The organism is Caballeronia glathei (assembly GCF_000698595.1).
Lineage (GTDB): Bacteria > Pseudomonadota > Gammaproteobacteria > Burkholderiales > Burkholderiaceae > Caballeronia > Caballeronia glathei.
The window spans coordinates 57213-284335 of record NZ_JFHC01000002.1 but is presented as its reverse complement, the minus strand read 5'-3'; the positions used below and the strand labels follow the sequence as shown (position 1 = coordinate 284335).

Below are 227123 nucleotides of genomic sequence, written 5' to 3'. Positions count from 1 at the left end.
GTCTGCCTGCTCGATACCTATGTGCACGAAAGCTGCCTGCCGTGGATGGCGTGGCTCGCGCATCAGCGCGACTGCGTGAGGCGGCAGGTGAGCGAACTGCGGACGCTGCCCGCGACCGTGCGCATGCGGCACCTCGCAGACAAGCTGATGGCCGCCGCGGACCATGCGCTGATGCGCTTCGGGCGCGCGTCGCGCCGCGAGGAGCCGGAGCCGGACGATCTGCCGCCGGTGCTGCGGGGCATCCGCGCCGCGTTTTCAGCGGCGATGAAAAACTATTGCCCGCGGCCTTACGAGGGCAGCCCGATCCTGTACGTGCGCGCGATGGTCGCACAGCGCGAACGCGGCGATCCGCTGCCGCTCTGGCGGCGAGTGGCACGTGCGGGCCTGATCATCGCCGAAGTGTCGGGCGACCATAACGAGATGATCGTCGAGCCAAACGTGAAGCGCGTGGCCGCGGCGCTCGACCGGGGCGCCGAACTCGCGGCGGGTTCATCGGTGCGGGATATTGCGCGTGAATCAAAGCCGCCGCGAGCGACATTGCTGCATTAGGGAGATGAGGCGCGACCGGAACCGGGCGCGGGGTCGTTGCGGTGCATGTGAGAAACGGGGCCGGTCGTGGTCCCCCCGGCAGGAATCGAACCTGCATCTAGCGCTTAGGAGGCACTCGTTCTATCCATTGAACTACGGGGAGCAGACCGATTGTACGGGACGAAGACGTGCCGTTGAGGCCGACGTGCAATTCGCGTGCATTTCGCCGCCTGCATTTCTCTGCATGCACTTCCGCATTTTCCCGCCCGGGATTCCGGCTGTGTCCGCCTCTTCCTAATCGAGGCGCCGGTGCTGGTCTCGCGTGTCGACCAGTGCTGCGAGTCCCGTGCTCGTCAGCGAGCGCAGAGTATATCAAAGACGTTACGCCGCGCTCCCCCTCAATCCTGCGAAAACTTCGCTCCGGCAAAGTCGACGGTGACGAGCTTGCCATCCATTTCCCCCATGCCCGGTGAATTCACCGGCATTCCGGGCACGGCGATGCCGCGCACGCTGCGGTTCGCCAGCATTTTCTTCACGGCCGTAGCCGGCGCGTGCCCTTCGATCACCTGATTCGACCCCCTCACGACCGCCGTATGGCACGAGCGCAGCGCGGCCGGAACGTGCAGGCGATCCTTCACGCCCTGCATGTCGTTCGTATCCACGACCTTCGTTTCGATGCCCGCCGCCCGCATGTGCTGCACCCACCCTTCGCAGCAGCCGCAGTCCGGGCTCTTGTAGACGGTGATCGCGGCATCGGCGGCGTGAGCGGCGGGCAAGCCGGCCAGCAATGCGGCGCTGAGTATGAGTCGCTTCATTTGAGGGGTGCGCAGGAGTGGGCCGAAGACGCCAATGTTAAGCGAATGAAAGGCCCGGATGCATGTTGCCCAATAAAGATCGGATAAATAAGGGTTAACGCCTATCAAGTCGGTCTGCGGGTCGCCGTAATCCAGTGATGGACCATCCTACCGATACCAAGCCGCAGGGCGCGTTTTCGGCGCTTCTGGCGGATCAGGACCTCGTGCATCTCGAACTCGTGCTGCGGCGCTCGCTCGAATGCGATTTCGGCGGCCCGTTGCTGCCGCCGTCCTACTGGCGCGAGCGGCTCGCGATCATCACGCGCGCCTCGCATCTTTCGCATACGCAGATTCAGACGGTGCACCGGCTCTATCTGCAAATCGACGAGTTCGAGGCCGCTTGCCGCGAACGCGAAGAGGAGCGCGAACGCGCCGATGCCGCGGTTGCCGAGCAGCCCGGCGCCGCCGTCGTCAGGAAGCCGCCGCGAGGCGGTTAACCGCCTCGCGCAGATAAAAAAGCCGTTCCGGGCGTCCGGAACGGCTTTTTTGTGTCATCGGCAAGAAGTCGAACATACCGCGACATTCAATGCCTGTGGCGCATCCACCAGTCGCGCAGCGGATGATGCGCGCTGTGCCGCATCATGAGACGCTGGCGGTGTTCTTCGCGCCAGTCGTGTGCCAGCAACACGATGGCGATCGCGGCCAGTCCGGCCAGCCCGACCAGAATGTTCGTGAACTCGTGCATGGCGCCCTCCCGTTGCGCTTGCCCGCCCTATTTGAATAATAGGTAAACGGCAGACGCGAGCGGCAGGCGCGAGGCATACCGCTCACGCCGCGTGCCGCGCCTTCTGAAGCTGCGCGTGCGCCGCGAGCCGCACGGCCGCATTGGCGGCGCCGTAGCCGTCGTAGCCGCCGCGCCGCTCGAGCACTTCCAGGAAGAACCGCTGATCCAGTTGCTCCGTGTACGCGTGGAAAAACTCGCCGCCGCGCTCGTCGCGGTCGTAGAGGATGTTGTGCTCGCGCATCGCGTCGATCTGCTCGTCGGGCAACGCGTAGCGCGCCGCCAGATCGTCGTAGTAATTGCGCGGAATGCGCAGGAACTGCACGCCGTCGGCAGCGAGCCGCGGGATCGCATCGAAGATGTCGGGCGTGCTGAACGCGACGTGGTTCAGGCCCGAGCCGCGATACGTCGCGAGCGACTCGACCACCGCCGTGTAGCGGTCGATCGACGCGTTCAGCGCGATGCGCACCGAGCCGTCGCGGCTTCGCACCGCGCGGCTGCGCACGAGCCCGTACGGATCGGGCACGAGCACGCTCGGTTCGGTCTCGAAGCCGAACGCGGTGCGGAAAAACAGCACCCAGGTGTCGAGCGCGTCGGCGGGCAGTGACAGGCACACATGGTCGATGCGCTCGAGCGGCCCGACTTCGTACGGGCCGTCGATGTCGGTCAGGATGAAGTCCGACTCCCACAGCGTGGGCGCACCGGGCGCTTCGTCGACGAAATATTCGAGGCTGCCGTCGGGCGCCTGCACGCCCGGCAGGACGCGCTCGTTCGGCCCGATGCGGCCTGAAAACGGCGCATTGCGGTACGCGGCGGCGCGCTCGAACGCGCACTTCGCGTCGTCGACGCGAAACGCCGACGCACACAGCGACAAGCCATGCTGCTGGAAAAACGCGCTCGCGAACGAATCGGCCTCGGCGTTGAGCACGATCGACCCGGCGCCGTGCCGGTAGAGCGTCACGTCCTTTGAGCGATGGCGTCCCGCGAGCCGGAAGCCGAGCTTGCCGAGCCAGTTGGCGACATCGACGCGCGTCGCGTCGTCCACGGCGAATTCGAGGAACTGAAAGCCGATGTGCTCGGGCGGCGCAGGCGGATCGAACAGGATCGCGGGCGCCTTCTCGCCCAGCACGGCGCGCGTCTGCTCCTCCAGGAAGCGCAGCGACCGGTGGCCGTCGGCGGCGGTGACGGCGGTCGGCGCGGCGCGAAAGCCGTCGTTGAAGATTTCGAGCGAGAGCGGCCCGCTGTACCCCGCTTCGAGCACGCGCGCGGTGAAGCTCGCGACGTCGAAGGCGCCCTGCCCCGGAAAGCATCTGTAGTGACGGCTCCATTCGAGCACGTCCATCGCGAGCACGGGCGCGTCGGCGATCTGCACGAACGCGATGCGGTCGCCCGGAATGGCGGCGATTTCGTCGACGGAATCGCGGATCGAGAGCGTGTGGAAGCTGTCGAGAACAAGCCCCAGATTCGGGTGATTCACCGCATCGACGAGCCGCCAGGCGTGCTTGTACGAATTCACGTGACGCCCCCACGCGAGCGCCTCGTAGCCGACGGTCACGCCCGCCTTGCCGGCGAGGCGGGCGAGCAGGCCGAGCTGCTCGGTGATGAGCGCGTCGTCGCCGATGGTGTCAGGCGACACGTTGCTGCAGGCGAGCATGCGGTCGGTGCCGAGCTCGTGCATCAGGTCGAACTTGCGCTTCGCCCGCTCGGCATTGCGCGCGAGCCGCTCCGCGCTCACGCCCTCGAAATCGCGAAACGGCTGGAACAGGTAGATCGCGAGGCCCAGGTCCTCGCACATGCGGCGCACGTCGGCGGGGGTTCCGTCGAAATAGAGCAGATCGTTCTCGAATATCTCGACGCCGTCGAAGCCCGCCGCGCGGATCGCGTTCAGCTTCTCGACCAGCGTGCCGCTGATCGAGACCGTCGCGATTGAAGTGCGAATAGAACGCAGCATCGCTGCCTCCTCGTATTGCTGTGGAAAGTGCATGGCGCGAAGTCCCGGGGACTCGTCCAGTGTAGGCCAATTCAGGCGGCTCGATTGCCCGCGCACGAGCCGCGCGCACGATCCGCACGATTTCGCATGCCGACCTATCTTAACGCAAACTAACTAGACCGTACAAATACGGAGAAACACCGACGGACAAGGCTCGCGCATGCGCGCACACTGCGCCCCACGCTGCAACGGCCGCTTTTGCGCCGTTGCTCCATGAACGAAACGGCGCTTCCCAATGACCACGCAAACTTCATTCTTGATCGGCCTGATCGGCTCGGGCATCGGCGGCTCCCTCACGCCAGCCATGCACGAGGAGGAAGGCCGCCGCCTCGGGCTGAACTACGTCTACCGGCGAATCGACCTGCAGGCGCTGCGACTGGAGCCGCAGGCGCTGCCCGAGCTGCTCGTGGCGGCGGAGCGTCTTGGCTTCGACGGCCTGAACATCACCTATCCGTGCAAGCAGAGCGTCATCGCCCTGCTCGACGAACTCGACGACGACGCCCGCGCGCTTGGCGCCGTCAACACGGTGGTGCTGAAAAACGGCCGGCGCACCGGCCACAACACCGACTGGTCGGGCTTCGCCCGGGCGTTTCAGCGCGGCTTGCCGGATGCGCCGCTCGAACGTGTCGTGCAGCTGGGCGCGGGCGGCGCGGGCGCGGCTGTCGCTCACGCGGCGCTGACGCTCGGCGCCCGCGCGCTCACGCTCTTCGATGCCGACGAATCGCGCGCCGCGCAGCTCGCCGCCGAACTGAGCGCGCGCTTTCCCGAGCGCAGCGTGACGAGCGGCGGCGACCTGAAGGCGCCGCTGAAGAATGCGCTGAGGGAAGCGAACGGCCTCATCCACGCGACACCCACCGGCATGGCGAAGCTCCCCGGCCTGCCGCTGCCCGCGGACTATCTGCACCCGGACCTGTGGGTCGCCGAAATCGTCTACTTCCCGCTCGAAACGGAGCTTTTGAAGACCGCGAAGGCGATCGGCTGCCGCACGCTCGCGGGCGGCGGCATGGCGGTCTGCCAGGCGGTCGATGCGTTGCGCATCTTCACGGGCCGCGAACCCGACGCCGAACGCATGTTCGCGCACTTCCAGACACTTCTGAACCGCTGACACCCCAAGCCCCAAGGCACTGACAGGACACGACATGGCAAATGAGTCATCCGCGCGCACGTCGACAGCAAGCGCCGCCGCAACGCGGAAAACGGTGCGCCGCTCGCGCGCGCGCTTCGGCATTCTCGCGCTGCTCGCGATCGGCACGATGATCAACTATCTGGACCGCACGGTGCTCGGCATCGCGGCGCCGCAACTGACGAACGAACTCGGCATCAGCGCGGCGGTGATGGGCGTGATGTTCTCCGCGTTCTCGTGGACCTACGTGGCGGCGCAGATTCCGGGCGGCATGTTCCTCGACCGTTTCGGCACGAAGCTGACCTATTACCTCTCGATGACCTTCTGGTCGCTCGCCACGCTGCTGCAGGGATTCGTCACCGGCGTGGGCACGCTGCTCGCGTGCCGCCTCGGCCTGGGCGTCGCGGAATCGCCGTGCTTTCCGGCGAACAGCCGCGTCGTCGCGACGTGGTTCCCGCAAAAGGAGCGCGCGATGGCGACGGGCACCTACACCGTCGGCGAATACATCGGCCTCGCGTGCTTCAGTCCGCTTCTCTTCGCGCTGATGGGCGAGTTCGGCTGGCGTGCGCTCTTCTACGTGGTGGGCGCGGCCGGCATGCTGTTCGGCGGCATCTGGTGGCTCTTCTACCGCGAGCCGCGCGATCATCCGGGCGCGAACGCGGCGGAACTGGAGTACATCGAGGCGGGCGGCGGCCTCACGAACGACCCGGCGAGCGACATCGAGCACGGCGCAAAGGCGAAGCCGAAGTTCGAATGGCGCACGATCGGCCGGCTGCTCAAGCACCGCCAGCTCGCGGGCATCTGCTTCGGCCAGTTCGCCGGCAACTCGACGCTCGTCTTCTTTCTCACGTGGTTCCCGACCTATCTCGCGACCGAGCGCCACATGGGCTGGCTCAAGATCGGTTTCTTCGCGATCCTGCCGTTCATCGCGGCGTCGGTGGGCGTGATGTTCGGCGGCGTGCTCTCCGACTGGCTGCTCGCCCGCGGCAAGTCCGCGAACGTCGCGCGCAAGCTGCCGATCATCGCGGGCCTCCTGCTCGCCTCGACGATCGTGCTCGCCAACTACGTCGAAAGCAACGCGGTGGTGATCGCGATCCTGTCGGTGGCGTTCTTCGCGCAGGGCATGGCCGCGCTCGGCTGGACGCTCGTGTCGGACATCGCGCCGGAGGGCATGCTCGGCGTGACGGGCGGCATCTTCAACCTCGCCGCGAACCTCGCGGGCATCATCACGCCGCTCGCGGTCGGCTTCATCGTCGCGGCGACCGGGTCGTTCGTCGGCGCCCTCGCCTTCATCGGCACGATCGCGCTGCTCGGCGCGCTGTCGTATATCTTCGTGGTCGGGGATATCAGGCGCATCGTGCTGCACTGATCGCACAAGCGCCGCAAGAACGGGCGGCACAAGACAAGGCGGCCCGCGAATCGCGGGCCGCCTTTTTCGATTTCAGCCGTCGCGGCGCATGAACCGCAGCACCGCATCGACGATCATCTCGCGATGGCGCGAGCGCGAACGCGGCCCGGACGGATCGCGCCCGAAGGCCGCGCTCCACGTGTGGCGGTTCGCGACGCGGTGAAAGCAGAACGAGCTGATCAGCAGATGCAGGTCGATCGGGTCGATGTCGTCGCGAAACCGGCCCGCCGCGACACCGCGCGCAATCAGGTCCTCGATGGTGCGCACGACGCTCGAATTGCGGCTCTTGAAGGTCTTCGACTGATCGATGTACTTTGCCGCGTGCACGTTCTCGATCGTCACGAGCCGTACGAAATCGCGATGCTTGTCGTGATAGTCGAACGTGAATTCGACGAACTGGCGCATTGCCTCCTCGGGCTCCAGGTCGCTCAGCTGAAGCTGCTGTTCGAGCTCGCGGATGTCGCCGTACACCTGTTCCAGCACCGCCTCGTAGAGACCTTCCTTGCTGCCGAAGTAGTAGTACAGCATCCGCTTCGTGGTGTTGGTGCGCTCCGCGATCGCGTCGACGCGCGCGCCCGCCAGCCCCATCGCGGAGAACTCCTGCGTGGCGATGTCGAGGATATTGCGCTTCGTTTCCTCCGGATCGTACTTGCGCCGCGTCTCCGGCGCGGGCGCAGCATCGGCAGGCATGGCGGCCTTACTTCCTTTTTTCATTTTTCTAGTCTGAGAGCGGCATCTGAAAATCGATTCTAGCACGGTGAAAACAGGCATTCGCCGGGGCCGCGGCCCGAGTTCCGGCAGGCATTCGCCTATAATTGCCGCGCTACTGACCAAGGAACCGAATGACTCTTCAACCAGCCCTCGCCGGCGCGCTCGCCGTCGTCATCGGATGCGCCGCGCCGCTCGCCGCGAGCGCGCAGACGCAACCCCAGCAGTCCCAGCCGCAGCACGGCCAGCAGCGCTCGCCGCAGAGCCTCGCCATGGAAGGCGCGCGCACGAGCGGCAACATCGCCCGCGGCGCCACGGACATCTGCAATATCGATCGCGCGAAAGTCGAGCGCTTCAAGGCCGCCGCGAAGGCGAACTTCACGGCGGCGCCCGACTTCGAGGGCGCCTGGAAGCTCGGCTACACCGAAGCGCAATCGACGGTCGACCGCTTCGCGCAGTTGAAGGCGAAGAATCCCGATGAGTACGCGAAGGAAATCGGCGAGGCCTGTCCGGCGCTCGATCACGGCATCGACGAAGTGACGCAGGGCAAGTAACGCCGCCTCGGGCGCGTCCGACGTCCTAGGAACCGTCGACGCGCCGGTCGAAATCCGCATCGCCATAGTGGGCGCGCTTTTCCGCGTACATCACGGCATCGGCGCGCTGCAGCATCGCCTCGAGGCGCTCGCCGTCCTTCGAGGTCGCGGCGCCCATCGCGAAACTGAGCGGCATGCCGGAGTAAAACTGGTTGTTCACCTCGACCAGTTGCCGGATGCTCTCCATCACCGCCTCGCCGCCGCGCTCGTCGGTGCCGGGCAGGAGCAGCACGAACTCGTCGCCGCCGATGCGCGCCGCCTGATACGGCTTTTCCAGCGCCTTGCCGAGCACCTCGCCCGCGCGGCGCAGGAGCGCGTCGCCGGCGGCGTGGCCCAGCTGGTCGTTCACGGCCTTCAGGCCGTTCACGTCCACCGCGATCGCGGTCACCGGGAACGGCCCCTTGCGCTCCAGCCGGTTGATTTCGTCGATATAGAACGAGCGGTTTTTGAGCTTGGTCAGCACGTCGTGCTTGCCGAGAAACTCCAGATACGCCTCGGCCTTCTTGCGCGCGGTGATGTCGGTGAGCGCGACGAGCACGAGGTCCCAGTTCTTCTCGTGCCCCGGAAACACCGAAAACTGCAAATGCACGTTGAGCTCGCCGCCCTCGAGCGAATAGTTGAGCACCTCGCGCTGATGGAACAGCTTGTGGTCCCACAGATCGATCAGCTGTTCCTGGAAATGCTGCTGCATGTCGTCGCGAAAGACGTCCGAGAGGCGCGCGAGCAGGGTCGCCTTGTCGGGCGCGGCGAACATCCTGAGCGTGTGCTGGTTCACGTCGAGCACGTGGATTTCCTGCATGCAGCGCTCGACGAACTCCGGGTGCACGTTCGTGAACGTGCGGAAATCGACAATCCCCCGCTCGCGCACATCGTCGAGCAGCGCCTTCACCGCGCTGAAATCCTCCACCCACAGCGACACCGGCGAATGCTCGAACAGCCCGCGCGCGTAGAGTTCGTTGTGCGCGGCGCGGCGGCGCGTGTTCTCGAGCTCGGTGATGTCCTCGATCGTCACGAGCACGCGGTCCCAGCGCGCTTCGTGGCCCGGCAGGATCACCGCCTTCAGCAGCACGTCCAGACGCCGCCCGTCGAGCGTGTAGTTCACCGTCTGGCTCACGAACTGCGGCTTGCCCGACCAGAGCTGCTCCAGTTCGTCCACATGCGTGTGCAGCATGTCGTCGCGGAACACGCTCGCGAGATTCTGCACGAGATGGTCGATGTCCTTCGCGCCGAAAAGCGACAGCGTGCGCCGGTTCACCTTGATCACGCGAATCCTCGCCGAGCACGCGGCGACGCGCGCCGGGTCGGAGGCGAGGTGCGCGCGCAGGTCCGTGACGCCTTGCTCGCGCCACGTCCCGAACAGGTCGCGCACGGCGCTGAAGTCCTCGAGCCACAGTGAGACGGGGGCGAGTTCGAACATGTCGGCGTCGTCCGCCGGGGCGCTCGCGGCTGCGAACTGCCCAGCCTTTTGCCGCGGGTCGTTTGGCATGGTGTTCCTTTCGGCTCGCGCCGGGTCCTCATTTGTCTCATTATTCTAGCTCGCCATTTTTCAGCGGCCGCTGCGTTTTGCCGCGACGGGGCATGGCGTTCGCAGCAGGGAGCGTCGCGAGGGGCCGGATGCTACACTCGATTTGACCCCGCCCGGCCTCGTCGCCCGACCTGGCGACCGTGCCCGCGTGCCGCGATGCAGCACGACGCCGCTCCGGCATGGCAAACGCGGGCACATTTGCTGCGCGGGCGCAGGTCGACCGCAGTCGGCAATTCCAAACCGTGAAGAAGGAGGCAAGAATTCCATGGCTGATTTCCGCATCTGGTCCGACGAATTTCCCGCGAACGGCTTCATGACCAAGGCGCAGGAATTCGATCAGCAAGCCTTCGGCGGGGCCGGCGAAAACATCTCTCCCGCGCTCCAGTGGGATGCCCCGCCCCCCGAGACGCAAAGCCTGGCACTGACTGTCTACGATCCCGATTTCCCCACCGGCAGCGGCTTCTGGCACTGGGTCGTCGTCAACATTCCCGTCGACGCGCGCTCGCTGCCGCGCAACGCGGGCAAGGCGGACGGCAGCCTCCTGCCGAGCGGCGCACTGCAGTTGCGCAACGACTACGGCACGGTGGGATTCGGCGGTGCCGCGCCGCCCCGCGGCGACAAGCCGCATCGCTACATCTTCCGCATCCACGCGCTGCAGGCTGCGCGTTTGCCGCTCGACGTCAACACGACCAACGCCGTCGCGCGCTTCATGACTCACCTGAACGAAATCGATTCGGCCACCTATACCGGCCTGTACGAACTGAAGTAGGCGCGCCACACGGCGGCCCGGGCATGGGATATCGGGGTATCAGGGCACCGGGTCACCGGATGCCGCCCGCCCGGACCGCCCCGCCGCGCGCGGAGCCAAGGCACGACAAAACGCGGAACCGCGCGCCCCAGGCAGCGCGAACTCCGTACCCGACAAGACTCGCCGCCCTCCACATCGCCGATCGATGGACGCAGAACAAGGCTTACCGCTTCCCCAGCGCTACTGGGCAATCGCCGTCGTCGCGCTCGGCATCACGCTTGCCGTGCTCGACAGCGCCATCGCCAACGTCGCGCTTCCCACCATCGCCCGCACGCTCGACGCGACGCCCGCCGCGTCCATCTGGGTCGTCAACGCGTACCAGCTCGCGATCACGATCTCGCTGCTGCCGCTCGCCTCGCTCGGCGACCGCATTGGCTACCGGCGCATCTACCTGGGCGGTCTCGCGCTCTTCACGCTTGCGTCGTTCGGCTGCGCGCTCTCGGGGTCGCTCACGGCGCTGACCGTCGCGCGTGTGGTGCAGGGCTTCGGAGCCGCCGGCATCATGAGCGTGAACACGGCGCTCGTGCGCATCATCTATCCGCCCGATCAACTCGGGCGCGGCGTGAGCATCAACGCGTCGGTGGTGGCGATCTCGTCGGTGATCGGGCCGACGGTCGCGTCCGGCGTGCTGGCCATCGCGCCGTGGCCGTGGCTCTTCGCGATCAACGTGCCGATCGGGCTCGCCGCGCTCGCGATCGGCATGCGGGCGCTGCCGCGCAATCCGGGGCACCGCGAGCCCTACGACTTCGTGAGCGCGCTCATGAACGCGCTCGTCTTCGGCCTCGCGATCACGGCCGTCGACGGTCTCGGCCAGGGCGAGCGCCGTCCGTACGTGATCGCGGAACTGGCCGCGGCGGGCGTGATCGGGTACTTCTTCGTCAAGCGCCAGTTAAAGCAGAGCGCGCCGCTGCTGCCCGTCGACCTGATGCGCATTCCGGTGTTCGCGCTGTCGATCGCGACCTCGTTCTGTTCGTTCACGGCGCAGATGCTCACGTTCGTGTCGCTGCCGTTTCTGCTGCAGAACGGCTTCGGCATGAGCCAGGTCGAAACCGGCTTCCTGATGACGCCCTGGCCGCTCGTGATCGTGTTCGTCGCGCCGGTGGCCGGCATGCTCGCCGACCGCTACTCGGCCGGCCTCCTCGGCGGCATCGGGCTCGCGATCCTGTCGGCGGGGCTCTTGCTGCTCGCGACCGTCGGCGCGCATCCGGAACCGTTCGACATCGCGTGGCGCATGGCGCTCTGCGGCCTGGGCTTCGGCCTCTTCCAGTCGCCGAACAACCGCCAGATGCTGTCCTCGGCGCCGCGCGCGAGAAGCGGCGGCGCGAGCGGCATGCTCGGCACCGCGCGCCTGTCCGGCCAGTCGCTCGGCGCCGCGCTCGTGGCGCTCGTCTTCGGTCTCGCCCCGCAGCACGGGGCGATCATCACGCTCTTCATGGCGGCCGCGTTCGCGGCGGCCGCGGCTGTCGTGAGCCTCATGCGGCTCACCGGCAAGGCGGCCGCGCAGACGCTCTGAGGCCCGCGCAGCCCGCTTTTGGCGCTGCGCTGGGCACACCCCTTGCTGTCCCCCACCGTGCATGACTGCGGCAGCGCCGGCGCGCGCCGTACGCGCGCCGACCGACGCCGCCGGCCGGCAGAAGCAGGCCGCGCAGGCGAAATTTCGCCGGGGTCTGTGCGTAGAATCCGTTCGCGCGAATAAAGAGTGACAGACCTCGCGCTCACGAAAAGGAACTCCCATGCCGGAACGATTGTTAAGAAACCCGCTGAAAAAGCCGCTGAAAAAATCCTTTGCCAGCCAGCAGCGGAAATCGCCATTCCACGCGATGTGCCTGCGCGGCGCAGGCATCGTGGCGATCGCGTCGAGCGCCGGCTTCCTGCCTCTCGCGCACGCTCAGGGCGTGCACGATGCCCCGCCTGCCAGCGCCGTCGAACATGGCGGCATGGCGGCGGGCGCGGGAAAGGCACTGTCGCCCGCCGACCAGCAATTCATGGACAAGGCGGGCCAGGCCGGCGCCACCGAGATCGCATTGAGCACGCTCGCGCTCTCCCGATCCAGCGACGCGCAGGTCAAACGTTTCGCGCAGCAAATGATCAGCGACCATACGCGCCTTGCGCGCAATCTCGACGTCATCGCGAAGCGGCACGACATCACCGAGCCGGCGACCGCGGACGCATCGATTGTGGGAAGCCTGCAAAATCTCCAGGGCAGCGAGTTCGACAAGGCCTATATTGAAAAAGCGCTCGAAGGCCACAGGAAGGCCGTCGAGCTTTTCAGGAACGAGAGCGAGAGCGGCAGCGACGCGCTCCTGAAATCCGCGGCGGCCAGGGCCCTGCCGATCATCACGCACCACTACACGATGGCGCAGCAGCTCGCGAAGGCCAAGGCGGTCGCGTCATGAACGCCCTGTCCGCTTTTCCCAACCGGCCGGCTTATGAGGACTCGACCATGCACATCACCTTTGCAGACGATCCACCCCTATTCGACGGCGTCGACGTCGCGATCCACTTCACCGCCCTGGTCGACGGCAAGCCGGTCGTCTGCTCGATCACGGCCGAGGCGCTGGAAGACCATTTCGGCGCGCCGTCGCTGCGTGAGGAACATCTGATGCCCGCGTACGAGCAGGGCCGTGCGCGGATCCGGGCGGTGTGCGCCGAAGCGCTCGACGACAACGGCGGCCAGCCGGTCGTGCTGAGAAGCGGACTCTTTCGCGTGGAGGGCATGGAGCGCAAGTAGCGCCTGCCCCCGATATCCTTGGACAACGCAGCACCGGACGAAAACGGAGGCAACATGTCGCTCATCATCGCTGGCCGATTCCAGACCTTTCCCGCCGCCGAGGCCGCTGCGCAGCGGCTCTTCGCGCGCGGCTTCGTGGAAGAAGACGTCACGCTGTTCTTCGTCAATCCGAGCGGGCAGCACGCGCGCTATCCGATCGGCGGCGACGTCGGCACCGACCCCGGCGCACAGGCTGCGCCCAAGGGCGCCGGGCGCGGCGTGACGATCGGCGCGGTCATCGGGGCGGTGGTCGGCGCGGCCGTGTTCGCGCTGTTCAAGGCGCCGCTGCTCGTGTCGGCGATAGCGGCGGGCGTCGGCGCGTACATCGGCTCGCTGGCGGGCGCGATGTCGCACACGCGCGCCTCGAAGCCGCACTCGGCGACCTCGCACGCCAATCAGGAAAACGCGCGGCACGCGGGCGTGCTGGTCGCGGTGCACGTCTCGCCGGAAACGCAAACCGACGCAGCGACGATCCTGCGCGAGGCAGGCGGCATGGACATCGAACGGGCGTCGGGGCGCTGGAAACAGGGCCGCTGGAGCGACTTCGACCCGTTGCAGCCGCCGCATCCGGTCGGTGAATACGTGGAAAGGCGTGCGTGATAGCGCGCTTGATCGATTGGCTCGATTGGCTCGATTGGCTCGATTGGCTCGATTGGCTCGGGTGGATCGCAGGAAAGGCCGTCTCGGGGTGACCCGGCGGCCTTTTTCACTTCTGGATGCGTCGCAAGTTCGATCGGGAGCGTTGCATCGCGTGATGGCGTCCGTCAGACCCACACTCGCGGACGCGCTTCGCGCGGCAGGCCCGCGCGCCTGTCGATGCGGCGTTCCCCGCCCATGTTCTCGCACGTCGCGGGCAGCACGCGCGCGGTAGCCCTTCCTTCGCGCAGATCGCAAACCTGCTCTTGCGTAACGGGCGCAACCGCCGCAGGCGGCGCCGCTGCGCTTTTCGCATCGAGGGTGTACTGGCGAATCTGCAGGACGATCGCCGAAGCGACGATCGCCACGAAGACAAGCCATTCGCGGCTGTTGACAGTCATGCTGCTCTCCCTTGCCATGGTTGCCCGGCAATGCAGCGACGCACGCCGTTCTTTGTGCGACAGAAAAAGAGCAAGCGCCATGCCGGGCGGCGGCGGCCATCCATGCCGTGCCTGCCACCGCGCGGCACGCCGCGATCACGGCGAAATTCTTACGAGCCGCCCTGTAAATTCGCAGCGTCGCGCGCTCCGGGCGCCGGAACCCCGAACGCTGGCACGGGGCCGCGGCGGGCACGCCGTATGCGTCTATCCGCTCGACCGCGTCCCGCCGGGATTTCATTGCGGAGAAACTTCGATTGAAAGGAGGTATTACATGAGCACGAACATCGTATCGGTACTCAATGATCTCGTCGAAACGTCGAAGGACGGAGAAAAGGGTTTTCTCAAGGCCGCCGAAGACACGCGCGATCCGAGCCTCAAGCTGCTCTTCCAGAACCGCGCTGAAGACTGCGCCAGGGGCGCAAGCGAGTTGCAGGACCTGGTGCAGCGCCTCGGAGGCAAGCCCGAAACCGGAGGCACCGTGGGCGGCGCACTGCATCGCGGATGGGTGGACGTCAAGTCGGCTGTGACGGGCCGTGACGACCACGCGATCCTCGCGGAATGTGAGCGCGGCGAGGACGTCGCGAAGAAGAACTATCGCAATGCGCTCGACAAGGATCTGCCCGCCGATGTCCGCGCAGTCGTTGAACGCCAGTATCAGGGCGTGATGCAGAACCACGATCGCATCCGCGATCTGCGCGATCAGTACGCCGCCACGAAATCCTGAGGCGGCGCGTTAGCCGGATGACGGCTTGAACCGAAGCCGCCATTGCCGTCATGGCAATGGCGGCTTTTTCATGCCGATGGAGTCGCGCGTGTCCCGATGAGCGCGACCCGAAGAAAAGCCCGGCCGCTTTCGCGGCCGGGCTGCTTGTCTCGCGCGAGTGGCCGAACGCCTGGAAGCGTCCGGTCGATAGCCCCTACTGCGGCGCGCCCTTGTCGTTCGTACCGAGCGCCGACGCGGCAGCCGCCGCTGACGCCCCCTTCAGCTTGTGCGCCTTGTTCTGCTGATGCAGCGTCGTGCCCTTCGACTTCTGGGCCGCCGTGCCCGAGGCCACGCCCGTCGCACCGGGACTCGCGGACGTGCCGCTCCCCGTTGTCTGCGCGAAAGCCGGTGCGGCAAATGCGACTGTCAGCGCGCCGATCACTGCAATCTTCGTCGTACGGATCATGAAAAGCTCCTTTTCCTTGAGGGCTTGCCCGCGTCACCGGAGTCACGCGGTGACGAGCCACTGTGAGTGACGTCCTGTTTTTTTGTAAGTTGCCTGAGGCGCTGCCTGTGTCATCGGAGCCATCCGGCGCTATCCGGCGCTTAACGCGGCGCGGCTCCGGGAGCGACATGCCGCATTGCTGCTGCGGGCTGTTGCTGCACGCCCGCCGGGGCTCGCGCCGCGACGGGCCGTTGCACTACGCCATTACTGCGCCGCAATTTTAAGATGGTTCTTCACCGACGCGACACCCGACACGTTCGCCACGACCTCTTCCGCCGCGGACTTGTCCTCGGCCGACGGCACGGTGCCGGTGAGGTTGACCACGCCCTTGACGGTCTTCACGTGGATGTGCGTCGACTTCACGTTCTTCGCGCCGAGCAGTTCGGCCTTGACCTTGGTCGTGATGGCGCTGTCGTCGACCTTCTGGCCCATTGACGTGTCGGCCGGTCCGGAGGCCGTCGTGGTCTGCGCGCTCACGTTCAGTGCGAACACCACGCACGCGATGCTGCCGGCTGCCTTGAGGAGATGGGTCGTCTTCATGAAATTGCTCCTTGTTTTCAGTTTTGAAGGTACGCCCGCGCTGGATACCCCGGACGCGGACACCTCGTTCTGCCGCTTTGATACGTCGCGCCCCGTAGCGACGCGATCGTGAAAGGGTCACCGCAACTTGCGTGCCGTGCCGCGCGAAACGCCGCCTGCAACGCATCGCCACATCGCGTGAATCCACGCAGCCACAGGCTTTCCCGCCGATGCCGAACAATGTCTCGACACGCGTCCTGACGCTGTAAAACGGCATCGCGGGGCGCGTCGCGGGACGCGGCGCTTTTGTCGGAACATGTGTAAAAACTGCGTGGAACGGGTCGCCGGACGGCCCGGCGACGCGTCTTCGGATCGTGCGAAAGCCAGACGACAAGCGGATTGCGGACCACATGGCACGACAGTTGCTCAACAGGGCATCACGAATGTGGGTTCCGTCAAGAACAAACGAGGATTAGCACGCAATGCCGCCCTTACTTGAACTACGCGCCAAGCAAAGCCTTGCGCTCACGCCGCGTCTGCAGCAATCGGTTCGCCTGCTGCAACTCTCGTCGCAGGAGTTCCAGCAGGAATTGCGCAACGCGCTCGACACGAATCCGTTCCTCGAATACGACGAGTCGCAAACCGAGGACAACGCGCTTAGCAACGACAACGGCAGTTCGATGACCGAGGCATCGTCGGCAAGCCCATCGAATGAGGCCATGGCCGAAGCGCCGCTCAACGGCGAGAGCGCATCCGAGTCCGAGTCCTCGGACCCGGGCTCGCACGACGAGTCGATGAGCGAGTTCGCCTCCGACCCGTTCGGGCGCTCCGCCTCGCGCAACAGCGGCGACGGCGAAGGCTCCGATCCGGCCGACTGGGTGCGCATCGAGCCGTCGCTGCACGAGACGCTGCACGACACGCTGCGCCTCTATCCGCTCAACGAGCGCGACCGCGCCGTGGCGCAGCTCATCATCGAAGCGCTCGACGACGATGGGTATCTTCGCCAGGACCTGACCGAGCTCGCGGCGCTGGTCGACATCGAGCCGTCGCTCGGCGAGGACGAGTTGCAGATCGCGCTCAAGCTCGTCCAGTCGCTCGACAAGCCGGGCGTCGGCGCGCGCAATCTGTCCGAGTGCCTGTCGCTGCAGCTGGAAGCGATGTCGTCGGACACCCCGGGGCGCGCCGTCGCGCTCGAGATCGTCCACCATCATCTGGAGCGGCTCGCGCGCCGCGAGCAGGCGGAGCTGCAAAAGAAGATCGGCTGCAGCGCCGACGAACTGCGCATCGCCTGCGCGCTCGTGCGCAAGCTCGATCCGAAGCCCGGCGAGAACTACGGCCAGGCCGAGGACAACTATGTCGTGCCGGACGTGATCGTGCGGCAGGTGAAGAAGAACTGGGTCGTGACGATCAACCCCGCCGTGCTGCCGCGCGCCCGCATCCACCGCATGTATGCGGAGCTGTTCGCGCAGTCGGCGGGCGCGAGCCGCTCGCCGCTCGCGCAGCAGTTGCAGGAAGCGCGCTGGCTGATCCGCAACGCGCAGCAGCGCTTCACGACGATTCAGCGTGTCGCGGAGTGCATCGTCGCGCATCAGAAGGCGTTCTTCGACTACGGCGAGATCGCGCTCAAGCCGCTCGTGCTGCGCGATGTCGCCGACGAACTCGAACTGCACGAATCGACGATCTCGCGCGCGACGGGCAACAAGTACATGGCGACGCCGCGCGGCATCTTCGAGTTCAAGCATTTCTTCCCGCGCGAGCTCAGCACGGAAAGCGGCGGGACCTGTTCGGCCGCGGCCGTGCGTGCGCTCCTGAAGGAGATGATCGCGAAGGAAAACACGCGCGACCCGCTTTCCGACGTGAGCCTCGCGAAGATGCTCGCGGACCAGGGCGTGATCGTCGCGCGGCGCACCGTGGCGAAGTACCGGCATCTCATGAAGGTGCCGCCGGCGGAATTGCGCCGGCAGGCGTAAGGCCCAGCGTGCGTCGGCTGCGCCGGATGCGTTGCGCTGCATCCGTGGCGCTGCGTTCGCTGCGGTTTGGGTTGGCGCCTTCGGGGTTCGCCTCGAAGGCGTTTTTTTGCGCGCTTTTTTGCGATCTTCGCGGCGCCTCGCGCAAGGCTTGCCGCGGCCGCCGACGAAGGCGCTATCTCCAGCCGGCTTCCCGGTGCGTGCGCTTGCGCGCCGCCGTCGCCGAAAGTTCGGCGCCGAGCAGGAACACCGCCGCGGAGTAGTAGAGCCACATCAGGATGATCGCGAGCGATCCTGCCGCGCCGAACATGTTCGCGGTGCCGGCGTGACTCAGATAGAACGCGAAGAGCCGCTTGCCGCCCTCGAACAGGAGCGCGGCCGCGAGCGCGCCGAGGGCCGCGTCGCGCCACTGCATGCGCGCGCTCGGCAGGAACTTGAGCAGCACCGTGAACGCGACGACCAGCATCGAAAGCGAGATCGCGCGCTGCGTGAGGCCGGCCACGATGACGAACGGATCGCTGTCGCCGAGCGCCCAGCGCCCGAACACCTCGACGAGCGCATCGAGCACGAGCAGCGCGACGACCAGGAAGCCCGAGCCGACCACCAGCCCGAACGAGATCAGCCGCACGCGCAGCAGCCCGACGATGCTCGCTCGCGTGCTCACGGCGGGCGTCGGCCAGATCACGTTCAGCGCGCTGTGCAGCGACGAGAACGTCGCCGATGCGCCGACGAGCACGCCCGCCACCGAAAGAATCGCGGTGCGCCGCGCGATGTCGGCGTGCCATGCGTTCGCGACGATCGCTTCGAGCGCGCGCGCCGCTTCGTCGCCCACCACGCCGCTGATCTCGCCGAAAAGGCGCCCCTGCACGGCGTCGGCGCCGAAGAAGATGCTCGCCACCGCGATCACGATGACGAGCGTCGGCGCGATCGAAAAGGCCGCGAAGAACGCGATCGCGGCGGAAAACATCAGGCAGTGGTCCTGCGCCCATTGCGTGAGCGGGGCCGCGATCCACGAGAACCAGCCGCGCAGCCTCGATGTGCGGCCTTGCGCGACGGGCGCGGGAGCGGGAGCGGGAGCGGGAGCGGGCTTGGGAGAGATGTCCTGGTTCATCGGGGCGGCGTCGGGTCCGGCCAGCGTGCCGGGTGTCGTCATCGGAGTCGGTCTGAGGACCGATGTTAGCCTCGGGCGACCCCGCGCGTGTCGCCGATGCAAAAAAACGGCGCGCTCCCCACGGGAAAACGCGCCGTTTGCGCCATGCCGCGTCCGGACTAGCGGTCTTCTTCGTCGTCGGAGTCGGTCGCCGAATCGCCGATTCCCCGGATTTCTTCCTCCACTTCGTCCGGCAGGATATCGCCGTCGGCGGCGAAATTGTTGTCGCCGTCCGCCGACGCCGCCTCGCCGGTGCCGTAGCGGTCCGTGTCGCTCGCGAGTTCGGCGTCCGACTGGCCGAGCGCGTGGGCGTCGAGTTCGTCCTCGATGTCGCCCGGGTAGCGCTTCTCGCCCTGCACGTCCGAGCCGCTGTCCGACGAATCGCTTGGCCCCAGCGCGCCGGTGCCGTGCCCCTTGCCGACTTCCACTCCGTCCCCTTCGGACGGGTCCAGTGTGCTTCCGCTCATCGTTGACCTCCGCTTGTGAGCCGCGCGTCGAGCTCCATTACTCGTGCAGAGTCATGTTTCGCAAGGCGCGTGCCGCGAGCCGCGCCAAAAACAAGGCCCCGCGCCGGAAGCCGGCGCGGGGCCTGAACGATGCAAAACGAACAAGCTGAAGTCTCAGCTCGAAACCTTCGCCGGCTGCTTCACCTCGGCGACCTGCTTCACGGTCTTTTTCGTGACGGATGCCGCCGTCGCGACGCTGCGCAGATCGCGCAGGAACGAATCGCGCCACACGGAGAGATTGCATTCGCGCAGCGGCGCCATCATGTCGGCGTGGCGCGCCTGGCGCTCGGCGAGCGGCATCGAGAGCGCGCGCTCGAGCGCTTCCGACATCTGCGACAGATCGAACGGATTCACGACCAGCGCCCCGGGCAACTGGTCCGCGGCGCCCGCAAACTGCGAGAGCACGAGCGCGCCCGGATCGGCGGGATCCTGCGAGGCCACGTATTCCTTCGCGACGAGGTTCATGCCGTCGCGCAGCGGCGTGACGTAGCCGACCTGCGAGAGACGGAAGAGCGCCATCAGCAGGTTGCGGTCGTACTTGCGGTTCAGGTACTGGATCGGCGTCCAGTCGAGCTGAGCGAAGCGCCCGTTGATGCGCCCCGCCTCGCCTTCCAGGTTCTGGCGGATGCGCTGGTAGGTCTGCACGTCCGAGCGCGTCGGCGGCGCGATCTGCACGAGCGACACGCGGCCGTGCCAGCCTGGCGCGTTCAGCAGCAGCCGCTCGAACGCCTGAAAGCGCTCGACGAGCCCTTTCGAATAATCGAGGCGGTCGACGCTCATGATGAGCTTGCGCCCGCGCATGCTGTCGCGCAGGCTCTTCACCGGCTTGCGATTCGAGAACTGTTCGGCGGCCTTGGCGATCGCGTCCGGATAGATGCCGATCGGATATGCGCCGACCTTCAGCATGCGGCCGTGGGCCTGCACCATGCCGTCTTCGCTCGAATGGCCCAGATGGCCGCGCTCGATGTAATCCACGAACGACTGCTTGTCCGCCTCCGTCTGGAACCCGACGATGTCGTAGCTGCACATCGCCTTGATCAGTTCCTCGTGCGGCGGCACGGTGCGCATCACTTCGGGAACCGGGAAAGGAATGTGCAGGAAAAAGCCGATCGGATTCGTGATGCCCACTTCGCGGCATTCCTGCGCGAACGGCAGCAGGTGATAGTCGTGCACCCAGATGATGTCGTCGGGCTCGATCAGCGCCTTGAGTTTCGCCGCGAGGCTCGCGTTCACGCGCGCGTAGCCGGCGTATTCCTCGCGATCGAAGCGCGAAAGGTCGTTGCGGTAGTGAAACGTCGGCCACAGCGTGGCGTTGGAAAAGCCACGGTAGTACTGGTCGTAGTCGCGGCGGGTCAGTCCGACCGTCGCGTAGGTCACGTTGCCCCGCTTCTCGAGCACGGGCGCCGACGCCTCGCCGACAATCTCGCCGCTCCAGCCGAACCACAGTCCGCCTGTCTCCTTCAGCGCGTCCAGAACGCCGATCGCCAGGCCGCCGGCGGCGGGCTTGCCTTCCTGGATCGGCGCGACGCGATTCGATACCACGATCAATCTGCTCATTACAGCGTCACCTCATCAGTTGTCGTTGCATGCTCGAATTGGCGAAAGAAGGTATGCAAGACCCATGCCTCGTTTTTACAATCAGTAAAATAAAATTTGTATATAGATGTTACTGACGAACGAAACCACGCGGCGCTGGCGCGCCGCGAAGAATATTGCATCTGCGGACGGTGAAACGGACGGCGGAGTTCAGGCGTCCTGTTCCGAGCCGAGATCGCGCTGGTAGTCGATTCCTTCGCGGCGCACGCCGCCCTGGTTGTGCTCGCCATCGGGCGGAACGCCAGGCGCGGGGCGGTTCTGGCCGGCCGGGTCGTGCATCGGCGCGCTGGTCGCGGCTGCGGGCGGCGCCGCCTCCTTGGCGGCTTCGGCGCGCGCTTCACGCTTTGACGAATGACGCGCGGAGCGTCGGAGTGCGGGGTGCCTCATGGTGCCTCCAGAGAAGAAGGCCGTCGGAGAACGAGTCGGCGGCGAGCAAAGCTGCTGCGAAAAAACGACCGGCGCCGCTGAAGCACGCCGGTCATTGTTACGCCATCCGTTGCAATGTCTACAGCGGAGGTGGAAATTTCTTCAATACTTGCACGATTTCGGGGAATGCCCCCTTCGCGGCAGACTTCGCTCACCTCACGTGCGGCGTTTCGTTCGGACCCGGAGGCGGATCGCCGATCGGCTGCTGCGGCGGAACCGGCGGCTCGCGGGTCGGGTCCGGATTCGTGTCCGGCGGAATCTGGGGCGGCGGCGGCTCGTCCGGCGGCGTCACCGGCGGGTCCGGCACCTGCGGAGTCTGTGCGCGAATCGAAGCGGGATCGGACATGAGGGCCTCCTGGCGGTTGTTGTGATGGTCGGGCCTGCGTGCGCATCCGGCTCAAGCCCGACTTCACTTTCAGCAAGGGCCATGCCCCCGAACACCGTTCCCGCCGGGTCTCTTCCCTGCGTCTCTTCTATCTCATTATCGGCGCGATCGGCCGGACTGCCAACGAAAAACGCCCGCGCCTTGCATGGCGCGGGCGTGCTTCGCGGCTATCCGGCCGGCGCCTGGCGCAGCGCCCTTTCGTCTGCTCTTTCGCGCGCCGGCCGGCCTTTGCGGCTAGCGGTTTCCGGCGTCCGCGTCGCCGAGTTCGCTCGCCTCGCCGACCGCGGCCTTGCTCGCGTCCTCGCCGTATTCGACGAGCCGGTTATACAGCGTCTTCAGGCTGATGCCGAGGATTTCGGCCGCACGCGTCTTCACGCCGCCGCATTGCTCGAGCGTCGCGAGAATCAGCTGCCGGTCGGCTTCCGCGAGTGACGTGCCGAACGCGATCGTCACCGCCGTTCCCGCCGACGGCTTCGAGAGCGAGATCTGCAGCGGCACCGTCGCCGTGCTGTCCGATTCGGCGCCCGACATGATGTACGCGCGCTGCACGTAGTTCTTCAGTTCGCGCACGTTGCCGGGCCACGGATAGGAGGCCAGCATCTCACGCACCGCCGACGGAAACTGCTTCTTCGTGTTGTAGCGCGCGTTGAGTTCGTCGAGGAACGCCTGCGCGAGCAGTTCGACGTCCTTGCCCCGCTCGCGCAGCGGCGGCAGGTTGATCGGGAACACGTTGAGCCGGTGATACAGGTCGAGGCGCAGCTTACCTTCAAGCACGGCCTGCTCCGGATCGCGGTTGGTCGCCGCGATCAGGCGCACGTCCGTTTCGAGTTCCTTCGTCGTGCCGACGCGCATGAACATGCCCGTTTCCAGCACGCGCAGGAGCTTCACCTGAAGCTCGATCGGCATCTCGGTGATTTCGTCGAGAAAGAGCGTGCCGCCGTTCGCGCGTTCGAAATAGCCCTTGTGCTGGCGATCGGCGCCGGTGAAAGACCCGCGCTCGTGGCCGAACATCTCCGACTCGATCAGGTTCGGCGAAATCGCGCCGCAGTTCACCGCGATGAACGAATGCTTGCGGCGCAGGCTCAGCTCGTGCAGCGTCTGCGCGGCGACTTCCTTGCCGGTGCCTGACTCGCCGATCAGCAGCACCGAGGCGGCCGTCGGCGCGACGCGCCCGATCTGGTCGTAGACGGTCTGCATCGCCGGCGAATTGCCGAGCATGAGGCCGAAACGCCCCATGCGGCGCAACTCGCCGCGCAGCGTGCCGATTTCCGCCTTCAGGTCGCCGGGGCGCGGCAGGCGCGAGAGGATCGCCTTCACGCGCTGCATGTTGATCGGCTTGACGAGATAGTCGGTCGCGCCCATCTTGAGCGCGCTCACGGCGGACTCGACCGTCGCGTGGCCGGTGATCACGATCACCTCGACGCCCGAACGCGGATCGAGGTCCTCGAACAGATCGACGCCCGAGCCGTCCGGCAGCTTGAGATCGGTGAAAACGACATCGGGCGTCTGCCTCACGAGCTGGATGCGCGCTTCGCGCAGGTCGCCGGCCGTGGCTGTCGTCAGTCCGTCTTCGCCGATGATCGCGGCTAGTGCCTCGCGGGTACTGGGATCGTCATCGACAATCAATACGTGTGGCATGCGTCTCGAGTTTTTCCAAAGTGTTTCAGGTCACGCGCCGGTGCGGCGCGGATGTCTCTGGGCGGGCGCCGCAGCGCCGCCAGGCCGAGCGCGTCTGTCCGGTAGAGCGGAGCAGCGCGCTGAAGTGAAAAAGTTTCCGATGTTCTGCACGGCTATGGATTGCGTGGATGCAACATTTGCCATACAGCGAAATTATTGCTGTTTATGGTTTGATTATAAGGCTTTATCGGGATGAAACACACGCCCTATGGACGCGCGTTCGTCTTTCGAAATACCGCGATAAAGCGTTGCAAACGGCGCTTGCAGCGATGTCGAAGCAAGCCTCAGCTGCGGGGAAAATGCCAGGCTTCGGGCGTCCCGCCGATCACTCCGCTGCCGTTCGCATGGGCGGCGTCGGCGGGCGCGATCGACGACGCGCTCGCGGGCGTCGCCACCTTGCCGCCCTCGTCTTCCCAGCGGTTGAGGTCGCGCGCCGCGCGCCGTTTCGACGCGTCCTGCGACTGCACCCACTTCCAGGCGAGCACGCTGCCGACCGCGAACAGTGCGCCGAAGATTCCGATTCTGGGTCGTGCCATTGTGTTCTCCCTTGTCGTCAAATGCATGCGTCAAACCACGTGAATCCGGTGAAGCGTCTTCAGCGCGAAACCAGCAGGCCGATGAAGAATCCGATGCCAGCCGCGACGCCTACCGCCTGCCACGGGTTCTCGCGCACGTACTTCTCCGTGCAGTCGATGCCCGCGCGGTAGCGCGACTGCGCACTCGACTGGGCATCCTCGAGGGCGCCGCGTGCCGTCTCGACGTGATCGCGCAGACGCGCGCGCAGTGCGTCCACGCCTTCGCCGGGCAGCGATGCGGAGAGGCGCAGCAGTTCTTCCGAATCGTTCAGCAGCACCTTGATGTCTTCGATGATCTTTTGCTTGCCCAACGCAAGCTGGACAGTCGTCTGACTCATGTCGTCAATTCCTTGCCGTTTGTCATGGGGGGAGTTCATGGGTGAGCGCATGGGATAGTTATACGGGAATCGGTCGCGACTGCACGTCCTGACTGCACGTTTTTCTCGCGCGCTCGCCAGGGGTCAGCGCGATCGCCTTTGCGCGACGCGCACGGCGGCGAACCGGCGCAGCTTGCGCACGAGCCCTGCAAACACGAGCGCCCCACCCATCGCGCCGAATACGACGCTCGTCACGTTCGCCGCGCGCGTGAGCGCGGGCGTTCCGGCCGCGTAGGCGAGCACCGCGCACATCAGCGCGGTGACGAGCGCCACCGCCGCCCAGTGATAGATGTCGATTGGCTCACCGGTCTGGAGTTCCGGGCGATCCACGCCCGGCGCGCCCGAACGGCTCGCTCGCGCACGCCGGACGGGGCGTGGCGCGTCTTGCACGGGAATCTCGAAATTCAGGGAGTCTTCCATGGCGGTCCGCCGGAAACGGCCTTTTCAATTGCAGATGCCCCCTTCCCGCAGCTTTCGTGCCAGGCGCTCGAAGCGCACTTTATTCGCGCGTTCAACCGTGCTTCGCGCAGCGCCCGGACCACGGCCGACGGGTAACTATTACGCCGTCGCCATGTAACTTTCGCGAACGCGGCGGTGAAGCTTGCCGGCCGCGCGGGCCAAGGCGCGCGGCGATCAGACAAATTGCGCGCGAAGCCCCGAAGCTCATTGCCGCGACGTCACCGCGAATGGTTAAATAGCGTTTATGAGATAAGTCGCGTGCCCTTCGCCATCCAGTGCGGTCGCGGGCATTCGATATGGATTCCACGCACGATCGGGCCATCGACTCGTCGATTTGCGCGTGAAGCGCGACAGCCCGTCGTCCCTGTGCCGCGCCAGCGACGAGATACGCATCACCGCCGCGGGCCCTCGCGAACGACGCCCGGGCGTCGCGCGTCGTTCGAGCCGACGCAATCTCTCCGTGAGCGGCTGCCTGCCGCTTGCCCGGAGACCGAATAACATTTGCAGGACAAAACACACATGGCGTCAACCGATCTGGACCCGCCGGCCGTCGCCTCCGGCGTCACGCCGGCGCACAAGAAACGCAGCGCGGGAGCAGTGCCGGGCCTGAAGTCGTTCGGACTTTTATACGGCTCGTCGCCCGTGATGCTGGAGTTGTATTCGCAGATCGAGCGCGTGGCATCCACCGACGCGACCGCGCTCATCATCGGCGAATCCGGCACCGGCAAGGAACTGATCGCCCGCACGATCCACGATCACAGCGCACGCAAGGACGCCCCGTTCATCGCCGTGAACTGCGGCGCGATTCCCGACAACCTGATCGAAGCGGAACTCTTCGGCCACGAGAAAGGCAGCTTCACGGGCGCGGTGCAGGGGCGCATCGGCTATTTCGAGCATGCGAACAGCGGCACGCTCTTTCTCGACGAAGTGACCGAGATGTCGCCGGTGCGGCAGGTGAAGCTCCTGCGCGCGCTCGAGACCGGCACGTTCTTTCGCGTGGGCGGCAGCGACCTGATCCATTCCGACGTGCGCGTGATCGCCGCGACCAACCGGGACCCGGTGGTGGCCGTCAAGGAGAACGGCCTGCGCGAGGACCTGATGTACCGGCTCGCCGTGTTTCCGCTGCGCGCGCCGCCGTTGCGCGAGCGCGATTCGGACCGCGAGTTTCTCGCGCAGCATTTCCTTGCGGAGATGAACGCGCAGGAAGGAACGAACAAGTCGTTCAGCAAGCGCGCACTCGACATGCTGCGCACGTATTCGTGGCCGGGCAACGTGCGCGAGCTGAAGAACACGGTGTACCGCGCGTTCATTCTCGCGGAGAAGACGGTCGAGATCGCGCATCCGCATCTGGCGTCGCGGGTGAAGAAGCCCGTCACGCAGGGCGACGCGATGAACGTGTGGGTCGGCACGCCGCTCGCCGACGCGCAGAAGCAGATCATCCTCGGCACGCTCAAGCACTGCGGCGGCGACAAGCGTCGCGCGGCGAAGGCGCTTGGCGTCAGCCTGAAGACGCTCTACAACCGGCTTGGCGCCTATGAGAACGAAGGCGCCGAAACCGACACGCCGAGCCCGACGACCGAAGGCTGAAGCTCCGCTCCCTTCACGATGTTCCTGCAGCGCCGGCCCTGAAGCCGGCGCTTTCGTTTTGGCCTGAGCCGGCGCTTTGCGGCCCTTCGCGACCCTTCGCGGCCACGTTGCGGCTCGTGCGGGTTTGTCGAGGACATGGCGGGCGCGTCGCTGACTTGCCGCTTTCAGGCGGCACCATCGTGGTCCGTCCGGTCTTCGCCGCTTGCCACAATTCCCGCTCGCTGCCGCATCCGTTTGCAATTTCTTGCAATTTTCTTTGTCCGGTAATTAGAAGCATGCTTCAAAATCTCGGGCAGCCGCGTATTGCTTAGGGTTCCGAGGTTTGTGCCACGGCGTCGGGCACGCGGAGCATCGCATCGAAAGAACAAAGAAAGGCAGACGAAGGAAAAGCAACATGCAGAGAATGGGTCCACGGCGCCGCCGCAACGCCGTCGCGCTCGCCGCGATAGTTTCAGGCGCGATCGCCTGCTCGAGCCTCACGGGCTGCAACTCTGTCTATAGCGAAGGCGCCACCGCGGGCGCGGGTATCGCGGGCGCGGCGATCGCCGGCGCGGTCACCAACAACGCGGCCGTCGCCACCGGCATTGGCCTTGGCGCGGTCGCGGCCGCCCGCGCCGGCGTGCAGTATTCGCAGCGCGTCGTGCACACCGATACGCAGGACAAGATCGCCTCGGCCGCCGGTCCGCTCGCGGTCGGCGCGGTGGCGCCGTGGCGCGCCACGCATTCGGTGCCGATCGAGGAAGACGAAAAGGGCCGCGTCACGGTCAGCCGGACCATCAGCAGCGGAACGCTCGACTGCAAGGAGATCGTGTTCTCCGTCGATCGCGACGCCACCCAGAACCGCGCCGCCGACAGCGCGTTCTACGTGGCGTCGGTGTGCCGCGACGGCGACAAGTGGAAATGGGCATCGGCGGAGCCCGCCACGCCGCGCTGGGGCGCGCTGCAATGACGATGCGCCTTGTCCTCGCGCTCGCGGCCGCGGCCGCGAGCTGCGGCTTCGTGAGCGGCTGCGCGTCGTCGTCGATCGGCGCGGCGAGCGGTGCGGCCGCGGGCGTCGCGACCGGCGTCGTGACGAGCAATCCCGCGATCGGCATCGGTGTCGGCATCGCGGTGCAGGCCGCCACCGACGAAGCCGTGAAACGCGTGATGAAGTCGCTGCACGACGACCAGCAAATGGCGATCGCCGCGGTGGCGGGCGTCTCGGCGGTCGGCGATACGCGGCCGTGGCAGGTCAAGCACACGCTGCCAGTCGAGAACGGCCACGGCGAAGTGCGCGTCGTGCGCGAATTCAACAGCGCGCTTGCGACCTGCAAGGAATTCGCATTCTCCGTCGCCGATGGCGACGGCCCCGGCATGCATCGGGACTGGTTCCTCGCCACCGCCTGCAAGCTGCCGAACGGGTGGAAATGGGCGTCGGCGGAACCGGCGGTCGCGCGGTGGGGGAATTTGCAGTAGACGTGCGCGGTGCATAAAAAACGGCTTGCGTGATATCGCGCAAGCCGTTTTTTTCGCTGCGAGCGACTCAGAAGCCGCTCACGATTCCACGTCCTCCAGACTGAGCATTTCCGTCTGGTCGTTGTACGAGAAAATCTCGCCGTAGCGGCCCCATTCGATCACGGCGTCGAGCGTTTCCTCGGCGGCCTTGTCGGAGAGGAAATCCTCCAGTTCCTGCTCGAAGCGCACGCGCGGCGCGCGGTGCCCCGGCCGCTCGTTGAGCACCTTCTTGATCCGCGCGGCGAGCGGCACGTGCCGCAGCAGATGCTCGGCGAACATCATCTTGCGCTCCTGCGTGCCGAATTCGGCGAACACGCGGGCGGGCGGCGTCAGATAGATGTCGCCCTCGCGCACGTCGGCGAAACCGAGATGCTGAAGCACTTCGGCGATCGGAAACAGGTCGTCCACTTCCAGGTGCAGCGAGCGCGCGATTTCCGGCATGTCCGCGCGGCCGTGATACGGCTCGGCGGCAAGCGTCTCGATGAGACCCGCCATCAGGTTCGTCGACACGTTCGGCAGCCAGCTTCCGAGCTCAAGCCCCTTCTTCGTCGCCTCGCCGAGCTGGCGCGCGGTCATCTTCGCGTAGATGTCGTCGACGAGCCGCCGGAACGCCGGGTCGAGCCGGTTGCGCGGGTGCTTGAACGGCACCTTGATCTCGGCCATCACGCGCCCCGGATTCGACGACAGCACCAGAATCCGGTCGCACATGAACACCGCTTCCTCGATGTTGTGCGTAACGATCAACACCGACTTGATCGGCATGCGCCCCTGCGTCCAGAGATCGAGCAGGTCGGTGCGCAGGTTTTCGGCAGTCAGCACGTCGAGCGCGGAGAAGGGCTCGTCCATGAGGAGCAGCGTCGGATCGACGACCAGCGCCCGCGCGAAGCCCACGCGCTGGCGCATGCCGCCCGACAGCTCGCGCGGATACGCGTTCTCGAAGCCGTCGAGGCCGATCAGGTCGATCGCGGCGAGCGCGCGCTCGCGGCGCTCGCGCGCGGGCACGCCCTGCGCCTCGAGCCCCGCCTCCACGTTCTGCAGCACGGTGAGCCAGGGAAAGAGCGCGAACGTCTGGAACACCATCGCGACGCCCTTGGCCGGCCCGCGCAGCGGCTTGCCCAGATAGGAGACCGCGCCGCCCGTCGGCTCGATCAGGCCCGCGATGATGCGCAGGAGCGTCGACTTCCCGGAGCCCGAGCGCCCCAGCAAGCCGACGATCTCGCCCTCGCGCAGCGTGAGGTTCGCGTCTTCCAGGACGAGCAGTTCGCCCTGCGTCTTGTTGAAGCCGCGGCTCACGTTCTCGACGCGCATGATCTCGCCGCCCAGGCGCGGCGGACCCGCGGGCGGCTGCTGTGCCGGCTTTGCCTGCGTTTGCATGTTCTTGGCGTTCTGCATCGGAACTCGTCCTCAATCCAGCCGGAGCTTCGCTTCGGCGTATGCGTACATCGGGCGCCACAGCAGTCGGTTGAACAGCGTGACAAAAAGCGACATCACGGCGATGCCGAGAATGATCTTCGGGTAGTCGCCGGCGGCGGTCGTCTCGGCGATATAGGCGCCCAGGCCGTGCGCGACGAGCTTCGTATCTCCCCACGACACCGCTTCGGCCACGATGCTCGCGTTCCAGGCGCCCCCGGACGCCGTGATCGCGCCGGTGATGTAGTACGGGAAGATGCCCGGCAGGATGGCCTGGCGCCACCATTGCCAGCCCTTGATCTGGAAGTTGGTCGCGGCTTCCCGGTAGTCGTTCGGGTAGGACGTGGCGCCCGCGATCACGTTGAAGAGGATATACCACTGCGTTCCGAGGACGATAAGCGGCGAGAGCCAGATGTCCGGATCCAGGTGGAACTTCACGATCACGACGACGAACACCGGAAAGAGCAGGTTCGCCGGGAACGCGGCGAGAAACTGCGCGACGGGCTGGATCTTTTCCGCGAGCGCCGGGCGCAGCCCGATCAGCACGCCGACCGGAACCCAGATCACCGAGGCGATCGCGATCAGCACCACCACCCGCAGCAGCGTGATGAGCCCGAGCACGAACACGCGCCCGACCTCGTGCCACGTCACGCCCGTCATGACGAACGTCGTCACCTTCCAGACCACGAACGCCGTCAGGACGAGCACGACCGTCGCCCACGCGATGTCGCCTGCGCGCCCGGGCGAGGCGCTCTTCGGCAGCGGAAAGCGCACGCCCTGCAGCGCCGGCAGCCTGAGCGGCACGCGCGCCGCCTTCGCGAAGAGCCAGCCGGCCGGCACCAGCAGCCGGTGAATCAGGCGCGTGCGGCGGATCAGGTCGAGCAGCCACGACGCCGGCGCATTGCCGGAACTGGTGGTTTCCATGCGGAACTTGTCCGCCCACGCGACGAGCGGGCGGAACATCAGCTGGTCGTAGGCGAGGATCACGACGGTCATCGTGAGAATGACCCAGCCGATCGCGCCGAGATTGCGCTCGCCGATGGCGGTCGCCAGATATGCGCCGATGCCCGGCAGCACAATGGTACGGTTGCCCACCGTGATCGCCTCCGACGCAACCACGAAAAACCAGCCGCCCGACATCGACATCATCATGTTCCAGATGAGGCCGGGCATCGAAAACGGCACTTCGAGCTTCCAGAAGCGCTGCCAGTTCGTGAGGTGAAAGCCGCGCGAGACTTCGTCCAGATCGCGCGGCACCGTGCGCAGCGACTGGTAAAAGCTGAACGTCATGTTCCACGCCTGGCTCGTGAAAATCGCAAAGATCGCGGCGCACTCGGCGCCGATCACGCGGCCCGGAAAGAGCGCGAGAAAGAACGTGACGGTAAACGAAATGTAGCCCAGCACCGGCACCGACTGCAGGATGTCGAGGATCGGCACGAGCACCATCGACGCGCGCCGGCTCTTCGCCGCGAGCGTGCCGTAGACGAGCGTGAAGATCAGCGACGCCACCATCGCGGCGAGCATGCGCAGCGTCGTGCGCAGCGCGTATTCGGGCAGGTTCGACGGATCGAGCGAGATCGCCTGCCTTTCGAGCGTGGAGATCGGCGCCATGGTTTCGTGAAATCCGACCGCGGCGAGCGCGATCACGCAGATGATCATCGGGAAGGCGACGAAATCCCAGCGATTAGGCAGGAGCCGCCACGCCGACGCATTCGCCGTGCGATTCAGATTGAAGCCGAAATCCATGAGAGGCCCTCCCCCGTGAGGCTTGTTGCTCTTTTTCCGCATGACGCGGGATGTTGCAGGGCTAGCTGGCGCGGCTTTCCCGGTTCTGAACCGACCGACACTACACCAACCCCTGTTTCACGCACAACCATCTGGCCGCCGCTCACGCCATCCGCGCAAACCACTGTTGCTCTTCGGCATCAGGAAAGCAAAATGAAGGGCCGACTCGCGCCCCGGGGCGCTCGGGAGCGCTCCTGCCCGCCGGCGAAACCGGCACCGCGGCGGCGGGATTCGCACAATTCGCACCCGGCGCGAGCGGACGAATCCGCAGTTTTGTTCGGTGCGCGTCGCTCGGATCGACAAGACGCTTGATAGGCGGCCAAAAACATCGTCCAATCGTGGCTTGTCTGCTAAAAGAAAACTGTCCGGCCAAATGCGCGGAAAGTCGCACGGCCGGTTAAAACATGCGGCAACCGCCGAGGCCCGTCAGCAAAACCAGGTCATGAACCCAACAGTCGAGAGAGCGATTATCCAGGTTCCCATTGGCGGCGGGCGCGCCGCGATCGGACGGCCCAGCGCGGCGGCGCGGCATCGGCACGGCCCCGCCGCAGGCGGGCGCCAGACGCAGGACTTGCCGGCTGTGCGCGCCGCATGACGACCCGAGAGACTCACAGGCCCGTGAACAGCACGCTCATCCGCCGCGTGGCCGTGGTGCTCGGGCTCGCGCTGCTCGCATGCGCGTGCTGGCTCGCCGCCGGCGCGCTGTCGGACCGAATGGTACAACAGGAAATGAGTGCCACGGTTCGGGCGGAACGCCAGATGGCGGCCTCGATCGTCGATAACATGGCGCAGATCATCGCAAGCGACCTGGCGATGTCGCGAGCGATCCCCGCCACGCTCGCCCAGATGGACCTGACCCAGCACGCCCTCTCGCAGTCGCGGCATTATGCCTCGAAGGCGCCCGTCACGGAATCCGAGCGGCGCGCCGAATGGATGGCACGCCCCGCGTTCGGCACCGTCAACGCCTTTCTCCACGACGCCCAGGGCTTCTCCGGCCTCGATTCGATCTGGCTCGTGAACGATCAGGGCTTTTGTATCGCATCGAGCAACGCGGACGACGAAAACAGCTTCATCGGCTTCGACATGAGTTCGCGCAGTTACGTCTCGCGTGCGCTGCTCGGCGGTTTCGTCGAAATGTACGGCGTCGGGCGGCTCTCGGGCGAGCCGGGCATCTTCATCGCCGCGCCCGTCTACGAAGACGGCTTTCTGGTCGGCGCGGTGATCGCGAAGGTGAGCATCGACCGGCTGCGGCACTGGGTCTCGCGCACCGGGACGTTCGTGACCGACGAGAACGGCGTCGTCGTGATGGCGCACGACGGCCGGCTCGAATACGAGGCCCTGCCGAACGCGCCGGTGACGAAGATGTCCACTCACGACCGGATGGACCACTACCGGCGCGAGGTGTTCCCGGAACTGCACGTCGCGCGCATGGGCGAGCAGATCCGCGCGGCGGCGCACTGGCTGCCGCCGGCGCTCGCCGACACGTTCTACTCGGCGAACGGCAGCGCGGTGCCCGCGCTCTACGACGAGCGCACCGGCCTCAACTCCGGGCTCTCGGCGCACATCGTGCATCCGCTCACGGGCTGGCCGGAACTCACCCGCAACCACAGCCGCGACCGCATCCTCGTGTTCCTCACGATGCTCGGCGTCGTGGCGCTCGCCATGGTGATCGCCACGTCCTACTCGCGCGAGCGGCGCCTGCATCGCGCGACGCGCGACCTCGCCGAGCAGCTGCAGTCGGCGAACACGCTGCTCTCGGCGGAAGCGCGCCACGATGCGCTCACGGGTGCCCTCTCCCGCCGCTATTTCCTGGACACGCTGCGCCGCGAGGTCGATCTCGCGCGCGCGGCGGGCACGCCGCTTTCGGTGGCGATCGCCGACCTCGATCACTTCAAGGAGATCAACGACCGCTTCGGCCACGCGTCGGGCGACCGGGCGCTGGAGCATTTCGTGGAAGTGTGCCGTGCGCAACTGCGCCCGAGCGACGCCATCGGCCGGCTCGGCGGCGAGGAGTTCGGCCTCCTGCTGCCGCAGACGGCGCTCGCCGACGCCCAGGCCGTGCTCGACCGCCTGAGGAGGCGCTTTCACCACGAGCACTGTGCGCATCTGCCCGAGGAGGCAGCGCTTTCCGTGAGTATCGGCATCACGGAGCTGGCCGAAGGCGACGCGATGGAGTGGATGCTGAGCCGCGCCGATCTCGCGCTCTACGAAGCGAAGTCGCGCGGACGCGACCGCACCGAAGTGCGCCCGGCCGACCCCGCGCCGCCCGCGCGGCGCGCGGAGAACTCCTTCGCCGGCAAATAGGCCTCCGCCGCCCGCGCGCGCAGCCCTCGACAGCAGCAGGTATCATCGATATTCGATATCCGACGCCGCTGTCATCAGGAGGTTTGCATGAAGGGAAATCTGGTCATCGTCTGCCGCGATCAGGACGCTGAAGCATTCGACAATCTGCTCGCCGAATATGGCTCGTTCCAGACCCGGCTCTCCGCGACTACGTGGTTCCTGAAAATCGACATCGCGCCGGAAGTGATCCAGGAGGAAATCTTGGCGCGCCTCGGCAAGTACACGACGCACTACATCTTCGAAGCCAAGACGGTCACCTACAACACCGTCGACAGCGAAGCCGCCTCGGCGCTTGAAACGCTGTTCGACTGAACGCGCGCAGGAGCACCCTCCGTCAGGCCGTCCGCTCCTCGTGCTGCGAGCCCGCGCGCCGTTCGTCGGCGGGGCGCGTGGCGACGTCGAACGGGAACGTCATCACCACCTGCAGCCCTCCCCCTTCGTAATTGCCGATCTCGCACTCGCCGCCCGCGCGCCGCGCAAGCCGCTCGACGATCGCGAGCCCGAGGCCGCTGTGCCCGCTGCCGCCGCGCGCCGGGTCGAGCCGCACGAACGGCCGGCTCGCCTTGATGAGATCGTCCGGCGCGATGCCGCTGCCGTGATCCGCGACGCGCAGCACCCAGCCGTTCGCCGCGCGCCACGTCTCGATGACGATCGGCGGCGCGCCGTAGGCGTGCGCGTTGTCGAGCAGGTTCGAGAGCAGCCGGTCGAGCGTCGCGGCGGGCAGCACGAAGCTGCGTCCCGCGCCGAGCCGCGTCTGGATCGGCGGCGCGCCCGGCGCGACCGCGCGGTAGGTGCGCGCGACCTTCTCGCACTGCTGGTCCACTTCGATCGGCTCGCTGCCGTCGGCGCGGTCGTGGGCGAACACCAGAAACTGATCGACGATGTGCGCCATCGAGTCGACGTCGCGCACGACGCCGTCGCGGATCTTCGCCTCTTCCATCATTTCCGCGCGCAGCCTGAGGCGCGCGAGCGGCGTCTTCAGGTCGTGCGCGACGCCTGCAAGCATCACCGCGCGGTCGTTGTCGGTCTGCGAGACCTCGCGAACCATCTGATTGAAACCGTGCGTCAGCTGCCGAAGCTCGCGCGGCCCGCGCTCGGGCACGGGCGGCGTCGGCTGACCGCGGCCGAAGCGCGCGACCGCCTGCGCGAGCGAGCGCAGCGGCTGCTGCAACTGCCAGGCGGCGAGAAGCGCGGCCATGACGGCCGTCGAAAAGATGATCGCGAGCCAGACCAGCATGCGGTCGCGCGAACGCGGCGGGCGCAGCGGCTGCACCGGCACGACAATCCAGTCGGTGTCCTTCACGCCGCGCACCCAGATGCTCGGCGGCGCGCCGGGCTCGCCCAGGCGCACGTCGGTGCCGTCCGGCAGGCGGTCGCGGATGTCTTCCAGGAAACGCCCGAGCGGCGGCGGGACTTCGTCGTCCGCGGGGGTCGGCGTGGGCTTGGGCACATCCGGGCTCGTCGGCGGGACGACCCGCACGCGCGAGGGCAGCGGCTGATTCGGCGAATTGGCGATGTGCTGGCGCACGGCGTCGACGAGGAAGGTCGCCTCCTCGACGGCGTAACGCGTCTGGCTCTGGTCGCGCTCGACGCGGATGACCGCGAACCACGCGACATGTGAGAGGACCAGCACGCCGATGACGAGCACGACGAGCCGGCCGAAGAGTGAATCAATGGGCCGGCGCATTTTGCTCGCCATCGGGGACGAACACGTAGCCGCGGCCGCGCACCGTCTGGATGAAGCGCGGCGTGGACGGGTCGGTTTCGAGAATCCGGCGCAGGCGCCAGACCTGCACGTCGATGCCGCGGTCGGTGCCGTCGTACTCCGGGCCGTGGAGCAGCTCCAGCAGACGTTCACGGGTGAGCGTGCGCATCGGGTTGTTGACGAAGATCTTCAGCAGCGCGAATTCGCTGCCCGACAGCGTGAGCGGCTTGTCATCCTGCTGCAGCGTGCGCGACTGGAAGTCGAGCCTGAAGCGCCCGAACGAAAACGGCTCGCGCTGCTCCGGCGCCGCCGACGGAATCGTGCGGCGGCGGCGCAGCACGGCCTGCACGCGCGCGAGCAGCTCGCGCGGGTTGAACGGCTTGCCGAGGTAGTCGTCGGCGCCGAGCTCCAGACCGACGATGCGGTCCACGTCGTCGGCACGCGCGGTGAGCATGATGACCGGGATGTCGTCGCCCGATGCGCGCAGCTTCCTGAGCGCGGTGAGGCCGTCCACGCCCGGCATCATCAGGTCGAGCACGATCAGATCCGGACGCTCGCGTTCGATGCGCCGCTCGAGCGAGCCGGCGTCGTGAAGAACCGACACTTCGATGCCCTGCCGGACCAGATAGTCGCGCAGGAGATCGCGCAGCTCGGCGTCGTCGTCGACGACAAGGATTTGAGTAGTCATGTGATGAAGTTTAACGCGTGAGTGGTGCCGTATTTGCGGTGAAAGCTCCATAAAGGGTTACCGCGTGTTACCGCGAAAGCGACTCGTAAAGCTGCGTAACAAGCACGACGTATGCCGTAACACGGACGGGCTGAGGAAACTCTACGCTGTGTCTCACCGAAGGCGCGGGTTTCGACACACGGGTCCGAACCACGCCGACTCGGCTTCGCAATCAACAACAGGAGTAGACGATGCTGAAGCAAACCAGAATCCTCGCCATCACCGCCGCGGCGCTTGCCATGACCATCGGCGCCGCCAGCGCAGCCACGCCCGCCGCGGCCGACGCGCCGCCTCCCGGCGGCCCGGGTGCGGAAATGAGCATGGGCGGCCACGGCGGCCACCACCGGATGGAGCAGCGCATGCAGCAGCAGCTGAACCAGTTGCACGGCCAGTTGAAGCTTAACGCCGATCAGGAGAAGCTGTGGCAGACCGCGCTCGACACGATGAAGCAGAACCGCGCCGCGATGCGCGAGAGCCGCAGGCAGATGCATCAGCAATTCGAGCAGATGCAGCAGCAGCCGATTCTCGATCTGAACGCGATGCACGCGGCGCATCAGAAAATCGAGCAGCAGAACGAGCAGTTGCGCGAGCAGACGTCCGCTGCATGGCTGAACTTCTACAACTCGCTGAACGACCAGCAGAAGACCACGGTCAGCACGGCATTGAAGAAGCACTTCGCAAAGATGCACGAGCGTGGCAAGAAAATGCATGAGCGCTGGGGCAAGCAGCACGGGGCCGCGGACGCGCCGGCAGGCGCTTCGGCGACGCTCAAGCCGTAAGGCAGGAGGCGCTGAAGCAGTAAGGCGGGAGACGCTGAAGCCGTAAGGCGCCGCGTGCCGCCGCAATGAAAAAAGCCGCGGGAGCGATCCCGCGGCTTTCTTGCTTCCACACTTTGCTTCTACATATAGTGCGCTGGCGCAAGCCCAAGCCTCAGCCGAGATCGAACAGCAGCACTTCGGCGGCGGCGCCGCGCTCGAGCGTCACCTTCGGCACATCGACGAGTTTCGCGGCGTCGCCTGCTTCGAGCGCCTCGCCGTTCACCGACACCGCCCCGCGCGCCACGTGCACGTACACGCGCCGGCCGGCGGGCACGTCGAACTCGACGCGCTCGTCACCGTCGACGAGACCCGCGTAGATCTCGGTGTCGGCGCCGATCTTCACCGCGCCGTCGCGCCCGTGCGGCGACGCGATCACGCGCAGGCGGCCGCGCTTCTCGGCGTCGTCGAAGCGCTTTTCCTCGTAGCCCGGCGCGCCGCCCGGCGCATCCGGGATGATCCAGATCTGCAGGAAATGCGCGGTGTCGGTCGGCGAGCCGTTGAACTCGCTGTGCCGCACGCCGGTGCCGGCGCTCATGCGCTGCACGTCGCCGGGACGGATCGTCGAGCCGTTGCCCATGCTGTCGCGGTGCGCGAGCGCGCCTTCCAGCACGTAGCTCACGATTTCCATGTCCCGGTGTCCGTGCGTGCCGAAGCCCTGCCCGCCCGCCACGCGGTCCTCGTTGATCACGCGCAGCGCGCCGAAATGGACGTGCTCCGGATCGTGATAGTCGGCGAAGGAAAAGCTGTGATACGAATCCAGCCAGCCGTGGTTGGCGTGTCCGCGCTCGTTGCCGCGTCGAATCTCAAGCATCTCGGTTCTCCCGGTTGATTTTTGCGATGGATCGAATGTAAGGGCGGACACGGCGCCGAACAACCGGTGCGACGGCACTACACCGTCCTGAAAACGGACGTAATCGAAGCAATCCGGGAGCGCTGGCGCGGCGGGCGGCTTCGGGTAAAATACCGCGCTTTTCGGCGCTGGCGCCCGGGCAGCGGGCGGCGCGGCTTTCCCGGCGCGGCTTCGTGCGGCCCCGGCGGTGAATGAATGGCACGGGCGGAGACGCGAAAGCGGCGCAAAAGCGGCGCTGAAAGCTCCGAGGCGGCCGGAACGAGCCAGTGCAAGGCCCAACAAGGCCGAACAAGCCCCGGAGCGTGTCGCAAAAACACCGTGCCCCAATTTTGAAAGCCTAGAATATCGACCGTCGGCGCCCCGTGCCCGGTCGAAGCTTGAAGACCCGCCGGGCGGCGATCCGTCCGATTGAGGAGAAACATGAAGAAGCTCGCTCTGTGCGTCGCGCTGGCCCCCGTGGCCGCGGGCGCCGCGGCAAAGGACTGGAAGACGGCGTTCAATCAGGCGATCGCCGGGGTCCATCGGGACGGCACGTTCAAGAAGGCTGAAGACAGACACTTCGACTTCGCGATCTATTCGGACAAGTAGCGCCATGGCGCGCAGCCGCTGCTGACACGGCAGGGGACGCGCGCCGTCCATCGGGCGGCACAGCGCACGTCATCAAGGAATCACCATGTTTCTGCAAGGCTACGGGCCGCTGATTCTCGCGGGCACTTGGCAAACCGTCAAACTGGCGGTGCTCTCGCTCGCGTTCGCTTTCGTGATCGGCCTCATCGGCGCGGCCGCGAAGCTCTCCCGGAACCGCATTTCGTCGGGCATCGGCACGCTGTATACGACGCTCATTCGCGGCGTCCCGGATCTCGTGCTGATGCTGCTGCTCTTCTACAGCATCCAGATCTGGCTGAACGATCTCACCGACCTCATGGGCCTGGACCAGATCGACATCGATCCGTTTCTCGCCGGCATCCTCGTGCTCGGCTTCATCTACGGCGCGTATTTCACCGAAACCTTCCGCGGCGCGTTTCTTTCCGTGCCGCGCGGGCAGCTGGAAGCGGGCGCCGCCTACGGCATGACGCCGTGGCAGACGTTCTCGCGCATCATGTTCCCGCAGATGATGCGCTTCGCGCTGCCCGGCATCGGCAACAACTGGCAGGTGATGGTGAAGGCGACGGCGCTCGTGTCGATCATCGGCCTCGCCGACGTCGTGAAGGCTTCGCAGGACGCCGGCAAGGGCACCCTGCGCTTTTTCTTCTTCACGCTGCTCGCCGGCGCGATCTACCTCGCGATCACCACCCTCTCGAATCTCGTGCTGATCTGGCTGGAACGCCGCTATTCGATCGGCGTGCGCAAGGCAGACCTGTAGACCCCAAGCGGCGGACCTCATGCTCGAAATCATCCAGGAATACTGGAAGAACTATCTCTTCACGGACGGCTACCGCATCACCGGCCTCGCCATCACGATGTGGCTGCTGGTGGTGTCGATCGCGCTCGGTTTCTGTCTTTCGGTGCCGCTCGCCGTAGCGCGCGTCTCGAAAAACAAGATCCTGTCGCGCGGCGTGTGGCTGTATACATATATCTTCCGCGGCACGCCGCTCTATGTGCAGCTGCTGCTCTGCTACACCGGCCTCTACAGCCTGCAGGTGGTGCGCGACCACATGCTGCTCAACGAGTTCTTCCGCAACGGCATGAACTGCACGCTGCTCGCGTTCACGCTGAACACCTGCGCGTACACCACCGAAATCTTCGCCGGCGCGATCAAGGCGACGCCCTACGGCGAGATCGAGGCGGCGCGCGCGTACGGCATGTCGGGCTTCACGCTGTACCGGCGCGTGATCCTGCCCTCGGCGCTCAGGCGCGCGCTGCCCTACTACAGCAACGAAGTGATCCTGATGCTGCACGCCACGACGGTCGCCTTCACGGCGACGGTGCCGGACATCCTTAAGATCGCCCGCGACGTGAATTCGGCCACGTATCGTTCGTTCGAGGCGTTCGGCATCGCCGCCCTGCTCTATCTCGTGATTTCGTTCGCGCTCGTGTGGCTGTTCCGCCGGGCCGAGCATCGCTGGCTCGCGTACCTGCGGCCGCAGGGTAAATAGCCTCCCAGGACCGCACATGAATGCACAGATGCAAAAGCTTTTCGTCGACGACCTGCACAAGCAGTACGGCAGCAACGAAGTGTTGAAGGGCGTGTCGCTGAAGGCGAAAGCCGGCGACGTGATCAGCATCATCGGCTCGTCCGGCTCCGGCAAGAGCACGATGCTGCGCTGTATCAACTTTCTGGAGCAGCCGAACCAGGGGCGCATTTTCGTCGACGGCCAGGAAGTGCGCACGATGAAGGACAAGACGGGCGCGCTCAAGGTGGCCGACCAGAAACAGTTGCGCCAGGTGCGCTCGAAGCTCTCAATGGTCTTCCAGCACTTCAACCTCTGGTCGCACATGAACGTGCTGGAGAACGTGACCGAGGCGCCGGTGAACGTGCTCGGGCTCTCGAAGAAGGACGCCGAGGACCGCGCCCGCCTGTATCTCGAAAAGGTCGGACTCGCGCCGCGCGTGGAGAAGCAGTATCCGTCGCATTTGTCGGGGGGCCAGCAGCAGCGCGTCGCGATCGCCCGCGCGCTCGCGATGCACCCCGACGTGATGCTCTTCGACGAACCCACCTCCGCGCTCGATCCGGAACTCGTCGGCGAGGTGCTGAAGGTGATGCAGACGCTCGCCGAGGAAGGCCGCACGATGATCGTCGTCACGCATGAAATGGCGTTCGCACGGAATGTGTCGAACCACGTGGTGTTCCTGCATCAGGGGCGCATCGAGGAGGAAGGCCACCCGGACGAAGTCTTCGGCAACACCCGAAGCGAGCGTCTGCGGCAGTTCCTTTCGGGCAGCCTGAAGTGACATGCGATGTTGTCTTGCTACAAAAACCAGAAAGCGCCGCAAGGCGCTTTTTTTACGCCCGCCGATTTGGTCAGGCCGGTTGCCGTCTATCCGGCGTGTTCCGGCCTAGCCCCCACGCTCCCTTCAGTCAATAGAGTCATTCCTTAACTCAAAGCTTACATATCGATAAAAACCTTTTCCGACAAGGGTTTGCGCCGTTTATGCAACGCGCCACAAAGTGAACACACTGCATCGGCATTGCATTTACGAGACACAAAAGTAGGAATCCGCAAATTTCTTTGGCGGGAAAAACGTATTTTGCTAAATTAGTAACCAAAGTACCAAAACGAAGTTCACAAAAAGTAGTTTTACTTCAAAAAGAACTGAGGAGACACCGGACCCTATGGTCGGCGGTCACATTCGCGCCACCCACAGGCGCGAATCACAAGAGACGTAGCGGCCAGTCGCGTGTCATTCCCTCTGAAATCGATTTCCGGTTGGGTGCACCAGCACCGGACCACACGGCGGCACTTGGGTTCCTTTTTTTGACAGGGTTGGAGGAGATGATGAAGAAAGCTTTGCTCGCGGCATCGCTGCTGACGGTGGGCGCTGCGGCCCACGCTCAAAGCAGCGTGACGCTGTACGGCCGCCTGGACGCGGGGCTGGAATACATGAACGGCGTGCCGACCGGGCCGACTGGCGCAGGCAGCGGTCCCGCCACCGGCAGCTCGCACCGTTTCCGCGCGGAAAGCGGCGACTGGGGCACGAGCCTCTGGGGCTTGAAGGGCGCTGAAGACCTGGGCGGCGGCTACAAGGCCGTGTTCCAGTTGGAAGGCAGCTTCAACACCATGACGGGTCAGGGCCCGGGCAACAACGGCATCTTCAATCGCTGGGCAACCGTCGGTATCGCGAGCAACCAGTTCGGTACGCTGCTGTTGGGCCGCGAGCTCTTCATCGCGAACGGCGTGTGGGACTTCGATCCGTTCGGCCAGTCGAACTGGTCGTCGGCGTCGCTGGTGCGTGGCCGCAACTGGCCGCAATCGAGCAACAACATTTCGTACCAGTCGCCCAAGCTCTACGGCTTTGACGTGTACGGCCAGTACGCTCTGTCGAACGCCACGAACTGGAACGGTAACGGCACGACGCCGCAAGGCCGCGAAGGCGGTCTGCAGGTCACCTACACGGCACCGATCTTCCAGGTCCGCGCCATGTACGACGAAATCCGCAACCCGGCCAACGGTACGCTCGGCGGCAACTACGACCCGGTGAACTCGGCGAACTCCGGAGCCGGCGTGTACGCGTTCTCGCGCGAATACACGGCAGCGGTCAACGTGTTCCTCGGCCAGTTCAAGATCCAGGCAGCCTATCAGGCGATCCGCAGCTCGGGCATGACGGGCCAGCTGCCCGGCCAGCCGACCACGCTCGACCACGAATGGGGCGGCGTGACGTGGCAAGCCACGCCGGCAGCCGCGCTGATCGCGGCCGTCTACCACGTGAACGGCAACAACGGCGCCGGCAATGCGACGATCTACACGGTCGGCGGCTCGTACAACCTGTCCAAGCGCACGCTGCTCGACCTCCAGGTCGCGACGGTGCAGAACAGCAAGACGGCCAACTACGGCCTGAACGCCAACAACTTCGGCACGAACGCCGCAACCGACAACCCGTTCGCCGGCCACAGCCAGACGGGCGTGTACGCGGGTATCCAGCACTCGTTCTAATCAGCGGGTCCCGGAAAAAAAGTTTCAGAGAGTTTTCACGCTGCTGCGAGAGGCGCGTATCGGTGCGGTGCCCGAAAGGGTATCGCACCGTTTTTTATTGCCGCGTCAGAAACTGGCGCCGAACTGGAAGTACAGGCTGCTCTGCCCTTGCGGCGCCACCGCGAAGCCCACGTACGCGGGGCCGAACGCCGTCACCGTGCCGATGAACACGCTCAGGCTCTTCTTGAGCGGCTCGCGATTGAGCGCCGACGCGGAAATCGCGACACTGCCGATCTCCCCCGTCGTGCCGAGATAGAGATCGCGCACGATCTGACCGTTCGGCGACGCGATCTGATACTGGTACGTCAACTGGCCGTACTTGACGTAGTTGCCGGTGAACTGGTTGACACCATAAGCCGCCAGATGGCGGAATCCCCCGAGCGAGAACGGCGAGCTCGAATGCGTCGACGCGCCGCCCTCGAGCGTCGCGTTGAAGCTGTGGCGCCCGAAGCTCGCCGCGCCGGTGGCGGTGATGTGCGCAAACTGATAGTCGTGCTGGTTCGACAAGAAAGACTTCGCGGCCTCCGCCTTCACGTAAAACCCCGCGCGCGGGAACAGCGCGTTATCCAGCTGATCGATGACGACCTGGGCTCGCGCGAACGTCTGCTTTTCGGCGGGAATCGTCGGCGCGACCGAAGAGGGATTTCCGTCGGCATCGAAGACCAGCACGCTTTGCGTCACCTGCCGGTTGATCACCGACGCGCCCACGCCCAGCCGCAACTCCCCCAGCCGCGCGATCGGCACGGCGAAATCGACGCCGGTCTTCGCCTCGATATTGCGGGTTCGCAGCACCGGACGCTTGCTGGGGCCGATCTGCTCGAAGCCGTCGTAGTAGTTGACGAAACGTTGCGACACCTGCACATACGGCGCGACGTAATACCCGAAGCGCTTGAACACCGGCTGGCGCAATTCCGTGTGGAACAGCAGATCCTCGGTGCCGAGCTTCACGTCGTTGCGCCATTCGAGTCCCGACGCCGTGATCCACGGCCGCCGGTGCCCCACGTTGAGCACGAAGCCGCCGCTGCCGTTGAAATCGGTCGATACGCCGAGGCCGAACAACAGGAAATTCGGCCCCCACTGCTTCTCCTGCGCATGGACGCGCAGCCGGTTCACGCCGTTTTCGTTGACGAAATCGTGCGTGACGCTCTCGAAATAACCGGTCGTCGCGAGCGTTTCGAGTTGCCGGTTGATGTCCCGCGCATCGTAGGCGTCGCCCTTCTTCACGCTCAGATAGCGCTTCACATAGCCCGGCGGCACGCTGCCGCGGCTGTCCACCGCGATGTCGTCGATCGTGGCGCCCGCGCGCGCGCCTGGCCTCGGCGCATGTTGCGCGCGATACGCGGCGTAGTCCTCGCGCGTGAGCGCAAGCGCGTCGAGGCGCGTGGCGAGCGCTTCGGCGGCGGCGCTGCCGCTTGCGATCGCTTCCGGCGCGCGGGTGAAATCCGTGAAGGTGATATCGCCGAGGTCGGGGCGGATCAGGATGTCGCCTGAGCCGAGCGAGTCGCGCTGCGCCTTCACGTTCTGACCGATCAGGATGCCGACCATCTGCTGCGCCACGTCGGCCGGGGAGTTGATCGCGCCGCGTTTCTTAAGCGGCGTGCCGATGTCCACCGCGATCACGATGTCCGCGCCAAGGTCGCGGGCGACGTCGACAGGCAGGTTGTCGGTCAGGCCGCCGTCCACGAGCGTGCGGCCGTTCACCTCGATCGGCGAGAAGAGGCCCGGCGCGGCCATGCTCGCCCGGATCGCGACCGGCAGCGAACCGTGGTCGAACACCACGCGTTCGCCGGTTTCGAGATCGGTCGCGATCGCGCGAAACGGAATCGCCAGATCGTCGAACGACCCGGCCGTCGGCACCGGCGCGGTCCACTCCTGCATCAGCGCGAGGAACGAGTTGGCCCGTACGAAGCCCTTGGGCAGCTTGAGCTTGCCGGTGTCGTCGATACCGGCCGACATCGAGATCGGATACTCGGCCTCGTCCTCGCGCAGCGACTGCGGCAGGCTCGAGCGGCGGATGCGGTCGAACGCGACCTCGCCCAGGTTCGTCGCCGACACGCGGCGCTCCAGTTCCTCGGCCGGCAGGCCCGACGCGTACAGGCCGCCCACCACCGCCCCCATGCTCGTGCCGACCACCATGTCGATCGGAACGCGCAGCGACTCGAGCGTCTTCAGCACGCCGATGTGCGCGTAGCCGCGCGCGCCGCCGCCCGACAGGACGAGCGCGATGCGCGGGCGATGCGGGCCGTCCGTAGCGGCTGGCGCCGCTGGACTGGCGAACGCATTCGGGAAGCAGCCGAGCAAGGCGAACGCGAGCAGGACGGTGAATAGCAGTACGGCTTTGCGCATGGAACGGTGATGCGCAACGAATTACGCAAGCGGGCGATGGACGAGGGAGACGAAGCGGACGAGGCAGCGCGACGGGAACAAGCTGCCGCGCGCATCAGGCGAGGCCGGATTCTAGAAATCCGCGCGGAAAATGTCGATCGGACAACGGCACTCATTTAGCAGAATGATCCCGTTTTTGTCCTAAATTAGATAATTATTCTCAAAATCGGATAGTTCTGATACATCCGTTCCAGAGGGAAGGCTAGCCTCGCCGGTTCGATCCACAGCCGAGCCTCCCATGCGCCAGCGCCCTCAAATCAGCGGCCTCATCAGCAGCCTTCTCTGGGCACTCCCCTACCTTTTCGCCGCCTACGCCTCCGCGATTCTCGCGACCGGAACGGGCTACGCCGCATCCATCTGGCTGCCCGCGGGCGTCGCGATGGCGGCGCTCATGCTCACCCGCCCCGAGGGCTGGCCGGCCGTCATGATCGGCCTCGCCGCGGCCCAGACCCTGTTCGGCATGCTGCAGGGCGCCCATCTGCTGCTTTCGGTGGTCATCGCGCTCATCGCCATTGCGGCGCCGGGCATCGCGCTCGCGATCGTGGTCCGCTTCGCCCAGGTGCCGCTGCACGGGCTGTACTTCCTGCGGGCGCTGTTTTTCGCGGCGCTCATCGAAAGCGTCCTCGCGAGCGCGCTCAACAACGCGATCCTGTCGCCGGGCGGCGCGGCCTTCTGGCCCGGCTTCCAGATGCGCGCGATCGCGCACGTGGTCGGCATCTTCATCGTGACGCCGGTGTTCACCGCCTGGGCGCGCTTCAGGCCGAGCCGCCAGTCGATGCGCGGCACGGCCGAACGCGTGATCGGCGCGCTCGCGTTCGCCGCGCTCGTGCCGTGCGCCCTGGTCGTATTCGGCTCGGCGGCGGGCGGCAGCATGAGCGACAACCTGCTGATCGGCATGAGCTACGTGCCGCTGTTGCTCTGCGCGCTGATCGCGCTGATGTGGGGCGCACGCGGCGGCGTGATTTCCGTGCTCGCGCTCGCGCTGATCGCGCTTTCCCAGACCGCGTCGGGCTACGGCCCGTTCGGCCGCACGCCCGACGACGAGTCGCTGCTCGGCGTGCAGCTCTATCTCGGCGTCGGGTCGGTGCTCGTGCTGCTCATCACCACGCTTCGCAGCCACCGTGAAAAGGCGCTCGACAGCGCCTCGCGCTGGCGCGCGAACATGGAGCTCGCGCTCGCCGGCAGCGGCCAGCTCGTGTACTGCCTCGACACGCGCACCGGGCACTTCGAATGGGGCGGCGATCTGGAAGGCATCACGGGCCGCTCGCCCGACGCGTTCGCGACCCTCGACACGGTGCTCGCCGCCATCTCCCTCGACGACCGCGCGCGCGCCCGCGCCCGCTGGCTGCGCGCCGCCGACGGCCAGCCGACCCGCGAAATGACGTTCTGCCTGCGCACGCCGCAAGGCGGCCCGGTGTTCATCACCGACACGAGCCAGTCGATCAGCGATCTCGACGAGAGCACCGCGTTCATCGCGGGCACCTGGCGCGCGCCACGCCCGGGCCAGGCCGTGGCGCCGGCCGGCCAGCCGCCGTCGCGGACCGCGGCCCATGCGGAGGCTGCATGAACGCCCCGCGCACCGCGGCCCTGCTGATTCACGGGCTCGGCGGCACCCAATTCGACCTTGGCTCGATGCACAAGGCGCTCAAGCGCGCCGGCATCGATACGCATTCGCTGACGCTGCCCGGACACGGCACCACGCCGGAAGACCTGGTCGGCGTGCGGACGGAAGCATGGCTTGCCGCGGTCACCCGGAAATATCGCGAGGTCGTCATGCAATACGACACCGTGCACGTGATCGGCATGTGCATGGGCTCGCTCCTCGCGCTCGCGCTGTGCGCGCAGGAAGGCCACGCGCGCGGGCGCCTCGTCACGCTCGCGCCGCCCATCTACATCGACGGCTGGGCGACGCCGTGGTACCGCGCGCTGCGGCATCTGATGTACTGGCTGCCGTTCGTGCCGAGCCGCATGCGAGTAGACGAGGAGGAGCCTTACGGCATCAAGAACGCGCTGGTGCGCTCAATCGTCAAGGCGAAATTCGAACGCGGCGAGAACTTTCACTACCGGTGGGTGCCGCTCGCGTGCATCCGCGAGGTCGACCGGCTGCGGCGCCGCGCGATGCGCGCCGCAGTCGCGCTGCGCTGCGACACGCTCGTCATGCATGCCCGCGAGGACGAATTGACGAGCCTCAAGTCGGCGTATTTCCTGCGCGACAATGTCGAGCGGGCGGAGCTCGTCGTGCTCGAGAACAGCTATCACCTGATTTGCGTGGACAACGACCGCCAGCTCGTCGCGACCGGCATCCTGCGCTTCCTGGGCCTCGACCCGGCCGCCGCCGAACGTCCCGCCGAGGCGGACGAGCCCGACACGCCGATGAGCGACGAGGAAGTGCGCGAGCTCACCTCGCGTTACATGAGCGCGATGAGCTCGCAGCAGTTCGAGGCGGCACTGCCGCTGTTCGCGTCCGACGTGATCTGGGACCAGCGCGGCGAAGGGCCGCTCGCCCGCGAATACGTCGGGCGCAGCGCGCTGATCGACCTGTTCTCGACGCTGCTCGAACGCTCGGAGGGCACGTTTGCCGTGCAGCGCTTCGGCGAGCCCTCGTTCGACGGCCAGACCGCCACCGCTGACGTGCTGTTCGTCGCGTCGCGCGAGGGCCGCGTGATTCACGGCGGCGCAAAGCAGACCTTCGTGCTGCGCAACGGACGCATCGCGAGCGTCGTGTACGAACCGCACGACGCCGCCGCGGAAGCGGCGTTCTGGGCCGGCGAAAATGCGGGCGCGGCTACGCGGGGCCTATCGGCAGGCGAGACGGCCGGGACGCTCGCGCCAGAACTTGCCGCGCTCGACGGCGAAGCGCTGCAGCGGCGCTTCGCGCAGGCGCAGGAGGGCGCGAAGGCGCTCGCGCGCCGGCCGTCGAAAGCCGTCATGCTGCGCCTTTACGCGTACTACAAGCAGGCGGTCGATGGCGACGCCCCCGCGCAGCCGCCCTCCGCGCTCGATCCGGTGGCGCGCGCCAAGCACGGCGCGTGGGCGGCGCTCGCGGGCGTCGACCGGGCCGAGGCCATGTGCCGGTATATCGCGCTCGTCGAGCAACTCGATACCGACATCGCCGCCATGGTCTGAGCGTCCCGGCGCAGCGCGCGAAACCGCTCGCTCATCACAAAACAAAAGGCCGCCGATTCGCATCGGCGGCCTTTTGTGTTCCTCAAGCGCGTTTTCCTCACACGTCTCCGGAAACGGACGAGCGCGTCACTCCCGCGCCGCGCCCGATGCCCCGTGGCTCAGCCAGTCGAGCACCGCGCCCGCTTCCTCGTCGCCCGCCTCGCGCACCTTCGCGACCGCCTCGTTCAGCGTCGCGCCGGGCGTGGGCGCCGCGCGCCGGATCGCCACGCCGACCGCGAGAATATCGATGATCACGAGATGCAGGATGCGCGAGATCATCGAAAGCTGCGACTCGCGAATCTCGATGTGATCGGTCTCGAGCGCCACTGTCGCGCGCTTGGCAAGCGGCGTATTGCTCGACGTGATCGCGATCACGGTCGCGCCCTGCTGCAGCGCCAGTTCGAGCACGCGCAGCAGTTCCGGCGCGCGCCCCGACTTCGACACCGCCACGATCACGTCGCCCTTGCCGAGCAGCGCCGCGGATGCGGCCTGCATGTACAGGTCGCCGTAGGCAATCGTCGGAACGCCGAAGCGGAAGAACTTGTAGTGCGCGTCCTGCGCGACGATGTTCGAATTGCCGAGCCCGTAGAACTCGATGCGGCGCGCGCCGTTCAGGATGTCGATCGCGCGCTCGACGTTGTCGAAGTTCAGATGCTCGCGCAGCTGCAATATCGCCGACACCGTGTTGTCCAGCACCTTCGCGCCGAAATCGGTGGCGGTGTCGCCGAGATGCACCTGGCTGTGGCTCACGGGGATCGTGCCGGTCAGGCCCGTCGCGAGCTTGAGCTTGAAATCCGACAGCCCCGTGCAGCCGAGCGAGCGGCAAAAGCGGATTACGGTGGGCTGGCTGACGTCGGCCTTGCGCGCGATGTCGATGATCGGATCGTTGATGATCGAGCGCGGATGGTTCAGCGCGAGATCGGCCACGCGCCGCTCGGCGGGCGTGAGCGCGTCGCGCATCTGGCGGATGCGCTCGAACACCGCCGACGAGCCGCTGTTCGCCCGGTTCGACAACTGCTCCGCGAGAATCGCCGACACGCCGAGAAACGCCGGATATTCGGCGGTGATCACGTAGGTCGGAATGCCCGCCAGATATTGCTGGAAGCGCCCTTTCGCCTCGAAGCGCTCGCGAAACGGCGACTTGTGAAAGAGCTCGCCGAGCTTCAGCACGACGCCGCCGCCGATATAGATGCCGCCCAGCGCGCCGAGCGTCACGGCGATATTCCCCGAAAACGTGCCGAGAATGCCGCAAAAGCAGTTGACGGCTTCAAGCGCGAGCGCCTCGCCGTCATGCGCGCGCTTCGTCACGTCGGCGCTCGAGAAGTCGTCCGCCACCGCCACCCCGTCGCGCTCGGCGAACGTGCGGTAGATCAGTTCCAGCCCTGGCCCGGCGGCCACGCGTTCGAACGACACGTGCGGCCATTTCCGGCGTGCGTGCTGCATCACGAGGTCTTCGCTTTCGTTCGACGGCGCGAAGCTCGAATGCCCGCCCTCGCTGCCGAGCGCGATCCAGCGGTCGTCTGCGGGAATCAGGCCCGACACGCCCAGGCCCGTGCCCGGTCCGAGCAGGCCGATCACGCTGTTCTGCCGCCGCGCGCCGCCGCCCACCTGCACGCGCTGCGCATCGGTCAGGCCGGGCAGCGCCATCGCGAGCGCGGTGAAGTCGTTGACGACCAGCAGCGTGTCGAAGCCGAGCGCGCGGCGCGTCGCCTCGATGGAAAAGCTCCAGTCGTGATTCGTCATCTGCACGTGATCGCCGTCCACCGGGTTGGCGATCGCGACGGCCGCATGATTGACGCGGCCGACCTTGGTGTCCTTCAGGTACTGCTGCATGACCTCGGCGATGCCCGGGTAGTCCGCGCCCGGGTAGACGCGGACCTGCCCGATCTCGCCGGGCGCGGTTTCGAGCGCGAACCGGGCGTTCGTGCCGCCGATGTCGGCAAGAAGTCTCGGTCCGTCGGCGTGCTGGTTGCCGGCCGCCGCGGCCTTACTATGCACACCAGTAGACATCGAGCTTCACTCCCTGAGCATTGGCCAACGTCGAGATGGCATTTTTCTGCGGCGCGGCGAGCGCCGCGTTCAGCACGTCGAGCTTCTTCTGGCCCGAAATCAGCAGATAGAGCTGGCCGACCTGCTTCAGCGCCGACATCGACAGGCTCACGCGCGCGTGCGGCGCGCTGACCGGATGCACGGCGATGAAGCGGTCGTGCGTCGTGATCGCGACGTCCCACTCGGGCGCGTCGGCGAAAATCGACGCCGTGTGGCCGTCCTCGCCCATGCCGAGCACCGCGACGTCCGGCAGGCGGCGCTGCGCGTCGCCGTTCAGGTCCGCCACGTGCGCCTCGAGTGGCTGCGAGGCGTCGACGAGCGGCCAGAAGTACGCGCCGGCCGCCGCGTTCTGCAAGAGCGTCTCGCGCACGAGGCGCGCGTTGCTCGCGCTATCGGTCTCGGGCACCCACCGGTCGTCGACGAGCGTCACGTCGATGTGCGCCCAGTCGAGCGGCTCGGCAGAGAGCGTCTGCAAAAAGGGACGCGGGCTCGTGCCGCCGGATACGGCGAGCGTCGCATGGTGCGCGGCGCCGGCCGTGGCCGCGCCGCGAGCCGCCAGCGACGCCTGTAGCGCGTCGCCCACGGCTTTCGCCAGCGCGTCCGACTGGGCGCGCGGGTCGTCGAAAGTGTGAAGCTCGATCACTGCTCCTCCATCCTGCATTGTTTTGGTTGACCAACCCGGCCGTGCTGCACGGCGGCGGGTCATGTTCCAACGCGTGTCTCTCTTGCTGCGCGGGCGCTCCTGCCGCGCGCCAGCGCCGTCCTGCCGTTTCCGCTCACCGCACGTTCACCGCAGCCCCAAACCTGCCGCGAACCTCAATTCTCCTCTTCCAGCCAGCAGGTGCCATGCTGCGCCAGCATCGCGCTCGATGCGGCCGGCCCCCACGTGCCCGCCGCGTAGGGCTTCGGCGGCTTGGGCGAGACCGCCCATTCGTTCAGGATCGGCTCGACCCAGCGCCATGCCGCTTCCTGTTCGTCGCGGCGCACGAAAAGCGCGAGACGCCCGTGGATCACGTCGAGCAGCAGGCGCTGATACGCCTCCATCTGCCCTTCCTTGAAGAACTGGTCGAAGGCGAGGTCGAGGTGCACGCTCGCGAGGTTCATCCCCTCGCCCGGCTGCTTCGCGAGGCAGTAGAGGCGGATGGTTTCGTTCGGCTGCAGGCGGATCACGAGGCGGTTCGCGCCCGCGCGCAGCGCGTTCGCGCCGAGCGCCGAGTGCGGCACGGGCCGGAAATTCACGACGATCTCCGCGACGCGGTCGGCGAGCCGCTTGCCGGTGCGCAGGAAAAACGGCACGCCCGCCCAGCGCCAGTTCTCGATCTCCACCTTCAGCGCGACGAACGTCTCGGTCGTGCTGTCCGGGCGCACGCCCGGCTCGGTGGCGTAAGCGGGCACGGACGCGCCCTTGATCACGCCCGCGTGATACTGGCCGCGCACCGCGACCTTGCTGATGTCGCGCGCGTCGACGGGCTTGAGCGCGCGCAGCACGCGCAGCTTTTCGTCACGCACGGAGTCGGAGTCCATGGAATGCGGCGGCTCCATCGTCACGATGGAGAGCAGTTGCAGCAAATGGTTCTGCACCATGTCGCGCAGCGCGCCGGTGTTGTCGTAGAAGTCGCCGCGCGCTTCCACGCCGAGTTCCTCCGCGATCGTGATCTGGATGCTCTCCACCCACTCGCGGCGCCAGAGCGGCTCGAAAAGCGCATTGCCGAAGCGCAGCGCGAGCAGGTTCTGCACCGGCTCCTTGCCGAGATAGTGGTCGATCCGGTAGATCTGCTCTTCCTGGAAGATTTCGCCGACAGCGTCGTTGATCGCGTTCGACGACTCCAGGTCGTAGCCGAGCGGCTTTTCCAGCACGATGCGCGCGTTCTGGTTCAGGCCGACCTCGGCAAGCGCGCGGCAGATCGGCACGAAAAGCGACGGCCCCGTCGCGAGATAGAACACGCGCGTGCCGTCGTGCTGGGCAACCGCGTCGCGCAGGATGCGGAAATCCTCCGGCTTGCCGAGGTCGATGTGCACGTACTCGATCCGCGCGAGAAACCCGCGCCACGCGGCCTCGTCCACGCCCTTTTTCGACACGTGCGGCTTCACGTGCTCCTCGACCCAGGCCAGGTAAGCCTCGCGCGACTCCGCGCCGCGCGCCACCGCCACGATCTTCCCGGCCGCCGCCAGCATCCCGGCGCGGTGCGCCTCGTAGAGCGCGGGCAGGATCTTGCGCATCGACAGGTCGCCGGTGCCGCCGAAGAGTACGAAGGTGAAATTCGAGTCGGTTTGCATGTGTCTCCGTCGGGTTCGGGGGGACCGTAGTCCGATAAAAATTTTTTTGACACTGAATTGTAGTTTAACTACAATCCAAATCAAGAGGTAATGTCATCCGGGAAAAAAAAGCTCAAGTCAATCAGAAGATGAGCGTTTTCCCGAGGTTTGACGTCCTGTTTGCATGTTAACGGACCTCGGACAACGGCGCCGGATTGAAGGGCGGCCGTCAGGTGCCGGACTTGCCAACCTCGAGCAGTTTCGCGCGGCAATCCATCGCTCGCCGAAGCCGCGAAAAATCAAAAGAGGAGACAGCCGTTGCGATTCAGAACACTCATCTCTTGAGAGCCGTGCGGCCGGGAACCGGTCTGACGGCTGCGCACAGGCGCCGCGCGGGCTCACGCGCGCGCAACGCCTGAGCGCGCTTCCTTCCTGCCGCCGCCTGCCCGGCCACCGATGTTTTGCCCGTTTTTTCTAACCACCCGCTTCCTGGTGACACAGGGGCCAATCGCTTTTTGTTCAGGTGTTTCGGAGGAGATAAACAATGAAAGTCCGTAAGCTCATGGGCGCGCTTTGCGCTGCCGGTCTCATGTGTGGCGTGTCGGCATCGGTGCAGGCGGCCGAATCCGTGTCTGTGCTGCACTGGTGGACGTCCGGCGGCGAATCGAAGGCGATTGGCGTGCTCAAGGACGACATGACCAAGCAGGGCTACACCTGGAAGGACTTCGCCGTCGCGGGCGGCGCGGGCGCCGCGGCCATGACCGCGCTCAAGACCCAGGTGATCTCGGGCAATGCCCCGACGGCGGCGCAGATCAAGGGTCCGCTGATCCAGGAATGGGCGGAGCAAGGCGTGCTCGTGCCGATCGATTCCGTCGCCGGCGACTGGAAGAAGAACCTGCCGCCCGAGATCGACAAGATCATCCACGCCGAAGGCCACTATGTGGCGGCGCCCTTCTCGGTGCACCGCGTGAACTGGCTCTACATCAACAAGGCCGCGCTCGACAAGGCAGGCGGCAAGGTGCCGACCACCTGGCCCGAGTTCTTCGCGGTCGCCGACAAGATGAAGGCCGCGGGCCTCGTCGCGGTCGCGGCCGGCGGCCAGCCGTGGCAGGACCTGACGCTGTGGGAAGACGTGGTGCTCTCGCAGGGCGCGGACTTCTACAAGAAGGCGATCGTCGACCTGGACCAGAAGACGCTCACCTCGGACAAGATGGTTCAGGTGTTCGACACGGTCCGCAAGATCCAGTCGTATTTCGATAACGGCCGCACCGGCCGCGACTGGAACCTCGCGACCGCGATGGTCATCAACGGCAAGGCCGGCATGCAGTTCATGGGCGACTGGGCGAAGGGCGAATTCGCCGGCGCGAACAAGAAGGCGGGCAGCGACTACGTGTGCGCGGCCGTTCCGGGCACGGAAAAGTCCTTCACGTTCAACGTCGACTCGTTCGTGTTCTTCCAGCAGAAGGGCCAGAAGGACGCGACGCCCGGCCAGCTCGCGCTCGCGAAGACCATCATGTCGCCGCAGTTCCAGGAGCAGTTCAGCCTGAACAAGGGTTCGGTGCCGGTGCGCCTCGGCGTGAACATGGACAAGTTCGACGACTGCGCGAAGAAGGCGTACGCCGACGAGCAGACCTCGCTCAAGTCGGGCGGCTATGTGCCGTCGCTCGCTCACGGCATGGCTCAGGGCGACGCCACCGCTGGTGCGATCACCGACGTCGTGACGAAGTTCATGAATTCGTCGCAGGATTCGAAGAGCGCGGTGCAGGCGCTCGCGAACGCAGCAAAGACGAAGTAACGATGTAAGCGCCAAGCGGGCGCCGTGCGGTTTGCACCGATGGCGCCCGCCTCGAATGAAGCAACAAAATCGTCGCATCATGTGCTGGCGTGACACTGCGAATGCGCCGCTCCCGCGCTGCAGCCTGTTGCCCGCACGTCTTCCAGGAGTCGAGTTGTGGCTGCCTCCCTCAGCGGTACCGCGGACAAGAATCCGCAAAACCCGCCCCGCCGGGTTTCCCCCACGGCGGCGCTTGCCGATAAATGGATTCCGAAACTGGTGCTCGCGCCGAGCGTCCTGATCGCGCTCGTGTTCGTCTACGGTTTCATCCTGATCACGGGCTACCTCTCGCTCACCAATTCGCGGCTGATGCCGCGCTACGAATTCTCCGGCCTCGACCGCTACCGGCAGCTCTTCGCCAACGACGTCTGGTGGACGTCCGCCGCGAATCTCGGCTGGTTCGGCATTCCGTTCATCGCGATCTGCGTCGGGCTCGGCCTCTTTCTCGCCATCCTGCTCGACCAGAGGATCCGCAACGAAGGCGCGCTGCGCGCGATCTTCCTGTATCCGATGGCGCTTTCGTTCATCGTGACCGGCACCGCGTGGCAGTGGATTCTCAACCCGGGCCTGGGTCTCGAGAAGGTGTTCCACGACTGGGGCTGGACGAGCTTCTCGTTCGACTGGCTCGGCAATCCGGACAAGGCGATCTTCTGCGTCGTGATCGCGGCCGTATGGCAATCGACCGGCTTCGTGATGGCGCTTTTCCTCGCCGGACTGCGCGGCGTGGACAGCGAAATCTTCAAGGCCGCGCAGATGGACGGCGCGGGGCTGCCCACCATCTACCGCAAGATCGTGATTCCGAGCATGCGGCCGGTGTTCTTCTCCGTGCTGCTGATCCTCTGCCACATCACGATCAAGACCTTTGACCTCGTCGTCGCGCTGACGGCCGGCGGGCCGGGCACGTCCTCATCGCTGCCGGCCATGTTCATGTACACGTTTTCGTTCAACCGCGGGCAGCTCGGCGTCGGCGCCGCGTCGTCGATGATGATGCTCGCAACGGTCGTCGCGGTGCTCGTGCCGCTCATGTATCTCGAATCGAGGAGCACCCGCAATGCAGCCTAAGATGACGATGAGCCGCGCCGTCATTTACGCGGCGTTGATCCTGTTCGCGCTTTACTTCCTGTTCCCGATCTACGTGATGGTGTCGACGTCGTTCAAGGACCTCGACCAGCTGCGCACCGGCAACCTGCTCACCCCGCCCACCAGCTGGACCTTCGCGCCGTGGGTCAAGGCGTGGCAGGAAGCGTGTACCGGCGTGCGCTGCGACGGCATGCAGCCGTTCTTCATGAACTCGGTGAAGATGGTGATTCCGGCCGTGCTGCTCTCGTCGATCATCGGCGCGTTCAACGGCTACGTGCTCACGCACTGGCGCTTTCGCGGCGCCGACGCGGTGTTCACGATGCTGCTGGTCGGCTGCTTCATTCCGTTCCAGGCCATCCTGCTGCCGATGGCGCGCCTGCAGGGCATCCTCGGCCTGTCTAACACGGTGCCGGGCCTCGTGCTCGTGCACGTCGTGTATGGGATCGCGTTCACGACGATGTTCTTCCGCAATTTCTACGTGAGCATTCCGGCCGAGCTCGTGAAGGCGGCGCGCATCGACGGCGCGGGCTTCTTCACCATCTTCACGAAGATCCTGCTGCCGGTGTCGCTGCCCATCTTCATGGTCTGCCTCATCTGGCAGTTCACGCAGATCTGGAACGACTTCCTGTTCGGGATCGTGTTCTCCGGCGTCGATTCGATGCCGATCACCGTTGCCCTGAACAACCTCGTGAATACGTCCACGGGCGTGAAGGAATACAACGTCGACATGGCGGGCGCGATCATCGCGGCGCTCCCCACCCTTCTCGTCTACATGGTCGCCGGCCGGTACTTCGTGCGCGGCCTGACGGCGGGCGCGGTGAAGGGCTGATTTTTTTGCGGCGGGCGGCGCGTGCGTGGCGCCGCGTGCCCGCTGACCAGGACAAACGAGCAGCAACCGAGACAACTGAGGATTCACAATGGCAAGCCTTTCCATCCGTGACGTGTACAAGACCTACCCGAACGGGGTGCCGGTTCTCAAGGGCGTCAACATCGACATCGACGACGGTCAGTTCCTGATCCTCGTCGGCGGCTCGGGCTGCGGCAAGTCGACGCTTCTCAACATGATCGCCGGCCTCGAGACCGTGACGAAGGGCGACATCATGATCGACGGCAAGACGGTGAACAACCTCTCGCCGAAGGACCGCGACATCGCGATGGTGTTCCAGTCGTACGCGCTCTACCCTTCGATGAGCGTGCGCGAGAACATCTCGTTCGGCCTGAACATCCGCAAGGTGCCGAAGGACGAGCAGAAGAAGATCGTCGACCGCGTGTCGGACACGCTGCAGATCCAGCATCTGCTCGACCGCAAGCCGGGCCAGCTTTCGGGCGGCCAGCGCCAGCGCGTCGCGATGGGCCGCGCGCTCGCCCGCGACCCGGTCATGTTCCTGTTCGACGAGCCGCTCTCGAACCTCGACGCGAAGCTGCGCATCGAAATGCGCTCCGAGATCAAGCTGCTGCATCAGCGCCTCGGCACCACGATTGTCTACGTGACGCACGACCAGATCGAGGCGATGACGCTCGGCGACCGCATCGCGGTGATGAAGGACGGCGTCGTGCAGCAATTCGGCGCGCCGCAGGAGATCTACGATTCGCCGTCGAATTTGTTCGTCGCGGGCTTCATCGGCGCGCCGCCGATGAACTTCATCAGCGGCAAGCTGGTGGAATCGGGCTCGGGCGTCGGGCTCGAACTGGATACGGGCGTCGCGCGCCAGGTGCTGAACCTGCCCTTCGATGCGGCGCCGCTGCGCAGCAAGGTCGGCCAGGAGGTGGTGCTCGGCCTGCGCCCGGAGCGCATCACCGATGCGCGCAGCGCGCACGACGTCGACGACAAGCGGCTGCAGCCGGTGGAAGTGAAGGTCGACGTGATCGAGCCGACCGGGCCCGACACGCTCGTGTTCGCGCAGGTGAACGGCAAACGCATCGTGAGCCGCGTGCACCCGGCGGCGAACCCGCAGCCGCTTACGAACATGACGCTGCTTTTCGACGTGTCGAAGGCGGTGTTGTTCGATCCGAAGACGGAGGAGCGACTGGCCTGAGGGGGTCGCTGGCGCTCGGGGTGGGTGTTTGTTGAACCGTTTGATGCGCTTGTGCTTCTGTGAAATTTGCTTTGCTATTGCTCTATTAGCACGCCCCTGTGCGGGGCGGCAGTCACTTTCTTTGCACAAGGTGGACCGCTGGCGCTCGGGGTGGGTGTTTGTTCAACCGTTTGATGCGCTTGTGCCCTGGTGAAGCTTGCTTTGCTATTGGTCTATTAGCTCGCCCCTGTGCGGGGCGGCAGTCACTTTCTTTGCTGCTGCAAAGAAAGTAACCAAAGAAAGCAGCTATGGGGTCAGCGGGATTAGGACGTGACCACGTTTGAGCTTTCAGAGTGGCCCGACCGCGGGAGTGTCCTGCTCTGTCTTTCAGCCGGATTGGTACGCGGACCCTTTGCGCCCTCGCGCCTTCGAACGAAGCGGTAAGGCCATCATCCATCCGTCCTCGCTTCGCTCCGACGCGAGGTTCGCCACCACCAATCGCTTCGCTTTTTCCCACGCGCACCAACGCACGCCGTGGCCGTGTGCACCAAAGGCGCTCGTCATGTCGCCGCACCCGCCTACATCCAGCAAACCCTACGTCGGGCACGCAGTGCCGAGACGGATGAATGACTGCCTTACCACTTCGTTTAATGGTGCGATGACACAGCGGGTCCGCGTACCTGTCCGCTCAACGTACAGAGGTGGACACTCCCACGGTCGGGCCACTCTGAATGACTCAATGCGATTCCCTCCTAATACCGCTGACCCCATAGCTGCTTTCTTTGGTTACTTTCTTTGCTGCTGCAAAGAAAGTGACTGCTGCCCCGCACAGGGGCGAAGCTAATAAACCAATACCAAAGCAAGTTTCATGGGAGCGCAAGCGCATCAGACGGTTCTACAACCACCCAACCCCGACCAAGCGCCAGCGCATCAAACGGTGTTAAATCCGCCCCATCCGTCCAACCCCGAGCGCCAGCGTCCATAATCGAACATTCCCGCAACCCGGGGGCGCTCCCGCCCAACCCATCGAAATGAGCTTTTTGTCCTTGCATCCCGAACTCGTCTGGCCCCTTTCGAACGACGGCGACCCGTTCATCACGCTCGAGTCGCTCGACAGCACGCAAGTCGACGCCTGGGTCGGTGCGCAAAACGATCGCACGGAAAACGAATTCGGCAAGACGCCCGCAGCCGACGCGCTCACCGCGCGGCTCGCGAAGGCGTACACGTCGCAGGACCGCATCGTCACGTGCTCGCGCTACGGCGACTGGGGCTACAACACCTGGCAGGACGACGAGCATCCGCTCGGCATCGTGCGCCGCACGCCCTGGAGCGCGTGGCTCGCAGGCAAGCCGCAGTGGCAAACCGTTCTCGACGTCGATTCGCTCGACCTCAACAACATCAAAGACGACGACACCCGCTGGGCCCTGCACGACTTCGACATGCTCTACCCCACCTGGGACCGCGCGCTCGTCAGCCTGTCGCCGGGCGGCTCGGACGCCTGCATCGTGCGCGAGTTCGATATCGAGTCGCGCGCGTTCGTTGCAGGCGGCTTCGAATTGCCCGACGTCGGCAAGCACGGCATCTCGTGGATCGACCGAGACACCGTCTACGTGGGCTGGGACGACAGCGCGCACAGCAAGAAGCCCGCGCTCACGACCTCGGGCTTTCCGCGCGAGGCGCGCCGCTGGTCGCGCGGCACGCCGCTTGCGGGCGCCCCGGTCGTGTTCGAAGGCAAGCGCCGCGACGTGTCGGCGGGCGCCGACTACGATCCGCTCGAAAAGCTGCACTTCGCGTCGCGCGCCGTGACATTCTTCGAAACGATGCACTTCTGGCTCGACGAAGCCGCCGGCGACTGGCGGCAATACGACCTGCCGCTGCACGCGGAAATCGAGCACTGGAACGGCTGGCTCTTCGTCACGCCGCGCGAGGCGTGGTCGATCGGCGGCGAGCAGCACGCGAGCGGAACGCTGCTCGTCATCCGGCGCGACGCGTTTCTCGCCGGCGCGCGCGACTTCACGGTGCTGTTCGCGCCCGCGGGACGCAACGTGCTCGCCGACATCGACTTCACGAAGCACTGGCTGATCGTCTCGCAAATGGACGACGGCTCGCCGCGCATCACGTTGTGGCGGCCGCCCGCGGAGGCCGGGGCGGCCTGGGAGGCGCGTGCTTTCCGGCTGCCGGACGCGAGCCAGTCGTACGTCGACGCGATCGATTCGGAGCGCGACGACACCGTGCTGATCCACGTCGAACACTTCCTGACGCCGCCGTCGCTCTATCACGCGGACCTTGCCACGGATGCGCCGTGGACGCTCCTCGCGCAGCTGCCCGCCCAGTTCGACACCGCGGGCCTCGCCGCCGTGCGCCGCCACGCAACCGCCCCCGACGGCGAAGCGATTCCATACTGGCTGATCGGCCGGGAAGCGGCGCTCGCGGGCAGCGCCGCGCCTTGCCTGCTCTACGGCTACGGCGGCTTCGAAGTCGCGCTCGATCCGCACTACGACGCGACGACCGGCATCGCATGGCTCGAAGCGGGCGGCCTCTTCGCGGTTGCGAACATCCGCGGCGGCGGCGAGTTCGGGCCGCTCTGGCATCAGGCGGCGCAGCGCGAGAAGCGGCAGGTGTCGTTCGACGACTTCATCGCGGTCGCCGAGTCGCTGATCGACTCGGGCGCGACGACACCCCGCCAGCTTGCCATTCGCGGCGGCAGCAACGGCGGCCTCCTCACCGCCGCGTGCATGTTGCAGCGGCCGGAACTGTTCGGGGCGGTGCTTTCGGAGGTGCCGCTCCTCGACATGGCGCGCTTTCACCTGCTCCTGCAGGGCGCGTCGTGGATCGACGAATACGGCGACCCCGAGGACGCCCGCGACCTGCGGTTCCTGATGACCTATTCGCCGTATCAGAACGTGCGGGCGGACGCGGCCTGTCCGCCGGTGCTTTTCACCTCGTCGACGACCGATGATCGCGTGCATCCCGGCCACGCCCGCAAGATGGCGGCGAAGATGCAGGCGCAGGGCCATGCGCGGGTCTGGTATCTGGAAAACCGCGACGGCGGCCACGGCGCGGGCGTCGAGCCGGAAGCCGTCGCGCGCGTCGAGGCCACGGCGTTCACGTTCCTGAAAGCCATGGTCGGGGCGGGACTGCCAGCGAGCGGAAGCTGAACAAGCCGTATCCGCGGTGCGAAGAACGGCAAGCGGCAAGCGATTGGGAGTTTTCTGATCCATCTGTGCGAGGCGCGCACGCAGTATGTCGCTCCCGTCGCTTATCCGAATGCGCGGCGGCATCGCGTCCGCCGCGCGACACCGCTCATGCCCGACCTCTATCTCACCGCCCCCGACAATGAGCACTTCGAGTCGCTCGCCGATCTGAGCGCCCGCGCACTCGCGAACGCGAGCCCGGGCGAACTCGTCACCCTCCTTCTTGTCGTCGTTGCCTCAGGCGCGCTCGCCGTCTTCCTGCTGCGCCGGCTGCGCGCGAAAATCCCCGACACGCGGCGCTGGCGGCCGCTCTGGAGCATCTGCGTGTGCTTTGTGCCCGCGTGCTGCTGCCTGCTCATGCTGTTGGCCGCCTATCTGACGGCAAGGCCCTGGATCGACACGGAACTGCTCGTCGTCATGGCGCTCGCGAGCGTGCTGCAACTCCTCATTCAGATCCCCGCGCTCGTGCTGGAACTGGTGTTCCGCCCGGTGCCGGTGCTGCGCCTGCTGCTGCGCTGCCTGAGCTGGCTCGTCTGCCTGTGCGTGATGTTCGCCGTGCTTCAGCCCGAGCGCGATCTCGAGCACGTGCTCGACGCCGCCCGCGCGATCCGGCTCACCGCCGGCCCGGTCAGGGTCAATCTGCTGTCGCTCGCGGCGGGCGCCGCCACCGCGATCGTCGTGATGATCGTCGCGCACGGCACGATCAAATGGCTCGGGCGGCGGCTCGAACGCAGCACGCGGCTGTCGCCGAATCTCGCGCTCGCGATGCGCCGCATCATCGATATCGCCGTGTGGACGGTCGCGACCGTCGCCGTGCTGGCGCAGGCGGGCGTGGACGTGAAGGCGATGGCGGCGTTCGCCGGCGCGCTCGGCATCGGCGTGGGGCTCGGGCTGCAGCGGCTCGCGGCAAGCTACATCAGCGGACTGATCGTGCTCTTCGAGCAGTCGGTGCGCATCGGCGACACGATCGCGGCAGGCGGCGTGAAGGGCCGCGTCACGCACATGACCGTGCGCTACACGACCATCACGACCGGCGACGGCATCGAGGCGCTCGTTCCGAACGACACGCTCACGGTCAACACGGTGATCAACCAGTCGTGGACCGACAACACGCTGCGCCTCTCGAACTCGATCCACATCGACATCGAAAGTGACACGGCCGCCGCAAAAGAAGCCATCCTCACGATCCTGTCCGCTCAGGCGCGCGTGCTGCAGATGCCACCGCCCGCCGTCTACATCGCGGACATCGCCGATGGCCGCATCCGCCTGGAAGCGCAGTACTGGATCGCGGACCCGTCGAACGGGCAGCTGAACCTCACCTCCGACATCAACGAAGCGATCCTCGGGGCGTTTCGCGTGCGCGATATCCGCGCGGCCCGCTGGCTGGCGCTCCGGGAGCCGTCGCGCGCCTGAGGCGCCTGAGGCGCCTGAAGCACCTGAAACGCCCGGCGCGAGCGGCGCGCGGGCGTCCGGCGCACACGCGCCGCGGGGTCACACCGCCCGCACCGGCGTCTCGTGCCAGCGCAGCACGAGCGTGCGCCCGGCGAAGGTGAGAAGGCCGCAGATGCCGATCACGATGCCCATGCCATACGGCGAGCCGTCGTGAAAGAGGCCGATCGCGAGGCTCGCGAGCGCGCCGAGCGCGAGCTGCACCGCGCCGAAGAGCGCCGCCGCCGCGCCCGCATTGTGCGGATAACGATGCATCAGATCGGTCGTGCAGTTCGCCGACAGCAGGCCCACGACGCCCACCACGAAGAACAGGCACACGACGATCGACCACAGTCCGCCCCACCCCGTCAGGCACACGAGCGCGACGGCGAGCGCGGCGACCACGCTCACGAACGCCGCGCCCGAAATCATGCGCAGCGAGCCGACACGCCCGACCATGCGCGTGTTCAGCACGTTCCCCGAGATGATCCCGACGATGTTCAGCCCGAACAGCAGCCCGTAGTACTGCGGCTTGACGTGAAAGTAGTCGATATAGACGAACGGCGTCGCCGTGATGTACGCGAACATCGACGCGAACGCCATCCCGCCGCACAGCATGTGCCCCCACGTGACGGGATCGGTCAGGAGCCGCCCGTAGGCGGCGAACGAGCGCCCCACCGCCGAGCTCGCCCGCTTCTCGCGCGGCCAGGTTTCCGGCACGCGCAGGTACGCGGTCACCGCGCACACCGCGCCGAACGCCGTCAGCGCGACGAACACCACGCGCCAGCCGCCGAGCAGCAGCAACTGCCCGCCGATGAGCGGCGCGAGCAGCGGCCCGATCGACGTGACGATGGAGAGCATGGAGAGCACGCGGGCGGCGTCGGCGGTTTCGTGGGCGTCGCGCGCGATCGCACGCGCGAGCACCGACGCCGCCCCCGCGCCGAGCGCCTGCAAAAAGCGCACGAAGATGAGCGCGTCGATGGAAAGCGCCAGCGCGCAGCCGACGCTCGCCACCGTGTAGAGCGCGATGCCGCCGAGCAGCACCGGGCGCCGGCCGTAGGCGTCGGAAAGCGGCCCGTACAGCAGCATGCCGATCGAGAAGCCCGCCATGAAACTCGTGAGCGTGCTCTGCGCCGCGGCCGCGCTCGTGCCGAACGACGCGGCGAGCGCGGGCAGGCTCGGCAGGTACATGTCGATCGACAGCGGCCCGCAGGCGGCCAGTGCGCCGAGCAAGAGGATCAGACGGGCATCGGGACTGCGCCGCTTGGTGTGTGTCATGGGGATCGGCTCGGGCGCCAGGCGCAGGCTGTGAGCTTTGAAGGTGGTGGCCGGATGCCGCGGCGCATCGGAGCGTTTGGAACACGGTCGAGCGGGCGCGGCGAGCGAACGGCCATTGTACGCGACCCCTTCCGCTCATCCGGCCCCATGATCCGGTAAGCTCTTTCGATCCGTTTGAACGACCGAACCCCCGAATGACCGCCTTTCTTCTCATCTGGAGCCCCGGAAAGTGGCCGTGGCCCGAGCTGCCGGACGTTGCGCGCCGGGTCGCGGCCGGCGTCGCCGTGACCGACGCATGGGGCTGCGGCAGCTCGCGCAGCCTCATGCCCGGCGACCGCGTATTCGTGCATCGCGTGGCGCAGGCGCCCAGGGGCGTCTTCGCGTCCGGCTACGTGACGCGCGCGCCCTACGAAGTGCCCGATCCGACGCGAAAGCGCGGCTTTCGGCTGTGCATCGATTTCGTCTACGACTGGCTCGTCGATGCGCACGAGAGCGTCGTCGTGACGCGCGACGAACTGCGCGCCCATCCGTTTTCCGTGCAGACCTGGGACGCGCAGAGTTCCGGCACGATCATCAAGCCGATGGCCGAGGGCGCACTCGATAAACTCTGGCGGGAACGCACCGGACATCGGCCGCGGCCGCCCCTCCACGCCGCATGAGGCGCGCCGCGGCGCGGGCTCTATCCTGACGTCTCCGGTACAATTTAAAACTGATTTGCGCCGTTGAACCGTTCGTCGATCGGCCGCTTCCCAAAGGTGCGCGCCGGGCCCTCCGGCGCCACGGCCCCGTCGGTTCACCGGCATCAGCACTCACTTTCAGCGCAGGCCCCAATCCATGTCCAAGAATCAGGTTCTATTCGATCGCGCCCAGAAGACCATCCCCGGCGGCGTCAACTCGCCCGTGCGGGCGTTTCGCTCGGTCGGCGGCACGCCGCGCTTCATCGAGCGCGCCCAGGGCCCGTATTTCTGGGACGCCGACGGCAAGCGCTACATCGACTACATCGGCTCCTGGGGCCCGATGATTCTCGGCCACGTGCATCCGGAAGTGCTCGACGCCGTGCAGCGCGTGCTCGCCAACGGCTTTTCGTTCGGCGCGCCGACCGAGGCGGAAATCGAGATCGCGGAGGAAATCTGCAAGCTCGTGCCGTCGATCGAACAGGTGCGCATGGTGTCGAGCGGCACCGAGGCGACGATGAGCGCGCTGCGCCTCGCGCGCGGCTTCACCGGCCGCAGCCGCATCGTGAAATTCGAGGGCTGCTATCACGGCCACGCCGACAGCCTGCTCGTCAAGGCGGGCTCCGGGCTGCTGACGTTCGGCAACCCCACGTCGGCAGGCGTTCCGGCCGACATCGCGAAGCACACCACCGTGCTGGAATACAACAACGTCGAGCAGTTGAACGAAGCGTTCGCGGCGTTCGGCGCCGAGATCGCTTCGGTGATCGTGGAGCCGGTCGCGGGCAACATGAACCTCGTGCGCGCGACGCCCGAGTTCCTGCGCGCGCTGCGCGAGCGCTGCGACGAGCACGGCGCGGTGCTGATCTTCGACGAGGTGATGTGCGGCTTTCGCGTGGCGCTCGGCGGCGCGCAGCAGGTGTACGGCGTGAAGCCGGACCTGACGTGCCTCGGCAAGGTGATCGGCGGCGGCATGCCGGCCGCGGCATTCGGCGGACGGCGCGACATCATGGCGCATCTCGCGCCGCTCGGCGGCGTCTACCAGGCGGGCACGCTGTCGGGCAATCCGATCGCGGTCGCGGCCGGTCTCAAGACCCTGCAGCTGATCCAGAAGCCCGGCTTCTACGACCAGCTCGCGCGCCAGACGAAACGCCTCGCCGACGGCCTCACCGCCGCCGCGCGCGACGCGAAGGTGCCGTTCGTGGCCGACGCGCTCGGCGGCATGTTCGGCCTCTATTTCGCGGACGCCGTTCCGGCGAGCTTCGCGCAGGTGACGCAAGGCGACACCGCGCGCTTCAACGCGTTCTTCCATGCGATGCTCGACGCGGGCGTGTACTTCGCGCCGTCGGCGTACGAGGCGGGATTCGTGTCGATCGCCCACGACGACGCCGTGATCGACGCGACGCTCGACGCCGCGCGCGGCGCGTTCGCGAAGCTCGCGGCCTGAACCGCGCAACCAGGCCGACACGATGTTCTCGCAAACCGATTTCACCTATATGGAACGCGCGCTGGCGCTCGCCGCGCGCGGCATGTACACGACGACGCCGAATCCGCGCGTCGGCTGCATGCTGGTCAAGAACGGCGAAGTCATCGGCATGGGCTTCACCCAGCCGGCCGGCCAGGACCACGCCGAAGTCCGCGCGCTGAAGGACGCCCGGGCGCGCGGCAAGGACCCGCGCGGCGCGACCGCCTACGTCACCCTCGAGCCGTGCAGCCACTTCGGCCGCACGCCGCCGTGCGCGCACGCGCTCATCGACGCGCGCGTGGAAAAGGTCATCGCCGCGATGGAGGACCCGAATCCCGCCGTTTCCGGACGCGGCCTCACGATGCTGCGCGACGCGGGCATCGACGTGCGGTGCGGCCTGCTCGCGAACGAGGCGTATGAATTGAACATCGGATTCGTCTCGCGCATGACGCGCCGCCGGCCGTGGGTGCGCATGAAGGTCGCCGCGACGCTCGACGGCCGCACGAGCCTGCCGACGGGCGAAAGCCAGTGGATCACGGGCGAGGACGCGCGCGCCGACGGCCACGCGTGGCGCGCCCGCGCATGCGCGATCCTGACCGGCATCGGCACGGTGCGCGAAGACGATCCGCAACTGACCGTGCGCGCCGTCGATACGCCGCGCCAGCCGCAGCGCATCCTGATCGACAGCCGGCTCGACGTGCCGCTCGCCGCGAAGATTCTGGACGGCGCGCCGCCGTGGGTGTTCTGCGCGAGGGACGCCGACCCGGCGCGCGTGGCCGCGCTGCGCGAGCGCGGCGCCGATCTGATCGAACTCACGAACGAGCACGGCAAGGTCGATCTGCCCGCGATGCTCGGCGTGCTCGCCGATCGCGGCATCAACGAACTGCACGTCGAGGCGGGGCACAAGCTGAACGGTTCGCTGCTGCGCGAAGGCTGCGTCGACGAATTGCTGGTCTATCTCGCGCCGAGCCTCCTTGGCAACGCGCCCGGCATGTTCGACTTCGCGCCGCCCGAAACGCTCGACGCGCGGGCGCACCTGAAATTTCACCGCATCGATCGTCTCGGCGACGATCTGCGCATCCTGGCGCGCTTCGTCGAAGCGAAGGCCGCTCAGTAGGCGGCGCGTTGATTACAGATAAGCGAGGAATCTCGATGTTTACCGGAATTGTCGCGGCCGTGGGCCGCATCGAAAAGATCGCGCCGCTCGGCGCCGGGCCCGAAGCCGGCGTGCGCCTGACGCTCGACGCGGGCGCGCTCGATCTCGCCGACGTCGAACTCGGCGACAGCATCGCGATTCAAGGCGCGTGCATGACCGTGATCGAGAAGTCGGCGCATTCGTTCGCGGTCGACGTGTCCCGCGAAAGCCTGAACAAGACGGCGGGCCTCGGCGCGCCGGGCGAGGTCAATCTCGAAAAGGCGCTGCGCGCGCACGACCGGCTGGGCGGCCATCTGGTGTCGGGCCATGTCGACGGCCTGGGCGAGGTCACGCGCTTCGAGCGCGTCGGCGAATCGCACGAATTGCGGATCCTGGCCTCGCGCGATATCGGCAAGTATCTGGCCTACAAGGGCTCGGTGACGGTCAACGGCGTGAGCCTCACGGTCAACGCGGTGAACGACCGCCCGGACGGCTGCGAGTTTTCGATCAACCTGATCCCGCACACCGTCGAAGTGACGACGCTCAAGGCGCTCGCGGCCGGCTCGAAGGTCAATCTCGAAATCGACCTGATCGCGCGCTACGTGGAGCGGATTCTGAGCGTGTCCGGGACGGCGGGAAATCCGGCACCGGCGGCCTGAGCACGCCGCGCCGCTCGTGCGCGCGCCGTTCGTGCGCACGGCGCGGCGGCGTCCCGCGACAATTTTCCCGATTACATCGCCCGATTCCCGCCCGACCATCAGCCGTGGCGTAAAATACGCGCTTTCCTGTTTCGGACGCCATCATGTCGCTCGCCTCCACTCTCGAGATCATCGCTGAACTGAAAGCCGGCCGGATGGTGATCCTCGTCGACGAAGAAGACCGCGAAAACGAGGGCGACCTCGTCATCGCCGCCGATTTCGTCACGCCCGAGGCAATCAACTTCATGGCGCGCTACGGCCGCGGGCTGATCTGCCTCACGCTCACGCAGGAACGCTGCCGGCTGCTCAACCTGCCGCCGATGACCCACCGCAACGGCACGCAGTACGGCACCGCGTTCACGGTCAGCATCGAAGCCGCCGAGGGCGTGACGACCGGCATCTCCGCGAGCGACCGCGCCCGGACCATCGCGGCGGCCGTCGCCCACGACGCCCGCGCCGAGCACATCGTCCAGCCGGGCCACGTGTTCCCGATCCAGGCGCAGCCGGGTGGCGTGCTCGTGCGCGCGGGCCACACGGAAGCCGGCTGCGACCTGACCGCGCTCGCGGGCCTGACGCCGGCCGCGGTGATCTGCGAAATCATCAAGGACGACGGCGAAATGGCGCGCCTGCCCGACCTGATCGGGTTCGGGCAGCAGCACGGCATCAAGATCGGCACGATCGCCGACCTGATTCACTACCGCAGCCGCACGGAATCGATCGTCGAGCGCGTCGCGGAGCGCACGATGCAGACGGCGCACGGCGCGTTTCGCGCGGTGCTGTACCGCGACCAGCCGAGCGGCTCGCCGCATATCGCGCTCGTGCGCGGCACGCCCACGCCCGACCGCGAAACGCCCGTGCGCGTGCACGAGCCGCTTTCGGTGCTCGACCTGCTCGAAATAGACTCCTCGACGCACTCATGGACGCTCGATGCGGCCATGAAGGAAATCGCGTCGCGCGATCTCGGCGCGATCGTGCTCCTGAACTGCCACGATTCGAAGGAGCACCTGATCGACGTGTTCCAGGCGTTCGACAGGAAAGACAAGGCGGAGCAACTGAAGCGCCGTCCGATCGACTTCAAGACCTACGGCATCGGCGCGCAGATCCTGCGCGAGCTCGGCGTCGGCAAGATGCAGGTGCTCTCGAACCCGCGCAAGCTCGGCAGCATGTCCGGCTACGGCCTCGAGGTTACGGGTTTCATTCCGATGCCGGGCTGCCCCGCCACGCCGGGGGACACTGCCGTCACGCATCTGCGCTCGGCCTGAGCCGCGCGCGAGACCCGCAACACGCCGCCTCTACACCAAACACCCAGAAAAACGGACTCAATCAATGGAAATCGGACAATACCAGCCGAACCTCGACGGTGACGGCCTGCGCATCGGCATCGTGCAATCGCGCTTCAACGAGCCGGTGTGCAACGGCCTCGCGGACGCGTGCATCGAAGAGCTGGAGCGCCTCGGCGTGATCGGCCAGGACGTGCTGCTCGTCACCGTGCCGGGCGCGCTGGAAATCCCGCTCGCGCTGCAAAAGCTCGCCGAGTCGGGCCAGTTCGACGCGCTGATCGCGCTTGGCGCCGTCGTGCGCGGCGAGACGTATCACTTCGAACTCGTGTCGAACGAAAGCGGCGCGGGCATCTCGCGCATCGCGCTCGATTTCGGCACGCCGGTGGCGAACGCCGTGCTCACGACCGAAAACGACGAGCAGGCGGTCGCGCGCATGACCGAAAAGGGCCGCGACGCCGCGCGCGTGGCGGTCGAGATGGCCAACCTGTCGGTCGCGCTTGAGCAGTTGGGCGGCGACGACGATGAAGACGAAGACGAGGACCGCGCATGAAGAGCGCACGACGCCGTTCGCGCGAACTCGCGACGCAAGGGCTTTACCAGTGGCTGCTGTCGGGCGCGCCCGGCGGCGAAATCGATGCGCAGCTGCGCAACGCGCAGGGCTTCGACAAGGCCGATCACGACCACCTCGACGCGATCCTGCACGGCGTGATCAAGGAGGCCGACGCGCTGTCGGCCCAGTTGCAGCCGTGTCTCGACCGGCCGGTCGAGCAGTTGTCGCCGGTGGAGCGCGCGGTGCTGCTCGTCGCCGCGTTCGAATTCAAGCATCACCTCGACATTCCGTATCGCGTGGTCATCAACGAGGCGGTGGAGCTGACGAAGACCTTCGGCGGCTCCGACGGCTACAAGTACGTGAACGGCGTGCTCGACAAGCTGGCCGTGCAGTTGCGCCCGGCCGAAGCGCAAGGCCGCGGCCGCGGCTGAACTCCCGAAGGCGGCCGCGAGCCTCGCGCGCAGCCGCCCGCCCAGACCGGATCTCCGACCATGAACACCCTAGCCGAACCGCTGATGCGGCTGGCCGCCCGCGTGGACGCCATCGAGCCGTTCTATGTGATGGAACTGATGAAGGAAGCGCAGCTTCTGGAAGGCCTGGGGCGCGACATCATCCACATGGGCATCGGCGAACCCGATTTCACCGCGCCCGAGCCCGTGATCCACGCCGCCGCCGACGCACTGCGGCGCGGCGTCACGCAGTACACCAACGCGCTCGGCATCGCGCCGCTGCGCGAGGCGATCGCGCGGCACTATCGCGACGATTTCGGGGTCGACGTGGCGCCGGAGCGCATCGTCGTGACGGCGGGCGCGTCGGCGGCGCTGCTGCTCGCATGCATGGCGCTCGTCGATCACGGCGACGAAGTGCTGATGCCGGACCCCTGCTATCCGTGCAACCGCCATTTCGTTGCCGCCGTCGACGGCAAGCCGGTGCTGATCCCGAGCGGCCCCGCCGAGCGCTTCCAGCTCACGGCCGGGCACGTGGAGGCGCATTGGGGCGCGAACACGCGCGGCGTGCTGCTCGCGTCGCCGTCGAACCCCACCGGCACGTCGATCGAGCCGGACGAACTGCGGCGCATCGTCGAGACCGTGCGCGCGAAGGGCGGCTTCACGATCGTCGACGAGATCTATCAGGGCCTGAGCTACGACGCGAAACCGGTCTCGGCGCTCTCTTTCGGCAACGACGTCGTGACCGTCAACAGCTTCTCGAAATATTTCAGCATGACGGGCTGGCGGCTCGGCTGGCTGGTCGTGCCGCCCTCGATGATCAGCGCGATGGAGAAACTTTCGCAGAATCTGTTCATCTGCGCGTCCGCGCTCGCGCAGCACGCCGCCCTCGCCTGCTTCGAGCCGGAAACGCTCGCCATCTACGAATCACGCCGCCTGGAGTTCAAGCGGCGCCGCGATTTCATCGTGCCAGCGCTGCGCTCGCTCGGCTTCGGCGTGCCCGTCGTGCCGGACGGCGCGTTCTACGTCTACGCGGACACGCGCGGCGTGTCGCACCCCGCCGCCGGCGACAGCGACGCGCTCACCCGCGCGATGCTGCACGACGCGGGCGTCGTGCTCGTGCCGGGCGCGGATTTCGGCTTTCATGCGCCGGATCAATATATCCGGCTGTCTTATGCAACGGCGTACTCGAAACTCGAGCAAGCGGTCGAGCGGCTCGCCACGCTGTTCAAGCACTGATTCGCCGGCCGCAGAAAGCAAGGCAAAACGCAAAAAAGGCACCCGAGGGTGCCTTTTTTCGTTCATGCGCTGCGCTTTCCGTGCCGGATCACGCACCCAGATCCGCCGACGCCACATGCTTCGGCTGGCTGTCCGTATCGGCATCGTCCTGATCGTGCGGAGCCGAGATGCCGGACTTCGGCGGCGTGATCGGCTTCGCGCCGTCGAGCGTCGCGTGGACGCGCTTGTTCGAATCGGTCGCGGCCGATGCCAGCACCTGCTTCGGAGCCGGCTGCGCCGGCGTCTGCGGCGCGTTGATCGGCACATTGCGGCCGCGGGCCACGTCGCGCAGGCGCGTGCGCTCCGCAAGCACCTTGGCGCCGTAGCCGCCGTCGTCCTGCGACGTCGAGCCGACGTAGTAGCGCAGACCGCCCGCCACCGAGCCGCCGCGCGCGATGCAGTCCTTCAGCACCAGCGCGCCGACCTTGATGTTCGCGAGCGGATCGAGCGCCGCATGCGAGCCGCCGAAGTACTGGAACTTGTCCGAATGCACCTTCGACATGACCTGCATCAGCCCCTGCGCGCCGACTCCGCTTTCCGCATACGGATTGAAGCCGGATTCGATAGCCATCACGGAGAGCAGCAGGAGCGGATCGAGCCCCACTTCGCGACCGGTGTCGAATGCGGCGCGCACGAGCTCGCTCACGGGTTCCTGGGCGACGCGGTAACGCCGCGCAATGAAGCTCGCCACGAGGTTCTGCTCACGGGAGGAGACGAGCACGCGATCGTCGCGCGCGTCGGCCACGACACGCTGCGACGGAATGGCGCTCGCGAGCGTGCCGACGGACGGCAGCGTGCGCGGGTCGAGCCCGTTCGGCGACACGGCGAGGCTGATGCCGCCGGTCAGTTCGCGGGTGCTGCTGTCGTCGGTGGCGGCGGAGCCGAGCACCTGCACGTCGGACGGCGCGCGTACTTCCTCTTCCTTCCGATGATTGACGGAGAACGGCGGCAGCGGCTGGCCGGCGAGCAGCCGCGCGGGACCGGCCTGCACGGCGGCGGACACGATCGGCATGATCTTGGCCGCGAACGTGCCGCGCCAGGAAGGCAGCAGCCAGAGCGCGAGCGCCGTCAATACGGCGGCGCAGCCAACCACGCTGAAAAGATAGTGACTCATGCGGGTCCCGCGACGCACGGCAACGCGCAGTCTTTGCGCGATGCGTGTATCGGGACGCCACGACAACCAAGCGTTCATCGGTGCTCCCTTGTTGCATGATTTGCGCTGATGAATGCCGCCTGACGGCAAACGAAAGCGAAAATCAGATACCGCTCGCTTCTTGGCAAGGCTTGAGCGGCATCGGGAAAACGGCATGCGCCGTCTGGGAAGCCGGCCCGGAACGTTACGTTCAAGGTAGCGCGCGGCAAGGATGGCATGCCGGTGCGCGCTGGAGGCTTCCACGCGAAAAACCGGCGGAGAAGAGCGCCGGCTCGGACAACTACAGCACGGAGTCGCCGGCAGAAGGTGCCGCCGACGCATCGTGTCTTGAAAAGACTTGACGCAGAGGTAAAAAGTTTCAAAACCTGCTGCTGATGTTGAGCGATTCTAGCAGGGTTAAATGATCCGTCAATGCTATACGCTGCTGTTTCAATTACTTACAGTTATAATGAACGCCGTTCAGCGTCCCGGATGCGCGTGCGCGCGCGCTTTTGTATCGGAATTCACTGAATGTCTGCGAACGCACGGACATCAACGCAGGTAAAATCGACAATCGCCTTGCGCGCAGCCAGCCGCGGGCCGCATCTTCCCGCTCATCGATGAAATTCGAAGGATGAAATACAAAGACCTGCGCGATTTCACCGCTCGCCTCGAAGCGCTCGGCGAACTGCGCCGCATCAGGCAGACCGTTTCCCCCGTCCTCGAAATGACCGAACTGTCCGACCGCGTGCTGCGTACGGGCGGCCCCGCGCTGCTGTTCGAGTCGCCGGCGGGCCATTCCATTCCCGTGCTCGCGAACCTGTTCGGCACGCCGCGCCGGGTGGCGCTCGGCATGGGCATCGAGTCGGACGCGCATGCCGCGAGCGACCCCGGCCTGCTCGGCGACCGCGCCGCCCTCGAGTCGCTGCGCAACGTCGGGCGGCTCCTGTCGGCGCTGAAGGAACCCGAGCCGCCGAAGGGACTGAAGGACGCGGGCAAGCTGCTCACGCTCGCGAAGGCCGTCTGGGACATGGCGCCGAAGACCGTGAGCGCGCCGCCGTGCCAGGAGATCGTGTGGGAGGGCAGCGACGTCGATCTCGCGAAACTGCCGATCCAGACCTGCTGGCCGGGCGACGCCGGCCCGCTGCTCACCTGGGGCCTCACCGTCACGCGCGGCCCGAACAAGACGCGCCAGAACCTCGGCATCTACCGGCAGCAGCTGATCGGCCGCAACAAGCTCATCATGCGATGGCTCGCGCATCGCGGCGGCGCGCTCGACTTTCGCGAGTTCGCGCTCGCCAATCCGGGCAAGCCGTATCCGGTGGCCGTCGTGCTCGGCGCCGATCCCGCCACCATCCTCGGCGCCGTGACGCCGGTGCCCGACACGCTGTCCGAATACCAGTTCGCGGGCCTGTTGCGCGGCGGCAGGACGGAGCTGGCGAAGTGCCTCACGCCGGGGGTCGATACGCTGCAGGTGCCCGCGCGCGCGGAGATCGTGCTCGAAGGGTTCATCCATCCGCAGACGGGCGCGCCGCAAGCCCCGCCCGCGGGCGCGCCGCCGCGGCCGTCGAAGGGTGCGCAGGCGAACTACGAGCACGCGCTCGAAGGCCCGTACGGCGACCACACCGGCTACTACAACGAGCAGGAGTGGTTTCCGGTCTTCACCGTCGAGAAGATCACGATGCGCCGCGACGCGCTCTACCATTCCACCTACACCGGCAAGCCGCCCGACGAGCCCGCCGTGCTCGGCGTCGCGCTGAACGAGGTGTTCGTGCCGCTTTTGCAGAAGCAGTTTTCCGAGATCACCGATTTCTATCTGCCGCCCGAAGGATGCAGCTACCGGATGGCGATCGTGCAGATCAAAAAGAGCTACCCGGGCCACGCGAAACGCGTGATGTTCGGCGTCTGGAGCTTTCTCAGGCAGTTCATGTATACGAAGTTCATCGTCGTCGTGGACGAGGACGTGAACGTGCGCGACTGGAAGGAAGTGATCTGGGCGATCACGACGCGCATCGATCCGTCGCGCGACACGGTGCTCGTCGACAACACGCCAATCGACTATCTCGATTTCGCGTCGCCGGTGGCGGGGCTTGGCTCGAAAATGGGGCTCGACGCCACCAACAAGTGGCCGGGCGAAACGGACCGCGAATGGGGCCGCCCGATCGTCATGGACGACGCGGTGAAACGGCGCGTCGATGCGCTATGGGACGAGATCGGCATGGAGAAGCGCACATGATCGCAGCGACCGTCTATCGGGGCGAATCCGTCGAGAATACGCACGCGGCGCATGTCGCGGTGGTCGACGAAACGGGGCGCCTCGTCGCGTCGTTCGGCAATCCGCATCGCGTCACGCTCGCCCGCTCGGCGGCGAAACCGGCGCAGGCGCTTGCCGTGCTGGAAACCGGCGCGCTCGAGCGCTTCGGCTTCGACGAAGCCGATCTCGCCCTCATGTGCGCGTCGCACAGCAGCGAGGAACGCCACATCGAGCGCACCCGCGCGATGCTCGCGAAAGCCGGCGCAAGCGAAGCCGACCTGCGCTGCGGCGGCCATCCGCCGATCTCGGAGGCGGTCTACAAGGACTGGATCAGGCGCGGCTTCACGCCGGGCCCGGCGTGCAGCAACTGCTCCGGCAAGCATGCGGGCATGCTCGCGGGGGCGCGCTCGATCGGCGCCGCGCTCGCGGACTATCACCTGCCGGAGCATCCATTGCAGGTGCGCGTGAAGCGCACGGTCGCGCGCGTGCTCGATCTTCCGGACGACGGCGTGCAATGGGCGATCGACGGCTGCAACCTGCCGACGCCCGCCTTCCCGCTCGATCGCCTCGCGCGGCTCTACGCGAAGCTCGCCGCCGCGCAGCCGGACACCTCGCCGCTCGCGCGCATCTATCGCGCGATGACGGCGCACCCCGAACTCGTCGCGGGCGAAGGACGGTTCTGCACGCAGCTGATGCAGGCCTTCGACGGCGCACTCGTCGGCAAGACGGGCGCGGACGCGAGCTACGCGATCGGCGTGCGGCGCCCGCAAGGCGTGCTCGGCATCGCGGCGAAGGTGGAGGACGGCAACACGGCCGTGCTCTATGCGATCGTCGCGGAACTGCTCGCGCAGTTCGATATCGGCAGCGAGGAACAGCGCCGCCGGCTCGACGCGTTCCGCCATCCGCCGATGCGCAACACGATGGGCGTCGAAACCGGACGCCTCGACGTTTCACTTCGGCTCGAACGCCATCAGTAAATAAAAGAAGGAAGTCACGCCGGATGCATTCGTGGTCGTTGTTGTCGGACGGATTTTTTCTGTCGCTGTCGCTGTGTCTCGACATCGGTATCGCCAACGTCGCGATCATTTCACTCGCGCTCTCGCACGGCTTCAAGCCGGGCCTCGTGCTCGGGCTCGGCACCTGTGTCGGCGACCTGCTGTATGCCGCGCTCGCGCTCGCGGGCATGTCGGCGCTGCTGCAGTTCAGCGCGGTGCGCTGGATCGTGTGGATCGGCGGCGCGATCGTGCTCTTGTTCCTGACCTGGAAGATGGCGCGCGAGGCGCTTTATCCCGCGTCCGCGCCGCCCGTCGAAGGTGAAGCGGATCTCGCGACGCCGCGCCCGGGCCACGCAAGGAGTTTCCTGCGCGGCGCGCTGCTGGCGGTTTCGTCGCCGAGCGCGATCTTGTGGTTCGCCGCCGTGGGCGGCGCGCTGATCGCGAAGGCGGGCGCGACGAGCCCGGTGAGCGCATCGGTGTTCCTGACCGGCTTTTTCTGCGGCGGGCTCGGCTGGACCCTCTTCATCTGCACGCTCGCGAGCCACGGCCGCAAGCGCGCGGGCACGACGCTCCTGCGCGCGTGCCACGTGCTCTCGGCGCTCCTTTTCGCGTATTTCTCGTACAGCGTGATCGTGAACGGCTATCGCGATCTGATCGTGAACGCCGCTTCCTGAACCGCGGTTACGAGACGAACTGGGCGAAGCGCGCCATATCGACGTTGCCGCCGCTCACGATCACGCCGACGCGCTTGCCTTCCACCGGCACCACCTTGTTGAGCACGGCAGCGGCGGCGAGACAGCCGGTCGGCTCGACGACCATCTTCATGCGCTCGGCGAAAAAGCGCATCGTGTCGATGAGCTGGGCGTCGCTGACGGTCACGATCTGCTCGACATGGCGCTGGATGATCGGAAAGTTGTATTCGCCGACGTGCGTCGACGCGGCGCCGTCGGCGATCGTGCGGGGCACCTCGATATGCACGATCTCGCCGCGCGCGAGCGACTGCTGGGCGTCGTTGCCCGCTTCCGGCTCGACGCCGATCACCTTGCACGACGGCGAGAGCGCCGCCGCCGCGAGCGCGCAGCCGCCGATCAGCCCGCCGCCGCCGAGACACACGAAGAGATAGTCGAGCGGACCCGTCTCGCCGAACAGTTCCTTCGCCGACGTGCCCTGCCCCGCGATCACATGCGGATGGTCGTACGGCGGAATCAGTGTCATGCCGCGCTCCTCGGCGAGCTTGCGGCCGAGTTCCTCGCGATTCTGCGTGTAGCGGTCATAGGTGATCACCTCGCCGCCGTAGCCGCGCGTGGCGGCGATCTTCGCGGCGGGCGCGTCCTCGGGCATCACGATGGTCGCGCGAATGCCCGCGATCTTCGCCGACAGCGCGATCGCCTGCGCGTGATTGCCCGACGAGTACGTGAGGACACCCGCGGCGCGCTGGCGCTCGTCGAAATGCGAGATCGCGTTGTACGCGCCGCGAAACTTGAAGGCGCCCATGCGCTGGAAGTTCTCGCACTTGAAGAAGAGCGTCGCGCCGGCGCGCTCGTCGGCGGTGCGCGAAGTCATGACGGGCGTGCGGTGCGCAGCGCCGGCGATGCGCTGGGCGGCATCGGCGACATCGGCATAGGTGGGGGCGGCGAGAGTGGGCATCGGAGACAAGGCGTGCGTTGGAGAACCGCCATTGTCCCAGCTTCCTGCCGGATGTGGAGAGACGGCGCCGCGGGCCAGGCCGCTCACCGAAACCGTCCTGCAAACAAAAAGCGGTGCAATCCGGCGTCTGCGCCGGCATTACACCGCTTTCTGAAGCAAATCGAGGCCGCGTTACCGGCGATAGTGTCCGTGTCCGTAATAGCCGTGGCCGTAGCCTCCGCCGTAGTAACCGCGTCCATAATAGCCGCGGCCCCAGTACGGGCGCCCGTAATAGACAGGCGCCGGCGCATAGACGACGGGCGGCGCATACACGACGGGCGGCGGCGGCGCGTAGACGACGGGCGGTGCGGCATAGACCGGATAGGCCGGCACCCCGATGCCGATGCCGACGGAGACATGCGCCTGCGCTGCCCCGGCGAACCCGACGCCGAGCGTTGCAGCGGTCAATAAGGGGATGATCTTTTTCACTTTGTTTTCTCCTCGCCGCCCGGCCAGTGCACGCGACTGACATGTTGCGACGGTATGGATTGAATTTAGCGAAAAAGGACCCCGCCCGCATCGGGCATTTGTTGCAAATTGCAATTGGCCTTACGTCGCCTGATGGCCGCCCGAACGGCGTCTGCCGGGCGGCAGGGCGCCGGAGCGCCGACGCTGCGATCGACTGACGGCATCCTGTGCGCCGCGCGTCGTTACCATCGAAAGGCTGGGTAATTTTTATTTACAAATCAGTTTAAAAAGCCCCGCGGAACACGAGGTTCGGCGGGGCTTCGACCGGCCTTGCCGGTCAGCACAGCGTGTTCGCTGCATCGATTGCTCTTCCCTGACAGGCGGTGACGGGAGGCGGCGCGTGGCGGCTCTTGGATGCGCTCACCCCACCTTGACATAGGCGAACTCGCGCGTCACGTTCGGCGGCACGTACGCCGACCCGACGACGACGCGCGGCGTCAGGCGCTTTTTCTGATCCCACCAGCGACGCCGCTGTGCCTGACTGAGAAAACGCAGATGCTTTCGGTAAGAAAAAATGCTCATGGCGACCTCCGAACGTAGCGAATGACAACCACAAAAGGAAACAAGCGACCCAATCGCACTGCAAAAACCGTTTCGACTGTCGTCGTGCCCGGTCGCGTGGCGCCTGACCGGCGACTTGCGCGATACTTTCGTCTTGCCTGAAAGCGCGACACGATTCTTGCCTGATTCTCCAAAACGGAGCAGAAAACATGCCATATTCAGAGACGCCCCGGCTCGGCTTCGTCGGCGCCGGACGGCTCGCACGCTGCGTGGCGCGCGTGTGGGCGCGCGCCGGCTATCCGGTGACCGCCATTGCCAGCCGGTCGGCCGGACCGGCCCGCGAACTCGCGGACCAGTTGCCCGGCTGTTTCGTCGCCGACACGCCCCGGCAAGTAGCGGAGCGCGCCGATATCGTCTTTTTGACAGTTCCCGATGACGAAATCGGTGCGGCTGCGAACGCTCTGCAAGTCGATTCGTCCGGAACGGGCGCGCGGGCCGTGGTTCATTGCAGCGGCGCGACGCCCGTCGATGTTCTCGCGCCGGTGCGCGCGCGTGGCGGCGACATCGGCGGCTTTCATCCTCTCTATCTTTTCGGCGGCCTCGACGGCGACCAGACGCGCATTCGAGGCTGCTCGGTCACGCTCGAAGCGGCGCCGCCGCTAATCGACACGCTCACCGCGCTCGCCCGCGCGCTCGGCTGCCACCCGCTTTCGATCCCCCCGGGAGGCCGCATGCTTTATCACGGCGCTGCCCACTATGCTGCCAGTTTTGCGCTCGCCGCGCTTTCCGAGACCGTCTCGCTTTGGCAACAACTAGGGTTTTCCGAGGACGACGCGCTGCGCGCCATCTTGCCGATGCTTGCCGGGACCATCGAAACCGCGCGCGAAAAAGGGCTGGCCGGCGCGCTGGCGGGACCGGTGTCGCGGGGCGACGCGGGGGTCGTCGACAAGCAGCTGGCGCTTTTTCGGAGCTTCGGCGGCGATCACGCGACGCTCTACGCGCTGATGACGCGGCGGGCAATCGGGCTTGCCCGCCGCCGTCCGGTGCCGCCCGCCGAGGCCGCGCTCGCCGCGATGGAACGATCGATCGAAAACGTGCTCGGCGACGCGAACCATGCGCCGCCGCACGCGGTCAATCGGGGCGCGGACGCGACGGCAGGCGTCCCCGGCGACAAGACTTCAGCACCGTTCGACAACGCGCCCAAGCAGCATTAAAGCCATGATAAGGTGACGACCGGCGCCCCGCCGTGAACCCACGGCGGGCGGGGAAATCAGGTTGCCGCGAAGCAAAAAAAGTCGCGTCGTTCGAGCGGACTGAATCATGCACGGTCCATCCGGCGAATGCGGCGGCCCTGGCATGGCATTCCAGCGAAGAGAACGAACAATGATCAAGGTCAGCATCCATTACCGGCATCGCGGGGGCGTCCGTTTCGGCGCGCGCCGCGCGCCGTTCACGGAACCCACGGAATTTCCCGGCGCGAGTCTCGTGTCGTTGCGCGCCGCACGGCGGGAAGATGCGCTCGCTGCACGGGCGGCCGATGGCGGCTCAGCGCCTCTGGCCCGCTCGGCCCGCTCAGGCGCCGAAGCGCCGCACGCCGCGCGATATCCGCTGGCCCGCGAGCGCTCGGGCGGCCGCACGCCGCCTCTCTGCGCGGCCGTCTGAGCGCCGCGGCCGGTTCGTCGTTTGATCCAAGTTCCAGTGACCAACGCGCGGCCTTACCCGCGCACGCCTTAAAAAAGGACCCGAGATGTTCGGCGATATCGCCCGTTTTCTGCTCAATACGCTTTTTACGCTGTTCGGCGCGGCGCTGCTCCTGCGCGCCTGGATGCAGGTTGTCCGCATGCCTCCGTACAACCCGGTGTCCAACGCGGTGATGCAGGCCACCAACTGGATCGTCCTGCCGCTGCGCAAGATCCTGCCGGCCGGGAAGATCGACTGGGCGAGCATTCTCGCCGCGTTCATCGCGTCGCTCGTCTACGTCGTGCTGATGGTCGTGCTCGCGGGCGTCGATCCGATGCTCATGGTGCCGATGCTGCTGCTCGTCGCCGTGCTCACCGTCATCAAGTGGGCGCTCAACCTGATCATCTGGATGACGATCCTGATGGCGCTGCTGTCGTGGCTCAACCCGCAATCGCCCGCGATGCCGCTGCTCTATCAGATCACCGCGCCGTTCCTCGATCCGCTGCGGCGCATCCTGCCGCGCCTGGGCGGCATCGATCTCTCGCCGATCCTGCTGTTCGTGATCGTGCAGGTGCTGCTGATGGTCGTGACCCGGGTCGCCGTGTCGATGACGCTTTTCGGTATCTGAGGCCGGGTCCCGGGACAACGCTGATCTGAATCCGGGCGCGCCCGGCGGCCGATGCGGCCCGATTGCGCAATCCGCTGGCTTGCGCTTACAATAGCCGGCTCACGCGGGCGTCGTATAATGGCTATTACCGTAGCTTCCCAAGCTACAGACGTGGGTTCGATTCCCATCGCCCGCTCCAGACATCGAACGAAAGCCGCCTCCCAGAAGGCGGCTTTTTGATTTTCAGCGGAGCACCGTGTGTTCGTCCGCTCGAACTACGGATTCAGGAGCCCGATTCACGAGCCCCGCCCGATGCACCAGCCTCGCGATCCACGAACCCCGATTCACGCCAGATCAAGCGCAACCCGTCACCGATGATTCACGATCCCCAAGACGACGCCAGCCACGCCGCCCCCGCGGACAACCCTGCCGATGCCCCCGCCGCAGACGACGCCACCGCCCTGCACCGCCGACGCATCCGCAGTTTCGTGACGCGCGCCGGCCGCGTCTCGACCGGCCAGCGCCGCGCGCTCGACGACCTCGGCCCGCGCTTCGTCGTGCCCTATTCGGCCGCGCTGCCCGACTTGGAAGGCATTTTCGGACGCAGTGCGCCGCGCGTGCTGGAGATCGGCTTCGGCATGGGCGGGACCACGGCGGAGATCGCCGGCACCAGGCCAGCCGACGATTTTCTCGGCGTCGAAGTGCACGAGCCGGGCGTGGGCGCGCTGCTCAAGCTGATCGGCGAGCAGAATCTCACCAATATCCGCATCATCCAGCACGACGCCGTCGAAGTGCTCGAGCACATGATCGCGCCGGACAGCCTGGACGGCGTGCACATCTACTTCCCGGACCCGTGGCACAAGGCGCGCCATCACAAGCGCCGGCTGATCCAGCCGAAATTCGTCGCGCTGCTGGTCTCCCGCCTGAAGCCGGGCGGCTACATCCATCTCGCGACCGACTGGCAGAACTACGCCGAGCAGATGCTCGAGGTGCTGTCGGCACAGCCCGCGCTTCAGAATATCGCCGACGGCTACGCGCCGCGTCCGGACTACCGCCCTGTCACGAAATTCGAGCGGCGCGGCATCCGGCTCGGGCACGGCGTATGGGACCTGCTGTTCAGGCGCCGTTAGGAAGCCACGCCAGGAACAGCCGCGAAATGCAAAACGCCACGGCATGCCGTGGCGTTTCTGCGTTCAGGCGGGCCGGATGCCGGCCGCCCGGGGCGCTGCCCCCTCTCACTCCGCCCAGCTCAGCCCGCCGCTGTATCCGACGATCAGAATCAGCAGCCCGAAGCCGATCCGGTACCACGCAAAAGCGGTGAAGTCGTGCGTCGCGACATAGCGCAGGAGCCAGCGCACGCACACGAACGCGCTCACGAACGCCGCCACCAGCCCGACCAGAAACAGGCCCACGTCGTGCACGGAAAGCGTGCGCCAGTACTTCGCCATTTCGTAGAGCGTCGCGCCGAAGATGACCGGGATCGCGAGAAAGAACGAAAACTCGGTCGCGACCCGGCGCTCGAGCCCGAACAGCATCCCGCCGATGATCGTCGCCCCCGAGCGCGACGTGCCCGGGATCAGCGCGAAACACTGCGCGAGCCCGACTTTCAGGGCGTCCGAGTAGGTCAGATCGTCGACCGAGGTCACGCTCGGCGCTACGCCGCGGTCGCGATGCCGCGCCTCGGCCCAGAGAATCACGACGCCGCCCACGATCAGCGCCACCGACACCGGCACCGGCGAGAACAGCACCGACTTGATCGCCTTCTCGAAGAGCAGCGCGAGCACGATTGCGGGAATTGTCGCGATGACGACGTTGGTCGCGAAGCGCCGGGCGCCCGCGTTCGCCGGCAGGCCCGTGACAACGGCGCCGATCTTCCTGCGGTACTCCCAGCAAATGGCGAGAATCGCGCCGAACTGGATCACAACGTCGAACGTTTTCGCTTGCGCGTCGCTGAAATTCAGCAGGCTCCCCGCGACGATCAGATGCCCTGTGCTCGAAACCGGCAAAAACTCGGTCAAGCCTTCCACGACGCCCAGAACGAGCGCCTTGCACAACAGAATCCAGTCCATCCGTCAGCCCTTGTTAGCTCTTTTGCCGTTGGTTTCGAGTACCGTACGTGCGTATTTCATCCTACTTTTCGAGAATCTGCACGCGTATGGCGTTTGTAAGGACCGTGATTGTACCGGGTTCATAATTCACGCCGGCGAATTGCAGCTGTTCGGGCTTGAAGGTGTAGATCGGATAGCGGTCGAGAAACTGGGTCGCGATGAGCGCGCCGGCCGCGTTGATCTGCTGGTTGTACTGGGCGGCCTCTCCCGTCACGCGCGAGTCGTCGACGGTCGGCGACAGCAGGATGACCGAGCGGCTCGCGGCGTCGTAGGCGAGCTGGCTCGAGAGCGTGAAGGCGCCGTTCACCGCGTTCGGCATGAACGGCGTGGTGAGCCGCGCGTCGAGCCGCACGGTCACGCGGTTGCGCTCCGGCGCCATGCCGACGAGCGGATTGGCGAGCACCACGTCGAAGATCTGCGAGGCCGTGCGCTGCAGCGGAAACTTGCGCGCGACCGCTTCCTGCACCTGCTGCCGGCTGAAATCGTAATGATCCGGGATGAACGGAAAAATCGATGCCGCACGGACGGACGGAACGAGGGCGAGCGCGCCGGCACCCGTCAGGCCGGCGAGCAGGAACCGGCGCCGTTTGGGCGCGACGGTCTGAGTCATGCGGAATTCCTCCATTCGAATGCAGTGTTGCCGATTCAGTTGCTGCATGAAACGCGTGGCTGAAACGCCTTCCTGAGACGCCTCGCGCCATGCAGCGGGTCTTTCGACCGCGCGCGCTCAGTCCGGTTGCGTGTCGATTTCCAGTTGCGCGAGCCAGACGAGCGCATGAGCACGCGTGTCGCCGCACATCGGCGCCGACGGCTGGAGGCCCGCGCAGCAGGCCGGCCGGCGCGGATCGCCGAAAATCATACAGCGCAGGTCGCCGCCGAGCTGCACGCAACGCACGCCCGCGGGCTTGCCGTCGGGCATGCCGGGAATCGGGCTCGTGATCGACGGCGCGATGCAGCACGCGCCGCAGCCTTCCCGGCAGGCGTGGGGCGATGGGGCGTCGGAAAGGGACATGGCGGCTCGAAGCGATGCGGACAATCATGTATTTTCCCATGCCGCGCTGCGGGCGCCGGCCGGACAGGCGCGCATGGCCTGCCGGCCCGGCACGCGCGGGCTGCCGGGCAGGAGCCGTTCCGCCGCTCGGGCAATCCCTGCGCGGGTCCGCGAGATGCGGCGTTCGGGCGCGTCCTTCGGGTGCGGCGTTATCACGCAATGAACGCGCCGCTCGCGCCGCTAGACTCGGCAGATCCGTCCAAGGCCCCGCGATGATGACTTCCGCCGACACCCCCGCCGACTCCCTTTTCCACCCCGATCTCCTCGACAGATACAGCGCCAACGGCCCGCGCTACACGTCGTACCCTACCGCGCTCCAGTTCACCGATCAGTTCGACCCCGAGCATTACCGTCATGCGGCGCGCAATCCGGCCGCTTCGCCGGGCGGCTTGTCGCTCTATTTCCACATCCCGTTTTGCGACACGGTCTGCTTCTACTGCGGCTGCAACAAGGTGGCGACGAAGAACCGCGCGCACGCCCGCCCCTACCTCGAGCGTCTCAAGCGCGAGATCGCCCTGCAGGCGGAGCTCTTCGACACCGCGCGCCCCGTCTCGCAACTGCACTGGGGCGGCGGCACGCCGACTTTCCTGTCGCACGCCGAAATGGCCGAGCTGATGGCGGCGACGCGCGAGCACTTCCGGCTGCTGCCCGACGAGCAGGCGGAATATTCGATCGAAGTCGATCCGCGCGAGGCGTCGGCGGAGACGATCGGCATATTGCGCGACATCGGCTTCAACCGGCTGAGCCTCGGCGTGCAGGACTTCGATCCGCGCGTGCAGCAGGCCGTCAACCGCATCCAGCCGCGCGCGATGACCGAAACCGTGATGAACGCGGCGCGCGACGAAGGCTTCCAGTCAGTCAGCGTCGACCTGATCTACGGGCTGCCGCATCAGAGCGTCGAGAGCTTCAGCCGCACGCTGGATGCGGTCGTCGAACTCGCGCCCGACCGGCTCTCGGTGTTCGGCTACGCGCACATGCCCTCCATGTTCAAGATGCAGCGCCAGATCGACGAAGCCGCGCTGCCCTCGCCCGCCGTGCGTCTCGCGATCCTGCGGCGTGTCATCGAGCGCCTGACGGGCGCGGGCTACGTGTATATCGGCATGGATCACTTCGCGCTGCCCGGCGACGAACTCGCGCTCGCGCAACAGGCCGGCACGCTACAGCGCAACTTCCAGGGCTACAGCACGCGTGCGGATTGCGATCTGATCGGGTTCGGGGCGTCGTCGATCGGCAAGGTCGGCGATGTCTATGCGCAGAACGCGCGCGACCTCGCGGGCTATGGCGCTGCGATCGACGGCGGGCGGCTCGCCATCACGCGCGGCGTGCGCCTCACGCGCGGCGACCGCCTGCGCCGCGACATCATCACGCGGCTGATGTGCCAGTTCGAGCTGCGTTTCGACGCGCTGGAAGCGGCGCACGGCATCGACTTTCGCACCGGATTCGCCGACGAGATCCGGCGCCTCGCGCCGCTCGAGGACGACGGCCTCGTCTCGATCGAGCGCGACGCGATCCGCGTGCGGCCCGCCGGACGCATGCTCGTGCGCAACGTCGCGATGATCTTCGACCGCTATCTCGCGCACGCCGGCCGCGAGCGGTTCTCGCGCACGATCTGACGAAGCGGCCGATCGCCCGGGGCGAGCGCCGGGCGATCAGCGTCCCCAGGGGCAATCGGCGCAGTTCGCGCGTCGCCCGGCGCGTGCAAGCAATCAGAAAGACCCCACCGGCCGGTATGCGGCACTGGCGCATTGCACCGACGCGCAAAACTTCCCCGCCGCGGCGCTCTCCCCCTCCGCGAACGCCCGTGCAGTATTTATTACTTCAGTGGCATAGAATGACAGCCACTCAGGGCGGGCGATGCCGCCGCCCGCTTTTCCACGTTGCCGGTGACAGCGCGCATCCTGCCTGCGCCGGCCGCGGTGGAGCGCACGCCCACGCACCGCCGCAAGACCACGCGCCACTTCGGAAACCATGCCGACCACTTCGCCCCAGTTTGCCCCGCTCGCCCAACTCGCCGCCGACCTGCGCGATGGCCGCACGACGAGCCGCGCGCTCGTCGACGCCGCGCTCGCGCGTATCGAAGACCCCGCCGGGCAGGGCTCGACCGTCTTCATGCACGTCGACGCCGCTTCCGCCCGCGCCGCCGCCGACGCCCACGATGCGCTGCGCCGCGCGGGCACGGTGCTCTCGCCGCTCGCGGGCATTCCGGTGTCGGTGAAGGACCTGTTCGACATCGAAGGCCAGGTAACGCGCGCCGGATCGCGCGTGCTCGCCGACGCGCCGCCCGCCAGGGCCGACGCGCTCGCCGTCGCGCGGCTGCGCCGCGCGGGGGCGGTGATCGTCGGGCGCACCAACATGAGCGAGTTCGCGTTCTCGGGGCTCGGCCTCAATCCGCACTACGGCACGCCGCGCTCGCCGTACCGCCGCGGCGTAACGGGCGACGAGCGGATCACGGGCGGCTCGTCGTCGGGCGCGGCGGCTTCGGTCGCCGACGGCATGGCCGCCGTCGCGCTCGCCACCGACACGGGCGGCTCGATCCGCATTCCGGCAGCGCTTTGCGGCCTCACCGGCTTCAAGCCGACCGCGAGCCGCATTCCGACGCAGGGCGGCGTGCCGCTCTCCACGTCGCTCGATTCGTTCGGGCCGATCGGGTTGTCGGTGGCGTGCTGCGCGCTCGTCGACCGGATTCTCGCGGGGCGCGAGCCCGGCGTGCCCGCGACGCGCCCGCTCGACGGCGTGCGGCTCGGCGTGCTCACGAACTACGTGACGGACGGCGTCGACGCGACGGTCGCGGGCGCGGTGAAGGCGGCGATCGGGCATCTGTCGGCGGCGGGCGCGCTCGTCGACGACGTGCGCTTCGCCCCGCTCGACCGCCTGCCCGAGATCAACCGCTTCGGCTTTTCGCCGATCGAGGCGTACGCATGGCACCGGCCGCTGCTGGCCGGGCGCGCCGCGCAATATGATCCGCGCGTGCTCACGCGGATCATGAAGGGCGAGCCGGCGAGCGCCGCCGATTACATCGACCTGCTGCAGGCGCGCGCCGCGATGATCGAGGCGGCGCGCACGACGCTCTGGCAGCGTTTCGACGCGGTCCTTTGCCCGACGGTGCCGGTGGCGCCGCCGCGCATCGCGGATCTCGAACACGACGACGACGCGTTCGGCCAGGCGAATGCGTTGATGCTGCGCAACCCGAGCGCGTTCAATTTCCTCGACGCGTGCGCGCTGTCGCTGCCGTGCCATCCGCGCGGCGAGGCGCCGGTGGGGCTGATGCTGGTGGGGGCGCCGCAGGGCGACGACGCGCTCCTGTCGATCGGGCGGGCTGTCGAGGCGGTGCTCGAGACCACACGCTGAATTTCTGCGCCGCCGTCGGCGCTTTGCTGGCGCTTTTGCGCCGCTTTTTTTCGCTGCACCTGCCGCTGCACGCTTCGCTGCATTTTCGCGATGGGGTTCGCGCTAGAATCCCGTTGCTTGGCGAGCGCTGACAGGTGCTTTATCCTCGAATCATTGCGAAAAGATGAACAACTCTCTACACCACTTCACGATGCACGAAGACGATCGCGTACTGCGTCGCGAACGGCGTCTTCTGCTTCTGCTCGCTTTCGTGTGTCTCGGCCTGCTGGGCGGGGCGCTTTATCTTCAGATCTATCACGGTGAGGATCCGTGTCCGTTGTGCATCATCCAGCGATATTTCTTCGCCCTGATCGCGATATTCGCGTTTCTGGGTGCGGGCTTGCGCGGATGGCGGGGGGTGGCGGCGCTGGAGGTGCTCGTTGTGCTTTCGGCGTTGGGCGGGATCGTGACGGCGGCGCGTCATGTGTATGTTCAGGCGCGGCCGGGCTTCAGTTGCGGGTTCGACGCGTTGCAGCCGGTGGTGGACAGTTTGCCGCCGGCGCAGTGGCTGCCGCAGGTATTCAAGGTGGCGGGGCTGTGCGAGACGCTTTATCCGCCGATATTGGGATTGTCGCTGCCGCAATGGGCGCTGGCGGCATTTTCGGTGATATTCCTGGCGGTCGCGGGCAGCCTGTGGGGAAAGCGCAGATTGAGGGCGTCCCGCTAAAGCGACGTCAGAAGGAAAAGAGGCGGCACAGGAGCGGCGCAATGCCGCCCACACGGCCGCCCCCCGCCAAACCTGCCGTTGCGACGGAGCGCGCAGCGCGAGGGTGGATGAATGACTGCCGTACCACTTCGTTGAAGGGCGCGGTGCGGCGGTGGGTCTGCGTACCTATCCGTTCAACGAACCGAGGCGGACACTCCCACGGTCGGGCCACTTTGAGAGACTCAAACGTGGTCACGTACTAACACCGCTAACCCCATAGCTGCTTTCTTTGGTTACTTTCTTTGCAGCAGCAAAGAAAGTGACTGCCGCCCCGCACAGGGGCGAAGCTAATAAACCAATATCAAATCAAGTTTCACGAGGGCGCAAGCGCATCGAGCGGTTCAGCCAGGAAGGCCCCAAGCACCAGCGACAAAACGACTGCCGCCTCGCAAGAGGGGCCGAAGCCCGTAGACCAGCAAAACATGGAAACCAGCCAGAAGAGCGAGGACCCGAGCCAAAAGAGGCGTGGGGCCCTCTTCCGTCCATCACCGCATCCGAATACCCTTGATATGCGCGCCACAATATTTTCGGGATATTGAGGTGTTACCTTGGCTACTGGATGGCGATCCACGTGCGCACAGCCCGTCCCGCTCGCGCGGCGGCGGCAAACGCGTAACGCGCGCCTGATCCGCAATGTCTCGGATTCGCTTATGACAACGCAAACCATCCGCTTCTACCAGCACGGCGCCGTCCGCGAAATAGAGGGCGCGCCCGCCACCCGCACGGTGCTGCAGCACTTGCGCGAGGCGCAGCAATGCACGGGCACCAAGGAAGGATGCGCCGAGGGCGATTGCGGCGCCTGTACGGTCGTGATCGGCGAGCTCGATGCGCACGGCGAAGTCGCGCTCAAGGCGGTCAACGCGTGCATCCAGTTCCTGCCGACGCTCGACGGCCGCGCGCTTTTCACGGTCGAAGACCTGCGCGCCGCCGAGGGCACACTCCACCCGGTTCAGCAGGCAATGGTCGAGTGCCACGGCTCGCAGTGCGGCTTCTGCACGCCGGGCTTCGTCATGTCGATGTGGGCGCTCTACGAGAACCACCCCGCGGGCGCCGGCCTGCCGACGCGCGACGAGATCGCCGCCACCCTCTCCGGCAATCTGTGCCGCTGCACGGGGTACCGGCCGATCGTCGATGCGGCGCAGAAAATGTTCGACTATCCGCGCCAGCCGTTCGACCGCGACGCGCTCAAGACCGCGCTGACCGCGATCCGGCGCCGCGGCACGCTCGAATACGCGGCGCCCGATGCGCGCGGCGCGTCGTTCGGCACGCCGGCCTTCTACGCCCCCGCGACGCTCGCCGAATTCGCCCGCCTGCGCGCGGCGCACCCGGGCGCGCAAATCCTCGCGGGGAGCACGGACGTGGGCCTCTGGGTCACCAAGCAGTTTCGCGACCTGGGCGACATCCTTTTCATCGGCAACGTCGACGAACTCAAGACGATCGCGCGCGATGCCCAATTCCTGACGATCGGCGCGGCGGCGTCGCTGGAAGACGCCTACGCCGCGCTCGCCGCCGACTATCCGGAACTCGCCGAACTCTGGACGCGCTTCGCGTCGCTCCCGATCCGCAATGCGGGCACGCTCGGCGGCAATGTCGCGAATGGCTCGCCGATCGGCGATTCGATGCCCGCCCTGATCGCGCTTGACGCCGAACTGGTGCTGCAAAAGGGCGACAAGACGCGCACGCTGCCGCTCGACGCGTTCTACCTCGGCTATCAGAAGACCGCGCTCGAGCCCGGCGAATTCGTCGCGGCGATCCGTGTGCCCCGGCCGTCGACGGATCTGCGCTTTCGCACCTACAAGGTGTCGAAGCGCTACGATCAGGACATCTCGGCGGTGTGCGCCGCCTTTGCCGTGAAGCTCTCGGGCACGCGCGTGACGAGCGCGCGCATCGCGTTCGGCGGCATGGCGGCGACGCCGAAACGCGCAAGCAGCGCCGAGGCCGCGCTCACGGGCGCAGAGTGGAACGAGGCGAGCGTGCACGCGGCAATGACCGCGCTCGACGCCGATTACCAGCCGCTCACCGACATGCGCGCGTCGAACGCCTATCGCAGCAAGGTGGCGCGCAACGTGCTGTGGCGCTTCTACCTCGAAACCCGCCTCGACGAGCCGCTTGCGCTCGTCGACGTGAATGCGTTCGCATTCGAGCGTCAGGCGAACGGCGTGCATTGAAGGAGCAGCCATGAACAAAGCAGGCGAACCGCTCACCGCAGAGCAGGAACCGCAAGCGATCGGCGCCGCCCTGCCGCACGAATCGGCGACGCTGCACGTGAGCGGCGAGGCGACCTACACCGACGACATCCCCGAGCTGCGCGGCACCCTGCACGCGGCGCTCGGCCTGTCGCGGCATGCGCACGCGCGCATCGTCGCGCTCGATCTCGACGCGGTGCGCGCCGCGCCCGGCGTGGTCGCGGTGCTGACCGCCGCCGACATCCCCGGCGAGAACAATTGCGGCCCGGTGCTGCACGACGATCCGATCCTCGCCGACGGCATCGTGCAGTATCTCGGCCAGCCGGTGTTCGCGGTGATCGCCGAGAGCCACGATCTCGCCCGCCGCGCGGCCGCGCTCGCAAAAAGCGAGAACGTGGTGCGCTACGAGCTGCTCGAAGCCGTGCTCACGCCGCGCGAGGCGAAGGAGAAAAAGCAGTTCGTGCTGCCGCCGCTGCATCTGCGGCGCGGCGATCCGATTGCTGCGATCGCCGCCGCGAAGCATCGCATCGCGGGCGAATTCGAGGTGGGCGGGCAGGAGCAGTTCTATCTCGAAGGGCAGGTTGCCTATGCGATCCCGAAGGAACTCGACGGCATGCTCGTGCACAGTTCGACGCAGCATCCGAGCGAAATGCAGCACGTCGTCGCGCACATGCTCGACTGGCCGACACACAACGTGACCTGCGAGTGCCGCCGCATGGGCGGCGGCTTCGGCGGCAAGGAATCGCAGTCGGCGGTGTTCGCGTGCGTCGCGGCGCTCGCCGCTCACGCGCTGCGCCGCCCGGTCAAGCTGCGCGCCGATCGCGACGACGATTTCATGATCACCGGCAAGCGCCACGACGCCGTCTACACCTGGGAGGCGGGCTTCGGCGACGACGGGCGGCTTGCGGGCGCGCGGGTCGAAATCGCGTTGCGCGCGGGCTATTCGGCGGACCTGTCAGGCGCAGTCGCGACGCGCGCCGTCTGCCATTTCGACAACGCCTATTACCTGAGCGACGTCGATATCCTCGCACTGGCCTGCAAGACGAACACGCAGTCGAACACGGCGTTTCGGGGCTTCGGGGGACCGCAGGGCGCGCTCGTGATGGAAGTCATGCTCGACGAGATCGCGCAGCATCTCGCGCTCGATCCGCTCGACGTGCGGCGCGCGAATTTCTACGGCATCGGCGAGCGGGACGTGACGCCCTACGGGCAGACGGTCGAGGACAACGTGATCGCCCCGCTCACCGACGAGCTGATCGCATCGAGCGCCTATCACGCGCGCCGCGCAGAGATCGCGGAATTCAACGCGGCGAGCCCGGTGCTCAGGCGCGGCATCGCGTTCAACCCGGTGAAGTTCGGCATCTCGTTCAACGTGCCGTTCCTGAACCAGGCGGGCGCGCTCGTGCACGTCTACAAGGACGGCTCCGTGCTCGTGAATCACGGCGGCACCGAGATGGGCCAGGGGCTCAACACGAAGGTCGCTCAGGTGGTTGCAAGCACGCTCGGCGTGGCACTCTCGCGCGTGCGCGTGAGCGCCACCGATACGTCGAAGGTCGCGAACACCTCCGCGACGGCCGCCTCGACCGGCAGCGACCTGAACGGCAAGGCCGCCGAGGCCGCGGCGCTCCGGATCCGCGCGCGCCTCGCGGAACTTGCCGCGAAGCAGCTCGGCGGCACGGCGAGCGAGGTGAGCTTCCATAACGGCATCGTCGAATCGAACGGCGGGCAGATGCCCTTCGACCAGCTCGTCGCGGCCGCGTATCTCGCGCGCGTGCAGCTCTGGTCGGACGGCTTCTACGCCACGCCGAGGGTGCACTGGGACGCGAAGACGCTGCAGGGCCATCCGTTCTACTACTTCGCGTATGGCGCGGCGGTGTCGGAAGTGGTCGTCGATACGCTCACCGGCGAGTGGAAGCTCCTGCGCGCGGACCTGCTGCACGACGCCGGCCGGTCGATCAACCCGGCCATCGACATCGGCCAGGTGGAGGGCGGATTCATCCAGGGCATGGGCTGGCTGACCACCGAGGAACTCTGGTGGAACCGCGACGGCCGCCTGATGACGCACGCGCCGTCCACCTACAAGATTCCCGCCGTGAGCGACACGCCGGCCGCGTTCAACGTCGCGCTCTATCGCAACGACAATGACGAGCCGACGATCTTCCGCTCGAAGGCGGTCGGCGAGCCGCCGCTCCTGCTGGCGTTCTCGGTGCTGCTCGCGATTCGCGCGGCGATCGCATCGGTTGCGCCCGACTCGCGACACGCGCCGACGCTGCGCGCCCCGGCGACGCCCGAAGCGATTCTCGACGCGCTCGAAGCACAGGCTGCGCGCATTCACGAACCGCGCGCGCGCGAAGCGGCACAGCCCGCCCCGGTAAACTAGCGGCCACGACGCCGGAAGACGGCTTCCGGCGCGTCAACTTTTTTGGAGCGCATCCGATGCAAGCCTGGCTGCACGACCTGCAACAACTGCTCGCGCACGGCGACGCCGTCGTGCTCGTGACGGTCGCGCGCATCGAAGGCTCCGCGCCGCGCGAGCCCGGCACGAAGATGATCGTCACGCGCGAGGAAGCGCGCTATACGATCGGCGGCGGCCACCTCGAATGGAAGGCGATCGAGACCGCGCGGCAGGTGCTCAGGGACGGCATGCGCAGCTCGCGCATGCGGCGGCTCGAACGCTTCGCGCTCGGGCCGAGCCTCGGCCAGTGCTGCGGCGGCGCCGTCGTGCTCGCGTTCGAGCGGCTCGACGTGTCCGATCTCGGCTGGGTCACCTCGCTCGGCAAGCGCACGGCGCAAGGCCTCGCGACCGTGCGAAGCGTCTCGTTCGGCGCCTCGCCCGATGCGGTGATGATCTCGGACCCCGAGCCGGGCGTGTCGGACCCGGACTGCCTGCTGTGGGACGGCGCCGGTTTCGACGACAGCGGCGCGCTCCTCACCGAGACCATCGCCCCGCGCGAGTTCCCGGTGGTGCTGTTCGGCGCGGGCCATGTCGGCGCGGCGCTCGTGCGCGTGCTCGCCACGCTGCCCTGCCGTGTCACGTGGGTCGACGAGCGCGACGCGTCGTTTCCCGCCGCGCAGTTCGTGCCGGACAACGTCACGATCGACGCGAACGACGCCCCCGACTCGGCCGTCGACGCCGCGCCGCCGCACACGTATTTCGTCGTGATGACGCACAACCACACCGTCGATCTCGTGCTTGCGGAACGCATCCTGCGGCGCGGCGACTTCGCGTTTTTCGGCATGATCGGCTCGCATACGAAGCGAAAGCAGTTCGAGCACCGGCTCGCTGCGCGCGGCATCGACCCGGCGCGCATCGCCCGCATGATGTGCCCGATCGGTGTGGGCGGCATCGTCGACAAGTCGCCGGAAATCATCGCGGTCGCCGCGGCGGCCCAGCTGCTGCAGGCAGTCGAAGCGAACGCTCACGCGCACTCGCAGCAGATGGCGTGAGCCGCGCGCACCACCCCAGCCCCGTTTTTCAAAGCCAGACAGACCAGAACAACATGAATCCCACACTCGCCGACAAGATCGCACGCGCGCCCAAGGCGGAGCTGCACATCCACATCGAAGGCTCGCTCGAACCCGAGCTGATCTTCCAGCTCGCGCAAAGAAACGGCGTGAAGCTCGCGTACGACTCAATTGACGCTCTGCGCGCCGCCTATGCGTTCACCGACCTGCAGTCGTTCCTCGACATCTACTACGCGGGCGCGAGCGTGCTGCTGCACGAGCAGGATTTCTACGACATGACGATGGCCTACGTGGAGCGCGCGCTCGCCGATCACGTCACGCACGCGGAGATCTTCTTCGACCCGCAGACGCATACCGAGCGCGGCGTGCCGATCGGGACGGTCGTCGCGGGCATCGAGCGCGCACTGGCCGAGGGCGAAACGCGCGGCATGACGAGCAAGCTGATTCTCTGCTTCCTGCGCCATCTGCCGGAAGAGGATGCGCTCGCGACCTTCGATGCCGCCCTGCCGCTTTTCGACCAGTACCGGCATCGCCTGATCGGCGTGGGGCTCGATTCGTCCGAGCGCGGGCATCCGCCGTCGAAGTTCGGGCGCGTGTTCGCGAAGGCCCGCGACAAGGGCCTCAAGCTCGTCGCGCATGCGGGCGAGGAAGGGCCGCCCGCCTACGTCTACGAAGCGCTCGACCTGCTTAAGGTGGACCGGGTCGATCACGGCGTGCGCAGCATCGAAGACCCGGCGCTCGTCGCGCGTCTTGCCGACGCGCGCATCGCGCTGACGGTGTGCCCGCTGTCGAACCTGAAACTCTGCGTCTTCGACGACATGGCGAAGCACACGCTCAAGGACCTGCTCGACCAGGGCGTCGCGGTGATGGTCAACTCCGACGACCCCGCGTACTTCGGCGGCTACGTGAACGCCAACTACTTCGCGATCGTCGATGCGCTGAAGCTTTCCGAAGACGAGGTCTACACGCTGCTCAGGAACAGCCTTGAGGCGTCGTTCGTGACGCCGGAGGAGCGCGACGCGATGATCGCGAAGCTCGATGCCCACTGGAACGCGGCGGCCTGACATGATGGAAACGACAGCCACCGTCGCGCGCGACACGACCACGCTCGAGCGCTTCTTCGGCATCCGCGCGGCGGGCTCGCGCACGAGAACGGAAATCGTCGCGGGCATCACGACCTTTCTCACGGCGATGTACATCATCGTCGTCAATCCGGGCATTCTCTCGCAGGCTGGCGTGCCCTTCCCCGCGGCGCTCACGGCCACCGTGATCGTCAGTTTTCTCGGCAGCTGCGCGATGGGCCTCTATGCGCGCAACCCGGTGCTCGTCGCGCCCGGCATGGGCATGAACGCGCTCTTCGCGTTCGTGATGGTCCACGGCGGCAAGATGCCGTGGCAGACCGCGCTCGGCTGCGTGTTCTGGTCCGGCGTGATCTTCGCGGTGCTCGCGGCGTTCAACGCGCGCAAGCTCGTCGTGGATGCGATTCCGGCGAACCTGCGGCACGCGGTGTCGTGCGGCATCGGCCTCTTCATCAGCCTGATCGGGCTCGTGAACGCGAAATTCGTGGTCGGCGACCCGGTCACGATCGTGCATTCCGCGTCGCTCAATCCGGTCGTGGTCACGTTCCTGATCGGCCTCGCGGTCACGACGGTCCTCGTCGCGCGCCGCGTGACGGGCGCGCTGATGCTCGGCATCGTGTTCACGACCCTCATCGCAATCCCGATCGGCCGCTTCTGGGGCGACGGCACCGCGTACTGGCCCGCCGCGATCGCGACGAAGACGCTCGTCAACTGGAACGGCCTCTTCGCGGCGCCGGACTTTTCGGGCATCGGCCAACTGGACCTGCTCGGCTCGCTGAAGGTCATCTACTGGCCCTTCATCTTCGTGATGCTCTTCACGTCGTTCTTCGACGCCCTCTCCACCTTCATGGCGATTTCCGAAGCGGGCAAGCTCTACGACAAGGACGGCAATCCGCGCAACATCCGCCAGTCGATGATCGTCGATTCGTTCTCGGCGCTCGTCTCGGCGCCGCTCGGCACGAGCCCGGCGAACGCGTACATCGAATCGGCCGCGGGCATTTCGGCGGGCGGGCGCACGGGGCTCGTCGCGGTGGTCGCGGGGCTGTGCTTCCTGCCGTTCCTGTTTCTCTCGCCGCTGCTCTCGCTCGTGCCCGCCATCGCGACGGCGCCCGCGCTCGTCCTGGTCGGCGTGTTCATGATGGAGTCGATCACGCAGATCGAATGGCATCGCTTTGACGAAGCGATCCCCGCCTTCCTCGCGATGATTCTGATCCCGCTCACCTACTCGATCACGGACGGCATCGCCTACGGCTTTCTCGCGTTCGTCGTGATCAAGGCCTTCACGGGACGCGCGAAGGAAATCAGGCCGGCGATGTGGGTGGTCGCCGCACTCTCGCTGTTGCTGCTCACGCAGCTCTAATCACAATCAAAGTATCCGGAGACGCTTCACCATGACTCAAACCGCCTACCGCGCCCGCCTCCTGACCTTCAGGGACGATCCCGCACATGCCGCCGACGGCGCCGTGTTCGAGGAAGACGGCCTCCTGCTCGTCGAGGACGGCCGCGTGGTCGCCGCCGGCGCCTATACGGCGCTTGCCGCGCGCATCGCGCCGGACGCCGTGATCAAATCGATGCGCGACAAGCTGATCGTGCCTGGCTTCATCGACGCGCACATCCACTATCCGCAGACGGACATGATCGCCTCGCCCGCGCCGGGCCTCCTGCCGTGGCTCAACACGTACACGTTCCCCACCGAGCGCGCGTTCGCCGACCCCTCGCATGCGCGCGAGACGGCAAGCTTTTTCCTCGACGAGCTGCTTGCCTGCGGCACGACGACGGCGCTCGTCTACTGCACGGTGCACAAGGAATCCGCCGACGCGTTCTTCACGGAGAGCGAAGCGCGCAACCTGCGCATGGTCGCGGGCAAGGTGCTGATGGACCGCAACTGCCCGGAGTTCCTGCGCGACACCGCGCAGTCCGGCTATGACGACAGCGCCGAGCTGATCGCGCGCTGGCACAATCGCGGACGCCAGCAGTACGTGCTCACGCCGCGCTTCGCGGCGACCTCGACCGAGGCGCAACTCGAAGCGTGCAGCGTGCTCGCGCGCGCGCACGAGGACGTGTTCATCCAGACCCACGTGGCGGAGAACACCGACGAGATCAAATGGGTCGAAGGCCTCTTCCCGGGTCATCGCAGCTATCTCGACATCTACGATCACTACGGCCTCTTGCGCCGCCGCGCGGTGTACGGCCACTGCATCCATCTCGACGACACCGACCGCCGGCGCATGGCCGAAACGGGCTCGGTGGCAGCGCACTGCCCCACTTCGAACCTGTTCCTTGGCAGCGGCCTCTTCGACTTCGAGAAGGCCGGCGCCGCCAACATGCCGGTTGCGCTTGCGACGGACGTCGGCGGCGGCACGTCGTTCTCGATGCTGCAGACGATGAACGAAGCGCACAAGATCGCGCGCCTCACCGGCCACAATTTGAGCGCGACGCGCATGTTCTGGCTCGCGACGACGGGCGCGGCGAAGGTGCTCGATCTCGACGACACGGTCGGCACGCTCGCCCCCGGCAGCGAAGCGGACTTCGTCGTGCTCGACCCGCAGGCCACGCCGCTTCTTGCCCGCCGGACCGCGCGCGCCGGGTCGCTCGAGGAACTGCTCTTCGCGTTCGCGCTCCTCGGCGACGACCGCGCGGTGTTCGAAACGTATGCCGCCGGCGAGCGCGTTCATCAGCGCGGCGCGCGCCGCGCGGCGGCACTGGAGCTGGCCGCCTGACCCATGACGTTCTGCCCCTGACGCCTGACCGATTCAGACGCTTCACGCCATCTGAGACAGTGCCCTCGCCCTCACACAGCACGGCGGTCGCCATCGGCGGCCGGTCTCATCGACTTCGAACGACCGGGTTATCAGCGGCCACGACTCGACCGGCACGGCGACGCAACCGGCAACCACCGTCGTGCCGCAAGACATTCAACTGGTATTGCGGAAGCCGGCATGGGTGAAGGCCGCCGCCTGCACGCCCGGTTGGCGGACCACCCTCGCATGACGTGCGTCATGCCGCGACGTGACGCGCGCGAGCAGACAAGCACGCTCGCGCGTTTGACGTTAAAGTCTGCCTTCAAGAATTACAGCCAGTCCCGTTGCACACGCCATGAAGTCATATTCACAGACCATTCGCATCGCGCTTGGCGCGGCCGCCCTGCTGCCCGCGCTGTCGCATGCCTACGCCATCGACGCACAGCTCGACTGCAAGTCGACGGCACATGCCGTCGTCGCGCCCCTGCAGCGCGACCACCTGATCGAGACGAGCCCGATGCGCGTCGAGCCGAATTCGGTCAACGTGTTTCGCACGACGCACGGTAGCGAACTGACGGCGTTCGGGTTCAAGGTCTACGCGGTCGTCGGCTACCAGAAGGACGACGAGATATTCCGGCGCGGCAGCGGCGAGCCCATTGCGGACTCGGCCTACGGCGCGGTGGTGATCGGCCGCTCGAGCGCGGTGGAACAGAAGGTTCGCGCAGCGGGCAGCGACGCTTCGATCCACACCGCCGCGCCCTTCATGACCGCGATTTTCTGCAAACAGGACTAGTGCATCGCGGCGCACCGGCGCCCGCGTTCCTCGGCCGAGAGGCGGCCCGGGCGGCCGCGCTCTCAGCGCGTTCAGTGCGCGTTCAATGCGGATTCAATCGGGGTCAACGACCGGCGAGATGCCTCTGCAGGCGCGCGCGCACGTCTTCCGGCGTGATCGACGGACGCGGCAGGTCGCCGGGCGTACCGGTCCGGATCGACAGCCGCGCGAAGCGCACGCCGTCGACGTCCTTCGCGTCGAACAGGCGGTCGATCACGCCGATATCGTCGCCATCGAGCGCGAGCGCATAGCCACACGCCGACGCGATCGCCGCAAAGTCCACGCCGCGCGACACCGTCGCCTGACCGCCCGTCGATTCGTGCGCGCCGTTGTCGAGCAGCAGGTGCATGAGATTCGCCGGACCGTAGGCGCCGAGTGTCGCGAACACGCCCATGCGCATCAGCGCGGCGCCGTCGCCGTCGAGCGCGACGACCCGCAGGTCGGGCCGCGAAAGCGCGAGGCCGAGCGCCATCGGCGCGACGCAGCCCATCGAGCCGACGAGATACAGCTGGTTCTCGCGATCGTCGATGGCGTAGAGCTCGCGGCCGCAGAAACCCGTCGATGCGAGCACGACCGTCGAGCCTTTCGGCGTGTGCGCGATCACGCGCTGCAACGCGTCGTGGCGCGTGACGCGCTCGCCCGCGAAGCGCTGCGGCTCTACCCGCACGGCGCGTTCACGCACGCCCACGAGACCGGTCTTCTTCAGCGCATACGGCGCGACGCTGCCCTTCTGCATCACGAGCGCGTAGGGCCGGCCGGTGCGGTCCATGTGTTCGGTCGCGCGATCGAGCGCCGGGCCGATCGCATCGGCTTCGGTGGGGAACAGCTCCCACGGAATTTCCATCGTGTCGAGCATCGCGGGCGTGACCGGTCCCATCAGCGCGTGCTGCGGTTCGTCCGCGACGCCGGGCTGGCCCCGCCACGTGACGATCAGAAGCTGCGGCAGCCGGAACGTCCACGTGAGCGACGTGAGCGGGCTCACGGCATTGCCGAGCCCCGAGTTCTGCATCATCGCGATGCCGCGCCGTCCCGTCTGCGCGCCGAGCGCGACGCCCGCGATCAGCGCGACCGCATCGCCCTCGTTCGCGGCCGACACGTAGTGGAGCGTCTCGTCCTGCAGCACGTAGTTGATGAACGGCGTGAGAAACGAGCACGGCACGCCGGCATACCAGTCGAAACCGCGCTCGCGCGCGGCCTCGACAAACTGGGCAGCCTCAATCACGCGCACCCTCCGCGGATGCCGCGCCGCCCGCGCCGTAGGGCGCCTGCGCATGCGCGAAGTCGCCGGCGCGGCGGAAGTCGTCGAGGTCGTTGACGCCGCGCCAGTGGCCGTGCACGTACTGGACCTCGATGCGCTCGCCCGCCGCGACGAGCGCGTTGAGAAGCGCCGCCATGTCGAGCTTGTCGAAGTCCGCGCGCGCCTGCAGGGCGGCGAGCGTCGCAAGCAGGCGCTCGCGCGCGTCGCCGCGCACGTTGAGCAACCCCATCCAGCGGCCTTGCGACGCGCCGGACTGCTGCGCGCCCCCGGCCGCGCTCGCCACGCTCACCACGTTCTGGAGCCACACCTTCTGGCCGAACAGCGCGCGGTCGTCGGGGGTCGAGCAGTAGGCAAAATCGGTCGCGGCGACGCCTGCCTGCGGCGTCTGCGAGGAATCGACCACCACGCAAAAGTCGCTGTCCGACTCGACCAGATTGCGAAGGATGTAGCTGCGGAACAGCAGATCGCCGTAGGAGATCACGGTGTCGCCGGTGAACGACTTCGCGGCGCAGGCAAGCGATGCGAGTTCACCCGTCGCCTCGTGCTTCTCGTTGACGACGAGCCGGATGCCGGAGGTCTCGATCGCGTCCGCGCGATAGCCGCCGACCACCGTGATGTCGTTGATGCCTTCCTTCTTGAACGCCTCGACGAGATGCCGCAGGAGCGGCTTGCCCGCGACCGGCAGCATGACCTTCGGACGCTCGGCCGTGAGCGCTTCCAGCCCCGCCCCGCGGCTCGCGGCAAGCACGACGGCGCCGCGCGACGCGCTCGACGCCGACAGGTACACGCTCTCGGCCGCCGAATACTCGTCGGCGTCCTGCAGGCGGAAGATCTCATTCACGGCGGCGATGCGGTCTTCCACGTTCACGAGCGTCTCGCTCTCGTGGATCTCCTTCGCGATCGCCTGCATCGCGGAAGTCGCGCCGCGAATCAGGTGGTTCGCCCAGATCACCGTGCTGATGCCGGCCTGGCGGAATGCGTCGGTGGGCGTGCTGTAGTACTTGGTCGGCACGATCACGAGCGGACCGCGCCCGGCCCATTCGCGCGCGAAGGTCAGGATTTCGTCGGGCTTCGAGAGCTTGCTGTGGATCAGGATCGCGTCCGCGCCCGCCTGCCGGTAGGCTTCCGCGCGGCGCAGCGCCTCTTCCATGCCCCAGCCCGCAATCAGCGCCTCGACGCGCGCCACGATCGAGAAGTTCGGATCGCTCTGCGAGTCCTTGCCGGCCTTGATCTTGCCGCAGAATTCGTCGATGTCGGCAAGCGGCTGGGCCTCGCCGTTGATGAAGCTGTTGGTCTTCGGAAACTGCTTGTCCTCGATGCAGACACCCGCGATGCCGCGCTGCTCCAGCTTGCGCACGAGCCGCCGCACGTTGTTGAAGTTGCCGTAGCCGGTGTCGCCGTCGAGGAGAATCGGCAGGTCGCTCGCGTCGGCCATGAATTCGAGCATGTCGACGACCTGCGTCCAGCTCGCTTCGTTGTTGTCGCGCACGCCGAACTGCGCGGAGATCGCGAGGCCCGAGCCCCAGATCGCCTTGAAGCCCGCTTCCTTCACGATGCGCGCGGACAGGCCGTTATGCGCCTCCATCATGAATTCGAGGCGATCGCTCTGCAGCATTTCGCGCAGGCGCAGGGTGCGCGAAAATCCGGCGGGGAGGTTTCCTGGTGCGTTCATCGCAATGCTCCGGCAAGCTGACGCAGTTGCGGCAGCACTTCGTCGGCTGCGCGCTTCACGTCGTTTTGAAAGTCGATCTCGATCCACGGCGCGCCGGTCACATCGGCGATATCGAACACGTGGCTTTTTTCCAGCAAAAGGTCGCGCACGGCCTCCTCGTGCGGCAGGTTCGCGCGGCCCGTCGCGACGTAGCCGGCGACGATCTCCGCGAGCCGCTTCGCCGCATGTTCGTCGAAGCGGAAGAAGCCGACCGATTCGCCGATCGTGTCGAAGCGCGTATCGACGGCCACCTGCTTCCTCAGCTCGACCGGCACGCCCTTGTCGACGCACAGCTTCACGGGCTCGTCGCCCGCCTCGAAGTCGCGGTCGATGAGCAGCCGGTTCACATGACGGCCCGCGACGAGCGGTTCGAGCACGCGTTCGTCGTAGAGCACGTCGGCGTCCATCAGCAGCACGTCGCCGCCGCGCGTGAGCGCCTCGGCCGCCGTGTGCACGGACAGCACGCTGCCAAGCGAGAATTCGCCGTTCACGACCACTTCGGTTGCCGGCTTCCAGTCGATCGACGCGAGTTCCGCTTCCACCTGCTCGTGCTTGAAGCCGAGCACGAACACGATCTCGTCGACGCCTGCCGCCTTCAGCAGTTGCAGATGACGTTCAAGCAGCGAGGCCTCGCCGAAGCGCAACAGGCACTTCGGCTTTTGCTGCCCTTCCGGCTGGACGAGGCGCAAGCCCATCCCGGCCGCAAGAATAATTGCGCGCATTCTTGTTATCCCATCGAGGATGAATCAGTCGATCTCCGGCACGCGCGCAAGACGGCGGCGCTGCCAGCCCTTTTCAACGTAATGCAGATAGACGATGCCCGGCAGGCCGAGCAGAAGCTCGCGCGCGCGCTTGGCGAGCGACAGCGCGAGCGCCGCTTCCGGCGGCAGGCCGATCATCCGCGCGAGCAGCAGATAGCCGCCTTCCTGCACGCCGAGCGAGCCCGGAATCGCGAAAGCCGCGCCCCGGATCGCCTGGCCCAGACTCTCGAGTATCAGCGCCTCGGTCCAGCCGACCGGATGTCCGAGCACGCGCAGCGCGAGCCACACCTCGCCCGTGCCGACGATCCAGCCGATCAGACTCAGCGTGAAGCTTGCCGCCACCTTGCGGCGCTCGCGATACATGTCGTGTACGGCGATATCGACGGCTTCGGCGCGCGTGACGAGCGACGACCAGTCGCGCTTGGCGGAGAAGCGCGCCGCCACCGACGACGCGAAGCGCGTCGCGCGGCCGAAGAGGCCGCGCCGCTGCGCGAGATAGAAACCGAAAGTCATCGCGCCGATCAGCACGATCACGACCAGCACGGCAGTGCGCACGCTCGTGCTCGAGCCGCCTGCCGCATGGCTGCCGAGCAGCGCGACCCCGATCAGCGCGAAGATCAGCTGGCCGATGGTCTGCATGGTCGTGCTGACGGTGATGACGGCGGCGGCATCGCGTGCGCGCATGCCGCGCTGCGCGAGATAGCGCACCATCAGCATCGGCCCGCCGATCTGCCCGGCGGGCATCAGGCTGTTGACCGACTCGCCGGTCCAGCGCGCGAGCAGCGCATCGCGAATCGACATGTCGCGGTCGCGGGGCGAAAACAGCACGCCGATGGCGGCCGCGTCCAGAACCACGGGCAAGAGATGAAACGCCGCCACGGCGACGAGCCCCCAGCCGGCCGCGGCGAGCATCGACGCCACCGAGCCGAAGCCTTGCCAGCCGAGCAGCGCGACAAACAACACCACGCCGGCGGACAGCAGGAAGGTGCCGGCGCGGCTCATGCGCTACCGTTCTTGCCGGCTTTGCGGCGAAAGACCTGCCCGAAGCCGAAGTAGGCGATCGAATCCTTCATGTTCGAAATGAAGCGCTGCCACGGCCGCATGTTGGGATTGGTGACGTATTCGAACGTGAGCGACACGCGCATCTCGTTCGCGCCGAGCGGCGTGATGCGATGACGCAGCTTGTCGCCGTCGAAGAAGACGAGCGCGCCCGGCGGATACTGCACCGAGCCGGGTTCGTCGGGGATGTCGGCGTTGCGCGTATGCAGCTCGTAATCCAGGCGGCACGACGAATCGTCGATCACGCCGAGCAGCATCGTGTAGCGGCGTCCGTCGTAATAGGACGTGTCGTAATGCCAGCCGATGTGGTCGCCCGGCCGCGTATAGAAATAGAGCGCGTAGGCATGCGGATCGTCGGGGGGCGACACCTGGAGTTTGTCGCCGCTGATCGTCTCGAGCCAGCCGATCAGCGCTTGCGAGCGGTACAGGTCCGCGACGAAAGGCGCGAGCTTGTCGATCGCGTGACGGCTCACGCTGCCGCCCTGCTTGTGCCCCGGCAGATAGTTGCGGTTCACGGCGGGCATCACCGTGTGGACCGCTTCGATCAGGCGCTCGGTGTAGTCGCGCGGCAGGAAATCTTCGAGATAGAGAAAGGACCCTTGCTTGTCGAACGATTCACGCAGTGGCCCAGCCTTCAGTTCACGCAGGCGGGCATTCAGCGTTGCGTCGATTTCCTGCGCCGACGGGTGCGCCGCGCGGGCGCTGCGCGGGGTGCCGCGATTGTCATTCACGGGCTGCGTGGCGGCCGTGCTCGCTGTCTGATTCATCGTGCTGTCTGATAATCGTTGCCGTCGGTGTCCTTGCCAGGCCCAATGCGCTTCGACATCCGCCTGACCACCCGCTGATAGTCCACGGCAACCCACGCGGCGAAAAGCGGCGCACCGATCGCGGCCGCAAGGAGAAACGGGGTCATGCCGTTCAGGAGCGTCACGACCGGCAGCAGATACAGCACGTCTTCGGTTTCGAAGCCGGCCATCGACGCCTGCTTCGTGCCGTCCTTGCCGGCCATCGATTCGATGCGCATGCGCAGGAAGAAGATCAGCGCGACCGCCACGCCCGCAATGCCGCCGAGCCACTCGGCCGGCACGATGAGCGACGGATGGTGAACACCTACATAAAAGCCGAGGCCGAGGAAGAGCAGCACGGTCACGAGCGCGTCGCTGGCGAGATCGTAAAAATGACCGATCTTGCTCGACTTGCCGCTGATGCGGGCCAGCTCGCCGTCGGTGTGATCGACGAAATTGGACAGCGCGATCAGGAGGGCCCCGAGCGTGCAGAGCCAGAATGCCCCAAGCGACAGATAGTACGCGCCTGCCACGCCGATCAGGAGGCGCAGCGTCGTCAGATGATTTGGCGTGACGGGCGTGTCGACGAGGGGCGTAACGAGTCGGCGCGCGAGCCGCGCGTCCCATGTGACAGGCTCTGGAACCGCTCGAGCGTTGGTCGGACTTGATTTTGTCATGTTCGCGAATATATCTCGATTCCGGGATACGTGCATATTCGTGGAGGCCGCCATCGACCTCCTTCAAAACCGCACGAAAAACGTTCGTCGACAACGTTCTCGCGCGATTATCGCAGCCCCGGATCGAATGCGTTCGGACGTGCGGCAAAAATTACCAACCAACGACGGACTGGACGGACTGCCACGACGCCCGGCCCGCGCGTCATTTCGCCGCCGTCGCGGCGCAGACCTGATGGAGCGCGTCGAGACGCCGCGCCGGCTGGGCGACAAACGGGTTGGTCTCGTCCCACGCATAGCCCGCCAGCACCGCGCTGATCATCCGCCGAATCGAGTCGCTCTGTTCCTTGTGGAAGATGATGTCCTGCAATTCGCCTGTATACCACCGTTCGACGAACGCGCGAAACGTGTCGATGCCGCGGCGCAGCGGCTTGTCGTAGCCGCTCGTCCAGTCGACGGTGTCTCCTTTCAGGTGGGATTCGAGCACCTGAACCGCGAGGTGCGCGGAGCGCAGCGCGATCGTCACGCCGGATGAAAACACCGGATCGAGAAACTCGCCCGCGTTGCCGAGCAGCGCATAGCCCGGGCCGTGCAGGCGCTCGACGTTCGCCGCATAGCCGCCGATGTGCCGCGCCGGCATGCAGAACGGCGCATCGCCGATCAGCGCGCCGATGGTCGGCTCGCTGCGGATCAGTTCGCGCAGCGTGGCGTCGCGCTCGCCTTCGGGCACGTCGAGAAACGCGCTTTGCGCGACACATCCCACCGACGTGCGGCCGCGCGCGAGCGGAATCATCCAGAACCAGACGTCGCTGCGCTCCGGATGCACGCCGATCACGATCTTGTCGCGATCGGTCGCGCCGGCCGGGATGCGGTCCAGCACGTGCGTGAAGAGCGCGCTGCGAACGGGCATGCGCGTCGGCGCTTCCAGGTTCAGGAGGCGCGGCAGCACGCGGCCGAAGCCGCTCGCGTCGAGCACGAAGCGCGCATGCACGCGATAGGCGTTGCCCGCCTCGTCGGCGACATCGAGCTCGGGCGTGTCGCCCGTCTTCATCGCGCGCACCGTGTGGCCGAAGCGGACGTCGGCGCCCGCCTTCGCCGCGCAGCCGATCAGGATCTGATCGAACGCTGCGCGCTCCACCTGATAGGTCGTGCCCCAGCCCTCTGAATGCTTGTCGCGGAAGTCATACGCCGACGACTCCCCGCGCCGCACGAAATGCGCGCCGTTCTTGAACTGAAAGCCCGCCTCGACGACCGCCTGCAGCATGCCCGCTTCTTCCAGATAGGCCATGCTCTGCGGCAGCAGGCTCTCGCCAATCGAAAAGCGCGGGAAATGCTGGCGTTCGAGCACGAGCACCGAGCGGCCGCGCTTTCGCAGGAGCGCCGCCGCCACGGCACCCGAAGGACCCGCGCCGATGATCGCGACATCCACGGTCGCATCGTATACAGCCTCGCTCATCGCGATATTCTCCATTCATTCGCCGCCTGCCCCGCCTGCACGCGATGCGCCGTGACGCATCGCCTGACAGCACGTACCGCGGCAGACGGCCTCAGTTGCCGATCCTGACGACGTCGCCCTTCAGCGCGACGCCCGCGATGACCGCGCCCGCGCCGCACGTGTAGTCCGTTGCGCTCGAAGTCTCGTTGTTGCGGTAGTTGCTGCGGATGTTGATCACCGCATTGCCGCCTTCCTTGCGCGCGCGCTCCTGCAGTTCGAGCACCGCCGACAGGAACACGTGGCGGCAGGCGACCTCGTCGCTCTTGCCGAATGCGTTGGTCTTCTTGTTGGTCGCGAACTCGCCGAACGATTTCGACGCCGCCGGGTGCGGCTGACCCGCGAAGTAGAGCTTCACGTCGTCGCCGACTTTCTCCGCGCCTTCGCCGAGCTTCAGGGCGTCCGCGACCGGATAGGCGTGAACCGTGTCGCGCGCCTGGACCTGCGTGGCCGCGCAGGCGATCGCGAGCGCGGCGAACATCATCGACTGCTTCATTCTTGTTGTTCCCTTCCTGGTTGAAATACGCGTGGTCAAAACGTCTGCTGGTCGTGGTATGCGGCGAAAGCCAGGCACGCCGCCACGCCGCCGAAACCGAACGATACGGAGAGCGCATCGCGCAGGCGCGCCTGCCGCGTCTCGACGACGAGCGGCAAACCGTGCGTAGCGGGATCGCGAGCGTCGAGGTTCGGCGTGCCGGCGAGCCAGCCGCGCTCAATCATGAGGAGCGTGTAGATCGCCTCGTGCGCGCCGCTCGCGCCGAGCGGATGACCGGTGAGCCCCTTCACCGAAGAGAACGGCGGCAGCTCGCTGCCGAACACGTCGGTGAGCGCGCCGAGCTCCTCGATGTCGCCGAGCGGCGTCGAGGGCGCATGCGTGTTCACGTAGCCGGGCACGCGGCCGTTCGCGGCGGCGCGGATCGCGCGCGCGATGCCGCGACGGCGTGGCGCGACCATGTCGGCGCCATCGGTGGCCTGCCCGAAGCCGGTGATCTCGCCGTGAATCCGCGCGCCGCGCGCGAGCGCGTGATCGAGCGATTCGAGCACGAGCACGCCCGCGCCCGACGCGAGCACGAAGCCGTCGCGCGATTCGTCGTAGGGCCGCGACGCGCGCCCGGGTACGTCGTTGAACCGGTGCGACACGACGCCCATCGCACCGAAGAGCAGCGCCGAGCCGTCGTGCAGTTCATCGCTGCCGCCGGCGAGCACGATGTTCTGCGCGCCGCTTTCGATGAGCCGCATCGCCTGTCCGATCGCGAGCGCGGAAGTCGTGCACGCCGACGACGGCGAGTACGTCACGCCCTCCACGCCGAACGCATGGGCGACAGCCGCCGAGCAGGTGCTGCTCATCGCGCGCGGCACCGTGTACGGTCCCGCCTTGCCTGCGCCGTGCGCGCGAACGAGGTCCATGGCTTCGTCGTAGGCCGCGAGCGAGCCCGTGCCCGAGCCGATCACCGCACCCGCGTCGGGCGCGCGAAGGCGCGCCGGATCGAGGCCCGCATCGCTTACGGCCGAGCGCGCCGCGTGACACGCAAAGCGCGCCGTATCGCCGAGAAAGCGCTCGATCCTGCGATCGAATGGCGGCTCGTTCGCGACGCTCGCCACGCCCGCCACCTGGCTCACGAAGCCGCGCTCGCGCCACGCATCGATGCGCACGATGCCCGGGCGTGCCGCGCAGAGCGCATCGGCGACGGCGTCGAGCGTATTGCCGAGGCACGAGACGATGCCCATCCCCGTCACGACGACTCGTCTTCGCGAACTCATGCGCAGCGCCTGAAGATCAGCGACGTATTGATGCCGCCGAACGCGAAGTTGTTGCTCATCACGTATTCGGTTTCGATTGCGCGCGTGCCGCCCGTGATGTAGTCGAGCGACGCGCACGCCGGGTCCACTGTGTCGAGGTTGAGCGTGGGCGCGAACCAGTTGCGCCTCATCATTTCGATGCTCCACCACGCCTCGATCGCGCCGCACGCGCCGAGCGTGTGGCCGATGTAGCTCTTGAACGAACTGAGCGGCGCGCGCTCGCCGAAGATTTGCGCGGTCGCGTGGCTCTCCGCGACATCGCCGCGATCCGTCGCGGTGCCGTGCGCGTTGACATAGCCGATCGCGCCGGCCGAAAGCCGCGCGTCGTCGAGCGCGAGCTGCATGGCCCGCGCCATCGTCGCGGCAGTCGGCTGGGTCATGTGCGTGCCGTCCGAATTCGTGCCGAAGCCGGCGATCTCCGCGTAAATCGTCGCGCCGCGCGCCTTCGCGTGCTCGTATTCCTCGAGAATCAGCGTGCCCGCGCCCTCGCCGATCACGAGGCCGTCGCGCCTTGCGTCGAACGGGCGCGGCGTGAGATGCGGCTCGTCGTTGCGCGTGCTGGTCGCGTACAGCATGTCGAACACCGCCACCGCCGGGCCCGACATCTCTTCCGCGCCGCCCGCGATCATCAGCGTCTGGCGGCCCGACGCGATCGCCTCGTAGGCATATCCGATCGCCTGGCTGCCGGAGGTGCACGCGCTCGACGTCGGGATCACGCGGCCCTTCAGGTCCCAGAACAGGCCGACGTTCACCGCCGTCGTGTGCGCCATCATCTGGACGTAGGTGTTCGACGTGACCGCGCTCATCGAGCCGGTTTCGAGCATCGTGCCGAACGCGCGGATCGGCTCGACCGATCCCGACGACGAGCCATAGGCGACGCCCATGCGGCCGTCGCTGATCGATGCGTCGCCGGCGAGGCCCGCGTGCGCGAGCGCGAGCTCGCTCGCGCGCACCGCATAGAGCGACACCCGGCCCATCGACCGCGTCTTCTTGCGCGGATAGCCGTCGGGCGCGTCGAACGACGGCAGCGGCGCGGCAACGCGCGTGTGCAGCGCGTCGAAGAAGTCCCACTCGGGCATGCGGCGCACCGCGTTGCGGCCCGCGAGCAGGTTGGCCTCGACCGCCGCCCAGTCGTTGCCGAACGCGGTCACGCCGCCCATGCCAGTCACCACGACGCGCTTCATCACACAATCCCGCCGTTCACGCCGATCACCTGGCGCGTGACATAGGAGGCCGCGTCCGACATCAGGAAACCGACCAGCGACGCCACTTCCGCCGGCTGGCCGACGCGGTTCATCGGTACGGTCCTGAGCGCGTGCTCGATCGGCACATCGTCGATCATGCCGGTTTCGATCAACCCCGGCGCCACGCAGTTCACCGTGATATTGCGGCTCGCGAGCTCGACAGCAAGCGCCTTCGTCGCGCCGATCATGCCCGCCTTCGCCGCGCTGTAGTTGACCTGCCCGCGATTGCCGATCACGCCCGACACCGATGCGATCGTCACGATGCGCCCGCCCTGCTTCGCGCGGACCATCGGCATCGTGAGCGGGTGCAGGACGTTGTAGAAACCGTCGATGCCGGTGTCGATCACGAGGTCCCAGTCTTCGTCGGTGAGCGCCGGGAACGCGGCGTCGCGCGTGACGCCCGCGCTGCACACCGCGCCGTAGTACGCGCCGTGCGCGGCGATGTCGGCTTCGATCGCGGCCCGGCATTCGGCGCGGTCGCGCACGTCGAATTGCAGCACGCGCGCCGAGCCGCCCTGCGCGATGATGCCCGCGACGACCGCATCCGCTTCCGCGCGGCCGGTGCGGCAATGCACCGTGAGCGCGAAACCGTCGCTCGCAAGTTGATACGCAATCGCGCGGCCGATGCCGCGGCTTGCACCGGTGACGAGAACACGCCGGCTCATGGGGTGAGGCTCCCTTCGATGAATGACTGAAAATCGGCTGGCTGGAACACCTTGATGACGGCGTCGGCCAAACGCGTGCCGTCGTCGCTGCAGATCGCGCATTCGTAGGCGCCGTGGCCTTGCGCCGCGCGCAGCAGCTCGCTTGCGTCGATGCGAAGGCGCGCGCCGCCCGCAAACGCCGCCTGTCTCGCTTCGTACCGGCGCGCGCCGAGCAGCACGCCGGGCCGCGCGCTGCCGCCCTCGCGGCGCGCGAGGAGCCCCACGTGCGCGGCGATCGCCTGCGCCATCAGCTCGATGCCGATCCACGCGGGCATCGCGCCGTCGGCATCGGCATACCATGCGCCGGAATCGACGCGGGCCGCGACGCTCACCGACTGCTCCGTGAAGTCGAGCACCGCGTCGACGAGGCGCATCGTGCCGCGATGCGGCAGCAGTTCGTCGATGGGCGGAAAGGACGTGTCGTGGCTCATGGCTTATCCGGCGAGTTATTCGGCGAGCTATCGGGCGAGTTATCCGGCAAGAATCAGGCTCGCGTTGCTGCCGCCGAACGCGAACGAATTGCTCATCACATGCGATGGGCCGGCAAGGCGCCGCTTGTCCTCGACGAGATCGAGACGCGGCAGCGCGGGATCGGCTTTTCCGTCCCACAGATGGCGCGGCAGGTCGATGCGCGGCCGCGCATTCGATTCGTCGAGCGCGAGCCACGCGAAGCCGAGTTCGGTCGCGCCCGCCGCGCCGAGCAGATGCCCGGTGTACGGCTTCGTGCCGCTCGTCGCGACGCCGTGCGCAAAGACCCGCGCCATCACCTGCGCTTCCATCGCGTCGTTCTTCGGCGTCGCGGTCGCGTGCAGGTTCACATAGTCGATGGACTGCGCGCCAAGGCCCGCGTCGGCGAGCGCCGCGCGCAGCGCCGCCTCGGCGCCTGCGCCCTGCGGGTCCGGCGCGGACACGTGATGCGCGTCGCTCGATTCGCCCGCGCCCGCGAGCGAAACCTGCGCTTCGTCACGGCTCATCAGGAATACGGCGGCGCCCTCGCCCACGTTGATGCCGCAGCGGTTCACGCTCATCGGATTGCTGCGCACGAGGCTCGTCGATTCGAGCGACGCGAAGCCCTGCACGGTGAGCTCGCACAGCGTGTCCACGCCGCCCGCAATCACCGCGTCGCAGAGATTCGCCCGCAAGAGCCGTTGCGCCGAGATCACCGCCTTCGCACTCGACGTGCACGCCGTCGACACGGTGAACGCGGGGCCGTGAAGATCGAGCGCACGCGCGGCGAACTGCGCGACCGTGCCGATCTCCATCTGCCGGTAGTTGAATTCCGGCGGCAGGGTCCCGGAGCGCGAGCGATGCAGCAACGCGGTTTCCGCCGCCTCGATGCCCGACGTGCTCGTCCCGAGCACCACGCCGATGCGCGCGGCGCCATAGCGCTCGCGCGCCGCTTCGATGTGGGCGCGGATCTGTTCGAGCGCGAGCAGCAGCAGCCGGTTGTTGCGGCAGTCGTAGCGCGCGAGCGCGGGCGGCGGCGCGCGGTCGAGCGGCGCGCTCACCCGCCCGACGAACGCGGGCTCGCCGTTGCCGACACGCGCCACGCCCATGCCGGGCGCGTGCACCGCGTCGAGTGCGCGCGCGATCTCGCCGGTGTCGTGACCCAGCGCATTGAGCATGCCGAGCGCATGCAGGTAGACACGGGGGCCTTTCATCGCGTCTCCTCGGGTGAAGCGTCGAGCGGCCGGCGCGTTGCGTTCAGGCCCATCGGCGCGAGCACGACCGCGACCGCGATGCCGGCCGCGAGCGTCGCGCCGAAGCTCGCGAGCGCCGGCATCGAGCTCAACGCGAGCATGCCGAACGACAGCAGCGTCGTCGCGGCGGAAAGCAGCACGCCGGTCCAGACCGCGCCGAGCTGCGCGCCTTCGCGCGCGCAGCCTTCGCGCAGGAACACCGCATAGTTCGAGCCGACGCCGAGCACGAGCATCAGCGCGAGCCAGTTGAAAAGATTCAGCGGCACGTTCGCATAGCCGAAACCCGCGAGCGCCGCGCCGACCGCAAGCGCGACGGGCGCCGCCGTCGCCACCGCGCCGCGCAGGCCGTACTGCCACGCGAGCGACGCGAACACGACGACGAGCGCGCCCGCGAGCCAGAGGCTCGCATCGAAGCGATAGGCGCCGAAGAGCTTCGACACGCTCCCCGCCTTGTCGACGAATGTTACGCCCGGCAGCGTCGCGGCGAGCGACGCGAGCGCGGGCAATGCGCGCTCGGCTGCGCCCGTGGGCAGCACGACCGCAGCGCTCACGCCCGGCTGCACGTTGCCGAGCCACAGATGCCGGTACGGCTGCGAGATCGGCGCGCGCAGCCAGTCGTCGATCGTGAGCGGCCGCGTGTCGCGCGCGTGCGCCGCGAAGTAGGCGCCTGCGACTTCATCGCGAAAGCCCGCCTTCGACATCAGCGCGCGCAAGGCATCGGGGTCCGCGAACACGTGCCTGTCGAGCAGCGCGCGGTTCTCCGCCTGCGTGCGCGCGGACGGCACGAACGACGTCACCGCCTGCGCGCCCTTCAACCGCCCGTCCGCGACGAATGCATCGAGCCGCGCGACGAGCGCTTCGGTGCGCTCGAGCACCGCCTCGTCGTTCGCGCCCTTCACGACGAAGAACTGCGAGCCGCCGTCGAAGCCCGTCGCCTGCCGGATCGCGTCTTCCTGCGAGACGAGGGATGCATCGCGCTGGATCAGCAGATGGACGTCGTCGTCGCTCGTCGCGCGCAGCCAGCCGGGCACCGACACCGCGACGACGAGCACCGCCACGATCATCGCGCGGCGCCCGCGCAACGCGGCGCTCCAGCGCGCGAGGAGGCGCCCGGCACGCTGGAAGAGCCGCGCGGGTGCGCGCTTCGCCGGTTCGACGAGCAGCGCGGGCAGCAGCCACAGCACCGACGCGAACGCCGCCCCGATGCCGACGATCGCGAAGCACGCGATCTGCCTGAGCGCCGGAAACGGCACGCCCGCGAGGATCGCGTAGCCGAAGAGGCTGGTGGCGAGCGCGACCGTCAGCGCGGGACGCACGGCGCGCGCGCCGCGCCGTGCGTGCCAGCGGCGCCCCGCCGAGAGATACACCACGAAGTACTGAATCGAATAGTCGACGGCTTCGCCGATCAGGCTCGCGCCGAACACGAGCGTCAGCAGATGCAGCTTGCCGAAGACGAGGAGCGTCGCGGCGAGCGCGCAGACGATGCCGATCGCCGTAGACGCGAAGCCGAGCACGATCAGGCGCGGCGAGCGGAAGACCCAGAGCATCAGCAGCGCAATGCCGACGGCCGAGACCGCGCCGATCACATGCACCTCGCGCTCGGCCGACCGGCGCGCGACGTCCGCGTAAAAAACGGCGCCGGTGCGCGCGAGCGTCACGCCCGGGTAGCTGCGACGCAACTCGCCCTCGGCGCGCGTCACCGCGTCGCGCACGGCATGCTGCGTCGCGGACTCGTAGGCCGATGCGGGCAGCGTCGCGTTGACGAGCACGCTCGTCGATGCGCCGCGATGCATGACGAGCATGTTGTCTTCGAGATCGAGATTGCCCGCCGAGAGCGGCAGCGTGGCGAGGAAATGTTCGAGCCAGCCGAAGGGGTCGTCGGCAAGCCTGGTCGCGAGGCCGCCGCGCATCGGCGCGTAGAGGCGCCGTGCGAGCGCGTCGGAAAGATCGGCGCCGCTTGCGAGCGACGCGCCGTCGTCGGCGCTCAAGAGGCCGAAGCGGTGCGGCGCATAGAGCCGCGCGATCTGCGAGAGGTCGAACGGCGGCAGCTCCGCGAGCACGTTGCGCAACGCGCCGCTTTGCGCAAGCGATGTGCCGAACGCGCGCGCCGCGGCCCTGGTCTTCTCCGGGTCGTTGCCCGTGACGAGGAACACCGTGCGGTCGCCCATCGCGGAGGCGAGCGAATCGACGGCGCGCTCGGCGACGGGATCGGCTTCGGTCGGCGGCAAGAGCGCGAGCAGATTGGTCTGAAGCGGCGACGGCCCGGCAAAGCGCATCGCGCAGTAGGCGCCCGCGGCGAGCGCAAGCAGAAGCCACGCGAGGCGAACGGCCCACGTCGATCGGACGCTGACGCGTGCTTCGTACAGCATCAGTGCGCTCCGAAGAGCGCGCGCTCGGCGGCCGGCAGGCCGTCGAGCGTCGTGCTGCCGGTGAACTCCATGCGCGTCACGTCGCCGCTCGCGGTGCTCAGTTGCAGGTTCGTGAGATACGCGCCGCCTTCGAGCGTCAGGCCCTTGAGTGCCTGCGCGATCTGCGGCTGATTGGGCGTCAGCTGCATCGTCCAGTGCTCGGGCGTGCCGCTCGCCTTCACGTCGAACTGCGAATAGAGCGAGGAGAGATCGCCCGCCAGCATCGAGCGCATCATCTTCGACACCTGCCCGACGCCCGCGGGCGAGCGCGTGCCGCGCTGCACGCGCTGCCCGCCGGCGTTCACTTCGACCACGCCCGCGTCGCTGATCACGTAGGTCGCGCGATACGGATCGTCGATGCGCCAGATCACACCCTGATCGCGCGCGAACACGAGCGAGCCGTGGCTCACGAGCGGCGCCTTCATCGCGGCAAGCGTCTGCGTCTGCGTGAAGCGGGCGCGCACGGCGAGCGGCCGCGCAAGCCGCGCGGCGATCTGGTTCACGAGCGCCGGTTCGCCCTGGGCGAACGCGCCCGCCGGCAGCGCGGCGAAAAGGGTCAGCGCCATGAGGGCGCGGCGCGTGCGGTTCATCGCGACCATGCCTTTTCGAGCTTGTCGAACACGACGGGCGGCGACACGAACTGCAACTCCTCTGTCGCCTCGTGAACCGCGACCTGGATCGTGTGGCCTTTCGTCAGCACCGTGGCGCTCCCGACATCCACGATCTCGTACGCGATCTTCAGGCGGTTCTCGTACTCGACGAGCGTCGCGCGCACTTCGAGCCGCTGCCCGTAGACCGCGGGACGGATGAACTTCAGGTGGCAATCGACGATCGGCCACAGATAGCCCGACGCCTTCATCTCGCGATAGTCGTAGTCGAACGCGCGCAGGAGCGCCGCGCGGCCGAACTCGAAATACTTGAGGTAGTTGCCGTGCCAGCAGACGCTCATCGCGTCGACGTCGTGAAACGGCACCTCGAAGGCCACCGATGCGCGCAGCGTGCGTGCTTCAGTCATGGGCGCGTCCTCCCTTCATCAGTGCGCGGCCGGAGATGCGCGCAAGGAGGGCGCGCAGGTCGGCTTCGAGCGGCCGGTCTTCGTCGACGAACGGCGACGCTTCGCTCACCGAGTCGATGAACGTGCGCAGCGGCGCCGGGATGCGCGTGGCGGGGTTCAGGGCGAGACGCAGGCGCACCGCCTGTACGGTCGCGAGCGTATGCGCGGCGGCGACCTGCTCGGTCAGCGTGAGCACGCGCAGGCAGTCGCGCGCGGCGATCGTGCCCATGCTCACCTTGTCCTGGTTGTGCGCTTCGGTGGAGCGCGAGAACACGCTCGCGGGCATCGTGAGCTTGAGCGCCTCCGCGGTCCACGCCGACGACGAGATCTGCACGGCCTTGAACCCGTGATTGATCGGCGCGCGCTCGCGGCTCGCGCCCGACAGGTTGCGCGGCAGGCCGTTGCTGAACTTGTCGTCGACGATGAGCGCGAACTGGCGGTCCATCAGGTCCGCGAGATTCGCGACGGCCGTCTTGAGCGCGTCCATTGCGAACGCGATGTGCCCGCCGTAGAAGTTGCCGCCGTGATAGACGTCGCCGCTGTCGGGGTCGATGAGCGGATTGTCGTTCGCGCTGTTGAGCTCGTTCTCCACGTCGCGCCGGATCCACGAGAGCGCGTCGCGCGCCACGCCGATCACGTGCGGGGCGCAGCGAATCGAATAGCGGTCCTGCAGGCGGTGCCCGGGGGTGTCGGGGCGGCCCGCCAGATCGGCGCGAATGAACGCGGCCGCTTCGGACTGGCCCGCGTGCGGCTTCGCGTCGAAGATGAACGGGTCGAAGTGCGCGGCGCGGCCGTCGAGCGCGACGGTCGCAAGCGCCGTGAGCCGGCAGGCGAGCCGCGTCAGATGCTCGGCACGCGCGAACGCGAGGCACGCGAGGCCCGTCATCACGGCCGTGCCGTTCATCAGCGCGAGCCCTTCCTTCGGCGCGAGCGAGAGCGGCGCCTGGCCGAGCGTGGTCCATGCGTCGCGGGCATCGCACAGCGCGCCGTCGAACGACACCTCGCGCTCGCCGACGAGCGCCGCGGCGACATACGACAGCGGCGTCAGGTCGCCGCTCGCGCCGACCGACCCTTCCGACGGAATGCGCGGCAGCACGCGGTGGTTGATGAGATCGGCGAGCCGTTCGAGCAGGACGGGCCGCACGCCCGACACGCCGTACGCAAGCGACGTGAGCCGCGCGGCGATGACGGCGAGCGTCTCCTCGTCGCTCAGATACGCGCCCATGCCGCAGCCGTGATAGCGCGTGAGCTGAAGCGGCAGTGCCTCGACGAGTTCCATCGGCACGTCGACGACGCACGCGTCGCCATAGCCCGTCGTCACGCCGTAGACGGTCGCGCCCGAGGCGAGGCGTTCGCGCAGCAGATCCGCGCCGCGCTGGATGCGCGCGCGCCACGAAGGGTCGCCACAGAGTGTCACGCGCCGCCGGGCGGTTGCGATCGCGACGATGTCCTCGATCGCGAGGCGCCTGCCGCCGACCGTGACCGTCGCGGGCTTCAGATCATGTTCGGCCATGGCGTAGTGTCTTTGCATTCGATGAGGCAACCGCCGGCCGGTGCCAGAAGTCGTAGAAATTGAACCATTGATAAGGCGCCTTGCGGCAGTAGTGTTCGAGCCGCGCGGCGTATTGCTGCGCATGGCGCGCGATGCGCCCCGCGCGCTCGCCGCGCGGCAGTTCGATGCGCTCGGCAAAGCGCTCGAAGTGGAGCCGGTAGCGCCCCGCTTCCCTGATGCAGAAGAACAGGTAGACCGGGCAGCCGAGCAGATGCGCGAGGACGTACGGCCCCTGCGCAAACGGCGCGTCGGCGCCGAGAAAGCGGGCGTCGACGGTACGGCCCGATTCGTTGGCAGGCACGCGGTCGCCGACCATCACCAGCAGTTCGCCCGCGTCGATGCGCTCCTGCATCAGGAGCGCGGTCTCCGGGCCGACGTCGCCGATTTCCAGCATGCCCAGCCGGAACGACTCGTTCGCATGCGCGAGCATGCTGTTGAAGCGGTGCGCGTGCCCGGTGTAGACGATCGCCGTCACGCGCGCGAAGTTGCCGCGCGCGGCGAGCGCCCGCGTCATCTCCAGGTTGCCCAGATGCGCGCCGATCACGAGCGCGCCCTTGCCGCTCGCGACGAGTTCGTCGAAGGCGCTCGTGTCGTCGAACGAGACGGCGTCCGGCGGCACGCGGCCCGTCCATGCGGCGAGCTTGTCGAGGCCCGATCGCGCGAAGGCGAGCATGTGACGATAGGCCGTCGTCCAGCCGGGCCTGGGTGTCGCGCCCGGCGGCGAAACTTCGGCCAGTTGCGCGAAGTAGCGATGCGACGCCGCCCTCGCAGGCCCGCCCGTCAGCACGAAATACGCGACGACCGGATGCAGCCACAGCGACGTGAAGCCGACGCCGAAGACGCGGCAGCACAGCGCGAGCAGGCCGATGCCGAGGCTGCTGCCGCGTTCGCCGATGCGCCACCAGCGCGCCGCATCGCCGCTGTCCTTGCCGTTGTCCCTGCCTTTGTCCTTTTCGTCGCGTTTCTGCGCGCGGCGCGGCAGCACGCGGCGCCCGAGCAGCAGCGGCGCGCGCCACAGCATGCCGAACACGAGCCGCGCATGGGTCGCGCTGATGCGCACGTTGTCCCGCAGCACGTCGAAGTGCGACACGCCGTCCGCCGCGTAGGTGACGCGCGTCGGAATGCTTTCGAAGCGCATGCCGCGCCAGAAGAGGCGCACGAGAATCTCGATGTCGAAGTCCATGCGCGTGCCGAGCCGGACGCTGTCGATCAGCGCGCACGCCGCGTCGAGCGGATACAGGCGAAAGCCGCACATCGAATCGCGAATCTCGAGCGACAGCGTTTCGATCCACACCCACACGTGCGTAACGTAGCGCCCGTAGAGACGCGACTTCGGCACGCTCTCGTCGTACACCGGACGTCCGAGGATCAGGGCGCCGGGATGCTCGTTCGCCGCCGCGAGAAAACGCGGCACGTCGGCGGCGTCGTGCTGGCCGTCGGCGTCGATCTGCAGCGCATGCGAATAACCGGCGGCGCGCGCGGCGCGCAGCCCCGCCATCACCGCCGCGCCCTTGCCGCCATTTTCCGGCAGGCGCAGCACCGTGACCTGCGGCGCGTACCGTTCGCGCAGCGCGGCGAGCGCGCGCTGCGTCGCGTCGTTGCTGCCGTCATCGACGACGATCACCGGCAGCCCGTGCGGCACGAGGCGCGCGAGCGTTCCCGCGATCGCTTCGTCGTGGTTGTAGATCGGAATGACGATGCAGGCGCAAAGACTCATGCTTCATCGCCCCGATAGACGATCACGCCGGACGCGCACTCGCGCGCGTCCATCCGGTACTGGAACCGCACGCGCGCATTCGCCGCGCTGTGATCGAGCGTGAGCCGCAGCGACGCACCTGGCGAGACCGGCGCGAGAAACTTCAGGCGCTCGATGCCCGTGACATGGCGAACGCGCGGCGCGTGGCGCTCGGCGAGACGAATCGCCCAGTCGATCTGCACGACGCCAGGCAGGATCGGCAAGCCGGGGAAATGACCCGCGAAGTGCGACAGGGTTGCGGGCACGCGCAGGTCGAACGCGATCGTCTCGCCGGTGCGCACTTCCGCGAGGACTTCAGGACCGTGCTCGCGTGCGGCGAACTCGGCGGCGAGCGCCGAGGCCGGCAGCTTGCCGCGCGCGTCGAAGGGCAGCGCCGCGCGAAAACGCCAGTGGCGCGGCAGGAGCGCGACATCGATGTAATCGGCAAGATGGCGCCGCAAGGTCCGCGCGATGCCGTTGCGCCCGGTCTCGCTCCACGCGGCCGCGCCCTCGTCCGACAGCACGATCACCGCGCCGAGCCGCTCACGCGCGCCCCCGCCCTCGCCCTTGCCTCTCTCCTTGCCTTCGAGACCGACCACCGCCGCGAGCCGCACGTACGGATGCTGCGCGAGCCGCGCTTCGAGCTCGGTGAGCGAGACACGCTTGCCGTCGAGCTTCAGCACGCGGTCGAGCCGCCCAAGAAGCCGGAAGCGCCCTTCGCCGTCGAAGCGTGCGGCGTCGTCGGTGAGATGCCAGCGGTCGTGGCCGAGATGCGGCGAGCGCACGGCGAGCGCACCGGTGTCGTGAAGGCGCGTCTGCACGCCGTGCAAGGGCGTCCACGCATCGGTCTCGCTCTGACGCCGCCACGCGATCCCGCCGGTTTCCGTGCTGCCGAACACTTCGACCGGCGCGGCGCCGAACGCGTCGGCATAACGGAGCGCGACGTCGCGTGCAAGCGGCCCGCCCGACGAAAAGAAGCACAGCGGCGCGAGATGCGCGAAACCGTCGATGAGCGGCCAGCGCGCGAGATGCGCGGGGCTCGACACGACCGCACAGGCGCCGCACGCATCGATGCGCGCGCGCAGTTGCGCGGGCTCCGCGCACGTCGCGCGATCGAACGGCCGGCCCGCCGCGAGCGGCCAGAACACGCGAAACAAGAGGCCGTAGATATGGTGATGCGGCACGCTCGCGAGTATCGTCGCGCCGCCGAGGCGCTCGCCCCATTCGGCTTCGAGCGTGCGCACCTCGGCGTCGAGCTGCGCGAGCGTCTTGCGGATCGGCTTCGGCGCACCGCTCGTGCCGGACGTGTAGAGCGTGAGCGGCGCATGGGCGTCGATCGTGAGCGCAGGCGCGGGGCGCTGCTCGCGATCCGTGCCGAGGTCGGCGTCGCGCAGCACGACGTCGAACGCCTCCGACAGATCCGCGAGATGGCCCGCCGTCGCGTTGGCCGGGATCACCGGCTCCTTGCCTGCCGCGAACAGCGCGAAAAGCGCGCAGGCGAAATCGTACGGGTCGTCGATGCAGAGCGCGTAGCGCCGCTCGCGCATCGCCGCGAAGCGCGACGCGAGCGCCGTCACGCGCGCCCGAAACGCATCGAAGCGGATCGCCTGGGCGCCGTCGCGGCATACCGGCCGCACGGACGCAACGCCGAAGAGTTCGTGCAGCGCGATCATGCGTGACCGACCCCGCCGCGGCGCGGCTTGACGAACGCGTGGCGCCACGCGATCTCGCCGGCGAAGAGCACGCCGATCAGCGCATAGGCGATCACGCCGTTGTAGAGCGCCCACGCATCGCGCGAAAACGCGTGGGCCGTGTAGGCGGAGAACGCGCCGTTCAGCACGAAGAACGCGCACCAGACCTGCGTCACGCGCCGCGTATAGGCGATCGCGCGCGGCGGAAGGTCGGGCTCGTGCGCGCGTGCGAACTTTTCGATCATCGAAGGCGGGTGCGCGAGCGTCGCGCCGAACGCGGCGAGCAGCCCCGCATTGACGAGCGCCGGATAGCAGCGCAGGAGCGTCTCGCTGTTGGTGAGCGCGATCGCCGCCGACGCGGCGCTCAGCCCGCCCGCGATGCACCAGTCGAGCGTGGAGAGCCGCCGCAGCGCGCTCGCGATATCGCCCGCGCCGAGCCAGCGCTGAAGCCACAGCAGCGCGAAGAGCGCGACGCCGATATAGCGCGGCTCGCCGAGGCGCCATGCGCACAGGATCACGACGGGATAAGCGAGCTTGAGCGCGCCCTGCAGCAGCACGCCGGGCACCGAAGGCGCGCGCCGCTGCGACGCGATCGCCTGCGCGTTTGCGCGCCGCACGGTGTCGATGCGCCGGCTGAGATCGGTATCGGACGGCAATTACGCGGCCAGCAGCGATTCGACGGCGCCGATCACGTCGCCGACGGTGCGCACGGTCTTGAACTCTTCCGGCTTGATGCGCCGGCCGGTCATTTCCTGCAGCTTGATCGCGAGATCGACTGCATCGATGCTGTCGAGATCGAGGTCCTCGTAGAGATGCGCCTCGGGTGTCACCTTCGACGGCTCGATGCCGAAATTGTCCTGGAATATGTCGCGGATGCGCGCGAGGATTTCGTCTTCGTTCATGGTCACTCCCCCTGTTTTGCAGCGTCGGTGCACGCTGCGGCTTCACGCTGGCTTGCCACCAGCGCCGCCAATGTGCTGATCGAGCGGAAATGCTCGCGCGTGCGGGCATCGTTCGCGGCGATCGTCAATTGATAGTGCTTGCGCAGCACGATACCGATCTCGAGCGCGTCGATCGAATCGAGGCCGATGCCGTCGGTGTCGAAGAGCGGCGCGTCGTCGTCGATATCGGCGGGCGTCATGTCTTCGAGGTCGAGCGCCTCGATCAACAGCGTCTTAATTTCCAGTTTTAAAGAATCCATACTCGAACAGGTGTTGGGTGATGTGGGTTTGCAGGCCCTTCGCGAGCGAGCGCGCGGCAAGCGCGGGCGGCTCGGCGGGCGTCGTCCACTGGCGCGCGCAGACGGCACCGAGCACCGCCACGCGCAGCCTGAACGGCCGGGGCGGAACGTGGTACCAGCGCAGCGCCTTGGTGAACACGGGCGGGTCGCAGTCGATCAGCACGGGAACGATCGGCGTGTCGGCGGGCTGGTCGTCGTGGCCGCCGCGCTCGCTCGCGCGCTCCGACAGCGCGATGTGCGCGAAGCCGCGCGAGAACGGATGCAGCGCGTCGCCCGCGGGGCTGCGCGTGCCTTCCGGGAACACGATCATCGAATAGCCCGCCCGCAACTGCCGCGCGCCCTCTTCGACGAGGACGACCGGATCGGCGTTGCTCACGTAGTTCGCCGCGCGCACGATGCCGTAGAAGCACGGATTGCGCCAGTGCGCGTGCTTCACGACGCAGCACGCCGAGGGCAGGAGCGAGAGCAGCACCATCACGTCGAGGTAGGTCGGGTGATTCGCGACCACGATCGCGCCTTGCGACGCCGCGCGCCGCAGGTCGCCGCGCACTTCGAGCTTCATCACGCCGATCGCCTGCAGCATGCCGACGAACGCGCGGAAAAAGAGATGAATCACGGTCGTGACGGCGCGCTGCCGCGACGCGCGATGCGGCCAGATCAGCGCGAGCGGAAACAGCACGAGCGAGAAGGCCGTCCCGCAGATGCCGAACAGCAGGAAGCTCAGGCCGGTCGCGACGAAGCGCCAGCCGTGGCCGAGCCGCGCGAAGAACGATGCCCTCACTTCAGGCCGCCCCATCGTGCCACCGCCATTGCCAGCGGCTCGCGTCGGCGCCCGCCGACTGCCAGCCGGCGGACTGCTTCGTTTCGAGCGCGTGCTGAAGCGCTTCGCTCTGGCTTGCAAAGAGCGCTTCGTCCTTTGGCTGCGGCGCGCCGCTCACCACACATTCGAGCCGCGCGGGCGACGTGTCGTCGATGAGCAGCGCGAGCGCGCCGCCCGGCACGTCGCGCTCGATCTCGCCGTAGGTCGCGCCGACCGGCTCGTCCGCATAGACGACGAGCACCGGCGACGCCGGATCGTCCACATACTGCGTGTAGCCTTCGAGGAGTGCGTAGCCGAGCGTTTCCTCGCCCGAGGACACCGCCGTCGCCGCCGAGCGGTCGCCGCGGGCGATGCCGAACACGCCCGTCATCGCATTGAGCACGGAGAGGCTGAACGCGGTCGGCGACACCGGTTCGCGCGCGCTCATCGCGTCGAGGATGTCGGTCGTGCGGCGCAGCTCGCCGTGGCGTGACGCGAATACCACGCGTGCGTGCGGATACGGCGCGGCGCAGTCGTGCGCCACCTTCAGCGCCGTTTTGGAGAGTGAACTCAGCCGCCGGCGCAGCATCGGCTCGATGAACCCGAGATCCGCCGGCGTGACCGCGCCGCCGGTCGACGCGGACCAGCGAGCAATCGGAACTGTCCATTGGAGTTCGGGCATGGCGGTATGTATCGATGGATGGCGAACGGCCGGCCGGTTCTATTATGGTTTCGGGCGCCTTTGGCGTCGGGCGCCGGGTCGGGCCGGTCTGTCTGGTGGTCTGGAGACTCTTTAACGGCATCAGCGGCGAATTGTTTAGCGTCCGCTTAACGCGGGCGCTTCGCCCGGGATGACTGCGGACAGGCGGTTTCGCCGCCCGGCACAGATCATACTTAAGTTCGCGCTTCAGATCATCTCGCACGCAATCTAATCGCGCGTACGCCACGGATTATTAAAGGTTTTTGCTGCAAAACCTTTCGTTTTTACACTTGCTAAGAAAAGCGCGGATTTTGAAACGAAAAGGATTTTCTTTCGAAAACATTACCTTATGAGGAATCTCGCGGGGCGGCTTAACCGGCGGGCATTTCCGGGGGGATTCCAGGCGATGAGCCATCGCCGGAGGCAAGCCCGCTGCCTTGTGCGGAAGTAATATTTTCCGGGCCGGAACGCTGCGCTGCGTAAAAAAAGCCCGTGCGGCTTGCGCCCACGGGCCAGTCATTTTCAGGGCCAGGTCAGATCAGCCGCGCGACCTTTCGTGCTTCCAATCTGGCGATCACTGCACGGGCTTGGAGGCAGTCGCGCCGCCCGACGGCGGAACCATCTGCTCGTTCGCGCCGACCGTCGCGGGTGCCTCGTTGCCGCCGCCGCCCGCATTGTCGAGCGGTATCTTCACCGTGCGCACCGTGCCGTTGCCGAGCGGGAAATCGGCGAGCGCGCTCTGCACGAGATAAGGCATCGCGCGAATCAGCGACGACTCTCCGCCCGAGTTCATCGCCGTCACCTTGTAGACCTCGCGCCCCGTGCTCTGGTCGGTCATGCGGATCTGCAAGGCGTGAATGAAGATCGGATAGCTCTGGTCGACGTACCCGTAACTCGCCGGCCCCCACGGCCCATACGGACCCCATGCGCCCCACGGTCCCCAGTACGGACGGCCGTAGGGGCCGTACATCGGCCACGGATCGTAATAAAGCGGCTGGCGCACCGTCATCACGTCGCCGCGGATGGAGTACGCCAGTTCCACACGATAGTGCGCGCTCGCCTCGGGAACCTGCCGGAACGCGTACTTCGAGAGCTCGTTTGCGACCAGCACTTCATACGTCGTCTGCTCGATGCTGTTCTGCTGCTCGGGCGCGCGGGCGAAGGCATAGGTGCGGGCGGCGTCGGTGCCGGACCAGTCGGAGAACGCCGTCACCTGCGTCTGCACGTAGGTCGTGCAGCCGGCGAGCCACATCAAACTCACGGCGAGCGCGGCACGCGCCGCGCCGGTCCATCGATCGAACTTCATGGTCATCCTCATTTTGTTGCCTGCATTTCTTAGTTATAGAAAGTGTCGGCAAGTCTCGCACACTCGGCGCGCGCGGCACATGTTGCAGCCGGCTGGAGCATTCTGCGTCAGCCATCCGGCCAGGGGCGCGCCGGACACACGATTGCCCGAGCCTTTGTACAATGGTCCGGCACAGGCCGCGATGAAGCGCCGCTTTCCAACCCTATCGAATTCGCCATGTCCAATTCCACAGCATCCACGACCGCACCTGCCGTGATCCGCCGGGCCGACTACGCGCCGCCCGCTTTCCTGATCGATTCCGTCGCGCTCGAATTCGACCTCGCGCCCGAGCGCACCGCCGTCAGGAACACGATGCGCGTGCGCCGCAACCCCGATGCCGCCGCCGCGCCCGCCCTCGCGCTCATGGGCGAGCAGCTGGAATTCGTGCGCGCGTCGATCGACGGCCGTGTGCATGCCGACGTCCGTGTCAACGAAAACGAGTTGACGATCGACAATATTCCCGACAGCTTCGAACTGACGATAGAAAGCCTCTGCAACCCGGCGGCCAACACCACGCTGTCGGGCCTCTATGTGTCGAGCGGCAACTTCTTCACGCAGTGCGAGGCCGAGGGCTTTCGCCGCATCACCTATTTCCTCGACCGCCCCGACGTCATGGCAACCTATACGGTCACGCTGCGGGCGGACAAGTCGGCGTATCCGGTGCTGCTGTCCAACGGCAACCTCGTCGAGCAAGGCGACCTGCCCGACGGCCGGCACTTCGCGAAATGGGAGGACCCTTTCAAGAAGCCGAGCTATCTGTTCGCGCTCGTCGCGGGCAAGCTCGTTGTGCTCGAAGAGCGCATCACGGCCGGCTCGGGCAAGGAAAAGCTGTTGCAGGTCTGGGTCGAGCCGCAGGATCTCGACAAGACCCGTCACGCGATGGACTCGCTCATCCATTCGATCCGCTGGGACGAAAGGCGCTTCGGCCTGGAACTCGATCTGGACCGCTTCATGATCGTCGCGGTCAGCGACTTCAACATGGGCGCGATGGAGAACAAGGGCCTCAACATCTTCAATACGAAGTACGTGCTGGCGAACCCCGAAACCGCCACCGACACCGACTTCTCCAACATCGAGGCCGTGGTCGGCCACGAGTATTTCCACAACTGGACCGGCAACCGCGTGACCTGCCGCGACTGGTTCCAGCTGAGCCTGAAGGAGGGCCTGACCGTCTTTCGCGACCAGGAGTTCTCCGCCGACATGGCCGCCGGCGACACCCCGGGCGCGGCAAGCGACGCCGCCCGGGCGACGAAGCGCATCGAGGACGTGCGCGTGCTGCGCCAGATGCAGTTCGCCGAGGACGCCGGCCCGATGGCGCACCCGGTGCGCCCGGAAAGCTATGTCGAGATCAACAATTTCTACACGATGACCGTCTACGAGAAGGGCTCGGAAGTCGTGCGGATGTACCAGACCCTGTTCGGCCGCGACGGCTTCCGGCGCGGCATGGATCTCTATTTCCAGCGCCACGACGGCCAGGCGGTCACCTGCGACGACTTCCGCCACGCCATGGCGGACGCCAACGGCCGCGATCTCGCGCAGTTCGAGCGCTGGTACAGCCAGGCGGGCACGCCGCGCGTGGGCGTGCGCACGTCCTACGATGCCGCCGCGAAGCGCTACACGATGACGCTCACGCAGGGTTACGGCGAGGCGTCGGAGGCGGCGCGCGCCACGCAACAGGGGCCGCTCCTGATCCCGGTGTCGGTCGGGCTGATCGGCGCGAAAGGTGCCGACCTGCCGCTGCGGCTCGACGGCGAGAAAGAGCCGCAGGGCACGACGCGCGTGCTCGAGCTGACCGGGCGCGAACAGTCATTCACCTTCGTCGACGTGGCCGAGGAGCCGCTGCCCTCGCTTCTGCGCAATTTCTCGGCGCCGGTGATCGTCGAATACGACTACACGAACCCGCAACTGGCGTTCTTGCTCGCCAACGACAGCGACCCGTTCAACCGCTGGGAAGCCGGCCAGCGGCTCGCTACGCGCGAATTGCTCGCGCTGGCCGGCCGGGCCGCGAAAGGCGAAGCGCTCTCGCTCGACGACGAGGTCGTCGCAGCCTTCGCCCGGGTGCTCGACGACGAAACGCTTTCGCCCGCGTTCCGCGAACTGGCGCTGATGCTCCCTTCGGAAAGCTATCTGGCCGAGCAGATGTCGGTGTCCGATCCGGCCGCGGTCCACGCCGCGCGCGTGTTCGTGAGCGGCCGGCTCGCCGCGGGACTGCGGCAGAAGTGGCTCGCCGCCTATGAAGCGAACCGGACGCCGGGCGGCTACCGGCCGACACCCGAAGACGCCGGCAAGCGCGGCCTGAAGAATCTCGCCCTTGCGTACCTGAGCCAGTTCGACGACCCCGCCGACGCCGTTCGCCTCGCCCGCGCGCAGTACGACAGCGCGGACAACATGACGGACCGTTCGGCGGCGCTCTCGGCGCTCCTGATGGCAGGCGCGTCGGCGAAGGGTGACGCGACGGCCGCCGACGCGGCGCTCGAAGACTTCTACCGGCGCTTCGAAAACGAACCGCTCGTGATCGACAAGTGGTTCGCCCTGCAGGCGACGCAGCGCGGCGGCCCGAACCGCAACGTGATCGACATCGTGCGCAGGCTGATGCAGCATCCCGCGTTCACGCTGAAGAACCCGAATCGGGCCCGCTCGCTGATTTTCAGCTTCTGCAGCGGCAATCCCGCGCAGTTTCACGCCGCCGACGGCTCCGGCTACGCGTTCTGGGCGCAACAGGTGATCGCGCTCGACGCGCTCAATCCGCAGGTCGCCGCCCGGCTCGCCCGCGGCCTGGAACTGTGGCGGCGCTTCACGCCGGACCTGCGCGAAAAGATGCACGAAGCGCTGACGGACGTGGCATCGAAGGTGAAATCGCGCGACGTGCGGGAAATCGTCGAAAAGGCGCTTGCCTGAGCGCTTCCCGGCCGATTTGCCCTCGGAACCGGCGCCTCGCGCGCCGGTTATTTTTTTCTTCGGCGGATTGGCCGGCTTTTCGCCGCCCCGACTGCCGGCAACCCTTGAATCGCCGGCACGGCATGCCGCGGCGCCTGCCTGTGCGCACCCGAAACCGAGGCGCCGGACGGTCGTCACATCGAGCGTTAGTTTCGAGCGGGTAGAATCAGGGCATTCGTCAAACGCTCCTGGAGCCAAGCATGTCCTCAAGCATGTCGATTTCCCGCCGCACCACCCTCACCAAATATCTGATCGAGCAGCAACGCGAACACCAGAACCTCCCGGCGGACCTGCGTCTGCTCATCGAAGTCGTCGCGCGGGCCTGCAAGCAGATCAGCTACCAGGTGAGCAAAGGCGCGCTCGGCGAGGCGCTCGGCAGCGCCGGCAGCGAAAACGTGCAGGGCGAGGTGCAGAAACGGCTCGACATTCTGTCGAACGAAATTCTGCTCGACGCCAACGAATGGGGCGGCAACCTCGCCGCGATGGCGTCAGAGGAAATGGAGAAGATTTTCCCGATTCCCAATCGCTACCCGAAGGGTAACTATCTGCTGACGTTCGATCCGCTCGACGGCTCCTCGAACATCGACGTCAACGTGTCGATCGGTACCATTTTTTCCGTACTGCGCTGCCCGGACGGCGTGGAGCCGAGCGAACAGGCATTCCTGCAGCCCGGCTCGGCGCAGGTCGCCGCGGGTTATGCGGTGTACGGCCCGCAGACGGTGCTCGTGCTCACCACCGGCAACGGCGTGAACTGCTTCACGCTCGATCGCGAGCTCGGCTCGTGGGTGCTCACGCAAAGCGATATGCAGGTTCCGGTCGAAACGAAGGAGTACGCGATCAACGCGTCGAACGCCCGCCACTGGTACGAGCCTGTCCAGCAGTACGTAAACGAGCTGAATGAGGGCAAGGACGGCCCGCGCAAGGAAGATTTCAACATGCGCTGGGTGGCGTCCATGGTCGCGGACGTGCACCGCATCCTGAATCGCGGCGGCATCTTCATGTATCCCGCCGACAAGCGCACGCCGGATCGTCCGGGCAAGCTGCGCCTGATGTACGAGGCAAACCCGATGGCGTTCATCGTCGAGCAGGCGGGCGGCGCCGCGACGAACGGCCACCAGCGCATCCTCGACATCGAGCCGCAAAGCCTCCACGAGCGCGTTCCGGTGTTCCTCGGCTCGAAGAACGAGGTGGATCGCGTGACCCGATACCATCTGGAAAAGAAAAATTGATCGGGGTATTGCCAAACTCAGCAAAAACTCCCTATAATCTCGTTTCCCTGATGCCGGAATAGCTCAGACGGTAGAGCAGCGCATTCGTAATGCGAAGGTCGGGGGTTCGATTCCTCTTTCCGGCACCAAGCATCATACAAAAACCCGCGTCGTCTTTCGGCTTCGCGGGTTTTTCATTTGGCGCAGGCCGTTCGGCTTCCGCGCATCTCTCTGGCTTCCTCGCCTGCCTCGTACCTATGTATCGCTCGCGGACGGAATAAAGCCACGCATTAATGTGTTTTTCGTTATAAGCGGCCGGCTTTGGACGGGTTATTCGCAGGCTGCGAATACCATGAATTTGCAAGCGCCGCGAATAAGGCGAATTTTGTGCGCTTGCACACGCCCGGATTATTATTCCCCAGCGCGCAATAGTCCGTCAACGATGGTTTCCCGGTATCGTTATATCCATAGAGGAAACGGTAAAGTGGAATTGAGCGTTCACTGCGAAGCCAGCGCCGCAGGGCCGTGGCGGCCCGCAGCGCGGCGCAGCAGGGACAAATTGCTGCTGGGAACGAGAAACCGGTAAATGAAGCCGCATGATTGTCGAACGTAAATTTTGCGAACGTTCATGCACGCATCGGTCAATCGTTCGATTTTATCGCCGAGGCTCAAGGAATTGCGACGCTGTTCCGATAAAGCAACAAGAGATGTGCATTTGTTCCGGCAGCGCAATCGATGCTGGTACGAACCTAAAATCGAGATCGATAATCGTGTGACTTAAGGAGAGAGATGATGGACGCCAAGCCGACGAAAATTCCGACCCCCGACACGGTTTCTTGTCCGGATCCGGAACCGGTCGGGGTCGAATTCCTGGCCGCGGAACTGCCCGAGCATGTCCGGGCGTTCTTCGACGAACAACGCAGCCAGCGCGAAAGCAAATAAGCGCCGGTTCCGGAATCGCCACGTCGCCGTCGTGTGAACGACGCAACGCGCAGTTGTCCACGCGCGGACGTCAACAACCAGCAATGGCTTGCGCCAGGGATCGTCGCGCATGCCGTCAGTGAGCGCGCCGTCCCGCGCGAGGGGCCGTACGCGCCCATAACGGCGAGCGTTGCCACGGTGCGCTATGCTGGGTTTTTCACTCATCCAGCGCCCGCAATGCGTCGTCTACCGCCCTTTTCCTTCTCCTGCTCCCGCCTCGCGTTTTCATTGCGCACGTCTGCCGCCCTCGTCATGGCTTGCGTCGCCTGCGTTTCGCCCGCGCACGCGAATGGCGATGACACCCCGCTCACCAATCTGGTTGCCCTGACGTCGCAGCGCCTCGCGCTCGCCGAACCCGTCGCGCGCTGGAAGTGGGCGCGCCACGAACCGATCACTGACGCGCCCCGCGAGGCCGCGCTGCTCGCGAGCGTCGACAAGAAGGCCCGCGCGGCGGGTATCGACCCGGCATTCGCGCAGCAATTCTTCCGCGACCAGATCGAAGCGAGCAAGGACGTGCAGAACGCGCTGTTCGAGCAGTGGCGCGGGGCGCGGCCGCCCGAAGGGGCGGCGCCGGACCTCGGGACGGACACCCGCCCGAAGCTCGACCGGCTCACGCAATCGCTGATCGCCGCGCTGGCGCGCGTCGAACCGGTGCGCCACGAGCAGGATTGCCCGCTGCGGCTCGCCGACAGCGTCGCGCGCTGGAAGCACATGACGCGCTACGACGCGAATCAGAACGCGCCGCTTTCGCGCGCACTGTCACATGTCTGCGCCGCGGGCGGCGTCGGCGCCGTCGGCTGAGGGAGCGCGTTGCCGGCGATCGCGTCCAGCGGCACGAAGGCGAGCCCGCGCGCGAGGCGCTCGCTCAGGATGCGGTAGGTCGACAGTTCGAAACCGGGCGCCAGCGACACTGCGCGCGACGCCGCCGCTTCGGCGAGCGAGGCCGCCGTCCCCAGGTATTGCCATCCGTCGATGACGTGCCACGCCGGCAACCCCGTCGCGGCATCGCGCTCTTCGATCGCGATCGCGCCCGCATAAGGCCACACCGAGCCGCGCGGATCGTCGCCCCGCGATCGCGGCACGCGATTGTGCGGCGGCCGCAGCCGCGCGACCGCCCCCGCCTCGGCAAGCAGCGCGCCAATCTCGCCGCCCGTCGCCGTCCATTCGACGCGCCGGATGAGCTGCGCGAGCCGCAGGTCCTTCGCCGAACGGCGCGGACCCGTCAGATGCGAACGCACGCGCTGGCGCAACCGCACGCTTCTGCCGACGAAGAGCGGCACGTCGCCCTCCCCGAAGAACACGTAGATCCCGCAGCCGGCGGGAATGCGCTCGATCGTGTCCTCGTCGATGTCGCCGGCGAGCTGGAAGCGGCGCGTGACCCGGTCCATGTGGCCGCGCAGGATGTCGGCCGAATGGGAGCGATGCAGGTGCTGCCAGAATTGCCAGATCAATTCGGCGTCGGCGAGCGCCCGGTGCCGCGCCGACGGCACGAGCGCGTGCCGCTCGACGAGCGCGTCGAGCCCATGACGCCGCTCTTCCGGATAGACCGCCCGCGACAACTGCACCGTGCACAGCACGTCCGGCTGGAACTTGAGGCCCATCCGCCTGAATTCGCCGCGCAGGAAGCCGTGGTCGAAATGCGCGTTGTGCGCGACGAAAAGGCGGCCGTTCATGCGCTCGAAGAGCGCGGGCGCGAGTTCGTCAAACGTCGGCGCGTCGCGAACCATCGCATCGCTGATGCCGGTCAGCTGCTGAATGAAGGCGGGAATGGGCTTCTGCGGGTTCACGAGTGAACTCCACTGCGTCACGCCGGACGGACCCGCCTCGACGATTCCGATCTCGGTGATCCGATCGATGCCGAACGTGCCGCCCGTTGTCTCGAGGTCGACAAAAACGACGGGGCCGGCGGGGAATTCGCTGCTGGGAAACGGGGAAAGAGCGTGCATCGCGATATGGGAGGCGCCGGGCATCGCGGATTCGGGAGTGAATCTCGGGAGCGCGGACGCGTGAGGGATCCGCTCATTTTAGCGCAGGGGGCCAGCATGAACAGGACGCGCGGGTGAACAGGATATCCCTCTATATAAGACTAAACGCATCGCCGGATTAATCCGGGTCTGCGCGGATGCATCAGCATTAACCCCGATTTACGCAGCATTAAAAATAAATCTCGACCGCCTGATGGCAAGGATTAAATCGGCCCGCCTCCGGCACGAACTGGCGGCACGATTGAGGCAATAAACAGATTGCGCATTGGAGCGCAACTCTCGATTACCCGACACGCAATAAAAAAGCCCCCTGCTCTCGCAGGGGGCTTCCCGATTCTTTGCGCCGAAACTGCTGACGGCTTAGAGTCCGCGAATGTTGGCTGCCTGCTTGCCTTTCGGGCCGGTCTTCACCTCGAACGACACCCGCTGGTTCTCCTTGAGCGACTTGAAGCCGTCGGCACGGATCTCGGAGAAGTGCGCGAACAGGTCCTCACCGCCTGTATCCGACGTGATGAAGCCAAAGCCTTTAGCATCGTTAAACCATTTGACGATACCGGTTTCCATATACCTTGTTCCTTCGAAGTTTGATAAATACGGGCCAAGCCCTGTAACACCGCAATGATCGCCTGGACGCTATCGGCCAAACGCGCGGTGTCGCCTTTTATATAAGGACGCGTTCGCAGCGTCAAGAGGAATCAATAACGACGTGATTTATTAATGCGCTTAAACAGAAAAAGCCCAATCGGCGCACCCGCGTATCACACTTCGATGACGATTAATGTCCGGAAACACTTGTCCTATTTGTAACAAGATTTATCCAATCGTAAGTGTTTCTGCGTATTGTTGAAGCGTGCACCCATCAGCAATATGACGGCCAATATGCAGAAGAAAGGGGAGTTCCTCGTGATGACCGAATTCAAGCGCGCGGGGCAGTGGCTGAAATCATTCTTTTCGTCGCCGGCGCACGATGCAACGTCACCCTGTCGCTGCGTTCGATCTCGATCCGTCTTGGCACGGTGACCACTGGCAGAACCTGCTGTCATCCCCGATAGACGCTCGTCATTACATCATGGAAGATTGGACGCTTCCGCCAGAGCACGACTTCGGCGAGCGGCGCGCAATGGACGACGCCCAGCCGGGAGCAGCCTGAGAGCCGAAGACAAAAAAAAAGCGCGACTTGGAGGTCGCGCTGACAAAGGTTTGGAGATCTTTTCCGTCAACGAAAAAGTCTGCTTCGGAAAGCAGCAAAACAAGTATAGCGGCGGTTCTGGAAAAAATTACCAGTAAAAACAGCAATCAACTATTGCAGTTAAATCAACAATCCAGAATCGGACTTTTCCTGTTGTATTTGCGCGTCGAAGCGTGTCGCAACAACGCAACGCCGTGCGGTTGACACCCCTCCCGTACCCCGCCTTTCTTGCCGCAAACCCTTACCAGTAAAGGCCGAAACGGCGTGATTCGATCATTGCCGATCGAAGAATACTTTATTGCGTAAATCGGAATGTCTGGCTGTTAACACCGTCTTTACACTTCGTCTGGTCCGGAAACAAATATGTTCGTTTCCTGAACATATCGCTCAACCTGACTCGCCTCTCGCAGCGCGTCGGAGAAGGTTTCCTTCAAGCCTGGGTTCATTTAGGCCCAATCTGCTCTCGGAGTTACAAAGATGAAAAAGACTCTCATGGTCGCTGCCCTGACGGGCGTATTTGCTACCGCCGCTCAAGCGCAAAGCAGCGTTACGCTGTACGGCTTGATCGACGCAGGCATCACCTATACGAACAACCAACAAGGCCACAGCAACTTCAAGGCGACGAGCGGTTCGGTGAACGGCAGCCGCTGGGGCTTGCGCGGCGCTGAAGACCTCGGCGGCGGCCTGAAGGCAATCTTCGTGTTGGAAAACGGCTTCAACATCTTCAACGGCACGCTGGGCCAGGGCGGACGTGAATTCGGCCGTCAGGCATTCGTCGGCATTTCGGGCGAGCAGTACGGTGCGGTGACCCTCGGTCGCCAGTATGACTCCGTCGTCGACTACCTCGGGCCTCTCGCCCTGACGGGTACGCAATACGGCGGCACGCAGTTCGCCCACCCGTTCGACAACGACAACCTCGACAACTCGTTCCGCGTCAACAACTCGGTCAAGTACACGAGCGCGAACTTCGGCGGCTTCAAGTTCGGCGGCATGTACGGCTTCTCGAACGAAGCGGGCGGCTTTGCTGATAACCGCGCTTACAGCGTCGGCGCATCGTACAACTACGGTCCGTTGAACATCGCTGCGGCTTACCTGCAACTGAACAACGACGTCAACCAGGCAGTTCCGAACGCCCTGGGCGCAGTGAGCGGCGACAATCCGCTGGCTGCTGGCCGTCAGCGCACGTTCGGCGGCGGTCTGAGCTACGCGTTCGGCCCGGCGACGGTCGGCTTCGTGTTCACGCAAACCATGCTCGACAACGCGCTCGGCGTGACGGCAGCAGGCACGGGCGGCGCTGCGATCCCCTTCAGCGAAAGCCATGCGCGCTTCACCAACTACGAAGTCAACGGCCGCTACAGCCTGACGCCGGCCCTGAGCGTCGCAGGTGCGTACACGTACACCGACAGCCGCATCAGCGGCGAGTCGCCGAAGTTCCACCAGGTCAGCCTGCAGACGGCCTACGCGCTGTCGAAGCGCACGGACGTGTACCTGCAAGGCGAATACCAGCACGTGTCGGACGGCGACAACGTTCCGGGCCTCGGCGCAACGATCACGGGTGTTGGCGTGTCGTCGACCGAAAACCAGGTTTCGGCAACGATTGGCCTGCGTCACCGCTTCTAAGCCGCACGAGCAGTACCGTTGTACAAAAGGCGCCGCTTGCGGCGCCTTTTTTTGCGCCCCGTTCCAGCGGACGCTAGGCCTTGGCCGGATAGCGCACGTCGAGGATATCGATCTGCTGGACGCCCGCCGGCGTGTGCAAGGCCACTGTGTCGCCGATTTTCGCCTTCAGCAGCGCGCGCGCGATCGGCGAGATCCAGCTGACGCGCCCGTGGTCCAGATCCACTTCGTCGACGCCGACGATCGTCACCGTATGCTCTTCGCCGTCGTCGCCTGCATAGTCGACCGTCGCGCCGAAGAAAACCTGATCGACATTCTCCTGCCTGCTGCTGTCGACGACTTCCGCCAGGTCGAGCCGTTTCGTGAGAAAGCGGATGCGCCGGTCGATCTCGCGCAGACGCCGCTTGCCGTAGATATAGTCGCCGTTCTCCGAGCGGTCGCCATTCGACGCCGCCCACGACAGCAGTTTCACGACCTCCGGGCGCTCCTCGTCGAGCAGATGCAGCAGTTCGTCGCGCAGGCGCTGGTGACCCGCCGGCGTGATGTAGTTTTTGGTACCGGCGGGCACATCCGGCTGGGCGATATCGAGATCGTCGTCGGACTCGTCGGACTCTTTGACAAATGCTTTGTTCATGGTGCAAACCACTCAAAAATGCCTGTAGAGAAGCAGGATCGCTTACATACAAGGTAACACGAAGGCCGCTCGCAGCCGATAAAATCCCCTTCAGCCCTTCCTTTTTCAGATAGCCTTCGCTATAATCTCGCTTCTGCGTGCGGCTGTAGCTCAGTTGGATAGAGTACTTGGCTACGAACCAAGGGGTCGTGGGTTCGAATCCTGCCAGCCGCACCACTTATTCAAATCGTCTTCCTTATGGAACCCGAGGGAACCCGAAGGAACCGGGAAGCACGAAAGCAACAAAACGCGTTTAACCATTAGCGCGGTGAAGTCACAAAGAAGTATCGGTTTTGCGTGCGGCTGTAGCTCAGTTGGATAGAGTACTTGGCTACGAACCAAGGGGTCGTGGGTTCGAATCCTGCCAGCCGCGCCACCCTTCGAAGGGCCTTCCATCCGGAAGGCCCTTTTTGTTTTGCCCGCGTCCCTTGTCTGCGCCCTTTTCCACCCGGCCTTTCACCTACTGGCGCGGCGCCGACCCGATATCGCCGATGCGCCCGTCGGGCGCGGGAATGTCCTCCACCGACGCCACCGCGCTCTGCTCCCCGATCGCCTCCGCCCGCGCGCCGAGCAAGGTCTGCGGGCGGCGCAGGAAATCGTCGTCGACGGTGTCGCCGAACGTGTGCCGCACGAACGAGCGCAGCAACGCGAGCCTGAGCGACGCGCCCCGCCCCTCCACCGGCTTGCCCTCCCGGCCGAAGGTCGCCTCGCAGACGACTTCGCCGCGTCCGTGATCGCTCATTTCGAGCCGGCACGCGCGCTCGAGAACGACGGAAGCCGCCTCCCAGGACGTCGACGGCAAGAAGCGCCCGTCCCACGGCTTGCCCCGGTCGTTGCCGCGGATCGAGAGCGTTTCGCCGCTGTCGGTGAAGTGAATTTCGCGCACGAATTCGTGCAGGCCGCGCGCCACCCAGTAATCGAGCGCGGCGCCTTCGAGATCGGATGTGTTCATGGTGTGCCCCTCGTGACGTCGTCGGATACGGGCATGCACGTTACGTTCCAGTGCCCGGCGCTCCGGACACGGCAACCACTCCAGGCGACGTCAGTAATCCGCGCGCTCGCGGTCGATGCGCATGCCGCCTTCCTGGTTGCGATGATGCGGCTCGTCGCTCGGACGCTCGCGCGCGATGCGCATCACGTCCGGATTGGTCCGCACGCGGCGCATCACGTTTGCGAGATGCACGCGGTCGCTGACCTGGATCACGAAGCGCAGGAGCGTCGCTTCCTGCAGCGGATCCTCGTCCATCGCGATGTGGACGATGTTGGCGTCGGCCGACGTGATGTCGGCGGCGACGCGGGCGAACACGCCCTTCGTGTTCTTGACGAGCACCTTGACGGCGACGTCGAACAGGCGCCCGGGCTGCGGCGCCCACGCGACGTCGATCCAGCGGCCCGGATCGCGCCGGTGGATGCGCTGCGCGACGCGGCAGTCGGTGGTATGGATCGCCATGCCGAGGCCGATGCCGATGTAGCCCATGATGTCGTCGCCGGGAATCGGGCGGCAGCACGCGGACAGCTGCACCGACATGCCCTCCGTGCCCGTGATGACGACCGGCGGCGCCGTATTCGTGGTGTAGTGCTCGCGCGGGGAATCGTCGTCGTCGCGACCGTTCATCAACACTTCGATGCGCTTCGCCATCACCGCCGCGACGCGCCGGCCAAGGCCGATGTCGGCGAAAATCTCCTGGCGCGTCTTGTTGCCGGTCCACTGCACGAGCTTTTCCCACACTTCCGGCGTGACTTCGGACAGCGCCAGCCCATAGCCCTTGAGGCTCTGATCGACGAGCCGCTCACCGAGCTGGACCGACTCGTTCAGCCGCATCGTCTTCAGATAGTGCCGAATGGCGGAGCGCGCCTTGCCCGTGCGCACGAAGCCGAGCCACGCGGGATTCGGCTTCGAATACGGCGCGGTGATCACCTCGACGATGTCGCCGCTCTTCAGCTCGGTGCGTAGCGGCAGCAGCTCGTTGTTGATCTTCACCGCGACGCACTGGTTGCCCAGGTCGCTGTGGATCGAATACGCGAAGTCGAGCGCCGTGGCGCCGCGCGGCAGCGGCATGATCTTCGACTTCGGCGTGAATACGTAGACGGCGTCCGGAAACAGGTCGATCTTGACGTGTTCGAGGAATTCGCTCGAGTCGCCCGCTTCGCTCTGAATGTCGAGCAGCGACTTCAGCCACTGGTGCGCGCGCTTTTGCACGTCGTTCAGGTCCGCGCCGCCGTTCTTGTACAGCCAGTGCGCGGCGACGCCCGCCTCCGCGATCTCGTGCATCTTGCGCGTGCGGATCTGGAACTCGATCGGCGCGCCGAACGGACCCACGAGCGTGGTGTGCAACGACTGATAGCCGTTCACCTTGGGAATCGCGATGTAGTCCTTGAACTTGCCCGGCACCGGCTTGTAGAGCGCATGCAACGCGCCGATGCACGTATAGCATTCGAGCGCGCTGTCCACCACCACGCGAAAACCGTACACGTCGAGCACCTGCGAGAACGACAGCTGCTTGTCGCGCATCTTCTTGTAGATGCTGTAGATGGTTTTTTCGCGGCCCGTGACTTCGGCCGTGATCTTCGCATCGGCGATGGTGCGCTGCACGGCTTCGAGAATCTTGCCGACCACCTCGCGCCGGTTGCCACGCGCCGCCTTCACCGCCTTTTCGAGCGTGGCGTAGCGATTCGGATTGAAGTTCGCGAAGCTCAGGTCCTGCAGCTCGCGATAGGTATTGTTCAGTCCGAGCCGGTGCGCGATTGGCGCATAAATGTCGATGGTTTCGCGCGCCACGCGCCGCCGCTTCTCCGACGGCACCGCACCGAGCGTGCGCATGTTGTGCAGCCGGTCGGCGAGCTTGACGAGGATCACGCGCACATCGCGCGCCATCGCAAGCAGCATTTTGCGGAAGTTTTCCGCCTGCGCTTCCTCGCGGTTGCGAAACTCCATCTTGTCCAGCTTCGACAACCCGTCGACCAGTTCCGCGACCTTCGCGCCGAAGCGCTCCGCGATCTCGGCCTTGGTCACGCCCTGATCCTCGATCACGTCGTGCAGGAGCGCGGCCATGATCGACTGCGCGTCGAGCTTCCAGCCCGCGCAGATCTCCGCGACGGCGACCGGATGCGTGATGTACGGCTCGCCGCTCTGCCGGTACTGGCCGAGATGGGCTTCGTCGCTGAAATGGAAAGCCGCCTTGACTTCCTTGATCTCTTCCGGGGAGAGATAGGACGCAAGCGCATTCGTGAGTTTCGCGATGGAAACGACGTCGTGCTTGCGGGGCTGCTCAGGCGTGGCGGTCGGCCCGAACAGATGGCGGAACGACTGTTCGAGGACCGCGTCGATGTACTTGCGAGCCGCCGCCGGACGGCTCGAATCGTGGTTCAGCTCGTGATCGGCGTCGCTATCCGCGTCGACGGAGACGGGCAACGGTGTCTGACTCATGTTCGCCTCCGTAGTGGATGACGCGGGCGCGCCGGGTTGCGAAAAATCTGCCAACTACATGCCAGCTACTGCCAAAAACGGCCGACGACAACAATGGCGGCAGCCAAAAACGAAACAGCGCCTCAGACAGGCACCTTCTTCAGCATTTCCACCCCGACCTGGCCGGCGGCGATCTCGCGCAGCGCGACGACGGTCGGCTTGTCGCGGCTCTCGATCTTCGGCGTATGACCCTGAGCAAGCTGACGTGCGCGATAGGTCGCCGCGAGCGCCAGCTCGAAACGGTTCGGGATCTGTTTAAGACAGTCTTCTACGGTGATGCGGGCCATGTTTGTTTCCTTCTGGATATGTTCTTCATTCTACCTTATGTGACCAGAATGCCCTGATCACGAGGCGTGCGGCGTGTGAATCCCCAGTTCCACGAAAAGCTGCGTGTGGCGGGCGTATTGCGAGCCGAAGCGAAGGCGCGTCGCCTTGACGAGGCACTGCAGTTCCGCGAGCGCGCGCTCGAAATTCTCGTTGATCACCACGTATTCCGCTTCCGGCGCGTGCGCCATCTCGCTGCCGGCCGCGAGCAGGCGCCGCACGATCACGTTCTGCGGGTCCTGGCCGCGCTTTTTCAGGCGGTCTTCGAGCGCGTCGAGCGACGGCGGCAGAATGAAGATCTCGACCGCGTTCCTGAACCGCTTCTTGACCTGCTGCGCGCCCTGCCAGTCGATTTCGAGCAGCACGTCGTGGCCGCTTTTCATCTGCTCCTCGATCCACACGCGCGAGGTCGCGTAGTAATTGCCGTGCACTTCCGCGCTTTCGAGGAATTCGCCCTTCGCGTGCCGCTCCATGAATTCGTCGACCGACACGAAGTGATACTGCACGCCGTTCTGGTCTTTCGGACGGGGCGCGCGCGTCGTGTACGACACCGACAGGCGGATCGCCTGGTCCTGCGCGAGAAGCGCGTTGACAAGCGTCGACTTGCCGGCGCCCGAGGGCGCGACGACCATGAAGAGATTGCCCGGATAGATACCGGTGTAGGCGCTGAGATGCGTACCGTGCGTCGTGGTGGTCATTGCAGCGTCACTCCAGGTTCTGTACTTGCTCGCGCATCTGCTCGATCAGCAGCTTGAGCGTCATCGAGGCGTCGGCGAGTTCCTTCGCAGCCGCCTTCGAGCCGAGCGTGTTCGCCTCGCGGTTCAGCTCCTGCATCATGAAATCGAGCCGCTTGCCGACCTTGCCGCCCTTTTGGAGCACATGGCGCGTCTCGGAGAGGTGGGCGGTGAGCCGCTGCAGCTCTTCCGCGATATCGATGCGGATGCCGTAGATCGTCACTTCCTGGCGAATGCGCTCCGCGATCTCCTCGCGCGGCAAGCTGGTCGGCGTGCCTTCCGGCGCGGCGATGCCGAGCGCGTCCTGCAGCCGCTCGACGATCTTCTGCTGGTGCTTCGCGATCAGTTCCGGCACGAGCGGCGTGATGCGCGCGACGATCGCTTCCATCTCCGTCACGTTGTTGATCAGCACGGCCGCGAGCGCTGCGCCTTCGCGCGCGCGCACGTCGATGAGATCGGCGATTGCCTGCTTGCCGCACGCCAGCACCGCTTCGCGCAGCGACTCCGGCGACACGCCGCCCTCGGCCAGAATGCCGGGCCAGCGCAGGATTTCGCCGGTGCGCATGCGTTCGGCTTCAGGAAAAATCTCCAGCACCGATCGTTCCAGCGCGGCGAGCTGCGAAAGCGCATCGCGGTTGAGCGCGCCGGCCGTCGCCGTCTGTTCCGCGCGGTTCAGGTTGATGCGGATATCCACCTTGCCGCGCGAGAGCTTCGTCATCAGCATTTCGCGGAAATGCGGCTCGCAGGCGCGCACGTCTTCGGGCATGCGGAAATTGAGGTCGAGAAAGCGCGAATTCACCGTGCGCAACTCCACCGATACGCCGACGCCGGACGCATTGGGTCCCGCGCCGTCCGCCGCCACTTCGCGCGTCGCGCTGGCATAGCCTGTCATGCTGTAGATCATGGTACGTCTCGCGGTGTGGGCCTTCGGAACGAAGGCCGGTTTGCAACGAGCGCCCGGCTGTGTCCGTGCATGGATTGAGCACGCGATGTTGGCCAGGCGAGGAAGGGCACATTATCCCATTTTTACCGCCGCGGCTTGCCGAAACGCGTAGGGCGTACCGGTGTCACCGGTGTTGCCGGTACCGCTTGTGTGGCCCGCAGAACGGCGGGCGCGATTGACGATAAAATCACCAGTTGCGCCGCGCTTCGCGCGTTCTTGCTCTCCGACCCCTACTTCTCCCGCCATCCATGACCGACTCCACCCTGCTTACGCCCGCTTCCTTCGACCGCCCGAGCGGCCGCCGCGCGAACCAGCTGCGCGACGTGCGCATCACGCGTCACTACACGAAGCATGCCGAGGGCTCGGTGCTCGTCGAATTCGGCGACACCAAGGTGATCTGCACCGCGAGCGTCGCCGAGCGCGTGCCCGAATTCCTGCGCGGCCGCGAGCAGGGCTGGCTCACGGCGGAATACGGCATGCTGCCACGCGCCACGCACACGCGCAGCGACCGCGAAGCCGCGCGCGGCAAGCAGACCGGCCGAACGCAGGAAATCCAGCGCCTGATCGGGCGCGCGCTGCGCTCCGTGTTCGATCTCTCCAAGCTCGGCGCGCGCACGCTGCATATCGACTGCGACGTGATCCAGGCCGACGGCGGCACGCGCACGGCGAGCATTACGGGCGCGTTCGTCGCCGCGCACGACGCGGTCTCGAAGCTGCTCGCAGCGGGCCGCATCGCCGAGTCGCCGATCAACGACTTCGTCGCCGCGATTTCGGTCGGCGTGTACGAAGGCGAGCCGGTGCTCGATCTCGACTACGACGAGGACTCGCAGTGCGACACCGACATGAACGTCGTCATGACGGGCGCGGGGGGCTTCGTCGAAGTGCAGGGAACCGCCGAAGGCGTCCCCTTCTCGCGCGCCGAAATGAACGCGCTGCTCGATCTCGCGCAAAGCGGCATCGACGCGCTGATCGCCAGGCAGAAGGCCGCACTGGAGCTTCATGGTGACTGAAGGCAATGACCTGACACGCGTCGTGCTCGCGTCGAACAATGCGGGCAAGCTGCGCGAATTCGCGTCGCTGCTCGGCGCGGCCGGCATCGAACTGATCGCGCAGGGCGCGCTCGGCGTGTCCGAAGCGGAGGAGCCGCACGCGACGTTCGTCGAAAACGCGCTCGCGAAGGCGCGCCATGCGTCGGCGGCAACCGGCCTGCCTGCGCTCGCGGACGACTCCGGCCTGTGCGTGCGCGCCCTGCGCGGCGCGCCCGGCGTGTATTCCGCGCGCTATGCGCAACTCGCGGGCGGCGAAAAGAGCGACGCGGCGAACAACGCGCGGCTCGTCGCCGAGCTTGCCGGCGTGCCCGACCGCCGCGCGTACTTCTTCTGCGTGCTCGCGCTCGTGCGTCACGCCGACGACCCCGAACCGCTGATCGCCGAAGGCCGGTGGCACGGCGAAGTCATCGACGCGCCGCGCGGCGCGAACGGCTTCGGCTACGACCCGCACTTCTTCGTGCCGTCGATGAACGCCACCGCCGCCGAACTCGACCCCGCGCGCAAGAACGCCGGCAGCCACCGGGCGATCGCCCTGCAGCAGCTTCTGGCACGCCTGAAGGAGTTCGCGTGAGCACGGGCCCGCAAGCCATCAACGTGGTGAAGGCGTTCACGTCGCCGGGCAGCATCCGGCTCACGTCGCTGCCGCCGCTCGCGCTCTACGTCCACTTTCCGTGGTGCGTGCGCAAGTGCCCGTACTGCGATTTCAACTCGCACGAGTGGAAAGGCGACTCCTTCCCCGAGGACCGCTATCTCGACGCGCTGCGCGCCGATCTCGAACGCGCGCTGCCGCTCGTCTGGGGACGGCAGGTGCATACGGTGTTCATCGGCGGGGGCACGCCGAGTCTCCTGTCCGCAAAAGGGCTCGACCGCCTGCTCTCCGACGCGCGCGCCCTCCTGCCGCTCGACGCCGACGCCGAGATCACGCTCGAAGCGAACCCCGGCACGTTCGAAACCGCGAAGTTCGCGCAGTTTCGCGCGAGCGGCGTGAACCGGCTGTCGGTCGGAATCCAGAGCTTCAATGAGCGGCATCTGAAGGCGCTCGGCCGCATCCACGATTCGACGCAGGCGGCGAAGGCCGTCGAGATCGCCGCGCGCCATTTCGACAATTTCAATCTCGACCTGATGTTCGCGCTGCCGCAGCAGTCGCTCGACGAATGCCGCCGCGACATCGAGACGGCGATCGGCTTCGCGCCGCCGCATCTGTCGCTGTATCACCTGACGCTCGAGCCGAACACGCTGTTCGCGAAGTTTCCGCCGCAAGTTCCCGACGACGACGCCTCCGCCGACATGCAGGAATGGATCCACGAGCGCACGCGCGAGGCGGGCTACGAGCGCTACGAGGTGTCGGCGTATGCGAAGCCGCATCGCCAGAGCCGGCACAACCTGAACTACTGGCGTTTCGGCGACTATCTCGGCATCGGCGCGGGCGCGCACACGAAGCTCTCGTTCCCGCAGAAAATCGTGCGCCAGGCGCGCTACAAGCATCCGTCGACGTACATGGACGAGGCGCTTGCCGGCAGCCCCGTTCAGGAGGAGCACGAAGTCGGGCCGCGCGACCTGCCGTTCGAGTTCATGCTGAACACGCTGCGGCTCGTCGAAGGCTTCCCGGTGCATGCGTTCATCGAGAGAACGGGGCTCGCGATGTCCTCGATCGAGCCGGCGCTTGTCGAAGCGGAACGCCGCGGACTCATTACGCGCGACTTCGAGCGCATCGCGCCGACGCCGCTCGGGCAGCGCTTCCTGAACGACCTGCAGGCGCTCTTTCTGCGCGACGCGCGAGATTGAGCGCGGCCCCGGCTACGCCCGGCCGGGGGAGTTGCGCTACAATACGCGCCGTCTGGAGGTGTGGCCGAGTGGTTTAAGGCACCGGTCTTGAAAACCGGCGAAGGAGCGATCCTTCCGTGAGTTCGAATCTCACCGCCTCCGCCAGAAACCTTGCCTCAGTGCGTCCAGAATAATCCCGAACAAGCACTGAACCCCCGCTATATAAGGCTCTCCGCTCCTTTGCATGCTCGAATCGAAGCATGACCGCGAGGGCGTGCGTCCCATCACCGATATTCGTCGATCTCCGCAAAACGACGACTCGGCTCGTTTCGCTGACGACGCGGTACCGCCGCCCACGCACAAGTTCTTCGGCAACGACAACGACATTCCCACCGCGCACCCTGTCCACCGGGGTTTCGACGACATCCAGATCGGAGACGGACTTCACTAGCCGATCGTGCCACTGGAAACTCGCGCGCAGGAAATCGCGAACGCGTTGAACGAGCCCGGTGTTCTGCGCCCACACCTCGGGACTAGCACTTGCCACACACCTCTCGCCAGTCTCGATCGCTTCGTCTTTTTGCTCCTGACCGGGAAAAATATCCCGCGAATATTGGCTCTTTCGGTACAGCACTTAGCAAGGCGAGCGCCGCATCCGCCTGCCATCGCGGCGCCGCACGCTTATTGCTGCACTCCTGAAACCCCGCTGCTGAAAGCGAATCCAAAGGCACTACGCCACGATCGGAATCCGAATATGAAAATTCGCCACTTCGCTGTTTGTTCGCTCGCAGTTGCCGCACTGTCCGCTCACGCGGGAGACGCACCGACAAGTCAATGGCGGATGACCGAAACGAGCTTGTTCGACCTCGTGCAGAATGGCTACAGCATCGTCGCCGTCACGGGCAACGCGTCGCGCATTGACGCTTCATCCGAAGACACGTTTTTTCTGCAGCGGACCAACAGCGTGTACAAATGTTTCGACGCGCACGATGCCGAAGCCCGTGCGAAAAGGGGCGGCGCAACGGCGCACTGTTTCGAGCTGATCAAAGCCGACCTCGCGCCGTCCGGCAAATAGGCATTGCGACGTGCGGCCCGCCGCTCCTGCGTGACGAGCCGCGTGCGTGGAACGCTCAAGCGCTCCGCTCAGTTGTCGTCCGATCGGACGGGCGGCCTTTCGTGCGGCGCGGGTTCAGCCTTGTCGGCGTCGGCAGACTCCGGCGCTGACGGCGCCGGCCTGGGTGCTGCCGCCGGCGGCGGCTGATCGGTCCGGGCCGGGGTCCCGGCGGGACTGGAAGTCGGGGTTGATGACATCACGTTCTCCCGATGACTGGGGACAATCCCCTCACCACATTAGCACCGAAAAGAGCCGTCGGCCCGCCGCGTTCTCGTCGATCCGCGCGCACGCGCGTGCAAGCAAGCGCCTGCAAGGTAAGCGGCCCGCACGAACGCGGGCCGCTCGCGTCTTCACGCGGCATCACGCGGCATCCAAACAGCTCGAACTTTCAATCAGCCGACGTCCGGCTCCCCTTCTCCCGGCTTCTTTCCCGGCCTGTCGTTGGGCCCCTGGTTGCGCGCGTCGTCATCGCGCTCGGGCAGCTTGCTCTTCTCGTTGTCGCTATGCTCCGCCGGCAGCGCATCGCCGGCGTGCTTCGGATCGCTTGTCATCGCTTGCTCCTTCATCCGGTCTGGATGTGACCGATCCGTCAGCAAGCTGCGGGCCCGAGCGCACAAAAGTGCCGACATTCCGGGTATTTTTTTGCCTACCATGAAAGTATCGCGAACCGCAGAGCGGTCCCATGATTGCATCGACCCGAAAGCATGTCGTCGCGTTCTTCGCTATCGTCACGATCGGCCTCGCGGCCTGCACGATCACGCCGCCGCCCAAGCCGGTCCAGACGCAGCCGGCCGCCGCGCTGAGCGGCCCGAACCTCGACCAGTACAAGCAGCGCGTGGCCGAACGCATCTTCGAGCGCAATCCGTCGCTCGTGCTCAAGGGCACGCCGCAGGCGATGCTGCGATCGCTCGTCGTGGTGGCGTTCACGGTGGATCGCAACGGGCGCGTGGTGAACTCGGCGGTGTACCGCACCAACGGCGACGACGAAGCCGAAGCCACCGCGCTCGCCTCTCTGCGCCGCGCGTCGCCGCTGCCGGCACCGCCGCCGAAGCTTCTGAACGGCAACGGCCAGCTCGAGCTCTTCGAAGGCTGGCTTTTCAACGACAACGGCCAGTTCCAGCTGCGCACGTCGCACTCGCCGCAGGCGACGAGCATCGACTAGCCTCCCGGACGATCCGCGCACAACGCGCGCACGATCGCTATAATTTTCGCCACTCCCTGCCGGACCCGTCCGGCGCCGCCGCGCCGCGTGCCGACCCGCCGCGTGTCGCGATGCGGCTGGCAGGCGCGGCCGCGCGCGTTACTCATGCGCACCCGCCCGGCCGAAGGCTTCAGGCCACCCGTTGCAACGCCGTTCGCACCAAGCGAAAGCCCGGCGCATTTCGTACAAGAACGTCCCACGACGCCAGCCAACGCGTGCCGCTCCCTTTCGCGACCGCACATTCAGGCCAACGACAACCGGAGCTTCCATGTCCTCAGCATCGCTTTCCGCCACCGAGCCCGACGGCGGAAAAAACAGCAGTTCCCGCGTGATCTTCGCGAGCTTCATCGGCACGGCCATCGAGTTCTACGATTTCTACGTCTACGCGACCGCCGCGGCGCTCGTCATCGGCCCGGTATTCTTCCCGCACGACTCGCCCGCCGCGCAGGCGCTCTCCGCCTTCGTCACGTTCGGCATCGCGTTCGTCGCGCGGCCGATCGGCTCGTTCCTGTTCGGCCACTTCGGCGACCGCATCGGCCGCAAGTCGACGCTCGTCGCCTCGCTGCTCGTGATGGGCCTTTCGACGACGCTCATCGGCTTCGTCCCAGGCTACGATTCGATCGGCAGTCTCGCGCCCGTGCTGCTGTGCATCCTGCGCTTCGGGCAGGGCATCGGCCTCGGCGGCGAATGGGGCGGGGCGGCGCTGCTCGCGACCGAGTACGCGCCGCCGGGCAAGCGCGGCTGGTTCGGCATGTTCCCGCAACTCGGGCCGTCGATCGGCTTTCTGGCATCGAACGGCCTTTTCTTCGGCCTCGCAGTGTCGCTTTCCGACGAGCAGTTCCGCAGCTGGGGCTGGCGCGTGCCGTTCATCGTGAGCGCGGTGCTCGTCGCGCTCGGCCTCTATGTGCGGCTGAAGATCGCCGAGACGCCGGCGTTTCGCGCAGCGGTCGAGCGCGACGAGCGCGTGCGCGTGCCGATCGCAACCCTCTTCGGCCAGTACCTGATGCCGACGCTGCTCGGCGCGCTGGCGATGGTCGTCTGCTACACGCTTTTTTACATCTCGACGGTGTTCTCGCTGTCGTACGGCGTCTCGACGCTGCATTTCGCCCGCGAGAAGTTCCTCGGCCTGCTGTGCTTCGCCGTGATCTTCATGGCGATCGCGACGCCGATCTCCGCACGCGCGAGCGACCGTTTCGGGCGCAGGCCGGTGCTGATCGTCGGCTGCCTCGCGGCGATCCTCTCCGGCTTCGCGATGGAGTCGCTCCTCGGCAGCGGCAACACCTACGCGGTGGCGCTCTTCCTCACGCTCGAACTGTTCCTGATGGGCGTGACGTTCGCGCCGATGGGTGCGCTCCTGCCCGAACTCTTCCCCACCAGCGTGCGCTACACGGGCGCAGGCGTCGCGTATAACCTCGGCGGGATTCTGGGGGCGTCGGTCGCGCCGTACATCGCGCAGTTGCTCGCGAATCGCGGCGGGCTCGCGTGGGTGGGCGGCTATGTGTCGGTGGCGGCGGGCGTGAGCCTCGTCGCGGTGCTCTGCATGCGCGAAACGCGCGACGTCAAGCTGAGCTGATTCCTGGCGGTTCCTGGATTCGCTGCTTCGAGTCACTTCGCGGCGCGTGAGCATTCGGCTCACCCGCCGCGCCCGCATGGGTAAAAACCGCGGCGCGCCCTCACCGGTCGCGACGGTTCGCCGCGTGCGCGGGCACCGGCTCGCCCTTGACGGCCACCACGCGCTGCACGCGCTTCCGGTCGCGCCAGTAGCGCGCGAACCACAGCAGACTGCCGATGGCGAGCGCATCGGCGGACAGGCCCGCGAGCCACTGGTAATGCCCGGCGGGTATCACGCGCAAGGCGGAGTCGAGCACGACGGACACGCCCGTCCCCGCGATGAAGCACACGAGGCCCTGCTGGCCGATCGTCACGACACCCGGCAGGCTGCGCGCGAGCGAGCCGATCCAGCCGGCGTGCACGGCCCGCGCCACCACCCAGGCGATGACCACGAAGCTCACGATGCGCATCGTCGCCAGGTTCTGCTTCATGTAGCCGGGTGGCGGCTGCGTCTCGATGAAAAGCTTGGCGAACGCGAAGGTCAGCACCACGACGAGCGCCGCGCGCGTGAGCCAGCGGGCGCCCGCGCTCGCGTGAAACGCCGCGCTGACCGGCTGGGTGCGCGCGAGAATTCCCATCGTGAACATCAGTTGCCACGCGAACGGGTTGAACGACCAGCCCTGCGCATCAGCGGAAGGCAGCGCGTGCGAGAACGTCGACGCGAACAGCCAGATGCCGAGGCTGCCGAACAGCGCGACAACCGGCTTGCGTTCGGCGAGCGGCACGACGAACGGCACGGCCAGTGCGAAAAGCGCATACATCGGCAATACCGACGACAAATACGGCTGATGGCGCAGCACTGCGACTTCGAATATCAGATCGAGCGGCCGGCCGAGAAATACCGGCCATTCGCTGTATTCGAGCATGGGCGAATCGATGCGCAGCAGCATCAGCATTGCGCCGCCGAGCAGCATCAATGCCGCGGTGAATAAATACGCGCGATAAATCTCCCAGCTTCGCCTGAAAAAGCGTCGGCGCGCCGCACTCTCGCTGCGACGCGTTGCCAGCGACGTATACGCCGCCGCCGACGCATAACCGCCCAGAAACACGAATACTTCAGCAGAATCGCAAAACGCGAATTTATGCAGCGTGAAATTCGACAGCACGCTTCCCGATATGTGATCGACCGCAATCACAAGCAGCACGACTCCCCGAAAGAAATCGACTTCCAGTGAGCGTTGTGTAAGCGGGTTCATCGGTTGCGGCTCCGCACGGCGGTATCTCGGGCGGCGTCGGTTGCGGCGCCGAGTTCTTGGGGTTTGTACGAAGCCTCGGGGAAAAATTCCCCGATTCAAAGTTTATTTGAATCTATCGCAATTCAATGGCGGGAAAATGGCGCGGAAATGTCCTGCATGTCGAACTTGCGTCCGGACATGCACCGCATATACTTGATTTGATTCAGCAGTTGAAATGCGCGGGTCCGGTGAATGTTCTCTCATGCACGAAACGAAACATATTTCGCGTTGAAAGCTGCCGAATATCCGTTTACGCAACGGCATTGAAATCTCTAATGCCCGCGGTTTATAAGAATTAATGTCCGATTTACGATTCGGATTGCGCCTTATCCGGTCGATTCTTCTGAATCGAACCGAGTTTTCAGCGCTCTGGCGAGTAAAAGCGGCCGCGCACGGCGGCCGTCGTCATCGCTCCCGCCTCCCCGACGGGAGCGCTTTCCGGGCGCGCGGCCTCGAGCTACGTGCCTGTTCTTTTTGCACTTCATGCCGGTCACGCGCGGCCGGTGCACGGATCGAGAATCCGCTCGCTCGTATAATCGACGCTTTGCCGGCGGTCTCAGCATGATTCGCGCGCTACGCTCTCTTCCGCTCAACACCATCCGCCGCGCGCGCAGCCTCTGGCGCCGCTACGGCATCTTCTGGCTGGGCGCGATCGCAGTCGGGCTGGTCGCGGTGTTCTACGCGCACCTGATCGACTGGGGCTACGCGCTCTTTCGCACCGCTCTCGGCGAACACCCGTGGCTGCCGCTTCTTCTCACGCCGTCCGTCGCGGCGCTTTGCGTCTGGCTCACACGCACGTTTTTCCGCGGCTCGGAAGGCAGCGGCATCCCGCAGGTGATCGCCGTGCTGAACAGCCCGACGTCGGCGTCCGGCGCGCGGCTCCTCACGCTGCGAATTCTCGCGGGCAAGATCGCCGTGTCGTTTCTCGCGATTCTCGGCGGCTTCACGATCGGCCGCGAAGGCCCGACCGTGCAGGTCGGCGCCGCACTGATGTTCAACCTGCGCCGTCTGTATCCGCGCTCGAACGCGCTCATCGAGCGGCAACTCGTGCTCGCCGGGGCGGCGGCGGGGTTGTCGGCGGCGTTCAATACGCCGCTCGCCGGCATCGTGTTCGCCATCGAGGAACTGACCCGCAGCTTCGAAGTGCGCACGAGCGGCGTGCTGATCACGGGCATCATCTTCGCGGGGATCGTCGCACTCGGGCTGAACGGCAACTACACGTACTTCGGCACGATCCAGGCCGGTGCGACCTTCCCCGACCTGCTCGCGGTCGCCGTCGTGCTGACCGCGCTCGTCACGGGCATCGCGGGCGGTGTGTTCTGCTGGCTGCTGCTCAACACCGCGCGATGGATTCCCGCCCCGCTCAGAAAGCTCCACGCGACGCGGCCCGTCGCCTTCGCCGCGCTGTGCGGGCTCGTGATCGCGGTCGCCGGGATCGTGTCGGGCGGCACGACGTTCGGCAGCGGTTATGAGGAAGCGCGCGGGCTGCTCGAAGGCCACACGCAGCTTTCCGTGTTCTATCCGCTCCTGAAGCTGATTTCGATGATCGGCTCCTACCTGCCGGGCATTCCGGGCGGCATCTTCGCGCCGTCGCTGTCGATCGGCGCGGGCTTCGGCAACGTGCTGCACATGGTGCTCACCAACATGCAACTGCCGATGCTGATCGCGCTCGCGATGGTCGGCTATCTCGCGGCCGTCACGCAGTCGCCGATCACCGCGTTCGTGATCGTGATGGAAATGCTCAACGGCCACGCGCTCGTGATCGCGCTGATGGCGACCGCGCTGATCTCGAGCCGCGTCTCGCGCTTTTTCGCGCCGCCGCTCTATGAAGCGCTCTCCGAGCGCTACATGGCGCACGCGCCGCTGCCAGCGCCCGCGCCTGCGCCGGAAGTGCCGGCGCCCCTCGCCGACGCCGACGCCGACGCCGACGAGCCGGCGCACAAGTAGGCGCAGCTCAGTAGACGTACACCGTCGGCGCCCGGTAGTAGTAGGGATGCGCGGGCACGACGATGCAGCCACCGAGCATCGTCGAAAGCACGGCGATCAGCATGAGTTTCTTCATGACGTCCTCCGCGCGCTACGCCCAGTGTCCCGGCATCCAGCGCCATTGCCCGCCGTGCGCGGCCCAGTGCCCCGGCATCCAGCGATGCCCGATGCGCTCGGCCTGCCAGTGACCGGGCGCCCACGCGTAGCGGCCGTGTTCCCAGCGCCAGTGGCCGCCATCCCACACATAGCCCGCGCGCGCGGGCGGCACCGGCTCGTAGCGCACGGGCGGCGGCGCGCTCGGCGCGATGACCACGATCTGCGCCGACGCGCTCGCCACAGCCGTCGCGCCGGCGACGACGAGCGCAGCCTGGGCAAGCAAAAAACGAAGGGAAGTTTTCATGACCGACCTCTCTGGGATACGCCTTGGCGGCAATACGCATTCAATGCGCGAGACGTGCGATCGGCCGACATCCGGCGTATTACCCGGGGGTCGAATGTGCAACGGAATATTGATGAAAGAACAGACGAATGCGGCTTCACTTCCGCAAACGATAGCCTCGAAAGCAAAAAAGCCAGGATCGTCCGATCCCGGCTTTTCTGTTCGGCCGCGCGACGCGTTTTTACGCGCGTGCGGGCAGCGCGGCGTTCACGCCTGCGGAATTTCGATCTTCACTTCCAGCACTTCGAGATCGTCCTGTCGCTCGAGGCTCACGCGAATATCGTCGTTGGAAATTTTCACGTACTTGGAAATCACGGCAACGAGTTCCCGTTGCAACGCCGGCAGATAATCGGCGGCCGCTTTGCCGCCCGCGCGCTCGTGCGCAATGATCAACTGCAAGCGTTCCTTCGCAACCGAAGCGGACTTCTTTTTCTCGCCCAGCAAAAACGAAAGAATCGACATTGCGTCCCCTTACTTGGTGCCGAAAATGCGTTGCAGCAGACCTGGCTTCTGATAGTCGGTGAAACGCAGCGCTTTTTCCTCGCCAAGGAATCGCGACACGATGTCCTTGTAGGACTCGGCGACGTCAGTACCATCGAGGTGCACGGCAGGCAGCCCCTGGTTCGATGCATGCAGCACGGCTTCCGATTCGGGAACCACGCCGATCAGCTCGATCCGGAGGATTTCCTGAATGTCGTTGAGCGAGAGCATTTCGCCCTCGCTCACACGCTTCGGGTTGTAGCGCGTGATCAGCAGATGTTCCTTGACGGGCTCGCGGCCCTCGATCGCACGCTTCGTTTTCGACGACAGAATGCCGAGAATGCGATCCGAGTCACGCACCGACGACACTTCCGGATTCGTCACGATCAACGCTTCGTCGGCGAAGTGCATCGCGAGCAGCGCGCCCGATTCGATACCCGCCGGCGAATCGCACACGATGTATTCGAAGTCCATCGCGATCAGGTCGTTGATCACCTTCTCCACGCCCTCCATCGTGAGCGCGTCCTTGTCACGGGTTTGGGACGCCGGCAGGATGAAAAGGTTCTCGCACTTTTTGTCCTTGATGAGCGCCTGGTTCAGATTCGCTTCACCCTGGATCACGTTGATGAGGTCGTACACCACACGGCGTTCGCAGCCCATGATGAGGTCGAGATTGCGCAGACCGACGTCGAAGTCGATCACGGCCGTCTTGTGGCCGCGCAATGCGAGCGCCGAAGCGAAGCTCGCGCTGGTGGTCGTCTTGCCGACGCCGCCCTTTCCCGAAGTCACCACAATGATTTTTGCCATACAAGGTACCTTGTGTTCGTCAATTAAATCCCGCTGCCGTCCTGCCCCGAGTGCGCGCCGTCCGGTTCAGGCGCGCCGTCTCAGGTGAGCCGCAGCGGTTCGATCATCAGTTTCTCGTCGTCGTCGAGCCAGATCTGCACCGACTTGCCCAGCACGTCGGCCGGCAGCGGATTCTCGGTTGTCCGGTAGATCCCCGCGATGGAGATCAGTTCCGGCTCGAGACACGTGCAGAAGATCCGCGCGTCGTTGTTGCCGTGCACGCCCGCGAGCGCGCGTCCGCGCAACGGCGCATAGATATGAATGTTGCCCTCCGCGATCACTTCCGCGCCGTAGGACACGAGCCCCAGCACGACGAGATCGCCCTTCGCATACACCTGCTGCCCCGAGCGCAACGGCCGATCGATGATGGTCGTGGGCGAAAGCGCCGCGGGCGGCGGCGTCTTCGCGACGGCCGCTTCGATCACCGCGGCGGCCTCGGTGTTCGCGCTCGCTTCGCCCACTGACGGCTTGGGCGCGCCGCGCCTGTCGCGTGCTTCGAGAAGCGGCAGGCCGCCCGCCGACGCCCATTGCGCAGCCCACGCCTGCGCGGCCGTCGCGACGACGCCGATCGGCCGCATGCGCACGCTCGCGAGCAGTTGCGCGATCTCGTCGAGCGCGACGCTTTCGGTCGCCGATGTCTCGGCAAGCCGGCGCACGTCGATCGCGACGACATCGTTGGCGAAGAATTCGGGAGTCGCTTCGAAGCGCCGCGTGAGTTCGGAGCGCAGCGCGTCAAGGTCGGTAGTCTTGACGACGAATAAAAGCGTGTCGACGGAGCCGCTGCGCAGTTCGAAAAAGGGCGTTTTGTTGAGCGACATAGGAACAGCCAAAATTTTTGCGTATTTTACAGGCGCAAGCGCACTCAGCCATATTTTTTAAGACTGGGTGGCCAACGAGCGGATCTGCGGAATGCGGATACGGGGAATGCGCAAGGCCGGCAGAACCGGTGCGGAAATAAGCGGAGGATTTCGCGAATGCCTCACGCCGCGCCCGGCGCGCGACGCTCCTCGATCTGCACGTGATGCACGAGCAGCGTTTCCCATTCTTCGGCATGGGCGGGCATCGAGCGGCGATCGCCGGTCGGCCCGAATCCGAGGCGCTCGTAGAAGCGCATCGCGGTGCGGTTCTCGTCGGCAATCCAGGCATAGACCTCGGCGGCACCCTGTTGCGCGAGCCAGTGCGAGGCCGCGTTGACGAGGAGCTCGCCGCCGCGCAGATGCCGCACGGCCGGCGCGACCCAGAGCGCATGCACGAACGCGCGGCCGCGCCCGGATTCGTCGATGAACGCGCCGACGAGCCCGGCCGGATGGCCTTCGGTGTACAGCAGGAACGTGGCGGCAGCGGGCGAGCTCGCCTGGCGTGCCGCCATTTCATCGAAACTCGCTGCGTCGACGAGAAGCGCGTCTTCGAGCGTCTCGCCGAAGGCGTACGGCGCCTCCCGCAGCGAGGCCGTACGAAGCTCGCGCAACACTGCTCCTTGATGCGCGGCGATGCGGCGGACAGTCAGTGAAGGAGTCATGCGGGCGATTATCTCTCTACCTATCTCGTAGCTTCAACCGAACGGGCGAACGAGTCAATTTTTTATTTGCGAACGGCGCCCCGGAACGCACATTCGTCGCCGATTGCGGCCCGGCGGCGCAGGATTGCCGCACACGCGAGCGCCGCGCGCCGAATGCAGCGTCCCGAACGTCGCGGCCGGACTTACGGCGCGCCGTACGCGCCGGTACCGTCGGGCCACGGCGTAAGCAGTTCGAAACCGTCCTCGGTGACGGCCACCATGTGCTCCCACTGCGCCGAAAGCGAGCGGTCCTTCGTTGTCACGGTCCAGCCGTCGCGCGATTGCTGGGTCGCGGGGCGGCCCGCGTTGACCATCGGCTCGATCGTGAAGACGAGCCCGGGCTTCAGGCGCAGTCCCGCGCCGCGCTGGCCGTAGTGCAGCACCTGCGGGTCTTCGTGATACACGCGGCCGATGCCGTGCCCGCAGTATTCGCGCACGACCGAGAAGCCTTCGCGATGCGCGACCGACTGGATCGCGAAGCCGATGTCGCCGAGCGTCGCACCCGGGCGCACTTCGCGAATGCCCGCGACCATCGCTTCGTAGGTCGTGTCGCAGAGGCGCTTTGCTTCGGCGCCCGGCTTGCCCGCGTAGTACATGCGGCTCGTGTCGCCGAAGTAGCCGTCCTTGATGATCGCGACGTCGATGTTGATGATGTCGCCGTCCTTCAGTTCGCGCGGCCCCGGAATGCCGTGGCAGACGACGTGATTGACCGAGGTGCACACGGTCTTCGGAAATCCCATGTAGCCGACGTTCGCCGGAATGGCCTTCAGTTCGTCGACGATGAAGCGGTTGCAGATCGAGTCGAGTTCGTCGGTGGTGACGCCCGGGCGGACATGCTCGCCGATCATCGCCAGGACCTCGGCGGCCATGCGGCCGGAGATGCGCAGTTTTTCGATGTCGGCGGGTGTCTTGAGAGTGATGGCCATTGAGTCGAGCGGATGAGGTCGTGTCGCTGGTGTGCGATGGTCGCGCGATGGATGCGGATTGCCGGGGATGATAGCATCGCCCGCCCGGCGCTCAGGACCGCGCGCGGGCGCGGCGCCGCACCGCCGATTTGTATCGGGCCGCAACCGGCCTTGTCAGGCGCGGACGTTTACGGTCTATTCACGCTGTCAATTTTTTTAACGCGCTGGAGTCTCATGTCCTTGCATCCTCTCTCCACGTTCGCCACGCTCACCGCACTCGCTGCCACGATCGCGCTCGCCGCCTGCAGCTCGACGAGCGGGCCGGAACTGCGTGCGTCGAAGCCCGTCATCCACGTGTCGTCGGCGCGAACGGCGTCAGACGTCTCCAGTTGCCTCGAGCGCATGCTGCCGTCCGTGGAGACGACGCGCGCGAACGGGTCGACAGAGCTTGTCGTCGGGCCCAACGCATGGCTCGTGACGCTGACGCCCTCGGGATACGGCTCGATCGTGAAGGTGCAGAAGTCGGAAGGGGAATACAGCGGGTTGCCGGAGCCGGAATTGCGCTTCGATATCGCGCGGTGCACGACGTGATCGGGATTTGAAGGCTTTCCGGAATGAGCGAGGCGCGGATGATACCGCTCGGTGTGGCGCCGCGCCGCTGGTAAAAAATAGCCTGTCGGCCCCTGACGACGGCGCGAAAAGCAAAACCCCGCAGATCTTGCGATCTGCGGGGTTTTTATGTCCTGGCGGAAAGGGTGGGATTCGAACCCACGGTACAGCAAAACTGTACACTGGATTTCGAGTCCAGCGCATTCGACCACTCTGCCACCTTTCCGTCTACCACGCGGCTTTTACTCTAGCTCCGCGGACCTTCGCCAAGCGGGTCGCTGCTTGGCGAAGAACGAAATTATAGCGAACCTGAAAAGGCTTTCCAAGCCCCTTTTTGCATCTTTCCGACAAATTCAGTCGGCCCTGGCGATTTCGATCCGCTCCGCGCCGCGCATGTACGGCCGCAACGCGATCGGAATGGTCACCGATCCATCCGCGTTCTGAAAATTCTCCAGCACCGCGACGAGCGTGCGCCCCACCGCCAGCCCCGAGCCGTTCAGCGTATGCACGAATTCAGGCTTGCCCTGCGCGTTGCGAAAACGCGCCTGCATCCGCCGCGCCTGGAATGCCTCGGTGTTCGAACAGCTCGAGATCTCGCGATACGTGTTCTGCGCCGGCAGCCACACTTCGAGATCGAACGTCTTCGACGCCGAAAAGCCCATGTCGCCGGTGCAAAGCGTGATCACGCGATACGGCAGCTCGAGCTTCTGCAGGATCGCCTCGGCATGGCGAACCATCTCGTCGAGCGTCTCGTACGACTTTTCCGGCGCGACGATCTGCACCATCTCGACCTTGTCGAACTGATGCTGGCGGATCAGGCCGCGCGTGTCGCGCCCGTAGGAGCCCGCCTCCGAGCGAAAGCACGGCGAATGCGCGGTGAGCTTCACCGGCAGCGCGTTCGCATCGAGGATGCTGTCGCGCACCGTGTTCGTGAGCGAAATCTCGGAGGTCGAGATCAGGTATTGCGTGACCGTGTGCTCGTCGCCGCCCTTTTCGACGCGGAACATGTCGTCGGCGAATTTCGGCAGCTGGCCGGTGCCGTACAGAATCTCCGGATTCACGATGTACGGCGTGTAGGTCTCGGCGTAGCCGTGCTGCTCGGTGTGGGTGTCGATCATGAACTGCGCGAGCGCGCGGTGCAGCCGCGCGATCTGTCCGCGCAGCAGCGTGAAGCGCGCGCCCGAGAGCTTCGCGCCCGTCTCGAAATCGAGGCCGAGCGGCGCGCCGACATCGACGTGATCCTTCACCTCGAAGTCGAACGTGCGCGGCGTGCCCCAGCGGCGCACTTCCACGTTCTGCGTTTCGTCGTCGCCCAAGGGCACGCTTTCGTGCGGCAGGTTCGGCACGCCGAGCATCATGTCCTGCAGCCGCTTCTGGATCTCTTCGAGCTGCGCCGCCGACGCCTTCATCGTGTCGCCGATGCCGCCCACCTCCGCCATCACGGCCGACGTGTCCTCGCCGCGTCCCTTCATCGCGCCGATCTGCTTCGACAGGCTGTTGCGGCGCGCCTGGAGTTCTTCGGTGCGGGTCTGGATCTCGCGGCGCTCGGCTTCGAGCGACGAAAACGCGGCGACATCGAGGGTGTAGCCGCGATCGGCGAGGCGCTTCGCGACGCCGTCCAGGTCTTTGCGCAGGAGTTGGATGTCGAGCATGGCGGGGGCTTGCTTTTTGAGTAATCGGAATTCGCGATTTTAGCGCACGGGCGCGCCGCGCCCGGGTTTCTTGTTACCGTTTCTTGTCATCCTTGTGCTCGCGCCGCCACTGCGCGTCGAGCTCCGCGAGGCGCGCCATCTTCTCGCCGATCTTGCCCTCCAGCCCGCGCGGCGTCGGCTCGTACCAGTGCGGCTCGCGCATGCCGTCCGGCAGATAGGTCTCGCCCGCCGCGTACGCATCGGGCTCGTCGTGCGCGTAGCGGTATTCGTGCCCGTATCCCAGCTCCTTCATCAGCTTGGTCGGCGCGTTGCGCAGATGCACCGGCACGCCGCGCGACTGGTCCTTGCTCACAAAGCGCCGCGCCTCGTTGTACGCCACGTAGCCCGCGTTGGACTTCGGCGCGACGGCGAGATAGATCAGCGCCTGCGCGAGCGCGAGTTCGCCTTCGGGCGTGCCGAGCCGCTCGTAGGTTTCGGCGGCATCGAGCGCGATGCGACCTGCGCGCGGATCGGCAAGGCCGATGTCCTCCCACGCCATGCGCACGATGCGCCGCGCGAGATAGCGCGGGTCCGCGCCGCCGTCGAGCATGCGGCAGAACCAGTAGAGCGTCGCGTCCGGGTTGCTGCCGCGCACTGACTTGTGCAGCGCGCTGATCTGGTCGTAGAACGCGTCGCCGCCCTTGTCGAAACGGCGCAGGTTCTCCGCGATCGCGCTGCCGAGCAGCGGCCCGTCGATCTGGGTCGCCTTCTTCTGGGCCGCCGCGCGCGCGACGATCTCCAGGTTGTTCAGCAGCTTGCGGCCGTCGCCGTCGGCGGAACCGACGAGCGCGTCGCGGGCTTCGTCGGTGAAGGTCAGCCCGCCGAGCTCGGCCTGAGCGCGATCGAGCAGCTCCTTCAGCTCGTCGGCGTCGAGGCTCCTGAGCACGTAGACCGCCGCGCGCGACAGCAGCGCGCTGTTCACCTCGAACGACGGATTCTCGGTTGTCGCCCCGACGAACACGAACAGTCCCGACTCGACGTGCGGCAAGAACGCATCCTGCTGGCTCTTGTTGAAGCGATGCACCTCGTCGACGAACACGAGCGTCTGGTGACCGTTCGCCCGGTGGATCTGCGCCGTCTCGACGGCCTCGCGAATGTCCTTCACGCCCGAAAGCACGGCCGAAAGCGAGATGAACTGCGCGTCGAAGGCGTCGGCCATCAGGCGCGCGAGCGTCGTCTTGCCGACGCCGGGCGGCCCCCAGAGGATCATCGAATGCGCCTCGCCGGATTCGAACGCGACGCGCAGCGGCTTGCCCGTCCCGAGCAGGTGCTTCTGGCCGATCACGTCGTCGATGGTGCGGGGGCGCAGGCGCTCCGCGAGCGGAACGGTGCCACGGTTTTCTTCGAACATGTGTTTTGAATGACGCAAGTTGGGCAAACGCGGCGATAATCTTTCGCTTTTCGAGACAGTCGCGCGCGAAGTGTCGCGACAAGACGTGAAACGGCGCGAACAGGTTTCGGCGCCCGCGAATCGAATCGGCCGGTGAAACGAGCCATTATGACAGCCGCGGACCGGGCGCGAAGCGGACGGACGGACGGACGGACGGCCGTGCCGTTCGCCGCAAGCATGCGATGCGGCCAATCACGCAGCCAATCAACGCGGCTGACAAAGACAGGGACAAAACTCCGATGGGACAAGAGAGCAAACAAGAGAGCACACAATTCGACGAAGCCGCCGTTTCCGCCTACGCCCCGCTCGTGCCCGTACCGCCCGAGCGCCGCGCGTTCGCCGCGTCCGACGCCTTCGCACTGTGGTTCTCGCTCGGCATCGGCCTGCTGGTGGCGCAGGCGGGCGCGCTGCTCGTGCCGGGCCTGTCGCTGCCGCACGCGCTCTTCGCGATCGCGATCGGCACGGCGATCGGCGTCGCGCTGCTCGCGCTCGCGGGCGTCGTCGGCACGGATACGGGGCTCGCGGCGATGTCGTCGCTGCGTCCGACGCTCGGCGTGCGCGGCGCGTCGGTGCCGGCGGTGCTCAACGCGATCCAGCTGGTCGGCTGGGGCTCGTTCGAGATCATCGTGATGCGCGATTCCGCCGACGCCCTCGCCACGCAGTCGTTCGGCCTTTCGATGCCGCTCATCTGGACACTCGTCTTCGGCGTGCTCGCGACGCTGCTCGCCGTAAGCGGGCCGCTGTCGTTCGTGCGGCGCTTCCTGCGCACGTGGGGCATCTGGCTGCTGCTCGGCGGCGCGGCGTGGCTCACGTGGAACCTGCTCGCGAAGCACGATCTCGCCGCGCTGATGCGCCGCCCGGGCACCGGTGACATGGCGTTCGGCGCGGCGGTCGATCTGGTGGTCGCGATGCCGCTGTCGTGGCTGCCGCTGATCGCCGACTACACGCGCTTTGGCCGCAGCGCGGGCGGCACGTTCCGCGGCACGCTCGCGGGTTATGGCATCGCGAACCTCTGGTTCTACGCGCTCGGCGCGGTCTACGGCCTCGTCGCGGGCGGCGGCGACGCGCTTCTGACGATCGCGTTCGCGCAGGCGGGCGGCGGCATCGCGCTCCTCCTGATCCTGATCGACGAAATCGACAACGCCTTCGCGGACATCCATTCGGCGGCGGTCTCGACGGGCACGTTCTGGGCCCGCGCAGGCGTGCCGATGCTCTCGGCGGCGTTCGGCGCGCTCTGCACGCTCGTCGCGCTCGTCGTCGAAATGGGCAAATATCAGAACTTTCTGCTGCTGATCGGCTCGGTGTTCGCGCCGCTCTTCGGCGTGGTGCTGGCGGATCATTTCATCGTGAGGAAGCGCCGCATCGAGATCGAGGCGCTCGCCGATCCGGGCGGCCGCTACGTCTTTTCGGGCGGCTGGCATGTGAGCGCGTTCATCGCGTGGGCGGCGGGCATCGCGGCGTATCACGCGATCAACCAGTGGCTGCCGAATCTCGGCGCGACCCTGCCGGCGCTCGCCGTAGGCGCGGTGGTGTATCTCGCGCTGCTGTCGGCGCAGCGGCGGGCGTACGCGTGATGCGCACGGCCGCTTGAGTGCATGAGTGCATGAGTGCATGAGTGCATGAGTACCGGAATACGCTTCAGGCGAGCCGGGAACGCATTTAAAGTAAAGAAAAGGCCGTTGCGCAGTGATGCGCACGGCCTTTTTTATCGCATGCGGCCCGGATCGGGCTTCAGCGCCTCATCGATGCCGTGCCTGAACGGACGGCACCGCGACGCCCTCGGTCATTGCGCCGCCGGGCCGAACGTCGCGCCGTTCGCGAGCCGGCTGCCGGAGTTGTCTTCGGCGTCGGCGTCGCGCGACGCCTCGCGCCGCGCAAGCCAGCGCACGCAGATCAGCGAAAGCAGCGCGAACGACGAATAGAACAGCGCCATCGCCACCCAGCCCGGTGCGAAACGCTCCGCGAGCAGGGTCGCGAAAAGCGGCGTCAGGCCGCCCGCCAGCGCGCCGCAAACCTGGTACGCGAGCGAAATCGCCGTGTAGCGGATGCGCGCCGCGAAGAGGCCCGTGACGAAACCGGCGATCACCGCGTAATACCCCGATTCGGCGACGGTCGCGAGCCCGACGCCGAGCGTGACCGACCCCATCGTGCCCATGCGCACGAGCGGCAGCATGATGAACGGCACGACGATCGCCCAGACGGCGGCCATCGTCAGCACGCGCGCGGTGCCGAAACGCTGCGCGACGAACGCCGCGCCCAGCTGCACGAAGAACTGCAGGACGGCGACGAAGAACATGCTGTCGAGCACCATCGAGCGGTCGAGCGACAGGTATTGCGTCGCGTACGTGATCATGAAGATGTTGCTGAAGTACACGCCCGCGATGCCGTACACGTTCGCCCCGATCGCGGCGAGCAAAAGCCGCCATTCCTTGAGCGTTTCGCGCAGGGGGTTCGCGGCGATCTGATCGTCCTTCTTCATCGCTTCGAATTCCGGCGATTCGTTGACGCTCGCGCGAATCAGGAAGCCGACCGCGAGCAGCACGATGCTCGCGAGAAACGGCACGCGCCAGCCCCACGACATGAAGTCGGCGTTGGGCAGCTTGCTTGCGATGCCGAACGCGAGGATCGACAGGATCAGCCCGCTCGCGCTGCCCAATTGCGCGAACGACGCGAAGAAGGTGCGCTTCCCCGCTGGCGCGTGCTCGCCCGCGAGCAATACCGCGCCGCCCCACTCGCCGCCCACCGCGATGCCTTGCAGAAGACGCAGCACGACGAGCAGGGCGGGCGCGATCGCGCCCGCCTGGGCGTAGGTCGGCAGGCAGCCGATCGCGACCGTCGAGACGGCCATCAGCGTGAGCGTGAGCATCAGCGAGCGCTTGCGCCCGAGCCGGTCGCCGATGTGCCCGAACAGCAGGCCGCCGAGCGGCCGCGCGAAGAACCCGATCGCGAACGTGCCGAACGACGCGAGCAGCGTGAGGAGCCGGTTTTCGCCGGGAAAGAACAGCGGGCCGAACACGATCGCGGCGGCGGTCGCGTAGCTGTAGAAGTCGTACCACTCGATCGTCGTGCCGACGAACGACGCCAGCGCGGCACGCTTCGGTTGCGCTCCCCGGGCCGCTTCGCCCTGGGTCTCGTCCTGATGAGATTGGGCGCGCGCGGCGCCCTTGACTGCTGTCATGTACAAGTGTCTCCAGTGTTGCTTTTTGTTGCGTCTGCCTACTTAGCCGCGCGGTATTCCACGCCCGGCAGCACGCAGAGCAGTTCGAACGCGAGGTTCGCGCCGAGCAGCGCCGTCGTACCGAACGGGTCGTAGGGCGGCGCGACCTCCACCAGATCCGCGCCGACGATGTTCAGCCCGCGCGCCCCGCGAATGATTTCCAGCGCCTGCGGCACGGTGAGCCCGGCGATCTCGGGCGTTCCGGTGCCGGGCGCGAACGCCGGGTCGATGCCGTCGATGTCGAACGTGAAATACACCGGGCCGTCGCCCATCTGCGCGCGCACTTCTTCCATCAAGGGAGCGAGCGACTTGTTCCAGCACTCCTCCGTCTGCACGACACGAAAGCCCTGCTCGCGGCACCAGTCGAAGTCGCCGGCTTCATAGCCCGTGCCGCGCAGCCCGATCTGCACGACACGCTTGCAATCGAGCAGGCCCTCTTCCACCGCGCGCCTGAACGGCGTGCCATGGGCGATCTTCTCGCCGAACATGGTGTCGTTCACGTCGGCGTGGGCGTCGATGTGGATCAGCCCGACCTTGCCGTGTTTCTTCGCGATCGCGCGCAGGATCGGCAGCGCGATGGTGTGGTCGCCGCCGATCGTGAGCGGCTTGCAGCCGTGCGCGAGGATCTCGTCGTAGGCGCGCTCGATCCGGCCGATCGAATCGAGCAGGTTGTACGGATTGATCGCCACATCGCCGATGTCGGCGACACGCAGCGAATCGAACGGCGCGGCGCGCGTCGCCATGTTGTACGGGCGCAGCAGCACCGATTCGCTGCGCACCTGGCGCGGGCCGAAGCGCGCGCCGGTGCGGTTCGACGTGCCCAGATCGAACGGCACGCCGACGAAACACGCGTCGAGCCCAGCCGCTGACTGCACGTGCGGCAGGCGCATCATCGTCGTGATGCCGCCGCAGCGCGGCATCTGGTTGCCGGAAAGCGGCTGCGGGCGCTCGCCGCGATGATCCGGCGCGGTGAAATGCGAATCGAAGTGCTCGGCGGGGGCAAAAAGTGACAAAGTATTCATGGCGTTCGATGAATTCCGGTTGGGCGTTGATCGGCTCACCCCGCATTAATAAGCGTTGCGCGGTGAAGTTAAAATGGCGCCAAAATTAACTTCACATCGATCCACATCGATGTATTGGACGCACCATCATGTTCACGCATCTCTCCGACTTGGATCTGCGCCTCATCCGCGTGTTTCTCGCAATCGTCGACGCGGGCGGAATTTCGTCCGCGCAGGCGACGCTCAACGTCGGCCAGTCCACCATCAGCACGCAGCTCGCGACGCTCGAAACGCGCCTCGGCTACCGCCTGTGCGAGCGCGGCCGGAGCGGCTTCGCGCTGACGGCGCGCGGCGAGCAGTTCGTCGAGGCATGCCGCACGCTGCTCGCCGCCATCGACACCTTCGGCATGGCCGCGCGCAACGTCGGCAAGAAACTGGTGGGCACGCTCACGCTCGGGATGATCGGCCATACGCCCGTCTCCGCGAGCGCGCGCATCAGCGAGGCGATCGCGCGGTTTCGCGAGCGCGACGAATCAGTGCGGTTTTCAGTGCTGGTGCGCTCGCCGGGCGAGCTGGAGGAACTGCTGCTTGCGGGCAGGATTCAGGTGGCGATCGGCTATTTCTGGCATCGGGTGCCGTCGCTGGAATACACGCAGATCTACGCCGAGGACCAGTTCGCGTACTGCTCGCGGCGGCATCCGCTCTTCGACACCGCGGGCGACATCGACCCCGACGCGGCCGCCGACTACGAATGGGCATGGCGCAGCTACCCGCTGCCGGAAGCAGAGGCGATGGCGCCGCGCAACATCAGCGCGGTCGCGGACAACATGGAGGCCGTCGCGATGCTCGTGCTGTCGGGCCACCATCTCGGCTATCTGCCCGAACACTTCGCCGCGCCGTATGTACAGGAGGGGATGCTGGCGCCGCTGAATGCGGCGAAGATGCGCTACCGCGTCGCTTTCCAGATGGTGACGCGCGCTCGGCAGTTGAGGAACGAGATCGTGGAGGCGTTTGTCGAGGACATGAACGCCGCCCACGCGGAGGGTGCCGGGCCGAAGCCCGCCTGATCACCCGTTGATGACGTCAGTGCCCTTCGGCACGCTGAACTTGAACTGGTCGCTCTTGAGCGGCGGGTTCTTCTGGATGTTCGAAAAGGTGAGGAGCGTGACGTTGCCGAAGACGTCGTGCAGCTCCATCGCCTCCAGATTGCCGTTCTTGAAGCCGATGCCGACCGTCTGGAACTGGGTGTCCTTCGCCTTGGGCGTGAGCTCCAGCCAGTCGATGCCGCCCTTCACGCCCGCATCGCGCAGCGTGAAGTTCTGCTCCAGGTCGTTGCTGCCGAAGAGAATCGCCGCCGGGCTCGCGCCGAGTGCGCCGCCGAGCGTGCGCACGGTGACCTGATTCAGGTCCTTGTCATAGACATAGAGCTTGTCGCCGTCCGCCTGGAGCACTTGCGCGTACGGCTTCTCATACGACCAGATGAACTTGCCCGGCCGCGCGAACACGAACGTGCCGCTCGACGTGCCGCCGCTCCTCGGCGCGGCGGCCGCGCTCTGGCTCGCGCCGCCCGCCTTGCCCGGCGACTTCACTTCCTGCTGCACGAACGTGCCGCGCGCCGCGTGCACCTGCGCAATGAAGGCCTTCAACTGCTCGGTACCGCCCGCGAACGCCTGCGACGCGATCAGCATGGACACGCCCGTCAGCGCGGCTGCCAGCGTGCGGCCAATCCACTTCTGCTGCATATATCTGTTCTCCAAGGATGAACGCGCCTATTCGGCGTCGCGCGCGGGCGTGATGATCTCGCGATTGCCGTTCGACGACATCGCCGACACCAGCCCCGAGTTTTCCATCTGCTCGAGCAGGCGCGCGGCGCGGTTGTAGCCGATGCGCAAATGCCGCTGAACGAGCGAAATCGATGCGCGCCGGTTCTTGATCACGACTTCCACCGCCTGATCGTAAAGGGGGTCGGACTCGCCATCAGCACCGCCGGTTCCCGCGGCGCCGGCCGATCCTTCGTCGCCGTCGCCCGCGAGGCCGCCTTCCAGAATGCCTTCGATGTAGTTCGGCTCGCCCTGCTCCTTCAGCTTCTGCACCACGCGATGCACTTCCTCGTCCGACACGAACGCGCCGTGCACGCGCACCGGCAGGCCGGAGCCAGGCGGCAGATAGAGCATGTCGCCCATGCCGAGCAGCGACTCGGCGCCCTGCTGGTCGAGAATCGTGCGCGAGTCGATCTTCGACGACACCTGGAACGCCATGCGCGTCGGGACGTTCGCCTTGATGAGGCCAGTGATCACGTCCACCGACGGCCGCTGCGTCGCGAGAATCAGGTGGATGCCCGCCGCGCGCGCCTTTTGCGCGATCCGCGCGATCAGTTCTTCCACCTTCTTGCCGACCACCATCATCAGGTCGGCGAGTTCGTCGATCACGACGACGATATTCGGCAGCCGCGTGAGCGGTTCCGGCTCGTCCGGCGTGAGGCTGAACGGATTCGGGAGCTTTTCGTCGCGTTTCGCGGCTTCGTCGATCTTGTTGTTGAAGCCCGCGAGATTGCGCACGCCCAGCTTGCTCATCAGCTTGTAGCGGCGCTCCATTTCCGCGACCGCCCAGTTGAGCGCGTGGCCGGCCTGCCGCATGTCGGTGACGACCGGGCACAGCAGGTGGGGAATGCCTTCGTAGACGCTCATTTCGAGCATCTTCGGGTCGATCAGGATCATGCGCACCTGGTCGGCGCTCGCCTTGTAGAGCAGCGACAGGATCATCGCGTTGATGCCCACCGACTTGCCCGAGCCCGTCGTGCCGGCGACGAGCAGGTGCGGCATCTTCGCGAGGTCGGCGCACACGGGCTTGCCGCCGATGTCCTTGCCGAGGCCCATCGTGAGCGGCGAGGCGGCGTCGGCGTAGACCTCGGAGCCGAGGATCTCGGAGAGCTTGACCGTCTGGCGGCGCTGGTTCGGCAGTTCGAGCGCCATGTAGTTCTTGCCCGGAATCGTCTCGACGACGCGAATCGACACGAGCGAGAGCGAACGCGCGAGATCCTTCGCGAGCCCGACGATCTGGCTGCCCTTCACACCGGTGGCCGGCTCGATTTCATAGCGCGTGACGACCGGCCCCGGATACGCCGCGACCACGCTCACCTCGACGCCGAAATCCTTCAGCTTCTTTTCGATGAGGCGCGACGTGAATTCGAGCGTGTCGGCGGAAATCGTTTCCTTCACTTCCGGCGCGGCATCCAGCAGCGCGAGCGGCGGCAGCGTGGAGTCGCCCGGCAGGTCCTTGAAGAGCGGCACCTGCTTTTCGCGCTCCACGCGCTCGGACTTCGCGGGCGTCGCGACGGGCGGGACGATCATTACCGGCTCGTGGTCCTCGATCTTCACGCGCCCGCGCACGACCTTGCCTTCGCGCGTGGACGCCGCTTCCTCGCCGAGCCTGCGGTCGCGCCCCGCCTCGCGGCGCAGTTTCGCGCCGGTGATCGCCGCCATGATGCCGTCGCCGACCTTTTCGCAGACGGACAGCCACGAGAAGCGGAAATAGAGCGACAGGCCGATCGCGAGCGCGATCAGCAGGAAAAGCGTCGCGCCGGTGAAGCCGAACGCGTGCGACATGTGCTTCGCGATCGCCTCGCCGACCACGCCGCCCGGTGCGCGCGGCAACTGGACCTTGAGCGACCACATGCGCAGCGCCTCGATGCCGTCGCTTGCGAGCAGCACCAGCACGAAGGCGAAGGCTTCCGCGAGCCAGGTGCGGTCTTTCGCCTGTTCATCGGCGGGTGTCTCGGTTTGCGTGATCCGGCGATAGTTCGCGATGATGCGCCGCGCGAGCAGCACGATCAGCCAGTACGACGACAGCCCGAAGAGCAGGAGGAGGATGTCGGACGTCCATGCGCCGACGCGGCCCGCCCAGTTGCCGATGTGATCGACGGTCGCGGCGTGCGTCCAGCTCGGATCGCGCCGGGTGTAGCTCACGAGCGCCATCAGCAGGAAAAGTCCGAGCGCAACCTGGAGAATCCAGCGAATTTCGGTGAAAAGGCGCGACATGCGGTGCGGCAACGCCTGCGCGCTCGCAGAATAGGTAGCTTTTGCCATTGATCCGTGAGGCTTTTCACGGCCGCGCGATGAAACCGCGGGGCCGAATGTGTCGGTCGCCCATTGTAAACGCTGCATTGCGGTGAACGTGCAAAAACGGGCTTCCGCTTGCAGCCGGTTTCATCCTGTAACACGCTGAAAAGCCCGCGCGCGCTATCGGCGCCATTGAAAGGTTCAACTCGGTGAGCTTCCCGACGGGCCTTTATAATGGCGGCCAGACACCCAAATAGGGTTCATCGAAGGGGTTTTTGGCCCGCCGGCCGAAGCGCGACACGTCCGCCGCCCGCCACGGCCTGCCGCCCGCGCGGCGCCCGTCCGGCACCCACGCTGCACGCCCCCGATAACCATCAACAACGGAATTGCTCTCATGTCTTCGCCCAAACACGCCAAAGTGCTGATTCTCGGTTCCGGTCCCGCCGGCTATTCCGCCGCTGTCTACGCGGCGCGGGCCAACCTGTCGCCGCTCCTGATCACCGGGCTCGCGCAGGGCGGTCAGCTGATGACCACCACCGACGTCGAGAACTGGCCCGCCGACCCGGCCGGCGTCCAGGGTCCGGAATTGATGCAGCGCTTCCAGGAGCACGCCGAGCGCTTCAACACGGAAATCGTGTTCGACCACATCCACACGGCCAGGCTGAACGAGCGTCCGTTCCGCCTGATCGGGGACTCGGGCGAATACACCTGCGATTCGCTGATCATCGCGACGGGCGCGTCGGCGCAGTACCTCGGCGTGCCGTCGGAAGAGCTTTTCATGGGCAAGGGCGTGTCCGCCTGCGCGACCTGCGACGGCTTCTTCTACAAGAACGGCGAGGTCGCGGTGATCGGCGGCGGCAATACGGCTGTCGAGGAAGCGATCTACCTCGCGGGCATCGCGAAGAAGGTGACGGTCGTGCATCGCCGCGACAAGTTCCGCGCCGAGCCGATCCTGATCGACCGCCTGCTTGCGAAGGAAAAGGAAGGCATCGTCGACATCAAGTGGAACCACGTGCTCGACGAAGTGCAGGGCGACGCGTCCGGCGTGACGTCGCTGCGCATCAAGCACACGCAGACCGGTGAAACCACCGACTTGCCGCTGCAGGGCGTGTTCGTCGCGATCGGCCACAAGCCGAACACCGATCTCTTCGTGAACCAGCTCGAGATGAAGAACGGCTACATCATCACGAAGGGCGGCGCGAGCGGCGACGCGACGGCCACGAGCATCCCGGGCGTGTTCGCCGCGGGCGACGTGCAAGACCACATCTACCGCCAGGCGATCACGAGCGCGGGCACGGGCTGCATGGCCGCGCTGGATGCGCAGCGCTATCTCGAAAGCATCGACGAGACCCCGACGCCGCACTCGATGAGCCACGAGACGGACCGCTAAGGGACCGCTGCTGGACCGCTGAAACGTAGGCGGCGCGGCGAACCGGTAAGATGGTGTCTGCCGCGCCGCCCGCCAGCGGGCGCAGGCATTGTTCGAAGCGAAGCCGGCGCGGGTCGCATGTGCGACGCACGAAAAAGGGCCGCGGCTTTGCTCCGCCGGCCCTTTTTTCATGCTGCCGTGCCGGAACGTTTTTGCGATACGAACCTTCCCCGTTGGCAAACGCTTCACGAAAATAGCCGCTTTTCGACCCGCCAAGAGCGCGATGCCCAAGAACCTGCCCCATCCGAACGAACCGAGGCACCGGCGCGATCCCGCGCCGCGCGCCGCCGCGCCCGTTCAAAAGGCGCCGCCGACGCCGAAGGACGTGGAGGCATCCGTCCGGCGCGATGGCCTCGCGGGCCTTGCCACGCTGCGCGGCGCGCTGAAGGCCGACGCCGAAAAGCGCGAGATCGAGCGCGTGGCGGCGGTGCGCGCGAAGCGCGAAGCCGTCGACGACGCCGACGTCTTTCGCCGCTCGGTCGGCGAAATCGAGCCGCTGAAGACCCCGCCGCGCACGACGCTCACCCGCGTTCCGCCGCCCCCCGTGCCGCTGCAGACGCGCCGCGACGAGGAGGCGGTGCTTCAGGAAGCGCTCTCCGACGAATACGACCCCGAAAGCCTCCTCGACATCGACGAAACGCTCTCCTACTGCCGCACGGGCGTGAGCCAGGAAGTCGTACGCAAGCTGCGGCGCGGCGCGTGGATCGTGCAGGCGCAGCTCGACCTGCACGGCATGCGCCGCGAGGAGGCGCGCGAGGCGCTCGCCGAATTCATCCGCGAGTCGGTCAAGCGCGGGCTGCGGTGCCTGCGCGTGATCCACGGCAAGGGGCTCGGCTCGATCGGCAAGGAGCCGGTGCTCAAGGGCAAGGTTCGCGTGTGGCTCGTGCAAAAGGAGGAAGTGATCGCGTTCTGCCAGGCGCGTCCCCACGACGGCGGCGCGGGCGCCGTGCTCGTGCTGCTGCAGCCGGGCGGCACGCCGCGCCACCACGGGCATCCCCAGGACAGGGGCAACCGCAGGGACGGCAGTGCATCCTAGGCTCACGCTCGCCATCTCCGTGATGGAAGCGCTCGCGCTTTTTTCGTACGCCCTCTCCGGGCTCATCGAGGCGCGCAAGCGCCGGCTCGACGCCGTCGGCGCGTTTCTGGTCGCGCTCGCCACCGCATTCGGCGGCGGCACGATGCGCGACGTGCTGCTCTCGCGCCGCCCCTTCTATTGGGTCGAGCACCAGGACTACGTGATCGTCATTTTCGCGATGGCGATCTTCGCGCCGATGTTCCTCAAGATGACCACCCGGCTCGTGGACGAGCGCATGCTGCTCGTCGCCGATGCGATCGGGCTCGGCCTCTTCAGCATTTCCGGCACGTCGATCGCGCTCGACGCGCAGATGCCCGCCTTCACCGCCGTGATGATGGGCGTGGTGACGGGCGTGTTCGGCGGCGTGATGCGCGACGTGCTGTGCAACGAGATTCCGCTGATCCTGCGCGACTCGCGGCCCTACGCGGTGTGCGCGTTCGCGGGCTGCTGGATCTTCCTTGGGCTCCACTGGCTGCAGGTCGACTCGATCTACAACGTGCTCTTCTCGACCGGATTCATCCTCGTCGCGCGGCTCGTCACGTTCAAGCTCGACATCCGGCTGCCGCACTAGCCCCGGGCGCGCCGCACAAGGCCCGCGGCGCGCCGATTTGCTACAATCTCGGCGATTCCCCTACCCCGCGGACCGGAGTCTCGCCACCCAGCCGGTCGATCAACTCGCAGACTGAACATGAACATCGAGCAAGCGCGTTTCAACATGATCGAGCAACAGATTCGTCCCTGGGAAGTTCTGGACCAGGACGTGCTGAACCTGCTGTCGGTCGTCAAGCGAGAGAACTTCGTGCCCGCCGCGTATCGCAGTATCGCGTTCGCCGATCTCGAAATTCCGCTGCCGGGCGGCGAGCGCATGCTCCCGCCGAGAGTCGAGGCGCGCGTGCTGCAGGAGCTCGCGGTGTCGAAACAGGAAACCGTGCTCGAAATCGGCACCGGCTCGGGCTACATGGCGGCGCTGCTCGCCGCGCGCGGCCGCAGCGTGAAGACCGTCGAGATTTCGGCGGAACTCGCCGCGTTCGCCGAGCAGAATCTGGCGGCGAACGGCGTGTCGAACGTGCAGGTCGTGACGGGCGACGGCGCGCTCGGCTGGCCGGAGGGCGGGCCCTACGACGTGATCTGCGTATCGGGCGGCCTGCCGGTGATGCCGCAGGAATTCCTCGAGCAGCTGAAGATCGGCGGGCGGATCGCCGCGTTCGTCGGCGCGGCGCCGGTGATGAAGGCGCAGATCGTCACGCGCGTCGACGAAAAGCAGTTCCGCGTGTCGGATATCTTCGAAACGCTCGTCGCGCCGCTCAAGAACGCGGTGCATCCGCCGCGCTTCAAGTTCTGAGCCGCTCTCACCGAAACACGAACCAGACGTAACGTCATGCAAAACCTGTCCGCCTCCGATCTCGCCGCATGGCTCGCCGATTCATCGCGTCCCGCGCCCGTTCTTCTCGACGTGCGCGAGCCGTGGGAGCTGCAGACCGCGAAAATGGCGAACGTCGTGTCGATTCCGATGCGCGACATCCCCGCCCGCAGCGAGGAACTCGACGACGAAGCGCAGATCGTCTGCATCTGCCATCACGGTGCGCGCAGCGCGCAGGTCGGCATGTTCCTCGAATCGCGCGGTTTCACGCAGGTGTTCAACCTGTACGGCGGCATCGACGCATGGTCGCGTCAGGTCGATCCGGGCGTGCCCACGTACTGACGAACTGACCTTCGCGGTGACATCCGCAGGTCTTAAAAAGAAAGCCGCATGCGTTTCGAACGCATGCGGCTTTTTCATGGCTTCGGCCGTTCAGACCACGTTCATCGCCAGCGCGCTCTCGCGATAATGCTGGCTCGCCTTCTCGGCGTCGCCTAGCTGCTCGTGCAGGCGGGCCAGCGCGCGATGCGTGCGGATCTTGAGCGGCTCGTTGTCGGCGAGCTTGAGCGCCGATTCGAGAAACGCCTGCGCCTTGCCCCACAACTGCTGATGCAGGCAGAGCCGCCCGAGCGTGAAAAGCAGGTCGGCGTCCTCGGTGCGCTCCTTGTGCCACGCCTCCGCGCGCTGGATGAGCGGCAGCGCGTCGCCGGAAACGCAGTCGGGATAACGGCGCAGCAGGCGCGCGTCCCAGTTGTGCGCGAGCGCTTCCTCGACGATCTTGCGCGCGTCCGCCCGCCGGTCGAGGGCGATCAGCAATTCGGCGGCGAGATCGGCAAGACGCGGCGACTGGCGCTCCGTCGGCGAAAGCGACTGCCACAGCTCCAGCAGCGCATCCGGATTGTGCCGCCGGTCGCGCAGCAGGTTTTCCGCCGCGACCTGCCGCAGCCGCACCGCCACCGCCGGATGCAGCGCCTCGCGCTTTTCCAGCGTCTTGACGAGCTTCAGCACCTCGCCCCAGTTCTTCAGCTGCTGCTGCGCGCGCAGCGCGATCTGCTGCGCGTGAATGCGCCGCCCGCCCTGCGCCTGCATCTCGGTCAGCGCGACGAGCGCGCCGTCCGCGTCGCGGCCGTCGGCGCGCATGTCGGCGGTGGCCATCAGGCGCGCGTCCTGCCATTCCGCGCCCGTGATCTGCCCGAGCCACTCGTCGCGGCGCGCGAATTCGTGCATCCGGTGCGCCGCGTTCGCGCCGATCAGGCCGGCCGCGCCCTTGTTGTCGTCGACGGTGAGCGCGTCGCGCGCCGCCTTCTCCGCCTTCGAAAAACGCCCCGCGTACAGGTGGCCGACCGCATCGCGCAGCGACGCGTTCGCCTTCGCGAGCTTGCTGCGCGCGCGATAGGCGGCCACCCGCTGCGGCATCTTCCACACGGTGCGCGCGGCGCGGATCAGCCCGTAGAGCACGACGAACAGCACCACGATCGCGACCGCGAAAAGATTGAGCGACACGTCCACGCGATACGGCGGCACGACGAAGAGCACCTGCCCGCCGTCGAAGCCGCCGACGGTGGCGACCACCACCGCGACCGCAAAGAGGAGCGAGAGCCAAATGAGTCCACGAATCGTCATCATCCGCCTCGCTTGAACTGGTGGACGACCGCGAGGCTCGTGTTCAGGTTCGGCACGGCGACCGCGAGCGACGCCTGATCGACCTGCTTGACGAGATCGCGCACGGCCTGCACCTTCTTCGACGACTGATCGAAGTAGCGCGCAAGCGACGCATCCGCGGCGTGCAGGTCGGACTTGAGCGTGGTTTCGCTGCGCGAAAGCAGCGACAGGCGCGCCGACAGCAGCCGCAGCTTCACGTTCTCGCGCACGAAATAGCCCTGATCGGGGGCGGCCAGCATGGCGTCGGCGTTATCGATGCGGCGTATCGACACGAGACTCGACAGCTGCTGCACGATCCCGCTCGTCACCTGATGCCAGATCACCTTCCAGCGCGGCTCGCCGGTCGCGGCCGCGATCGACGCGCTGTTGGCCGGGGCGGCCGCACGCGCCGCGGCGGGCTCGATCGGCGCCTCGCCGGCGAGCGGCAGGCGGTCGATCTGGTCGATGGCGGTGTCGAGCTTGATGGCGAGGCCGGTGAGATCGGTGCTCGGCGTGGACTTCAGCCTGTCCATGTCCTGCGCGAGCGCCTTGCGGATCGCGACGACCTGCGCGCCGGTCGTCGCGGCGAGGCGCGTGTCGGCGCTTTGCAGCGCGAAGAGCGCAAGCTGGACGTTGCCGGTCAGCTGAAGCTGCTGGCTCGCGCTCGAGAGAATCTGCTCGACCTCGGCGATGGTCCAGTCGTCGCGGTTGCTCGCGAGGTCCTGGTACTGCTGCTGCAGGGCCTGGCTGTGCGCCTCGGCGTCGTTCAGCTTGCCCTGCAACTGGATGATCTGCGTGTTGAGCGCGCCGGCCGAACTCGCGGCCTGCTCGGCCTTCGCGCGCAGCTCGGCGGTCTCGGTGTCGGTCGCCTGCAGCCGCGCGGCGAACTGCTGGTCGGTCCGCTCGAACTTGCGGTTGAGCACGTAACCGCCCGCGCCCGCCGCGACGGCAAGGATCACGATGACGGACCACAACAGGGCGGTGCCGGCGCCGCCGCGCTTTTTCTGCGCCTCGTAGGGCGTGAACGGCGTGTTCGGCGGCAGGGGCGGGGTCACGGTCGGCTGAGGTGAAGCTTTCTTGGAATCGTTCGAATCAGTCATGCGTGATTGAGCCGGTTGGTGGGCCGGCGCTGCGGCCGGTTTGGAATCCGTCGGCGCGGATTCCGCATTGGGGGTCTTTGAAGTATCGACTGCGGTTTGCGAACCGGCGCCTCGCTGCGCCGGGCTTGCGTCTTCGTGGCTTGCGTCAGCCGGCGGCGCGGCCTGCGCCCACGCAGCCAGCGCCGTCTTCAGCGCCTCTGCGATGCGCTCGTCGCCGGCGCCGGACACCGTAATCCTATCAAAACCCGCCTGGCGCGCGGCCTCGGCGATACGCGGATGCGGCGCGACGAGCAGCGCGCGCTTCAGTTGCGCGGTTTCGTCGCGGCTCAGGTGGTCGCGGGCGAGCTCGTCGAGATTGCGCACGCCTTCGGAACTGGTCAGGAGCCACGCGTGGGGCCCGCCCGCGAGCAGCGTGTGAATGCGCTCCCACTTCTGCATCGACGGCTCGGGCACGATGCGGCGGTATGCCGCGACCTTCTCGACCGCCGCGCCCGCTTCCTCGAGCCGCTCCGCCAGCCATTCGCGGCCGCCGTCGCCGCGCACGATCAGCACGCGCCTGCCTTCGAGGCCGTTCGCGCCGAAATGCGCCTCGATGGCCGCGTAGAGCGCCTCCGAGTCGAAGCGCGGATCGGGATGTTCCGACGACGGGCTGATCACCCGGTACGCCGGCGACGCCACGCCCTGCCGCGCGAGCGCCGCGACGCTGCCCGGCCCGACGACGCCGACCGGCACCTCCACCGGCCACGGCGCGCCGGCCTTGCCGAACGCGTGATCAATCGCATTCGGCGACACGAACACGACGAGCGCGTATTTCTGCGGACCGTAGAGCTCGGCGAGCGCGGCGCGCAGCGGGGCGTCGTCGGCGACGGGCGCGATGTCGATCAGAGGAAATTCCAGCGTCTCGAAGCCGGCCGCCGCCAGGAGTGCGAGCAAGCCGGCGGACTGGCCGAGCGGCCGCGTGACGATTACGGTTGCACGGCGCGCGCTCGTCATCAGACAGCCGGTGCCGCTGCGGGCGGAACGCGAGCGCCGCTCGCCGTGGTGAGCGCGCGCACGATGTCCATCGCGCCCTGAGCTTCGAGATCGGCGGAAACGCGGCGGCCGAGTTCCAGCGCGGCTTCGATGTCCGGCGCGCTCGCCGTGGCTTCGGCCTTGAGCACGCGGCAACCGTCCGGCGTGGCGACACAGCCGCGCAGGTGCAGCGCGCCGTCGCGCCACGTCGCGTAGGCGGCGAGCGGGACTTCGCAGCTTCCGCCGAGCGAGCGCGACACCATCCGCTCCGCTTCGACGGCGGCAGCCGTTTCGGCGTGATGCAGCGGCGCGAGCCACGCGGCGAGATCGGCGCGGCCCGCACGGATCTCGATGCCGAGCGCGCCCTGCCCCGCGGCGGGAAGGCTTTCGTCTGCGTCGAGCAGCGCGCGGATGCGCGATTGAAGCCCGAGCCGCTTCAGTCCGGCGGCGGCGAGGATGATCGCCGCGTAGTCGCCGCGATCGAGCTTGGCGAGCCGCGTGTCGAGATTGCCGCGCAGCGGGCGCACGTCGAGATGGGGGAAATGCATGCGCAGCATGGCTTCGCGGCGCAGGCTCGAAGTGCCGACGATGCTGCCCTCGGGCAGCGCGCGAAGCGACGCGAATTGCGTCGACACGAATGCATCGCGCGGGTCCTCGCGCTCCAGAATCGCGCCGAGAGCGAAGCCGTCGGGCAATTCCATCGGCACGTCTTTGAGCGAATGCACGGCGAGATCGGCGCGGCCGTCGGCGAGCGCGGCTTCCAGTTCCTTCACGAAGAGTCCCTTGCCGCCGACCTTCGACAGCGTGCGATCGAGGATCTGATCGCCGCGCGTCGTCATTCCGAGGATTTTCACGTCACAAGATGGATATAATTTGTGCAGCGCACACCGCACGTGCTCGGCCTGCCACATGGCGAGCCGGCTTTCCCTCGATGCGATTACCAGGCTCGCGGGCGGTGTCGTGGAATGCGTCTCGGAATTCATTGCTGCTCAATCGAATGACGGGATGGATAACAAACAATGGTAGCACGCACGCCAGGGTCCATTTACAGACGGACAGCCGCCCCGAGCCTTGTGCCAGGCACTTGACGCGGGCGTCGTGACAGGAGACGAGGGGCCGCCGGGCCCCGGAAAGCAGACGCCGTGCTTGACGCGCGCTTTACGTGCGGTTTCTGTGCGCTTTGGTGCTCGGCCCGCGCACGGGCCGTCGCAAAGCCGCAAAAAACCGCACGGCTGCGCGGCTGCGCCTTCTCCCTCTGTACATGGGCCTTGGCTTCCAAGAGGAACCCATCGTGACGTCTTCCGGATCGGCGCGCCCCGCGCGCCGCAATGCTGCATTGCCTGACTCTGCGTCCGACGCCCCCGGCGCGACGCCGTCCCCGTCATCCACCGTCGCGACGATGGCCGCGACCGCCACGAAGGCATCGAAAGCATCGGTCGCTGCGAAGCCGAAAAAGGCCGTGCCGAAAAGCGCGGCCAGCGCATCGGCGAAAGCACGGGCCAAAGCGCCCGCCAACGGCGCTGCAAGCCAGCCGGCCGCCGCCGGCGCGGCGCCCGCTGAACCGGTCAGACGCGCAGCCAGCCGCGCGCGCGACGACAAGGACCGCCCGCTCTTCGAAGACATCCGCTTTCTGGGACGCCTGCTCGGCGAAGTCCTGCGCGAGCAGGAAGGCGACGCCGTGTTCGACGTGGTCGAGGCGATCCGCCAGACGGCCGTGAAATTCCGCCGCGAGGACGACCGCGAGGCATCGCAGACGCTGGAAAAGCGCCTGCGGCAACTCACGCCCGAGCAGACCGTGAGCGTCGTGCGCGCGTTCAGCTACTTCTCGCATCTCGCGAACATCGCCGAGGACCGGCATCACAACCGCCGCCGCCGCATTCATGCGCTCGCCGGCTCCGCGCCGCAGGCGGGCACGATCGCCTACGCGATCGAGCGCATGCAGCAAACGCAGAAGAACTCGGAGACGAAATCGCTCCTGCAGAAGTTCTTCGACGACGCGCTGATCGTTCCCGTGCTCACCGCGCACCCGACCGAAGTGCAGCGAAAGAGCATTCTCGATGCGCAGCACGACATCGCGCGCCTGCTCGCCGAGCGCGACCAGGAACTGACCGCCCGCGAGCGCGCGCACAACGAGTCGCTGCTGCGCGCGTGCGTCACGTCGCTCTGGCAGACGCGCATGCTGCGCGACGCGCGTCTGACCGTCGGCGATGAAATCGAGAACGCGCTCTCCTACTACCGCGCGACGTTCCTCGACGAAATCCCCGCGCTCTACGCCGACATCGAAGCCGCGCTCGCCGAGCACGGCCTGCCCGCGCGCCTGCCGCCGTTTCTTCAGATGGGAAGCTGGATCGGCGGCGACCGCGACGGCAATCCGAACGTCACCGCGCCCACGCTCGAGCGCGCGATCACGCGCCAGGCCTGCGTGATCTTCGAACACTATCTCGATCAGGTGCACAAGCTCGGCGCGGAACTGTCGGTGTCGAACCTGCTCGCCGGATCGAGCGACGCGCTGAAGGCGCTCGCCGACGCTTCGCCGGACACCTCCCCCCACCGCACCGACGAGCCTTACCGGCGCGCGCTGATCGGCGTGTACGCGCGGCTCGTGGCAAGCGCGGACGAACGCCTGGGCGAAGGCGTGGTACCGGCGCGCACGCACCGCGGCGACGCGCGGCCTTACGCGTCGGCGGCCGAATTCGGCGCCGATCTCGGCGTGCTCGTCGAGTCGCTCGCGCAGCATCACGGCGCGTCGCTCACGAGCCAGCGGCTCTCGCCGCTCGCGCGCGCAGCCGAAGTGTTCGGCTTCCATCTCGCGAGCATCGACCTGCGGCAAAGCTCCGACATCCACGAAGCGGTGGTGGCGGAGCTGCTCGCGTGCGCGGGCGTGGAAAGCGACTACGCGGCGCTCGCGGAGGACGACAAGGTGCGCCTCTTGCTCGCCGAGCTTTCGCAGCCGCGCCCGCTTCGGCTGCCCTATTTCGACTATTCCGATCTCGCGAAGAGCGAACTCGGCGTGCTGGAAGCGGCCCGCGTGACGCGCGAGAAATTCGGCGACCGCGCCGTGCGCAACTACATCATTTCGCACACGGAAACCGTGAGCGACCTGCTGGAAGTGATGCTGCTGCAGAAGGAAACGGGTGTGCTGCAGGGGCGTCTCGGCTGCGACGAGAATCCCTGCCGCCGTGGCCTGATGGTGATTCCGCTGTTCGAGACCATCGCCGACCTGCGCAACGCGCCGCACATCATGGGCGAGTTCTTCGCGCTGCCGGGCATCGACGCGCTCGTCGAAAACCAGGGCGGCGAGCAGGAAGTCATGCTCGGCTACTCCGACAGCAACAAGGACGGCGGCTTTCTCACGTCGAACTGGGAGCTGTACCGCGCGGAACTGGCGCTCGTCGCCCTGTTCAAGGAGCGCGGCACGACGCTGCGCCTCTTCCACGGGCGCGGCGGCACGGTCGGGCGCGGCGGCGGCCCGACCTACCAGGCGATCCTGTCGCAGCCGCCCGGCACCGTCGACGGCCAGATTCGCCTGACGGAACAGGGCGAAGTGATCGCGAGCAAGTTCGGCAATCCGGAGATCGGGCGGCGCAATCTGGAGACGGTCGTCGCGGCGACGCTCGAAGCGTCGCTGCTGCCGCACGAGGGCGCGCCCTCGCAGCTGCCGCTCTTCGAAGCGGCGATGCAAACGCTCTCCGACGCCGCAATGGCCTCGTACCGCGCGCTCGTCTACGAGACGCCGGGCTTCACCGACTATTTCTTCTCCTCGACGCCGATCGCGGAAATCGCCGAGCTGAACATCGGCAGCCGGCCGGCCTCGCGCAAGCTCCAGGACCCGAAGCAGCGCAAGATCGAGGACCTGCGCGCGATTCCGTGGGGCTTCTCGTGGGGGCAGTGCCGCCTGCTCATCACCGGCTGGTACGGCTTCGGCAGCGCGGTGACCGGCTATCTCGACGCCGCCGGCTCCGACGCCGAACGCGCCAAGCGCCTCGCCACGCTCAAGAAGATGCACAAGAGCTGGCCGTTCTTCGCCAACCTGCTCTCGAACATGGACATGGTGCTCGCGAAGACCGATCTCGCGGTTGCGTCGCGCTACGCGCAGCTCGTCGCAGACAAAAAGCTGCGAAAGCACGTGTTCGAGCGGATCGTGGGCGAATGGGAGCGCACGTCGAACGTGCTCTCGGAAATCACCGGCAAGAGCGAGCGGCTCGCCGACAACCCGCTGCTCGCGCGCTCGATCAAGAACCGCTTCCCGTACCTCGATCCGCTGAATCACCTGCAGGTGGAACTGCTCAAGCGCCACCGCTCGGGCGACCAGAACGTGCGCCTGCGGCGGGGGATTCATCTGACGATCAACGGGATCGCGGCCGGCCTGCGCAATACGGGCTGACCTGACGCGGGTTCCACACCGCTCCGGACAGGATGGCACTGCGGCACGGACAGGCGCGTTCAACCGCGCGGCTGTCCGTGCCGCATTCGTTTTGGGTGCGGTCTGGATGTCACGGGGCGGCGCGCGGCGAACGGATTCACTCGCCAGGCGAACCACGGCGCCTGCTCGAAAGCACGCGCCAACAGCTACAATACGCCCCGTTCTGTACCAGTACCCATCGAACGATTATTCTGGTATCAGGACCACCTGCCCAACCGCACGACGCCCCGACGCCTCATGACCACGCAGCCTTCCGAGAAAGCCGGGACCGGCGCGCCCGCTCTCGACGCCACGCCCGCCCGCGCGCTCGGCGACTTCATCCGCGCGCATCGCGAACGGCTGTCGCCGCTCGCCGTCGGCCTGCCGCCCGCGCCGCGGCGCCGCACGCCGGGACTGCGGCGGGAGGAAGTCGCGCAACTGTGCGGCGTGAGTCCGACCTGGTACACGTGGATCGAGCAGGGGCGCCCGGTATCCGCTTCCGCCGATGCGCTCGCGCGCATCGCGGTCGCGCTGCAGCTTTCGCGCGCCGAGCGGGCGTATCTGTTCGAGCTCGCGGCCCAGCGCGATCCCGCCGAGCCCGATCCCGCCGCGCTCGACGCGCCCGCCGCGCTGCTGAAAACCGTCGCGCTGGTCGGCGCGCCCGCCTACGTGCTCGACCGCCAGTGGAACGCGCTGCGCTGGAACCCGCAGGCGGCCGACCTGTTCGTCGGCTGGCTGGACGGCGCGAACGACCGCAATCTCCTCACCTACATGTTCACGCGTCCCGAGGCGAGCGAGCTGGTGGTCGACTGGGAGACGCGGGCGCGGCGGCTCGTCGCCGAGTTTCGCGCCGATACGATCCGCCATCTGAACGATGCGCCGACGCGTGCGCTGATCGACGGCCTCCTGACGGCAAGCGACGCGTTCGCGCGCTTCTGGGCCTCGCAGGACGTCGGCGAGCGCGAAGGCGGCGCGCGCGCGTTCAACCATCCGGTGCGCGGGCGGCTCGTCTATGACCAGATCACGTTCAAGCCCGCGCACCGGGAGGATCTGAAGCTCGTGATTCTCGTCGGCAGCGACTGAACCCGCGCCGCCAAACAGGCCGCGCGGCACGAGCGCCAGGACGCAAGCGGCGCGCGAAAAAATGCCCGGCCGCACGACCGGGCAAAACCGCTCTCCACCGGATGGATGCGCCGGTGGAGAGCGGGGACACGCGCGAGGACATCCACCGGGCGCCAGCGGCGCGCGTGGCACGGCGTGGCACGTCAAGGCAAGGCACCCTCACGCCCTTCCTGATCTCCCGCGCTTTTCCCCGCCCCTTCTTTCCCTTACGCAGCCGAAAGGCGCGCGGATGCACGCAGCGGCGAAATTCCGCGCGAAAGCGCTTCGGAGCATTCCGAAAGAGTTCGGTAAGATAGCCGCGCCGACTCCTTCAACGGTGCCATGACGACAGCCCTCCCCCACGACCCGACTCCCGACACGCTTGTGAAGCTGCTCGAACGCGTCGCCGTCGAAGACGCCTCGGCGTTGCGCACGCTTTACGATCTCACGTCGTCGAAACTGTTCGGCCTCGCGCTGCGTATATTGATCAGGCGAGAGTGGGCCGAGGAAGTCCTGCAGGACGCGTTCGTCAACATCTGGCGGTATGCGGGCGATTACCGGGCCGGCCTCTCCGCGCCGATGACCTGGATGACGGCGATCGTGCGCAACCGCGCGCTCGACTACCTGCGGCGGCAGAAGGCTGGCGGCGCGGGCGCCCAGACGGAATGGAGCGAAGCGTTGGACGACATCCTGCCGGCGAACGAAGCCGATCCCTCCGAGCAGACCCTGATGAGCGAGGAAGCACGGCAGTTGCGCACGTGCATCGGGCGGCTCGAGCCGAACCAGCGCCAGGCTGTCGCGCTCGCCTACCTGCGCGACCAGAGCCACTACGAAGTGGCCGAGGTGATGAAAGTCCCGCTCGGCACCGTGAAATCGTGGATCAGGCGCGGCCTCGAAAAGCTCAGGGCGTGCCTCGGAGGCGCGCGATGAATCTGCACGGCCATCCGGGTCTCGTCGACCGTCTCGCCGCCGAGTACACGCTCGGCGTGCTGCGCGGCGGCTCGCGGCGGCGCTTCGAGCGCATCGCGCGGCACGATCCGTCGATCCGTCTCGCGATCGAGGCATGGCGCGCGCGCCTCGCCGCTCTGGGCGAACTCGGGCCGGCGGCCACGCCGCCGCAGGCCGTGTGGGACGCGATCGAACAGCGGCTCGCGCTCGCCGGCGCGCGGCGCGAAGACGCCGCGGCGGATACCGCCGTGCGTCCCGCGCCACGCGAACCGGCGAAAGCCGCCAGGCCGCGCTGGTTCGACAGCCTGTCGTTCTGGCGCGGCTGGTCGGCGGCGGCGACGGCGGTGGCCGCGCTTGCGCTCGTCGTCGGCGTGCGGCAGCTGGCGCCCGTCCCCGCACCCGCCACGCAGGTGGCCGGGGAGCCGCACATCGCGTATGTCGCGACGCTCGCCGACAAGGACGCCCGCCCGATGATGCTCGTCATGTGGGACGACCGCACCTCCGAGATGACCGTGCGCCGCATGAGCGGCGCGGCCACCCCGGCCGGCAAGTCGATGCAGCTGTGGGGCCTGACGAAGGAGGGCCGTCCGGTGTCGCTCGGCGTCCTGCCGGCAAACGGTATGGCGCGCATGAAAGTCGCCTCCGTCGATGCGTTCCCGACGCTCGCGGTATCCGTCGAACCGATGGGCGGCTCGCCGAATCCGGACGGGCCGAGCGGCCCGGTCGTCATGACCGGCAAGCTCGCGCCGACCGCCTGAGGCGGCAGGACCTCCCGTTGCGGTCTTCGTAGCCGGACGTAACCGGGAAAGCGCCGATGTTAAAATCGCGGATTCCCCGGCCCTGCGCCGCCCGCTCATCGCCACTGTCCCGAACCCAACATCACCATGACGTCCCAACTGCACAAAAAAGGCGAAGCCTGGTCGGCTCGCTTCTCCGAGCCGATGTCGGAACTCGTCAAACGCTATACGTCGTCGGTGTTCTTCGACAAGCGGCTCGCCCTCGTCGATATCGAAGGATCGCTCGCGCACGCCTCGATGCTCGCCGCGCAGAAGATCATCGGCGCGGACGATCTCGACGCGATCCGGCGCGGCATGGCGCAGATCAAGGGCGAGATCGAGCGCGGCGAGTTCGAATGGAAGCTCGATCTCGAGGACGTGCACCTGAACATCGAGGCGCGCCTGACCGCGCTGATCGGCGACGCGGGCAAGCGGCTGCACACCGGCCGCTCGCGCAACGACCAGGTCGCGACCGACATCCGCCTGTGGCTGCGCGGCGAGATCGACCGCATCGTCGCGCTGCTGAAGGACCTGCGCGGCGCGTTGATCGGCCTCGCGGAGCAGCACGCCGCCACGATCATGCCCGGCTTCACGCACCTTCAGGTCGCGCAGCCGGTGACGTTCGGCCACCACCTGCTCGCCTACGTGGAAATGTTTACGCGCGACACCGAGCGCATGCGCGACTGCCGCGTTCGCGTGAACCGCCTGCCGCTCGGCGCCGCGGCGCTCGCCGGCACGAGCTACCCGATCGACCGTCACGCGGTGGCGAAGACGCTCGGCTTCGACGGCATCTGTACCAATTCGCTCGACGCCGTGTCGGACCGCGATTTCGCGATCGAATTCACGGCAGCGGCGGCGCTCGTGATGACGCACGTATCGCGCTTCTCGGAAGAACTCGTGCTGTGGATGAGCCCGCGCGTCGGCTTCATCGATCTGGCGGACCGCTTCTGCACCGGCTCGTCGATCATGCCGCAGAAGAAGAACCCCGACGTGCCGGAACTCGCGCGCGGCAAGACCGGCCGCGTGAACGGGCATCTGATGGCGCTGCTCACGCTGATGAAGGGCCAGCCGCTCGCCTACAACAAGGACAATCAGGAAGACAAGGAGCCGCTCTTCGACACGGTGGATACGGTCGCCGACACGCTGCGCATCTTCGCGGAAATGGCGGCGGGCATCACCGTGAAGCCCGAGGCGATGCGCGCGGCGGCGCTGCAGGGCTTCTCGACGGCAACCGATCTCGCCGACTATCTGGTGAAGCGCGGCCTGCCGTTTCGCGACGCGCACGAAGCGGTCGCGCACGCGGTGCGGATCTGCGTGGACCGCGGCTGCGATCTGGCGGACCTGTCGCTCGACGAGATGCGCGGCGAGCTGCCGAACGTCGCGCACCTGCTCGGGGACGACGTGTTCGGCTATCTGACGCTCGAAGGGTCGGTGGCAAGCCGCGATCACGCGGGCGGCACGGCGCCGGATCAGGTACGGGCCGCGGCGAAGGCGGCGCGCGAGGCGCTTTGAGATCGCGGTGAACGACGCTGCCCGTGACAGGTGCACGCGCAGCGCGTCAGAATGAAAGCTGTCCGCACGACGATGTGCGGGCAGCTTTTTTTACGTGTGCCGAAAGGATCGTCATGCATCTGTCAGGCAACGTGCGTCCGTGCGCGACCCTATGCCCCAATGCCAGACGCCCTAATTTCGAGATAATCACGGGACTGCGTATCAGGCTCCTTCCATGATCATCCGTCCCAAACTGCACTGGTTTCGCCTGCTGTTCGTCTGGCGTGGCTCCGTGCTGCCCCAGCTGGTCCCGCGCCTCTTGCTGATCCTCGCGCTGTCGATCGTCGCGATCTTCATGCACGATCACATGCGCAGCTATCCGGCCGGGCTCGGCACGCCGCCGTTCGCGCTCATCGGCATCGCGCTCGCCGTGTTCCTCGGCTTTCGCAACCGCGCGAGCTACGATCGCTGGTGGGAAGGCCGCAAGCTCTGGGGCGAACTCGCAATCTGCGCGCGCTCGCTCGCGCGGCAGGCGCTCAGCCTGCCCGGTGAGCGCGACCCCGCCGACACGCGCCGCTTCATCGCCGCGCTCGGTGGTTTCGCCCACGCGCTGCGCCATCAGCTGCGCGGCACCGATGCCCGCGAAGACCTCGCCCCGCGCCTGCCGCCCGAACTCTACGCACGCGTGATCGATGCGCAGTGCCGCCCGGCGACGATCGCGCTCTGGCTCGGCGAATGGGTGGCGGCGCGCGTGCGCGAAGGCTCCATCGACGGCTTCGGGATGCTCGCCATCGACCGCAATCTCGATGCGCTATCGGAAGTGATCGGCGGCTGCGAGCGGCTCTCGACGACGCCCCTGCCCTTCTCGTACTCGGTGATGATTCACCGCACCGTCTATCTCTTCTGTGCGCTCCTGCCGTTCGGCCTCGTCGACGGCGCCGGGCTGCTCACGCCGCTCTTTGCGCTGCTGCTCGCCTACGCGTTCATGGCGCTCGAAGCGATCGCCGCGCAGATCGAGGACCCGTTTGGCACCGAGGAAAACGATCTCGCGCTGAACACGATGTGCGCGGCGCTGGAAAACGCGCTTCACGACATGGCCGCCGATCCGGACTTCAGGCGCGTGCCGGCACCCGTTTCGCAAACGCCGCCGCACATCCTCGATTGAAAAAAAACGGCCCGCACAAAGCGGGCCGTTCTCTCATCAGTCAGATGCGCATCAATTCCGCACGCAATCCACGAAATATTCGATGCGTCCGTTGATCATCTCGCCCACGAGCCCGTGGATGTCCGTATGGAATCCCGGGAAGCGCTCGTTGAACTCGCGCGCGAAGCGCAGGTAATCGACGATCGTCCGGTTGAAGCGCTCGCCCGGAATCAGGAGCGGAATACCCGGCGGATACGGCGTGAGCAGAATGCTCGTCACGCGGCCCTCGAGCTCGTCGATCGGCACCCGGTCGATCTCGCGGTGCGCGAGTTTCGCGAACGCTTCGGACGGCTTCATCGCGGGCTCCATGCTCGACAGGTACATCTCGGTGGTGAGCCGCGCGATGTTGTTCGCGCGATAGACGCTGTGAATCTGCTCGCACAGGTCGCGCAGGCCGATGCGCTCGTACGACGGATGCTGCGCGATGAATTCCGGCAGCACGCGCCAGAGCGGCTGGTTGTTGTCGTAGTCGTCCTTGAACTGCTGCAGTTCGGTGACCATCGAGTTCCAGCGGCCCTTCGTGATGCCGATCGTGAACATGATGAAGAACGAATAGAGCCCCGTCTTCTCCACGATGATGCCGTGCTCCGCCAGGTACTTCGTCACGATCGCGGCCGGGATGCCGGTCTCGCCGAATTCGCCGTCCACGTCGAGCCCCGGCGTGATGATGGTGGCCTTGATCGGGTCGAGCATGTTGAAGCCTTCCGCGAGCGGGCCGAAGCCGTGCCAGCGGTCGTTCGGCCTCAGGATCCATTCCTCGCGGTCGCCGATGCCCTCTTCGGCCAGCGCTTCCGGGCCCCAGACCTTGAAGAACCATTCGTCGCCGTATTCGGCATCGACCTTGCGCATCGCGCGGCGGAAATCCAGCGCCTCCGCGATCGATTCCTCGACGAGCGCCGTGCCGCCCGGCGGCTCCATCATCGCCGCGGCGACGTCGCACGACGCGATGATCGCGTACTGCGGGCTGGTGGACGTATGCATCAGGTACGCCTCGTTGAAGCGATGGCGGTCGAACGTGCTGTTCTCGCTGTCCTGCACGAGAATCTGCGACGCCTGCGAAATGCCCGCGAGCAGCTTGTGCGTGGAGTGCGTCGCGAACACGAGCGCGCCCGTGCGCGGACGGCCCGCGCCGATTGCGTGCATGTCCTGGTAGAACGAGTGGAACTCGGCGTGCGGCAGCCACGCTTCGTCGAAGTGCAGCGTGTCGAGCAGGTCGCCGAGCAGGTCCTTGATCATCTCGACGTTGTAGATCACGCCGTCGTAGGTGCTCTGCGTGATCGTCAGGATGCGCGGCTTCAGGTTCGGATTCTTCGCGAGCGCCTCGCGCGCGAACGGATTCGCCTCGATCTTCTTGCGAATGTTCTCGGGCTTGAATTCGTCGCGCGGAATCGGGCCGATGATGCCGAAGTGATTGCGCGTCGGCGTGAGGAATACCGGGATCGCGCCCGTCATCGTGATCGCGTGCAGGATCGACTTGTGGCAGTTGCGGTCGACCAGCACGATGTCGCCCGGCGCTACGGTGGCGTGCCAGACGATCTTGTTCGACGTCGACGTGCCGTTGGTCACGAAAAACAGATGGTCCGCGCTGAAGATGCGCGCCGCGTTGCGCTCGGACGCGGCGACCGGGCCGGTGTGGTCGAGCAGCTGGCCGAGTTCGTCGACGGCGTTGCACACGTCCGCGCGCAGCATGTTCTCGCCGAAGAACTGGTGGAACATCTGCCCGAGCGGATTCTTCAGGAACGCGACGCCGCCCGAATGCCCCGGGCAGTGCCACGAGTACGAGCCTTCCTCCGCGTACTGCACGAGCTCCTTGAAGAACGGCGGCGCGAGCGAGTCGAGATAGACCTTCGCCTCGCGGATGATGTGGCGCGCGACGAATTCCGGCGTGTCCTCGAACATGTGGATGAAGCCGTGCAGCTCGCGCAGGATGTCGTTCGGCAGATGGCGCGACGTGCGCGTTTCGCCGTAGAGGAAAATCGGGATGTCGGCGTTGCGGCGGCGCACGGCCGTGACGAATGCGCGCAGCGCGATGATCGCCGCGGCCAGCTCCGGCGTGTCGCCGTCCGCCACGACCACGTTCTCGGCGTACGGCAGCAGTTCGTCGTCGTCGATCGACAGGATGAAGCACGACGCGCGGCTCGACTGCTGCGCGAACGACGTGAGGTCGCCGTAGCTCGTGAGCCCGAGCACCTCGGCGCCTTCGCGCTCGATCGCCTCCGCGAGCGCGCGGATTCCGGAACCCGAGATGTTCTCGGAGCGAAAGTCTTCGTCGATGATGACGACGGGGAAACGGAACTTCATTGGGCGAATCTCCAAATGGAACGACCGCTGGCCGAGTGCTCGATGCTCGATTCCAGCGGTCTTTCGGCAACCGGTTACGGTTGGCGTTGCTTCACTGCGCTCGGCGCGTCAGGTTTTCGGCAGGGTCACGCCGTGCTGGCCCTGGTACTTGCCGCCGCGATCCGCGTACGACGTCTCGCAGATCTCGTCGCTTTCGAAGAACAGGACCTGCGCCACGCCCTCGTTCGCGTAGATTTTCGCAGGCAAAGGTGTCGTATTCGAGAATTCCAGCGTGACGTAGCCTTCCCATTCGGGTTCGAACGGCGTCACGTTGACGATGATCCCGCAGCGCGCATACGTCGACTTGCCGAGACACACGGTGAGGCACGAGCGCGGGATGCGGAAATACTCGACCGTGCGCGCGAGCGCGAACGAATTCGGCGGAATGATGCAGACATCGCCCTTGAAGTCGACAAACGACTTCTCGTCGAAATTCTTCGGATCGACGATGGTCGAGTTGATGTTCGTGAAGATCTTGAATTCGTCGGCCACGCGAATGTCGTAGCCGTAGCTCGACGTGCCGTAGGAGACGATCTTGCGGCCGTCTTCGGCCACGCGCACCTGATCGCGCACGAACGGCTCGATCATCTTGTGCTCTTCGGCCATGCGCCGAATCCACTTGTCGGATTTGATGCTCATAAGGGGACGCTACCCAACGGTGAGCGGCTCAGGCCGGTCGGCCCCGCCGTGCTTGAAACGGGCATGGCCGGAAGCCCTTCGAAAGCGGTACCGGCCAAACGAAAGCGCGTATTTTACTTGAATGGCGTGACGCGTCGCGGCTTCACCGCGAAGTGCGGCAGCGCAAGCGCGGCTACTGCCGGATCACGCCGCACGCGAGCGCGGGGCCGGCGCTGTGCGGCGGCGCCGCGTAGGGGTCGGAGGCGTCGCGGTGCAGCAGGATGGCGCGCGAGAGCACCGAGCGCACGCCGTCGAGCGAGATGTCGGGCGCGACGATGAAACCGGTGGCCGTGCCGTTCGCGTCGGCGCGGATATTGGCGAGATCGCCCTCGAGGCGCGAATTCGAGCGCCTGCGCTCGGACACCGGCGCGAACACCGGGCCCGCGTCGGGCTGGTTGATGACGATGCAGTCGCCGCGCTCATGCACCTGCAGCGCGTGCTCGCTGTTCGGCGGCATACCTGACAGGTTGTAGGAAACCTGCACGCCGTCGGCGCGCTCGATGAGCGCGACCGTGCCGCGCGTCGCATTGCCCGGCGTGGGCAGCAGCACGGCGTCCGCGCGTTTCTCGTGGTTCTGGAAAATGATGCCGCAGCCGCTCAGCAGGACACTGCCGGCGGCCATCGCGATCAAGGCAGCAAGCGAGCGCCCGTCGAATCTTTGTCTCATGCGATCCTTTTGGCGGCCGCGAGCGCCCCTGCGCCCGCGCTGCCGCACCATCGAAGGCGACATGATACCGCGAGCCGCGCCCCACAACGCCTCGCACGCCGGGAAAGCCTGGCGAAGATCAGGTGTTCTGGACGACGATGCTCGGGAACTTCGAAGTCATGTCGCGCTGGCGCTCGGCGATCGAGATCGCCACCTTGCGCGCGATCGCGCGGTAGGTCTCCGCGATCCGGCCGCCGGGGTCGGAGACGACGGTCGGCTGGCCGGCGTCGGTGCGCTCGCGAATCGCGATGTCGAGCGGCAGCTGGCCGAGAATCTCGACGCCGTACTCCTTCGCCATGCGCTCGCCGCCGCCCGCGCCGAAGATGTGCTCCTCGTGGCCGCAGTTCGAGCAGATGTGCGTGCTCATGTTCTCGACGATGCCGAGAATCGGAATGCCGACCTTCTCGAACATCTTGAGGCCCTTCTTGGCGTCGAGGAGCGCGATGTCCTGCGGCGTCGTGACGATCACCGCGCCCGTCACCGGCACCTTCTGCGAGAGCGTAAGCTGGATGTCGCCGGTGCCGGGCGGCATGTCGACGATCAGATAGTCCAGATCCTTCCAGTTGGTCTGGCGCAGCAGTTGTTCGAGCGCCGAGGTGACCATCGGGCCGCGCCACACCATCGGATTGTCCTGCTCGATCAGAAAGCCGATGGAGTTCGCCTGGATGCCGTGGCCGGTGAGCGGGTTCATCGACTGGTTGTCGGGCGACTCCGGGCGGCCCGAGATGCCGAGCATCATCGGCAGCGACGGGCCGTAGATGTCGGCGTCGAGCATGCCGACCGACGCACCTTCCGCGGCGAGCGCGAGCGCGAGGTTCGTGGCCGTCGTGCTCTTGCCGACGCCGCCCTTGCCGGACGCCACCGCGATGATGTTCTTGACGTTCGGCAGCAGTTTCACGCCGCGCTGGACCGCGTGGGCGACCACCTGCGAGGAGACGTCCACGTCGGTTTCGGCGACGCCGGGCACCTGCCGCAGCGCGCCTTCGACGAGCGCGCGGATCGCGTCGAACTGGGTTTTCGCCGGGTAGCCGAGCACCACCTTCACGCCGACTTTGGCCCCTTCCACCGACACGTTGCGAATGCTCTTGGTGTCTGCGAACCTGCGGCTGGTGTTCGGGTCGATCAATGCGGCGAGGGCGGCATCGATCTGTGCGCGGTCAATACTCATTGAAACTCCATGGGGAACGCTCGTTGGCGGCGTGGATCGAACCGTGCGCAACAAACGCAACAAATTGAAAGGAATTGTTAAGTGCCGTTGCGCGGGATGGCATCGCATTGCACTATCCGACGCTGCAATGTTTCAGGGACGCATCGCTGGTTCCGCGCTCGGGCCCCAACCGTCATTGTAGTGGCTGCGGCAATGGCCCGCCCGAAGACCCTTTTGCGCTGTCGGCGCGCGGTCGGGCGGACCGATTAGTTGATTACTGGAGAAAATTGAGAATGAACGCAAAACTCTTGACCCGTTTGTCTGTTTTCGCGGTGGCGGGCGTGCTCGTCGCAGGCTGCGCATCGCAGCAAGGCACCAACACGGCCGTCGGCACGGGCGTGGGTGCGGCAACGGGCGCCGGCCTCGGCGCGATCTTCGGCGGCGGCAAGGGCGCGGCGATCGGCGCGGGCGTCGGCGCGGCGGTGGGCGGCGTGACGGGCTACAACTGGCAGGCCATCAAGAGCAAGATCTCGGGCGCGTCGGCGGGCACGGGCACGCAGGTGACCGAGCAGCAGGACGGATCGCTCAAGGTCAACATCCCGAATTCGATCTCGTTCGACACGAACAGCTACGCCATCAAGCCTTCGTTCACCCCGGTCCTGAACGAAGTCTCGCAGACGCTCGTCCAGCATCCCGAGCTGATCGCGCAGGTCGTCGGCCACACGGACAGCACCGGCCAGCCGGCGTACAACCAGACCCTGTCGCAGAACCGCGCGCAGAGCGTGTCGTCGTATCTGGCGGCTCACGGCGTGGCGGCGCAGCGTCTGTCAGCGGAAGGGCTTGGCCAGAACCAGCCGATCGCGGACAACAACACCGAAGCCGGCCGCGCGCAGAATCGCCGCGTGGAAATCTACCTGCGTGCGACGGCGCAGCCGGGTCAGGTCAAGTAAGCACGTTGATTTAAAAGGAGAAATGACGCACTGCGAGGGCGTCGCGGCCGTTCCGGTCATGGAACCGAAAAAAATTTGAAACTTGGCCGCGCGTTGCTTGTCTGTCTTATCGGTAGGTGGCTGGCGATGCCGCCACCTGCCATTCTCCTCTTGTCGTTGTTGCTCCGGGGCCATATAGCCCCGGTTTTTTTTGGACGCGCCCTTTTTCGCGGCCGCCCTGCATCGCGCACTCGCTGCATCCGTGCCGCCCGTTTTCCGGTCCGCGCTCCCATCGCTCTGCCGCCAGCCTCCCTCCCCGGCCAAACGCGCTCCCCTGCTAAAATCGTCATTCTGCCTGTTGCGCAGATTCCCTCACCCTATCCGCAGGCCCGCGCCTCTATGTCAGCACCGAATTCCGCCACCGCCCCCGCCGCGACTCCGGCTCCCGCCGGCCGCCGCCAGATTCTCGTCACGTCCGCGCTTCCCTATGCGAACGGCCAGATCCACATCGGCCACATGGTCGAGTACATCCAGACGGACATCTGGGTGCGGGCGCTGCGAATGCACGGTCACGAGGTCTACTACGTCGGCGCCGACGACACCCACGGCACGCCGGTCATGCTGCGCGCCGAGAAGGAGGGCATCACGCCGAAAGCCCTGATCGACCGCGTCTGGCAGGAGCACAAGCGCGATTTCGACAGCTTCGGCATCTCGTTCGACAACTACTACTCCACCGACGCCGAGGAAAACCGCGTCCTGTGCGAGAAGATCTACGGCTCGCTGAAGGAAGCGGGCTTCATCGACGCGCGCGACATCGAGCAGGCGTACGACCCCGTCAAGGAAATGTTCCTGCCGGACCGCTTCATCAAGGGCGAGTGCCCGAAATGCGGCGCGAAGGACCAGTACGGCGACAACTGCGAAGTCTGCGGCTCGACCTACCTGCCGACCGAACTGGTCAACCCGTACTCGGTGGTGTCGGGCGCCACGCCTGTCCGCAAGACCTCGATGCACTACTTTTTCCGCCTCTCCGACCCGCGCTGCGAGGACTTCCTGCGCGGCTGGGTGAGCGGCCTCGCGCAGCCCGAGGCGACCAACAAGATGCGCGAGTGGCTCGGCGACAAGGGCGACGCGAAGCTCGCCGACTGGGACATCTCGCGCGACGCGCCCTACTTCGGCTTCGAGATTCCGGGCGCGCCGGGCAAGTATTTCTACGTCTGGGTCGACGCGCCGGTCGGCTACTACGCGAGTTTCAAGAATCTTGCCGACGCGCGCGGCATCGATTTCGACGCATGGGTGAAGCCCGGCTCGGGCACCGAGCAGTATCACTTCATCGGCAAGGACATCCTGTATTTCCATACGCTCTTCTGGCCCGCGATGCTCCAGTTCTCGGGTCACCGCACGCCGACCAACGTGTTCGCGCATGGTTTCCTGACGGTGGACGGCGCGAAGATGTCGAAGTCGCGCGGCACGTTCATCACGGCGCAGAGCGTGATCGACACGGGGCTCAACCCCGAGTGGCTGCGCTACTACTTCGCGGCGAAGCTCAACAGCACGATGGAAGACATCGACCTGAGCCTCGAGGACTTCCAGGCGCGCGTGAACAGCGACCTCGTCGGCAAGTACGTGAATATCGCGAGCCGCGCGGCGGGTTTTCTCATCAAGCGCTTCGACGGCCGCGTGCAGGACAGCGCGATGAACCATCCGCTCATCGCCCGGCTGCGCGGCGAGATCGCGCACATCGCCGCGCTCTACGAGTCGCGTGAATACGGCCGGGCGCTGCGCACGACGATGGAACTCGCCGACGCGGTGAATCATTACGTCGATGCCGCGAAGCCGTGGGATCAGGCGAAGGATCCGGCGAATTCGGCCGCCCTGCACGAAACGTGCACCGTGAGCCTGGAAGCGTTCCGCCTGCTCTCGCTCGCGTTGAAGCCGGTGCTGCCGAAGCTTGTGGAAGCGGTGGAGGCGTTCCTCGGCATCGCGCCGCTCGTCTGGGCCGACGCCGCGAAGCCGCTCTCCTCGCAGCAGCCAATCAACGCGTACAAGCACCTGACGACGCGCGTCGATCCGAAGCAGATCGAGGCCTTGCTTGCGGCGAACCGCGAGTCGCTGCAGCCGGGGCAGGAAGGCGCGGCCGCGGCAGCGGCGGCGGCGTCCACCACGAAGGCAGCGAATGCCAAGGCGAAGGAGCCGGAGTCCGAAGGCACCATTTCCATCGACGATTTCGCCAGGGTCGATCTGCGCATTGCGAAGATCGTCGACTGCAAGGCGGTCGAGGGCTCGGACAAGCTGCTGCAACTGACGCTCGACGTCGGCGAGGAAAAGACGCGCAATGTGTTTTCCGGCATCAAGTCGGCGTATCAGCCGCAGGATCTGATCGGCAAGCTGACCGTGATGGTGGTGAACCTCGCGCCGCGCAAGATGAAATTCGGGCTGTCGGAGGGGATGGTGCTGGCTGCTTCGGCCGCGGATGAGAAAGCGGAGCCGGGCCTCTATATCCTCGAGCCGCACAGCGGCGCGAAGCCGGGGATGCGGGTGAAGTAAGGCTCGCTGACGCAGAACGCAAAAAGGGCACGTGAATCGCGTGCCCTTTTTATTTGTCAACGCCGCCGCCCGCACATGCCGCGCGGCAATGTCTCATCGACCGGCGCTCACGGCCCGCCCCGCTTCGACCATGAATCGAACCGCCGCGTATAGAGCAGATCGATGCCCTGGAACGTGCCGCCGTAAGCCGAGATCGACCAGAAGCGCGACAGGTTGAGCGTCGCCTTGATCGCGTTGCTCGCCGACTGCAATCCCTGCTCGTAGCCGAGCACGAGCCGCTCGTTGATCGCCTTTGAGATCATCACGACCTGAGGATCGGTCAGCCCGACCTCGCTCGTGCCGATCGAGAACTCGTCGAGCCCGAACGTCTGAGCAATGCGCTTGCCGCTCGCGCTGCCGAGCAGCGCGAGCGCGTTCGTCATCGCGCTCTGCTGACCCAGGTTGTTGCCCTGATCCGTGCCGTGGCCGAACAGGAGCCACGAGAGCTTTTCGTTGTCGGGCACGTTCGGCTCGGACACGAGCCTCGCGTTCGGCGACTGCACCGTGCCCGTCACCTGTACGCCCGCCTCGATTTCCTGGTTGCGCCGCATCGCGAGAATGTTGATGCCCGGATTCGCCACCGGCCCGTTGAACGTGAAGAAGCCGTTCTCGATATTAAGCTTGCGCCCGAACGCCGTGTAGGTCGAACCGGGCGTCACGCGCACGTTGCCGATCGCGCGCAGCGGCATGTTCGGCGCGCTCAGCGCGGTGATCGTGCCCGCGAGGCCGAGATCGGCCCCCGCGCCGCGAAAGCGGAAATTCTGGCCCAGATTGATGTCGATGTTGGCGCGCGGCGCGAACGGCCCGACCGGCTTGTCGGTGGCGGCGACGACCTGCTGGTTCTTGTCCTCGCCTTTCACGGTGCCGTCCGGCCGCACGACCACGACATCGTCGCCGAGACTCGGCGCCGACTTCTCCGGCAAATCGAAGAGCGCGTGATCGACGGTGAACTTGCCGTTGATCGCCATGCCGCCCTGCACCCCCGCGTTCGCGACGCTCGCGCTGCCCGAGAGCGACAGTTGCCGGTCGGGCGACGCGAACAGCTCGAGCTTGTCGGCGATGATGCTGGCCGTCAGATCCGGTTCGTCCTGATCGAGCCGCACCTTGCCGGTCGCGCGCAGCGTGCCGCTCGCGCCGTGGAACTCGACCTGCTGCAGATCGACGAGGTTTTCCGACAGCGCGATCCGGATCACGCCGTCCTTCAGCTGGACGCCCTGCGCGACGAGCGTCGCCGAAAGATCGTCGCCGGTGAGCATGCCGGAGAGATTCGGCTTCGCGACCACGCCCGCGATCGTCAGCTTGAGCGCGAGCCGGCCGCCGAACAGATAGGTCGGGCCGAGCATGCCGCCCGTCGTGCGCAGTTGCGGAATGCTCGCGTCGATGGCGCCCGTGAGCGGCGATTCGTCGGCGACGGTCAGGATGCCGTCGCGCGCGACGAGCGGCGTATGCACGTTCGCGTCGATCACGCCTATGCGGTTCGCCTGCGCGTGAAAGGTCGCGTTCAGGCGATTGCCGTTGGTGAAATCGGCGCGCGCCGAAATGTCGGTGATGCCGAGCGCGGCGACGCCGCGCGCCGCGTCGATCGAAATGTCGCCCGTGCGCCGCTTGATCTGGACGTGGCCGGTCGCGGTCGTGCCGAGCGAGAAGTTCCAGTCGCCGTCGAAGACGAGATCCGTGCGGAACGGCGGTTCGGCGCCCGTCAGCTCCTGGCGGATTTCGAGGATCCGCGGCACCGACAGGTTGGTGAGCGTGCCCGCCGACTGGATGCGCCCGCCCTCGAACGCGAACGACTTCAGATCGAGCACCGCGCCCTCGGCGGCGAGCCGCGTCGCGCCGAGCACGATGCGGCCGGGCGCATAGCTCACCGTGAGCGGCGACTCCAGGTTCACCGAGGGCGTGCCCTTGTTCGAAAGCCGCGTGACGGTGCCGTCCCAGTGCGGACCGTCGCGGGCGTCGGTGAGCTTGCCGTTCGCCGCGAGCGTCAGGTTGACGGCCTGGCCGCGCACGCGCCCGGTCGCGCTGGCGTCGAGCTTGTGCTGGGCCCGGGTGCCGGTGAGGCTCGCGTCGAGCGTTGCCAGTTCGACGCCTTCCGTGCTGAGGTCGCGCGCCTTCGTCGTGAAGACGAGCGCGCCGTTCGCGCCATCGCGCATTTCCGCGCGGCCCTCGGCGTGGCCGAGCCGGTTCGGGCCGAACACGACGCCATCGGCCTCGTAGTTGGCCGCGACGTTTGGATGCGCGAACGAGCCTGTCACGTCGCCCTCGGCCTTCACGAGCCCCGCGAGGCCGAAGCCCAGGCGCTCGAGCGCGGGCGCGTCGACGCGAAAGCGCAGCCGGTCGCCGGGCGCGCCGAAGCTGCCGTTCAGATCGACGTCGTTGCCCGCAACCGACAGATGCGCGCGGCTCGGCAGAATCCGCGTGCCGGCGACCTGCACGGTGCCCTCGCCCGTCAGCGGCAGATTGTCGTAGACGCTCTCGCCCAGCTTGAACTGCGCCCTGGTGGTGAGCGTGGGCGCGAGAACGCCGGTCGCCGAGAGCGTGCCGTTCACCCGCGCCTCGATCACGCGTGGCGGCGGGGCCTTGTTCCCCTTGCCCGGCGCGGCGGGCCTGGACGGCGGTGCGAGCAGCAGCGGATTGAACTCGACGAGCTTCGCCTTGACGTCGTAGCTCGAATGGGCGTCCTTCTTCAGTGCGCCGCTCAGCTCGATGCGGCCCTTGCCCACCGTGAGCTTCACGCCCTCGAACGCGGTCTGCCGGGCGTCGAGCTTCACCTTGCCCTGCGCGCGGATCGCCGCTTTCGGGTCGTTCAGGTCGAGCACGATGGTCTGCGTGTCGCCCGCGAGCGTGACGCCGACTGGTCCGGCGAACTGCGTCGGGCGCACGCTCGACTGGATCGCGTTCAGGTCCAACCTCGCGACCTTCAGGTCGAACTGGCCGCGACCGCCTTCGAGCGAGCCGCCGCCGGTGATCGTCGCGTCCTTTACGAGCCGCACGTTGAGATCCGAGATGGTCTGGGCGGCGGCGTCGAGCCGCACGTTCGCGTGGGCATCGATGAGCGGGAGCAATTGCTTGTCCACCGGGCCCGGCTTCGCGTTGACGATCGACACCGGCCCCGTCACCACGAGCGAACCCGGCTTTCCGGGCGTTTCCGGCTCGACGGGCTTCACTTCGGCGCGCAGCGTGAGGTCGGCGTACGGCGCGCTCGGGCTGAACGCCTGCGGATTGACGTGATCGACGCTCACGCTGGCGCTCTTCAACGGCACGTCGGCAAAGGGCAGCGCTTCGACGTGCGCGCGGCCGTCGAGCTTCATGCCGCTCGCCTGCACGTCCGCGACGAGGTTTTCCAGCGATCCCGTGAGGTGCGCCGCGACCTGCACGGCCTCGCCGCTCACCTTGCCCGAGTAGCCGGCGTCGCCGGTGAGCGGGAACGGCCGCGCGCCGCCGTCGAGCTTCACCGCGGCCGTGACGGAGCCGAACGGCGTTTCGAGGCGCTCGACGCTCGCTTCGTGATGCCGGCCGTCGCTGCGCCCGTGAAACGCGAGACGCGAGAATTCGGTGGTCGTCGCGCCCTGGTGCAGGCGCAGCTTGCCGACCGTCACGTCGCGGATCGCGAGTTGAAGCGGCAGGCGCAGGTCCTTCGGCAGCCCGGTCTTCGCCGTTTCCTTCGGGGACGGAGCGATGCGCGCGTCGATCGTGCCGACATGCAGATAGTCGATCGTGAAGCGCAGCGGCTCGCGGGTCAGTTCCCAGCGGCCGGACACGCGGTCCACCGCGATATCGGTGCCGTTGCCGTCGAGGCTCTTCCAGTGGACGTCGCGCAGCGCCACGCCGGTGGCGATCGCGCCGCCGTCGAGCGTGCCGGTGAGGCGTCCCGCAAGCAGCGAGGTCGCCGCCTGCCAGACATAGCGGGTGCCGCGCTCGCTCATGAGCGCGTAGAAGACCGCCGCCACGGCGAGCGCGACAAGCAGCACGAGCACGAGGACGAGCCCGCCGAGCCACCTGGCGAAACGCCGCCAGCCGCCGCGCCGGCGGGGCGGCTTCGCGTCGGGTGCGCCGCGGCCGCCGTCGTCGGCGGCTTCGTCTGCGCTCGGGTTGGCTGTCGGGTCCGTCATGCGTCTTGTTGCGTCGTCAGGTGAGGTGCCGTCGAAAAGTCAGAATGCGATGCCGAGCGTCAGGTACGGCTTGATGCTCTTGTTCTTGAAACCATAGGCCACGTCGATGTTGACCGGCCCCACCGGGCTGCGCCAGCGCACGCCGAGGCCCGCGCCGGGCTCAAAGACGCGCTCGCTCCAGGTGTCGGTGGCGGTGCCGATGTCGAAGAAGGCCGCGCCGCCCCAGTCGTGCGTGAACCAGTGCTGATATTCGGAGCTGCCCGTCACCAGGTATTTGGTCGGAAGAATCGAGCCCTGCACGTTGTTACCGATGCTCTGGTAGCTGTAGCCGCGCACCGAATTCGAGCCGCCCGCGCGAAAGAGGAGCGACGCCGGCACGCCGTTCGAGGGGCCGCTCGTGAACACGCCGCCCAGCTCCGCGCGGAACACGAACAGGTCGCGCTTGCCGAGCGGCAGGTATTGCAGCATGTTCGTGTAGATCCGGCCGAACGTCTGGTCGGTCAGGATGCCCTTCACCGCGAACCCGACTTCCGCGCGGATCAGGTTGCCCTGTCGCGGGAACAGCGGATCGTCGACGTTGCGGCGCACCCAGCTCCACGCCGGCACCAGCGCGCGGCTGTTCGACGGGTTCGGCGCGTTCTGCGTGAGGCGGTCGTCGTAGAAGATGATCGAGTACGTCGTGTCGATGTTCTGCAGCGAGCGCGAGCGCTGCACGCCGACGCGCGCGCTGTAGATGCGCGTATCCGACACGTTGGTGTTCGTGTACGACGCCATCACGCTGTTCACCCAGCCGCGCGCGCCCGGGGGCATCGCGAGCTGCACCTGGCCGTACTGCTGGGTCTCGTCGAGGCGCCCGGAAACCGTGAACGGATAAGCCTTGCCGAAGGTGTCGAGGTAGCTGTACGCGCCCTGGATGTGCGCGCCGGTGTCCGTCGCGTAGCCGACGCCGTAGCGCACGCTGTTGTACGGATACTCGCTCACCTTCAGATGGATCGGCGTTTCGAGGGGCTTCGCGACGTCGTTGTCGGCGTCGATCGCGACGCTCGCGTAGTACGGCGTGTTCTGCAGTTGCCGCTGCAGTTCGTTGACCCGCGCGATGTCGTAGATGTCGCCCGGGTGGATCGGGTTCACGTTGCGGATGATCCGCTCCGGATAGCGGCGCACGCCGCTCACGTCGAGGTCGCCGAAGGTGAAGGTCCGGCCGCTGTCGAATGTCACCGACAGATCCGCGATATGCGTGCGCGGATTCACCCGTGCCTGCGAACGCTCGATTTTCGCGCCGAGATAGCGGCGCGAGCGGAGCGCCTTGAGCGCGGCGTTCTTGGCGTCGTCCCAGGCGCTTTCGGTGAACGGGTCGCCTTCCTTGACCGAGAACGCGAAGCGCGCGGCGTTTTCCTGCGTGCGGTCCTCGGTGGTCACGGCGCCCTTGAAGTTCAGCGACACCGACGCGACCATCGTGCGCGGGCCCGGATCGACGCTCACCGTGACGGTCTTGCGGTCGTCGACGGTCTTCACGTCGGTGCGCACGACCGGCGTGAAATAGCCGTCGGTCGCGACCAGATCGCGCACTTCCTGCGGCGTCGCCGTGACGAGGAATTCGAACTGCTCGTCGCTCACGTCGTCGCGCTTCGCAAAGCGCGACAGGTTCAGATGATCCTTGAGCAGGGAGCGCACGCTGCGGGGTGCTTCGATGTCCACGTCGTACTTCGCGAACGCGGGCCGGGCGGCCACGAGCGCCATGAGCACGAAAAGCACGAACGGCGCGCCCAGCATGCGCGCGGCCCGGCCAACGAGCGCCGGCGCGCCGGGCCGCCCCGTATCGGCGTGCTCGCGTATCCTGAAGAGCGGATCAGACAGGCGCCCCGCCAAACGTGACCTCCGGCATTGGTATTGTTGTTGAAAATGGATTCGTGCCGCTTCTCGGCGGCCCGGCGGCCCGGCCAGTTGCGTATCGGTTTGCGAAACAGCAGGTGAATCGGTGGCGGGCCCGGCGGACGTCGGGTACGGTCTGGTTGATATCGCAGGCGCTATTTCACCACATCGGTATGCCGCGCCATCTTAAAAAAGCGCAAGGCGCCGATGGCCGCGATAATCGCGCTCAGGCTTGCGCCGCGCGGGAAACGTCGGGTCGATCACCGGCCGTGCGCCTTGGACGGCCTCCCCGGCCGCTTGTTCCGCCCATTTGACCGGCCCTCGCCGACATTCCTTTCAGGCGGGCCGTCCGGAGGCCCGGCCAGGGAATCGCCGCCGGTTGTCGATCCGCCCGGTTGCGCTTGCGGTAAAATTGCGACGAGTTCGCGGCGCTGCCGCCGAAGACGGCTGGCGGGCCGACCCGGCCTGCGCAAGCGGCCGGACGACCCGAGCCGCCGCATCCCCCTACCGAGTTGCTTCGAGCCCAACGGAAAAACGAATCATGTATCAGTCGGACATCACCCAGTTCATCAATCAGTTGAAAGCACAGAAGCCGTCGCTGGAAGAAGAACAGCGGCACGGGCGCGCGCTGTTGTGGGACAAGCAGCCGATCGACCTCGACGAGCGCTCAAAGCAGCAATCGTCGCGCGTGCAGCAGACGCCGTACGTTTACTACCAGAACTTCTGAACGTGAGCGCCCCCCGCGAGGCGCTTCCGGCTCCGGACCAGCAGCCTCAACAGGACGCACGGGACAACCCGGCCGCCGCGCTCGCGGCGCCCGCGACCGATTCCACGCCCGATACCATCGACGGCGTCGCGTACGCGCATCTCTACGGCGAGCCGCTCTGGAAGCTGCCGACGGACCTCTACATCCCGCCGGACGCGCTCGAAATCTTTCTGGAAGCTTTCGAAGGCCCGCTCGACCTTCTGCTCTACCTGATCCGCAAGCAGAATTTCAACGTCCTCGACATTCCGATGGCCGATGTGACCGCGCAGTATCTCGGTTACGTCGACCAGATCCGCGAGTCGAATCTCGAACTCGCAGGCGAATATCTGCTGATGGCCGCGATGCTGATCGAGATCAAGTCGCGCATGCTGCTGCCGGTCAGGAAGGCCGACACCGGCGAGGATGCCGAAGACCCGCGCGCCGAACTCGTACGCCGGCTGCTGGAATACGAGCAGATGAAACTCGCCGCGCAGAGGCTCGACCACCTGCCGCAGCTCGGGCGTGATTTCCTGCGCGCCGACGTCTATATCGAGCAGGCCCCGACGCAGCGCTTTCCGGACGTCGACGCAAACGACCTGCGCGCCGCCTGGGCCGACGTGCTCAAGCGCGCGAAGCTCGTGCAGCATCACAAGATCTCGCGCGAGGAGCTGTCGGTGCGCGAGCACATGAGCGTCATGCTGCGCCGCCTGCAGACGGCGCGGTTCATGGAATTCTCCGAGCTTTTCGATACGTCGCGCGGCGTGGCGGTCGTCATCGTGAATTTCATCGCGATGCTCGAGTTGTCGCGGGAAACGCTCATCGAGATCACGCAGGCCGAACCGTACGCGCCGATCTACGTGAGACTCGCGTATTCGCCCGCTTGAGGCGAAAATCCACTTTCCCACCCTTGCCTCGGAGCAGCGAGAAACGGCTGCCCGCCCGGAGACACCCGCTCGATGAAAGTCATCAGCTCGATCCATGAACTGCGCGATCAGTTGCGCGGCCAGAACCGCACCGCCTTCGTCCCGACGATGGGCAATCTCCACGAGGGCCATCTCTCGCTGATGCGCCTTGCGCGCCAGCACGGCGATCCGGTGGTCGCGAGCATTTTCGTGAACCGACTGCAGTTCGGCCCGAACGAGGACTTCGACAAATATCCGCGCACGCTGCAGGACGACATCGAGAAGCTGCAGAAGGAAAACGTCTACGTGCTCTTCGCGCCGACCGAGCGGGACCTGTATCCGCAGCCGCAGGAGTATCGCGTGCATCCGCCGCACGATCTCGGCGACATTCTCGAGGGCGAATTCCGCCCCGGCTTCTTCCAGGGCGTGTGCACCGTCGTGATGAAGCTGATGTCGTGCGTGCAGCCGCGCGTCGCCGTGTTCGGCAAGAAGGATTACCAGCAGTTGATGATCGTGCGGCAGATGTGCGACCAGTTCGCGCTGCCGACGGAAGTGATCGCCGCCGAAACCGTGCGCGACGCCGACGGCCTCGCGCTCAGTTCGCGCAACCGCTTCCTCGCGGCGGCCGAGCGGGCCGAGGCGCCCGTGCTCGCCGCGACGCTCCACCGCGTGCGCGAGGCGGTGCTCGCCGGCAGCCGCGATTTCGCCGCGATCGAAAAGGACGCGATGGATGCGCTCGCGCAGCGCGGCTGGCGGCCCGACTACATCGCCGTGCGCAAGCGCTCGAACCTGCTGCCGCCGGGCCCCGCCGACGCCGGCGCACCGCTCGTCGTACTCGCGGCGGCAAAGCTCGGCACGACGCGCCTGATCGACAACCTTGAAATCTGAGAGAGCCAGACCATGCACCGCACCATGCTGAAATCGAAGATCCACCGCGCGACCGTCACGCATTGCGAACTGCACTACGAGGGTTCGTGCGCGATCGACGAAGATCTGCTCGAAGCGGCCAATCTCGTCGAAAACGAGCAGATCGACATCTGGAACGTGAACAACGGCGAGCGTCTGACGACCTACGCGATCAAGGGCGAGCGCGGCAGCGGCATGATTTCGCTGAACGGCTCGGCGGCACGGCGCGCGCAGCTGGGCGATCTCGTGATCATCGCGGCGTTCGCGCAGGTGGACGAGGCGGAACTGAAGGCGGGCTGGAAGCCCGACCTGGTGTTCGTCGACGAGAAGAATCGCATCAAGGGCAGCCGCGACCACGTGCCGACGCAGAACTGGACCTGAGCCGCCGCACAACGGCGGGCGGCGGGCGGCGGGCGTTATCCACGGCCGTCCCGCCGCTCGAGCCCGGTCACTTCACTTCCTTGCGGCCCACTCCACGATGGGCTGCCACTGCTCCAGATCCTTCTCCACGCGCGTGCGGGCGACATCCCACAGCGTGAGACCGTGCGCCGCCATCTGCACGTAATTCTGCGTGTCGCGCAAAAAACCGAGCACCGGCAGATCGAGCCCCTCGACGAACCGGTGCAACTGGTCCGCCGAGCGCGTGCGGGCATCCACGCGCATCCCGACGATCCCGATTTCGATCGATCCCTTCCTCACCGCCTTTTCCTTCGCCAGCCTCTGCAGGAATTCCTGCGTCGCGAGAATATCGAAAATCGACGGCTGAAGCGGCACGATCACCTTGTCCGCCAGTTCCAGCGCGAGTGCGAGCCGGTTGCCGTGCACCGCCGCGGGCGTATCGATGACGGCCCTCTCGAGCCCCTTGGGCGGCTTCGCGGGCGAATCGACGTCCAGTTGCCAGCGTTCCACTTTCGGCAGGGTATCCGGCCGGATGCCCAGCCACGCGTGCGCCGAATGCTGCTTGTCGAGATCCGCGAGCGCAACCCATTCGCCCTGTGCCGCGAAATATCCCGCCAGATTGGTCGCGAGCGTACTCTTGCCGACCCCGCCCTTCGGATTCGCCACCACGATCACGGTCATGAAAGATTCCCGAAAATGTGCTGCCCGGCGGCCGGACTGCCACATCCCGCCGGCCGGTTCGTTGTTATGAAAAAGTGCAATTGTCCGAGCCGTTGATATTATCGGCAAAACCGGCATTGCCGGCACATCCCCCAATCGACCGAGCCGCTCCCCCGCCCATGACGACCCTCCGCCCCGACGTCACCCTCGATTATCTGCGCAACCGCCAGCGCGGCCGCCTGCCGGACCTGCTCGGCGTGGAGCTGGTGTCGCTCGAAAGCGGCTCGCTTGTCGGCGAACTCCCGATCCGGCCCGAACTCCTCGCGCCGAACGGCTTCCTGCACGCCGCGAGTGTGATCGGCCTCGCCGATACGTGCTGCGGCTACGCATGCATCGCGCACCTGCCCGAGGGCGCGAAAAACTTCACGACGGTCGAACTGAAGAGCAACCACGTCGGCACGGCGCGCGAGGGGAAGATCATCGCGAAGGCGAGCGCGGTGCATCTCGGGCGCAGCACGCACGTCTGGGACGCGACGGTGACGAACGCGGACGGCAAGCTCGTCGCGCTCTTTCGCTGCACGCAGATGATTCTGTATTGAGCCGGAGACAGCCCGTGGCGGGCGATCTGAGGTCCTACACGGGTCCAACACGAGCATTCGCTCACACAATTGACGCGCCGTCGCGGCCGAACGCCGCGGCAATGGCCTCCAGGTCCAGCGACTGCGCGAGCGTATCGGCGAGCCGCTCGAGCGACGCCTCCCGCAGCGCCGGATAGTCGAGCGCCTCGGCCCGTTCCAGCCCTGCCCATTCGAGCAGCGCGGCGCAAGCCTCGGGCGTGTCGAAAATGCCGTGCAGATAGGTCGCGGCGATCTGGTTGTCCGCCGACACCGCCCCGTCCGGGCGCCCGTCGTCGAAGAGCACCGCGGGCCGCGCGAGCGCGGCGCCGCTCGTGCGTCCCATGTGGATCTCGTAGCCGCGCACGCTCGCACGGCCGTCGCCGAGCGCGAGCCTGCCGGTCACGTTGTCGAGCAGCTTGTGCGGCGTGAGCGCCGTCGACAGGTCGAGCAGCCCGAGCCCGTCCACGCGGCCCGCCGGGCCTTCGACGCCATCCGGATCGTCGATGTCGCGCCCGAGCATCTGCATGCCACCGCAAATGCCGAGCACCTTCCCGCCATACCGCAGATGCCGTTCGATCGCGCGATCCCAGCCGTGCTCGCGCAGCCACGCGAGGTCGCGCTGCACGCTTTTCGACCCCGGCAGCACGATCAGATCGGCGGGCGGCGGCGCCACGCCCGCCTTCACGTACTGAAAATCGACCTGCGGATGCGCGCGCAGCGCGTCGAAGTCGGTGTGATTGCTGATGCGCGGCAGCGCGGGCACGATCACCTTCAGCGCGTCGCGCGCACCGCGCGTGCGCATCTCGCCGGGCAGCATGTCCTCGGCGTCCAGCGTGAGGCCGTGCAGGTACGGCACGACGCCGAAAACGGGCTTGCCCGTGCGCTCTTCGAGCCAGTCGAGGCCCGGCTGCAGCAGGCCGATGTCGCCGCGAAAGCGGTTGATCACGAATCCGCGGATGCGCGCCTGCTCGCTTTCGGACAGGCACGCGAGCGTGCCGGTCAGATGCGCGAACACGCCTCCGCGATCGATGTCGGCGACGAGCACCACCGGGCAGTCGACGCGCTCGGCGAATCCCATGTTCGCGATGTCGCGATCGCGCAGGTTCACTTCGGCCGGGCTGCCCGCCCCTTCGACGATCACCGAGTCGAAACGGGCCTGCAACCGCGCGTAGGAGGCCAGCACGGCCTCGAACGCGACCGACTTGTACTCGTGATAGGCGCGGGCGTCGAGATTGGCGTGCGCGTGGCCGTGGATGATCACCTGCGCGCCGCGGTCGCTTGTCGGCTTGAGGAGCACGGGATTGAAGTCGATCTGCGCATCGACGCCCGCCGCGAGCGCCTGCAGCGCCTGCGCGCGGCCGATCTCGCCGCCGTCGACGGTCACCGCGCTGTTGAGCGCCATGTTCTGCGGCTTGAACGGCGCGACCCGCACGCCGCCGCGACGCGCAAGCCGGCACAGGCCCGCGACGAGCGTGCTCTTGCCGGCGTCGGACGTCGTGCCCTGGATCATCAGCGTGCCGCGCGGTGCGAAGTGCATGAGTGTCGATTCCTTGTGTGGGGCGGCGCGCAAGGCGCGCATGAGGCGTCATCTTAGCCCGCGCCGGTACAATATCGCGATGACCTCATACGCTTCATCGCGGGACCTCACCTTCATTCTCGGCGGCGCGCGCTCGGGCAAGAGCGCGCACGCCGAGCAGCTCGCCGCCGCAAGCGGCATGGCCGTCACCTATGTCGCGACCGCGCGCATCGGCGACCCCGAATTCGCCGAACGCGTGGCGCACCACCGGGCGCGGCGCCCGGTCGGCTGGTCGCTTCTCGAAGCACCGCTCGACCTCGCGGGCGCGCTGCGCTCGGTGGATCGCGAGGGCCATTGCGTGCTGATCGACTGCCTCACGCTGTGGCTCGCGAACCTGCTGTGCCCCGCCGACGGCAGCGCGCCACCCGCCGCGCCGCAGGAAGCGCTCGGCGCCTTTCTCGCCGCGCTCGCCGGGGCGCGCGGCAAGATCATCGTGGTGAGCAACGAGATCGGCCTCGGCGTCGTGCCGCTCGGCTCGGTGACGCGTCTCTACGTCGACGAGCTCGGGCGGCTCAACCAGCGGGTCGCCGCCGCGAGCACGCGCGCGACGATGATGGTCGCGGGCCTGCCGCTCGCGCTCAAGGGCTGAGCGCCCATGCTCCTCCTCTCCTTCTATGCGATCGCGCTGCTCGCGGTGTTCGGCGTGGTGATCGACCGGATCGTCGGCGAGCCGCGCACGCGCCATCCGCTCGTCGGTTTCGGCAAGCTCGCGACACAGCTCGAAGCGCGCATGAACACCGGGCATCGCGCCCGGCCCGCGGGCATTCTCGCGTGGCTCGCGGCGGTCGTGCCGCCCGTCGCGATCGCGTGCCTGCTCGTGAGCGTGCTGCCGTTTGCGTACGCGTGCATCGTGCACGTCGCGCTCCTGTGGTTCGCGCTTGGCGCCAAGAGCCTGCGCGAGCACATCGCGCCGATCGCCCGCGCGCTCGGCAGCGGCGACCTCGAAGGCGCGCGCAAGCTCACGGCGCGGATCGTGTCGCGCGACACCGCCGACGCCGACGAAAACGCGCTCTCGCGGGCGGCGGTGGAGTCGGCGCTCGAAAACGGCAATGACGCGATCTTCGGCGCGCTCTTCTGGTTCGCGGTCGCGGGCGGTCCGGGCGCGCTCCTGTTCCGCCTCGCGAACACGCTCGACGCGATGTGGGGCTACCGCACGCCGCGCTACCTGCGCTTCGGCTGGGCGGCCGCGCGCTTCGACGACGTCCTGAACTACGTCCCCGCCCGCCTCACGGCGGCGAGCTACGCATTGCTCGGCGACACCCGCACCGCATGGCACTGCTGGCGCACGCAGGCGGCATCGTGGGACAGCCCGAACGCGGGACCGGTGATGGCCTCGGGCGCGGGCAGCCTCAATGTGCTGATCGGCGGCCCGGCGGTCTATCACGGCACGCTGGAAACGCGTCCGGTGCTCGGCGAGGGCATGCCCGCGATGCCCGCGCACGTGGTGGCGGCGCTCAGGCTCGTCGAGCGCACGACGCTCTTGTGGCTCGCCCTCTTCCTCGTTCTTGCCTTTATCAGCGTGGGCTCGCATGGCTGAACCGATCCGTCACGGCGGCAATCTGCGCGAAGCCGCGCGCCGCTATTCGATAGCGCCTGGCGACTGGCTCGACCTGTCGACCGGCATCAACCCGCGCGGCTACCCGGTGCCGCCCGTGCCGCCCGATGCGTGGCGGCGCCTGCCCGAAGACGGCGACGGCCTCGCCGAATGCGCCGCGCGCTACTACGGCGCGCCGGCGGCGCTGCCGGTTGCGGGAAGCCAGGCGGCGATCCGCGCATTGCCGCCGCTGTTGCGCCGCGGCGCCGTCGGCGTCGCGCCGCTCACTTACGCGGAATACGCACCCGCGTTCGAGCGCGCCGGACACCGGGTGATGCCGCTCGACGTTTCGATGCGCGAGTTGCCCGCCGGGCTCGATCACGTGATGGTCGCGAACCCGAACAACCCGACGGCCGAGCGCATCGCGCGCGTCGTGCTCCTTCATTGGCATGCGCAGCTCGCGGCGCGCGGCGGGACGCTCGTCATCGACGAAGCATTTGCCGACGCCGACTCCGACCCCGGCACGTCGCTTGCCGGCGAAACGGCGCGCGAAGGGCTCGTCGTGCTGCGCTCGGTCGGCAAGTTCTTCGGCCTTGCGGGCATTCGCGCGGGCTTCGTGCTTGCGGCCGCGCCGCTGCGCGATGCGCTAGCGGACGCGCTCGGCGCGTGGACGGTCAGCGGACCGGCGCGCCATGCGGTGCAGGCCGCCTTCGACGATCGCGACTGGCAGCTCGCGGCACGCGCGCAACTGCGGCTCGACAGCGAGCGTCTCGCGGCGCTGATCGAAAGCCACGGCTTCGATGCGCATGCGACGCCGCTCTTCGCATGGTTTCGCACGCCCGACGCGGCGGCGCTGCAGGACGCGCTTGCGAAGCGCGGCATCTGGACGCGGCTTTTCGATCGCGCGGACATGACGCCGAGCCTGCGCATCGGCTTGCCGGGTTCGGAGGGCGACTGGGCGCGGCTTGCGCGCGCGCTCGCGGAGAGCGTCGCGTGAACGTGCGCCGCCTGCTGGCCACGCTGGCGTTCATAACGATCGCGCTCATCACGACAGATCAGGCGCAAGCCGCGCTCACCGTCACCGACGACACCGGCGCGACCGTCACGCTCGCCGCGCCCGCAGAGCGCGTCGTGAGCCTCGCGCCGCACGTCACCGAACTGCTCTTCGCGGCGGGCGGCGGGGCGCGCATCGTCGGCGCGGTGACCTACAGCGACTATCCGCGCGAAGCGCAGGCGATCCCGCGCGTCGGCGACAACAAGGCGCTCGACCTCGAGCGCATCGTCGCGCTGAAGCCGGACCTCATCGTCGTGTGGAGGCACGGCAATGCGACGCGCCAGATCGAGCGCCTGCGCGAGTTGCACGTGCCGCTCTACTTCAGCGAGCCGCGCCATCTCGACGATATCCCCGCGACCATCGACAAGCTCGGCACGCTGCTCGGCACGAAGCGTATCGCCGCCGATGCATCGAACGCGTTTCGCCGCGACATATCGCAGTTGCGCACGCGCTATGCGGGCCGGCCTGCCGTCGGCGTGTTCTATCAGGTGTGGGACGATCCGCTGATGACGCTCAACGGCGAGCACGTGTTCAGCGAAGTGATCGCGCTCTGCGGCGGGCGCAACGTGTTCGCGGACCTGAAGCCGCTCGTGCCGACCGTCTCGACCGAAGCCGTGCTCGCGGCGAATCCCGAGGCGATCGTCGCCGCGACGGCCGGTGCAACGCGCTCCGATCATCCGCTGCCGGCGCTCGACAAGTGGAAGCAGTGGACGTCCGTGACGGCGGTCGCGCGCGGCAATCTGTTCGGCATCGACGGCGACCTGATCAGCCGTCCGACACCGCGTCTCGCGCTCGGCGCCGCGCGCCTGTGCGAGGACCTCGAAGCGGCGCGCGCACGCCGGCCGAAGTGATCAGGCGTTCCAGCGCACGAGCAGCCATTCGCCGCGCACGCGCCTGAGCCAGACGATCGCGCCGAAGTCGAGCGGCCATCGCATGGCGCTTGCATGCGGCACATTCAGGAGCCGCGCGGCAAGCACGCGGATCACGCCCGCATGCGTGATCGCGTGAACGGGGGTATCGCGCGCGCCGCAGGTTTCGTCGAACCACTCGCCCACGCGCTGCGAGAACTGCGCCACGCTCTCGCCGCCATGCGCACGCGCATGATCGAGATCGGCGGCCCAGGCGTCGAGCAGCGCGCGGTCGATGCCGTCCCACTTGAGCGCTTCCCACGCGCCGAAGTCGAACTCCATGAGGCGCGCATCGGCGTGCGCGCGGCCCAGCGCCTGCGCGACCCGCGCGCAGCGCGCAAGCGGGCTCGTGAGCCAGACGCCCTCGCATTCGGGCACGCTCAGCGCGCGCATCCGTTCGATCAGCGCGCGTGCCGAATCGCCCGCGTCGGCCGCAAGCGGCACGTCGGTCTGGCCGTAGCAGATGCCTGCGTCGATGGCGACGGCGGGATGGCGTATCAGGAGGAGATCCATCCGAGTCCGGTGAGGTAGACCGCGAGTTCGAAAAGCTGCTGCGCGAAGCCGAGGCAGTCGCCCGTATAGCCGCCGATGCGGCGCACGAAGTATCGCCCGATGGCGAGGCGCACGACGACGAGCACGGCGACCGCCACGCAGCCCAGCCGCCAGTCCGGCCAGAACAGCCACGGCAGCCCGCATAGAGCGGCGAGCGCGAACGACGCGATGCTCATGCGCTGCGCAACCGGCTTCGCCTTGCCTTCGGCGCGGACATAGTCGAGCGTGAGCAGATAGCTGATAGCGAACGCGCGGCTCGCGGCATGCGCGGCGATCATGAGCGCGACGGCGCGCATCGGCGGCAACGCGGCGAGCGTCTGCCACTTCAGCGCGAGCGCGATGACGAGCGCAATCGCACCGAAGGCGCCGATGCGCGAGTCGCGCATGATTCGCAACGCATCGTCGCGCGTGTACGCACCGCCGAAGGCGTCGGCGCAATCGGCAAGGCCGTCCTCGTGGAAGGCGCCCGTCACGACGAGCGTCGCGGCCATCGAGAGCAGCACCGCGACACCCGCCGGAAACACATGCAGCGCCGCCAGATACACGAGCGCGCCGATCCCGCCCACCATCAGCCCGACGAGCGGAAAGTAGCGCGCCGCCGCGCTGAGATAGTGCGGCTCGAACCCGACCCAGCGCGGCACCGGCACGCGCGTGAAATAACCGAGCGCGGTGAGGAAATAGCGCAGTTCGTCGGCCGGGCGGGTCATCGCTCAAGTCCCTTTCGTCGAGACGCCGGCGGACTCGAAGCTCGCCATCTCGCCGATGAACGCAACCGCCGCGCGCAGGAGCGGCAGCGCGAGCGCGGCGCCCGTGCCTTCGCCCAGACGCAGGTCCAGTTGCAGCAGCGGCGCGGCGCCGAGATAGTCGAGCATGCGCCTGTGCCCCGTTTCATCCGACGCGTGAGCGAACACGCAGTAGTCGAGCACGTCGCGCGAGATCGCCTGCGCGATGAGCAGCGCGGACGTCGCGATGAAGCCGTCGACGAGAATCGTCATGCGCGCCTCGGCCGCCGCGAGAAACGCGCCCGCCATCATCGCGATCTCGAAGCCGCCGAACGTGGCGAGCGTGTCGATCGGGTCCGCGCTTTCACGATGGCGTTCGAGCGCGGCGGCGAGCACCGCGCGCTTGCGGTTCATGCCGTCGCCCGAGATGCCCGTGCCGCGCCCGACGCACGCGTCGAGCGGCAACCCGCAGATGCGGCTCATCAGGCACGCCGCCGCCGATGTGTTCGCGATGCCCATCTCGCCGAAGCCGATCACGTTCGTCCCGAGCGACGCATGATGCCGCACGCGCGCAGCGCCCCGCGCGATCGCGAGCAACGCTTCGTCGCGCGTCATCGCGGGTTCGTGCGCGAAGTTGCGCGTGCCGCCGCGCCTGATCGCGGCGTCGACCAGTCCTTCCGATGCGGGAAGCGCGCGCGCGACGCCCGCGTCGACCACTTCGAGTGTCATGCCCGCCGAGCGCGACAGCGCGTTGATCGCGGCGCCGCCGGCCATGAAGTTCGCGACCATCTGGGCAGTCACTTCCTGCGGATACGAACTGACGCCCTCCGCTGCGATGCCGTGGTCGCCCGCGAACACGATCATCGCCGGGCGTTCGATGCGCGGCCTGGCCGTCTGCTGGATCAAACCCATTTGCAGCGCGAGCGCTTCGAGCCGCCCGAGGCTGCCGGGCGGCTTCGTCTTCGTATCGATGACGTGCTGCAACTCGGCTTCGAGCGCGCGGTCGAGAGGCAGCGGGCGAGGTACGTCGTGAATCATGGAATCGGTCGTCCTGTTGAAGAGCTAGGGATGAGGTGCGCGCATCACGGGCACGAGCGCCTCGTGAGCACCCTCGCGAATCAGCGTGAGCGCATAGCCGAACGCGGCGCTCGCACGCTCCGCGCTCAGCACGTCGCGCACCGGGCCCGCGTGCGCACGCCCCGCGCCGTCGATGAGAAGCGCATGCGTCGCGAAGCGGCGCGCGAGATTCAGGTCATGGCACGAGAAGATCAGAGTGCGCTGTGCGGCCGGATCGCGCACCCAGTCGCCCAGCGCTTCGAGACACTCGATCTGATGATGCAGATCGAGATGCGACAGCGGTTCGTCGAGCAGGAGCAGCGGCGCGCCCTGGCACAGCGTCGCGGCCAGCGCCACGCGCTGCCGCTCGCCGCCCGAAAGCGACAGCACGTCGCGCGACGCGAAGGCAGCGAGCCCGAGCGCATCGAGCGCCGCGTGCGCCGCGCGGCGGTCCGCGTCGCTTTCCCAGCCCCAGCCGCTCAGGTGCGGAAACCGGTTGAGCATCACGACATCGAGCACGGTCGCGCTGAACGCGTCGTGCGTGCTTTGCGGCATCCATGCGCGGCGGCGTGCGAGACCGGCGGCGCGCCAGTCGTTCAGATCGACGCCGTCGAGCGACACCGCGCCCGCCGCGGGCTTCGAGAGGCCCGCCAGCACGTTGAGGAGCGTGGTCTTGCCCGCGCCGTTCGGACCCGCGATGCACCACGCTTCGCCGGGTGAGAACGTCAGCGTCAGGTCGTCGATCAGCGTGCGGCCGCCCGCGCGCAGCGCGAGCGCGCTCACGTGCAGGCTCGCACGAAGCTTCGCGTTCACGGCGACCTCCGCAGCAGCATCCACAGGAACACCGGCACGCCGACGAGCGCCGTCATCACGCCGACCGGCAACTGCGCCGGCGCGATGACCGTGCGCGCGATCAGGTCCGCGCCCATCACCGCGACGCCGCCCGCGAGCGCGGCGGCCGGCAGCAGCATGCGCTGGTCGTTGCCGAACGCGAGCCGCAGCACGTGCGGCACGACGAGCCCGACGAAACCGATCGTCCCTGCGGTCGTCACGGCGGCGGCCGCCGCGAGCGACGCCGCGAGATACACGGAGAGGCGCAGGCGCACGACGGGCACGCCGAGCGCCTGCGCGGCCGCATCGCCGCGAAGCATCACGTTCAGTTGCGGCGCCGCCGGCACGATGCCGGCGAGCACGACGACGAGCGCGATCAGCGCGGCCCAGGGCGTCGCGACACCGTTCAGGTCGCCCGTCAGCCAGAACACCATGCCGCGCAGCCGGTTCTCCGGCGCGACGGCGAGCATCAGCGTGATCAGCGCGCCCCAGCCCGCCGCGATCACCGCGCCCGTGAGCAGCAGGCGCGGCGATGCGTCCTGCGGCTCGCCGCGCCACAGCTCCCGCCTGGCGAGGCCGAGCACGAGCACGATGGACAGGAACGCGCCGGCGAACGCGGCGGCGTCGACGCTCCACCACGGCAGCGCGGCGAGCATCGCGGCAAGCGCAAACGTTGCAGCGCCGCCCGATACGCCGAGCACGTACGGCTCGGCAAGCGGATTGCGCAGCAGCACCTGCAGGAGCGCACCGGCCACCGCGAGCAGCGCGCCCGCAGCAAAACCGCCGAGCGCGCGCGGCAGGCGCAGGCTGAGCACGATCTCGTCGATCACATCCGGCGACGACGCGCGGCCATGCAGCAGCGCATCGACTACTCGGAGCGGCGAGAGCGCGATGCTGCCGAGCGCGAGCGAGGCGACGAACACCGCGAGCGCCGCCGCCGCGAGCGCGACCCAGATCGCCGTGGCGCGCGTGAGGCTCATGCCTCGCGCGAACGTGCGTTCAGCGCTCAAAGCTGCCGCCACCCGAGCGTGATATACGCGCCGCGCCGCGGCGTGTTGTAGGAATACGCGAGCTCATAGTCCTTGTTGAAGAGATTGTCGATGCGAGCGTCGACGTACCACGACTTCGTGATCGCGTAACGCGCCGAGAGATTCACCACGCCATAGCCCGCGAGCGTCGAATCGTAGTCGCTGCGCGCGCCGCTCACGATCCACTCGCCGCCCACGCGCCACGCGCGGATCGACCGGTGCACCGACAGCGACGCGAACCGTCGCGCGCGCCGCGTGAGGTCCTGGTGATTCGTTTCATCGACGGGATTCTGGAACGTGAAGCTCGCGCGCACCCCGGTTGCGCCCACCTGGCCCGCCCACGATCCCTCGACGCCCTGCACCTTCGCGCGCCCGACGTTCTGCGCGACATAGAAGCCGCCGCCATCGGCGACGTAGTCGATCAGGTTCGAATAGCGCGTCTCGAATGCCGTGAGGCGCAGCACGCCGAGCCCGCCCGATGCGTACTGAATCGCCGCTTCCGCGGAATGGCTGCGCTCGGGCTGGATCGACGGATTGCCGCTGAACGGATAGTACAGATCGTCGAAGCTCGGCGCGCGAAACGACTCCGCATAGCTTGCGACGACCTTCCAGTGCGCATCGACGTTGTAGCCATAGCCGAGATAGTAGCTGTTCGCGCCGCCGAAGTCGGAGTACTGGTCGCGCCGCACGTTCGCCTGCAGCTCGTGGCCGCCGGCACGCCCGACATAGCCCGCGAACACCGAGTTCACATGGCGGTCGGGAGCGTCAAACTGATCGGAATCGAGCGACTGGTCGAGGTGTTCGTAGCCGAAGAGGAGCTTGTGCCCGGGGGCGAGACGGATATCGTTCTGCCAGACGTACTGGCGGTTCGCGGAATTGAAGCGGCTCGTGTAGACGCCGTTGTGCTCGATGTTCGCGCGGTCCTGCCCCTCGGCGACCAGGAAATGCGTGGTCCAGCGCCCGGTCAGCCGGCCGTTCGCGAACACGGATGCCGAACGCACGCGATTGTGCGAATCGTTGAGATCGGCGGGCGCGCCGTAGGCATCGTCGAAACTCGTGACGCCATTCGACTGCAAGAAACGTACGCCCCCGTCCCAGTCCTGCGTGAACGCATGGCGCAGCGTGGCCGCGACGCTCTCGTTCAGATAACCGTTCGCGTCCGGATTCGCGTTGGGCGCGATGGCCGGATCGATCGCAGAAAAGCCGTCGGTCTTCTCGCGCGAGACGGTGACATTGAACGTGGTGCGCGCATCCGCGTCGAGCGCGCCGTTTGCGCCGAACTGCTGGCGCTGCGTGTGATAGCTGCCGTACTCCGCTTCGGCACTGAAGCGGGGTGCGTGCCTGCCCCCGTCCTTCGTGAAGATCTGCACCACACCGCCGATCGCGCCCGACCCGTAGAGCGCCGAGACGTTGCCGTTCACCACTTCGATGCGATCGAGGTCGTCGAGCATCAGCTGCGAGAGCTGCGCGGCGCCGAGCCCCGCCGATTCCACGCGCACGCCGTCGACCAGAACGAGCGACTGCGCCGACGACGCGCCGCGCAAATACACCCCCGACGACGCCCCCGGCCCGCCGTTGCGCGTGACCTGCACGCCCGGCGCGAGCGCGATGAGGCCGAGCGCATCGCGTGAACTCGCTTCGGCGATGTCCTGTGAATCGAAGAGCGTGGTTTGCGCGATGGCGTCGGCGAGAGCCTCGGGCGTGCGCGTCGCGGTCACGACGACGGGCGCGAGCGTGGACGCGGGCGCGAGCCGCGGCGCATCGGCGCCGTCCGTGGTCTGGCCGAGCGCGGCAAGCGGCACGCCGCCCGCGGCGAGCAGCACCGATGCGGCCGCGCGGGCAACCGGGTAAGACATAACGGGGTAACACACGTGTGAAGCGTTTCCTGTCGATGGCAGGCGCCGCCCCGCTCCCCGCAAGGCGATTGCGCAAACGGCGCGGCGCGATGTGCGACGCGCGCTACCATTGGCCGGTATCCGGGCTGGCGACAGATCGCCCCGCCTTCCCGCGCATTCGCGCAGTGGCATCGACACGTTCGCCGCGCGCCAGATTTCAGGTGATGAAATATGAAGCGCATTGGCGGGCGGAACGCGTCCGGGACGACTTGCAACTTGCGTTGCGGTCGCTTACCGTTGCGGGGGCAGCACAGGTTGGCTCGCCGCGGCGCGGCTTCGCTCCCTGTTTCCCGTTTGACTGCGCCCGCTCGAATGCGGGCGCGAGCACCAAAAGTGCGGCAAGTCTAGGAGCGGCACCGCAGCGCGTCAAGCAAGCGGATGGTCACACCCCGCATGTCCGCAGACCACTGCGCGCACCGCGCAAGCGGCGTGCGCGAGCGCGTCGAGGCGGCGTTCAAAGGGAGCAGCGAAGCCGTCGCGACCTTACCCGGCGGCGACCATTCAACACACGAATTCTGGCGGAAAAACGGGGTTGCACGCACGAAACGCGCGCTGTTACGTCTCGAAACGAGACAAAACCCGGTGGCCCCGTTGATCCGCGCTAAAATGCGAGGTCTTTAGAGGACGCAGCACATGCTCAACGAACTCGAATCACTTTCACAGAACATTGGCCGGCTGATCAAGATCAGCGAGCGCCATCATCACGCGCGCCACGCGCTCGAAGAGCAGCTCGAACAGTTGCGTGCCGACTATGCAGCGGTGCAGGGCGAACTCGCGCAAATGCGCGAGGAACGCGACACGCTGCAAACGGAACGCGATACGCTGTCGGCGAAAATCGACGACGCACAGGTGCGCCTGAACGCGATCCTCGAAAAGCTGCCGCGAGCAAAGGCCGCGCCCGAGCCCGACAACCAGCTCGATCTCCTTGCCACGGATGCCTCGCACGACGAAGCGCAGCAGGAACATGCGCACGCAGGCGAGATGCACGGTGAGCACAGTCAAGGAGAAAAGGCATGACGAGCAAACAGATCGAAGTCTCCATCCTCGGCCAGCCCTACCGGCTCGCCTGTTCGCCCGAGACCGAAGGCGCGCTGCGCGAGGCGGTTGCGCGCGTGGATGCGGAAATGACGAAGGTGCGCACGGCGAGCAGCGTGCGCGGCACCGATCGCATCGCGGTGATGGCGGCGCTCTCGCTGGCGTCGGAATTGCTTAAGCTGCAGGAGAGCGTGCGCCACGGCGAAGCGTTCCCCGCCGAGGAAATCCGCCGCACGATGCACCAGATGAACGAACAGCTGGGCGCGGTCATTGCCCAGTATGAAACTCAATAACGCGAGCCTGCTCGCCCGGCGTGCATCGCCGCGCTGATCACGCGAAAGAAACAAAGTCGTTGCTGCATCCGGCAAACGATTGGTGTAGAGTTAGTACTCCCTGCCTGGTTCGCCAAGGTCATATATTCCTTGAACCAATGCCATTGTGCACGGTTGCGGAAATTTGTAGCACGGGCGCGCGCGTCACTCTGTCTGATGTACCCGAAGTGCTGCCTACTGCGACCAATCTTGAACCCAGGTTCAGGATGCCGGCCTAGCGGCTGAGGCGGGGACCTTATTCAACGGCATCGGTTTTTCCGATGCCGTTTTTGTTTGAGGCTGTCCCTTTGCCTCTTTTCCTTGCACTTCGCCCACGCCATCTACATCGATCATGCGTTACTGGCTGATGAAGTCCGAACCCGACGAAGCAAGCATCGATCATCTCGCTCACGCGCCGAAGAAAACCTTGCCCTGGACCGGCGTGCGCAACTATCAGGCACGCAATTTCATGCGCGATGCCATGCAGGTCGGCGACGGCGTGCTCTTCTATCATTCGAGCTGTCCGCAGCCCGGCATCGCGGGGATTGCCAAAGTCTCGTCGACGGCCTACCCCGATCCCACCCAGTTCGATCCGAAGAGCGACTACTACGATCCGAAGTCGACGCAGGAAACGCCGCGGTGGCTGCTCGTCGATGTGCGCTTCGTGAAGAAGACGCCGCTCGTGCCGCTTGCCACGCTGCGCGAACACCAGGAACTCGCGGACATGCAGGTGCTCGCGAAGGGCAATCGCCTGTCGATCACGCCCGTTACCGAGGCGCAGTGGCGCTTCATCACCGAGCATCTCGTCTAGTTTCCGCAAGCAAGTTGAAGGGAACTTCTGGAGCGCGAAGGCCAACTAAGTGGCGTCGCGAATCGCGCGAATTCATGCTTCCGGAGTTCAACAATGATCAAGAAGAAAACCGCTTTCGCACTCGCAGCCGCCGCCATTTCGGGTGCGGCGCTGACGATGTCGGCAGCGGCCGTCGCACAAACCGTCGTCACGCAGCCGCAGCCGTCGGGCGTGCTGTCGCTCGCTGCGCAAGCCAGCGCCGAAGTGCCGCAGGACACCGTCAATATCACCCTCTTCTACGAGCAGGAAGCGAAGGACGCGTCGTCGCTCACGACCACCTTGAACCAGCGCGCCGATGCCGCGTTGCGCGAGGCGAAAGGCGTGGAAGGCGTGACGGCACGCAGCGGCGCATTCACCGTGTATCCGTCGACGGACCGTGACGGCCGAATCTCCGCGTGGCGCGGCCGCACGGAGGTCGTGCTCGAATCGCACGACTTCGCGGCGGCATCGAAGCTCGCGGGCAAGATGAGTTCGTCGATGCAGGTCGGCAACATCGCGTTCTCGCTGTCGCCGCAGGCGCAGCGCGCAGCCGCGCAGAAGCTCTCCACGCAGGCCATCGATTCGTTCCGCCAGCAGGCGCAGGCAGCGGCCCAGGCGTTCGGGTACAGCAACTACGCGATCCGCGAGGTCAATGTCGGCCACGAAGGCTCGCCGCCGCGGCCCGTCATGATGATGCAGGCGCGCGGCATGGCCGCAGACGCGAAGATGGCGGCCCCGATGGCGTTCGAGGCGGGCACGTCCACGGTTACGGTGAGCGTCTCCGGTTCGGTGCAGATGGGGCGTTAAGGCGCCGCATGGAAAAACGCCTCGCGATCCGTGATCGCGAGGCGTTTTTCATTGGGGAGAAGCTTGTCGGGAGAAGCTCAGGCCGCGTTCGCGGGCTTGGGAGGCAGCCGCCGGTCGCGCCGGTACGCCCACACCATCATCGCGATGCCGGCGAGGATCATCGGCAGCGAAAGCCACTGGCCCATCGAAAGGCCGAACGCGAGCAGGCCGAGATAGTCGTCCGGTTCGCGCGCGAATTCCACCGTGAAGCGCGCGACGCCATAGCCGATCAGGAAGAGCGCCGACCCCGCGCCCACCGGCCGCGCCTTGCGCGAGAACGTCCACATCACGATGAAGAGCACGAGCCCCTCGAGCGCGATCTCGTACAGCTGCGACGGATGGCGCGGCAGCATGTGATAGCGCTCGAAGATTTCGGCGAGGTGCCACCGCGTGTCCAGTTGCGGATGCTTTGCGAGCCAGATCGCGTCGTCGTTGGACGCGCCCGGGAACAACATGGCCCACGGCGCATTCGGATCGGTCACGCGGCCCCACAGTTCGCCATTGATGAAATTGCCGAGCCGCCCCGCCGCCAGTCCGAGCGGCACCATCGGCGCGACGAAATCGGTGACCTGCAGCCACGTGCGCTTGCGCTGGTACGCGAACAGGACCATCGCGAGCGTCACGCCGAGAAAGCCGCCATGAAACGACATGCCGCCTTCCCAGACCTTGAAGATGTCGAGCGGATGCGCGGCGTAGAAGCTCGCCTTGTAGAAGATCACGTAGCCGAGCCGCCCGCCGAGAATCGTGCCGAGCACGCCGTAGAACAGCATGTCGTCGATATCCTTCGCCGTCCAGCCTTGCGCCGCGACGTGGGGCAGGCGCAGCCGCAGCCGGCCGACGACCACCGCCGACACGAACGCGACCAGATACATGAGGCCGTACCAGCGCACCGCGAGCGGGCCTAAGTGAATCGCGACGGGATCGAAATTGGGATGAATGAGCATCGTAAGTTTTTTAGCGGTTCGACAAGACGCGAACTATAAAGCAGGCATCGCCGCGCCATGGGCGCGAACGATGTCGATAAAGCCGGCGAGCACGGGGCTCACCTCCGCCGCGCGCCACACGAGCCCGGTCTCCACGACCGGCCCCGTCCTCTGCCCCGATTCGGCAAGCGGCCTGTATACGACGCCCGTGCGCCGCAGGTTCCTGAGGGACTGCGGCACGAGCGCGACACCCATGCCGGCGGACACGAGGCTCACGATGGTCTGCATCTGGATCGCCTCCTGCCCGATGCGCGGCGTGAGGCCGGCCGCGCCGTAGCAACCCATAATGATGTCATAGAAACCGGGCGCGAGACGTCTTGGGAAGACGACGAGCGGCGCGCCGGCCAGTTCGTGCAGGCTCACGGGCGTGTCGGCCCACTCCGCGGCGCCCTGGCCCAGTTGCGCCGTCATGTCGGCCGGGAGCGCCGCGACGAGCGGCTCGCGCGCGATCGGCAGATACGAGAGCGCCACCGCATGGCGCGGTGGCAGCGGCGGAATCACGAGCCCCGCATCGATGCGCCCGGCGACGAGTTCCTCGATCTGCACGTCGCTGGTCGCCTCGGTCAGTTGCAGGCGCACGCCCGGATAGCGCGCGCCGAAATCGCGCAGGAGCGACGGCAGCAGCCCGTAATCGGCGGTGGAAACGAACGCGAGCGACAGCACGCCCGCCTCGCCCCGCGCGAGCGATTGCGCGAGCGGGCGCAGCGCCTCCGCGGAGGCCAGCAGGCGCCGGACCTCCGGCAGCAGGTCCTTGCCGACCGGCGTCAACTCGACCGAGCGCTTCGTGCGCACGAACAGCGCGACGCCGAGCGCATCTTCCAGCGCCCGAATCGCCTGCGAGAGCGGCGGCTGTGTCATCGCGAGGCGCGCCGCCGCGCGGCCGAAGTGCATTTCCTCCGCGACGGTCACAAAATAGCGCAACAGGCGCAGCTCGACGGGCGGATTTCGGGGGTCCATTGATATCTTCCACGACCTAATACAGCCTGAATAATATATTGGACAGACACTAGCCGACGCTGCATTCTTCCGGCACTAGATGAAAAAATTCTCAAGGAGCCCCCAAATGGCCTACAACCGCCGCTCGAAAAACATCACGCAGGGCGTGGCGCGCTCGCCCAATCGCTCGATGTATTACGCCCTTGGCTACAAGGAAGAGGACTTCGACAAGCCGATGATCGGCATCGCCAACGGCCACTCGACGATCACGCCGTGCAACGCCGGCCTGCAGCGTCTCGCCGACGCCGCCGTCGAGTCGATCAGGAAGTCCGACGCGAACCCGCAGATCTTCGGCACGCCCACGATTTCCGACGGCATGTCGATGGGCACCGAAGGCATGAAGTACTCGCTCGTGTCGCGCGAAGTGATCGCCGACTGTATCGAAACCGCCGTGCAGGGCCAGTGGATGGACGGCGTCGTCGTGATCGGCGGCTGTGACAAGAACATGCCCGGCGGCATGATCGGCCTCGCGCGCATGAACGTGCCGGGCATCTATGTATACGGCGGCACGATCCGTCCGGGCAACTGGAAGGGCAAGGATCTGACCATCGTGTCGTCGTTCGAGGCGGTCGGCGAATTCACCGCCGGGCGCATGTCGGAGGAAGACTTCAAGGGCATCGAGAAGAATTCGTGCCCGTCGACCGGCTCGTGCGGCGGCATGTACACCGCCAACACGATGAGCTCGTCGTTCGAGGCGCTCGGCATGTCGCTGATGTATTCGTCGACGATGGCGAACCCCGACCAGGAAAAGGTCGACTCCGCCGCCGAATCGGCGCGCGTGCTGGTGGAAGCGGTCAAGAAGGACCTGAAGCCGCGCGACATCATCACGAAGAAGTCGATCGAGAACGCGGTCGCGCTCATCATGGCGACGGGCGGCTCGACCAACGCCGTGCTGCACTATCTGGCGATCGCGCACGCGGCGGAAGTGGAATGGACCATCGACGACTTCGAGCGCATGAGGAAGAAAGTGCCGGTGATCTGCGACCTGAAGCCGTCCGGGCAATTCGTCGCGACCGACCTGCACAAGGCGGGCGGCATTCCGCAGGTGCTGCGCATCCTGCTCGACGCGGGCCTCCTGCACGGCGACTGCATCACGATCACGGGCCGCACGATCGCGGAAGAACTGAAGGACGTGCCGGGCAAACCGCGCGCGGACCAGAAGGTGATCTACCCGATCAACCAGGCGCTCTACGACGAAGGCCACCTTGCGATCCTGAAGGGCAACCTCGCCCCGGACGGCGCGGTCGCGAAGATCACGGGCCTCAAAAACCCGGTCATCACCGGACCCGCGCGCGTGTTCGAAGACGAGCAGAGCGCGATGGAAGCAATCCTCGCCGACAAGATCAAGGCCGGCGACGTCGTCGTGCTGCGCTATCTCGGACCGCAGGGCGGCCCGGGCATGCCGGAAATGCTGGCGCCGACGTCCGCGATCATCGGCAAGGGGCTCGGCGAGTCGGTCGGCCTCATCACCGACGGGCGATTCTCCGGCGGCACGTGGGGCATGGTGGTCGGCCACGTCGCGCCGGAAGCGTTCGTGGGCGGCACGATCGGACTCGTGCAGGAAGGCGATTCGATCACCATCGACGCGCACCAGTTGATACTGCAACTGAACGTCGACGACGCCGAGATCGAGCGCCGCCGCGCAGCGTGGAAGAAGCCGTCGCCGCGTTACACGCGCGGCGTGCTGGCGAAATACGCCGCGCTCGCGCTGCCCGCGAACCGGGGCGCCGTGACCGGCTGAGCCCGGCGCATCACGGGCACGCCGTGAACTGGCAATCGCGCTGAAAACAAGGGGCGCACGATCCGGATCGTGCGCCCCTTGTCTTTTGCCCGCGTCTCTTATAATGCCGCGGAGCCAGGTCGGGTATCAGGTATCCACGGAGACCCCATGATTACGACAAGACAACGCGCAGGCCTTTTCGCAGCGCTCGTGCTGATGGCCGCAGGCGGCACGGCCAACGCGCAGGGCGACACTTCGATGCTGAAGTTCGCGGAGCGTGAGAACTGCATGAGCTGCCACTCGGTATCCCGCACGTTCATGGGACCGTCCTTTCACAGCATCGCGGCGAAGTATGCGAACGTGGAAGGCGCGCACCGGCAGCTTGCGCGCAAGATCGCGGAAGGCGGCGTCGGCGTGTGGGGCCAGGTGCCGATGCCCGCCAACACGCAATTGACGCCCTCCCAGGCGCTCGCCCTCGCCGACTGGATCCTGTCCCTTCACTAGCTGCTGGCGCCAGGGGCCCGCGCGTCAGGCGATGCCGCGACGCGCCAGTTCCTCTTCCACCGCCTCGCGCACCCACTCCGTCATTTCCGTTTCCAGCGCCAGCGCGACTTCCCGCGTGATCTGGTGCACGAGCCAGATGGAATGCTCCCGCAGCGTTTCGCGGCAGCGCTCCTCGATCAGCTCGCGCCCGTCGCCCGTCAGGAAGCTCGTGAAGCGGCCCCGCAGGCGCTCGGCGATGAGGTCGGCGTCGTACTCGACGGCAGGCGCCCCCGCGTCGGCCACGAAACCCGGCGTGCGCGCGAGTTCCGCCTTGCCCGGCATGACGACATCGGTGAGAACGGGAATCGAGGTATCGAAGGCTTCAGGCTTGTTGGACACGAAAGACTCCCTGCGTGAATGTGCGACCGATGATAGCGCGAGGCCCCGACGCCGGATGTTCGCTCAGCCGCCTTGCTTGTAATTGTTGAGGGCGTAGCCGCGGTCGCGGTAGAACCGGTAGCGCTCGCGGCCCGCGGCGAGCTCCTGCTCCTCGTTGCCGACCACTTCGAGCAGCCGCTCGAAGCGGGCGAACTGCGGCGGCACGCTCATGCCGAGATTCACGAGAATCTGGTGATGCGGCACCTCGTCGAGGTTTGCCGCGAGCACGACCGGCGTGTCCTTCGCGAGCGGGCTCGCCGCCATGCAGTGCGGCACGAAGTCGAGCGGCGAGAAGGTCCACAACTGCTCGTCGAAGGCGGCGAGGCGATCGGGTTCGGCCAGCACGACGATCGGCTGGCCGCTCAGATACGCCTTGCGCACGAGGCGGCACGCGTAGGCAATCGAATCCCCGACGTTCGAGTGAAAATCGATGCGTGTCATGCGCCTGTTCCTTCTCCGACCGGCGCCGCCGTCATTGGCCCGCGCGGTCGATCAGGAACTGCGCGAGCAGCGGCACCGGACGGCCGGTCGCGCCCTTCGCCGCGCCGCTCTTCCATGCCGTGCCCGCGATGTCGAGGTGCGCCCACGGATAGTTCTGCGCGAAGCGCGACAGGAAGCACGCCGCGGTCACGCTGCCGGCGGGGCGCCCGCCGATGTTCGCGACATCCGCGAAGTTGGACTTGAGCTGGTCCTGGTACTCGTCGTCGAGCGGCATGCGCCAGGCCGGATCGACCGCTTCGCGCGACGCGTCGAGCAGTTCGCCCGCAAGAGCGTCGTCCTTCGAGAAGAGACCCGTGTTGTGATGGCCGAGCGCGATGATGCAGGCGCCGGTGAGCGTGGCGATGTCCACCACGGCCGACGGCTTGAAGCGCTCCGCGTAGGTGAGCGCGTCGCACAGGATGAGGCGCCCTTCGGCGTCGGTGTTGAGCACTTCGATGGTGGTGCCCGACATCGACGTGATGATGTCCCCCGGCTTCACCGCGTTGCCGGCGGGCATGTTCTCGCAGGTCGGCACGATGCCGACCACGTTGATCTTCAGCCCCATTTCCGCGACCGCGCGCAGCGTGCCGAACACCGACCCCGCGCCGCACATGTCGTATTTCATCTCGTCCATCGCCTCGCCCGGCTTGATCGAGATGCCGCCGGAGTCGAACGTGATGCCCTTGCCGACCAGCACGACCGGCGCCGGCGCGCTCTTGCCCGAGCCCGCGCCCTGATACTGCATGACGATGAACTGCGGCGGCTCGATCGAGCCCTTCGCGACGGCGAGGAACGAGCCCATGTCGAGCGCTTCGATCTGCTTCTGCCCGAGCACCTCGACCTTCAGCTTCCAGTCGCGGCCGAGCTTCTTCGCGGTCTGGCCGAGGTAGGTCGGTGTGCAGATGTTGGGCGGCAGGTTGCCGAGATCGCGCGTGAGATCCATGCCGTTCGCAAGCGCGGCGCCCTGCTTCACGGCGACCTTGGCGGCCTTTTCATCGGCCGGATCGATGCTGAACACGACCTTCTTCAGCGCCCGCGTGCCGTTCTCGGGCTTGCTCTTCATCTGCGTGAACTTGTAGGTGAGTTCGCGCAGCGCGAGGATGGCGGTGCGCACGGCCCAGTCGCCGGTGCGCTCGAGAATGGGCAGCTGGGCGAGCGTGAACGCGACCTGGGCGATCTTCGTGCCGAGGATCGCGCGCCATGCCGCGCGCACGGCTTCGCCGTATGCCTTCTGATTGAAGACGTCCTGCTTGCCGAGCCCGACGAGCAGCACGCGCGATGCGCCGATACCCGTGATTTCCGGCAGGAAGAGCGTGGTGCCCGCGCGGCCGGCCATGTCGCCCGCCTTGATGACGCGGGTCACGAGGCCCTTGGTGGCGAGATCCATCTCACGTGCCGCGCCCGAGAGCGTCTGCGCTTCGAACACGCCGATCACTACCACATCGGCCTTCCCGTTGAGGAAACCATTTGCCGCGCCTTTGCTCCAATCACAGGCTTTTATGCTAAAGTCCATCGCGCTTATCCTCGGATAAAATCTGGGCTGAAGGATGAAAGCCGCAATTATCCGCTATTTTTTCCGCGGCGGTCACAGGCGCGGTGCACGGGAACAATCGCATCGCCCTTGCGTCTGTCGAAGCATGCACGTGTATCCGCATCGGGTTGCGCATCGCCGCCGGCCATCAGTTACCACTCAATGATCTTCGAACGCTCCCTACAGCGTGAACTCGCGTATACGGCCGGTGCCGTATTCATGGTGCTGCTCACGATCATGCTGACGACGATGATGATCCGCATCGTCGGCTTCGCGGCATCGGGGCAGGTCGACCCGCGCGACGTCGTCGTGCTGATCGGGCTCACCGTCATCGGCTATCTCGCGGTCATGCTGATCGTGACGCTCTTCGTGTCGATCCTGTTCGTGCTGACGCGCTGGTATCGCGACTCCGAAATGGTCGTGTGGCTCGCCTCGGGCGTGAGCCATACGCGCCTCATCAAGCCGATCGCCGTCTTCTCCACGCCGATCATCCTGCTGATCGTGTTCTTCGCGTTCGTCGGCTGGCCGTGGTCGAACCAGCAGAGCAAGCTCATCAAGGCGCGCTTTCAGCAGCGCGACGAAGTCTCGCTGCTCGCGCCAGGCCAGTTCCGCGAGTCGCCCGCGAGCAACCGCGTGTTCTTCATCGAGAAGATGTCGCCGGACCAGGGGCACGTCGAGAACGTGTTCGTGACGAGCACCGAAGGCGGCAAGGTGAACGTGATCGTGTCGAAGACCGGCCACACCGAAACGCGCAACGACGGCGACCGCTTCATCGTGCTCGAAAACGGCCGCCGCTACGACGGCGAGCCCGGGCAGCCGAACTTCCGCATCATGGAGTTCGAGCGCTATGGTGTGAAGATACAGAGCCGTCAGGTCGTCAATACGCCCGCGACCACCGGCATTTCCACGCCAGACCTGCTTGCCAACCCGACCAAGGACAATCTTGCGGAGTTCGCGTGGCGCGCGGGGCTGCCGCTCATCGCCATCAACCTGATGCTGCTCGCCATTCCCCTTTCATATCAGAACCCGCGCCGCAGCCGCACGATCAATCTCGTGATGGCGGTGCTGATCTACCTGACGTATTCGAACCTGCTGAACGTCGTTCAGTCCTGGATCGAGCAGGGCAAGCTGTCGTTCGGGGTCGGCTTAGTCGGGCTGCACATTCTCGTCGCGGCGCTCGTCGGGTTCATCTTCTGGCTGCGCGTGCGCAACCGCCCGCTCTTCACCCGCGCGATGTTCACGCGCTCGAAGGGGGCCTGACATGCTGCGCATCTACGAAAGGTACTTCGCGCGCCAGATCTATCTCGCGTTCATCTTCATCCTGTTCGCGTTCTCGGGCCTGTTCTTCTTCTTCGACCTGATCAACGAGTTGAACACCGTCGGGCACGGCAACTACAAGTTCGGCATGGCCGTGCTGCGGGTCGCGCTGCAGACGCCCTCGCGCTTCTACGAGATCATCCCGGTCGCGGCGCTCATCAGCGCGATCTACGTGTTCGCGCAGATGGCGGCGGCATCCGAATTCACGATCTTTCGCGTCTCCGGCCTCTCCACCGGACGCGCGCTGCGCTCGCTGCTCAAGATCGGGATTCCGCTCGTGTTCGTCACGTACATCATCGGGGAAGTGATCGGGCCGTATTCGGACCAGCTGTCCGAACGCGTGCGGCTCGAAGCGCTCGGCTCGTCGGTGTCGACCAACTTCCAGTCGGGTGTCTGGGTGAAGGACACGCTCACCGCGCGCGACAACGGCGAGCAGGTCACGCGCTTCGTGAACGTCGGCCAGCTGAATCCGGACACCACGATCGCGAACGTGCGCATCTACGAGTTCGATTCGAAGTTCCGGCTGCAGAACGTGCGCATCGCGACGAGCGGCGTGTTCGAGCCGCCCGGCCACTGGAAGCTCACGGGCGTCACCGATACGCAGCTGAGCGACGCCCCGCCGCAAGCCGTCAATCCGGGCGACGCGCTGAACCCGGTCTATCGCGCGAAGCAGACCACGCTGCCCGAGTACTCGCTGCGCTCCGAACTGACGCCGCAGATTCTCTCGGTGCTGCTGGTGTCGCCCGACCGCATGTCGATGTTCAACCTCTTTCGCTACATCCAGCACCTGACGGAAAACCATCAGGACACGCAGCGCTACCAGATCGCGTTCTGGCGCAAGATCCTCTATCCGTTCGCGGTATTCGTGATGCTGGTGCTGTCCTTGCCGTTCGCGTATCTGCACACGCGCGCGGGCGTCGTGGGCGTGAAGGTGTTCGGTGGCATCATGATCGGCATGAGCTTCCAGTTGTTCAATACGCTCTTCTCGCACATCGGGACGCTCAACACGTGGCCCGCGCCGATCACCGCCGCGGCCCCCGCCCTCGCCTACCTGGCGATCGGGCTGATCGGGCTGAAATGGGTCGACCGGCATTGAGCCTCATCGAAGCGCGTTGAGTCTTGTGCGCCGGAGGAAGTCATGAAGCGACACGGCATCATTCTCTTTGGCCACGGCGCGCGCGACGCGCGCTGGGCCGAGCCGTTCGAGCGGCTGGCCGGCAAGCTGCGCGCCACGCGCGGCGACCCGGTGTCGCTCGCCTTCCTCGAACTGATGACGCCCGATCTGCCAGGCGCCGTCGCAGCGCAAGCCGCCGAGGGCTGCGATACGGTCACGGTCGTTCCGGTGTTTTTCGGCCAGGGCGGGCACATTCGGCGCGACCTGCCGGAGATCGTCGAACGCTGCCGGGCGGCGCATCCTGGGCTGAAGATCCATTGCGCAACCGCTGTCGGAGAAGACGACGCCGTGCTCGATGCGGTCGCCGAATATTGCGTGCGGCAGGTCGGCGAATAAGTGCGCCACGCGTGATGCGCAAAAAAAAAGCACCGCTCGAGCGGTGCTTTTTTTAAACCCGGCTTACGTCACGCCGCGTACTGCAGCGCCTTCAGCTTTTCCTTCGACGTCGATGCCGACGCGCGTTCCCTGAACGCCTCGCCGATCATCAGCAGGCTCGGCTGCGACGGATCGAGCCACTCCTGTGCTTCGCCGAGCGCCATGCGGGCGAGCGTGAGGGTCAGCGTGCGCTCGCGCGGCGTGCTGCACGCCTCGACGATCGCAACGGGCGTCGAACCGGCGCGGCCCGCGTCGATCAACTGTTGCGCGATGTCCGGCGCGCTGTCACGGCCCATGTAGAACACGAGCGAGTCGGCGCTTGCCTGCTCGCGGATCTCGTCGCTGTCGGGCGCACGACTGTGGGTCGCGAGCGCCACGCTGCGCGATACGCCGCGCAGCGTCAGCGAGCGCTTCAGCGCCGCGGCGCTCGCGAGCGCCGCCGTGATGCCCGGCACCACTTCGTACTCGATGCCCGCCGCTTCCAGCGCGCGCATTTCCTCGTCGGCGCGGCCGAACAGCATCGGGTCCCCGCCCTTCAGACGCACGACGACGTCATACTCGCGCGCCGCATCGACGATCTGCTTGTTGATGAAGTGCTGGGCCGTCGAACGCTGCCCGCAGCGCTTGCCGACCGCGATCTTCTGCGCGTTCGGCGCATAGTCGAGCATTGCCGGTTCGATCAGCGCATCGTGCAGCACGACGTCGGCGCCGCTCAGAAGCCGTGCACCGCGCACCGTTATGAGGTCCGCCGCGCCCGGTCCTGCACCGATCAGATACACCTTACCCATTTTTCCCTCGACTCCGCTTCACGTTTGACGCAAGTTTGACGTTCAAGCAGAAAACGCACGAATCATGCCGGCTGCGACGGTGTGATGCGTCGCCTCGTCGATCAGGACGAACGCGCCGGTGCCCTGGTGCGTGTCGTATGCATCGGCGACGAGCGGCTTTTGCAGCGTGAGCGCCACGCGGCCGATGTCGTTCATCGCGAGATCCTGGCGATCGACGGCGTGCGACAGCGTATGCACGTCGAGCACCTGCTTGATCGCGCCGATGCGGGCGAACACCGTGTTGGTGGTCTGCTTCAGCAAGTACTTGCGTTGCGGCGAGAGCGGCTCTTCGTCGAACCAGCACAGGTCCGCTTCGATCTTCTTCGCCGGCTCGACCTTCGCCGCGCTCGGCACGAACGTATCGCCGCGCGAGACGTCGATGTCTTCCGCGAGGCGGATCGTCACCGTCTGGCCGGCAAACGCGCGATCCACCTGCGCGACGCCGCCCGGCACCGGCGCAATGATCTCCGACACCGTCGCTTCGCGGTTCGCGGGCAGCACGGTGATCGCGTCGCCGATGCGCACTTCGCCCGCTTCCACGCGGCCCATGTAGCCGCGGAAATCGTCGGCCTGGCTGCCGTCCTGGCGCGCGACCCACTGCACCGGGAAGCGCAATTCCTGATCGTTCGGCTGAGCGACCGGCAGCGCTTCGAGCAGATCGAGCAGCGGCTCGCCCAGGTACCACGGCATGCGCTCGCTCGCGGTCACGATGTTGTCGCCCTTCAACGCCGACACCGGCACGAAACGCACGTCCGAAATCCCGAGATGGCGCGCGAGTTCGACATACGCGTCGCGGATCTCGTTGAAGCGCGTCTCGCTGAAGTCGACCAGATCCATCTTGTTGATCGCGACGATCACGTGCTGCAGCCCGAGCAGCTTCACGATCGCGCTGTGGCGCTTCGTTTGCGGCAGCAGTTGCGCGGCACCGTCGACGAACGTCACGCGCGTGGCGTCCACGAGGATGATCGCGGCATGCGCGGTCGATGCGCCCGTCACCATGTTGCGCGTGTACTGCTCGTGGCCCGGCGTATCGGCGATGATGAACTTGCGCTTCGCGGTAGCGAAGTAGCGATACGCGACGTCGATCGTGATGCCCTGCTCGCGCTCGGCTTCGAGGCCGTCGGTGAGCAGGGACAGGTCGATCTCGTCGCCGACCGTGCGCTTGTTCTTCGCACGCGAGATCG

At 66.6% G+C, this 227123-nt stretch carries 209 protein-coding genes, 7 tRNA genes, 1 other RNA gene and 1 riboswitch (2 of these 218 cut by a window edge); of the genes, 110 read left to right on the top strand and 107 right to left on the bottom strand.

Features of this window, described 5'->3' with window-relative positions:
• A protein-coding gene (locus BG61_RS03125) for an acetoacetate--CoA ligase (protein ID WP_051672233.1) crosses the window boundary here: on the top strand, positions 1-549 show its 3' end. 2610 nt of this gene lie to the left of the window's left edge; only the last 549 of its 3159 coding nucleotides appear in the window; its start codon lies off the left edge, out of view; the stop codon is at positions 547-549.
• A gap of 67 nt (positions 550-616) precedes the next feature.
• On the opposite strand, the gene BG61_RS03120 is transcribed toward BG61_RS03125, so the two are convergent.
• Together BG61_RS03120 and BG61_RS03115 are read right to left on the bottom strand one after the other, a co-directional pair.
• Positions 617-691 (bottom strand) — tRNA-Arg (locus tag BG61_RS03120).
• 235 nt (positions 692-926) lie between these two features.
• Positions 927-1343: a DUF411 domain-containing protein gene (locus BG61_RS03115; protein ID WP_035925954.1), complete on the bottom strand. Its 417-nt coding sequence runs from the start codon at positions 1341-1343 to the stop codon at positions 927-929.
• A gap of 137 nt (positions 1344-1480) precedes the next feature.
• Between BG61_RS03115 and BG61_RS03110 the strand changes: the two genes are divergently transcribed.
• Positions 1481-1819 (top strand): hypothetical protein, encoded by a 339-nt coding sequence (locus BG61_RS03110; protein WP_035925957.1) that lies wholly within the window; start codon positions 1481-1483, stop codon positions 1817-1819.
• 86 nt (positions 1820-1905) lie between these two features.
• Here the strand turns inward: BG61_RS03110 and BG61_RS42675 are convergent, their stop codons facing one another.
• Together BG61_RS42675 and BG61_RS03105 are read right to left on the bottom strand one after the other, a co-directional pair.
• Entirely contained in the window at positions 1906-2067 is a 162-nt protein-coding gene (locus tag BG61_RS42675; protein ID WP_158447126.1) for a hypothetical protein, read from the bottom strand.
• Between the two features lie 82 nt (positions 2068-2149).
• On the bottom strand, positions 2150-4042 hold the full coding sequence (locus BG61_RS03105; protein ID WP_035926631.1) for a bifunctional sugar phosphate isomerase/epimerase/4-hydroxyphenylpyruvate dioxygenase family protein: 1893 nt from the start codon (positions 4040-4042) through the stop codon (positions 2150-2152).
• Positions 4043-4328: 286 nt separating this feature from the next.
• Between BG61_RS03105 and BG61_RS03100 the strand changes: the two genes are divergently transcribed.
• Entirely contained in the window at positions 4329-5198 is an 870-nt protein-coding gene (locus BG61_RS03100) for a shikimate dehydrogenase (protein ID WP_035925960.1), read from the top strand.
• Positions 5199-5232: 34 nt separating this feature from the next.
• Positions 5233-6585: an MFS transporter gene (locus BG61_RS03095; protein ID WP_035925963.1), complete on the top strand. Its 1353-nt coding sequence runs from the start codon at positions 5233-5235 to the stop codon at positions 6583-6585.
• A gap of 72 nt (positions 6586-6657) precedes the next feature.
• On the opposite strand, the gene BG61_RS03090 is transcribed toward BG61_RS03095, so the two are convergent.
• Positions 6658-7338 (bottom strand): TetR/AcrR family transcriptional regulator, encoded by a 681-nt coding sequence (locus BG61_RS03090; RefSeq protein ID WP_035925966.1) that lies wholly within the window; start codon positions 7336-7338, stop codon positions 6658-6660.
• A 128-nt stretch (positions 7339-7466) separates the two neighbouring features.
• Here BG61_RS03090 and BG61_RS03085 point away from each other — a divergent pair, with 128 nt between their 5' ends.
• Positions 7467-7886, top strand: a complete 420-nt coding sequence (locus BG61_RS03085) for a hypothetical protein (RefSeq protein ID WP_232255978.1) — start codon at positions 7467-7469, stop codon at positions 7884-7886.
• Positions 7887-7911: 25 nt separating this feature from the next.
• Here BG61_RS03085 and BG61_RS03080 read toward each other — a convergent pair whose 3' ends face one another.
• The gene (locus BG61_RS03080; protein WP_035925969.1) at positions 7912-9411 is read right to left on the bottom strand and encodes a sensor domain-containing diguanylate cyclase; all 1500 of its coding nucleotides are present in this window, start codon (positions 9409-9411) and stop codon (positions 7912-7914) included.
• A 304-nt stretch (positions 9412-9715) separates the two neighbouring features.
• On the opposite strand from BG61_RS03080, the gene BG61_RS03075 reads away from it, so the two are divergent.
• The 5 genes from BG61_RS03075 to BG61_RS03055 all read left to right on the top strand — a co-directional run bounded on the left by BG61_RS03075 (position 9716) and on the right by BG61_RS03055 (position 13628).
• Positions 9716-10219 (top strand): YbhB/YbcL family Raf kinase inhibitor-like protein, encoded by a 504-nt coding sequence (locus BG61_RS03075; RefSeq protein ID WP_035925972.1) that lies wholly within the window; start codon positions 9716-9718, stop codon positions 10217-10219.
• 184 nt (positions 10220-10403) lie between these two features.
• The gene (locus tag BG61_RS03070) at positions 10404-11771 is read left to right on the top strand and encodes an MFS transporter (RefSeq protein WP_035925975.1); all 1368 of its coding nucleotides are present in this window, start codon (positions 10404-10406) and stop codon (positions 11769-11771) included.
• 220 nt (positions 11772-11991) lie between these two features.
• Entirely contained in the window at positions 11992-12654 is a 663-nt protein-coding gene (locus tag BG61_RS03065; protein WP_232255979.1) for a DUF4142 domain-containing protein, read from the top strand.
• Positions 12651-12989, top strand: a complete 339-nt coding sequence (locus BG61_RS03060) for a DUF1488 family protein (protein WP_318289520.1) — start codon at positions 12651-12653, stop codon at positions 12987-12989. Before BG61_RS03065 ends, BG61_RS03060 begins: the two co-directional genes overlap by 4 nt.
• Before the next feature lie 54 nt (positions 12990-13043).
• Entirely contained in the window at positions 13044-13628 is a 585-nt protein-coding gene (locus tag BG61_RS03055; RefSeq protein WP_035926639.1) for a membrane protein, read from the top strand.
• Between the two features lie 164 nt (positions 13629-13792).
• On the opposite strand, the gene BG61_RS03050 is transcribed toward BG61_RS03055, so the two are convergent.
• Entirely contained in the window at positions 13793-14065 is a 273-nt protein-coding gene (locus BG61_RS03050; RefSeq protein WP_051672225.1) for a hypothetical protein, read from the bottom strand.
• 310 nt (positions 14066-14375) lie between these two features.
• Between BG61_RS03050 and BG61_RS03045 the strand changes: the two genes are divergently transcribed.
• A complete protein-coding gene (locus BG61_RS03045; RefSeq protein WP_035925982.1) occupies positions 14376-14828 on the top strand; it encodes a PA2169 family four-helix-bundle protein in 453 nt (150 codons plus the stop codon).
• Between the two features lie 193 nt (positions 14829-15021).
• On the opposite strand, the gene BG61_RS03040 is transcribed toward BG61_RS03045, so the two are convergent.
• Positions 15022-15273 (bottom strand): hypothetical protein, encoded by a 252-nt coding sequence (locus BG61_RS03040; RefSeq protein WP_035925985.1) that lies wholly within the window; start codon positions 15271-15273, stop codon positions 15022-15024.
• 243 nt (positions 15274-15516) lie between these two features.
• Positions 15517-15852 carry a BON domain-containing protein gene (locus BG61_RS03035; protein WP_035925987.1) on the bottom strand — a complete coding sequence of 112 codons (336 nt, stop codon included), beginning with the start codon at positions 15850-15852 and terminating at the stop codon, positions 15517-15519.
• Between the two features lie 461 nt (positions 15853-16313).
• Here BG61_RS03035 and BG61_RS03030 point away from each other — a divergent pair, with 461 nt between their 5' ends.
• A complete protein-coding gene (locus tag BG61_RS03030) occupies positions 16314-17801 on the top strand; it encodes an RNA polymerase factor sigma-54 (RefSeq protein WP_035925989.1) in 1488 nt (495 codons plus the stop codon).
• Positions 17802-17973: 172 nt separating this feature from the next.
• On the opposite strand, the gene BG61_RS03025 is transcribed toward BG61_RS03030, so the two are convergent.
• From BG61_RS03025 to BG61_RS02985, 9 genes are all read right to left on the bottom strand, one after another.
• Complete coding sequence (locus BG61_RS03025; RefSeq protein WP_232255980.1) at positions 17974-18951, bottom strand: YihY/virulence factor BrkB family protein; 978 nt, start codon at positions 18949-18951, stop codon at positions 17974-17976.
• A 116-nt stretch (positions 18952-19067) separates the two neighbouring features.
• The gene (locus BG61_RS03020) at positions 19068-19415 is read right to left on the bottom strand and encodes a hypothetical protein (protein ID WP_051672224.1); all 348 of its coding nucleotides are present in this window, start codon (positions 19413-19415) and stop codon (positions 19068-19070) included.
• Positions 19416-19568: 153 nt separating this feature from the next.
• A complete protein-coding gene (otsA, locus tag BG61_RS03015; protein ID WP_035925991.1) occupies positions 19569-21011 on the bottom strand; it encodes an alpha,alpha-trehalose-phosphate synthase (UDP-forming) in 1443 nt (480 codons plus the stop codon).
• A gap of 189 nt (positions 21012-21200) precedes the next feature.
• Positions 21201-21437, bottom strand: coding sequence for a hypothetical protein (locus BG61_RS03010; RefSeq protein ID WP_035925993.1), 237 nt, complete (start codon positions 21435-21437; stop codon positions 21201-21203).
• 190 nt (positions 21438-21627) lie between these two features.
• Positions 21628-21822, bottom strand: a complete 195-nt coding sequence (locus BG61_RS03005; RefSeq protein ID WP_035925996.1) for a hypothetical protein — start codon at positions 21820-21822, stop codon at positions 21628-21630.
• Between the two features lie 273 nt (positions 21823-22095).
• The gene (locus BG61_RS03000; RefSeq protein ID WP_035925998.1) at positions 22096-23499 is read right to left on the bottom strand and encodes a sigma-54-dependent transcriptional regulator; all 1404 of its coding nucleotides are present in this window, start codon (positions 23497-23499) and stop codon (positions 22096-22098) included.
• Between the two features lie 323 nt (positions 23500-23822).
• A complete protein-coding gene (locus tag BG61_RS02995) occupies positions 23823-24074 on the bottom strand; it encodes a hypothetical protein (RefSeq protein ID WP_035926000.1) in 252 nt (83 codons plus the stop codon).
• Between the two features lie 59 nt (positions 24075-24133).
• On the bottom strand, positions 24134-24451 hold the full coding sequence (locus BG61_RS02990; protein ID WP_035926003.1) for an ElaB/YgaM/YqjD family protein: 318 nt from the start codon (positions 24449-24451) through the stop codon (positions 24134-24136).
• A 123-nt stretch (positions 24452-24574) separates the two neighbouring features.
• Positions 24575-24910, bottom strand: a complete 336-nt coding sequence (locus BG61_RS02985) for a hypothetical protein (RefSeq protein ID WP_035926005.1) — start codon at positions 24908-24910, stop codon at positions 24575-24577.
• 558 nt (positions 24911-25468) lie between these two features.
• Here BG61_RS02985 and BG61_RS02980 point away from each other — a divergent pair.
• The 3 genes from BG61_RS02980 (at position 25469) to BG61_RS02970 (ending at position 27991) form a co-directional block, all read left to right on the top strand.
• Entirely contained in the window at positions 25469-26536 is a 1068-nt protein-coding gene (locus BG61_RS02980; RefSeq protein WP_035926008.1) for a sigma-54 interaction domain-containing protein, read from the top strand.
• Positions 26537-26930: 394 nt separating this feature from the next.
• Positions 26931-27485, top strand: coding sequence for a hypothetical protein (locus tag BG61_RS02975; protein ID WP_035926009.1), 555 nt, complete (start codon positions 26931-26933; stop codon positions 27483-27485).
• Complete coding sequence (locus tag BG61_RS02970; RefSeq protein WP_035926012.1) at positions 27482-27991, top strand: hypothetical protein; 510 nt, start codon at positions 27482-27484, stop codon at positions 27989-27991. The genes BG61_RS02975 and BG61_RS02970 overlap by 4 nt, the downstream gene beginning before the upstream one ends.
• A gap of 78 nt (positions 27992-28069) precedes the next feature.
• Here the strand turns inward: BG61_RS02970 and BG61_RS02965 are convergent, their stop codons facing one another.
• Together BG61_RS02965 and BG61_RS02960 are read right to left on the bottom strand one after the other, a co-directional pair.
• Positions 28070-29404: an ABC transporter ATP-binding protein gene (locus BG61_RS02965; RefSeq protein WP_129572045.1), complete on the bottom strand. Its 1335-nt coding sequence runs from the start codon at positions 29402-29404 to the stop codon at positions 28070-28072.
• Between the two features lie 30 nt (positions 29405-29434).
• Positions 29435-31186 carry an ABC transporter permease gene (locus tag BG61_RS02960; protein WP_035926017.1) on the bottom strand — a complete coding sequence of 584 codons (1752 nt, stop codon included), beginning with the start codon at positions 31184-31186 and terminating at the stop codon, positions 29435-29437.
• Between the two features lie 657 nt (positions 31187-31843).
• On the opposite strand from BG61_RS02960, the gene BG61_RS02955 reads away from it, so the two are divergent.
• Both BG61_RS02955 and BG61_RS02950 read left to right on the top strand, forming a co-directional pair.
• Positions 31844-33529 carry a sensor domain-containing diguanylate cyclase gene (locus tag BG61_RS02955; protein ID WP_035926020.1) on the top strand — a complete coding sequence of 562 codons (1686 nt, stop codon included), beginning with the start codon at positions 31844-31846 and terminating at the stop codon, positions 33527-33529.
• 87 nt (positions 33530-33616) lie between these two features.
• Positions 33617-33880 carry a double-stranded DNA-specific endonuclease gene (locus BG61_RS02950; protein WP_035926023.1) on the top strand — a complete coding sequence of 88 codons (264 nt, stop codon included), beginning with the start codon at positions 33617-33619 and terminating at the stop codon, positions 33878-33880.
• A 22-nt stretch (positions 33881-33902) separates the two neighbouring features.
• Here the strand turns inward: BG61_RS02950 and BG61_RS02945 are convergent, their stop codons facing one another.
• Together BG61_RS02945 and BG61_RS02940 are read right to left on the bottom strand one after the other, a co-directional pair.
• The gene (locus BG61_RS02945) at positions 33903-35255 is read right to left on the bottom strand and encodes an ATP-binding protein (RefSeq protein ID WP_035926026.1); all 1353 of its coding nucleotides are present in this window, start codon (positions 35253-35255) and stop codon (positions 33903-33905) included.
• The gene (locus BG61_RS02940) at positions 35239-35961 is read right to left on the bottom strand and encodes a response regulator (protein ID WP_035926029.1); all 723 of its coding nucleotides are present in this window, start codon (positions 35959-35961) and stop codon (positions 35239-35241) included. The genes BG61_RS02945 and BG61_RS02940 overlap by 17 nt, the downstream gene beginning before the upstream one ends.
• A gap of 230 nt (positions 35962-36191) precedes the next feature.
• Between BG61_RS02940 and BG61_RS02935 the strand changes: the two genes are divergently transcribed.
• A complete protein-coding gene (locus BG61_RS02935; RefSeq protein WP_035926032.1) occupies positions 36192-36779 on the top strand; it encodes a Spy/CpxP family protein refolding chaperone in 588 nt (195 codons plus the stop codon).
• Between the two features lie 151 nt (positions 36780-36930).
• On the opposite strand, the gene BG61_RS02930 is transcribed toward BG61_RS02935, so the two are convergent.
• Positions 36931-37629 (bottom strand): pirin family protein, encoded by a 699-nt coding sequence (locus BG61_RS02930; protein WP_035926034.1) that lies wholly within the window; start codon positions 37627-37629, stop codon positions 36931-36933.
• Positions 37630-38088: 459 nt separating this feature from the next.
• Between BG61_RS02930 and BG61_RS43535 the strand changes: the two genes are divergently transcribed.
• From BG61_RS43535 to BG61_RS02910, 5 genes are all read left to right on the top strand, one after another.
• Positions 38089-38256 (top strand): hypothetical protein, encoded by a 168-nt coding sequence (locus BG61_RS43535; protein WP_174479700.1) that lies wholly within the window; start codon positions 38089-38091, stop codon positions 38254-38256.
• Positions 38257-38341: 85 nt separating this feature from the next.
• A complete protein-coding gene (locus BG61_RS02925; RefSeq protein ID WP_035926036.1) occupies positions 38342-39031 on the top strand; it encodes an ABC transporter permease in 690 nt (229 codons plus the stop codon).
• Between the two features lie 19 nt (positions 39032-39050).
• On the top strand, positions 39051-39764 hold the full coding sequence (locus BG61_RS02920) for an ABC transporter permease (protein WP_035926038.1): 714 nt from the start codon (positions 39051-39053) through the stop codon (positions 39762-39764).
• 16 nt (positions 39765-39780) lie between these two features.
• The gene (locus tag BG61_RS02915; protein WP_035926041.1) at positions 39781-40560 is read left to right on the top strand and encodes an ABC transporter ATP-binding protein; all 780 of its coding nucleotides are present in this window, start codon (positions 39781-39783) and stop codon (positions 40558-40560) included.
• A 545-nt stretch (positions 40561-41105) separates the two neighbouring features.
• The gene (locus tag BG61_RS02910) at positions 41106-42260 is read left to right on the top strand and encodes a porin (protein WP_035926650.1); all 1155 of its coding nucleotides are present in this window, start codon (positions 41106-41108) and stop codon (positions 42258-42260) included.
• 105 nt (positions 42261-42365) lie between these two features.
• On the opposite strand, the gene BG61_RS02905 is transcribed toward BG61_RS02910, so the two are convergent.
• Positions 42366-44645 (bottom strand): patatin-like phospholipase family protein, encoded by a 2280-nt coding sequence (locus tag BG61_RS02905; protein WP_051672223.1) that lies wholly within the window; start codon positions 44643-44645, stop codon positions 42366-42368.
• A gap of 277 nt (positions 44646-44922) precedes the next feature.
• On the opposite strand from BG61_RS02905, the gene BG61_RS02900 reads away from it, so the two are divergent.
• Together BG61_RS02900 and BG61_RS02895 are read left to right on the top strand one after the other, a co-directional pair.
• Positions 44923-46251, top strand: a complete 1329-nt coding sequence (locus BG61_RS02900) for an MASE1 domain-containing protein (protein ID WP_051672222.1) — start codon at positions 44923-44925, stop codon at positions 46249-46251.
• A complete protein-coding gene (locus BG61_RS02895) occupies positions 46248-47810 on the top strand; it encodes an acyl-CoA-binding protein (protein ID WP_035926042.1) in 1563 nt (520 codons plus the stop codon). Before BG61_RS02900 ends, BG61_RS02895 begins: the two co-directional genes overlap by 4 nt.
• A 126-nt stretch (positions 47811-47936) precedes the next feature.
• Here BG61_RS02895 and BG61_RS02890 read toward each other — a convergent pair whose 3' ends face one another.
• The 3 genes from BG61_RS02890 to zwf form a co-directional block, all read right to left on the bottom strand.
• The gene (locus BG61_RS02890) at positions 47937-49859 is read right to left on the bottom strand and encodes a bifunctional transcriptional regulator/glucokinase (protein WP_035926044.1); all 1923 of its coding nucleotides are present in this window, start codon (positions 49857-49859) and stop codon (positions 47937-47939) included.
• The gene (gene pgl, locus BG61_RS02885) at positions 49840-50541 is read right to left on the bottom strand and encodes a 6-phosphogluconolactonase (RefSeq protein WP_035926047.1); all 702 of its coding nucleotides are present in this window, start codon (positions 50539-50541) and stop codon (positions 49840-49842) included. Before pgl ends, BG61_RS02890 begins: the two co-directional genes overlap by 20 nt.
• A gap of 173 nt (positions 50542-50714) precedes the next feature.
• On the bottom strand, positions 50715-52175 hold the full coding sequence (gene zwf, locus BG61_RS02880; RefSeq protein WP_035926050.1) for a glucose-6-phosphate dehydrogenase: 1461 nt from the start codon (positions 52173-52175) through the stop codon (positions 50715-50717).
• Between the two features lie 523 nt (positions 52176-52698).
• On the opposite strand from zwf, the gene BG61_RS02875 reads away from it, so the two are divergent.
• The 6 genes from BG61_RS02875 to BG61_RS02850 all read left to right on the top strand — a co-directional run bounded on the left by BG61_RS02875 (position 52699) and on the right by BG61_RS02850 (position 61690).
• Positions 52699-53949 (top strand): ABC transporter substrate-binding protein, encoded by a 1251-nt coding sequence (locus BG61_RS02875; RefSeq protein ID WP_035926053.1) that lies wholly within the window; start codon positions 52699-52701, stop codon positions 53947-53949.
• 246 nt (positions 53950-54195) lie between these two features.
• The gene (locus BG61_RS02870) at positions 54196-55050 is read left to right on the top strand and encodes a carbohydrate ABC transporter permease (RefSeq protein ID WP_232255982.1); all 855 of its coding nucleotides are present in this window, start codon (positions 54196-54198) and stop codon (positions 55048-55050) included.
• On the top strand, positions 55040-55897 hold the full coding sequence (locus BG61_RS02865) for a carbohydrate ABC transporter permease (RefSeq protein ID WP_035926059.1): 858 nt from the start codon (positions 55040-55042) through the stop codon (positions 55895-55897). The genes BG61_RS02870 and BG61_RS02865 overlap by 11 nt, the downstream gene beginning before the upstream one ends.
• An 88-nt stretch (positions 55898-55985) precedes the next feature.
• Positions 55986-57104, top strand: coding sequence for an ABC transporter ATP-binding protein (locus BG61_RS02860; protein WP_035926062.1), 1119 nt, complete (start codon positions 55986-55988; stop codon positions 57102-57104).
• 1010 nt (positions 57105-58114) lie between these two features.
• Positions 58115-60241, top strand: a complete 2127-nt coding sequence (locus BG61_RS02855; RefSeq protein WP_035926065.1) for a prolyl oligopeptidase family serine peptidase — start codon at positions 58115-58117, stop codon at positions 60239-60241.
• A 147-nt stretch (positions 60242-60388) separates the two neighbouring features.
• A complete protein-coding gene (locus tag BG61_RS02850) occupies positions 60389-61690 on the top strand; it encodes a mechanosensitive ion channel family protein (protein ID WP_035926068.1) in 1302 nt (433 codons plus the stop codon).
• A gap of 78 nt (positions 61691-61768) precedes the next feature.
• On the opposite strand, the gene BG61_RS02845 is transcribed toward BG61_RS02850, so the two are convergent.
• A complete protein-coding gene (locus BG61_RS02845; RefSeq protein ID WP_035926071.1) occupies positions 61769-62983 on the bottom strand; it encodes a Bcr/CflA family multidrug efflux MFS transporter in 1215 nt (404 codons plus the stop codon).
• 194 nt (positions 62984-63177) lie between these two features.
• On the opposite strand from BG61_RS02845, the gene BG61_RS02840 reads away from it, so the two are divergent.
• From BG61_RS02840 to BG61_RS02805, 8 genes are all read left to right on the top strand, one after another.
• Positions 63178-63642 (top strand): hypothetical protein, encoded by a 465-nt coding sequence (locus BG61_RS02840; RefSeq protein WP_035926074.1) that lies wholly within the window; start codon positions 63178-63180, stop codon positions 63640-63642.
• 175 nt (positions 63643-63817) lie between these two features.
• Complete coding sequence (gene hemL, locus BG61_RS02835) at positions 63818-65101, top strand: glutamate-1-semialdehyde 2,1-aminomutase (protein ID WP_035926079.1); 1284 nt, start codon at positions 63818-63820, stop codon at positions 65099-65101.
• Positions 65102-65123: 22 nt separating this feature from the next.
• Positions 65124-66236: a bifunctional diaminohydroxyphosphoribosylaminopyrimidine deaminase/5-amino-6-(5-phosphoribosylamino)uracil reductase RibD gene (ribD, locus tag BG61_RS02830; protein ID WP_035926080.1), complete on the top strand. Its 1113-nt coding sequence runs from the start codon at positions 65124-65126 to the stop codon at positions 66234-66236.
• A gap of 35 nt (positions 66237-66271) precedes the next feature.
• A complete protein-coding gene (locus BG61_RS02825; RefSeq protein ID WP_035926083.1) occupies positions 66272-66913 on the top strand; it encodes a riboflavin synthase in 642 nt (213 codons plus the stop codon).
• A 143-nt stretch (positions 66914-67056) separates the two neighbouring features.
• A complete protein-coding gene (gene ribBA, locus BG61_RS02820; RefSeq protein WP_035926086.1) occupies positions 67057-68214 on the top strand; it encodes a bifunctional 3,4-dihydroxy-2-butanone-4-phosphate synthase/GTP cyclohydrolase II in 1158 nt (385 codons plus the stop codon).
• Positions 68215-68278: 64 nt separating this feature from the next.
• Positions 68279-68782 carry a 6,7-dimethyl-8-ribityllumazine synthase gene (ribH, locus tag BG61_RS02815; RefSeq protein WP_035926090.1) on the top strand — a complete coding sequence of 168 codons (504 nt, stop codon included), beginning with the start codon at positions 68279-68281 and terminating at the stop codon, positions 68780-68782.
• Positions 68779-69213, top strand: coding sequence for a transcription antitermination factor NusB (gene nusB, locus BG61_RS02810; protein ID WP_035926092.1), 435 nt, complete (start codon positions 68779-68781; stop codon positions 69211-69213). The genes ribH and nusB overlap by 4 nt, the downstream gene beginning before the upstream one ends.
• Positions 69214-69273: 60 nt before the next feature.
• Positions 69274-70467, top strand: coding sequence for a pyridoxal phosphate-dependent aminotransferase (locus BG61_RS02805; protein WP_035926094.1), 1194 nt, complete (start codon positions 69274-69276; stop codon positions 70465-70467).
• An 88-nt stretch (positions 70468-70555) separates the two neighbouring features.
• Here the strand turns inward: BG61_RS02805 and BG61_RS02800 are convergent, their stop codons facing one another.
• Positions 70556-71698 carry a transglycosylase SLT domain-containing protein gene (locus BG61_RS02800; RefSeq protein ID WP_035926097.1) on the bottom strand — a complete coding sequence of 381 codons (1143 nt, stop codon included), beginning with the start codon at positions 71696-71698 and terminating at the stop codon, positions 70556-70558.
• A gap of 574 nt (positions 71699-72272) precedes the next feature.
• On the opposite strand from BG61_RS02800, the gene BG61_RS02795 reads away from it, so the two are divergent.
• From BG61_RS02795 to BG61_RS02785, 3 genes are read left to right on the top strand one after another with little or no spacing between them, the layout of a single operon-like run.
• Positions 72273-73874, top strand: coding sequence for a UbiD family decarboxylase (locus BG61_RS02795; RefSeq protein ID WP_035926100.1), 1602 nt, complete (start codon positions 72273-72275; stop codon positions 73872-73874).
• Positions 73841-74869, top strand: a complete 1029-nt coding sequence (locus BG61_RS02790) for an asparaginase (protein ID WP_035926103.1) — start codon at positions 73841-73843, stop codon at positions 74867-74869. Before BG61_RS02795 ends, BG61_RS02790 begins: the two co-directional genes overlap by 34 nt.
• A 23-nt stretch (positions 74870-74892) precedes the next feature.
• Positions 74893-75561 carry a LysE family translocator gene (locus BG61_RS02785; protein ID WP_035926107.1) on the top strand — a complete coding sequence of 223 codons (669 nt, stop codon included), beginning with the start codon at positions 74893-74895 and terminating at the stop codon, positions 75559-75561.
• 7 nt (positions 75562-75568) lie between these two features.
• On the opposite strand, the gene BG61_RS02780 is transcribed toward BG61_RS02785, so the two are convergent.
• From BG61_RS02780 to BG61_RS43185, 3 genes are all read right to left on the bottom strand, one after another.
• Positions 75569-76534, bottom strand: coding sequence for a threo-3-hydroxy-L-aspartate ammonia-lyase (locus BG61_RS02780; protein WP_035926110.1), 966 nt, complete (start codon positions 76532-76534; stop codon positions 75569-75571).
• A 171-nt stretch (positions 76535-76705) separates the two neighbouring features.
• Positions 76706-77002 carry a hypothetical protein gene (locus BG61_RS02775; RefSeq protein ID WP_035926112.1) on the bottom strand — a complete coding sequence of 99 codons (297 nt, stop codon included), beginning with the start codon at positions 77000-77002 and terminating at the stop codon, positions 76706-76708.
• A gap of 399 nt (positions 77003-77401) precedes the next feature.
• Complete coding sequence (locus tag BG61_RS43185; RefSeq protein ID WP_169743289.1) at positions 77402-77563, bottom strand: hypothetical protein; 162 nt, start codon at positions 77561-77563, stop codon at positions 77402-77404.
• Positions 77564-77751: 188 nt separating this feature from the next.
• On the opposite strand from BG61_RS43185, the gene BG61_RS02770 reads away from it, so the two are divergent.
• From BG61_RS02770 to trmB, 5 genes are all read left to right on the top strand, one after another.
• Positions 77752-78756: a Rossmann-like and DUF2520 domain-containing protein gene (locus tag BG61_RS02770; protein WP_063740951.1), complete on the top strand. Its 1005-nt coding sequence runs from the start codon at positions 77752-77754 to the stop codon at positions 78754-78756.
• Between the two features lie 169 nt (positions 78757-78925).
• Positions 78926-79204, top strand: a complete 279-nt coding sequence (locus BG61_RS02765; protein ID WP_035926116.1) for a hypothetical protein — start codon at positions 78926-78928, stop codon at positions 79202-79204.
• 85 nt (positions 79205-79289) lie between these two features.
• Entirely contained in the window at positions 79290-79850 is a 561-nt protein-coding gene (locus tag BG61_RS02760; protein WP_035926118.1) for a YggT family protein, read from the top strand.
• Positions 79851-79953: 103 nt separating this feature from the next.
• A tRNA-Gly gene (locus BG61_RS02755) sits at positions 79954-80028 on the top strand.
• A 175-nt stretch (positions 80029-80203) separates the two neighbouring features.
• On the top strand, positions 80204-80959 hold the full coding sequence (gene trmB, locus BG61_RS02750) for a tRNA (guanosine(46)-N7)-methyltransferase TrmB (protein WP_035926121.1): 756 nt from the start codon (positions 80204-80206) through the stop codon (positions 80957-80959).
• Positions 80960-81064: 105 nt separating this feature from the next.
• Here the strand turns inward: trmB and BG61_RS02745 are convergent, their stop codons facing one another.
• From BG61_RS02745 to BG61_RS02735, 3 genes are all read right to left on the bottom strand, one after another.
• Complete coding sequence (locus BG61_RS02745; protein ID WP_035926124.1) at positions 81065-81898, bottom strand: undecaprenyl-diphosphate phosphatase; 834 nt, start codon at positions 81896-81898, stop codon at positions 81065-81067.
• 61 nt (positions 81899-81959) lie between these two features.
• A complete protein-coding gene (locus BG61_RS02740) occupies positions 81960-82547 on the bottom strand; it encodes a DUF1439 domain-containing protein (protein WP_035926662.1) in 588 nt (195 codons plus the stop codon).
• A gap of 117 nt (positions 82548-82664) precedes the next feature.
• Complete coding sequence (locus tag BG61_RS02735) at positions 82665-82949, bottom strand: YkgJ family cysteine cluster protein (protein WP_035926126.1); 285 nt, start codon at positions 82947-82949, stop codon at positions 82665-82667.
• A gap of 251 nt (positions 82950-83200) precedes the next feature.
• Between BG61_RS02735 and hemN the strand changes: the two genes are divergently transcribed.
• The 10 genes from hemN (at position 83201) to BG61_RS02685 (ending at position 97345) form a co-directional block, all read left to right on the top strand.
• Entirely contained in the window at positions 83201-84601 is a 1401-nt protein-coding gene (gene hemN, locus BG61_RS02730; protein ID WP_035926129.1) for an oxygen-independent coproporphyrinogen III oxidase, read from the top strand.
• Between the two features lie 355 nt (positions 84602-84956).
• Entirely contained in the window at positions 84957-86336 is a 1380-nt protein-coding gene (locus BG61_RS02725) for an amidase (protein ID WP_035926132.1), read from the top strand.
• Between the two features lie 190 nt (positions 86337-86526).
• Positions 86527-87042: a disulfide bond formation protein B gene (locus BG61_RS02720; protein ID WP_035926135.1), complete on the top strand. Its 516-nt coding sequence runs from the start codon at positions 86527-86529 to the stop codon at positions 87040-87042.
• Between the two features lie 689 nt (positions 87043-87731).
• Positions 87732-89249: a xanthine dehydrogenase small subunit gene (xdhA, locus tag BG61_RS02715; protein WP_035926137.1), complete on the top strand. Its 1518-nt coding sequence runs from the start codon at positions 87732-87734 to the stop codon at positions 89247-89249.
• 10 nt (positions 89250-89259) lie between these two features.
• Positions 89260-91647: a xanthine dehydrogenase molybdopterin binding subunit gene (gene xdhB / locus BG61_RS02710; RefSeq protein WP_035926140.1), complete on the top strand. Its 2388-nt coding sequence runs from the start codon at positions 89260-89262 to the stop codon at positions 91645-91647.
• 56 nt (positions 91648-91703) lie between these two features.
• A complete protein-coding gene (gene xdhC, locus BG61_RS02705; RefSeq protein WP_035926142.1) occupies positions 91704-92714 on the top strand; it encodes a xanthine dehydrogenase accessory protein XdhC in 1011 nt (336 codons plus the stop codon).
• A gap of 53 nt (positions 92715-92767) precedes the next feature.
• On the top strand, positions 92768-93796 hold the full coding sequence (locus BG61_RS02700; RefSeq protein ID WP_035926144.1) for an adenosine deaminase: 1029 nt from the start codon (positions 92768-92770) through the stop codon (positions 93794-93796).
• Between the two features lie 4 nt (positions 93797-93800).
• The gene (locus BG61_RS02695) at positions 93801-95171 is read left to right on the top strand and encodes an NCS2 family permease (protein WP_035926664.1); all 1371 of its coding nucleotides are present in this window, start codon (positions 93801-93803) and stop codon (positions 95169-95171) included.
• 31 nt (positions 95172-95202) lie between these two features.
• Complete coding sequence (gene guaD, locus BG61_RS02690; RefSeq protein WP_035926147.1) at positions 95203-96531, top strand: guanine deaminase; 1329 nt, start codon at positions 95203-95205, stop codon at positions 96529-96531.
• Between the two features lie 376 nt (positions 96532-96907).
• Complete coding sequence (locus BG61_RS02685) at positions 96908-97345, top strand: hypothetical protein (RefSeq protein WP_035926149.1); 438 nt, start codon at positions 96908-96910, stop codon at positions 97343-97345.
• A gap of 103 nt (positions 97346-97448) precedes the next feature.
• On the opposite strand, the gene aepY is transcribed toward BG61_RS02685, so the two are convergent.
• From aepY to BG61_RS02560, 25 genes are all read right to left on the bottom strand, one after another.
• Positions 97449-98606: a phosphonopyruvate decarboxylase gene (aepY, locus tag BG61_RS02680; RefSeq protein ID WP_035926667.1), complete on the bottom strand. Its 1158-nt coding sequence runs from the start codon at positions 98604-98606 to the stop codon at positions 97449-97451.
• Positions 98599-100314, bottom strand: a complete 1716-nt coding sequence (gene aepX / locus BG61_RS02675) for a phosphoenolpyruvate mutase (RefSeq protein WP_035926152.1) — start codon at positions 100312-100314, stop codon at positions 98599-98601. Before aepX ends, aepY begins: the two co-directional genes overlap by 8 nt.
• Entirely contained in the window at positions 100311-101075 is a 765-nt protein-coding gene (locus BG61_RS02670) for a phosphocholine cytidylyltransferase family protein (protein ID WP_035926153.1), read from the bottom strand. Before BG61_RS02670 ends, aepX begins: the two co-directional genes overlap by 4 nt.
• A 24-nt stretch (positions 101076-101099) precedes the next feature.
• Positions 101100-102116: a flippase-like domain-containing protein gene (locus tag BG61_RS02665; RefSeq protein ID WP_035926155.1), complete on the bottom strand. Its 1017-nt coding sequence runs from the start codon at positions 102114-102116 to the stop codon at positions 101100-101102.
• Positions 102113-102940 (bottom strand): HalD/BesD family halogenase, encoded by an 828-nt coding sequence (locus tag BG61_RS02660; RefSeq protein WP_035926158.1) that lies wholly within the window; start codon positions 102938-102940, stop codon positions 102113-102115. The genes BG61_RS02665 and BG61_RS02660 overlap by 4 nt, the downstream gene beginning before the upstream one ends.
• Positions 102937-103635 carry a CDP-alcohol phosphatidyltransferase family protein gene (locus BG61_RS02655; protein ID WP_051672221.1) on the bottom strand — a complete coding sequence of 233 codons (699 nt, stop codon included), beginning with the start codon at positions 103633-103635 and terminating at the stop codon, positions 102937-102939. The genes BG61_RS02660 and BG61_RS02655 overlap by 4 nt, the downstream gene beginning before the upstream one ends.
• Positions 103636-103837: 202 nt before the next feature.
• The gene (locus BG61_RS02650) at positions 103838-105088 is read right to left on the bottom strand and encodes an NAD(P)/FAD-dependent oxidoreductase (protein WP_035926674.1); all 1251 of its coding nucleotides are present in this window, start codon (positions 105086-105088) and stop codon (positions 103838-103840) included.
• A gap of 91 nt (positions 105089-105179) precedes the next feature.
• Complete coding sequence (locus BG61_RS02645) at positions 105180-105620, bottom strand: excinuclease ABC subunit A (protein WP_035926159.1); 441 nt, start codon at positions 105618-105620, stop codon at positions 105180-105182.
• A gap of 35 nt (positions 105621-105655) precedes the next feature.
• Positions 105656-106885: a beta-ketoacyl synthase N-terminal-like domain-containing protein gene (locus BG61_RS02640; protein WP_035926162.1), complete on the bottom strand. Its 1230-nt coding sequence runs from the start codon at positions 106883-106885 to the stop codon at positions 105656-105658.
• Positions 106882-108108 carry a beta-ketoacyl-ACP synthase gene (locus BG61_RS02635; RefSeq protein ID WP_035926164.1) on the bottom strand — a complete coding sequence of 409 codons (1227 nt, stop codon included), beginning with the start codon at positions 108106-108108 and terminating at the stop codon, positions 106882-106884. Before BG61_RS02635 ends, BG61_RS02640 begins: the two co-directional genes overlap by 4 nt.
• Positions 108108-108833 (bottom strand): 3-ketoacyl-ACP reductase FabG2, encoded by a 726-nt coding sequence (locus BG61_RS02630; protein ID WP_035926167.1) that lies wholly within the window; start codon positions 108831-108833, stop codon positions 108108-108110. The genes BG61_RS02635 and BG61_RS02630 overlap by 1 nt, the downstream gene beginning before the upstream one ends.
• Complete coding sequence (locus tag BG61_RS02625; protein WP_035926170.1) at positions 108830-109303, bottom strand: hotdog family protein; 474 nt, start codon at positions 109301-109303, stop codon at positions 108830-108832. The genes BG61_RS02630 and BG61_RS02625 overlap by 4 nt, the downstream gene beginning before the upstream one ends.
• A gap of 39 nt (positions 109304-109342) precedes the next feature.
• Positions 109343-110533, bottom strand: a complete 1191-nt coding sequence (locus BG61_RS02620; RefSeq protein WP_035926172.1) for a beta-ketoacyl-ACP synthase — start codon at positions 110531-110533, stop codon at positions 109343-109345.
• The gene (locus BG61_RS02615; protein ID WP_035926175.1) at positions 110530-112941 is read right to left on the bottom strand and encodes an MMPL family transporter; all 2412 of its coding nucleotides are present in this window, start codon (positions 112939-112941) and stop codon (positions 110530-110532) included. Before BG61_RS02615 ends, BG61_RS02620 begins: the two co-directional genes overlap by 4 nt.
• Positions 112941-113579, bottom strand: a complete 639-nt coding sequence (locus BG61_RS02610) for a LolA family protein (RefSeq protein ID WP_035926179.1) — start codon at positions 113577-113579, stop codon at positions 112941-112943. The genes BG61_RS02615 and BG61_RS02610 overlap by 1 nt, the downstream gene beginning before the upstream one ends.
• Positions 113567-113995, bottom strand: a complete 429-nt coding sequence (locus tag BG61_RS02605) for an acyl-CoA thioesterase (RefSeq protein ID WP_035926182.1) — start codon at positions 113993-113995, stop codon at positions 113567-113569. The genes BG61_RS02610 and BG61_RS02605 overlap by 13 nt, the downstream gene beginning before the upstream one ends.
• Positions 113988-115547 (bottom strand): HAL/PAL/TAL family ammonia-lyase, encoded by a 1560-nt coding sequence (locus BG61_RS02600; protein WP_051672220.1) that lies wholly within the window; start codon positions 115545-115547, stop codon positions 113988-113990. Before BG61_RS02600 ends, BG61_RS02605 begins: the two co-directional genes overlap by 8 nt.
• Positions 115534-117303 (bottom strand): glycosyltransferase family 2 protein, encoded by a 1770-nt coding sequence (locus BG61_RS02595; RefSeq protein ID WP_035926187.1) that lies wholly within the window; start codon positions 117301-117303, stop codon positions 115534-115536. Before BG61_RS02595 ends, BG61_RS02600 begins: the two co-directional genes overlap by 14 nt.
• On the bottom strand, positions 117300-118994 hold the full coding sequence (locus tag BG61_RS02590) for an ApeI family dehydratase (RefSeq protein ID WP_035926190.1): 1695 nt from the start codon (positions 118992-118994) through the stop codon (positions 117300-117302). Before BG61_RS02590 ends, BG61_RS02595 begins: the two co-directional genes overlap by 4 nt.
• Entirely contained in the window at positions 118991-119605 is a 615-nt protein-coding gene (locus tag BG61_RS02585; RefSeq protein WP_232255984.1) for a COG4648 family protein, read from the bottom strand. Before BG61_RS02585 ends, BG61_RS02590 begins: the two co-directional genes overlap by 4 nt.
• Positions 119606-119668: 63 nt before the next feature.
• Positions 119669-119914 carry an acyl carrier protein gene (locus tag BG61_RS02580; RefSeq protein ID WP_035926194.1) on the bottom strand — a complete coding sequence of 82 codons (246 nt, stop codon included), beginning with the start codon at positions 119912-119914 and terminating at the stop codon, positions 119669-119671.
• Positions 119915-119916: 2 nt separating this feature from the next.
• Positions 119917-120213 (bottom strand): phosphopantetheine-binding protein, encoded by a 297-nt coding sequence (locus BG61_RS02575; protein WP_035926197.1) that lies wholly within the window; start codon positions 120211-120213, stop codon positions 119917-119919.
• Positions 120188-121048: a lysophospholipid acyltransferase family protein gene (locus BG61_RS02570; RefSeq protein WP_035926199.1), complete on the bottom strand. Its 861-nt coding sequence runs from the start codon at positions 121046-121048 to the stop codon at positions 120188-120190. The genes BG61_RS02575 and BG61_RS02570 overlap by 26 nt, the downstream gene beginning before the upstream one ends.
• Positions 121035-121733: a beta-ketoacyl synthase chain length factor gene (locus BG61_RS02565; RefSeq protein WP_035926201.1), complete on the bottom strand. Its 699-nt coding sequence runs from the start codon at positions 121731-121733 to the stop codon at positions 121035-121037. The genes BG61_RS02570 and BG61_RS02565 overlap by 14 nt, the downstream gene beginning before the upstream one ends.
• Positions 121734-122325: 592 nt before the next feature.
• Positions 122326-123057, bottom strand: coding sequence for a DUF4136 domain-containing protein (locus BG61_RS02560; protein ID WP_035926680.1), 732 nt, complete (start codon positions 123055-123057; stop codon positions 122326-122328).
• A 216-nt stretch (positions 123058-123273) separates the two neighbouring features.
• Between BG61_RS02560 and pepN the strand changes: the two genes are divergently transcribed.
• The 5 genes from pepN (at position 123274) to BG61_RS02535 (ending at position 129023) form a co-directional block, all read left to right on the top strand.
• A complete protein-coding gene (gene pepN, locus BG61_RS02555; protein WP_035926205.1) occupies positions 123274-125994 on the top strand; it encodes an aminopeptidase N in 2721 nt (906 codons plus the stop codon).
• A gap of 251 nt (positions 125995-126245) precedes the next feature.
• Positions 126246-127262 carry a class 1 fructose-bisphosphatase gene (locus tag BG61_RS02550; protein ID WP_035926207.1) on the top strand — a complete coding sequence of 339 codons (1017 nt, stop codon included), beginning with the start codon at positions 126246-126248 and terminating at the stop codon, positions 127260-127262.
• Positions 127263-127314: 52 nt separating this feature from the next.
• Positions 127315-127390, top strand: a tRNA-Thr gene (locus BG61_RS02545).
• Positions 127391-128030: 640 nt separating this feature from the next.
• Positions 128031-128183 carry a hypothetical protein gene (locus BG61_RS43180; RefSeq protein WP_158447128.1) on the top strand — a complete coding sequence of 51 codons (153 nt, stop codon included), beginning with the start codon at positions 128031-128033 and terminating at the stop codon, positions 128181-128183.
• A gap of 216 nt (positions 128184-128399) precedes the next feature.
• Positions 128400-129023, top strand: coding sequence for a chorismate mutase (locus BG61_RS02535; RefSeq protein WP_035926210.1), 624 nt, complete (start codon positions 128400-128402; stop codon positions 129021-129023).
• On the opposite strand, the gene BG61_RS02530 is transcribed toward BG61_RS02535, so the two are convergent.
• Both BG61_RS02530 and BG61_RS02525 read right to left on the bottom strand, forming a co-directional pair.
• On the bottom strand, positions 128954-130168 hold the full coding sequence (locus BG61_RS02530; protein WP_051672230.1) for an exonuclease domain-containing protein: 1215 nt from the start codon (positions 130166-130168) through the stop codon (positions 128954-128956). The two genes, BG61_RS02535 and BG61_RS02530, sit on opposite strands and share 70 nt — an antisense overlap.
• 399 nt (positions 130169-130567) lie before the next feature.
• Complete coding sequence (locus tag BG61_RS02525) at positions 130568-130771, bottom strand: cold-shock protein (protein WP_035926212.1); 204 nt, start codon at positions 130769-130771, stop codon at positions 130568-130570.
• A 403-nt stretch (positions 130772-131174) separates the two neighbouring features.
• Here BG61_RS02525 and BG61_RS44945 point away from each other — a divergent pair, with 403 nt between their 5' ends.
• Entirely contained in the window at positions 131175-131357 is a 183-nt protein-coding gene (locus tag BG61_RS44945; RefSeq protein ID WP_035926215.1) for a hypothetical protein, read from the top strand.
• 516 nt (positions 131358-131873) lie between these two features.
• Positions 131874-133016: a porin gene (locus BG61_RS02520; protein ID WP_035926218.1), complete on the top strand. Its 1143-nt coding sequence runs from the start codon at positions 131874-131876 to the stop codon at positions 133014-133016.
• A gap of 73 nt (positions 133017-133089) precedes the next feature.
• On the opposite strand, the gene greB is transcribed toward BG61_RS02520, so the two are convergent.
• Positions 133090-133647, bottom strand: a complete 558-nt coding sequence (greB, locus tag BG61_RS02515) for a transcription elongation factor GreB (RefSeq protein WP_035926221.1) — start codon at positions 133645-133647, stop codon at positions 133090-133092.
• Between the two features lie 139 nt (positions 133648-133786).
• Here greB and BG61_RS02510 point away from each other — a divergent pair.
• Both BG61_RS02510 and BG61_RS02505 read left to right on the top strand, forming a co-directional pair.
• Positions 133787-133863 (top strand) — tRNA-Arg (locus BG61_RS02510).
• A gap of 122 nt (positions 133864-133985) precedes the next feature.
• A tRNA-Arg gene (locus tag BG61_RS02505) sits at positions 133986-134062 on the top strand.
• A gap of 84 nt (positions 134063-134146) precedes the next feature.
• Here the strand turns inward: BG61_RS02505 and BG61_RS02500 are convergent.
• The 5 genes from BG61_RS02500 to BG61_RS02480 all read right to left on the bottom strand — a co-directional run bounded on the left by BG61_RS02500 (position 134147) and on the right by BG61_RS02480 (position 139114).
• A complete protein-coding gene (locus BG61_RS02500) occupies positions 134147-134638 on the bottom strand; it encodes a phage protein NinX family protein (RefSeq protein WP_035926224.1) in 492 nt (163 codons plus the stop codon).
• Positions 134639-134728: 90 nt separating this feature from the next.
• Positions 134729-137113 (bottom strand): RelA/SpoT family protein, encoded by a 2385-nt coding sequence (locus BG61_RS02495; RefSeq protein WP_035926226.1) that lies wholly within the window; start codon positions 137111-137113, stop codon positions 134729-134731.
• Between the two features lie 122 nt (positions 137114-137235).
• A complete protein-coding gene (gene rpoZ, locus BG61_RS02490; protein ID WP_006025620.1) occupies positions 137236-137439 on the bottom strand; it encodes a DNA-directed RNA polymerase subunit omega in 204 nt (67 codons plus the stop codon).
• Between the two features lie 57 nt (positions 137440-137496).
• Entirely contained in the window at positions 137497-138174 is a 678-nt protein-coding gene (gene gmk, locus BG61_RS02485) for a guanylate kinase (RefSeq protein WP_035926230.1), read from the bottom strand.
• 7 nt (positions 138175-138181) lie between these two features.
• Positions 138182-139114 carry a YicC/YloC family endoribonuclease gene (locus BG61_RS02480; protein WP_035926233.1) on the bottom strand — a complete coding sequence of 311 codons (933 nt, stop codon included), beginning with the start codon at positions 139112-139114 and terminating at the stop codon, positions 138182-138184.
• Positions 139115-139401: 287 nt separating this feature from the next.
• On the opposite strand from BG61_RS02480, the gene rph reads away from it, so the two are divergent.
• From rph to BG61_RS41710, 6 genes are all read left to right on the top strand, one after another.
• Positions 139402-140163: a ribonuclease PH gene (gene rph / locus BG61_RS02475; protein ID WP_035926689.1), complete on the top strand. Its 762-nt coding sequence runs from the start codon at positions 139402-139404 to the stop codon at positions 140161-140163.
• The gene (gene rdgB, locus BG61_RS02470; RefSeq protein WP_035926236.1) at positions 140153-140773 is read left to right on the top strand and encodes an RdgB/HAM1 family non-canonical purine NTP pyrophosphatase; all 621 of its coding nucleotides are present in this window, start codon (positions 140153-140155) and stop codon (positions 140771-140773) included. The genes rph and rdgB overlap by 11 nt, the downstream gene beginning before the upstream one ends.
• Positions 140770-141987 (top strand): radical SAM family heme chaperone HemW, encoded by a 1218-nt coding sequence (hemW, locus tag BG61_RS02465; RefSeq protein WP_035926240.1) that lies wholly within the window; start codon positions 140770-140772, stop codon positions 141985-141987. Before rdgB ends, hemW begins: the two co-directional genes overlap by 4 nt.
• A gap of 54 nt (positions 141988-142041) precedes the next feature.
• A tRNA-Ser gene (locus BG61_RS02460) sits at positions 142042-142131 on the top strand.
• A 79-nt stretch (positions 142132-142210) separates the two neighbouring features.
• Positions 142211-142417: a hypothetical protein gene (locus tag BG61_RS02455; protein WP_035926242.1), complete on the top strand. Its 207-nt coding sequence runs from the start codon at positions 142211-142213 to the stop codon at positions 142415-142417.
• 6 nt (positions 142418-142423) lie between these two features.
• Positions 142424-143041 (top strand): hypothetical protein, encoded by a 618-nt coding sequence (locus tag BG61_RS41710; protein WP_129572040.1) that lies wholly within the window; start codon positions 142424-142426, stop codon positions 143039-143041.
• A 431-nt stretch (positions 143042-143472) separates the two neighbouring features.
• Here BG61_RS41710 and BG61_RS43175 read toward each other — a convergent pair whose 3' ends face one another.
• Positions 143473-143631 (bottom strand): hypothetical protein, encoded by a 159-nt coding sequence (locus tag BG61_RS43175; protein WP_169743288.1) that lies wholly within the window; start codon positions 143629-143631, stop codon positions 143473-143475.
• Positions 143632-143762: 131 nt separating this feature from the next.
• On the opposite strand from BG61_RS43175, the gene BG61_RS02445 reads away from it, so the two are divergent.
• Positions 143763-144242 carry an energy transducer TonB gene (locus tag BG61_RS02445; RefSeq protein ID WP_035926246.1) on the top strand — a complete coding sequence of 160 codons (480 nt, stop codon included), beginning with the start codon at positions 143763-143765 and terminating at the stop codon, positions 144240-144242.
• A gap of 307 nt (positions 144243-144549) precedes the next feature.
• A complete protein-coding gene (locus BG61_RS02440; protein ID WP_035926249.1) occupies positions 144550-145854 on the top strand; it encodes an MFS transporter in 1305 nt (434 codons plus the stop codon).
• Positions 145855-145954: 100 nt separating this feature from the next.
• On the opposite strand, the gene BG61_RS02435 is transcribed toward BG61_RS02440, so the two are convergent.
• A complete protein-coding gene (locus tag BG61_RS02435) occupies positions 145955-147088 on the bottom strand; it encodes an OpgC domain-containing protein (protein ID WP_035926253.1) in 1134 nt (377 codons plus the stop codon).
• Positions 147089-147688: 600 nt separating this feature from the next.
• Here BG61_RS02435 and BG61_RS02430 point away from each other — a divergent pair.
• Positions 147689-149074: a chloride channel protein gene (locus BG61_RS02430; RefSeq protein WP_035926256.1), complete on the top strand. Its 1386-nt coding sequence runs from the start codon at positions 147689-147691 to the stop codon at positions 149072-149074.
• 130 nt (positions 149075-149204) lie between these two features.
• Here the strand turns inward: BG61_RS02430 and BG61_RS02425 are convergent, their stop codons facing one another.
• The 6 genes from BG61_RS02425 to map all read right to left on the bottom strand — a co-directional run bounded on the left by BG61_RS02425 (position 149205) and on the right by map (position 153362).
• Positions 149205-149513: a YXWGXW repeat-containing protein gene (locus tag BG61_RS02425; protein ID WP_035926259.1), complete on the bottom strand. Its 309-nt coding sequence runs from the start codon at positions 149511-149513 to the stop codon at positions 149205-149207.
• 246 nt (positions 149514-149759) lie between these two features.
• Positions 149760-150014 carry a cell division topological specificity factor MinE gene (gene minE, locus BG61_RS02420; RefSeq protein WP_035926261.1) on the bottom strand — a complete coding sequence of 85 codons (255 nt, stop codon included), beginning with the start codon at positions 150012-150014 and terminating at the stop codon, positions 149760-149762.
• 9 nt (positions 150015-150023) lie between these two features.
• On the bottom strand, positions 150024-150839 hold the full coding sequence (minD, locus tag BG61_RS02415; protein ID WP_035926264.1) for a septum site-determining protein MinD: 816 nt from the start codon (positions 150837-150839) through the stop codon (positions 150024-150026).
• Between the two features lie 80 nt (positions 150840-150919).
• Entirely contained in the window at positions 150920-151696 is a 777-nt protein-coding gene (gene minC, locus BG61_RS02410) for a septum site-determining protein MinC (RefSeq protein ID WP_035926269.1), read from the bottom strand.
• A 161-nt stretch (positions 151697-151857) separates the two neighbouring features.
• A complete protein-coding gene (locus BG61_RS02405; RefSeq protein ID WP_035926271.1) occupies positions 151858-152397 on the bottom strand; it encodes a GNAT family N-acetyltransferase in 540 nt (179 codons plus the stop codon).
• Positions 152398-152579: 182 nt separating this feature from the next.
• Positions 152580-153362, bottom strand: a complete 783-nt coding sequence (gene map / locus BG61_RS02400; RefSeq protein ID WP_035926274.1) for a type I methionyl aminopeptidase — start codon at positions 153360-153362, stop codon at positions 152580-152582.
• Between the two features lie 213 nt (positions 153363-153575).
• Here map and BG61_RS02395 point away from each other — a divergent pair, with 213 nt between their 5' ends.
• The gene (locus tag BG61_RS02395) at positions 153576-153932 is read left to right on the top strand and encodes a hypothetical protein (RefSeq protein ID WP_051672217.1); all 357 of its coding nucleotides are present in this window, start codon (positions 153576-153578) and stop codon (positions 153930-153932) included.
• Positions 153933-154085: 153 nt separating this feature from the next.
• On the opposite strand, the gene BG61_RS02390 is transcribed toward BG61_RS02395, so the two are convergent.
• The 3 genes from BG61_RS02390 to BG61_RS02380 form a co-directional block, all read right to left on the bottom strand.
• Positions 154086-154176: transfer RNA gene (locus BG61_RS02390), tRNA-Ser, on the bottom strand.
• Between the two features lie 127 nt (positions 154177-154303).
• A complete protein-coding gene (gene serS, locus BG61_RS02385) occupies positions 154304-155602 on the bottom strand; it encodes a serine--tRNA ligase (protein WP_035926277.1) in 1299 nt (432 codons plus the stop codon).
• Positions 155603-155675: 73 nt separating this feature from the next.
• Positions 155676-156992 carry a replication-associated recombination protein A gene (locus BG61_RS02380; protein ID WP_035926279.1) on the bottom strand — a complete coding sequence of 439 codons (1317 nt, stop codon included), beginning with the start codon at positions 156990-156992 and terminating at the stop codon, positions 155676-155678.
• Between the two features lie 278 nt (positions 156993-157270).
• On the opposite strand from BG61_RS02380, the gene cytX reads away from it, so the two are divergent.
• Positions 157271-158605 carry a putative hydroxymethylpyrimidine transporter CytX gene (gene cytX, locus BG61_RS02375; protein ID WP_035926282.1) on the top strand — a complete coding sequence of 445 codons (1335 nt, stop codon included), beginning with the start codon at positions 157271-157273 and terminating at the stop codon, positions 158603-158605.
• 209 nt (positions 158606-158814) lie between these two features.
• Here the strand turns inward: cytX and BG61_RS02370 are convergent, their stop codons facing one another.
• Complete coding sequence (locus BG61_RS02370) at positions 158815-160209, bottom strand: MFS transporter (protein WP_051672216.1); 1395 nt, start codon at positions 160207-160209, stop codon at positions 158815-158817.
• Between the two features lie 38 nt (positions 160210-160247).
• A complete protein-coding gene (gene speB, locus BG61_RS02365; protein WP_051672215.1) occupies positions 160248-161270 on the bottom strand; it encodes an agmatinase in 1023 nt (340 codons plus the stop codon).
• Positions 161271-161398: 128 nt separating this feature from the next.
• Between speB and BG61_RS02360 the strand changes: the two genes are divergently transcribed.
• Positions 161399-162316 carry a LysR family transcriptional regulator gene (locus BG61_RS02360; protein WP_035926286.1) on the top strand — a complete coding sequence of 306 codons (918 nt, stop codon included), beginning with the start codon at positions 161399-161401 and terminating at the stop codon, positions 162314-162316.
• Here the strand turns inward: BG61_RS02360 and lolA are convergent, their stop codons facing one another.
• Both lolA and BG61_RS02350 read right to left on the bottom strand, forming a co-directional pair.
• Positions 162317-162991: an outer membrane lipoprotein chaperone LolA gene (gene lolA, locus BG61_RS02355; RefSeq protein WP_035926289.1), complete on the bottom strand. Its 675-nt coding sequence runs from the start codon at positions 162989-162991 to the stop codon at positions 162317-162319.
• Between the two features lie 27 nt (positions 162992-163018).
• Complete coding sequence (locus tag BG61_RS02350; RefSeq protein WP_035926291.1) at positions 163019-165334, bottom strand: DNA translocase FtsK; 2316 nt, start codon at positions 165332-165334, stop codon at positions 163019-163021.
• Positions 165335-165701: 367 nt separating this feature from the next.
• Between BG61_RS02350 and trxB the strand changes: the two genes are divergently transcribed.
• The 5 genes from trxB (at position 165702) to BG61_RS02325 (ending at position 169513) form a co-directional block, all read left to right on the top strand.
• The gene (gene trxB, locus BG61_RS02345; protein WP_035926294.1) at positions 165702-166697 is read left to right on the top strand and encodes a thioredoxin-disulfide reductase; all 996 of its coding nucleotides are present in this window, start codon (positions 165702-165704) and stop codon (positions 166695-166697) included.
• A 262-nt stretch (positions 166698-166959) separates the two neighbouring features.
• On the top strand, positions 166960-167772 hold the full coding sequence (locus tag BG61_RS02340; RefSeq protein ID WP_035926296.1) for a Smr/MutS family protein: 813 nt from the start codon (positions 166960-166962) through the stop codon (positions 167770-167772).
• A complete protein-coding gene (locus tag BG61_RS02335) occupies positions 167762-168382 on the top strand; it encodes a trimeric intracellular cation channel family protein (protein WP_035926299.1) in 621 nt (206 codons plus the stop codon). Before BG61_RS02340 ends, BG61_RS02335 begins: the two co-directional genes overlap by 11 nt.
• Before the next feature lie 117 nt (positions 168383-168499).
• Positions 168500-169153, top strand: a complete 654-nt coding sequence (locus BG61_RS02330) for a protein-L-isoaspartate O-methyltransferase family protein (protein ID WP_035926301.1) — start codon at positions 168500-168502, stop codon at positions 169151-169153.
• A 36-nt stretch (positions 169154-169189) separates the two neighbouring features.
• Positions 169190-169513, top strand: a complete 324-nt coding sequence (locus tag BG61_RS02325; protein WP_035926303.1) for a rhodanese-like domain-containing protein — start codon at positions 169190-169192, stop codon at positions 169511-169513.
• 90 nt (positions 169514-169603) lie between these two features.
• Here BG61_RS02325 and BG61_RS02320 read toward each other — a convergent pair whose 3' ends face one another.
• From BG61_RS02320 to hemC, 3 genes are read right to left on the bottom strand one after another with little or no spacing between them, the layout of a single operon-like run.
• The gene (locus BG61_RS02320; RefSeq protein WP_174479706.1) at positions 169604-170794 is read right to left on the bottom strand and encodes a heme biosynthesis protein HemY; all 1191 of its coding nucleotides are present in this window, start codon (positions 170792-170794) and stop codon (positions 169604-169606) included.
• Complete coding sequence (gene hemDX / locus BG61_RS02315; RefSeq protein WP_035926308.1) at positions 170794-172905, bottom strand: fused uroporphyrinogen-III synthase HemD/membrane protein HemX; 2112 nt, start codon at positions 172903-172905, stop codon at positions 170794-170796. Before hemDX ends, BG61_RS02320 begins: the two co-directional genes overlap by 1 nt.
• Positions 172905-173906, bottom strand: a complete 1002-nt coding sequence (gene hemC / locus BG61_RS02310; RefSeq protein ID WP_035926310.1) for a hydroxymethylbilane synthase — start codon at positions 173904-173906, stop codon at positions 172905-172907. The genes hemDX and hemC overlap by 1 nt, the downstream gene beginning before the upstream one ends.
• A 308-nt stretch (positions 173907-174214) precedes the next feature.
• Here hemC and ppc point away from each other — a divergent pair, with 308 nt between their 5' ends.
• The 6 genes from ppc (at position 174215) to BG61_RS02280 (ending at position 182806) form a co-directional block, all read left to right on the top strand.
• Complete coding sequence (ppc, locus tag BG61_RS02305) at positions 174215-177307, top strand: phosphoenolpyruvate carboxylase (protein WP_035926703.1); 3093 nt, start codon at positions 174215-174217, stop codon at positions 177305-177307.
• A gap of 276 nt (positions 177308-177583) precedes the next feature.
• On the top strand, positions 177584-178408 hold the full coding sequence (locus tag BG61_RS02300) for a helix-turn-helix transcriptional regulator (RefSeq protein ID WP_035926312.1): 825 nt from the start codon (positions 177584-177586) through the stop codon (positions 178406-178408).
• Between the two features lie 360 nt (positions 178409-178768).
• Positions 178769-179356: a sigma-70 family RNA polymerase sigma factor gene (locus BG61_RS02295; protein ID WP_035926313.1), complete on the top strand. Its 588-nt coding sequence runs from the start codon at positions 178769-178771 to the stop codon at positions 179354-179356.
• A complete protein-coding gene (locus BG61_RS02290) occupies positions 179353-180132 on the top strand; it encodes an anti-sigma factor (protein ID WP_035926706.1) in 780 nt (259 codons plus the stop codon). The genes BG61_RS02295 and BG61_RS02290 overlap by 4 nt, the downstream gene beginning before the upstream one ends.
• Before the next feature lie 126 nt (positions 180133-180258).
• Entirely contained in the window at positions 180259-181662 is a 1404-nt protein-coding gene (gene argH, locus BG61_RS02285) for an argininosuccinate lyase (RefSeq protein WP_035926315.1), read from the top strand.
• A 214-nt stretch (positions 181663-181876) separates the two neighbouring features.
• The gene (locus BG61_RS02280) at positions 181877-182806 is read left to right on the top strand and encodes a bestrophin family protein (RefSeq protein WP_035926318.1); all 930 of its coding nucleotides are present in this window, start codon (positions 181877-181879) and stop codon (positions 182804-182806) included.
• A 51-nt stretch (positions 182807-182857) separates the two neighbouring features.
• Here the strand turns inward: BG61_RS02280 and BG61_RS02275 are convergent, their stop codons facing one another.
• The 4 genes from BG61_RS02275 to apbC all read right to left on the bottom strand — a co-directional run bounded on the left by BG61_RS02275 (position 182858) and on the right by apbC (position 187737).
• Complete coding sequence (locus BG61_RS02275) at positions 182858-185146, bottom strand: arginine/lysine/ornithine decarboxylase (protein ID WP_035926319.1); 2289 nt, start codon at positions 185144-185146, stop codon at positions 182858-182860.
• 108 nt (positions 185147-185254) lie between these two features.
• Entirely contained in the window at positions 185255-185824 is a 570-nt protein-coding gene (gene dcd, locus BG61_RS02270) for a dCTP deaminase (RefSeq protein ID WP_016344590.1), read from the bottom strand.
• Between the two features lie 172 nt (positions 185825-185996).
• On the bottom strand, positions 185997-186530 hold the full coding sequence (locus BG61_RS02265; RefSeq protein WP_035926709.1) for a superoxide dismutase family protein: 534 nt from the start codon (positions 186528-186530) through the stop codon (positions 185997-185999).
• 118 nt (positions 186531-186648) lie between these two features.
• Positions 186649-187737, bottom strand: a complete 1089-nt coding sequence (gene apbC / locus BG61_RS02260; protein ID WP_035926323.1) for an iron-sulfur cluster carrier protein ApbC — start codon at positions 187735-187737, stop codon at positions 186649-186651.
• Between the two features lie 272 nt (positions 187738-188009).
• Here apbC and BG61_RS02255 point away from each other — a divergent pair, with 272 nt between their 5' ends.
• Both BG61_RS02255 and metG read left to right on the top strand, forming a co-directional pair.
• Positions 188010-188666: a YiaD family glycine zipper/OmpA-like lipoprotein gene (locus BG61_RS02255; RefSeq protein WP_035926325.1), complete on the top strand. Its 657-nt coding sequence runs from the start codon at positions 188010-188012 to the stop codon at positions 188664-188666.
• Between the two features lie 378 nt (positions 188667-189044).
• Positions 189045-191189 carry a methionine--tRNA ligase gene (gene metG / locus BG61_RS02250; RefSeq protein ID WP_035926327.1) on the top strand — a complete coding sequence of 715 codons (2145 nt, stop codon included), beginning with the start codon at positions 189045-189047 and terminating at the stop codon, positions 191187-191189.
• Between the two features lie 107 nt (positions 191190-191296).
• Here the strand turns inward: metG and BG61_RS02245 are convergent, their stop codons facing one another.
• Both BG61_RS02245 and BG61_RS02240 read right to left on the bottom strand, forming a co-directional pair.
• Positions 191297-195337, bottom strand: coding sequence for a translocation/assembly module TamB domain-containing protein (locus BG61_RS02245; protein ID WP_035926330.1), 4041 nt, complete (start codon positions 195335-195337; stop codon positions 191297-191299).
• 39 nt (positions 195338-195376) lie between these two features.
• Positions 195377-197110, bottom strand: coding sequence for an autotransporter assembly complex protein TamA (locus BG61_RS02240; protein ID WP_035926712.1), 1734 nt, complete (start codon positions 197108-197110; stop codon positions 195377-195379).
• Between the two features lie 637 nt (positions 197111-197747).
• Between BG61_RS02240 and BG61_RS02235 the strand changes: the two genes are divergently transcribed.
• The 4 genes from BG61_RS02235 (at position 197748) to panD (ending at position 200143) form a co-directional block, all read left to right on the top strand.
• Positions 197748-197936, top strand: a complete 189-nt coding sequence (locus BG61_RS02235) for a DUF3460 family protein (protein ID WP_174479705.1) — start codon at positions 197748-197750, stop codon at positions 197934-197936.
• Between the two features lie 116 nt (positions 197937-198052).
• Positions 198053-198838 carry a segregation and condensation protein A gene (locus BG61_RS02230; protein WP_051672229.1) on the top strand — a complete coding sequence of 262 codons (786 nt, stop codon included), beginning with the start codon at positions 198053-198055 and terminating at the stop codon, positions 198836-198838.
• A 72-nt stretch (positions 198839-198910) separates the two neighbouring features.
• On the top strand, positions 198911-199744 hold the full coding sequence (gene panC / locus BG61_RS02225; RefSeq protein WP_035926335.1) for a pantoate--beta-alanine ligase: 834 nt from the start codon (positions 198911-198913) through the stop codon (positions 199742-199744).
• A gap of 12 nt (positions 199745-199756) precedes the next feature.
• Entirely contained in the window at positions 199757-200143 is a 387-nt protein-coding gene (gene panD / locus BG61_RS02220) for an aspartate 1-decarboxylase (RefSeq protein WP_035926338.1), read from the top strand.
• A gap of 72 nt (positions 200144-200215) precedes the next feature.
• On the opposite strand, the gene BG61_RS02215 is transcribed toward panD, so the two are convergent.
• Complete coding sequence (locus BG61_RS02215; RefSeq protein ID WP_035926341.1) at positions 200216-200842, bottom strand: ParA family protein; 627 nt, start codon at positions 200840-200842, stop codon at positions 200216-200218.
• A gap of 158 nt (positions 200843-201000) precedes the next feature.
• Here BG61_RS02215 and BG61_RS02210 point away from each other — a divergent pair, with 158 nt between their 5' ends.
• Positions 201001-201420 carry a PaaI family thioesterase gene (locus tag BG61_RS02210; protein ID WP_035926344.1) on the top strand — a complete coding sequence of 140 codons (420 nt, stop codon included), beginning with the start codon at positions 201001-201003 and terminating at the stop codon, positions 201418-201420.
• Positions 201421-201481: 61 nt separating this feature from the next.
• On the opposite strand, the gene BG61_RS02205 is transcribed toward BG61_RS02210, so the two are convergent.
• Positions 201482-202975, bottom strand: coding sequence for a cobyric acid synthase (locus BG61_RS02205; protein ID WP_035926347.1), 1494 nt, complete (start codon positions 202973-202975; stop codon positions 201482-201484).
• A gap of 79 nt (positions 202976-203054) precedes the next feature.
• Here BG61_RS02205 and cobU point away from each other — a divergent pair, with 79 nt between their 5' ends.
• Genes cobU through BG61_RS02185 form a run of 4 tightly spaced genes read left to right on the top strand, consistent with a single transcriptional unit; the run spans position 203055 to position 206453 of the window.
• Entirely contained in the window at positions 203055-203603 is a 549-nt protein-coding gene (gene cobU, locus BG61_RS02200) for a bifunctional adenosylcobinamide kinase/adenosylcobinamide-phosphate guanylyltransferase (protein ID WP_035926351.1), read from the top strand.
• 6 nt (positions 203604-203609) lie between these two features.
• On the top strand, positions 203610-204551 hold the full coding sequence (cbiB, locus tag BG61_RS02195; protein WP_035926353.1) for an adenosylcobinamide-phosphate synthase CbiB: 942 nt from the start codon (positions 203610-203612) through the stop codon (positions 204549-204551).
• Positions 204544-205545: a threonine-phosphate decarboxylase CobD gene (gene cobD / locus BG61_RS02190; protein WP_035926356.1), complete on the top strand. Its 1002-nt coding sequence runs from the start codon at positions 204544-204546 to the stop codon at positions 205543-205545. The genes cbiB and cobD overlap by 8 nt, the downstream gene beginning before the upstream one ends.
• 14 nt (positions 205546-205559) lie before the next feature.
• On the top strand, positions 205560-206453 hold the full coding sequence (locus BG61_RS02185) for a cobalamin-binding protein (RefSeq protein ID WP_174479704.1): 894 nt from the start codon (positions 205560-205562) through the stop codon (positions 206451-206453).
• Here the strand turns inward: BG61_RS02185 and cobC are convergent, their stop codons facing one another.
• The 6 genes from cobC to BG61_RS02155 are packed head-to-tail and all read right to left on the bottom strand — an operon-like array spanning position 206454 to position 212555.
• Positions 206454-207023 (bottom strand): alpha-ribazole phosphatase family protein, encoded by a 570-nt coding sequence (cobC, locus tag BG61_RS02180; RefSeq protein ID WP_035926359.1) that lies wholly within the window; start codon positions 207021-207023, stop codon positions 206454-206456. It abuts the gene before it with no gap.
• The gene (locus BG61_RS02175; protein WP_035926362.1) at positions 207008-207769 is read right to left on the bottom strand and encodes an adenosylcobinamide-GDP ribazoletransferase; all 762 of its coding nucleotides are present in this window, start codon (positions 207767-207769) and stop codon (positions 207008-207010) included. Before BG61_RS02175 ends, cobC begins: the two co-directional genes overlap by 16 nt.
• 3 nt (positions 207770-207772) lie before the next feature.
• Complete coding sequence (cobT, locus tag BG61_RS02170) at positions 207773-208822, bottom strand: nicotinate-nucleotide--dimethylbenzimidazole phosphoribosyltransferase (protein WP_035926366.1); 1050 nt, start codon at positions 208820-208822, stop codon at positions 207773-207775.
• 24 nt (positions 208823-208846) lie between these two features.
• Positions 208847-209653 (bottom strand): ABC transporter ATP-binding protein, encoded by an 807-nt coding sequence (locus tag BG61_RS02165; RefSeq protein WP_051672227.1) that lies wholly within the window; start codon positions 209651-209653, stop codon positions 208847-208849.
• Positions 209650-210651 carry a FecCD family ABC transporter permease gene (locus tag BG61_RS02160; protein ID WP_051672214.1) on the bottom strand — a complete coding sequence of 334 codons (1002 nt, stop codon included), beginning with the start codon at positions 210649-210651 and terminating at the stop codon, positions 209650-209652. Before BG61_RS02160 ends, BG61_RS02165 begins: the two co-directional genes overlap by 4 nt.
• Positions 210652-210677: 26 nt before the next feature.
• Complete coding sequence (locus BG61_RS02155; RefSeq protein WP_035926369.1) at positions 210678-212555, bottom strand: TonB-dependent receptor domain-containing protein; 1878 nt, start codon at positions 212553-212555, stop codon at positions 210678-210680.
• A 94-nt stretch (positions 212556-212649) separates the two neighbouring features.
• Positions 212650-212941: riboswitch (cobalamin riboswitch) on the bottom strand.
• Positions 212942-213227: 286 nt separating this feature from the next.
• On the opposite strand from BG61_RS02155, the gene BG61_RS02150 reads away from it, so the two are divergent.
• From BG61_RS02150 to BG61_RS02135, 5 genes are all read left to right on the top strand, one after another.
• Positions 213228-213611, top strand: a complete 384-nt coding sequence (locus BG61_RS02150) for a hypothetical protein (RefSeq protein WP_035926371.1) — start codon at positions 213228-213230, stop codon at positions 213609-213611.
• Complete coding sequence (locus BG61_RS02145) at positions 213608-213922, top strand: cell division protein ZapA (protein WP_035926374.1); 315 nt, start codon at positions 213608-213610, stop codon at positions 213920-213922. Before BG61_RS02150 ends, BG61_RS02145 begins: the two co-directional genes overlap by 4 nt.
• Positions 213923-214016: 94 nt before the next feature.
• Positions 214017-214198, top strand: a non-coding RNA gene (gene ssrS, locus BG61_RS39705) — 6S RNA.
• Positions 214199-214292: 94 nt separating this feature from the next.
• Complete coding sequence (locus BG61_RS02140; RefSeq protein ID WP_035926376.1) at positions 214293-214751, top strand: EVE domain-containing protein; 459 nt, start codon at positions 214293-214295, stop codon at positions 214749-214751.
• A gap of 93 nt (positions 214752-214844) precedes the next feature.
• Positions 214845-215576 (top strand): SIMPL domain-containing protein, encoded by a 732-nt coding sequence (locus tag BG61_RS02135; protein ID WP_035926380.1) that lies wholly within the window; start codon positions 214845-214847, stop codon positions 215574-215576.
• Between the two features lie 77 nt (positions 215577-215653).
• Here the strand turns inward: BG61_RS02135 and lgt are convergent, their stop codons facing one another.
• Positions 215654-216559: a prolipoprotein diacylglyceryl transferase gene (lgt, locus tag BG61_RS02130; protein WP_035926384.1), complete on the bottom strand. Its 906-nt coding sequence runs from the start codon at positions 216557-216559 to the stop codon at positions 215654-215656.
• A 33-nt stretch (positions 216560-216592) separates the two neighbouring features.
• Entirely contained in the window at positions 216593-217555 is a 963-nt protein-coding gene (locus BG61_RS02125; RefSeq protein ID WP_035926386.1) for a LysR family transcriptional regulator, read from the bottom strand.
• A gap of 106 nt (positions 217556-217661) precedes the next feature.
• On the opposite strand from BG61_RS02125, the gene ilvD reads away from it, so the two are divergent.
• Positions 217662-219335 (top strand): dihydroxy-acid dehydratase, encoded by a 1674-nt coding sequence (gene ilvD, locus BG61_RS02120; protein ID WP_035926389.1) that lies wholly within the window; start codon positions 217662-217664, stop codon positions 219333-219335.
• A 147-nt stretch (positions 219336-219482) separates the two neighbouring features.
• Positions 219483-219818, top strand: coding sequence for a c-type cytochrome (locus tag BG61_RS02115; RefSeq protein WP_035926392.1), 336 nt, complete (start codon positions 219483-219485; stop codon positions 219816-219818).
• Between the two features lie 24 nt (positions 219819-219842).
• Here the strand turns inward: BG61_RS02115 and BG61_RS02110 are convergent, their stop codons facing one another.
• From BG61_RS02110 to BG61_RS02100, 3 genes are all read right to left on the bottom strand, one after another.
• On the bottom strand, positions 219843-220196 hold the full coding sequence (locus BG61_RS02110; RefSeq protein ID WP_035926395.1) for a DUF2486 family protein: 354 nt from the start codon (positions 220194-220196) through the stop codon (positions 219843-219845).
• A 63-nt stretch (positions 220197-220259) separates the two neighbouring features.
• Complete coding sequence (locus BG61_RS02105) at positions 220260-220676, bottom strand: DNA polymerase III subunit chi (RefSeq protein WP_035926398.1); 417 nt, start codon at positions 220674-220676, stop codon at positions 220260-220262.
• A gap of 31 nt (positions 220677-220707) precedes the next feature.
• Positions 220708-222228, bottom strand: coding sequence for a leucyl aminopeptidase (locus tag BG61_RS02100; RefSeq protein WP_035926400.1), 1521 nt, complete (start codon positions 222226-222228; stop codon positions 220708-220710).
• 180 nt (positions 222229-222408) lie between these two features.
• On the opposite strand from BG61_RS02100, the gene lptF reads away from it, so the two are divergent.
• From lptF to BG61_RS02085, 3 genes are read left to right on the top strand one after another with little or no spacing between them, the layout of a single operon-like run.
• Positions 222409-223506: an LPS export ABC transporter permease LptF gene (gene lptF / locus BG61_RS02095; RefSeq protein ID WP_035926402.1), complete on the top strand. Its 1098-nt coding sequence runs from the start codon at positions 222409-222411 to the stop codon at positions 223504-223506.
• Positions 223507-223510: 4 nt separating this feature from the next.
• A complete protein-coding gene (lptG, locus tag BG61_RS02090) occupies positions 223511-224659 on the top strand; it encodes an LPS export ABC transporter permease LptG (protein ID WP_035926720.1) in 1149 nt (382 codons plus the stop codon).
• Between the two features lie 42 nt (positions 224660-224701).
• Positions 224702-225073 carry a sirohydrochlorin chelatase gene (locus tag BG61_RS02085; RefSeq protein ID WP_035926405.1) on the top strand — a complete coding sequence of 124 codons (372 nt, stop codon included), beginning with the start codon at positions 224702-224704 and terminating at the stop codon, positions 225071-225073.
• Positions 225074-225141: 68 nt separating this feature from the next.
• Here the strand turns inward: BG61_RS02085 and cobA are convergent, their stop codons facing one another.
• A complete protein-coding gene (gene cobA / locus BG61_RS02080) occupies positions 225142-225900 on the bottom strand; it encodes a uroporphyrinogen-III C-methyltransferase (protein ID WP_035926408.1) in 759 nt (252 codons plus the stop codon).
• Positions 225901-225942: 42 nt separating this feature from the next.
• Positions 225943-227123 carry the 3' portion of a sulfate adenylyltransferase subunit 1 gene (locus BG61_RS02075; protein WP_035926411.1) on the bottom strand. 133 nt of this gene lie beyond the right edge of the window, so 1181 of the gene's 1314 nt are visible here — the last part of the coding sequence; the start codon falls outside the window, past its right edge — the gene reads right to left on this strand; its stop codon occupies positions 225943-225945.

Excerpts from the sequence above, each read along its gene's own strand:
- BG61_RS03085 (WP_232255978.1), top strand. The coding sequence starts at position 7,467 with ATGACTCTTCAACCAGCCCTCGCCGGCGCGCTCGCCGTCGTCATCGGA.
- serS (WP_035926277.1), bottom strand. The coding sequence starts at position 155,602 with ATGCTCGACATCCAACTCCTGCGCAAAGACCTGGACGGCGTCGCGAAG.
- BG61_RS02140 (WP_035926376.1), top strand. The coding sequence starts at position 214,293 with ATGCGTTACTGGCTGATGAAGTCCGAACCCGACGAAGCAAGCATCGAT.
- BG61_RS02630 (WP_035926167.1), bottom strand. The coding sequence starts at position 108,833 with ATGAGCCGGCGTGTTCTCGTCACCGGTGCAAGCCGCGGCATCGGCCGC.
- BG61_RS02735 (WP_035926126.1), bottom strand. The coding sequence starts at position 82,949 with ATGTCCCTTTCCGACGCCCCATCGCCCCACGCCTGCCGGGAAGGCTGC.
- BG61_RS02670 (WP_035926153.1), bottom strand. The coding sequence starts at position 101,075 with ATGCGCGCAATTATTCTTGCGGCCGGGATGGGCTTGCGCCTCGTCCAG.
- dcd (WP_016344590.1), bottom strand. The coding sequence starts at position 185,824 with ATGAGCATCAAATCCGACAAGTGGATTCGGCGCATGGCCGAAGAGCAC.
- lolA (WP_035926289.1), bottom strand. The coding sequence starts at position 162,991 with ATGCAGCAGAAGTGGATTGGCCGCACGCTGGCAGCCGCGCTGACGGGC.
- pepN (WP_035926205.1), top strand. The coding sequence starts at position 123,274 with ATGTCCAATTCCACAGCATCCACGACCGCACCTGCCGTGATCCGCCGG.
- BG61_RS02765 (WP_035926116.1), top strand. The coding sequence starts at position 78,926 with ATGATCAAGGTCAGCATCCATTACCGGCATCGCGGGGGCGTCCGTTTC.
- BG61_RS02600 (WP_051672220.1), bottom strand. The coding sequence starts at position 115,547 with ATGGCCGAACATGATCTGAAGCCCGCGACGGTCACGGTCGGCGGCAGG.
- BG61_RS02780 (WP_035926110.1), bottom strand. The coding sequence starts at position 76,534 with ATGCCCACTCTCGCCGCCCCCACCTATGCCGATGTCGCCGATGCCGCC.
- BG61_RS02105 (WP_035926398.1), bottom strand. The coding sequence starts at position 220,676 with ATGACACGCATCGATTTTCACTCGAACGTCGGGGATTCGATTGCCTAC.
- BG61_RS02320 (WP_174479706.1), bottom strand. The coding sequence starts at position 170,794 with ATGACGATTCGTGGACTCATTTGGCTCTCGCTCCTCTTTGCGGTCGCG.
- BG61_RS02935 (WP_035926032.1), top strand. The coding sequence starts at position 36,192 with ATGCTGAAGCAAACCAGAATCCTCGCCATCACCGCCGCGGCGCTTGCC.
- BG61_RS02795 (WP_035926100.1), top strand. The coding sequence starts at position 72,273 with ATGAAATACAAAGACCTGCGCGATTTCACCGCTCGCCTCGAAGCGCTC.
- ilvD (WP_035926389.1), top strand. The coding sequence starts at position 217,662 with ATGGCCTACAACCGCCGCTCGAAAAACATCACGCAGGGCGTGGCGCGC.
- BG61_RS02425 (WP_035926259.1), bottom strand. The coding sequence starts at position 149,513 with ATGAAAACTTCCCTTCGTTTTTTGCTTGCCCAGGCTGCGCTCGTCGTC.
- BG61_RS02495 (WP_035926226.1), bottom strand. The coding sequence starts at position 137,113 with ATGAGTCAGACACCGTTGCCCGTCTCCGTCGACGCGGATAGCGACGCC.
- BG61_RS02645 (WP_035926159.1), bottom strand. The coding sequence starts at position 105,620 with ATGAAGCAGTCGATGATGTTCGCCGCGCTCGCGATCGCCTGCGCGGCC.
- BG61_RS02145 (WP_035926374.1), top strand. The coding sequence starts at position 213,608 with ATGACGAGCAAACAGATCGAAGTCTCCATCCTCGGCCAGCCCTACCGG.
- BG61_RS02615 (WP_035926175.1), bottom strand. The coding sequence starts at position 112,941 with ATGCTGTACGAAGCACGCGTCAGCGTCCGATCGACGTGGGCCGTTCGC.
- BG61_RS02575 (WP_035926197.1), bottom strand. The coding sequence starts at position 120,213 with ATGGATTCTTTAAAACTGGAAATTAAGACGCTGTTGATCGAGGCGCTC.
- BG61_RS02720 (WP_035926135.1), top strand. The coding sequence starts at position 86,527 with ATGCACGAAGACGATCGCGTACTGCGTCGCGAACGGCGTCTTCTGCTT.
- BG61_RS03025 (WP_232255980.1), bottom strand. The coding sequence starts at position 18,951 with ATGACGACACCCGGCACGCTGGCCGGACCCGACGCCGCCCCGATGAAC.
- xdhC (WP_035926142.1), top strand. The coding sequence starts at position 91,704 with ATGCAAGCCTGGCTGCACGACCTGCAACAACTGCTCGCGCACGGCGAC.
- zwf (WP_035926050.1), bottom strand. The coding sequence starts at position 52,175 with ATGCAAACCGACTCGAATTTCACCTTCGTACTCTTCGGCGGCACCGGC.
- ribBA (WP_035926086.1), top strand. The coding sequence starts at position 67,057 with ATGTCGCTCGCCTCCACTCTCGAGATCATCGCTGAACTGAAAGCCGGC.
- BG61_RS02445 (WP_035926246.1), top strand. The coding sequence starts at position 143,763 with ATGATTGCATCGACCCGAAAGCATGTCGTCGCGTTCTTCGCTATCGTC.
- BG61_RS43180 (WP_158447128.1), top strand. The coding sequence starts at position 128,031 with ATGATGGACGCCAAGCCGACGAAAATTCCGACCCCCGACACGGTTTCT.
- BG61_RS02915 (WP_035926041.1), top strand. The coding sequence starts at position 39,781 with ATGAATGCACAGATGCAAAAGCTTTTCGTCGACGACCTGCACAAGCAG.
- BG61_RS02160 (WP_051672214.1), bottom strand. The coding sequence starts at position 210,651 with ATGAGCCTCACGCGCGCCACGGCGATCTGGGTCGCGCTCGCGGCGGCG.
- minD (WP_035926264.1), bottom strand. The coding sequence starts at position 150,839 with ATGGCAAAAATCATTGTGGTGACTTCGGGAAAGGGCGGCGTCGGCAAG.
- BG61_RS43185 (WP_169743289.1), bottom strand. The coding sequence starts at position 77,563 with ATGAGCATTTTTTCTTACCGAAAGCATCTGCGTTTTCTCAGTCAGGCA.
- BG61_RS02660 (WP_035926158.1), bottom strand. The coding sequence starts at position 102,940 with ATGAATCAGACAGCGAGCACGGCCGCCACGCAGCCCGTGAATGACAAT.
- BG61_RS02930 (WP_035926034.1), bottom strand. The coding sequence starts at position 37,629 with ATGCTTGAGATTCGACGCGGCAACGAGCGCGGACACGCCAACCACGGC.
- metG (WP_035926327.1), top strand. The coding sequence starts at position 189,045 with ATGTCAGCACCGAATTCCGCCACCGCCCCCGCCGCGACTCCGGCTCCC.
- BG61_RS03005 (WP_035925996.1), bottom strand. The coding sequence starts at position 21,822 with ATGTCCGATCCCGCTTCGATTCGCGCACAGACTCCGCAGGTGCCGGAC.
- BG61_RS02550 (WP_035926207.1), top strand. The coding sequence starts at position 126,246 with ATGTCGATTTCCCGCCGCACCACCCTCACCAAATATCTGATCGAGCAG.
- aepX (WP_035926152.1), bottom strand. The coding sequence starts at position 100,314 with ATGAACGCACCAGGAAACCTCCCCGCCGGATTTTCGCGCACCCTGCGC.
- cobC (WP_035926359.1), bottom strand. The coding sequence starts at position 207,023 with ATGGATCTCCTCCTGATACGCCATCCCGCCGTCGCCATCGACGCAGGC.
- BG61_RS02965 (WP_129572045.1), bottom strand. The coding sequence starts at position 29,404 with ATGCAAACGCAGGCAAAGCCGGCACAGCAGCCGCCCGCGGGTCCGCCG.
- BG61_RS02910 (WP_035926650.1), top strand. The coding sequence starts at position 41,106 with ATGAAGAAAGCTTTGCTCGCGGCATCGCTGCTGACGGTGGGCGCTGCG.
- hemDX (WP_035926308.1), bottom strand. The coding sequence starts at position 172,905 with ATGACGAGCGCGCGCCGTGCAACCGTAATCGTCACGCGGCCGCTCGGC.
- BG61_RS02770 (WP_063740951.1), top strand. The coding sequence starts at position 77,752 with ATGCCATATTCAGAGACGCCCCGGCTCGGCTTCGTCGGCGCCGGACGG.
- BG61_RS02740 (WP_035926662.1), bottom strand. The coding sequence starts at position 82,547 with ATGACTCAGACCGTCGCGCCCAAACGGCGCCGGTTCCTGCTCGCCGGC.
- BG61_RS02430 (WP_035926256.1), top strand. The coding sequence starts at position 147,689 with ATGATTCGCGCGCTACGCTCTCTTCCGCTCAACACCATCCGCCGCGCG.
- BG61_RS02620 (WP_035926172.1), bottom strand. The coding sequence starts at position 110,533 with ATGAAAGGCCCCCGTGTCTACCTGCATGCGCTCGGCATGCTCAATGCG.
- BG61_RS02405 (WP_035926271.1), bottom strand. The coding sequence starts at position 152,397 with ATGACTCCTTCACTGACTGTCCGCCGCATCGCCGCGCATCAAGGAGCA.
- BG61_RS02340 (WP_035926296.1), top strand. The coding sequence starts at position 166,960 with ATGCCCAAGAACCTGCCCCATCCGAACGAACCGAGGCACCGGCGCGAT.
- BG61_RS02565 (WP_035926201.1), bottom strand. The coding sequence starts at position 121,733 with ATGCCCGAACTCCAATGGACAGTTCCGATTGCTCGCTGGTCCGCGTCG.
- BG61_RS02950 (WP_035926023.1), top strand. The coding sequence starts at position 33,617 with ATGAAGGGAAATCTGGTCATCGTCTGCCGCGATCAGGACGCTGAAGCA.
- BG61_RS42675 (WP_158447126.1), bottom strand. The coding sequence starts at position 2,067 with ATGCACGAGTTCACGAACATTCTGGTCGGGCTGGCCGGACTGGCCGCG.
- BG61_RS02295 (WP_035926313.1), top strand. The coding sequence starts at position 178,769 with ATGACGACAGCCCTCCCCCACGACCCGACTCCCGACACGCTTGTGAAG.
- BG61_RS02840 (WP_035926074.1), top strand. The coding sequence starts at position 63,178 with ATGACCGCCTTTCTTCTCATCTGGAGCCCCGGAAAGTGGCCGTGGCCC.
- BG61_RS02155 (WP_035926369.1), bottom strand. The coding sequence starts at position 212,555 with ATGTCTTACCCGGTTGCCCGCGCGGCCGCATCGGTGCTGCTCGCCGCG.
- BG61_RS02580 (WP_035926194.1), bottom strand. The coding sequence starts at position 119,914 with ATGAACGAAGACGAAATCCTCGCGCGCATCCGCGACATATTCCAGGAC.
- ribH (WP_035926090.1), top strand. The coding sequence starts at position 68,279 with ATGGAAATCGGACAATACCAGCCGAACCTCGACGGTGACGGCCTGCGC.
- BG61_RS02480 (WP_035926233.1), bottom strand. The coding sequence starts at position 139,114 with ATGATCTACAGCATGACAGGCTATGCCAGCGCGACGCGCGAAGTGGCG.
- BG61_RS02725 (WP_035926132.1), top strand. The coding sequence starts at position 84,957 with ATGCCGACCACTTCGCCCCAGTTTGCCCCGCTCGCCCAACTCGCCGCC.
- BG61_RS02890 (WP_035926044.1), bottom strand. The coding sequence starts at position 49,859 with ATGTCTACTGGTGTGCATAGTAAGGCCGCGGCGGCCGGCAACCAGCAC.
- BG61_RS02875 (WP_035926053.1), top strand. The coding sequence starts at position 52,699 with ATGAAAGTCCGTAAGCTCATGGGCGCGCTTTGCGCTGCCGGTCTCATG.
- BG61_RS02845 (WP_035926071.1), bottom strand. The coding sequence starts at position 62,983 with ATGACACACACCAAGCGGCGCAGTCCCGATGCCCGTCTGATCCTCTTG.
- cobU (WP_035926351.1), top strand. The coding sequence starts at position 203,055 with ATGACCTCATACGCTTCATCGCGGGACCTCACCTTCATTCTCGGCGGC.
- BG61_RS02535 (WP_035926210.1), top strand. The coding sequence starts at position 128,400 with ATGCGTCGTCTACCGCCCTTTTCCTTCTCCTGCTCCCGCCTCGCGTTT.
- cytX (WP_035926282.1), top strand. The coding sequence starts at position 157,271 with ATGGGACAAGAGAGCAAACAAGAGAGCACACAATTCGACGAAGCCGCC.
- BG61_RS02115 (WP_035926392.1), top strand. The coding sequence starts at position 219,483 with ATGATTACGACAAGACAACGCGCAGGCCTTTTCGCAGCGCTCGTGCTG.
- BG61_RS43175 (WP_169743288.1), bottom strand. The coding sequence starts at position 143,631 with ATGACAAGCGATCCGAAGCACGCCGGCGATGCGCTGCCGGCGGAGCAT.
- BG61_RS02590 (WP_035926190.1), bottom strand. The coding sequence starts at position 118,994 with ATGATCGCGCTGCACGAACTCTTCGGCGTTGCGTCCGTGCGGCCGGTA.
- BG61_RS02760 (WP_035926118.1), top strand. The coding sequence starts at position 79,290 with ATGTTCGGCGATATCGCCCGTTTTCTGCTCAATACGCTTTTTACGCTG.
- BG61_RS02655 (WP_051672221.1), bottom strand. The coding sequence starts at position 103,635 with ATGACAAAATCAAGTCCGACCAACGCTCGAGCGGTTCCAGAGCCTGTC.
- BG61_RS02745 (WP_035926124.1), bottom strand. The coding sequence starts at position 81,898 with ATGGACTGGATTCTGTTGTGCAAGGCGCTCGTTCTGGGCGTCGTGGAA.
- BG61_RS02900 (WP_051672222.1), top strand. The coding sequence starts at position 44,923 with ATGCGCCAGCGCCCTCAAATCAGCGGCCTCATCAGCAGCCTTCTCTGG.
- BG61_RS02570 (WP_035926199.1), bottom strand. The coding sequence starts at position 121,048 with ATGGGGCGGCCTGAAGTGAGGGCATCGTTCTTCGCGCGGCTCGGCCAC.
- BG61_RS03040 (WP_035925985.1), bottom strand. The coding sequence starts at position 15,273 with ATGATCCGTACGACGAAGATTGCAGTGATCGGCGCGCTGACAGTCGCA.
- argH (WP_035926315.1), top strand. The coding sequence starts at position 180,259 with ATGACGTCCCAACTGCACAAAAAAGGCGAAGCCTGGTCGGCTCGCTTC.
- BG61_RS03050 (WP_051672225.1), bottom strand. The coding sequence starts at position 14,065 with ATGACTGTCAACAGCCGCGAATGGCTTGTCTTCGTGGCGATCGTCGCT.
- cobT (WP_035926366.1), bottom strand. The coding sequence starts at position 208,822 with ATGATTCACGACGTACCTCGCCCGCTGCCTCTCGACCGCGCGCTCGAA.
- gmk (WP_035926230.1), bottom strand. The coding sequence starts at position 138,174 with ATGACCACCACGACGCACGGTACGCATCTCAGCGCCTACACCGGTATC.
- BG61_RS02360 (WP_035926286.1), top strand. The coding sequence starts at position 161,399 with ATGTTCACGCATCTCTCCGACTTGGATCTGCGCCTCATCCGCGTGTTT.
- BG61_RS02665 (WP_035926155.1), bottom strand. The coding sequence starts at position 102,116 with ATGAGCCGCGCCGGCACCTTCCTGCTGTCCGCCGGCGTGGTGTTGTTT.
- BG61_RS03060 (WP_318289520.1), top strand. The coding sequence starts at position 12,651 with ATGAACGCCCTGTCCGCTTTTCCCAACCGGCCGGCTTATGAGGACTCG.
- BG61_RS03065 (WP_232255979.1), top strand. The coding sequence starts at position 11,992 with ATGCCGGAACGATTGTTAAGAAACCCGCTGAAAAAGCCGCTGAAAAAA.
- trxB (WP_035926294.1), top strand. The coding sequence starts at position 165,702 with ATGTCTTCGCCCAAACACGCCAAAGTGCTGATTCTCGGTTCCGGTCCC.
- BG61_RS02920 (WP_035926038.1), top strand. The coding sequence starts at position 39,051 with ATGCTCGAAATCATCCAGGAATACTGGAAGAACTATCTCTTCACGGAC.
- BG61_RS02895 (WP_035926042.1), top strand. The coding sequence starts at position 46,248 with ATGAACGCCCCGCGCACCGCGGCCCTGCTGATTCACGGGCTCGGCGGC.
- BG61_RS02800 (WP_035926097.1), bottom strand. The coding sequence starts at position 71,698 with ATGAACGCTTGGTTGTCGTGGCGTCCCGATACACGCATCGCGCAAAGA.
- BG61_RS02245 (WP_035926330.1), bottom strand. The coding sequence starts at position 195,337 with ATGACGGACCCGACAGCCAACCCGAGCGCAGACGAAGCCGCCGACGAC.
- cbiB (WP_035926353.1), top strand. The coding sequence starts at position 203,610 with ATGCTCCTCCTCTCCTTCTATGCGATCGCGCTGCTCGCGGTGTTCGGC.
- BG61_RS02925 (WP_035926036.1), top strand. The coding sequence starts at position 38,342 with ATGTTTCTGCAAGGCTACGGGCCGCTGATTCTCGCGGGCACTTGGCAA.
- BG61_RS02860 (WP_035926062.1), top strand. The coding sequence starts at position 55,986 with ATGGCAAGCCTTTCCATCCGTGACGTGTACAAGACCTACCCGAACGGG.
- BG61_RS02520 (WP_035926218.1), top strand. The coding sequence starts at position 131,874 with ATGAAAAAGACTCTCATGGTCGCTGCCCTGACGGGCGTATTTGCTACC.
- BG61_RS03055 (WP_035926639.1), top strand. The coding sequence starts at position 13,044 with ATGTCGCTCATCATCGCTGGCCGATTCCAGACCTTTCCCGCCGCCGAG.
- rpoZ (WP_006025620.1), bottom strand. The coding sequence starts at position 137,439 with ATGGCCCGCATCACCGTAGAAGACTGTCTTAAACAGATCCCGAACCGT.
- BG61_RS03035 (WP_035925987.1), bottom strand. The coding sequence starts at position 15,852 with ATGAAGACGACCCATCTCCTCAAGGCAGCCGGCAGCATCGCGTGCGTG.
- BG61_RS02595 (WP_035926187.1), bottom strand. The coding sequence starts at position 117,303 with ATGAGTCTTTGCGCCTGCATCGTCATTCCGATCTACAACCACGACGAA.
- BG61_RS03045 (WP_035925982.1), top strand. The coding sequence starts at position 14,376 with ATGAGCACGAACATCGTATCGGTACTCAATGATCTCGTCGAAACGTCG.
- BG61_RS02455 (WP_035926242.1), top strand. The coding sequence starts at position 142,211 with ATGCTCGAATCGAAGCATGACCGCGAGGGCGTGCGTCCCATCACCGAT.
- BG61_RS02975 (WP_035926009.1), top strand. The coding sequence starts at position 26,931 with ATGCAGAGAATGGGTCCACGGCGCCGCCGCAACGCCGTCGCGCTCGCC.
- BG61_RS02990 (WP_035926003.1), bottom strand. The coding sequence starts at position 24,451 with ATGAGTCAGACGACTGTCCAGCTTGCGTTGGGCAAGCAAAAGATCATC.
- apbC (WP_035926323.1), bottom strand. The coding sequence starts at position 187,737 with ATGAGTATTGACCGCGCACAGATCGATGCCGCCCTCGCCGCATTGATC.
- BG61_RS02240 (WP_035926712.1), bottom strand. The coding sequence starts at position 197,110 with ATGCTGGGCGCGCCGTTCGTGCTTTTCGTGCTCATGGCGCTCGTGGCC.
- BG61_RS02605 (WP_035926182.1), bottom strand. The coding sequence starts at position 113,995 with ATGACTGAAGCACGCACGCTGCGCGCATCGGTGGCCTTCGAGGTGCCG.
- BG61_RS03000 (WP_035925998.1), bottom strand. The coding sequence starts at position 23,499 with ATGCCACACGTATTGATTGTCGATGACGATCCCAGTACCCGCGAGGCA.
- rph (WP_035926689.1), top strand. The coding sequence starts at position 139,402 with ATGACCGACTCCACCCTGCTTACGCCCGCTTCCTTCGACCGCCCGAGC.
- BG61_RS02805 (WP_035926094.1), top strand. The coding sequence starts at position 69,274 with ATGAACACCCTAGCCGAACCGCTGATGCGGCTGGCCGCCCGCGTGGAC.
- BG61_RS03095 (WP_035925963.1), top strand. The coding sequence starts at position 5,233 with ATGGCAAATGAGTCATCCGCGCGCACGTCGACAGCAAGCGCCGCCGCA.
- BG61_RS02995 (WP_035926000.1), bottom strand. The coding sequence starts at position 24,074 with ATGGCACGACCCAGAATCGGAATCTTCGGCGCACTGTTCGCGGTCGGC.
- BG61_RS02370 (WP_051672216.1), bottom strand. The coding sequence starts at position 160,209 with ATGACAGCAGTCAAGGGCGCCGCGCGCGCCCAATCTCATCAGGACGAG.
- BG61_RS02380 (WP_035926279.1), bottom strand. The coding sequence starts at position 156,992 with ATGTTCGAAGAAAACCGTGGCACCGTTCCGCTCGCGGAGCGCCTGCGC.
- panD (WP_035926338.1), top strand. The coding sequence starts at position 199,757 with ATGCACCGCACCATGCTGAAATCGAAGATCCACCGCGCGACCGTCACG.
- BG61_RS03070 (WP_035925975.1), top strand. The coding sequence starts at position 10,404 with ATGGACGCAGAACAAGGCTTACCGCTTCCCCAGCGCTACTGGGCAATC.
- BG61_RS02640 (WP_035926162.1), bottom strand. The coding sequence starts at position 106,885 with ATGAGTTCGCGAAGACGAGTCGTCGTGACGGGGATGGGCATCGTCTCG.
- BG61_RS02790 (WP_035926103.1), top strand. The coding sequence starts at position 73,841 with ATGGGACGAGATCGGCATGGAGAAGCGCACATGATCGCAGCGACCGTC.
- BG61_RS02785 (WP_035926107.1), top strand. The coding sequence starts at position 74,893 with ATGCATTCGTGGTCGTTGTTGTCGGACGGATTTTTTCTGTCGCTGTCG.
- BG61_RS03090 (WP_035925966.1), bottom strand. The coding sequence starts at position 7,338 with ATGAAAAAAGGAAGTAAGGCCGCCATGCCTGCCGATGCTGCGCCCGCG.
- map (WP_035926274.1), bottom strand. The coding sequence starts at position 153,362 with ATGGCCATCACTCTCAAGACACCCGCCGACATCGAAAAACTGCGCATC.
- minC (WP_035926269.1), bottom strand. The coding sequence starts at position 151,696 with ATGTCGCTCAACAAAACGCCCTTTTTCGAACTGCGCAGCGGCTCCGTC.
- BG61_RS02610 (WP_035926179.1), bottom strand. The coding sequence starts at position 113,579 with ATGGTCGCGATGAACCGCACGCGCCGCGCCCTCATGGCGCTGACCCTT.
- BG61_RS02940 (WP_035926029.1), bottom strand. The coding sequence starts at position 35,961 with ATGACTACTCAAATCCTTGTCGTCGACGACGACGCCGAGCTGCGCGAT.
- BG61_RS02150 (WP_035926371.1), top strand. The coding sequence starts at position 213,228 with ATGCTCAACGAACTCGAATCACTTTCACAGAACATTGGCCGGCTGATC.
- BG61_RS03075 (WP_035925972.1), top strand. The coding sequence starts at position 9,716 with ATGGCTGATTTCCGCATCTGGTCCGACGAATTTCCCGCGAACGGCTTC.
- BG61_RS02215 (WP_035926341.1), bottom strand. The coding sequence starts at position 200,842 with ATGACCGTGATCGTGGTGGCGAATCCGAAGGGCGGGGTCGGCAAGAGT.
- rdgB (WP_035926236.1), top strand. The coding sequence starts at position 140,153 with ATGGTGACTGAAGGCAATGACCTGACACGCGTCGTGCTCGCGTCGAAC.
- BG61_RS02205 (WP_035926347.1), bottom strand. The coding sequence starts at position 202,975 with ATGCACTTCGCACCGCGCGGCACGCTGATGATCCAGGGCACGACGTCC.
- BG61_RS02100 (WP_035926400.1), bottom strand. The coding sequence starts at position 222,228 with ATGGACTTTAGCATAAAAGCCTGTGATTGGAGCAAAGGCGCGGCAAAT.
- greB (WP_035926221.1), bottom strand. The coding sequence starts at position 133,647 with ATGAACAAAGCATTTGTCAAAGAGTCCGACGAGTCCGACGACGATCTC.
- BG61_RS02290 (WP_035926706.1), top strand. The coding sequence starts at position 179,353 with ATGAATCTGCACGGCCATCCGGGTCTCGTCGACCGTCTCGCCGCCGAG.
- BG61_RS02255 (WP_035926325.1), top strand. The coding sequence starts at position 188,010 with ATGAACGCAAAACTCTTGACCCGTTTGTCTGTTTTCGCGGTGGCGGGC.
- BG61_RS02125 (WP_035926386.1), bottom strand. The coding sequence starts at position 217,555 with ATGGACCCCCGAAATCCGCCCGTCGAGCTGCGCCTGTTGCGCTATTTT.
- BG61_RS02905 (WP_051672223.1), bottom strand. The coding sequence starts at position 44,645 with ATGCGCAAAGCCGTACTGCTATTCACCGTCCTGCTCGCGTTCGCCTTG.
- BG61_RS02440 (WP_035926249.1), top strand. The coding sequence starts at position 144,550 with ATGTCCTCAGCATCGCTTTCCGCCACCGAGCCCGACGGCGGAAAAAAC.
- BG61_RS02265 (WP_035926709.1), bottom strand. The coding sequence starts at position 186,530 with ATGAGACAAAGATTCGACGGGCGCTCGCTTGCTGCCTTGATCGCGATG.
- BG61_RS44945 (WP_035926215.1), top strand. The coding sequence starts at position 131,175 with ATGCAACGTCACCCTGTCGCTGCGTTCGATCTCGATCCGTCTTGGCAC.
- cobD (WP_035926356.1), top strand. The coding sequence starts at position 204,544 with ATGGCTGAACCGATCCGTCACGGCGGCAATCTGCGCGAAGCCGCGCGC.
- BG61_RS02970 (WP_035926012.1), top strand. The coding sequence starts at position 27,482 with ATGACGATGCGCCTTGTCCTCGCGCTCGCGGCCGCGGCCGCGAGCTGC.
- otsA (WP_035925991.1), bottom strand. The coding sequence starts at position 21,011 with ATGAGCAGATTGATCGTGGTATCGAATCGCGTCGCGCCGATCCAGGAA.
- nusB (WP_035926092.1), top strand. The coding sequence starts at position 68,779 with ATGAAGAGCGCACGACGCCGTTCGCGCGAACTCGCGACGCAAGGGCTT.
- cobA (WP_035926408.1), bottom strand. The coding sequence starts at position 225,900 with ATGGGTAAGGTGTATCTGATCGGTGCAGGACCGGGCGCGGCGGACCTC.
- BG61_RS02210 (WP_035926344.1), top strand. The coding sequence starts at position 201,001 with ATGACGACCCTCCGCCCCGACGTCACCCTCGATTATCTGCGCAACCGC.
- minE (WP_035926261.1), bottom strand. The coding sequence starts at position 150,014 with ATGTCGATTCTTTCGTTTTTGCTGGGCGAGAAAAAGAAGTCCGCTTCG.
- BG61_RS02945 (WP_035926026.1), bottom strand. The coding sequence starts at position 35,255 with ATGCGCCGGCCCATTGATTCACTCTTCGGCCGGCTCGTCGTGCTCGTC.
- BG61_RS02560 (WP_035926680.1), bottom strand. The coding sequence starts at position 123,057 with ATGAAGTTCGATCGATGGACCGGCGCGGCGCGTGCCGCGCTCGCCGTG.
- BG61_RS02695 (WP_035926664.1), top strand. The coding sequence starts at position 93,801 with ATGGAAACGACAGCCACCGTCGCGCGCGACACGACCACGCTCGAGCGC.
- BG61_RS02085 (WP_035926405.1), top strand. The coding sequence starts at position 224,702 with ATGAAGCGACACGGCATCATTCTCTTTGGCCACGGCGCGCGCGACGCG.
- BG61_RS02625 (WP_035926170.1), bottom strand. The coding sequence starts at position 109,303 with ATGAGCCACGACACGTCCTTTCCGCCCATCGACGAACTGCTGCCGCAT.
- ribD (WP_035926080.1), top strand. The coding sequence starts at position 65,124 with ATGTTCTCGCAAACCGATTTCACCTATATGGAACGCGCGCTGGCGCTC.
- BG61_RS03100 (WP_035925960.1), top strand. The coding sequence starts at position 4,329 with ATGACCACGCAAACTTCATTCTTGATCGGCCTGATCGGCTCGGGCATC.
- BG61_RS02635 (WP_035926164.1), bottom strand. The coding sequence starts at position 108,108 with ATGAAGCGCGTCGTGGTGACTGGCATGGGCGGCGTGACCGCGTTCGGC.
- BG61_RS02865 (WP_035926059.1), top strand. The coding sequence starts at position 55,040 with ATGCAGCCTAAGATGACGATGAGCCGCGCCGTCATTTACGCGGCGTTG.
- BG61_RS02530 (WP_051672230.1), bottom strand. The coding sequence starts at position 130,168 with ATGCACGCTCTTTCCCCGTTTCCCAGCAGCGAATTCCCCGCCGGCCCC.
- BG61_RS02855 (WP_035926065.1), top strand. The coding sequence starts at position 58,115 with ATGAGCTTTTTGTCCTTGCATCCCGAACTCGTCTGGCCCCTTTCGAAC.
- BG61_RS03115 (WP_035925954.1), bottom strand. The coding sequence starts at position 1,343 with ATGAAGCGACTCATACTCAGCGCCGCATTGCTGGCCGGCTTGCCCGCC.
- BG61_RS03080 (WP_035925969.1), bottom strand. The coding sequence starts at position 9,411 with ATGCCAAACGACCCGCGGCAAAAGGCTGGGCAGTTCGCAGCCGCGAGC.
- BG61_RS03020 (WP_051672224.1), bottom strand. The coding sequence starts at position 19,415 with ATGAGCGGAAGCACACTGGACCCGTCCGAAGGGGACGGAGTGGAAGTC.
- hemN (WP_035926129.1), top strand. The coding sequence starts at position 83,201 with ATGATGACTTCCGCCGACACCCCCGCCGACTCCCTTTTCCACCCCGAT.
- BG61_RS02825 (WP_035926083.1), top strand. The coding sequence starts at position 66,272 with ATGTTTACCGGAATTGTCGCGGCCGTGGGCCGCATCGAAAAGATCGCG.
- BG61_RS02395 (WP_051672217.1), top strand. The coding sequence starts at position 153,576 with ATGTCCTTGCATCCTCTCTCCACGTTCGCCACGCTCACCGCACTCGCT.
- BG61_RS02525 (WP_035926212.1), bottom strand. The coding sequence starts at position 130,771 with ATGGAAACCGGTATCGTCAAATGGTTTAACGATGCTAAAGGCTTTGGC.
- hemL (WP_035926079.1), top strand. The coding sequence starts at position 63,818 with ATGTCCAAGAATCAGGTTCTATTCGATCGCGCCCAGAAGACCATCCCC.
- lgt (WP_035926384.1), bottom strand. The coding sequence starts at position 216,559 with ATGCTCATTCATCCCAATTTCGATCCCGTCGCGATTCACTTAGGCCCG.
- xdhA (WP_035926137.1), top strand. The coding sequence starts at position 87,732 with ATGACAACGCAAACCATCCGCTTCTACCAGCACGGCGCCGTCCGCGAA.
- lptF (WP_035926402.1), top strand. The coding sequence starts at position 222,409 with ATGATCTTCGAACGCTCCCTACAGCGTGAACTCGCGTATACGGCCGGT.
- BG61_RS02500 (WP_035926224.1), bottom strand. The coding sequence starts at position 134,638 with ATGAACACATCCGATCTCGAAGGCGCCGCGCTCGATTACTGGGTGGCG.
- speB (WP_051672215.1), bottom strand. The coding sequence starts at position 161,270 with ATGAATACTTTGTCACTTTTTGCCCCCGCCGAGCACTTCGATTCGCAT.
- BG61_RS02325 (WP_035926303.1), top strand. The coding sequence starts at position 169,190 with ATGCAAAACCTGTCCGCCTCCGATCTCGCCGCATGGCTCGCCGATTCA.
- BG61_RS02685 (WP_035926149.1), top strand. The coding sequence starts at position 96,908 with ATGAAGTCATATTCACAGACCATTCGCATCGCGCTTGGCGCGGCCGCC.
- BG61_RS02435 (WP_035926253.1), bottom strand. The coding sequence starts at position 147,088 with ATGAACCCGCTTACACAACGCTCACTGGAAGTCGATTTCTTTCGGGGA.
- trmB (WP_035926121.1), top strand. The coding sequence starts at position 80,204 with ATGATTCACGATCCCCAAGACGACGCCAGCCACGCCGCCCCCGCGGAC.
- BG61_RS02135 (WP_035926380.1), top strand. The coding sequence starts at position 214,845 with ATGATCAAGAAGAAAACCGCTTTCGCACTCGCAGCCGCCGCCATTTCG.
- BG61_RS02300 (WP_035926312.1), top strand. The coding sequence starts at position 177,584 with ATGACCACGCAGCCTTCCGAGAAAGCCGGGACCGGCGCGCCCGCTCTC.
- BG61_RS02650 (WP_035926674.1), bottom strand. The coding sequence starts at position 105,088 with ATGAGCGAGGCTGTATACGATGCGACCGTGGATGTCGCGATCATCGGC.
- BG61_RS02850 (WP_035926068.1), top strand. The coding sequence starts at position 60,389 with ATGCCCGACCTCTATCTCACCGCCCCCGACAATGAGCACTTCGAGTCG.
- BG61_RS02275 (WP_035926319.1), bottom strand. The coding sequence starts at position 185,146 with ATGAAGTTCCGTTTCCCCGTCGTCATCATCGACGAAGACTTTCGCTCC.
- BG61_RS02980 (WP_035926008.1), top strand. The coding sequence starts at position 25,469 with ATGGCGTCAACCGATCTGGACCCGCCGGCCGTCGCCTCCGGCGTCACG.
- BG61_RS02960 (WP_035926017.1), bottom strand. The coding sequence starts at position 31,186 with ATGGATTTCGGCTTCAATCTGAATCGCACGGCGAATGCGTCGGCGTGG.
- hemC (WP_035926310.1), bottom strand. The coding sequence starts at position 173,906 with ATGAATTCCGAGACGCATTCCACGACACCGCCCGCGAGCCTGGTAATC.
- BG61_RS02350 (WP_035926291.1), bottom strand. The coding sequence starts at position 165,334 with ATGGCAAAAGCTACCTATTCTGCGAGCGCGCAGGCGTTGCCGCACCGC.
- BG61_RS02280 (WP_035926318.1), top strand. The coding sequence starts at position 181,877 with ATGATCATCCGTCCCAAACTGCACTGGTTTCGCCTGCTGTTCGTCTGG.
- BG61_RS43535 (WP_174479700.1), top strand. The coding sequence starts at position 38,089 with ATGAAGAAGCTCGCTCTGTGCGTCGCGCTGGCCCCCGTGGCCGCGGGC.
- BG61_RS03030 (WP_035925989.1), top strand. The coding sequence starts at position 16,314 with ATGCCGCCCTTACTTGAACTACGCGCCAAGCAAAGCCTTGCGCTCACG.
- BG61_RS02700 (WP_035926144.1), top strand. The coding sequence starts at position 92,768 with ATGAATCCCACACTCGCCGACAAGATCGCACGCGCGCCCAAGGCGGAG.
- BG61_RS03010 (WP_035925993.1), bottom strand. The coding sequence starts at position 21,437 with ATGAGGCACCCCGCACTCCGACGCTCCGCGCGTCATTCGTCAAAGCGT.
- BG61_RS03110 (WP_035925957.1), top strand. The coding sequence starts at position 1,481 with ATGGACCATCCTACCGATACCAAGCCGCAGGGCGCGTTTTCGGCGCTT.
- xdhB (WP_035926140.1), top strand. The coding sequence starts at position 89,260 with ATGAACAAAGCAGGCGAACCGCTCACCGCAGAGCAGGAACCGCAAGCG.
- guaD (WP_035926147.1), top strand. The coding sequence starts at position 95,203 with ATGACTCAAACCGCCTACCGCGCCCGCCTCCTGACCTTCAGGGACGAT.
- BG61_RS02175 (WP_035926362.1), bottom strand. The coding sequence starts at position 207,769 with ATGACCCGCCCGGCCGACGAACTGCGCTATTTCCTCACCGCGCTCGGT.
- panC (WP_035926335.1), top strand. The coding sequence starts at position 198,911 with ATGAAAGTCATCAGCTCGATCCATGAACTGCGCGATCAGTTGCGCGGC.
- BG61_RS02985 (WP_035926005.1), bottom strand. The coding sequence starts at position 24,910 with ATGGAAGACTCCCTGAATTTCGAGATTCCCGTGCAAGACGCGCCACGC.
- BG61_RS02330 (WP_035926301.1), top strand. The coding sequence starts at position 168,500 with ATGAACATCGAGCAAGCGCGTTTCAACATGATCGAGCAACAGATTCGT.